Annotated in this window: 172 protein-coding genes, 2 tRNA genes and 1 other RNA gene (2 of these 175 only partly in view); 69 read left to right on the forward strand and 106 right to left on the reverse strand. The window is 44.3% G+C overall.

What is annotated here, in order from left to right:
• Both FAM09_RS20955 and FAM09_RS20960 read right to left on the reverse strand, forming a co-directional pair.
• Positions 1 to 364: the start of a glycoside hydrolase family 127 protein gene (locus FAM09_RS20955; RefSeq protein WP_166437218.1), read on the reverse strand. The gene continues 1,673 nt to the left of window position 1, outside the view; only the first 364 of its 2,037 coding nucleotides appear in the window; the start codon lies at positions 362 to 364; the stop codon falls past the left edge of the window.
• A gap of 185 nt (positions 365 to 549) precedes the next feature.
• On the reverse strand, positions 550 to 1,740 hold the full coding sequence (locus FAM09_RS20960; RefSeq protein ID WP_136579107.1) for a pyridoxal phosphate-dependent aminotransferase: 1,191 nt from the start codon (positions 1,738 to 1,740) through the stop codon (positions 550 to 552).
• A gap of 347 nt (positions 1,741 to 2,087) precedes the next feature.
• Between FAM09_RS20960 and secDF the strand changes: the two genes are divergently transcribed.
• From secDF to FAM09_RS20985, 6 genes are all read left to right on the forward strand, one after another.
• Positions 2,088 to 5,150: a protein translocase subunit SecDF gene (secDF, locus tag FAM09_RS20965; RefSeq protein WP_136579108.1), complete on the forward strand. Its 3,063-nt coding sequence runs from the start codon at positions 2,088 to 2,090 to the stop codon at positions 5,148 to 5,150.
• A gap of 223 nt (positions 5,151 to 5,373) precedes the next feature.
• Positions 5,374 to 8,799, forward strand: coding sequence for a glycosyltransferase (locus FAM09_RS20970; RefSeq protein WP_136579109.1), 3,426 nt, complete (start codon positions 5,374 to 5,376; stop codon positions 8,797 to 8,799).
• Positions 8,799 to 8,936 (forward strand): hypothetical protein, encoded by a 138-nt coding sequence (locus tag FAM09_RS31295; RefSeq protein WP_153825470.1) that lies wholly within the window; start codon positions 8,799 to 8,801, stop codon positions 8,934 to 8,936. Before FAM09_RS20970 ends, FAM09_RS31295 begins: the two co-directional genes overlap by 1 nt.
• A 25-nt stretch (positions 8,937 to 8,961) precedes the next feature.
• Entirely contained in the window at positions 8,962 to 9,519 is a 558-nt protein-coding gene (locus FAM09_RS20975; RefSeq protein WP_136579110.1) for a DUF1003 domain-containing protein, read from the forward strand.
• Between the two features lie 558 nt (positions 9,520 to 10,077).
• Positions 10,078 to 11,352, forward strand: a complete 1,275-nt coding sequence (locus tag FAM09_RS20980; RefSeq protein ID WP_166437219.1) for a sensor histidine kinase — start codon at positions 10,078 to 10,080, stop codon at positions 11,350 to 11,352.
• Between the two features lie 2 nt (positions 11,353 to 11,354).
• Entirely contained in the window at positions 11,355 to 12,053 is a 699-nt protein-coding gene (locus FAM09_RS20985; RefSeq protein WP_136579112.1) for a response regulator transcription factor, read from the forward strand.
• Between the two features lie 128 nt (positions 12,054 to 12,181).
• Here FAM09_RS20985 and FAM09_RS20990 read toward each other — a convergent pair whose 3' ends face one another.
• Positions 12,182 to 12,502, reverse strand: a complete 321-nt coding sequence (locus tag FAM09_RS20990) for an MmcQ/YjbR family DNA-binding protein (protein WP_136579113.1) — start codon at positions 12,500 to 12,502, stop codon at positions 12,182 to 12,184.
• A gap of 15 nt (positions 12,503 to 12,517) precedes the next feature.
• On the reverse strand, positions 12,518 to 12,862 hold the full coding sequence (locus FAM09_RS20995; protein ID WP_136579114.1) for a HesB/IscA family protein: 345 nt from the start codon (positions 12,860 to 12,862) through the stop codon (positions 12,518 to 12,520).
• Between the two features lie 333 nt (positions 12,863 to 13,195).
• On the opposite strand from FAM09_RS20995, the gene FAM09_RS21000 reads away from it, so the two are divergent.
• Positions 13,196 to 13,732, forward strand: coding sequence for a DUF7935 family protein (locus FAM09_RS21000; protein WP_136579115.1), 537 nt, complete (start codon positions 13,196 to 13,198; stop codon positions 13,730 to 13,732).
• A 117-nt stretch (positions 13,733 to 13,849) separates the two neighbouring features.
• Positions 13,850 to 15,412 carry an acyl-CoA mutase large subunit family protein gene (locus FAM09_RS21005; RefSeq protein WP_136579116.1) on the forward strand — a complete coding sequence of 521 codons (1,563 nt, stop codon included), beginning with the start codon at positions 13,850 to 13,852 and terminating at the stop codon, positions 15,410 to 15,412.
• Positions 15,413 to 15,478: 66 nt separating this feature from the next.
• Here the strand turns inward: FAM09_RS21005 and FAM09_RS21010 are convergent, their stop codons facing one another.
• Positions 15,479 to 16,654 carry a T9SS type A sorting domain-containing protein gene (locus FAM09_RS21010; RefSeq protein WP_136579117.1) on the reverse strand — a complete coding sequence of 392 codons (1,176 nt, stop codon included), beginning with the start codon at positions 16,652 to 16,654 and terminating at the stop codon, positions 15,479 to 15,481.
• 179 nt (positions 16,655 to 16,833) lie between these two features.
• On the opposite strand from FAM09_RS21010, the gene FAM09_RS21015 reads away from it, so the two are divergent.
• A complete protein-coding gene (locus FAM09_RS21015; RefSeq protein WP_136579118.1) occupies positions 16,834 to 18,153 on the forward strand; it encodes an amidohydrolase in 1,320 nt (439 codons plus the stop codon).
• Positions 18,154 to 18,323: 170 nt separating this feature from the next.
• On the forward strand, positions 18,324 to 18,878 hold the full coding sequence (locus FAM09_RS21020) for a hypothetical protein (protein WP_136579119.1): 555 nt from the start codon (positions 18,324 to 18,326) through the stop codon (positions 18,876 to 18,878).
• An 83-nt stretch (positions 18,879 to 18,961) separates the two neighbouring features.
• Here the strand turns inward: FAM09_RS21020 and FAM09_RS21025 are convergent, their stop codons facing one another.
• The 6 genes from FAM09_RS21025 to FAM09_RS21050 form a co-directional block, all read right to left on the reverse strand.
• Entirely contained in the window at positions 18,962 to 20,644 is a 1,683-nt protein-coding gene (locus FAM09_RS21025; protein ID WP_136579120.1) for a glutamine--tRNA ligase/YqeY domain fusion protein, read from the reverse strand.
• 73 nt (positions 20,645 to 20,717) lie between these two features.
• Positions 20,718 to 21,131, reverse strand: coding sequence for a hypothetical protein (locus FAM09_RS21030; RefSeq protein WP_136579121.1), 414 nt, complete (start codon positions 21,129 to 21,131; stop codon positions 20,718 to 20,720).
• A 218-nt stretch (positions 21,132 to 21,349) separates the two neighbouring features.
• Positions 21,350 to 22,063 carry a LytR/AlgR family response regulator transcription factor gene (locus FAM09_RS21035; protein ID WP_136579122.1) on the reverse strand — a complete coding sequence of 238 codons (714 nt, stop codon included), beginning with the start codon at positions 22,061 to 22,063 and terminating at the stop codon, positions 21,350 to 21,352.
• Positions 22,060 to 23,079: a sensor histidine kinase gene (locus FAM09_RS21040; RefSeq protein ID WP_136579123.1), complete on the reverse strand. Its 1,020-nt coding sequence runs from the start codon at positions 23,077 to 23,079 to the stop codon at positions 22,060 to 22,062. Before FAM09_RS21040 ends, FAM09_RS21035 begins: the two co-directional genes overlap by 4 nt.
• Before the next feature lie 316 nt (positions 23,080 to 23,395).
• The gene (locus FAM09_RS21045; RefSeq protein WP_136579124.1) at positions 23,396 to 24,073 is read right to left on the reverse strand and encodes a YggS family pyridoxal phosphate-dependent enzyme; all 678 of its coding nucleotides are present in this window, start codon (positions 24,071 to 24,073) and stop codon (positions 23,396 to 23,398) included.
• Positions 24,074 to 24,196: 123 nt separating this feature from the next.
• Positions 24,197 to 25,351 (reverse strand): acyl-CoA dehydrogenase family protein, encoded by a 1,155-nt coding sequence (locus FAM09_RS21050; RefSeq protein ID WP_136579125.1) that lies wholly within the window; start codon positions 25,349 to 25,351, stop codon positions 24,197 to 24,199.
• Between the two features lie 153 nt (positions 25,352 to 25,504).
• On the opposite strand from FAM09_RS21050, the gene FAM09_RS21055 reads away from it, so the two are divergent.
• Together FAM09_RS21055 and ctlX are read left to right on the forward strand one after the other, a co-directional pair.
• Complete coding sequence (locus FAM09_RS21055; RefSeq protein ID WP_136579126.1) at positions 25,505 to 26,956, forward strand: arginine deiminase family protein; 1,452 nt, start codon at positions 25,505 to 25,507, stop codon at positions 26,954 to 26,956.
• A 65-nt stretch (positions 26,957 to 27,021) separates the two neighbouring features.
• Positions 27,022 to 27,945 (forward strand): citrulline utilization hydrolase CtlX, encoded by a 924-nt coding sequence (gene ctlX / locus FAM09_RS21060; RefSeq protein ID WP_136579127.1) that lies wholly within the window; start codon positions 27,022 to 27,024, stop codon positions 27,943 to 27,945.
• Positions 27,946 to 28,074: 129 nt separating this feature from the next.
• Here ctlX and FAM09_RS21065 read toward each other — a convergent pair whose 3' ends face one another.
• Positions 28,075 to 28,962, reverse strand: coding sequence for an SDR family oxidoreductase (locus tag FAM09_RS21065; RefSeq protein ID WP_136579128.1), 888 nt, complete (start codon positions 28,960 to 28,962; stop codon positions 28,075 to 28,077).
• Between the two features lie 468 nt (positions 28,963 to 29,430).
• Here FAM09_RS21065 and pfkA point away from each other — a divergent pair, with 468 nt between their 5' ends.
• Together pfkA and pyk are read left to right on the forward strand one after the other, a co-directional pair.
• A complete protein-coding gene (gene pfkA, locus FAM09_RS21070; RefSeq protein WP_136579129.1) occupies positions 29,431 to 30,414 on the forward strand; it encodes a 6-phosphofructokinase in 984 nt (327 codons plus the stop codon).
• Between the two features lie 61 nt (positions 30,415 to 30,475).
• Positions 30,476 to 31,969 carry a pyruvate kinase gene (pyk, locus tag FAM09_RS21075; protein ID WP_208025623.1) on the forward strand — a complete coding sequence of 498 codons (1,494 nt, stop codon included), beginning with the start codon at positions 30,476 to 30,478 and terminating at the stop codon, positions 31,967 to 31,969.
• Positions 31,970 to 32,038: 69 nt separating this feature from the next.
• On the opposite strand, the gene FAM09_RS21080 is transcribed toward pyk, so the two are convergent.
• The gene (locus tag FAM09_RS21080; RefSeq protein WP_136579130.1) at positions 32,039 to 33,052 is read right to left on the reverse strand and encodes a hypothetical protein; all 1,014 of its coding nucleotides are present in this window, start codon (positions 33,050 to 33,052) and stop codon (positions 32,039 to 32,041) included.
• Between the two features lie 118 nt (positions 33,053 to 33,170).
• Positions 33,171 to 34,226: a hypothetical protein gene (locus FAM09_RS21085; RefSeq protein WP_136579131.1), complete on the reverse strand. Its 1,056-nt coding sequence runs from the start codon at positions 34,224 to 34,226 to the stop codon at positions 33,171 to 33,173.
• A gap of 319 nt (positions 34,227 to 34,545) precedes the next feature.
• On the opposite strand from FAM09_RS21085, the gene FAM09_RS21090 reads away from it, so the two are divergent.
• Positions 34,546 to 34,977 carry a DoxX family protein gene (locus FAM09_RS21090; protein ID WP_136579132.1) on the forward strand — a complete coding sequence of 144 codons (432 nt, stop codon included), beginning with the start codon at positions 34,546 to 34,548 and terminating at the stop codon, positions 34,975 to 34,977.
• A 107-nt stretch (positions 34,978 to 35,084) separates the two neighbouring features.
• Here FAM09_RS21090 and queD read toward each other — a convergent pair whose 3' ends face one another.
• On the reverse strand, positions 35,085 to 35,441 hold the full coding sequence (gene queD, locus FAM09_RS21095) for a 6-carboxytetrahydropterin synthase QueD (protein WP_136579133.1): 357 nt from the start codon (positions 35,439 to 35,441) through the stop codon (positions 35,085 to 35,087).
• A gap of 189 nt (positions 35,442 to 35,630) precedes the next feature.
• Positions 35,631 to 36,485, reverse strand: a complete 855-nt coding sequence (locus FAM09_RS21100) for a DUF4382 domain-containing protein (protein WP_136579134.1) — start codon at positions 36,483 to 36,485, stop codon at positions 35,631 to 35,633.
• A 390-nt stretch (positions 36,486 to 36,875) separates the two neighbouring features.
• On the opposite strand from FAM09_RS21100, the gene FAM09_RS21105 reads away from it, so the two are divergent.
• The 3 genes from FAM09_RS21105 (at position 36,876) to FAM09_RS21115 (ending at position 38,610) form a co-directional block, all read left to right on the forward strand.
• A complete protein-coding gene (locus FAM09_RS21105; RefSeq protein WP_136579135.1) occupies positions 36,876 to 37,199 on the forward strand; it encodes a carboxypeptidase-like regulatory domain-containing protein in 324 nt (107 codons plus the stop codon).
• A 30-nt stretch (positions 37,200 to 37,229) separates the two neighbouring features.
• The gene (locus FAM09_RS21110) at positions 37,230 to 38,453 is read left to right on the forward strand and encodes a sterol desaturase family protein (protein ID WP_136579136.1); all 1,224 of its coding nucleotides are present in this window, start codon (positions 37,230 to 37,232) and stop codon (positions 38,451 to 38,453) included.
• An 85-nt stretch (positions 38,454 to 38,538) separates the two neighbouring features.
• Positions 38,539 to 38,610, forward strand: a tRNA-OTHER gene (locus FAM09_RS21115).
• A 634-nt stretch (positions 38,611 to 39,244) separates the two neighbouring features.
• On the opposite strand, the gene FAM09_RS21120 is transcribed toward FAM09_RS21115, so the two are convergent.
• Both FAM09_RS21120 and clpB read right to left on the reverse strand, forming a co-directional pair.
• Complete coding sequence (locus FAM09_RS21120; RefSeq protein ID WP_136579137.1) at positions 39,245 to 39,802, reverse strand: DsbA family protein; 558 nt, start codon at positions 39,800 to 39,802, stop codon at positions 39,245 to 39,247.
• Between the two features lie 275 nt (positions 39,803 to 40,077).
• The gene (clpB, locus tag FAM09_RS21125; protein ID WP_136579138.1) at positions 40,078 to 42,690 is read right to left on the reverse strand and encodes an ATP-dependent chaperone ClpB; all 2,613 of its coding nucleotides are present in this window, start codon (positions 42,688 to 42,690) and stop codon (positions 40,078 to 40,080) included.
• A 186-nt stretch (positions 42,691 to 42,876) separates the two neighbouring features.
• Between clpB and FAM09_RS21130 the strand changes: the two genes are divergently transcribed.
• The 3 genes from FAM09_RS21130 to FAM09_RS21140 all read left to right on the forward strand — a co-directional run bounded on the left by FAM09_RS21130 (position 42,877) and on the right by FAM09_RS21140 (position 45,455).
• Positions 42,877 to 43,932, forward strand: a complete 1,056-nt coding sequence (locus FAM09_RS21130; RefSeq protein WP_136579139.1) for a serine hydrolase domain-containing protein — start codon at positions 42,877 to 42,879, stop codon at positions 43,930 to 43,932.
• A gap of 421 nt (positions 43,933 to 44,353) precedes the next feature.
• The gene (locus FAM09_RS21135) at positions 44,354 to 44,647 is read left to right on the forward strand and encodes a hypothetical protein (protein WP_136579140.1); all 294 of its coding nucleotides are present in this window, start codon (positions 44,354 to 44,356) and stop codon (positions 44,645 to 44,647) included.
• Between the two features lie 232 nt (positions 44,648 to 44,879).
• Positions 44,880 to 45,455, forward strand: coding sequence for a CAP domain-containing protein (locus FAM09_RS21140; protein ID WP_136579141.1), 576 nt, complete (start codon positions 44,880 to 44,882; stop codon positions 45,453 to 45,455).
• 116 nt (positions 45,456 to 45,571) lie between these two features.
• On the opposite strand, the gene FAM09_RS21145 is transcribed toward FAM09_RS21140, so the two are convergent.
• From FAM09_RS21145 to FAM09_RS21155, 3 genes are all read right to left on the reverse strand, one after another.
• The gene (locus FAM09_RS21145) at positions 45,572 to 47,197 is read right to left on the reverse strand and encodes a sodium:solute symporter (RefSeq protein ID WP_136579142.1); all 1,626 of its coding nucleotides are present in this window, start codon (positions 47,195 to 47,197) and stop codon (positions 45,572 to 45,574) included.
• A gap of 293 nt (positions 47,198 to 47,490) precedes the next feature.
• A complete protein-coding gene (xylA, locus tag FAM09_RS21150; RefSeq protein ID WP_136579143.1) occupies positions 47,491 to 48,819 on the reverse strand; it encodes a xylose isomerase in 1,329 nt (442 codons plus the stop codon).
• Between the two features lie 272 nt (positions 48,820 to 49,091).
• On the reverse strand, positions 49,092 to 50,570 hold the full coding sequence (locus FAM09_RS21155; RefSeq protein ID WP_136579144.1) for a xylulokinase: 1,479 nt from the start codon (positions 50,568 to 50,570) through the stop codon (positions 49,092 to 49,094).
• A 456-nt stretch (positions 50,571 to 51,026) separates the two neighbouring features.
• On the opposite strand from FAM09_RS21155, the gene FAM09_RS21160 reads away from it, so the two are divergent.
• Positions 51,027 to 51,932: an AraC family transcriptional regulator gene (locus FAM09_RS21160; protein WP_243751742.1), complete on the forward strand. Its 906-nt coding sequence runs from the start codon at positions 51,027 to 51,029 to the stop codon at positions 51,930 to 51,932.
• A 191-nt stretch (positions 51,933 to 52,123) separates the two neighbouring features.
• Complete coding sequence (queG, locus tag FAM09_RS21165; RefSeq protein WP_262711679.1) at positions 52,124 to 53,011, forward strand: tRNA epoxyqueuosine(34) reductase QueG; 888 nt, start codon at positions 52,124 to 52,126, stop codon at positions 53,009 to 53,011.
• 9 nt (positions 53,012 to 53,020) lie between these two features.
• Here the strand turns inward: queG and FAM09_RS21170 are convergent, their stop codons facing one another.
• The 4 genes from FAM09_RS21170 to FAM09_RS21185 form a co-directional block, all read right to left on the reverse strand.
• On the reverse strand, positions 53,021 to 53,608 hold the full coding sequence (locus FAM09_RS21170) for a hypothetical protein (RefSeq protein ID WP_136579146.1): 588 nt from the start codon (positions 53,606 to 53,608) through the stop codon (positions 53,021 to 53,023).
• 9 nt (positions 53,609 to 53,617) lie between these two features.
• Positions 53,618 to 54,868: an LVIVD repeat-containing protein gene (locus FAM09_RS21175; protein WP_136579147.1), complete on the reverse strand. Its 1,251-nt coding sequence runs from the start codon at positions 54,866 to 54,868 to the stop codon at positions 53,618 to 53,620.
• A 74-nt stretch (positions 54,869 to 54,942) separates the two neighbouring features.
• Positions 54,943 to 56,643: an outer membrane beta-barrel protein gene (locus FAM09_RS21180; protein WP_136579148.1), complete on the reverse strand. Its 1,701-nt coding sequence runs from the start codon at positions 56,641 to 56,643 to the stop codon at positions 54,943 to 54,945.
• Positions 56,630 to 57,190: an RNA polymerase sigma factor gene (locus FAM09_RS21185; protein WP_136579149.1), complete on the reverse strand. Its 561-nt coding sequence runs from the start codon at positions 57,188 to 57,190 to the stop codon at positions 56,630 to 56,632. Before FAM09_RS21185 ends, FAM09_RS21180 begins: the two co-directional genes overlap by 14 nt.
• 280 nt (positions 57,191 to 57,470) lie before the next feature.
• Between FAM09_RS21185 and bioA the strand changes: the two genes are divergently transcribed.
• Both bioA and FAM09_RS21195 read left to right on the forward strand, forming a co-directional pair.
• Entirely contained in the window at positions 57,471 to 58,739 is a 1,269-nt protein-coding gene (gene bioA, locus FAM09_RS21190; protein ID WP_136579150.1) for an adenosylmethionine--8-amino-7-oxononanoate transaminase, read from the forward strand.
• Between the two features lie 442 nt (positions 58,740 to 59,181).
• The gene (locus tag FAM09_RS21195) at positions 59,182 to 59,454 is read left to right on the forward strand and encodes a SemiSWEET family sugar transporter (RefSeq protein ID WP_136579151.1); all 273 of its coding nucleotides are present in this window, start codon (positions 59,182 to 59,184) and stop codon (positions 59,452 to 59,454) included.
• Between the two features lie 64 nt (positions 59,455 to 59,518).
• Here the strand turns inward: FAM09_RS21195 and FAM09_RS21200 are convergent, their stop codons facing one another.
• The 6 genes from FAM09_RS21200 to sppA all read right to left on the reverse strand — a co-directional run bounded on the left by FAM09_RS21200 (position 59,519) and on the right by sppA (position 68,936).
• The gene (locus FAM09_RS21200) at positions 59,519 to 60,826 is read right to left on the reverse strand and encodes a RagB/SusD family nutrient uptake outer membrane protein (RefSeq protein WP_136579152.1); all 1,308 of its coding nucleotides are present in this window, start codon (positions 60,824 to 60,826) and stop codon (positions 59,519 to 59,521) included.
• Between the two features lie 18 nt (positions 60,827 to 60,844).
• On the reverse strand, positions 60,845 to 63,979 hold the full coding sequence (locus FAM09_RS21205) for a SusC/RagA family TonB-linked outer membrane protein (RefSeq protein WP_136579153.1): 3,135 nt from the start codon (positions 63,977 to 63,979) through the stop codon (positions 60,845 to 60,847).
• Between the two features lie 529 nt (positions 63,980 to 64,508).
• Entirely contained in the window at positions 64,509 to 65,051 is a 543-nt protein-coding gene (locus tag FAM09_RS21210) for a DUF2911 domain-containing protein (RefSeq protein WP_136579154.1), read from the reverse strand.
• Between the two features lie 48 nt (positions 65,052 to 65,099).
• Positions 65,100 to 65,594, reverse strand: a complete 495-nt coding sequence (locus FAM09_RS21215; RefSeq protein ID WP_136579155.1) for an SRPBCC family protein — start codon at positions 65,592 to 65,594, stop codon at positions 65,100 to 65,102.
• A gap of 264 nt (positions 65,595 to 65,858) precedes the next feature.
• The gene (locus tag FAM09_RS21220; RefSeq protein WP_136579156.1) at positions 65,859 to 66,956 is read right to left on the reverse strand and encodes an ABC transporter permease; all 1,098 of its coding nucleotides are present in this window, start codon (positions 66,954 to 66,956) and stop codon (positions 65,859 to 65,861) included.
• A gap of 225 nt (positions 66,957 to 67,181) precedes the next feature.
• Positions 67,182 to 68,936, reverse strand: a complete 1,755-nt coding sequence (gene sppA, locus FAM09_RS21225; protein ID WP_136579157.1) for a signal peptide peptidase SppA — start codon at positions 68,934 to 68,936, stop codon at positions 67,182 to 67,184.
• A gap of 59 nt (positions 68,937 to 68,995) precedes the next feature.
• Between sppA and folK the strand changes: the two genes are divergently transcribed.
• Both folK and FAM09_RS21235 read left to right on the forward strand, forming a co-directional pair.
• Positions 68,996 to 69,475, forward strand: a complete 480-nt coding sequence (gene folK / locus FAM09_RS21230) for a 2-amino-4-hydroxy-6-hydroxymethyldihydropteridine diphosphokinase (protein ID WP_166437220.1) — start codon at positions 68,996 to 68,998, stop codon at positions 69,473 to 69,475.
• A gap of 152 nt (positions 69,476 to 69,627) precedes the next feature.
• Positions 69,628 to 70,260 (forward strand): deoxynucleoside kinase, encoded by a 633-nt coding sequence (locus FAM09_RS21235; protein ID WP_136579159.1) that lies wholly within the window; start codon positions 69,628 to 69,630, stop codon positions 70,258 to 70,260.
• Positions 70,261 to 70,353: 93 nt separating this feature from the next.
• On the opposite strand, the gene FAM09_RS21240 is transcribed toward FAM09_RS21235, so the two are convergent.
• A complete protein-coding gene (locus FAM09_RS21240) occupies positions 70,354 to 71,610 on the reverse strand; it encodes an MFS transporter (protein WP_136579160.1) in 1,257 nt (418 codons plus the stop codon).
• Between the two features lie 279 nt (positions 71,611 to 71,889).
• Here FAM09_RS21240 and cysM point away from each other — a divergent pair, with 279 nt between their 5' ends.
• The gene (cysM, locus tag FAM09_RS21245; RefSeq protein ID WP_136579161.1) at positions 71,890 to 72,762 is read left to right on the forward strand and encodes a cysteine synthase CysM; all 873 of its coding nucleotides are present in this window, start codon (positions 71,890 to 71,892) and stop codon (positions 72,760 to 72,762) included.
• 83 nt (positions 72,763 to 72,845) lie between these two features.
• Entirely contained in the window at positions 72,846 to 73,466 is a 621-nt protein-coding gene (locus tag FAM09_RS21250; RefSeq protein WP_136579162.1) for a hypothetical protein, read from the forward strand.
• A gap of 75 nt (positions 73,467 to 73,541) precedes the next feature.
• Here the strand turns inward: FAM09_RS21250 and FAM09_RS21255 are convergent, their stop codons facing one another.
• The 3 genes from FAM09_RS21255 to FAM09_RS21265 form a co-directional block, all read right to left on the reverse strand.
• A complete protein-coding gene (locus tag FAM09_RS21255; protein ID WP_136579163.1) occupies positions 73,542 to 73,817 on the reverse strand; it encodes a DUF4242 domain-containing protein in 276 nt (91 codons plus the stop codon).
• Positions 73,818 to 73,913: 96 nt separating this feature from the next.
• Positions 73,914 to 76,160, reverse strand: a complete 2,247-nt coding sequence (locus FAM09_RS21260) for a cation:proton antiporter domain-containing protein (protein ID WP_136579164.1) — start codon at positions 76,158 to 76,160, stop codon at positions 73,914 to 73,916.
• Between the two features lie 169 nt (positions 76,161 to 76,329).
• On the reverse strand, positions 76,330 to 76,845 hold the full coding sequence (locus FAM09_RS21265) for a YkgJ family cysteine cluster protein (protein ID WP_136579165.1): 516 nt from the start codon (positions 76,843 to 76,845) through the stop codon (positions 76,330 to 76,332).
• A gap of 240 nt (positions 76,846 to 77,085) precedes the next feature.
• Here FAM09_RS21265 and FAM09_RS21270 point away from each other — a divergent pair, with 240 nt between their 5' ends.
• From FAM09_RS21270 to gcvP, 3 genes are all read left to right on the forward strand, one after another.
• The gene (locus tag FAM09_RS21270; protein ID WP_136579166.1) at positions 77,086 to 78,000 is read left to right on the forward strand and encodes a sterol desaturase family protein; all 915 of its coding nucleotides are present in this window, start codon (positions 77,086 to 77,088) and stop codon (positions 77,998 to 78,000) included.
• Between the two features lie 78 nt (positions 78,001 to 78,078).
• Complete coding sequence (locus FAM09_RS21275; RefSeq protein WP_136579167.1) at positions 78,079 to 79,017, forward strand: sterol desaturase family protein; 939 nt, start codon at positions 78,079 to 78,081, stop codon at positions 79,015 to 79,017.
• 436 nt (positions 79,018 to 79,453) lie between these two features.
• Positions 79,454 to 82,381 (forward strand): aminomethyl-transferring glycine dehydrogenase, encoded by a 2,928-nt coding sequence (gcvP, locus tag FAM09_RS21280; protein WP_136579168.1) that lies wholly within the window; start codon positions 79,454 to 79,456, stop codon positions 82,379 to 82,381.
• A 125-nt stretch (positions 82,382 to 82,506) separates the two neighbouring features.
• On the opposite strand, the gene FAM09_RS21285 is transcribed toward gcvP, so the two are convergent.
• Entirely contained in the window at positions 82,507 to 83,145 is a 639-nt protein-coding gene (locus FAM09_RS21285) for a hypothetical protein (protein WP_136579169.1), read from the reverse strand.
• Positions 83,146 to 83,420: 275 nt separating this feature from the next.
• Here FAM09_RS21285 and FAM09_RS21290 point away from each other — a divergent pair, with 275 nt between their 5' ends.
• Positions 83,421 to 83,966, forward strand: coding sequence for a Cif family virulence factor (locus FAM09_RS21290; RefSeq protein WP_136579170.1), 546 nt, complete (start codon positions 83,421 to 83,423; stop codon positions 83,964 to 83,966).
• Positions 83,967 to 84,019: 53 nt separating this feature from the next.
• Here the strand turns inward: FAM09_RS21290 and FAM09_RS21295 are convergent, their stop codons facing one another.
• A complete protein-coding gene (locus tag FAM09_RS21295; RefSeq protein WP_136579171.1) occupies positions 84,020 to 84,457 on the reverse strand; it encodes a hypothetical protein in 438 nt (145 codons plus the stop codon).
• 212 nt (positions 84,458 to 84,669) lie between these two features.
• On the opposite strand from FAM09_RS21295, the gene FAM09_RS21300 reads away from it, so the two are divergent.
• Positions 84,670 to 85,053: a hypothetical protein gene (locus FAM09_RS21300; RefSeq protein ID WP_136579172.1), complete on the forward strand. Its 384-nt coding sequence runs from the start codon at positions 84,670 to 84,672 to the stop codon at positions 85,051 to 85,053.
• A 155-nt stretch (positions 85,054 to 85,208) separates the two neighbouring features.
• Here the strand turns inward: FAM09_RS21300 and FAM09_RS21305 are convergent, their stop codons facing one another.
• The 14 genes from FAM09_RS21305 to FAM09_RS21370 form a co-directional block, all read right to left on the reverse strand.
• Entirely contained in the window at positions 85,209 to 86,177 is a 969-nt protein-coding gene (locus FAM09_RS21305; protein ID WP_136579173.1) for a dihydrodipicolinate synthase family protein, read from the reverse strand.
• A gap of 167 nt (positions 86,178 to 86,344) precedes the next feature.
• On the reverse strand, positions 86,345 to 87,898 hold the full coding sequence (locus FAM09_RS21310) for a sodium:solute symporter (protein WP_136579174.1): 1,554 nt from the start codon (positions 87,896 to 87,898) through the stop codon (positions 86,345 to 86,347).
• 583 nt (positions 87,899 to 88,481) lie between these two features.
• Positions 88,482 to 88,889, reverse strand: a complete 408-nt coding sequence (locus FAM09_RS21315; protein ID WP_136579175.1) for an OB-fold protein — start codon at positions 88,887 to 88,889, stop codon at positions 88,482 to 88,484.
• A 435-nt stretch (positions 88,890 to 89,324) separates the two neighbouring features.
• Positions 89,325 to 89,779: RNase P RNA component class A (rnpB, locus tag FAM09_RS21320), an RNA gene on the reverse strand.
• Positions 89,780 to 89,918: 139 nt separating this feature from the next.
• Positions 89,919 to 90,947 (reverse strand): Smr/MutS family protein, encoded by a 1,029-nt coding sequence (locus FAM09_RS21325; RefSeq protein ID WP_136579176.1) that lies wholly within the window; start codon positions 90,945 to 90,947, stop codon positions 89,919 to 89,921.
• Positions 90,948 to 91,308: 361 nt separating this feature from the next.
• Positions 91,309 to 91,794 carry an HD domain-containing protein gene (locus tag FAM09_RS21330; RefSeq protein WP_136579177.1) on the reverse strand — a complete coding sequence of 162 codons (486 nt, stop codon included), beginning with the start codon at positions 91,792 to 91,794 and terminating at the stop codon, positions 91,309 to 91,311.
• Positions 91,795 to 91,942: 148 nt separating this feature from the next.
• Complete coding sequence (locus tag FAM09_RS21335) at positions 91,943 to 93,712, reverse strand: APC family permease (protein WP_136579178.1); 1,770 nt, start codon at positions 93,710 to 93,712, stop codon at positions 91,943 to 91,945.
• A 173-nt stretch (positions 93,713 to 93,885) separates the two neighbouring features.
• On the reverse strand, positions 93,886 to 94,851 hold the full coding sequence (locus FAM09_RS21340) for a polyprenyl synthetase family protein (protein ID WP_136579179.1): 966 nt from the start codon (positions 94,849 to 94,851) through the stop codon (positions 93,886 to 93,888).
• A gap of 121 nt (positions 94,852 to 94,972) precedes the next feature.
• On the reverse strand, positions 94,973 to 97,012 hold the full coding sequence (rnr, locus tag FAM09_RS21345; RefSeq protein ID WP_136579180.1) for a ribonuclease R: 2,040 nt from the start codon (positions 97,010 to 97,012) through the stop codon (positions 94,973 to 94,975).
• A 9-nt stretch (positions 97,013 to 97,021) separates the two neighbouring features.
• A complete protein-coding gene (gene lpxK / locus FAM09_RS21350) occupies positions 97,022 to 98,098 on the reverse strand; it encodes a tetraacyldisaccharide 4'-kinase (protein WP_136579181.1) in 1,077 nt (358 codons plus the stop codon).
• Complete coding sequence (locus tag FAM09_RS21355) at positions 98,088 to 98,657, reverse strand: 5-formyltetrahydrofolate cyclo-ligase (protein ID WP_136579182.1); 570 nt, start codon at positions 98,655 to 98,657, stop codon at positions 98,088 to 98,090. The genes lpxK and FAM09_RS21355 overlap by 11 nt, the downstream gene beginning before the upstream one ends.
• Complete coding sequence (bioD, locus tag FAM09_RS21360) at positions 98,654 to 99,283, reverse strand: dethiobiotin synthase (protein ID WP_136579183.1); 630 nt, start codon at positions 99,281 to 99,283, stop codon at positions 98,654 to 98,656. Before bioD ends, FAM09_RS21355 begins: the two co-directional genes overlap by 4 nt.
• 119 nt (positions 99,284 to 99,402) lie before the next feature.
• On the reverse strand, positions 99,403 to 99,945 hold the full coding sequence (locus tag FAM09_RS21365) for an RsmD family RNA methyltransferase (protein WP_136579184.1): 543 nt from the start codon (positions 99,943 to 99,945) through the stop codon (positions 99,403 to 99,405).
• Complete coding sequence (locus FAM09_RS21370; protein WP_136579185.1) at positions 99,936 to 100,787, reverse strand: DUF3822 family protein; 852 nt, start codon at positions 100,785 to 100,787, stop codon at positions 99,936 to 99,938. The genes FAM09_RS21365 and FAM09_RS21370 overlap by 10 nt, the downstream gene beginning before the upstream one ends.
• A 217-nt stretch (positions 100,788 to 101,004) precedes the next feature.
• On the opposite strand from FAM09_RS21370, the gene FAM09_RS21375 reads away from it, so the two are divergent.
• Positions 101,005 to 102,363: an MATE family efflux transporter gene (locus FAM09_RS21375; protein WP_136579186.1), complete on the forward strand. Its 1,359-nt coding sequence runs from the start codon at positions 101,005 to 101,007 to the stop codon at positions 102,361 to 102,363.
• A 119-nt stretch (positions 102,364 to 102,482) separates the two neighbouring features.
• On the opposite strand, the gene FAM09_RS21380 is transcribed toward FAM09_RS21375, so the two are convergent.
• The 5 genes from FAM09_RS21380 to FAM09_RS21400 all read right to left on the reverse strand — a co-directional run bounded on the left by FAM09_RS21380 (position 102,483) and on the right by FAM09_RS21400 (position 106,871).
• Complete coding sequence (locus tag FAM09_RS21380; protein WP_136579187.1) at positions 102,483 to 103,217, reverse strand: hypothetical protein; 735 nt, start codon at positions 103,215 to 103,217, stop codon at positions 102,483 to 102,485.
• Positions 103,218 to 103,239: 22 nt separating this feature from the next.
• Positions 103,240 to 103,659, reverse strand: a complete 420-nt coding sequence (locus tag FAM09_RS21385) for a dihydroneopterin aldolase (protein WP_166437222.1) — start codon at positions 103,657 to 103,659, stop codon at positions 103,240 to 103,242.
• A 110-nt stretch (positions 103,660 to 103,769) separates the two neighbouring features.
• Entirely contained in the window at positions 103,770 to 104,708 is a 939-nt protein-coding gene (gene trxB, locus FAM09_RS21390) for a thioredoxin-disulfide reductase (RefSeq protein ID WP_136579189.1), read from the reverse strand.
• A 224-nt stretch (positions 104,709 to 104,932) separates the two neighbouring features.
• Complete coding sequence (locus tag FAM09_RS21395) at positions 104,933 to 105,823, reverse strand: DUF4249 family protein (protein ID WP_136579190.1); 891 nt, start codon at positions 105,821 to 105,823, stop codon at positions 104,933 to 104,935.
• A 190-nt stretch (positions 105,824 to 106,013) separates the two neighbouring features.
• Complete coding sequence (locus FAM09_RS21400) at positions 106,014 to 106,871, reverse strand: sigma-70 family RNA polymerase sigma factor (protein WP_014217201.1); 858 nt, start codon at positions 106,869 to 106,871, stop codon at positions 106,014 to 106,016.
• A gap of 464 nt (positions 106,872 to 107,335) precedes the next feature.
• Between FAM09_RS21400 and FAM09_RS21405 the strand changes: the two genes are divergently transcribed.
• The 3 genes from FAM09_RS21405 to FAM09_RS21415 all read left to right on the forward strand — a co-directional run bounded on the left by FAM09_RS21405 (position 107,336) and on the right by FAM09_RS21415 (position 110,672).
• Complete coding sequence (locus tag FAM09_RS21405) at positions 107,336 to 107,674, forward strand: BlaI/MecI/CopY family transcriptional regulator (RefSeq protein WP_394347823.1); 339 nt, start codon at positions 107,336 to 107,338, stop codon at positions 107,672 to 107,674.
• The gene (locus FAM09_RS21410; RefSeq protein WP_136579192.1) at positions 107,671 to 109,704 is read left to right on the forward strand and encodes an N-acetylmuramoyl-L-alanine amidase; all 2,034 of its coding nucleotides are present in this window, start codon (positions 107,671 to 107,673) and stop codon (positions 109,702 to 109,704) included. The genes FAM09_RS21405 and FAM09_RS21410 overlap by 4 nt, the downstream gene beginning before the upstream one ends.
• A 218-nt stretch (positions 109,705 to 109,922) precedes the next feature.
• Positions 109,923 to 110,672 carry a DeoR/GlpR family DNA-binding transcription regulator gene (locus FAM09_RS21415; RefSeq protein ID WP_136579193.1) on the forward strand — a complete coding sequence of 250 codons (750 nt, stop codon included), beginning with the start codon at positions 109,923 to 109,925 and terminating at the stop codon, positions 110,670 to 110,672.
• A gap of 24 nt (positions 110,673 to 110,696) precedes the next feature.
• Here the strand turns inward: FAM09_RS21415 and FAM09_RS21420 are convergent, their stop codons facing one another.
• The gene (locus FAM09_RS21420) at positions 110,697 to 111,860 is read right to left on the reverse strand and encodes an AIR synthase related protein (RefSeq protein ID WP_136579194.1); all 1,164 of its coding nucleotides are present in this window, start codon (positions 111,858 to 111,860) and stop codon (positions 110,697 to 110,699) included.
• 186 nt (positions 111,861 to 112,046) lie between these two features.
• On the opposite strand from FAM09_RS21420, the gene FAM09_RS21425 reads away from it, so the two are divergent.
• Positions 112,047 to 113,015 carry a bifunctional riboflavin kinase/FAD synthetase gene (locus FAM09_RS21425; protein ID WP_136579195.1) on the forward strand — a complete coding sequence of 323 codons (969 nt, stop codon included), beginning with the start codon at positions 112,047 to 112,049 and terminating at the stop codon, positions 113,013 to 113,015.
• 73 nt (positions 113,016 to 113,088) lie between these two features.
• Here the strand turns inward: FAM09_RS21425 and holA are convergent, their stop codons facing one another.
• Complete coding sequence (gene holA / locus FAM09_RS21430; protein WP_136579196.1) at positions 113,089 to 114,087, reverse strand: DNA polymerase III subunit delta; 999 nt, start codon at positions 114,085 to 114,087, stop codon at positions 113,089 to 113,091.
• A gap of 252 nt (positions 114,088 to 114,339) precedes the next feature.
• Between holA and FAM09_RS21435 the strand changes: the two genes are divergently transcribed.
• Positions 114,340 to 115,317 carry a coiled-coil domain-containing protein gene (locus tag FAM09_RS21435; RefSeq protein WP_136579197.1) on the forward strand — a complete coding sequence of 326 codons (978 nt, stop codon included), beginning with the start codon at positions 114,340 to 114,342 and terminating at the stop codon, positions 115,315 to 115,317.
• A gap of 158 nt (positions 115,318 to 115,475) precedes the next feature.
• Here the strand turns inward: FAM09_RS21435 and FAM09_RS21440 are convergent, their stop codons facing one another.
• The 10 genes from FAM09_RS21440 to FAM09_RS21485 all read right to left on the reverse strand — a co-directional run bounded on the left by FAM09_RS21440 (position 115,476) and on the right by FAM09_RS21485 (position 129,835).
• Positions 115,476 to 118,985, reverse strand: a complete 3,510-nt coding sequence (locus FAM09_RS21440) for a hypothetical protein (protein ID WP_243751743.1) — start codon at positions 118,983 to 118,985, stop codon at positions 115,476 to 115,478.
• Between the two features lie 183 nt (positions 118,986 to 119,168).
• Positions 119,169 to 119,900 (reverse strand): class I SAM-dependent methyltransferase, encoded by a 732-nt coding sequence (locus tag FAM09_RS21445; RefSeq protein ID WP_136579199.1) that lies wholly within the window; start codon positions 119,898 to 119,900, stop codon positions 119,169 to 119,171.
• A 230-nt stretch (positions 119,901 to 120,130) separates the two neighbouring features.
• Positions 120,131 to 121,747, reverse strand: a complete 1,617-nt coding sequence (locus FAM09_RS21450) for an ABC-F family ATP-binding cassette domain-containing protein (RefSeq protein WP_136579200.1) — start codon at positions 121,745 to 121,747, stop codon at positions 120,131 to 120,133.
• A gap of 154 nt (positions 121,748 to 121,901) precedes the next feature.
• Positions 121,902 to 123,407, reverse strand: a complete 1,506-nt coding sequence (locus tag FAM09_RS21455; protein ID WP_136579201.1) for a hypothetical protein — start codon at positions 123,405 to 123,407, stop codon at positions 121,902 to 121,904.
• Between the two features lie 161 nt (positions 123,408 to 123,568).
• Positions 123,569 to 125,083, reverse strand: coding sequence for a hypothetical protein (locus FAM09_RS21460; protein WP_136579202.1), 1,515 nt, complete (start codon positions 125,081 to 125,083; stop codon positions 123,569 to 123,571).
• 36 nt (positions 125,084 to 125,119) lie between these two features.
• Positions 125,120 to 125,602 carry a VOC family protein gene (locus FAM09_RS21465; protein WP_136579203.1) on the reverse strand — a complete coding sequence of 161 codons (483 nt, stop codon included), beginning with the start codon at positions 125,600 to 125,602 and terminating at the stop codon, positions 125,120 to 125,122.
• Between the two features lie 190 nt (positions 125,603 to 125,792).
• Positions 125,793 to 126,557: a succinate dehydrogenase/fumarate reductase iron-sulfur subunit gene (locus tag FAM09_RS21470; protein WP_136579204.1), complete on the reverse strand. Its 765-nt coding sequence runs from the start codon at positions 126,555 to 126,557 to the stop codon at positions 125,793 to 125,795.
• A 45-nt stretch (positions 126,558 to 126,602) separates the two neighbouring features.
• Positions 126,603 to 126,860 (reverse strand): four helix bundle protein, encoded by a 258-nt coding sequence (locus FAM09_RS31300; RefSeq protein WP_317130700.1) that lies wholly within the window; start codon positions 126,858 to 126,860, stop codon positions 126,603 to 126,605.
• 173 nt (positions 126,861 to 127,033) lie between these two features.
• On the reverse strand, positions 127,034 to 129,040 hold the full coding sequence (locus FAM09_RS21480) for a fumarate reductase/succinate dehydrogenase flavoprotein subunit (protein WP_136579205.1): 2,007 nt from the start codon (positions 129,038 to 129,040) through the stop codon (positions 127,034 to 127,036).
• Positions 129,041 to 129,124: 84 nt separating this feature from the next.
• Positions 129,125 to 129,835: a succinate dehydrogenase cytochrome b subunit gene (locus FAM09_RS21485; protein ID WP_136579206.1), complete on the reverse strand. Its 711-nt coding sequence runs from the start codon at positions 129,833 to 129,835 to the stop codon at positions 129,125 to 129,127.
• Positions 129,836 to 130,298: 463 nt separating this feature from the next.
• Between FAM09_RS21485 and accD the strand changes: the two genes are divergently transcribed.
• From accD to FAM09_RS21500, 3 genes are all read left to right on the forward strand, one after another.
• Positions 130,299 to 131,210, forward strand: coding sequence for an acetyl-CoA carboxylase, carboxyltransferase subunit beta (gene accD, locus FAM09_RS21490; protein ID WP_136579207.1), 912 nt, complete (start codon positions 130,299 to 130,301; stop codon positions 131,208 to 131,210).
• Positions 131,211 to 131,321: 111 nt separating this feature from the next.
• The gene (gene smpB / locus FAM09_RS21495) at positions 131,322 to 131,759 is read left to right on the forward strand and encodes an SsrA-binding protein SmpB (protein ID WP_136579208.1); all 438 of its coding nucleotides are present in this window, start codon (positions 131,322 to 131,324) and stop codon (positions 131,757 to 131,759) included.
• Between the two features lie 487 nt (positions 131,760 to 132,246).
• Positions 132,247 to 133,230: a hypothetical protein gene (locus FAM09_RS21500; RefSeq protein WP_136579209.1), complete on the forward strand. Its 984-nt coding sequence runs from the start codon at positions 132,247 to 132,249 to the stop codon at positions 133,228 to 133,230.
• A 204-nt stretch (positions 133,231 to 133,434) separates the two neighbouring features.
• Here the strand turns inward: FAM09_RS21500 and FAM09_RS21505 are convergent, their stop codons facing one another.
• From FAM09_RS21505 to FAM09_RS21515, 3 genes are all read right to left on the reverse strand, one after another.
• Positions 133,435 to 135,960, reverse strand: coding sequence for a DNA gyrase/topoisomerase IV subunit A (locus FAM09_RS21505; protein ID WP_136579210.1), 2,526 nt, complete (start codon positions 135,958 to 135,960; stop codon positions 133,435 to 133,437).
• 78 nt (positions 135,961 to 136,038) lie between these two features.
• A complete protein-coding gene (locus FAM09_RS21510; protein ID WP_136579211.1) occupies positions 136,039 to 136,884 on the reverse strand; it encodes a DUF1835 domain-containing protein in 846 nt (281 codons plus the stop codon).
• A 122-nt stretch (positions 136,885 to 137,006) separates the two neighbouring features.
• Complete coding sequence (locus FAM09_RS21515; protein WP_136579212.1) at positions 137,007 to 138,908, reverse strand: DNA topoisomerase IV subunit B; 1,902 nt, start codon at positions 138,906 to 138,908, stop codon at positions 137,007 to 137,009.
• Between the two features lie 685 nt (positions 138,909 to 139,593).
• Here FAM09_RS21515 and FAM09_RS21520 point away from each other — a divergent pair.
• Positions 139,594 to 141,036 carry an ATP-binding cassette domain-containing protein gene (locus tag FAM09_RS21520; protein ID WP_136579213.1) on the forward strand — a complete coding sequence of 481 codons (1,443 nt, stop codon included), beginning with the start codon at positions 139,594 to 139,596 and terminating at the stop codon, positions 141,034 to 141,036.
• A 93-nt stretch (positions 141,037 to 141,129) separates the two neighbouring features.
• On the opposite strand, the gene FAM09_RS21525 is transcribed toward FAM09_RS21520, so the two are convergent.
• A complete protein-coding gene (locus tag FAM09_RS21525; protein WP_208025624.1) occupies positions 141,130 to 143,271 on the reverse strand; it encodes a M43 family zinc metalloprotease in 2,142 nt (713 codons plus the stop codon).
• A 407-nt stretch (positions 143,272 to 143,678) separates the two neighbouring features.
• Between FAM09_RS21525 and FAM09_RS21530 the strand changes: the two genes are divergently transcribed.
• Complete coding sequence (locus FAM09_RS21530) at positions 143,679 to 143,996, forward strand: peptidase associated/transthyretin-like domain-containing protein (protein ID WP_136579214.1); 318 nt, start codon at positions 143,679 to 143,681, stop codon at positions 143,994 to 143,996.
• 72 nt (positions 143,997 to 144,068) lie between these two features.
• On the opposite strand, the gene FAM09_RS21535 is transcribed toward FAM09_RS21530, so the two are convergent.
• The 5 genes from FAM09_RS21535 to FAM09_RS21560 form a co-directional block, all read right to left on the reverse strand.
• Positions 144,069 to 146,369, reverse strand: coding sequence for a family 20 glycosylhydrolase (locus tag FAM09_RS21535; protein WP_208025625.1), 2,301 nt, complete (start codon positions 146,367 to 146,369; stop codon positions 144,069 to 144,071).
• Positions 146,370 to 147,165: 796 nt separating this feature from the next.
• Positions 147,166 to 147,654 (reverse strand): hypothetical protein, encoded by a 489-nt coding sequence (locus FAM09_RS21540; protein ID WP_136579215.1) that lies wholly within the window; start codon positions 147,652 to 147,654, stop codon positions 147,166 to 147,168.
• A gap of 1,146 nt (positions 147,655 to 148,800) precedes the next feature.
• On the reverse strand, positions 148,801 to 149,553 hold the full coding sequence (locus tag FAM09_RS21550) for a class I SAM-dependent methyltransferase (protein ID WP_136579217.1): 753 nt from the start codon (positions 149,551 to 149,553) through the stop codon (positions 148,801 to 148,803).
• The gene (locus FAM09_RS21555) at positions 149,544 to 150,284 is read right to left on the reverse strand and encodes a DUF2071 domain-containing protein (protein ID WP_136579218.1); all 741 of its coding nucleotides are present in this window, start codon (positions 150,282 to 150,284) and stop codon (positions 149,544 to 149,546) included. The genes FAM09_RS21550 and FAM09_RS21555 overlap by 10 nt, the downstream gene beginning before the upstream one ends.
• Before the next feature lies 1 nt (position 150,285).
• The gene (locus tag FAM09_RS21560) at positions 150,286 to 150,666 is read right to left on the reverse strand and encodes a DoxX-like family protein (RefSeq protein ID WP_136579219.1); all 381 of its coding nucleotides are present in this window, start codon (positions 150,664 to 150,666) and stop codon (positions 150,286 to 150,288) included.
• 388 nt (positions 150,667 to 151,054) lie between these two features.
• Between FAM09_RS21560 and FAM09_RS21565 the strand changes: the two genes are divergently transcribed.
• Positions 151,055 to 153,187: a T9SS type A sorting domain-containing protein gene (locus FAM09_RS21565; RefSeq protein WP_166437223.1), complete on the forward strand. Its 2,133-nt coding sequence runs from the start codon at positions 151,055 to 151,057 to the stop codon at positions 153,185 to 153,187.
• A gap of 136 nt (positions 153,188 to 153,323) precedes the next feature.
• Here FAM09_RS21565 and FAM09_RS21570 read toward each other — a convergent pair whose 3' ends face one another.
• Positions 153,324 to 154,868, reverse strand: coding sequence for a RagB/SusD family nutrient uptake outer membrane protein (locus FAM09_RS21570; RefSeq protein WP_136579221.1), 1,545 nt, complete (start codon positions 154,866 to 154,868; stop codon positions 153,324 to 153,326).
• Between the two features lie 11 nt (positions 154,869 to 154,879).
• A complete protein-coding gene (locus FAM09_RS21575) occupies positions 154,880 to 158,107 on the reverse strand; it encodes a SusC/RagA family TonB-linked outer membrane protein (protein ID WP_136579222.1) in 3,228 nt (1,075 codons plus the stop codon).
• A 702-nt stretch (positions 158,108 to 158,809) separates the two neighbouring features.
• On the opposite strand from FAM09_RS21575, the gene FAM09_RS21580 reads away from it, so the two are divergent.
• A tRNA-Lys gene (locus FAM09_RS21580) sits at positions 158,810 to 158,882 on the forward strand.
• Positions 158,883 to 159,230: 348 nt separating this feature from the next.
• On the opposite strand, the gene FAM09_RS21585 is transcribed toward FAM09_RS21580, so the two are convergent.
• From FAM09_RS21585 to FAM09_RS21595, 3 genes are all read right to left on the reverse strand, one after another.
• Positions 159,231 to 159,488, reverse strand: a complete 258-nt coding sequence (locus tag FAM09_RS21585; protein ID WP_136579223.1) for a DUF7660 family protein — start codon at positions 159,486 to 159,488, stop codon at positions 159,231 to 159,233.
• A 182-nt stretch (positions 159,489 to 159,670) separates the two neighbouring features.
• Complete coding sequence (locus tag FAM09_RS21590) at positions 159,671 to 160,018, reverse strand: hypothetical protein (protein WP_136579224.1); 348 nt, start codon at positions 160,016 to 160,018, stop codon at positions 159,671 to 159,673.
• Positions 160,019 to 161,290: 1,272 nt separating this feature from the next.
• Complete coding sequence (locus FAM09_RS21595) at positions 161,291 to 161,629, reverse strand: hypothetical protein (RefSeq protein ID WP_136579225.1); 339 nt, start codon at positions 161,627 to 161,629, stop codon at positions 161,291 to 161,293.
• Between the two features lie 454 nt (positions 161,630 to 162,083).
• Between FAM09_RS21595 and FAM09_RS21600 the strand changes: the two genes are divergently transcribed.
• Complete coding sequence (locus tag FAM09_RS21600) at positions 162,084 to 163,217, forward strand: M57 family metalloprotease (RefSeq protein ID WP_136579226.1); 1,134 nt, start codon at positions 162,084 to 162,086, stop codon at positions 163,215 to 163,217.
• A 227-nt stretch (positions 163,218 to 163,444) separates the two neighbouring features.
• Here the strand turns inward: FAM09_RS21600 and FAM09_RS21605 are convergent, their stop codons facing one another.
• The 10 genes from FAM09_RS21605 to FAM09_RS21650 all read right to left on the reverse strand — a co-directional run bounded on the left by FAM09_RS21605 (position 163,445) and on the right by FAM09_RS21650 (position 178,145).
• Positions 163,445 to 164,773: a MutS-related protein gene (locus tag FAM09_RS21605; protein ID WP_136579227.1), complete on the reverse strand. Its 1,329-nt coding sequence runs from the start codon at positions 164,771 to 164,773 to the stop codon at positions 163,445 to 163,447.
• 16 nt (positions 164,774 to 164,789) lie between these two features.
• Positions 164,790 to 166,118: a MutS-related protein gene (locus tag FAM09_RS21610; protein WP_136579228.1), complete on the reverse strand. Its 1,329-nt coding sequence runs from the start codon at positions 166,116 to 166,118 to the stop codon at positions 164,790 to 164,792.
• Positions 166,119 to 166,136: 18 nt separating this feature from the next.
• Entirely contained in the window at positions 166,137 to 168,437 is a 2,301-nt protein-coding gene (locus FAM09_RS21615) for a Gldg family protein (protein WP_136579229.1), read from the reverse strand.
• Between the two features lie 8 nt (positions 168,438 to 168,445).
• The gene (locus FAM09_RS21620) at positions 168,446 to 169,378 is read right to left on the reverse strand and encodes an ABC transporter ATP-binding protein (protein ID WP_136579230.1); all 933 of its coding nucleotides are present in this window, start codon (positions 169,376 to 169,378) and stop codon (positions 168,446 to 168,448) included.
• 108 nt (positions 169,379 to 169,486) lie between these two features.
• A complete protein-coding gene (locus FAM09_RS21625; RefSeq protein ID WP_136579231.1) occupies positions 169,487 to 170,863 on the reverse strand; it encodes a RagB/SusD family nutrient uptake outer membrane protein in 1,377 nt (458 codons plus the stop codon).
• A gap of 19 nt (positions 170,864 to 170,882) precedes the next feature.
• On the reverse strand, positions 170,883 to 174,413 hold the full coding sequence (locus FAM09_RS21630) for a SusC/RagA family TonB-linked outer membrane protein (protein WP_166437225.1): 3,531 nt from the start codon (positions 174,411 to 174,413) through the stop codon (positions 170,883 to 170,885).
• A 269-nt stretch (positions 174,414 to 174,682) separates the two neighbouring features.
• Positions 174,683 to 175,225 (reverse strand): hypothetical protein, encoded by a 543-nt coding sequence (locus FAM09_RS21635; RefSeq protein WP_136579233.1) that lies wholly within the window; start codon positions 175,223 to 175,225, stop codon positions 174,683 to 174,685.
• A 12-nt stretch (positions 175,226 to 175,237) separates the two neighbouring features.
• Entirely contained in the window at positions 175,238 to 176,149 is a 912-nt protein-coding gene (locus tag FAM09_RS21640; RefSeq protein ID WP_136579234.1) for a hypothetical protein, read from the reverse strand.
• A gap of 139 nt (positions 176,150 to 176,288) precedes the next feature.
• The gene (locus tag FAM09_RS21645; protein ID WP_136579235.1) at positions 176,289 to 177,494 is read right to left on the reverse strand and encodes a FecR family protein; all 1,206 of its coding nucleotides are present in this window, start codon (positions 177,492 to 177,494) and stop codon (positions 176,289 to 176,291) included.
• Positions 177,495 to 177,560: 66 nt separating this feature from the next.
• Positions 177,561 to 178,145, reverse strand: coding sequence for an RNA polymerase sigma factor (locus FAM09_RS21650; protein ID WP_136579236.1), 585 nt, complete (start codon positions 178,143 to 178,145; stop codon positions 177,561 to 177,563).
• Positions 178,146 to 178,448: 303 nt separating this feature from the next.
• On the opposite strand from FAM09_RS21650, the gene FAM09_RS21655 reads away from it, so the two are divergent.
• Positions 178,449 to 179,399, forward strand: coding sequence for a hypothetical protein (locus FAM09_RS21655; protein ID WP_136579237.1), 951 nt, complete (start codon positions 178,449 to 178,451; stop codon positions 179,397 to 179,399).
• A gap of 69 nt (positions 179,400 to 179,468) precedes the next feature.
• Here the strand turns inward: FAM09_RS21655 and FAM09_RS21660 are convergent, their stop codons facing one another.
• The 5 genes from FAM09_RS21660 to FAM09_RS21680 form a co-directional block, all read right to left on the reverse strand.
• Positions 179,469 to 180,296: an MBL fold metallo-hydrolase gene (locus tag FAM09_RS21660; RefSeq protein ID WP_136579238.1), complete on the reverse strand. Its 828-nt coding sequence runs from the start codon at positions 180,294 to 180,296 to the stop codon at positions 179,469 to 179,471.
• 175 nt (positions 180,297 to 180,471) lie between these two features.
• Positions 180,472 to 182,475, reverse strand: coding sequence for an alpha-L-arabinofuranosidase C-terminal domain-containing protein (locus tag FAM09_RS21665; RefSeq protein ID WP_136579239.1), 2,004 nt, complete (start codon positions 182,473 to 182,475; stop codon positions 180,472 to 180,474).
• Between the two features lie 231 nt (positions 182,476 to 182,706).
• Entirely contained in the window at positions 182,707 to 185,646 is a 2,940-nt protein-coding gene (locus tag FAM09_RS21670) for a M16 family metallopeptidase (RefSeq protein ID WP_136579240.1), read from the reverse strand.
• Between the two features lie 307 nt (positions 185,647 to 185,953).
• Positions 185,954 to 187,477, reverse strand: a complete 1,524-nt coding sequence (locus FAM09_RS21675; RefSeq protein WP_136579241.1) for a hypothetical protein — start codon at positions 187,475 to 187,477, stop codon at positions 185,954 to 185,956.
• A 749-nt stretch (positions 187,478 to 188,226) separates the two neighbouring features.
• A complete protein-coding gene (locus FAM09_RS21680; RefSeq protein ID WP_136579242.1) occupies positions 188,227 to 188,754 on the reverse strand; it encodes a DUF488 domain-containing protein in 528 nt (175 codons plus the stop codon).
• A gap of 165 nt (positions 188,755 to 188,919) precedes the next feature.
• Here FAM09_RS21680 and FAM09_RS21685 point away from each other — a divergent pair, with 165 nt between their 5' ends.
• From FAM09_RS21685 to FAM09_RS21715, 7 genes are all read left to right on the forward strand, one after another.
• Positions 188,920 to 190,170 carry an exo-beta-N-acetylmuramidase NamZ family protein gene (locus FAM09_RS21685; RefSeq protein WP_136579243.1) on the forward strand — a complete coding sequence of 417 codons (1,251 nt, stop codon included), beginning with the start codon at positions 188,920 to 188,922 and terminating at the stop codon, positions 190,168 to 190,170.
• A gap of 208 nt (positions 190,171 to 190,378) precedes the next feature.
• Positions 190,379 to 190,831 carry a CoxG family protein gene (locus tag FAM09_RS21690; protein ID WP_136579244.1) on the forward strand — a complete coding sequence of 151 codons (453 nt, stop codon included), beginning with the start codon at positions 190,379 to 190,381 and terminating at the stop codon, positions 190,829 to 190,831.
• Positions 190,832 to 190,864: 33 nt separating this feature from the next.
• Positions 190,865 to 191,350: a (2Fe-2S)-binding protein gene (locus FAM09_RS21695; RefSeq protein ID WP_136579245.1), complete on the forward strand. Its 486-nt coding sequence runs from the start codon at positions 190,865 to 190,867 to the stop codon at positions 191,348 to 191,350.
• Between the two features lie 165 nt (positions 191,351 to 191,515).
• Positions 191,516 to 193,891: a xanthine dehydrogenase family protein molybdopterin-binding subunit gene (locus tag FAM09_RS21700; RefSeq protein WP_136579246.1), complete on the forward strand. Its 2,376-nt coding sequence runs from the start codon at positions 191,516 to 191,518 to the stop codon at positions 193,889 to 193,891.
• Positions 193,892 to 193,930: 39 nt separating this feature from the next.
• The gene (locus FAM09_RS21705) at positions 193,931 to 194,767 is read left to right on the forward strand and encodes an FAD binding domain-containing protein (protein ID WP_136579247.1); all 837 of its coding nucleotides are present in this window, start codon (positions 193,931 to 193,933) and stop codon (positions 194,765 to 194,767) included.
• Between the two features lie 135 nt (positions 194,768 to 194,902).
• Entirely contained in the window at positions 194,903 to 195,790 is an 888-nt protein-coding gene (locus tag FAM09_RS21710; RefSeq protein WP_243751744.1) for an AAA family ATPase, read from the forward strand.
• A gap of 115 nt (positions 195,791 to 195,905) precedes the next feature.
• Positions 195,906 to 197,024 (forward strand): vWA domain-containing protein, encoded by a 1,119-nt coding sequence (locus FAM09_RS21715; protein WP_136579248.1) that lies wholly within the window; start codon positions 195,906 to 195,908, stop codon positions 197,022 to 197,024.
• Between the two features lie 64 nt (positions 197,025 to 197,088).
• On the opposite strand, the gene FAM09_RS21720 is transcribed toward FAM09_RS21715, so the two are convergent.
• The 3 genes from FAM09_RS21720 to FAM09_RS21730 all read right to left on the reverse strand — a co-directional run bounded on the left by FAM09_RS21720 (position 197,089) and on the right by FAM09_RS21730 (position 200,158).
• Positions 197,089 to 198,315 carry a hypothetical protein gene (locus FAM09_RS21720; RefSeq protein WP_136579249.1) on the reverse strand — a complete coding sequence of 409 codons (1,227 nt, stop codon included), beginning with the start codon at positions 198,313 to 198,315 and terminating at the stop codon, positions 197,089 to 197,091.
• A gap of 93 nt (positions 198,316 to 198,408) precedes the next feature.
• Positions 198,409 to 198,855, reverse strand: a complete 447-nt coding sequence (locus FAM09_RS21725) for a QcrA and Rieske domain-containing protein (RefSeq protein WP_136579250.1) — start codon at positions 198,853 to 198,855, stop codon at positions 198,409 to 198,411.
• 103 nt (positions 198,856 to 198,958) lie between these two features.
• Complete coding sequence (locus FAM09_RS21730) at positions 198,959 to 200,158, reverse strand: di-heme oxidoredictase family protein (protein WP_136579251.1); 1,200 nt, start codon at positions 200,156 to 200,158, stop codon at positions 198,959 to 198,961.
• A 120-nt stretch (positions 200,159 to 200,278) separates the two neighbouring features.
• Between FAM09_RS21730 and FAM09_RS21735 the strand changes: the two genes are divergently transcribed.
• The 6 genes from FAM09_RS21735 to FAM09_RS21760 all read left to right on the forward strand — a co-directional run bounded on the left by FAM09_RS21735 (position 200,279) and on the right by FAM09_RS21760 (position 205,048).
• The gene (locus FAM09_RS21735) at positions 200,279 to 200,935 is read left to right on the forward strand and encodes a metal-dependent transcriptional regulator (RefSeq protein ID WP_136579252.1); all 657 of its coding nucleotides are present in this window, start codon (positions 200,279 to 200,281) and stop codon (positions 200,933 to 200,935) included.
• A gap of 48 nt (positions 200,936 to 200,983) precedes the next feature.
• On the forward strand, positions 200,984 to 201,856 hold the full coding sequence (locus FAM09_RS21740) for an AraC family transcriptional regulator (protein WP_136579253.1): 873 nt from the start codon (positions 200,984 to 200,986) through the stop codon (positions 201,854 to 201,856).
• Between the two features lie 129 nt (positions 201,857 to 201,985).
• A complete protein-coding gene (locus FAM09_RS21745; protein ID WP_136579254.1) occupies positions 201,986 to 202,528 on the forward strand; it encodes a YceI family protein in 543 nt (180 codons plus the stop codon).
• Positions 202,529 to 202,833: 305 nt separating this feature from the next.
• Entirely contained in the window at positions 202,834 to 203,370 is a 537-nt protein-coding gene (locus tag FAM09_RS21750; RefSeq protein ID WP_136579255.1) for a YceI family protein, read from the forward strand.
• 111 nt (positions 203,371 to 203,481) lie between these two features.
• Positions 203,482 to 204,423 (forward strand): ring-cleaving dioxygenase, encoded by a 942-nt coding sequence (locus FAM09_RS21755; RefSeq protein WP_136579256.1) that lies wholly within the window; start codon positions 203,482 to 203,484, stop codon positions 204,421 to 204,423.
• Position 204,424: 1 nt separating this feature from the next.
• Positions 204,425 to 205,048 carry an alpha/beta hydrolase gene (locus tag FAM09_RS21760; protein WP_136579257.1) on the forward strand — a complete coding sequence of 208 codons (624 nt, stop codon included), beginning with the start codon at positions 204,425 to 204,427 and terminating at the stop codon, positions 205,046 to 205,048.
• 61 nt (positions 205,049 to 205,109) lie between these two features.
• On the opposite strand, the gene FAM09_RS21765 is transcribed toward FAM09_RS21760, so the two are convergent.
• From FAM09_RS21765 to FAM09_RS21775, 3 genes are all read right to left on the reverse strand, one after another.
• Positions 205,110 to 206,246, reverse strand: coding sequence for an efflux RND transporter periplasmic adaptor subunit (locus FAM09_RS21765; protein ID WP_136579258.1), 1,137 nt, complete (start codon positions 206,244 to 206,246; stop codon positions 205,110 to 205,112).
• A gap of 144 nt (positions 206,247 to 206,390) precedes the next feature.
• A complete protein-coding gene (locus tag FAM09_RS21770; protein WP_136579259.1) occupies positions 206,391 to 209,615 on the reverse strand; it encodes an efflux RND transporter permease subunit in 3,225 nt (1,074 codons plus the stop codon).
• 42 nt (positions 209,616 to 209,657) lie between these two features.
• On the reverse strand, positions 209,658 to 211,067 hold the full coding sequence (locus tag FAM09_RS21775) for a TolC family protein (protein ID WP_136579260.1): 1,410 nt from the start codon (positions 211,065 to 211,067) through the stop codon (positions 209,658 to 209,660).
• Between the two features lie 318 nt (positions 211,068 to 211,385).
• Between FAM09_RS21775 and FAM09_RS21780 the strand changes: the two genes are divergently transcribed.
• Together FAM09_RS21780 and FAM09_RS21785 are read left to right on the forward strand one after the other, a co-directional pair.
• Positions 211,386 to 212,276, forward strand: a complete 891-nt coding sequence (locus tag FAM09_RS21780; RefSeq protein WP_136579261.1) for an AraC family transcriptional regulator — start codon at positions 211,386 to 211,388, stop codon at positions 212,274 to 212,276.
• A gap of 125 nt (positions 212,277 to 212,401) precedes the next feature.
• On the forward strand, positions 212,402 to 213,556 hold the full coding sequence (locus FAM09_RS21785) for an MFS transporter (protein WP_136579262.1): 1,155 nt from the start codon (positions 212,402 to 212,404) through the stop codon (positions 213,554 to 213,556).
• A 133-nt stretch (positions 213,557 to 213,689) separates the two neighbouring features.
• On the opposite strand, the gene FAM09_RS21790 is transcribed toward FAM09_RS21785, so the two are convergent.
• On the reverse strand, positions 213,690 to 217,769 hold the full coding sequence (locus FAM09_RS21790) for a glycosyl hydrolase family 18 protein (protein ID WP_166437226.1): 4,080 nt from the start codon (positions 217,767 to 217,769) through the stop codon (positions 213,690 to 213,692).
• A gap of 1,142 nt (positions 217,770 to 218,911) precedes the next feature.
• Between FAM09_RS21790 and FAM09_RS21795 the strand changes: the two genes are divergently transcribed.
• From FAM09_RS21795 to FAM09_RS21810, 4 genes are all read left to right on the forward strand, one after another.
• A complete protein-coding gene (locus FAM09_RS21795; protein WP_136579264.1) occupies positions 218,912 to 220,366 on the forward strand; it encodes a carbohydrate-binding protein in 1,455 nt (484 codons plus the stop codon).
• Between the two features lie 21 nt (positions 220,367 to 220,387).
• On the forward strand, positions 220,388 to 222,250 hold the full coding sequence (locus FAM09_RS31305; RefSeq protein WP_243751745.1) for a glycosyl hydrolase family 18 protein: 1,863 nt from the start codon (positions 220,388 to 220,390) through the stop codon (positions 222,248 to 222,250).
• Between the two features lie 139 nt (positions 222,251 to 222,389).
• On the forward strand, positions 222,390 to 224,981 hold the full coding sequence (locus FAM09_RS21805; protein ID WP_136579265.1) for an Ig-like domain-containing protein: 2,592 nt from the start codon (positions 222,390 to 222,392) through the stop codon (positions 224,979 to 224,981).
• Between the two features lie 418 nt (positions 224,982 to 225,399).
• Positions 225,400 to 225,984: an SHOCT domain-containing protein gene (locus FAM09_RS21810; RefSeq protein WP_136579266.1), complete on the forward strand. Its 585-nt coding sequence runs from the start codon at positions 225,400 to 225,402 to the stop codon at positions 225,982 to 225,984.
• Positions 225,985 to 226,130: 146 nt separating this feature from the next.
• Here FAM09_RS21810 and FAM09_RS21815 read toward each other — a convergent pair whose 3' ends face one another.
• A complete protein-coding gene (locus tag FAM09_RS21815) occupies positions 226,131 to 228,140 on the reverse strand; it encodes an FAD-dependent oxidoreductase (RefSeq protein ID WP_208025626.1) in 2,010 nt (669 codons plus the stop codon).
• A gap of 62 nt (positions 228,141 to 228,202) precedes the next feature.
• The gene (locus FAM09_RS21820; protein ID WP_136579267.1) at positions 228,203 to 228,754 is read right to left on the reverse strand and encodes a Crp/Fnr family transcriptional regulator; all 552 of its coding nucleotides are present in this window, start codon (positions 228,752 to 228,754) and stop codon (positions 228,203 to 228,205) included.
• 674 nt (positions 228,755 to 229,428) lie between these two features.
• Here FAM09_RS21820 and FAM09_RS21825 point away from each other — a divergent pair.
• Positions 229,429 to 230,686, forward strand: partial view of a SusC/RagA family TonB-linked outer membrane protein gene (locus tag FAM09_RS21825; RefSeq protein WP_243751747.1) — the start only. The gene runs 1,733 nt beyond the window's last position; the window shows 1,258 of its 2,991 coding nt (coding positions 1-1,258); its start codon is at positions 229,429 to 229,431; the stop codon falls past the right edge of the window.

Raw genomic sequence — 230,686 nt, forward strand, 5'->3', positions numbered from 1 at the left:
CTTTGCCCACTTTATCGATCAGGGAATCGATATAAGTTTCCAGTTTTTTATCGGGGAACAGGCTTAATGAAAAGGATGCGCCTTCAATCGTTTTATAAATATCGGTATCGTCAAAAGGAAACGTGGTGCAGAACTTACCGCTATGCGCAGCGGCCATTTCAAAATTCTTCACCCGGCCCGTACTTTCACAACGCGCAAAGGAAGCGGGAATGGTAACGTTGTGGTTGATCTTCATCCGCGGCAGCCAGAAATTATCGGTTAACTTTACGGCCGTAAAATTCACCGCCTGAACGGGATAATCTTTGGGCTGGGCCAGTACCGTACTGGCAGATACAAGAGCAACAGCAAGGAGGGATCTTTTCATAATAGTAGCACTCGTTTTGTGCAATAAATATATGACAAAAACTAATAGGAATGCTGTATTTGTCTTTTTGACACTAATATTAAGGAAGATTTAAATACCCGTTAAAATCAAAAAACCCCAACAGTGTTTCCACTATCGGGGTCTTATATTATTTTTCAGACTTCTGACTTCAGTCGTCCTACTTCTTACTTCAACTTCGCCAGTGCAGTGCTGATGCGCTTCCAGGCTTCTTCAATTTTCTCCATGCTGTTGGCAAAAGAGATACGAATAGCGGTAGGCTCGCCAAAGGCGCGGCCGGTAACTGTAGACACATGGGCTTTATTCAGCAGGTACATGCACAGGTCATCGGCATCTTTAATGGTTTCTTCGCCATCGCTCTTTCCAAAGAAAGCACTAACGGTTGGGAATACATAGAACGCACCATCTGGCTCAGGGAAAGTTAAACCAGGAATAGCATTCATCAGTTCGATCACGCGCTTTTTACGACGCTCGAATTCCTTCGTCATTTCCAGGGAAGGCTTCAGGTCGGTAGTTAAAGCAGTGATGGCAGCACGTTGCGTAATACTGTTGGTACCGCTGGTGAACTGGCCCTGTAATTTCTCACAAGCCTTAATCACATCGGGATGAGCGGCCAGGTAACCTAACCGGTAACCGGTCATGGCAAAACCTTTACTTAAACCGTTCAATACGATAACGCGGTCTTTCAGGTCTTCAAACTGCGCAATGCTCTCATGTTTGCCTACGAAATTGATGTACTCATAAATTTCGTCAGACAGAATATAACAGTTCGGGTATTTGCGGAATACATTGGCAAGGCCTTCCAGTTCCTGTTTGCTGTAAACGCTGCCGCTTGGGTTACAGGGAGAAGAGAAGATGAACAATCTTGTTTTATCGCTGATCGCAGCTTCCAGTTCCTGTGGAGTGAGCTTGTACTTGTTCTTGATAGAAGTGGGTACCAGTTTCACTACACCTTCGCCCAGTTTCACGATCTCGGAATAGGTTACCCAGTAAGGAGTAGGGATGATCACTTCCTCACCTTTGCTTACAGTAGCAAAAACGGCATTGGCCAGGCTGTGCTTGGCGCCGGTAGAGGCAATAATATTTTCAGGTTTATATGACAGGTTGTTATCACGCTTCAGTTTTGTACAAACCGCTTCACGCAATTCAGGATAACCAGCCACGGGAGTATAATGGCTCCAGTTATCATCAATGGCCTTCTTTGCAGCTTCTTTAATATGCGAAGGCGTATCAAAATCAGGTTCGCCCAGGCTCAGGTCGATCACATCAATTCCTTTGGCGCGCAATTCACGGCCCAACTTAGCCATCTTCAAGGTTTCCGGCTCGTTGAATAACTGTAAACGGGATGAAAGTTGCATACTATTTATTGGTTGATAGATTTTTTGTGCCGCAAAAGTAGTTAATTTGAGATTGAAGAATTTCTAAATTTCTGGTTACCGGTTACCGGATGCCAGTTACCAGCTAACAATTGCCGGCCGCCACACCCGGGTACCCGCTAAATGGCAGGGCCTTACCGGAAGGTTGAAAAGCGGCCTGAATTCCGGAAATCATGTCCGGAAGCCGGTAACTGGTTACCGGTAACAGAATTTAGCTGAAAATTCCCTCAAAACTGGATTCCAAAAGGCTTGGAAACACAACAAACTACCTTGTTTCTGACCGAAAACACTATCTTTGCCAACTCTAAAAAAATAAACGACACAATCCAATGAGAGCACTGGTTAGCATTTTTGCAGGTCTGTTGATCCTGATCTCTTTATACCAGCTTTCGTTCACCTGGTTTGTTAACCAGCACGAAAAAGAAATTGGTAAAAAAGCAGATGCCTATGTTAAACGGACCTTTCCTCTTACTCCTGACCTGAAGTACCCCACCAACACCGAAGCCCGGGCCTTTTACAAGGATACCGTTGACAATGCACGCGACGCTTATCTCGATAGCTTGCTGACTGCTTCCAGAGACAAAAAAATTACCTGGTGGGGACAAACCTACCAGAAAGCCAAAGAAAGCGAGCTGTTGCTGGGTCTTGATCTGCAAGGAGGTATCAACGTAACTATGGACGTAGCCCTCGACGGTCTTATTAAAGGCCTGGCTAACAATGCCAAAGATCCAGCGTTATTGAAAGCGATCGCTGAAGCGCAAAACAGAAAACTGACCAGTGATCAGAACTTTATCGATCTGTTTGCTGCTGCTTACAGCCAACAGAACCCGGGCGCTAAACTGGCCCCCCTGTTCGCTAATTCAAACAACAAACTGAGCGGAAACGCTACTGATAACAAGGTTCTGGCCTACATTCACGAACAAGCCAATGCGGCCATGAAGCAGACCTTCCAGGTACTGCGAAAGCGTATTGACAAGTTTGGAGTTGCGCAGCCGAACATCAGCCTCGATGAAAATAAAGGTATCATCACCGTGGAACTGGCCGGCGCCAGCGATCCGGAAAGGGTGCGTAAGTACCTGCAATCGACCGCTAACCTGCAATTCTGGGAAGTATATACGCTCGAAGAGCTGGGTAGCCCGGTAATGAACGCCTCTAAAGCGCTTGACGATTACCTGTCATTATCAAAACTTAGTGCTGATTCAACCGGCGCTATTGATTCTACCAAAAAAGACACTTCTGCCGCCAGCCGCAATATTCTGGCCAGCAAAATAAAATTCATTCCTCCCCAGCAAGATCAACAAACAGGAAAAGTAAGCTACTCTCCTTCGTTGGGTCTTTCTACGTTAGCCGATACAAGCACCGTTAACCGGTACCTGAACCTGCCGGCCGTACGCAACAACTTTCCGGCTAACATTAAATTCCTGTGGGGAAAACAAGAACGTGACGATGATGGCAAACTGAGCAATTTCCTCAGACTGTATGCCATTAAAACAGTGCCTGGTAAAGATGGCGCCAGCCTGGAAGGCGATGCGATCGTAGATGCCCGCCAGGAGTTTGACCAAATTACCAATGAAGTGGCTGTTTCCATGGAAATGAACCCCGGCGGCGCCAAAACATGGGCTCGCCTTACGGAAAAGAATGTGGGCAAACCCATCGCCATTGTACTGGACGATATCGTTTACAGCGCGCCCAACGTAATTCAAAAAATTGACGGCGGTAACTCCCGCATAACAATGGGTTCAGGCGGTAAAAACCAGGAACTGGTTGTAGAAGAAGCCAATGACCTGGCCAACATCTTAAAAGCCGGAAAACTGGAAGCACCAGCCATTATAGTACAGGAACAAGTGGTAGGACCTACCCTTGGTGCTGAGGCTGTAAATGGCGGTATGATGGCCTTTGGAATTTCGTTTATCGTAATATTTGCCCTGATGCTGGTTTATTACAATACCGCCGGTATTGTAGCCAACATTGCCCTTATATTGAACCTGTTGTTTACTATAGGTGTACTAAGCGCCCTGAATGCCACTTTAACAGCGCCCGGTATTGCCGGTTTGGTGTTAACCATCGGTATGGCAGTTGATACCAACGTAATCATCTTTGAACGTATCAAGGACGAATTGTCGAGAGGCAGCAATTATGCCCAGGCAGTTAAACTGGGTTACCAGCGCTCATTACCACCGGTACTCGATGCGCACATTACTACCCTGTTAACAGCCATTATTCTGTTCATATATGGTTTAGGTCCGGTATTAGGTTTCGCTACCACCCAGATCCTCGGTATCCTGTTATCGTTGTTCTGCGGTATCCTGGTATCACGCCTTATTACCGATTTCTATACTAATAAGAACAGGCACTTCACTTACTTTACCAGTTTATCAAAACGCATCTTCAAACACGCGGCATTCAAGTTCATCGAATACCGTAAGGTTGCTTATGTCATCTCAGCAGTTGTATTGCTGGTGGGTGTGGCATCTTTCTTCCACGGTTTCAGATACGGGGTTGAATTCAGCGGTGGTAGAAGTTATGTAGTGAACTTTGGCAAAACGGTGAATGAAACAGAGATCGCCAATGCACTGGAGAAAACATTCGGCCATCCGCCCGTTATTAAAACATATGGCGGCCCCGATAAGCTGAGCATTACCACTAACTACCGCATCAATGAAGCTGGCCTTACGGTTGATTCAGCCGTTCAAAGCACTTTATATACCGGTTTAAAACCTTACTTACCCGAAGCTACTACCCTGCAGGATTTCAATACCCGCCTGGTAGAAGGTAGTACAAAGGTTAACCCAACTATTTCTGATGACCTTAAAGCAGGTGCTCAATGGGCTACCTTCTGGTCACTGCTGATCATCGCTATCTATATCTTCATCCGTTTCCGCGACTGGCGTTATTCAGTAGGAACCATCATAGCCTTGCTGCACGACGTGCTGGTAACGCTGGCGGTATTCTCGTTCCTGAAAGATGTAGTGCCCTTCCCGCTCGAAATTGACCAGCATTTTATTGCGGCGATATTGACGGTGATCGGTTTCTCAATGAACGATACCGTGATCGTGTACGACCGTATTCGCGAATACAGTCACACCATGCACAATGCCGATAAAACCACCATTCTTAACAAAGCGATCAACGACACCCTGAGCCGTACCATCATGACGTCGCTCACGGTGTTCCTCACTATCCTCATCCTCTTCCTGGTGGGTGGCGAGGTAACCAAAGGATTCGCTTTTGCCATGTTGATAGGTGTTATTACCGGTACTTATTCTTCGATCTTTGTAGCAGCGCCGATCCTGGTAGACTTTGCCAAAGACAAACCGCTGGGTGAACCTGCACCTGCTCAAAAAGCTGGTACATCGGCCGCCCAAAAGCCTGCACTGGCGAAGAAAGCGTAATTCAATCTCATTCTTATATCTAAGCGCCCTCCGGTATACCGGGGGGCTTTTTATTTTTAGGCAACAGTTTCAATTAAACTCCAGTGATCCATTGCCTCCTTAACCAACCATTAACCTGTAACCTCCTAAATAACCACCCATTAACCGCCCGCCATTTATCCTCTTACCAACTTTGCATTCATACAGTATGAAACAGACGAAATACCTTATTAAACCGACATGTATGCAAATTTTCCAGACAAACTCTTCAACCCGGTGGAACCGCTTTAAATGGATCGGCGGTTTTGTTTTACTGGCCGTTATAGTATCCATAACCGTATTGATAGTTGCACTGCAACAGGTATACACACCTGCCGTTCCCCGGCTTAACAATCACACGGCCCAGTTAACGAAATGGCTACCCGACAATCGCCCCTCCCCTTCCTGCAAGCAACTGGCGCCGGGATTTCAGAAATATATTACGGCGAAAGAGAAAAAAGCAGCTCAGCTTTTAGCGGGGATGGGTACTCCCTCCCTGCCTGTCGCGGGGACTGTGGGAAGACCGCCCCAATCATTCAACCGTTTCCCCAGTGGCCTTCGCTCTGCTTTTTATGTTGCCTGGGACCCGCAATCGTTTTTCTCACTGCAACGAAATATTTCCAACCTCAACCTGGTGATCCCCGAGTGGATGTTCATTGACCCCAAAGCCGATACCATCTATACACAGGTAGACGAACGGGCCCTTGCCGTTATGAAAAAAAGTGGCGTGCCCATCATGCCCATCCTTTCGAACAATTATAAAACACAGTTTTTGGGCGAACCGGTACACCGCATCCTCACGGATTCAGTTAAGAGAGAACGGCTGATCAATGACGTTATAAATATTCTGCAAAAGAATCAATTCATTGGGGTGAATGTTGACCTGGAAGAACTGCAGGAAAAATCGGATGCACCATTAATTGCCTTTCAAAAAGAATTATATACCCGCCTGCACCAAAAAGGATTGCTGGTAACACAGGATGTGGCGCCCTTTAATGACGATTACAACTATGAAGAACTGGCCAAATACAACGATTACATTTTTTTAATGGCCTATGATCAATATGCAGAGAATACCGCTCCCGGCCCTATTGCACATCAGCAGTGGATTGAAGCGGCGGTTGACAAAGTGGCGCGCGAAATTCCGTCCAACCAGCTGGTATTGTCGCTGGCCGCCTATGGGTACGACTGGCCAAAGAACGGTTCGGCTACTACCATTACTTACCAGCAGGCGCTGACCACAGCCCGGGAGTCGGAAGGCAAGATTGATTTCGACAACGACTCGTATAACCTGCATTACAATTATTACGATGATAACGACAAACCACATGAGGTGTACTTCATGGATGCAGCCACCACTTTTAACAGCATGCGCTTTGCTACCGAATACGGTTTGGCAGGAACCGCACTTTGGCGCCTGGGCAGTGAGGACAGCCGCATCTGGAAATTCTATAACCACGACATGCAAAAAGCAGCCCTCGCATCGTTCGATTTTAAAAGTATTACTACTGTACCATCGAGTAACGATGTAGATTATATGGGTGAAGGCGAAGTGCTCGATATTCTGTCTACCCCTGTCAATGGCCATATAAGGACCGAGCTGGACAGCACCGATATGCTGATCAGTGAAGAACATTACGACAGCCTGCCCGGTATGTTCGTGGTAAAGAAATACGGACAGGCCGACCCCAAAAAACTCGTGCTCACTTTTGACGATGGCCCCGACCCTACCTGGACGCCCCGGGTGCTGGACATTCTGAAAAAAGAAAACGTGCCGGCTGCCTTTTTTGTAGTGGGCATTAATGCCGAAAAAAATATTCCCATCATAAAACGCATGTACCGCGAAGGGTATGAACTGGGCAATCACACCTTTACCCATCCCAACATAGCCGGGATCTCACCCAAACGGGCCACGTTGGAAATGGAAAGCACCCGCCTGCTGCTTGAATGCATCACCGGTCACTCCACGATCTTATTCCGGGCGCCCTATAATGCCGATTTTGAACCGGAGAAAATGGAAGAGCTGCTACCGGTGGCCATTGCGCGCACAAAGAATTACCTGGATGTGGGCGAATCAATTGACCCGCTCGACTGGGAACCCGGGATTACAGCCGACAGTATTGTAGCGCGCACCATCAGGCGCAAAGAGGAACTGACCGCTGCCGGATTAAGCGGAAACGTTATATTGTTGCACGATGCCGGTGGCGATACCCGTAACGCAACCATTGAAGCGTTGCCACGCATCATCAGTTACTATAAAAAACACGGTTACCAGTTTACCACTATAGCTGATTTACTGGGAAAGAAAAAAGCCGAGCTGATGCCCGCCGTACCCAAAGGCAAAGGATATTACCTGGTACAATTCAATTACCTGCTGGCAGAATCGGGCTACTGGGCCGGAAAGCTGTTATTCATTCTATTCGTTGCATTCATTGTATTGTCAATAGTAAGATTGTCGTTTCTGGCGTACCTGGCCATTAAACAACGCCGAAAAGAGAATATGATGGTATGGGCTCCCATCACGCAATACCCGCTGGTATCGGTGATTGTACCGGCCTATAACGAAGCGGTGAATGCCGTTAGCTCCCTGAACAATTTACTAAAGACCAACTGGCCCAATACCGAGGTCATTTTTGTAGATGACGGAAGTAAGGACGGCACTTACGAAAAAGTATACAATGCCTTTCATCATAATCCCAAAGTAAGGGTCTTTACCAAACCCAACGGCGGCAAAGCATCTGCCCTCAACTTCGGCATAAATGAATCCAAAGCGGAATATGTTGTTTGTATAGATGCAGATACGCAATTGCATCCGGATGCTATTCCGAAAATGATGCGGCATTTTGGGGAGGCCCCTACAGTTGGCGCTGTTGCCGGAAACGTGAAAGTGGGCAACCTTGTCAACCTGCTCACCCGCTGGCAGTCTATAGAATACATTACCAGCCAGAACTTCGATCGCAAAGCCTTTGCCTGGCTGAATGGCATTACCGTAGTGCCCGGCGCTATTGGCGCTTTTCGCAAAAAGGCTATTGAAGATGCCGGCGGTTTTACAACAGATACATTGGCGGAAGATTGCGATCTGTCGGTTCGAATATTACGGCAGGGATATACCATTGCCAATGAACATGAAGCCCTGGCATTTACCGAAGCGCCGGAATCGGTAAAGATGTTCATCAAACAGCGGTTTCGCTGGAGCTTCGGGGTAATGCAAACCTTCTGGAAACACCGTGGTGTGCTGTTCAGTAAGCAGCAGAAAGGATTGGGCTGGGCGGCATTCCCCAACATCCTTTTGTTCCAGTTCATTATACCCGCTTTTGCGCCGGTAGCCGATTTCTTTATGCTTATCGGTATCCTTACCGGAAATGCCGAACATATACTTCTCTACTATGGATTATTCATGCTGGTTGATGTGGCCGTATCGGTACTGGCGTTCCATTTTGAGAAAGAAAAGAAATCGCGGTTGCTATGGTTGTTGCCGCAACGGTTCATCTATCGCTGGTTGATGCTGGCGGTATTGTTTAAAGCCTTCCTGAAGGCTATTAAAGGCGAATTGCAGGGCTGGGGCGTATTGAAACGCACAGGAAGTATGCAAACCACGAATGCGCCACATAACGTTGTAATGAAACAATAGTGGAGTCAGTAAAAGTGAATGCTGTTACCGTTGCCGGTTACCAGATACCGGGCCAAAAATTTGGAGAACCCGATCATTTGCAGAGCGATCGAAATTCAAATCCTGGTAACCGGAAACCGGCAACTGGTACCTGGTAACCTATTAACTTATCAACTTTTCACTATGCGCGCTATTAAAGCAAAATACATCAACGAACTGCTGGATACGGAAAACGATCACCTGAAGAAAATGAATGAGATCGTTTTGCAATCGATAGAACAGGAAAAATTACTGCTGCAGAACCTCAGCCAGCCGCAGGATGAAGAATTAACAATGGGCCAGCGCCTGGCCGACCGGGTTGCCCGCTTCGGCGGAAGTTGGAAGTTCATCACCTGGTTTGCAGTACTGCTATGCATCTGGATCTTCATCAACCTGCTGCTGACAGGCAGGCACCGGTTCGATCCCTACCCGTTCATTTTACTTAACCTGCTCCTCTCGTGCCTGGCAGCCATACAGGCCCCGGTAATTATGATGAGCCAGAACCGGCAGGAAGAAAAAGACCGCAAACGCAATGAGAACGATTACCAGGTGAACCTGAAAGCGGAGATCGAGATCAGGACCCTGCACCAGAAAATGGACCTGCTGATGCAGGAACAATTTAAAAAGCTGATAGAATCACAGGCCGAGCAGATCAGGCTGCTGCAGGCGATTGTAAGGGAAGAAAAGAGGAAATCTAACTAGCTAATGTAATAATGGTTACCGGAAAACGCCTGGTACAAGTTGCAGGTTTCAAGGGTAGACTGTTACCTGTGAGGCCGAAACATGAAGCCATGAAACCTGGAACTTGAAACATATTCTTTCAATGAGGAAGTATCATTTTAACAATTGGCATCCAGCAAACCGGCAACCGATAACCGGCAACCGGTAACAAGCCCTGGAACCTGTAACCGGTAACAACAAAAAACGCCGCCCACCCGGAGCGACGTTTAAACCCTAAAGAAACCGACCTGTTTTAGTGCTTTTTATGATGTGTTGTATCTGTAGTTTTAAACCGACGGTAATAATACTTTTTTCATAAGTGAATTTAAAGGTTGTTTGGAATTGTATTGACGATGTGAAAGTATTTAAATGTGTTACCCGGGAGAAATTTTAAAGCCTGCTTAACCGGTGATTAACAATAACCGCTGCTTGCCGGTCTGTTGCCATCTTCGTAACTTTCCTTAACAAGTAGTTAACCAGATAATACAAAATGTAAGGATAATGGGTAGCAATTTTGCCTATAGGAGTTTATCAGATTTTATGCGATCATCAACACTTAGATGGCTGGTATTAGTAGCCAGTATTTTAATAATACTGATCCTTGCTGTGCAGTTGTTCTGGCTTAATAAAGTGTATTCATTCGAACAAAAAACATTTAATACAAATGTTGTCAAAAGCATCCGCGGCCTGTATGAAGACCTCGACCTGGTTGATACCCGTGCCATCCATTTACAGGACCTGATAGAACATCCCAATACCGATAATTTTCTGTTCAGGGTCGATAGCCTGTATTCTGAAGATACCATTGCCTTTTACCTGAAACACGAACTGAATGATTTTGACGTACTCACCGACGTTCACATTGGTTATTACAATGCCGGAAACCCCAATTTCAAGAATACTGCCTACATCACAGCAGCAGCTTCGCGGTACAGCCCTGATGCGGTGAACCTGTCTGTGGTGAAACGCAATTACAATTATATCCTGCTTTACTTTCCCCACCGCAAAAAATATATTTTACAACAAATGAATTTCTGGTTCATTAGCAGTGCGGCGTTATTTATAGTGCTCATAGGATTGGCGGTGATGCTGTTCTTTTTTTACCGGCAACGGTTCCTGGCAGAAATACAAAAAGATTTCGTGAACAATTTTACCCACGAATTTAAAACGCCGCTGGCCGTAATGAAGATCTCAGCAGAAGTGCTGCTGAATGATAAGATCACAACACAACCCGACCGCTTGCGGAAATATGCCACCATTGTTGAAAACCAAACCCAGCACCTGCAGAACCAGGTTGAACGGTTGCTACAGATTGCCCGGAGCGACAGACGCGATTTGCCCATTCAGAAAAAACAGGTGCCGGTAAAAGACCTCATTGAACAGGCCGTTGCCAAAATGCAACCACTGATAGATGAGAAAAATGCAGAGGTGAGCATTCCAATAGAAGAAGAACAAAATATTGAGGTATCTGCCGACCGTGCCCATCTTGAACTGGCCATTGTGAACCTGTTGGAGAACGCCCTCAAGTATTCGGCTAAGCCACATATTATTGTCACTACCGGAAACGAGGAGGGTAATATTTACATCTCCGTTAAAGACAACGGTATTGGTATTGAGAAAAAATACCAGAAGAGCCTGTTCAAGAAATTTTACCGCGTACCCACCGGCGATGTGCACAACGTAAAAGGATTTGGATTAGGGCTGAATTTTGTAAAAAGGATTATCGATGCCCATCATGGCACCATTAAAATAAACAGCCTGCCCGGTATAGGAACCGAGTTCAGGCTTATTCTTCCAGCAACTGTAAATAGCTGACCATGCTTACAAAAAAAGTAAAAGTATTATTAGCCGAAGACGATCTGTCTTTAGGATATGTAATCAAAGACAACCTGCAGGATGCAGGCTACGAAGTGGTATTATGTCCCGATGGACAAACCGCTATTGAAAAATTCGACAAGACGCAATATGATATTTGTCTGCTCGACGTGATGATGCCCAATAAAGACGGGTTCACCGTGGCAAGAAAGATCCGACAGCAGAGCGATATGATCCCGATACTATTCCTCACGGCCAAATCAATGGAGGAAGATAAAGTAAAAGGCTTCCTTACCGGCGCAGATGACTACATTACCAAACCCTTCAGTATGCAGGAACTGTTGCTGCGGATGGACGTATTTGTTCGCAGGACCCGGAAGCTGCATGCCGAAAACATCCAGGAGTTCACTATTGGCCATCTGAAGTTCTCCTATACCGATCTGAAATTGCATGCGCCTGCAGAAACCTATACGCTCACCCAAAAAGAAGCAGACCTGCTTAAGTTCCTGTGCGAACATGCCAATCATATTTTAAAGCGGGATGAAGTATTGCTGAACGTGTGGGGAAAGGACGATTATTTCCTGGGCAGAAGTATGGATGTGTTCATGACCAAGCTACGCAAATATTTCAAGGCCGATCCCAATATTATGCTAGAAACCATTCATGGGGTTGGGTTTAGGTTCAATGCAGCGGTCAGCTAAATGGTTTGTAGTTTGTGGGTTATTGTTAGTGGTTAACCCGCGATTCGGAGTGTCAAAATGATTTGCAGGCTGCCGCCCGCATTTCATTAGCACGGCTTGTCCCGATGCGTGGGGATTAGCATATTAGCTCATTTCGCCTTCGATGCAACTTCTTTATACGCCGTGGTCAAAATATCAACAAACATATCTTTCCGCACTTTCTTCAGGTCAACGAGCGTCCAGCCCTGTTTACCCCATTTATTATCTACCGGGTAAATGATGGTCTTGTCGAACGCACAAAAAACCGATTGATCAATTTCCGACAGCTTAACACAAACAATATGACTATCGGTGGCGTGCGTAGCAAAGATCTTTTTCTTCACCCTGAAAGAAGTCTTTTCAAAGTGAGGCTGTTCTTCCGCCCCGGGAAAGGAAAGCGCCAGTTGTTTGAAAGTTTTAATATCAACCATGAAACGATCGGTTTCCTATACCGCGAACGAAGTGCCGCAGCCACAGGTTTTACTGGCATTGGGATTAGTAAATGTAAAGCCACGGGCGTTTAAACCATTGGCCCAGTCAATTTGCATCCCTATCAGGTAAATGCCATGTGATTTATTCATGATAAAGGTCTGCCCTTCGAATTCAAAAACTTCATCATCGGGTTGTTTGTCGTCAAATCCCAGCACATAAGAAAGGCCGGAACAACCACCTCCTTTCACGCCAACCCGTAAGAACTTGGCGGAATCAAACTCCGGGGCGCTCATCAGGCGACGGATCTCAGAAAGGGCACCGGCGGTAAAGCTCACAGGAACGGTCGTTGTCATTTCCATACTTGAATCATTTATATTGCAAAATTACGATAAAACGGGTTACCGGATGCCAGTTACCGGTTACCTATTGCCAGTTGGTGTAAACAGGCATCTGCAATCCGTTCGTTCCTATCGCAGAATGCTGAAATGGCTGCTGGGCTCTCGAATTTCAAGGCCCTGAAACCTGCCTGCCTGCCGGCAGGTTTGTAACCTGAAACAGTCTCCTGGAACCTGTAACCTGTAAAAGCTCATTACCTATCCGTTTAAGCAACTTATTATTAAGAACTTAAAACTTTAACTCCCCTTTAGGGGCTGGGGGTAAAACTGTATTTTTGCTCACCTAAAACCAAATGAATGCGATTAACTACCACCCAATTGGTAATTTCACTGCTGATTGCCTTAACTCTCGGCGGCTTCCTGGCCTATGCACTTTGGAAGCAGCGTAAAGAAGCAAAGCAATTGCTTGACGAACATGAAAAGAAAGTAAAAGCTGCTGGCCCCGCCGCTACCCAACCCCTGCAGCTACAGGCCTATGAACGTTTAATGTTATTGGTAGACAGGATTGCTTTGCCCAACCTCATTAGCCGCACCAACCAGACCGGACTGAGCGCCAAGGAAATGCAAGCTCTGTTAACCATGCAGGTACGTCAGGAATTTGAATACAATGTTACCCAGCAGATCTATGTATCGCAGGAATCATGGGAAGCAGTACGTAACCTGAAAGATCAAAATATACTCATCATTAATCAGATCGCTTCTTTTTTACCAGCCGAAGCCACTGGCCAGGACCTCAGCCGCAGCATTTTGGAAATGCTGATGCAATCGCCCAAGGCGTCGCTGCACAATGTTGTTGCCGATGTACTGAGCTATGAAGCGAAGAAACTGATGTAAGAGGTAGGAGGTAAGAAGTAAGAAGGTTACCAATTTTGTACATTACTTCTGATCTCAAACCTCAGGACTTGTATTTCGTACATCGTACTTCATACTTCCTACTTCTAAAAAACAGTCATGCCAGATAAAAAAATATATACCGATAGCGCCATTGAAATAAAAGGGGTGTACACCGCAGCCGATGTGCCGCCCATTGATCAGCCAGAAATGCCCGGACAGTTCCCGTTTACGCGCGGTGTGCAGGAAGATATGTACCGCGGTAAACTATGGACCATGCGGCAGTATGCCGGGTTTAGTACAGCGGAAGAAAGCAATAAACGGTATCACTATCTATTATCGCAGGGCGTAATGGGTTTGAGCGTGGCGTTTGACCTGCCCACCCAGATCGGGTACGACAGCGATCACCCCCTCGCCGAAGGCGAAGTAGGGAAAGTGGGGGTTGCCATCGACAGCATTGAAGACATGCAAACCCTTTTTAAGGGCATCCGGCTCGAAGATGTTTCTACCTCCATGACCATCAATGCCACCGGTTACATTTTGCTCTCGCTATATGTAGCGCTGGCCAAACAACAGGGAGCAGACCTGAAAAAGATCTCCGGTACCATTCAAAATGATATTTTAAAAGAATACGCTGCCCGGGGTACGTATATCTATCCGCCTAAGCCTTCCATGCGCATCATTACTGATATTTTCGAATGGTGCAGCAAGGAATTACCGAAATGGAACACCATTTCCATTTCGGGTTATCATATTCGCGAGGCAGGCAGTACAGCCGTTCAGGAAATAGCTTTCACTTTAAGCAATGGGAAAGCTTATGTAAAGGCCGCGCTCGAAAAAGGACTCGACATCAATGTATTTGGCCGGCGGTTGTCGTTCTTCTTTAATTCGCACAATAACCTGTTTGAAGAGATCGCCAAATTCAGGGCTGCCCGTCGCATGTGGGCCAATATGATGAAAGAACTGGGCGCCACCGATCCCAAAGCGATGATGCTTCGGTTTCATACTCAAACCGGCGGTAGCACCTTAACGGCACAACAACCACAAAATAACATTGCCCGGGTTACGGTGCAAACACTGGCAGCGGTGTTGGGCGGAACACAATCGTTACATACCAACGGCTTCGATGAAGCGTTGAGCCTGCCTACCGAAGAAGCGGCCCGCATTGCTTTGCGTACACAGCAAATTGTAGCTTTTGAAAGCGGTGCTGCCGATACCGTTGACCCCTTGGCCGGTTCTTATTATGTAGAAGCGCTGACCACCGAAATAGAACAGAAAGCCTACGAGTTGATCGCCACTATCGATGCTATGGGCGGCAGCGTATCGGCTATTGAAGAAGGATTTATTCAGGATGCCATTGCCCGCAGTTCGTACGAGTATCAACGAAAGATTGAGAATGGCGAGAAAATAATTGTAGGCGTTAACAAATTCCAATCAACAGATAAAGATACCACCCCGGTATTTAAGATAGATGATTCCATTCGCCAGGTACAAAGCCAGCAACTGGCTGCCCTGCGCAATAACCGCGACCCGGCCAAATGCGACCAGGTTTTACAGGGATTGTCTGATAAAGCCGCCTCCGGTGAAAACATTATGCCCACCGTTATTGAAGCGGTTGAACAAAAATGCACGCTCGGCGAAATTGCCGATACGTTGAGGGAAGTGTTTGGGGAATACAGATAGTCAACGTGCTAATGCCTGGCCGTGGCTTGCAACTTGAAGCGTGTAGCTTGCAGCGGTTTTCTCGTTTCACCAAACAAATTGCTTACTGCTCAACAAACTGTTACCAGTCAACCGCACAACATACGTACCATGTGACACTGCATTTAATGGTAACGCAACCGTATGCACGCCGGTTTCCAGATCAAGGGTTCGTTTTTGCAGTACCGCGCCATTCATTGATAGAACAGAAACACTATAACTACCCTTTTCAGGGACCTGCAATGACGTTAACAACGATTGCCCCTCGATGCTGGCATAATGGATCAACCCTTGCTTTATGGCTTTGTTATTAACCTTTACCAGCCATGAAAAATAAGTCCAGCCGGTTGGTTCGTTTACTTTAATACGATAAAAAACCACCTGTGCATCACCAGGCGACTGGTTATCTTCATAACTGTATGAACCGGCTGCTTTGCTTGCTCTTTCAGTAAACCGGTTGATCGTTGTAAAATCGGTTCCGTTCACCGAACGCTCTACATTAAACACACTGCCTTCATGCACATTATTTACCTGCCATTTCACTGCGATATTTTTATCATTACCCCGCAATGCCTGTATGCCTGTTAATGTAAGTGGCAAAACCTGACTGGCCCCCTGAATGCTGATATTATCCAGCACCAACCGGTTAAGGCCACCACCGCCTGATATATTGACATTGTATCCATATAAACGAAAAGTGACAGTGGTATAAACATTTAAAAAACCGCTCCCCAATGTAACTGTATAATTGCTGGCACTGCTCGTTAAACTGTTGATGGAAAGATCTGCAGCATAACCATCAATGCTTGAGCGGAGGCTCCAGGAAGTTGGTCCCGAACCAGATGCACCTGTGGTACTGCGCCGGATGCGCACTATAACACTGGAAAGATCTAACTGATAACCGGCATTCGGACTAATGCTGAACTCTAAATATGAACTGGTATTAATGGCGCCGGAGGGCCAGCCGTTCTCGCCATAATATTCAACGCTGCCATGAAAAACCTTTGTGGGAATGGCTCCACTGAAATCGGCATTAGAAACGGTGTTATATGTACCGCCGGTTCCTGTTAAAGTATTATTGAAAGTCCAGTTACCTATTGTTTGTGAAAAACAGGAGAGGGCTAAGAATGTAAGCAGTATTAAACCGCATACCTGTTTATTGATGGCTATACACCATAACGGTCTTTTGCCAATTATGGTAGTTTTTAATATAGGGACGGGCATCTCTGGACGGTTTTCGGGATTAAAACACTTAATAAACGATAAATATATTTGCTTATTACATATCTGGACATCAACCCATTATAAACAAGATAAGTGCTATATAAAGTAGATTAAAAATCATATGTTTAGTCTCAATCGCAACTCATAATTTTTTTCTACATTCAGGAAAATAATCCAGCATGCAGTTCAAGCAGTCAACCGGATGGATCCTGTTACCTATTCTATTAATTTGCATAACAACCACCAACGCGCAACAAAACAAGCAAACAGTTATTGAACAGAAGGCTACAGCCATTCTACCCAAAGTCATTGAGTGGCGCCGTTATTTGCACCTGCATCCTGAATTATCGAATCGCGAATACAAAACAGCAGCCTACATCGCTGATCATCTTAAAAAGTTAGGACTTGAAGTGCAAACCGGTATTGCTAAAACCGGCATCGTAGCCATATTGCGAGGCGGCCAGCCGGGCCCGGTAGTAGCCTTGCGCGCCGATATGGACGCCTTGCCAGTAAAGGAGCGCGTAGACATTCCCTTTAAATCTACCGTGAGAGCGGAATACATGGGCGATACTGTTCCCGTGATGCATGCCTGCGGTCATGACAGTCATGTGGCCATGTTGATGGGCGCGGCCGAAGTATTATCATCCATTAAAAAAGACGTACCCGGTACCGTTAAATTCTTTTTCCAACCTGCCGAAGAAGGCCCGCCCGGTAATGAAGAAGGCGGCGCGCCATTAATGGTAAAAGAAGGCGCCATGGATAATCCTAAAGTAGACGCTGTATTTGGAATGCACATTGAATCGGATATTGAAGTAGGCACTTTCGAATACAAACCCGGTGCGTTTATGGCATCATCTGACTGGTTTACCATTACCATAAAAGGAAAACAAAGTCACGGTTCACAACCCTGGAAAGGCGTTGACCCAATTGTAGTAGGTACGGAGATTGTAAATGCGCTGCAAACCATTGTAAGCCGGCAATCGGAGTTAACGAAAGCGCCGGTAGTTATTACAGTTGGTAAGTTTCACAGTGGGGTACGGCCGAATATTATTCCTGAAGAAGCGGTGTTACAGGGAACCATCCGTACGCTGGATAGCAAGATGCAAAAAGAAACACATGACCGCATTCGCAAAATGGCCACCACCATTGCATTGGCCATGGATGCTACCGCAGAAGTTACCATTGATACCAAAACCCTGGTTACCTATAATGATCCGGCATTGGTAAAAATGATGGTGCCTACGCTGGAGAGGACCGTGGGAAAAGACAATGTAAGAGAACGCGAATGGGTAACCGGTGCTGAAGACTTTTCATATTATGGGGAGAAAGCGCCTGCCTTTTTTATTTACATCGGCGGCATGCCCAAAGGGGCCGATAAATCAAAAGCGCCGCCACACCATACGCCTGATTTTTATATCGATGACAGCCGGCTCGATGTGGGGGTAAAGGCATTCTGCAACCTGGTGTTTGATTATGCGAAGGGGAACGCTAAACGCTAAACGCGGAACGCTTTATGAAATATGGTAGATTTGAACTAAATATGCTTTCAGCTTTCTGCGTTAAGCTTTCTGCACGCTGCTTTTCTACTAACTTAAGGGATAGTATCCTACTGTAATGGAATGTATCTTGTAGTGTCAGACTGCCTTTGAATAAAACCAAAATAACCAGTATGAGACCCCAGCAGGCCACCCTGGCGCAGATTGTATTAGTTCTTATTTTGATCCTTACAATTGCTTTAACACCAGCTATCCGGGAGTTTATTTTCAATAACAAAGAGTGGCTGATAGTGGTAGTGTGTATAACAGGCATCGTATTCATACAAGCGCTTAAGACCATTTACAGCGCAGAAAAGCGGTTAAAATCGAAAATAAAACAGCAAACAGAATCACTTAATGCGTCCGTACTCTCCGGCAGCTTTAATAGCCGGTTATTGAAAGACTTTGTGATCCCGGAGTTATTCGAACAAAACCCCGATGCATGTATAGCCCGGTTGCATGCATGCGGCATTTCGATACACGACATGAAGAGCTTGCAAATTGATCAGAACATTATAGCCCGGTTAGAATTATTCTATTACCTGGGAAAGGCCAAAGAACAACAGGATCTGCTCAATGCCGCTAAAAAAGCAAATGGGGATACTGTTAATACCCCCATTTTAAAAGAGATCACCGGTGAAACAACAGACAACTCATCATCCTATACGCTGCGCCCTGTTTCCGCGTGATTGTATATGCTGTTTTCAAAAACTTTCATTCTTATTTCTTTACTTCAACATTCTGTATTCATCATTCAAATATTCGATATTTTCTATCCTTTCTTCTGTTCCTTAGCCCATGCATCTTTCAGGGTCACGGTTCTGTTGAATACCAGTTTTTCTTCAGAGGTATCTTTATCCAGGCAGAAATATCCTTTCCGTAAGAACTGACAGCGATCGCTGAAACGGATATTCTTCAAAGAGGGTTCAGCATAAGCACTGCTGATCACCTGTAATGAATCAGGATTGAGATAATCCTTAAAATCGCCTTCTTCACTGGCCGGATTTTCTACCCTGAACAAACGGTCATACAGGCGTACTTCAACGTTAATGGCCTGTGCTACGCTCACCCAATGCAAGGTGCCTTTTACATGAATGCCTGAAGTATCGGCGCCGCTTTTACTTTCCGGCAGGTAAGTACAACGCAATTCGGTTATTTTACCGTTGCTGTCCTTCACCACTTCGTCGCACCTGATTATGTAAGCGCTTTTCAATCGCACCATTTGTCCGGGCGCCAGGCGGAAGAATTTCTTTGGCGGATTTTCCATGAAATCTTCCCGTTCGATGTACAATTCGCGGCTGAAGGGAATTTCCCGGTGCGATGAATTCGGATCTTCCGGATTGTCTTCGCTGGTAAGCATCTCAACCGACCCATCGGCAGCGTAGTTGGTCAGCACCACTTTTACCGGATCAAAGACCACCATGCGACGCAGGGCGATCTTGTTCAGGTGCTCGCGCACACAAAACTCCAGCAGCGACACATCGATCATGTTCTCGCGTTTTGCGATCCCTATGCGATCGCAAAACTCACGAATGCTCTCCGGTGTATAGCCAGCGCGCCGTAAGCCGCTGATCGTTGGCATCCGGGGATCATCCCACCCACTCACATGTTTGTCATTTACCAGTTGCAGCAGCTTTCTTTTGCTGGTAACAGTATAATTCATATTGCGGCGGGCAAACTCGTATTGATGCGAGGGATAGATCTCCAGTTTTTCTATCAGCCAGTCGTACAACTCACGATGTGGCACAAACTCCAGCGTACATATGGAGTGCGTAATATGTTCAATAGAATCACTTTGACCATGCGCCATATCGTACATGGGATAAATGCACCATTTATCACCGGTACGGTGATGATGGGCATGTTTAATACGATACAGCACGGGGTCGCGCATCAGCATATTAGGATGCGTCATATCTATTTTAGCACGCAAGGTGCGGGAGCCGTCGGCAAACTCACCGTTCTTCATGCGGGCAAACAAGTCGAGATTTTCTTCAATGGAGCGGGAACGAAAGGGACTGTCCTTGCCAGGTTCGGTAGGAGTGCCTTTCATGGCGGCAATTTGTTCGGAAGTAGAGTCGTCTACATACGCCAGCCCTTTTTGTATAAGCTTGATAGCGTATTCATACATCGTATCAAAATAATCCGATGCATACAATTCATTCTTCCACTCAAAACCCAGCCAGCGAATATCGTCTTTAATGCTCTCCACATATTCCGTATCTTCTGTTACCGGGTTGGTATCATCAAAACGGAGATTGGTATAGCCGGGATACTTTTTGGTAAGCCCGAAATTTAAACAGATACTCGAAGCATGGCCAATATGCAAATAGCCATTGGGTTCTGGAGGAAACCGGGTTACAATAGACTTATATTTACCCGATTTCAGATCTTCTTCAATGATCTCTTCTATAAAGTTCAGACTTTTTTCTTCCGGTGTGGTGATCTCTGCCATAACTCAATAAATTGAATTTGGCAAATCTACGTAATTCCGGGGTCTGAATATCAAGGCAAATGGTAGTTAGCGACTACAATCTTTGTACAAGGATCTGTTGTATCATTTTTGATTCGGTAGACAGCTCAAATTTGTGGTTTGCTTTGTCTTTGTTGTCGCGGATGACAATCACCAGTTTACCATTATCAACCGGAGCTCTGAAAACTTTATTGAAGTTTTTGCCGGTAAAGCTGGCACGGTACAGGTTGTCGCCATTAACATCATATACCAGCACATCGAAACGGCCTCCATCGGCATTTTCAAATTTTACATTGAAATAAACCTGGCCTTCTTCCATTTTCAGGCATGATACAGAGGCGTTCTCATCATCATCAAAAGCTGTATCAGAAACTTTGGCCGTTGCAGAAGTAAGGGTTACAAGAACCACCAGCAACATAATTGCGATTTTCTTTCCTAAAGAAAAGGCGTTGAGCATGATTGTTTTCATATTCATTTGTTTTTAAGTACAAAAAATAATAATATGAAAGCAAATCGTTTAAAAATAAGGGCAAGCCGTTGATTAACAAGAGAAGACAAGCAGCGTTGAGTGAGAGGAGTTAAAAAAGAGCAATTCTTTTATTATACAAATTTATACAAAAAACGGGAAAAAGTAACCCTAAAGTATAACTTAGGGAATAAATAATATTTTGGTAATATAAAGCCGCGTCAGCGTCTCAGCAGGCGATTCTGGATCAACTGCTGTAAAACAGCCTCTCTTTCAGTCCGGCTTATGGGAATATGATGTGTGCCGATGGTGATGTCATTGCCTTCAATACTTTCAACCTTATTGGCGGCTACGATATACGATTTATGCGTGCGGATGAACCGCCCGGCCGGTAAATGGGTTTCTATACTGTGAAAAGTGAGATAAGTGATGTATTTCTTACCAGTTGTATATACCGCCACATAATTCTGCAAGGCCTCTACAAACAAAATATCATCGTACCCTATTTTTACCAGCTTGTTATCGCTCTTTATAAAAAAGTAATCCGGTTCGTCGGGTACCGCAGGTTGTGTAATGGCTTCCTGCACGCTTCGCGCTTTAGATACCGCCTTCCAGAAACGTTCAAACGAAAACGGTTTTAACAGATAGTCGATCGCATTCCATTCAAAACCTTCTACTGCGTATTGCGGATAAGCCGTCGTAAAGATCACCATCGGGGGGTGTGATAAGGTCTTTAAAAACTCCATGCCTGTCATTTTCGGCATTTGTATATCCAGGAACAACAGGTCGATTTTTTCCTGCCTTAACAGGTCAGCCGCTTTTAAGGGATTATCAAACTCACCGGCCAGTTGCAGAAAGGCAGCATCCTGTATATATTCCTTTAACCCCTTGCGGGCTATAGGCTCATCATCTATTATAACGCACCGGAGTGTCATGACAAATGCAGGTTGAGTTCAATTTTAAAGGTATGCGGATTGTTCGATATTTGTAATGTATGCTTACCCGGATACAATAATTCCAACCGGCGCTTTACATTGGATAAACCGATTCCGCCCTTAGGCTCGGTACTTCGCTGCTGATCGTCCTTCGAGTTCTCAACAATAAAAGTAAGGGTTCCGTTTTGCCGCTGCAGATTGACCTTTATAAAATTTTTTTCATGGCTATAATGTGAAATATGCTTGAACGCATTCTCCACAAACGGGATCAGCAATAGCGGGGTTATACGGAACCCTTTTACCTGCTCCCCTACCTCAATACCAACTTCGTACTGCTGGTCTTTTCGCAGTTCCTGCAATCGTATATAATCCTGCAGGTAATGCACCTCTTTTTCAATTTCAATGGTAGGGTTGTTACAATCATAGAGTTGATATCGCAACAGATCAGACATTTGCAATAAAGTAGTACGTGCGTCGCTGTTCTGTTTATCAATTAAAAAATAAATCGTATTTAATGAATTGAATAAAAAATGCGGATTGATCTGCGACTTTAAAAAATTCAACTCCGTTTCGGCTTTTTCTTTAGCCATTTCACCCAACCGCCGTTGAACGCCGGCATAATCTATCAGCAGCTTAATAGCCGCCCCGGTACTAACCAGTAAAAAATGCGGGATCACATTATCGTATACCCGCACTTTAAACCGGTCCCAGATATCGAAAGAGATATTCAACAGACCAGCTTCTACATACATTTTTGTAATGCTGAACGTAAAAACAAGCGCGATAAAAGTTATGGCGAATAAGAAATACCTTTTTTTATACAGCAAACGAGGGATCAACAGGTAATTGGTAATATAAACCATGAGGGCCAGGTCGGCCACTTTTATAAAAGTAATATACCATCCTTTGCCGGCGGGATAGTCCTGGTACCGGAAAAAATGCCACCCTAAAAAGAGCAATCCCCATCCCAGCAAATGATGCAGGTAATAACGTTGTATAAAACGGGTGGTTTTCATACATCAAATTAAATATACAAAATCGGCACCGGATAAACTGTTTACACTTATAGCGTCTTTTACTTGATGAAATGCTTTAAATGAACCTAAAATCATATGAATTGCGATGGGCGAATCATTAATTGCTCCTCTTCAGGGAGCCGGGGGTAAAAGAAAAAAGAGCTGTAGAAACAGCCCTTTACCATTAATCAATAACCTATGAAAAACACTATTTAATTATGTAAGTCAAAGATATACAGCAGAATGCCTGCCTCATAATCAATTCGATGTTTGAATATAAAACCCCGATGAATCATGCCTAAAAACCGATAAGCTATTATTGGCGGGCGCCAAATAAGAGGCTGCCGATGCGTACCAGTGTGCTTCCTTCCTCTATAGCAACCTGGTAATCACTGCTCATACCCATGGATAAAATATTGAATTGGTTAAGCCAGGGCAGGCTTGCACAATGATCGAACAGCAGTTTGAGGTATTTAAATTCTTTACGAACCAGGTCAAGATCATCGGTGAGAGAAGCCATACCCATTAAACCTGCTACTTCTACATTTTTGAGCTCATTTAAGAGCTTATATTTATGAATAGCATCCATTATTTCCATTAACTCCAGCTCATTAAACCCGAATTTTGTTTCTTCCTGGGCAACATGCACCTGCAACAGGCAATGGATCACACGGTCAGCTTTACGCGCCTGTTTATCTATTTCCAGTAATAATTTGTAGCTGTCTACCCCATGGATCAAATGCACAAACGGGGCAATGTATTTTACCTTATTCGATTGCAGGTGGCCGATAAAATGCCAGCGGATATCGTTGGGTAATACCAATTGTTTTCCGGCCAGTTCCTGTACATAGTTCTCGCCAAAATCGCGCTGGCCCTGGTCATACAGTTGCTGTATATCCTCTACCGGTTTGGTTTTTGATACCGCAACCAGTGTAACCTGTTTAGATTGTAATTGCCCGTTAATGTTCAGGAATGCTTCTGTATTAACCGCCATCAATAGTTCTGTTTAATCAATGATACAAACAATACCTTACAGTTCGCCGCAAAGGTAAGTTGTATGGCGGAATTGATATTATTGTATTCCATTATCACATTAGCTAATTATCACATTAGCTAATTATTTCAATATGGATCTGCTGATCACAATCCTTTGTACTTCGCTGGTTCCTTCATAGATCTGGGTGATCTTGGCATCGCGCATCAGGCGTTCTACGTGATATTCCTTTACGTAACCATAACCACCATGTACCTGTACCGCCTCCACGGTGATCCACATGGCTGCTTCGCTGGAAAACACTTTGGCCATAGATGAACTTAATGTATAGTCGAGGTGTTGATCTTTTTCCCATGCCGCTTTTAAACACAATAAACGCGCGCATTCCACTTTGGTGGCCATATCGGCCAGTTTAAACTGAATAGCCTGGTGGTGCATGATCTCTTTACCAAAAGCCTTTCTTTCTTTTGAATATTTCAATGCAAGCTCATAAGCGCCGCTGGCAATGCCCAATGCCTGGGAAGCAATTCCAATGCGGCCGCCGGCCAGGGTCTTCATGGCAAAAGTGAACCCGAACCCATCGCCGCCAATACGGTTCTCTTTTGGCACTTTAACATCAGAAAATGAAATACTGTGTGTATCACTACCGCGTATGCCGAGTTTATTTTCCTTGGCGCCAACGGCTACACCGGGCCAGTTCTTTTCTACAATAAATACATTGATGCCTTTGCTTCCTTTGGAAACGTCTGACTGCGCCATTACCAGGTATATAGATGCAGAAGAACCATTCGTGATCCAGTTCTTGGTTCCATTTAATAAATAATAATCGCCTTTATCTTCTGCAGTGGTGTGTTGCGATGTAGCGTCGCTGCCGGCTTCCGGTTCGCTCAATAAGAAAGCGCCAATGTGCAGTTCACCGTTTTTGCGGCCCTGGGCCAATGGCACGAGGTATTTTTGTTTTTGGTCTTCTGAACCGAATTTCTCCAGTCCCCAGCAAACCAGGCTGTTATTTACGCTCATGCTTACGCTTACGCTGGCATCCACCTTACTGATCTCTTCCATGGCCAGTACGTAGCTGATGGTATCCATACCGGCGCCGCCGTAATCAGGACTCACCATCATACCCATAAAGCCCAGTTCAGCCAGCTTCAGGATCTGTTCACGCGGAAATTTTTGATGTTCATCGCGTTCTATTACCCCCGGCAGGCATTCGTTTTGAGCAAAATCGCGGGCGGCCTTTTGAATCATTAAGTGTTCTTCAGTAAGTTGGAATTGCATATCGCGAATTTAATAATTGGCCGCAAAAATAATAGAAATCATTACAAGAAACTAACATTCGTTCGTGTTAATTTTAGGGGATTGCCTATATTTGAGTTCTCCCTGCTTACCACTTTGACTCTCTAATAATTAGAATAAAAAAAATTAATATAAATGTCTCGTAAAGAAAAAAAAGTAGTTCAGGTTACTTCAGAAATTGGCCGCTTACGACGATTGCTGGTGCATAGCCCGGATAGTGGCCTGGGAAAGGTAGTACCTTCAAAAGCGCAGGACTGGTTATTTGAAGATATTGTTCACCTGGAAACCATGCGCAAAAAAGAGTATGATTATTATACCAAGGTCCTTTTGTACTTTTTAGACCCTCAAAAGATCAGAGGGGTATTGCACAAGATAGACGCGCCTGAGAACAATCGCGATTTTTACAAACCCGAGAAACCGGAATTCTTCAGATCAGATAAAGTGGTGGAACTGGAATGGTTGCTGGCCGACATACTGGAAGACCAGGAAATTAAACTGAAGCTCATAGCGTCGGTATGCGCCGTAGAAGGCTGCTCCTATGCTACCCAGAACGAATTGCTTGAACTATCGCCCCGCCTGTTGTCGAAAACGATTATCAGCGGCACTATAGAAGATGAACGCCTGCTCTTTCCGCCTATCCCCAATTTTATTTTTACCCGCGATATTGGCATTGTTATCAATGATTATGTATTGCTGAACAAACCGGCTAAAACAGCCCGCCTGCGCGAAGCTTTGCTGGCTAAATACATTTTCTTTAATCATCCTTTGTTTGAAAGCTATCGCGATAACATCCTCGAAATTCCTGATACCGCACACCATTTCCTGTTGCCCCGCGATGGCGATGAGAAGAAAGTAACGCTTGAAGGCGGTGATGTAATGGTGGTACATAAAGACCACTTACTTATTGGCATAAGCGAACGCACCACCATGGAAGCAGCCCGGCAGGTAGTGAATATGCTGTTTGCAAAGAGTATTGTTAAAAAGATAACGATCATTAAAATTCCACGCCGCCGCGATTACATGCATATTGATACCATCTTTACGCAGGTAAAACGCAACGTATGGGTAATGCTGGGCGCCTTCAGTAAAAAAGTAATGAAGCACGAAGGTGCCGACCCGGTAGAGCGCATCCTGGAAGGCCCTAAAAAAGAAGACAAGATCAAGATCATTCAGTTTAAAAAGAAAGATCCGGAGAGTCCTGTTTACTACGACAACCTGGAAGAACTGTTAACCGATATCAGCGAGAACGACCTTGAATGCGATCAAAAAGTAAAGTTCATTTACTCAGGCAATAACCAGTTCCCGTTCGATACCCGTGAACAATGGACTGATAGCTGCAATCTGTTGGCGCTGAAAGAAGGCGTAGTGCTTGGTTATGATCGCAATGATAAAACAGTGGAAGCATTTCGCGAAGCTGGTTTTACTATTGTGCATGTAAAAGAATTACTCGATCAATTTGAAAAGGAAGAAACAACACCCGAAGAACTGGAAGATACGCTCATTCTGATACCATCGGCGGAATTATCGCGCGCCCGCGGCGGTTTTCATTGCATGAGCATGCCCTTATTGCGGGAAGACATTGATTAAAAGAATTCAGACGTCGGGGCTTCTAATTTCTGACTTCCGACATCAGACTTCAGACTTCATTTTCTATGCAAACAACATCACACATATTAATGATAAGGCCGGTTAATTTCGGGTTCAATGCCCAAACGGCCGTAAATAATGCCTTTCAGGTTGCAGGCTCCGGTATAGCTGCACAGGAAAAGGCCGAGTTGGAATTTGATAATTTTGTAACGGTGCTTCGCTCGAATGGTGTTGACGTAACCGTGATCGATGACACGCCCGAGCCGCATACACCCGACTCTGTCTTTCCCAATAACTGGATCTCGTTTCACGATCACAATACCATTTGCTTATACCCCATGTTTGCAGAAAATCGGCGGCAGGAACGCAAACCAGGGGTCATTCAACAAATACAACAAACGTTTACCATAACAAACACCTTCGATTTCACGAGTTATGAAAACGATCAATTATTCCTGGAAGGCACCGGTAGTATGGTGCTCGACCGCGATCATAAAATAGCGTACGCCTGCTTGTCGCCCCGCACCCATCAAAAAGTGCTGGATGATTTTTGCAGGACGATGAATTACCGTCCTGTGTTGTTCACAGCAGTAGATAGTGCTGGTAAAGCCATTTATCATACCAATGTAATGATGTGCGTGGCAGACCGGTATGTGGTCATTTGCCTGGAATCATTGCCCAATCATGCAGAATATAAAATGGTGCAGGAAAATATCGGTAAATCGGGCAAGGAGTTGATCAACATCAGCTTTGAACAAATGAATCACTTTGCAGGCAATATGTTGCAGGTGGAGAATAATGCCGGCGAGAAATTGCTGGTCATGTCGAGCCAGGCTTTTAAATCATTAAAGCCTGAGCAGGTAAAGAAACTGGAAAGCTATAACCGTATACTGCATGCGCCGCTTACAACCATTGAAACAAATGGAGGCGGAAGCGCAAGGTGTATGATGGCGGAGATTTTTCTTAAAAAGAAAATTGCAAATCATTGAGGCATTGAGATATAAAGTAGTTACCGGATGCCGGGCTGAAAACAAGTACAGCTTAACTGTTGGCAGGCATGCTGAAACTTAGGACCTGGCAACCGGAAACTGGTAACTGACACATTCACCATTAACGATTTAACCCATTAACTCAAGTCCCTCATCAAACGTCATCGGTTCATACCCCAACTCTTTTCTTGCCTTCTCAATAATGAACCCTGTCTTTAATGGCCGGCGGCCTGGTTGTTTAAAGGTAGAAGCATCAACTTTTACAATCTTCGTGGCATCGAGCTGAAAGGTATGCGCCGTTTTAATGGCGATGTCGTACGGTGTTAACCAATCTTTACCGGAGATATGATAAATACCGGTCGCCTTCTTTTCAATAATTAATTCAATGCCTTTGGCCAGGTCTTCCACATACGTAGGGGTACGCAGTTGATCGCTCACTACCTGAATGGTCTTTCCCTGTTCCAGGCTTTCCTTTACCCAGCTTACAATATTACTGCGGGTGCCTTTTAATAAATTACCATACACCAGGCAGGTGCGCACGATGGAAAATGGTATGGTACTGGTTTGCACCATGCTTTCCGCCTGCAGTTTAGAGAACCCATACAAACTGATCGGCTTTGTATCATCTTCTTCTGCGTAATTTCCTTTCTCCCCATCAAAAACAAAATCGGTAGAGATATAAATGAAGTGACTGCTAAAAGATTCAGCGTCAGTTAAGATCTGTGAAGTGCCCTGTACATTGATGCGTTCGCATTGTTGCGGCCGCAACTCACAATCATCTACCTGTGTCATGGCAGCGGCATGCACTACTACATCAGGCTTTTCACGTTCCATAACTGAAAATGTTTCCAATGCATTCGACACATCCATTTCATAATAGGTGTAATTACCGGATGGTTGAAACGGTAATCGGGATTCGCCGCGGCTGGTGGCTATTACCTGATAATTTTTGTGGAGTAATAATTTGGTTAAATGCTGACCTAATAATCCATTCGCTCCCGTAATAAGTACTTTCATCTGTTAGTTTTTATTGATTTTTTGCCAGATGGAACTTACCCTGCCAAAACTTTCAGTTTCCCATATTTCTGAATGAAAATCCTGGCATGGACGTTTCATATATTTTTAAATTATTTCGTTTACTTTCATTCAATGCATACGGCGTGTTATGCTAACAAGAAGCTTCACTTCATGCGCATTTCTTTCTCTCACATTTATTATCTTGGAGCCTCAATAATTCGTTACCCTTCAATAGGATGAAGGGAACCCTTTTCCTAAATAAAACCACAATAATGATTAAAAAAAATAGTGTTTCGCAAAAAAAACATCATTTTACAAAACAATTTCAGTGTTTTCTTGACACAGCGTGTACTTAATACGTGTATCAAAACAAAACCTTATTTTTGGGCCGCCTTTCCAAAATTGGTAGATAGCCTTTATCGATTTCCTTGCAGATTCGAAGATTATTAAATAAAACAGATTTTATTCATGGCAAAAAAGGTGACTAAAATCGGTGTCCTTACTTCGGGAGGTGATTCTCCAGGTATGAACGCCGCCATACGGGCCGTTGTGAGAACCGGTAATTATTATGGATTAGAAGTGTTTGGCATTATGCGTGGCTATAGCGGTATCATTGAAAATGATATAATACCCATGCATTCGCGTAGTGTGGCTAATATCATTCAACGCGGTGGAACGATCTTAAAGACAGCCCGCTGCAAGGAATTCTTTCAACCCGAAGGACGTCAGAAAGCGTATCAAAACCTCAAAAAACTGGGCATTGATGGCCTGGTGATCATTGGCGGCGACGGCTCTTTCAGAGGCGCCGATATTTTCAGCCGCGAATTCGACATCCCCTGTATTGGCTTACCCGGTACTATTGATAAAGATATTGCCGGAACCGACTTTACCATTGGTTTCGACACTGCTGTAAATACTGCTGTAGAAGCAATTGATAAAATTCGAGATACCGCAGATGCACACGATCGTTTGTTCATTATTGAAGTAATGGGCCGAGATGCCGGCTATATTGCCCTGCACAGTGGTATTGCCACCGGTGCTGAACATATATTAATACCTGAACGTAAAACTGATATTGAAGAACTGGTTGAATCGCTTCAGGAAAAAGAACGCCGCAAAAAACTGGTGAACATGGTGGTAGTGGCCGAAGGTGATGAATTTGGCGGCGCCAATGAAGTAGCCAAAGTAGTGAAAGAACGCCTTCCGTTTACCGATACAAGGGTGTGCATTCTGGGCCATATTCAACGCGGCGGTTCCCCAACCTGTCTCGACCGCCTTATTGCCAGCCGCATGGGATACGCTGCGGTAGAATCCCTGCTCGAAGGCCGGCATAATGTAATGGTGGGTATCCTTAACAACCGGATGCATTATACCCTGCTTGAAAGAGCGGTGAAATCAAAACAAAAGATCAGCGATGAATGGATCAAGATCGTGAAGATCCTGGCCAGCTAATCAAACATACCATCAACCTGCATCGAATAAACCTGAATTTTAGAAACAAGAAATTAATACAATGGCAAGAGATTTAACCAAGTACCTGCACAATGAAATGGATAAGGAAGCAGGCATTCAACATAGTACACATAGAACCAAAATTGTAGCTACCGTAGGACCTGCCTGTGATACGTACGAAAAATTACTTGAACTGGTAAAAGCAGGGGTTAATATTTTCCGCCTCAATTTCTCTCACGGCACCCACGAAAACAAAGCCCAGATCATTGAACACATCCGTGCCATCAATTCAAAAGAACCTTACAACATTTCTATATTGGCCGATTTACAGGGCCCCAAATTACGGGTTGGTGAAATTGAGAACGGCGCTTTATTGATTGAACCCGGCGACATCCTCACTTTTACTTCTAAAGAAAAAGTAGTTGGTAATAAAGAAAAGATCTACGTTTCCTACCCCAACCTGCACGAAGATGTGGAAGTTGGAAACAAGATCATGATCGACGATGGTAAGCTGGAAGTGGTAGTGGTTGATATTACTAAAAACGGTGATGTTAAAGTAAGGGTAACCTATGGTGGTATTCTGCTGCCGAAAAAAGGGGTTAACCTGCCCGATACCAAAATATCACTGCCCGCTTTAACCGAAAAAGACCTCGTTGACCTTGATTTTATCATTGGCCAAAAGGTTGACTGGGTAGCGCTTTCCTTCGTTCGTAAAGCGGAAGACATCATAGACCTGAAGAGAAGATTACTGGAAGCCAAAAGCAAATCAAAAGTTATTGCAAAAATAGAAATGCCTTCGGCCCTTGTTGACCTGCGCAATATCATCCTTGAATCAGATGGCGTAATGGTGGCCCGTGGCGACCTGGGTGTTGAGCTGCCGGTTGAAAAAGTACCGATGGCGCAACGCGACATCATTCGTAAATGTATTCACCGCGCCAAACCGGTGATCGTAGCTACACAAATGATGGAAAGTATGATCGATCGCGTAAAACCCAACCGCAGTGAGATCACCGACGTGGCCAACGCCGTACTGGAAGGCGCTGACGCCGTGATGTTGAGTGGTGAAACCGCTACCGGCAAACACCCGGCCCTGGTGGTGGAAACCATGCGCAAGATCATTTTGGAAGTAGAGCGCACTGAATACCGCTACAACCGCGAAGAGGACCTGAAACCTTTACCGCACTCACCTTCTTTCCTGAGTGACGCCATTTGTTATAATGGTTGTAAACTGGCGAAAGATACCAAGGCCGACGCATTGATCGGCATGACGCAGAGCGGTTATACGGCTTTTGTGCTCAGCAGCTATCGCCCTTATTCGCCCTTATATATCTTCACGAAAGAAAAAACGCTGGTAAACCAGTTGAGCTTAAGCTGGGGTGTTCGCGCGTTCTTTTATGATGAAGAAGAAAGCCTGGACGATATCATGTTCGACCAGATCAAGATCCTTAAAGAAAGAGGATTTCTTAAGACCGGCGATGTGGTGGTAAACACAGGCAGTACGCCCGTTCACCTGCACATTCCAACCAACGTGCTGAAGATCACGAAAGTGGATTAAATATAAACTAGTAGCGAGTAGGAGTTGCCGGAAGGCCCCTACTCGCCACTTACTACTAGCTCCCGCCTATCAATTAAACTTCACTACTTCAAAATCTGATCCCTTCACCTTCCCCAGTTGTTGCAGGTCATCATTGTTCCAGCGCTCGTCGGGCGCCCCGGTGATATATAAATTGCTGCCGATATCGGCCAGTATCAATCCATACTTCTTCATTGCCTTTAAAATAACCTGGTTGGTGGCGGAATAGCTGCTGATATCAAAACTGCTTTTTAGGCGAATGCGGGCGCCAAAAGGTAATGAATACTGTCCGCCCGTACTGTTCACCAAATGCCGGGCAGGAGCTATATAGGCAGGTTTTACATTTGGTTTGGTTAATGTAAACCGGATGGGATGATCGATTTCGCCTTTTACAATTTCATCATATCGCACCAAACCGGGAAAGATAGGCAGTCCCGCAGCATCAGCCGAGGTCCAGCCTTCGGTACGCAGGGCATTTGTCTTTAGATCGAAAATAGCACCCGACGAAGCCTCCCAACGATTGTTGTTCACGGTAGCATTATACAACTCGTACAATATCCTGTTCTCCTTATCAACTGCGATCACATGCTTATCTCCTACCCCATTGCCTTCAATAGGTGCATTCAGGGGAATGGCATAAGGACCGGGATCACTTTCATTGCCGTAATTCTTATCAGTGGAATTAGCACGAAAGGTAACCGGGTATTTGGTTTGGCTTCCACATACCACAACATAAGGAATACCAATAGGCCCGCCTTCCCATAAACCGCTACCAAAATCGGCTTTTACCGAATAACTGCCCAATGCAGCAATGATCTGTGAATTATACGGGTCTACCGGGGATTGGGAAATGTCTTTATTCCAGGCATTATCTGCAGGAAAAATGGCGATGTTCTCTGCATCTGCTTTTTTGGCTGTACAATTCGTGGTACCGGTTGAATCGCCACCACCCGGGCCGCCGGTATTATTGTCGTTATCATTGTTTTCCTTTTTGCAAGATGAGGCTAACAGCACCAGGAAAACAAAAGCGGTTGCTGCTTTCACCGGAAGGATAAAAGTCTTCATGTTAAGTAGGATTTAATTGTGTTTTGACAATAATTAAGCCAATGTAGTTCAGGCCAGGGTTGAAAAAAGAAGGGCCGACCTTTACGGTCAGCCCACACTGATATTTCTTTAATAATTCTTACTGATACTGAATATAGATCGGTTGCGGTTTCAGCTTCAACACTTCTGCGGGTTGTAATACATGGCTGTTGGCCTCGCGCAGATCATTCTTGTAAAAGATCTTGAAACCGGTGAATTGTACAGGCTCTTTATAAACGAATTGCTTATAGGTATTGAATTTCCGTGCCTGGTGTCCCCAGCCATCCATGTCCATAACGATCTGAACTTCAGGCTGCAATTTGATTTGCTTGTAATTGGTGACCATACCCTGGGTAAAGCGGTGCACCACCAGTATTTTGGGTGGCAGGTTATAGGTTTTCACCAGTTTGGCCAGGTAGCTGGTTGTGTAATTGATATCCGCAGCATCCATGGTACCGATCACGGAACCGGGCTTTTTACCTGTTTTCATCGAGAACTCTGGGTCTATGCCAAAATGTACATTTGGCAACTTCAACCATTTTTCAAGCTTTGGCACCTCTTCCTGCAATGTGCTTAAAGCAACCTGAATATCAAGGAACACCAACGCGTTCATTTTACTGGCCATATTAATGGCTCTTTCAATATGTGAAGCAGGCATCCGCAAACGGTATTTACCATCTTCACCAGGGCTGTCCTGAGCAGTAAGCGCTATATAATGAATGGCCGGAACAACTTCTACAGCTGTATCAGCCGCATGCCATTTCTTTACTTCTGCTTTTAATTTTTCAATTACCACATCCTCCGGGTATTCACCCAGTACGCCCATTTTCTTTGAATAGAAGTTCCCGTAATATGAAACAACGCGTTTAAAAGGGAGAATAGCGCCTGGCAAAGGATAAGCGCCTTTTACCGGCCATTTGCCACTTGAGTCGCCATTGGCGTTCCTATGCAATTTGGCAAGAAATAAAGCGGTATCGAGCGGTGGTAGTGAAGCTTTTATAACATCCGTATCCGTTTTTACCACACCGGCCTTGGCACTATCCCCACCTGAGCCAATTTGTCCATTGGCGGCGCCGGGTTTGCACATACTAAAGGATAAACTGGAAACGGAGAGTACGAATAAAGCGCCTGTCCAAATGAAGGCAGATTTCTTCATGGTAATTGATTTTTTAACAGAAGGCCACCAGGCCATATTTTGGTGATTCATAAGTTGCTCTACGGAAAGGGGGGGTAAAGATCGGGTAATTTGCTAACAACGTATTATATGTGAATATATTTTAGAAGTTGATTGATTTAGCAGGTTTTTGACACTACGAATTTTAACGCGGCAAACGCACCCTTATGAGATAATGGGCGTAATTTTATAATACGTTAACAAGTTAGCGGGTATACCGGTTAATACTGCCTGTCCCCGACTACTATCGGGATTAGCGGGTTTACCCATTAGCATATTATAAATCTTAAAATGTCCTGCCATGGGTACGCTTCAACAAATTCACCAGTGGAGCCTTACACATCATCCCCGTTGGCTGGTGGTGCTGCGGGTAGCTTTAGGTATCTGCCTCTTCTTTAAAGGCATTTTCTTTTTAGTAAATACGGCAACGTTGGAAGAACTGGTCAGGGGCAGCCTGGTGGCTAACCGCACCGACTGGCTGGTGATCTTCATAACCTGGTCGCACCTGTTGGGCGGCTTTCTTATAATCATTGGCTTATTCACCCGATGGGCAGCCATGTTGAATATACCCATATTGATGGGCGCCATTATTTTCATTAATACCCAGCGGGATGCTTTTGGCGATTTTGAGCTGCCGTTTGCATTGATCGTTTTACTGTTGCTGATCTTTTTCCTGGTTGAAGGAGGCGGCCCTATTTCGCTCGACAATTTTTTCAGTAAGCACGAGGCGTGAATTAAGCCATTTTGGGATTTCGGAATTTTGGGATTTGAGATTGTTCGAAAGGCTCACATAAAAAGAAATCGTAAAATCACTAAATCTCAAAATCAGCAATTGCCGTTTTATTCCCCCTCATAAATTACTCCGGAGGTAGGAGTTTCATGCAGCTCAATACGATGCATGGCGGGCAATGCCGGCTTCAGTTGGTCCCAGATCCATACCGCTATGAGTTCGCAGGTGGGGTTTTCCAAACCGGGCAGGTCGTTCATCAGTTTATGATCCAATTGAGCCACAACCGGTTTGATGATCTTTTTCAGTTCTGCAAAATCAATGATCCAACCCAGTTGCGGGTCGGGTTTACCTTTCAGCCACACCCGCAACCGGTAGGTATGGCCATGAATGTTTTTACATTTATGACCGTCCGGTACATTGGGCAAAAAATGAGCTGAATCAAATGTAAATTCTTTATAAAGCAACATAAGAGCGCAAGTTAATAATCAATAGGCAATAGACAATAAGCAATTGGCAAGGCCCCTAAGTGCCGAAATACCTCACATCTTTTTGCATATTGCCCATTGCTTATTGCCCATTGCTTATTGCCCATTGACTAAAAAACCCCAGCCTCGACTAAGCCAGGGCCAGGGTATGTTGAGCTCTTCGTATCTATGTTATTTATGCAGGGTAATAGTGCCCAGGTTGGTTTCCTTGCCCACAGTTACCGATATATTGTTAATAGTTGTATCCTGGTAACCATTGCCGGCATTTACAAAAACAGAATAAGTTCCTGAATCAAGACCACGCACTTTCCATTGTCCATCACGCCAGGGGAACGCATACGCAGTATCTGTGGCATTGTAAACAGAAATGATCGGATAGGCATCGGTTGGTTTGATCGTTCCTTTTACAGCACCTGATTCTTTTATGATAAACGCACGGATGAATGGCGCCAGGTAGAACTCGCCATTACGTAGTCGAACAACAGAACGTCCGCAATCAAAATCAAGCCACAATCGATAACGACCGCTTGAGTAGTTATCCCACTCATGACCATACAGCTTGATAGTAATGGTTGTTTGGTTATTCAATAAGTTCAGCGGATAAGAAATACTATCTTTTACTATAGAATTATTGGTACCGAGCGTGATAACTATTTTACGGATAGAACCATCGGTTACCATGCCGCTTCCCAATAACGTATCAATACCGTTACGCAATGTCAGCAGATCATATACGCCCGGAGTAATGCGCAGCGAATCCCATACTGTGCACTTCTTGGTGCTATCCCAGTTATCGCGACGTCTGCGGGTTTTATCGCAGGTATCGACCAACACCTTCACCGATTTGATGTCGACTAATACTTTGTCAAAAAGATCGGTTGGACCATCAGTTAGATAAAGGTTTAACTCCTGCTTACCCGAAGGCACAGTTGAATTGTCGGATTTCTCTTTGGAACAGGCAAAAAAAATGATTGTTCCTGCGGCAACAACCATTACATACTTAAACAGGTTTCCCATTGATTTCATAATTGCGTGTTTTATGTTTAATCAAAAACATTTCACGAAAGGCTTAACAATTTCCATGCCTTTGTAGTAAAAGTTGACAACTAAAAATGTTTGCATTTACCCAACGCTATTGTATTAAAAACGTACAATGCCTTTCATTAACAAAATCACGTTCATTTTACAATCAAATAACTTTAAGAGCGATTAAACCTTCTGTAAAACCAGCAGTCTAACCCCAATGCGACTTTGTGTGTTATTAAAATTTTTTAGTCCACTATTTTTGTAGACTTAAATATTTTAAGTATCATTGTGTTGAATTTTACCACCATGCCAATGCATTATTCAAAAGCACGATGTTGACGATGTATAACGGAACAGGTTATACATTTTTCAACCCTCAAATATTGTCGCATGAATCGCACACACCGCAATAGCTGGCTAATTGCGTTGCCGGCCCTTATATTCAATACATCAGAAATTTTTCCTGAACGGCCCCATACTATAGCTGGCGCAGTTAAGAACAGCGCTACGGGCAAATACATTGAAAATGCGTATGTCTATATTACCTCCGGGGAAGAAGAAGCGCTCACTAACAGCAAAGGCGCCTTTACCATTTCTACCTGGCAGGACCTACCGGTTACGTTAGTAATAGAACACCCGGTATATAAGAAACAGAAGATCCGGATTACAGATGCATCGCAATATCAGCTCATTAAACTTGACCCTAAACAATAAAGCAATTATCTGCACCAATCATTACCGGTTATGAAATTAAATCTGCTGGCGTTGGCAGTCCCCTTTTTTGTTGTATTCATGGCATTGGAGTTTTTCATTGCCCGGCAAAAAAAGAAGCCCGTTTTTAATCTGCACCATTCCATTGCAAACATTAGTGTTGGCATTGCAGAAAGGTTGTTAGATGTATGGGTAACCGGCTTGTTCTTTTTCATATATGATTTTCTGCAGAAGAAATACGGCTTGTTCACCATTCAACCAGGCATTTTACTATGGATCGTGCTGTTGTTGTGCACCGATTTTCTCTGGTACTGGTATCACCGGCTGGCGCATGAGATCAACCTGTTCTGGGCGGTGCATGTAGTGCATCATCAAAGCGAAGATTTCAATTATACGGTATCGGCCCGCATAACCGTATTTCAGGCATTTGTGCGTACCGGTTTCTGGGCAGTGCTTCCGATACTTGGTTTTCCGGCCTCCATGATCACCAGCATTTTACTGGTGCATGGGTTGTACCCCTTCTTTATACATACCCAACTGATCGGAAAACTGGGCATACTGGAATACATTCTGGTAACCCCCTCCCACCACCGCGTTCACCATGCCAGCAATGAAAAGTACCTGGATAAAAATTATGGTGATGTATTTATTATCTGGGATAAGCTGTTCGGCACCTTTCAAAAAGAAGATGATGATGTAGAAATACAATACGGATTAACCCATCCGCTTAAAAGCTATAGCTTTTTATGGCAGCATTTCCACTTCATTACCGAACTGTTGCTGGCTGCCCGAAAAACCAAAGGCCCTGTCAATAAAGTGAAACTAATATTCGGCAAACCCGATCTTCTTGACCCTTGCTTCCGCGAGCAGGCCGAAGAAAAGTTGCTGGTACAAAAGAATGATATCCCGGTAGGCAAACCCCTGAACCGGTATGTAGTGTGGCAGATCGTGCTGAGTATTGTGCTGTTGTTTGTATTTATACTTTTTGAAAAATTCCTACCCCTGCATCAACAGCTATTGATCACCATTGCCCTATTGCTCACGCTGATCAATTGCGGAGCAATTATGGAACAAAAGCAATGGGTTGTGCACCTGGAGTTCCTGCGATTGCTAACCGTCTCCATCGGGGTTATGATCGCTTACTCAACCTGGTGGTATAGCATATTACTGATACCGGCAGCTGCCATTTTGTTCACCTGGTATTTTGAAAACATCAGGAGCTGGTATCTGCGGTGGATTTACCCCCCAGCCCCTTAAAGGTGGAGCAAGTTCAAAGCTCTTAGTTCTTCGTTGCCGCAACGGCTTGCAGCTTGAAGCGTGCAGCCTGCAGTGTTTTTATATGAGTTACGTGGCCGAGGTGGAAAGGCGGAGGCTCGCAAGCCCTCCTACGGTGGTTCGAATCCACCCGTAACTGCTGTTTTTCATATGGCAAGCAATCATTCATTCATTCAGGGCGGTGTTTCTACACTGCCTTCTCTTTTTTTGGGCATAAAAAAAGCTCCCAACTCTGGGAGCATGTATGAACAGGCAATCGTTATAATTTTAATCGTTAATCAAAGTTTCTTTTTTTAAACGAAAAGAACAAACGTTAGCGCGGATTTCACCCGCACGAAAGCCTTAAATACATCATATTATATAAAATAACATTCATCATTTTTACTGCCTATAATTTATTTTAAAACTCATAAACGGCTTTTCTAACAATTAATTTTAAGAAACAACATAATTTAATGGCTATTATATGTGAATTGGTGAATAATTATTACCTCTGTTCAAAACCAGTTCTTTCCAAAAAAAATTTTAATTTTTTTTGGAAACAGGCATTCTTAATAGCGTTTTTGGGTAGAAAGCAGGCCCTGAAAACAAAAAAGGGGTGTAAAGACACCCCCGTAATTTGTACTTCGACTGTGCCCAGTGCCTGCCCTGATCCTTCAACCACTATGCACAGGATCACACGCACAATACCTACAATTCATCATTTCCTCTGGCTCTTTACCAGCTCACATTTGACTACTGCACACGAACCACACATTCATAACACCAATAGCTTAGGCCCTTTTGCGCTTTACACTATGGCACTCCAACTCTATGGCCTTTGCTATTTCAGGCTGACTGAGCCTTCCCTGGTACACACGATCATTAATTAATAAGGTAGGCACGCTACGCACGCCTCTATCCAATCCTTCCAACAGGTCAGTTCTTACCGTCCAGCCGTACTTACTTTCAACCAGGTCGGGTAGAAAATTCTTGCTGGTTACGCCAGCTTCCCGGGCATATTCGCGCAAACTAATAGTGCCCAAACGGCGACGATGCATATACAGCAGGTTATGCATCTCCCAGAACTTGCCTTCCTGGGCAGCAGCTACTGCCGCTTCTGCCGCTTTATGCGCATGCTGATGGATCTGGGTCATTGGAAAATGCCGGTAATTCAACCTGATCTTTTTGCCATGCGATTCCAGCAGCTTTACCATCACCCTATGCACTTTAGCACACTCTTCGCTTTCGTAATCGCCAAAAAATACCAGGCTTACCGGCGCACCCGGGTCACCAGCCCATAACCCCTTGGTTGGAATGATCTCTTTGTTCTTATCATTTTTAATTGGCATACTATCTCCTCTTTCTATTGTTTTAGCTGTAATCTATTAATTTAAAAAGGCCACTCTACTAGTAGCAGAGTGGCCCTGGTTCAAAAACCTAGCTTCTTCAAATTACCTGTTCAAGCAAAACCGGCCAGGCCTTCCCCAAAATTCTGTTCCCCATAATAGTCCTGACAGGCCCTTGTTCACAGGTTTTCTCTCACTCACATTTTAATAACAAGATGTTGTCTATATGGTTTTTTACTGAATGAAATTTTCCTTCTTTTAACGATTCGTTAAACTTCCTACTGCACCCGCTCAGGGGTTTCATTTCTGAACACCACTACCCCATCAAACACATCAACCATTACTGGTTTGCTTTTATCGATGTCGGCGGCGAGTATTTTTTTACTCAACGGATTAACGATCTCTTTTTGAATTAACCGCTTCAACGGCCGGGCGCCAAATTGCATATCAAACCCCTGTTCGCCCAGGTATTCGAGCGCATAATTGCTGAATCGAAGATCGATGCCATTTTCCGCCACCTGTTTTTTCAGGTTGTTCAATTGGATCTGTACAATGCCAAGGATCTCTTTTTTCAGCAATGGCTGGAACATGATTATTTCATCTACCCGGTTCAAAAATTCCGGTCTGATGGTTTGCCGCAACAGGTTCATCACTTCTGCTTGGGCCCGTTCGGTAGCTGCTTCTACGTCTTGTTCCTTTACCCCGTCAAAGGCTTCCTGAATTAAATGGCTACCAATATTGCTTGTCATAATGATGATGGTGTTCTTGAAGTTCACTAACCGGCCTTTGGCATCGGTCAAACGGCCATCATCGAGCACTTGCAGCAACACGTTCCAAACATCAGGATGCGCTTTTTCAATTTCATCGAGCAACACTACGCTATAGGGTTTACGACGTACTGCTTCCGTCAATTGTCCGCCTTCTTCATAGCCTACATAACCCGGAGGCGCACCCACCAACCGGCTCACGGTGTGCTTTTCCTGGTACTCGCTCATGTCTATCCGGGTCATCATGCTTTCATCATCGAACAGGTAATCGGCCAAAGCTTTGGCCAATTCTGTTTTACCAACACCGGTAGTTCCCAGGAAAATAAATGAACCAATCGGTTTTTTGGGATCGTGCAATCCCGCCCTGCTTCTGCGAATAGCATCTGCTACGGCTGTTATTGCTTCATCCTGCCCTACCACCCGCTCATGCAGCTTTGCTTCCAGATGCAACAGTTTCTCTTTATCACCCTGTAACATGCGGCTCACCGGAATGCCGGTAGCTTTTGCTATTGTTTCGGCAATATCTTCTGCATCCACTTCTTCTTTCATCAACCGTTTGTTCTCGCTAATGGCATCCAATTGCTTAGAGTACTCGTTAATTAACTGTTCCTGTTCTTTTACTTTGCCATAGCGTATCTCTGCAACGGTGCCATAATCGCCATTACGTTCGGCCTGCTCGGCCTGAATTTTCAACTGCTCTACTTTTGCCTTGGCATCCTGCACTTTATCAACCAGCTCTTTTTCTTCCTGCCATTTGGCTTTCAAGGTATCCCGTTCAACACTTAGGTTGGCAATTTCGGTATTCAACGCCTTCAGTTTCTCTTCATCATTCTCCCGTTTTATTGCCTCGCGTTCAATCTCCAACTGACGTATTTGTCGTATCAGGTGGTCCAGCTCTTCGGGCATTGAATTCATTTCGAGCCGCAATTTCGCTGCTGCTTCATCAATCAGGTCAATGGCCTTATCGGGTAAGAACCGGTCGGAAATATACCGGGCCGATAATTCCACCGCCGAAATAATGGCTTCGTCTTTAATGCGCACATGGTGGTGCGTTTCGTAACGGTCTTTCAACCCACGAAGAATAGATATTGCATCCTCAACCGATGGTTCATCTATCATTACTTTCTGGAACCTGCGTTCAAGTGCTTTATCTTTTTCGAAGAATTTCTGGTACTCATTTAAAGTTGTAGCGCCAACGGCCCGCAGTTCACCACGCGCCAGTGCAGGTTTCAGAATATTCGCCGCATCCATGGCGCCTTCACCCCCCCCGGCTCCTACCAGGGTGTGAATTTCATCAATGAATAAAATGATCTCGCCATTGCTATCGGTAACTTCTTTTACTACACCTTTCAACCTCTCTTCAAACTCACCTTTATATTTGGCGCCGGCAATCAGTTGTCCCATATCCAGCGCATAAATAATTTTTGTCTTCAGGTTCTCGGGTACATCGCCATTCACGATCCGGTGCGCAATACCTTCGGCTATGGCAGTTTTACCAACGCCCGGTTCACCTACCAGGATCGGGTTGTTTTTTGTACGGCGCGAAAGGATATGCAGGGTCCTGCGTATTTCTTCATCGCGACCAATAACCGGGTCTAACTTTCCGCGGCGCGCAAGGTCGTTCAGGTTGCGGGCATATTTATTCAACGCATTGAAAGTTGTTTCCTGGGTTTGCGATTGTACTGTTCCACCTTTGCGTAATTCTTTAATGGCCGCCACCAAACCTTTCTCGCTTAGTCCGGCTTCTTTCAGCAAACGGGCGGTAGAATCGCTGCCCTGCACAATAGCCAGCAGTAAATGTTCAGGGGTAATGAATTCATCCCCGAACTGTTTCAACGTTGCACCGGCGCGCAGGATCACATTGTTCGTCTCCCGGCTAACCATCTGCGCCGCATCGCCACTGGTCCTGGGCAGTTTTTCAATTTGTTCGTGTAATTTATTTTCAAGGAGGTTCACGGTCACATTATTCTTTTTTAAAAGATATTCAACCGGTGAATCTTCCTGATCGAGCAAAGCTTTCAGCACATGCTCCGTTTCAATATTCGGACTTTGTGAATTAAACGCTAATTGTTGCGCCTGTTGAAAAGCTTCCGCCGCCTTTATGGTAAAATTGCCTAAGTTCATAATAGTTAATATGATAATTTGCTAATATGCTAATTGAAATACAGTTCACGGATTTTCAGGACCTCGTTCACCAAACCTTTTTAATCTGTTGAACGTAAAAAAGATCGGTCCGGTTTAACCGAGCCTGCATTTTCAATAGCAGTATATTACTTACAAATCCCAATCCAGGTCAAAATTCATGCATTTATGTCATTAAAAAACCGTTCCATCTGTCTCAGTTGCAGTCTTTTATTCGTATTCCTGTTATTCTTTCAGTCTTCCTTTTCACAATCCGACTTTACTCAGGTAGACGCCCTTTTGCAACGAAACCAGAAATTGCTGGGGAATGATGTCGTAGCACTGGTATATAAAGATGGAAAGATCATTCACGCCAAAGAGCTGGGTGAATTCAATGCCAAAACACAAGCGCCCATTGCCAGTAGCAGCAAGTGGTTAACGGCGGCACTGGTCATGATGTTTGTAGATGAAGGCAAAATAAAACTCGACGACCCGGTTAGTAAATACCTGCCCATCTTTGATAAATACATGAAGAGTTATGTTACCATCCGCATGTGTCTTGCCCATACCACAGGTATTGAGTCAGAAAAAGGAAGCCTGTCGAAAATTATGCAACGCGGTAAATACATGAGTTTGGAAGAAGAAGTGAATGCGTTAGCCGCGAAAGAGATCTCCAATAACGCTGGCACTGAATTTCATTACGGTGCAATTGGATTGAACATTGCCGGCCGGGTGCTGGAAGTGGTTTCCAAAAAAACATTCGATCGTATTATCCAGGATAAGTTATTACGTCCCTTGAAAATGAAGGGCACTTCGTTTGTAAATGACAATGGGTATGCGCCCAACCCTTCCGGCGGCGCCCGCAGTACAGCGAATGACTATATCAACTTTTTATCAATGATCCTGAACAAGGGAATGTTTGAAGGCAAGCGGATCCTGAGCGAAAAAGCCATTGAAGAAATGCAAACGCCGCAGTTCGTCACGCTGCCGGTGAAATTCACACCAAAAGTTGCAGAAGGCTTTCACTATGGTTTAGGTGAATGGATCCAGGAAGAAGATGCCCAGGGAAAAAGCAAAGTGGTAAGCAGCCCGGGTTTGTTTGGTACCTGGCCGTATATTGACAAATGCCGCAACTACGCTGCTATCATTTTTGTAAAGTCGTTATTGGGTGAACAGAAAAAGGAGCTTATGATGCAGGTTAAAGGAGCGATTGATGATGCGGTGGGTGGAAGCGGCTGCCAGTGAAAGCAGCTCATAAGTTATTGAGTTAGTAAGTTCTGAGTTCAACTTAATAACTCAATAACTTACAAACTCCGAACAAAAAAAGGGCATCCCGGTAATACCCAGAACGCCCAGTGTTCATCGTCAGTCCTTATTCGTTATGTCAACCCAAAATGTTTATTGTTTCAGTATTCGGTGCCTGTTCAATTATTAAATTCTGTTACAAACCGGAAAATAGAAACAATAAAACCACCAGTGCGGCTGATTGACATTACAAATATTCCAAATACGCAAAACCACTTAAAACGGGTAGTTATTTATTAGTGCTCAGGTAGTCATTTATTAGTGTACAAAAGTAGCTCGCCAACCACCAGGCGGGAGTTATTCAGCTTTAGCCAACCGGCCCGGTTCTTGCTTATATTTTTTTGAGCAAACGTCTTTACTTATGAAAACAATAATCTTGCTGACCATCCTTTCCAGCCCATTCTTTCCTGCCTGCACTACATTAAGCCCCGATCATATTAAAGACCATCAATGGCTTTACGGCGAAGGTTACCGCCTTGGCGACCAATTGAAATTTGATAACAAGACCTATAGTACCCGTGGCGATACCATCTTAAAAAGTAATTTACCGGTTGCTGTCATCGTAATGACCTCCGGCGATTTGCTCGGCAGCAACAACGACATTACCATTCAATCCCTGGCCACCGGAGAGGAAGGGTTGTACCACGAGAAATAAGTTATTGAGTTCATTAGAAGTTCATTAGTTAATCACGAACTTAATAACTTAATAACTTAATAACTTAATAACTAAAGAACTATAAACCAGTAACTATTTCCAACTCAATATCCTTTTTCAATTAACTACCTGTATTGTTAAATCCAAGTTCTCCTTCAAACGGCTATTGCAAAACCGGCCGGATATTCTTATATTTAAATAGAACCGTATTCAGCAACCAGACCGTACTCTTATGAAAGTGATATCTTATATGGTACCAGTTGTGATGCTATTATTGTCTTTTTTTTATAATAACAACCCCTTTGTTGTTAAAGAGGAAGCACAACAGGCATTTCAATTACTCAACACCATCCGAAGCAATCCCGAAAAATATTATAAAGAACTTCATCTCAACGCGAAACTGACTATCACCAAAAAGGCGTTACGTTGGAACGATACCCTGGCCAAAGTAGCCGAAGCCAAAGCGCTCGACATGGCCAAACGCAATTATTTTAACCATGTTAATCCCGATGGATATGGCATCAATTATTTTATTCAGCAAAGCGGCTATAAATTAAATGCCGACTGGTTAAAAGATAAGAAGGAGAATTTCTTTGAATCGCTGGCAACAGGTCACGATTCAGGAACAGAAGCAATAAAATCATTGATCATCGATGCCGGAGACGCCAGCAAGGGCCACCGCGATCATTTGCTGGGCATTGGCGATTGGGATGCTTCCCTGTACGATATCGGCATCGGCTTTGTAAAATGCGATGGCGGCAAATATCAATCCTACACTTGTATAATTATTGCCAAACACGACTGGTAAAAAACTCATCTACGCTGAAGTTTCAGCGGCCCCGATGAGTCGGGGGACGGTGAGCGAAGAAAAATGCCATCCCGCCGAACCAGGATGGCACATGCAATGTTATATTTTCCTGCTGTTTATTTGGCAACTCCCAATGGTGAGAAATACAGGAACGCAACGATGATGAACACCAGCACAAACAACGACAATATCACGTCCACTTTTGTCCAGCTCGCACGCGAAGCCGCTTTGTCCTCAGCCACCGTGGTAGCAAACGTTAAACCCTTTAATTGCGCTTCGTTGGGCTTTTCAGAAAGTAAGCTTACCACAACCATCAGCACGATGGAGAAAATAAACAGGCTTATACAGAAGTAAAGGAAGTTCAGGGTGGCGAAATCGTATAAGAAACCGCTCAAATGCTGCCGGTTCAACTCCAGGATAATGCGCACCATGCCAATTATAAACCCTACCACCATGGCGGAATAAGCGCCTTTGGCGTTGATACGTTTAGAGAACACACCCAACAGGAACACGGCGGCAATAGGTGGCGCCAGGTACGATTGTACGCTTTGCAAATATTGATACAATACTCCTGAGATCCCTTTCATGATGGGTATCCAGATCATACCCAGCACAACGGCAATACCAGTAGCAATACGGCCCACTTTTACCAGTTGGTGATTGCTTGCATTGGGGCGGTACTTCTGGTAAATATCCATTGTAAACAAAGTAGAGCAGGCGTTGTACACAGCCGCCAGCGAACTCATTAAGGCAGCCAATAAACCGCCTGCCAGCAACCCGCGCAAACCAACCGGCATTAATTCTTTTACCAGCGTAGGAAACGCCTGGTCGCCATTAGGTAATACAATTTTACCCTGCTTCGCCAATGTATAAGCGATGATACCAGGGATCATAAAAATGAAGAAAGGGAACAGTTTCAGGAAAGCGGCAAATATGGTTCCCCGGCGGGCCTGGCGTTCATCCCGGCCGGCCAAACATCTTTGCACGATGTGCTGGTCGGTACACCAATACCATAGCCCCACAATGGGCGAAGCGAACAGGATACCAGCCCAGGGAAATTCAGGGTCACTCAACGGCGGGAACATGTTCAATTTCTCTTTGGGCAGGGATGATACGAGCGCATCCCAGCCTCCTACTCTATCCAATCCAACGATCATGAGTGTCAACGAACCTACGATCAGGATGATGGCCTGCAGGGTCTCTGTATACATAACCGCGTGCAAGCCGCCTAATACCGTGTATATGCCCGTTATAATTACCAAAACAATGGCGCCCGTCCAGAAGTCAACGCCTAAAAACGAAGTTACCACCAGCGCACCGGCATAAATGGTTACCGATACTTTTGCAATAATGTAACTGAGTAGCTGAATGATCGACAGCAACATCCTCGACTGGCTATTGTACCGCCGTTCCAGGAACTCGGGCATGGTGTACACCATACTTCGCATATAGAACGGAACAAATACCCAGCCCAGGATCAGGATGATCCAGGAATGCAATTCATAATGCCCCATTACCAGTCCGGAGTTAGCGGCCGTACCGGCCAGACCAACCACGTGCTCAGACCCCACATTAGAGGCCAGGATGGAAGCACCGATCACAAACCAGCCAAGATTGCGGTTGGCCAAAAAATAATCAGACGGCGAGTCTTTTGCTTTTCGAATAGACCAGATCGATATCGCAGCAATTACGGCCATGTACAGGCCAACGAATATCCAGTCAACTAAACCAAGAAATTGCATATGGCAAGCGTTTTAGTTTACAAGTTTGTTACAATCGTTTTGTTATGTTTAAGAATTTTCAAAGGATCATGAAAATAAAAAAGGAAGTAAGCAATAGATTGCAAGAAGAGTCCGATTACGGGAGCTCAAAATAGTTCTGGGACTATCTCATACTTCCTACCTCGTACTTTGTTCTTCTTACTTTCTACCTCTTACTTCCTATATCCTGCTTCTTACCTTTTACTTCTTATTTCCTGCTTCTAATAACTTACATTCTGCTACCCTACTAGCCACTAGCTACTTACTACTAGCTATCAGATATACTGATTGATCATATTCTCCAGCCACTCCTGCTTACCGCTGATCTGTTTGGGTTCGCCGTTTGAGTGAGCATACTCACGCAGGTCTTCGAGCTTCAACGCACCTGTTTCAAACTCTTTTCCTTTGCCACTGTCGAAAGAAGCGTAGCGGTCGGCACGGAACTTTTTAAACGGAGATTTCTGCATTACTTTATCAGCGATCACCAGCGCACGGGCAAAATTGTCCATACCACCGATATGCGCCATAAAGATATCTTCCAGGTCGGTAGAGTTCCGACGGGTTTTAGCGTCGAAGTTGATACCGCCACCAGCAAAACCACCAGCTTCCAGGATGATAAGCATGCTTTCAACCAGTTCATTCAGGTTGATCGGGAACTGATCGGTATCCCAGCCATTCTGATCATCACCGCGGTTGGCATCGATGCTACCCAGCATACCGGCATCGGCAGCCACCTGTAATTCGTGCTGGAAGGTATGACCAGCAAGGGTTGCGTGGTTAACTTCTATATTCAATTTAAAGTCTTTATCGAGGCCGTAATGACGTAAGAAACCGATCACGGTTGCGCTGTCATAATCGTATTGGTGCTTGGTAGGCTCACATGGTTTGGGCTCAATAAAGAACACCCCTTTGAAACCTTGTTTACGGGCATAGTCACGCGCCATTGTCAGGAAGCGGGCCAGGTGATCGAGCTCGCGTTTCATGTTGGTGTTCAGCAGGCTCATATAACCTTCGCGGCCACCCCAGAATACATAGTTTTCACCACCCAGGGCAATGGTAGCATCCAATGCATTTTTAACCTGTGTACCGGCATAGGCAACGGCTGCAAAATCGGGATTGGTAGAAGCGCCGTTCATATAACGTGGATTAGAAAACACGTTGGCGGTTCCCCACAACAGCTTTACACCGCTGGCCGCTTGTTTTTGTTTTGCGTAATCAACGATGCTTTGCAAACGGCTTTCGTATTCTTTTAAGTTAGCGCCTTCATCAACCAGGTCAATATCATGGAAGCAATAGTAAGGCACACCCAGTTTGGTGATGAACTCAAAGGCAGCATCCATTTTGTCTTTCGCGCGTTGTACCGCGTCGCCGGCTGCATCCCAGGCAAAATGCTTTGTACCCGGACCGAACGGATCGGCGCCGGTGTTGCAGAACGTGTGCCAGTAGCATACCGCAAACCGTAAATGCTCTTTCATGGTTTTGCCAGCTACTACCTTGTTCTCATCATACCATTTAAAGGCCAGTGGATTGTCGCTCTCCAGGCCTTCGTACTTGATGGCACCAATACCTTTAAAGAATTCTTTGTCACCAGTAATGATTTTCATATTCTTATGTTTATTATTTACTTGAGAAGATTGTTTTGTTTATGATAAGGGTATAATGGATAATAGCAGAGAAGGCAACGAGGCAACGAGGCAACAAGGCATAAAGGCATCGAGGAAAGCCAGTTATTGAGTGTGTAAGTCAATAAGTTGGTCCAATTCCTGTATTCCACTTCTACATTCTACATTGGGCATTCGATATTCGATATTTCTGCCCTTTCTCATTCCTCATTTATCATTCTTCATTTTTCATTTCCTAATCCCTACCTGACTAATTAATCAAGTGTTTTATCAAGCAGCTCCTTCCACTCCTCATACACCGCCTTGTACTCTTTCTTCTTCGTGGGTTCTATAACGGTCAATGGTTTTACCTGCGTGAAGGCTTCTTTGGGTGTTTTGTATACGCCTGCGCCAATACCTGCACCAATGGCGGCGCCTACACTGCCATCGCAGTTGTATAATTCAACCGGTACATGTGTGGTATTTACAAACGCTTCCACAAACAGCTCACTTAAGAATAAATTGGCTTTACCTGCCCTGATCACCTGAGGGTTCATGCCATTCTCGCGCATAATATCAAGCCCGTACCGGAATGCGCAGGCAATGCCCTCCTGGGCAGCGCGGAACAAATGCGCCTGCGAATGCAGGTTCAGATCGATATGATGAAAATGCACGCCAATGATCTCGTTCTTCAGCATGCGCTCGGCGCCATTACCAAACGGCAATACCCGCAGGCCATCGGCGCCAACAGGCACCCTGGCAGCTTCACTGTTCATTTGAGAATAGCTGATAGCCGGCGTGAAGATATTTTTTACCCAACGGTTCAAAATACCGGTACCGTTAATACATAACAACACGCCCAACCGCTTTTCATCGGTAGTATAGTTAACGTGCGCAAAAGTGTTCACACGCGATTCGGGATCACAGGTCAGTTCATCGCTTACACCATAAATAACCCCCGACGTGCCCGCCGTAGCAGCCACTTCACCGGGTTCCAGCACATTTAACGATAATGCATTATTGGGTTGATCGCCGGCTTTATACGTAACCGGTATACCGGCTTTCAATGATAAAGAAGCGGCAACGTTTTCTTTCAACCGGCCATGATCCGAAAAAACATCCTGTACAGCAGGGATCAGTTCATCATTAAAACCATAATATTCCATTACGTCCTTGCTGATCCTGTCTTTCTTAAAATCCCAGAAAATGCCTTCTGATAAAGCGGAGACGCTGGTAGTAATTTCACCCGTCATTTTCATGGCAATGAAATCGCCGGGCAGCATAATTTTTACAGCTTTCTTATAGTTGGCCGGCTCTTCTTCTTTTACCCAGGCCAGTTTGGAAGCGGTAAAGTTACCAGGTGAATTCAACAGGTGCGAAAGACATGTTTTTTTTCCGATGGCTTTAAATGCTTTGTCACCAATTTCAACCGCCCGGCTATCGCACCATATAATAGAGTTGCGCAATACCTGCTGGTTCTCATCAACCATAACCAGGCCATGCATCTGGTAAGAAATACCAATAGCGCCAATATCATCAGGATTATAGGCCTTGCCGGCATGTGCTTTTTGTATAGCCTGTTGCACATGTTCCCACCACATATCGGGCGATTGTTCGGCCCAACCCGGTTGCGGTGAAATAATGGGAGATTCAGATTCGGGATATTGAGCAGATGCTTTGCATTCGTGCGTTTGGGCATCTACTACAGAAACTTTAATAGAAGATGTGCCTACATCAATTCCTAGGAGTAGCATATGGCAGCTTAATTATTTATAGTTCCAGATTTCAGGAATACAGTTACCGGTTTCCGGTTACCAGTTGCCGGGAAATGCAGTTTCAGGTTACAAGTTTCAAGTTCCAGGTTCCAGGTTTCAGAACTTGCCCCGCTCTGCTGGTTTTAAGTTCTGATTTTCGAGTTGCTGTTACCGCGACTGCATGAAGTGTAAGGTTGTATTTGCTTTCCGGCTTTGGGCTTTCGGCTTGAAGCTTATAGCTTACAGCTTATAAAAGGCAGCAAGCTCGGAAGAGATCTGATTCTACACCCTACACCTGCTGCCCTGTTAACCAAAAACCTTTATCGAAGAATCGAAATTATTGACAATTGGTTATATCACCTACCACTTTATTTGCGAAAACCTAAACTATTTTAATATAATTGATATCCGATATGTTTATTTTTGCTTAATATAGTGTTCCTTTTACCCCCAGGTATGAAACCACTGGTTGAAAAACTACCGCTTTCGCAAAATACTTCCTTTGTGGCGCGCACCTATCGCACGCCTCATTTTGAAGTGCCCTGGCATCAACATATTGAGTATGAGCTCATCCTGTTTATAGAAGGCGAAGGTTCGGCCTTTATCGGGAACTATATAGGCGAATTTAAAACCGATGATGTGTTCTTCCTGGGGAGTAACCTGCCGCATACATTTCAAAAAGCGCATAAAGACCTGGTAACCGCGGCAGTGGTGGTGCAGTTTACCGACGATTTCTGGGGGCCCGATTTCATGCAACTGCCCGAAAGCAAAAGCATTTTAAAGCTGTTTGCCGTGGCCATGCAGGGTTTGAAAATACAGGGCGCTACGCGGCAACAATTGAGATCTTTATTAACAGAACTGGAACATTTACAGGGTTTTGCCCGCATCATCAGGCTATGCGAGTGTTTACAGGTGATAGCGGCGACGCATGAATATGAAGCAGTGTCAACACAGGAAGTAAAGACCTTTCAGGCAAAAAATAAAGACCGCATTGACCGGATCTTTCAGTTCACTATTGATAATTTCCAGGAACCCATTGCCCTGAAAGATGTGGCCGCTACCGCCGGCATGAGCATTCCGGCTTTTTGCAGTTATTTTAAAAAATGTACGAAGAAAACATATATCGATTTTTTGAACGAAGTACGCATTGGCCATGCCTGCAAGCTGTTGATCGATACCCAAAAATCGGTATTGGAGATCAGTTACGAAAGCGGGTTCAATACATTGGCGAACTTCAACAAGCAGTTTTTAAAACTAAAGCAGTTGACCCCTTCCGGTTTCCGCAAGAAGGCTGAACGCTTAACGCAGAACGCGGAAAGCCAGATGCTGAACGCAGAAGGAAGAACGCTGAATGAAGGCTGAAGGCGAATACAAGCGGAACGCTAAACGCGGAACGCTGAAAGCAGAAAGCTAAGCTATAAGCCACAAGCTGCAAGCCTACAGTCGAAAGCGGAAAGCCTATTGCGAGTTTAAACGATAAACAACAAACCATAAACTATAAACCATAAACTATAAACTATAAACTTCAACATACCCAACAAATAAAGTCATTCATCCGCGAACTGGGATTCGACTTTTGCGGCATTGCCCGGGCGCAGCAACTGGATGAAGATGCGCGGCGATTGGAGCAATGGCTGAACAAAGGACTGCATGGCAATATGCAGTACATGGAAAATTATTTCGACCTGCGCATTGACCCCACCAAACTGGTACCTGGCGCCAAATCGGTGATCACGGTATTGCTGAATTACTTTCCACAACAAACACAGCAAACCGGCACGCCCAATATTTCAAAATACGCGTTTGGTAAAGATTACCATGAAGTGATAAAACAAAAGCTGCATGCTCTGTTAGCCCTCATCAATGAACACATTGGTGAAGTGCACGGACGCGGATTCGTTGATTCAGCACCGGTACTGGAACGCAGCTGGGCGCATCGCAGCGGACTTGGCTGGATCGGCAAAAACGGCAACCTGATCACCAAACAACAGGGGTCATTCTTTTTCATAGCTACACTGATCGTTGATATGGAGTTGGAATACGACGACCCTATTGCCAAAGATTACTGCGGCAGTTGCCGCCGGTGTATCGACGCCTGTCCTACCGGCGCTATTACCGATGGCAAAGTGATCAACGGAAGCCAGTGTATTTCCTACTATACCATCGAATTAAAAGATCTGTTGCTGCCTGATGACAAAAAAGGACAATTTGCCGACTGGATGTTTGGCTGCGATGTATGCCAGGACGTTTGTCCCTGGAACCGGTTTGCAAAACCAACCCGGGAAGCCGGATTTGCGCCCATACCTGAAATACTCAACTTCACCACCAAAGAATGGGAATCACTAACTGAAGAAGCATTCAAACAAATATTCCGGCATTCCCCATTAAAGCGGGCCAAATTCCAGGGCATACAGCGAAACGTACAATTTCTGAAAAGGTAACGGCATGCATTAGAACTGCACACCCAGTTTCATTGAAAACCGGTGCAAATAATTCTTGTACGTATAATAATGTTCCCAGCAGGGTGTTCCACAGCCGAGAACGTTCTCATATTTACGGGTTACATTTTTATAACTATACCCAGCGCTTGCCAGCACACGGAACTTTGAGCGAAAACCAACTTTATACCCAACACCAGCACCTCCATAAAATCCATTGGAATAAACGTTTTGATACCAGCGTGATTCCGGTACTATTTTCTTATTCACCAAATGAAAGCCGCCATCTATATAAAAAAAGGGGGTAAACGGTTTATCAAGAAGGTCTTTTCGCACATCTAAAAAAACAGGATAGCCATGACGGAAATAATAATCCAACCCTACCCCTATCCCGGCAAACCAGGTTTTATACCTGACACCATTAATGGTTTGCGCCTCGAAATAAGCGCCTTTGCCGCCGTTCAACACCCCAATTTGGTTAATGGAACTGAAAGAACAGGAACAGCCTTTTTTGACCGGTTGTTCCTGCTTTGCTTCTTGTGCACTGGATATAAGAACAACTCCGGTAAGAACAACAAAAAGAAGAAGTTTTATGTACATAACCGGATTTTAATCTAAGCCTATTTTACTGATCAATCGAATGTTCCTGATATTGGAGTAATCGAACTGGTACAAGCCATCTTTCGCCACTACCAACGCTTTGGAATTCCAGGAAATTACATCGAAAGTTTCCATACCGGTTATTTGCTTTATCAATTTCAGGTTGTTGGCATCAGCAGCATCATACACTTTAAAACCGTCTTTACCGTCGCAGATAAACAGGATATTACCTTCTTTTGACAAACCATGCGGATTGGTTTGGCTATAGGTTTTTATTAAAGAAGGCTTAGTAACGTCTGTGATATTTACCACCTGCAACTCGTTTACATTACCGCCACAGGTGGTACCAGAACGCAGGGTAACCCAGGCGGTATTATCATCTGCGATCACCGGGTCGCAACTGCGTACATGGGTGAACTGACCTTGCTTAACCGGGTTGCCAGGCGTTGACACATCATAGATATACATACCTGCAGATGAACCAATGAATAATTTATTCTTGAACGGATAGATCGTTTCAATGAACTGGTTATCGATGAACGTCTTTTTAACGAATTGGGGATCCTGCGGTGTGGAAATATCAAAGGCATGCAATTCGCGGCTCGATACCGTGTACAAATAATTATTCATCAGGGTAAACCGGGCCATCGATCCGCCTATGCCACTTTTATTGGGCGCAGCGCTTGCACTGGCCAAAGAATTAAAATCAGCATACATTGGACCACGATAAGGTGCGTAAGTGTAAGTGGTATCGTGCCTTGTCCAGCCAACGATCACCTGAATAGAATCAGTATTGGTTGAACGGGTAACAGAGTACTTATAAAGATTGCGATAAGGGAAGGCCTCACTTGTAAACTTCTTTGCAACAACCGCCAGGGGATTGCTGATATCAAAAGTTACCAGGTCGCTGTACGAATCGGCATACAACGTATTGCCTGTTACAGCCAGATCTACATTACCGGGAATGGGAATAAAGGCAATGTTCTTCGGCGCTGAAGGCTGACTGTTATCAATGATATGTATGCCGGCATTCGATTCATTGAGAAAAATGTAATTCCCGTAAATGTAGATCTTGCCAGGACTTTTCAGTGGCTGTCCGGGACCGCTTTTCATTTCGGCCCTTACTTCAGTAAGTGTTTTGTAATCGGGTGTATACCAGGTATACGTTTGCGTGACCTTTTCCTTATCGCAGTTAGATAAAAAAATGGATAGCATTACAGTCACCATTAACTGTAAAGCCGACATTGGATGCCGTCTCATAAGTTTAGCGTTTTGTAATCTGACAAACGCAAGGAAATAAGCGTTGCCTGTGCCTGTAATTTTTCAGAATTCTTTTATAATCTTCCCAGCAACATTTTTATACTAATACCTGTTGACCACAAGTATTGCCCGGTAGATACATTTTTATCAACCAATCCATTGAGTGAATAACGAAGATTAGGGCCAACCCACACAGGATGCTTACTACGTTGTAATAAACCCACACTAATACCAGTTAAAAAATTAAACTGGGTTTTATTGAAGAGACTATTATCCTTGTAATAAATTCCTCTGGCGCCTTCAAAATGCAAGGCATCTACCGACAGTAAATGAGAGATAGAAACACCACCTTCCAGAACAACAGGTGGCAATTTTCTGCCTTTATTAATTTGCCAGTTGGCCAGTACAGGAATTTCCAGGTATTGAAAACGATACCTGTACTTTTGATCGTAGTAGGTTCTCTGGCTAATGGCAGCAGCACCATTCAGGGTGGCGTCGGCATTCGTTGAACTATAGCCAGGGGTTTTATAATATTCCGGAACAACTTTGCCATTTACAGTATCTGTACTTATCACAATGGGCTGCTTTACGTTTTGCCCTACCTGGGTATTAACACTCATATAAGTATATTCTACCCCAAGTGATAATTTAAAGCGAGGCGATAAAGCACGCTGCACAAAAACACCTACCGAATAAGAAAGATCAGGTTGAATGGGAGATGCTTTCTTAGAGGAAGTACTTGCGGAAAAATTAAAAGAATTGGCACCTGAAGTAACGCCAGTGGGGCTTGCACTGGGAGAAAGATCTTCTGCCAGGTATTTCTCGCCAAATAATCCCCTTAATTGCAACAGTTTGCTTTCAGCAATGCGTGAGTAACCCACATCAGCTACAACGCCCCAATGCCATAAGGAAGGCCGTTTGCGGGGAATAGATACTGCTGCGTTAGCGGCGCTCAATGAATCGGGCCTCAATAAATGGCCATACCTGCTCATGAATGGCATTGTTACCGCTTTATTGGTAGCAATGCTGTTATCAACATCGTTCACCATGGTGGGCATGGTAACGTTCATGGCCTCTTCCTGTTCCCGCTTTACTTCTTCAACCCGTACCAGTTCTTGTTGAACCGGAGCGTCTTTAATTGCGTTGGCTTCTTTTGCTGCTTTCTTTTTTCTATACCGGGGCTTTACGCTGGAAGGGGTAATATTATTCATCCCTTCAATTGGTATATTACCATTGGCATAATCAACAAGCGTTTGTTGAGTCTGCTTTTTATTCTTACTCCCGATTGTTTTCTTTTCAATGTTTTTTTCAGTTACAACAATAGCCGGTTGTTTTTTACTCGACAATGTGGATACAGAAGTAGTTTCATGTGCTGCTGCTGGTGTAATAACATCCGGCTGATTGTTGTCACTTTTTTGTATGGGCGCTGTGGTATTTTTCTGCGTTTGTGAATTGTTATTTGAAACCGGTTTTATAGTTGATGTTTGCTTAGTAGAAATGTTCGATGTTTCAGCGTTTGGTTCGTTCGATATAGAGGCAGGCACTGCCTTGGCAATGTTTGAAGTATTTTCTGTATTCCATGTAAAACGATACAGGATGTAACCGCTTGTAGTTAAGCAAATAAAAAGCATAGGCAACCACAGCCACAGGAATCGGCGGCGGCGTTTATCCTGACTGATCTTTTTTTGCACCTCCATCCATACGGTATCAGAAGGGCGCAGCTTCAGCTCCTCCAGCTTCTGGTGTACCTGTTTCTCAAATTCATGGTCGGACATACGTTTCCTTTTTTGTTTCTACGGTCGTTTTTTTTAACCACGTGATCAATAATGCACGGGCACGGGCATATTGTGACCGGGAAGTTCCCTCATTGATACCAAGCATTTTTCCGATTTCTACATGTGAAAATCCTTCAACGGCATGCAGGTTAAATACAGTCTGATAACCCGCCGGTAACTGGCGGATGAGTTCAGCCAGATCCTTTGCCTGCATAGTCACTTCGGGGTTATCATCTGATACCGGGTGCAGGCTCGTGTCAGGAAAGGATAGATCGGTTTGGTACCGACTGTTCTTCTTGAGATAATTCAGCGCTGTATTCACCATAATCCGGCGGACCCAACCGCCCAGTTCGCCTTCAAACTTAAACTGATGCAGGTTACGAAAAATTTTAATAAATCCCTCCTGCAACACATCTTCCGCATCGGCTACAGACTTGGTATAACGATAGCAAACCCCCAACATACTCTCAGCAAAATGCTCGTAGAGCTGTCGCTGGGCTTCCGGCAGCCCCTTCAAACAATCTTTTACCAGCCTGTTATAATCCATTTCTTGATAGTGGTTGACAATTACAGGGGTCATTCCGTTGCACTATTGTCAAAAACATTTGGGAAACAGCAAATATGACAATTATTTACACTATGTATACGGTAGTTGAGCGGCAGTTTATTGTTTATTGTTCTTCAATTTTAAGGCTCATGATCTTCTTTTATGCCTTTAACTGCAGACTGATTCTGACGCTGAAGTGTTATCGCGCCGTATAAATAAGGCTTTAACCAAAACCAGAAACTATAAACCATAAACAGTTATCAATACCTTTGCCCCCCTTATGGCAGCATCACTCACCGAAAGAGATAAAAAAGTAGTGTGGCACCCCTACACGCCGCAAAAGTATATGCCCGAACCCATTCCGGTAGCAAAAGGCGACGGTGTTTACATTATAGATACCAACGGGAAAGCCTACATCGATGCCATCAGCAGCTGGTGGGTTACCATTCATGGGCATGCCAACACATATATAGCAGAAAAAATATATGAACAGGCCAAAACGCTGGAACAGGTAATTTTTGCCGGGTTCACCCATGAACCGGCGGTTCGCCTGGCCGAACGCCTGCTGGAAATTCTGCCCGGCAAATTTGCTAAGATCTTCTATTCTGATAATGGTTCCACCGCCGTTGAAGTAGGCGTTAAAATGGCCCTGCAATACTGGTGGAATAAGGGCTCTGCAAAACGCAATAAGATACTGGCTTTAAACCATTCATATCATGGCGACACGTTCGGCACCATGAGCCTCAGCGAGCGCAGTGTGTTCACCCTCGCCTTCCAGGAAAAGCTGTTTGAAGTGATATTCATCGATCCCCCTGGTCAGGGCCAGCAGTACAACGGTCCATGGGATGAGATCGCCTGTTTTATTTATGAACCCCTTTTACAGGGCGCTGGCGGCATGAATATATACGAAGCCGCTGCCCTGAACGACTTCCTGAAACAATGCCATGCGCATGAGGTGATCTGTATTGCCGATGAAGTAATGACGGGTTTTGGCAGAACCGGAAAACTTTTTGCCGGCATGTATGTACAAGAAAAACCGGATATCATTTGCCTGTCGAAAGGGTTAACCGGCGGCACCATGGCGTTGGGCGTTACGGCTTGTACGGAAAAGATCCACAGCGCTTTTGTTGACGAGGACCGGCGGAAAACATTCTTCCATGGCCATTCGTTCACAGCCAATCCCCTTGCCTGCGCGGCTGCATTAGCCAGCCTGGACCTGTTATTACAAGCTGGTTGCCAATTGCGAATTGAAAGAATTGAAAAACACCACAAACAATTCCTTGAACAATTACGGGCCGATGCCCGGTTCGTTAGTCACATAAAAAACCTCCGGTCTATTGGCACCATCATGGCTTTTGAAATTGAATCGGGCCGCGATGGCTATTTGAATACGATCGGGATGGATGTGACCCAAAAGGTCTTGCAGCAGGGGGTGTATTTGCGGCCATTGGGCAATACCGTGTACATTATGCCGCCCTATTGCATCACGCACGAGCAGTTGCAAAAAGTGTATGACGTCCTCGTGCAGGTGCTGGAGACGGTTGTTTGATTTGGATCGATTAATGATACCGTTACAATTCATATTGTTTATGCGCAAATGTAATTCGATGTGACTGCTTTGCGTACCTGAATACATAATTATAAACGGGATGGCCCGGCTATAAGCCATTGACCCAAATCAATTACATGCTATCTTTCTCTACGTGTATACCTAAATGTTGTAAATTAGTCATGCCCAAACGATCCCAGCAGGAATAAATCCAGCTATGAAGAAAAAGTATCTGGGAACATTAAGAACAGACCTACAGTCGCCAAATAAATGCTTACATCTTCTAAAATAATTTTAACCATGGCGAAAAGTGGCTATAGCATAGGAGGAAGCGAGATCATCTCCTGCAAAAAGTAAGCATCTCTCACAAAAAATGGACTATCGCCGGAAAAAATAGCTAATGCTGAGAGAGTATAAATGAATCTAATAAATTTGCAGTACTATGACAACCATTTCCACCATAGGCATCATTGCCGCTGCGCTTACCACCGGAGCATATATTCCACAGGCTTATAAAACCATCAAAACCAGGAGTACCAAAGACCTTTCTATTGTTACGTTTACCATGCTATTTATAGGCACTATTTTGTGGTTCATTTATGGGCTGTATATAAATGATACCCCATTGATGTTGGCAAACGGGATCACTGCTACTTTATCGGGGATCATATTCTCACTAAAGATCAAATCATTCGGGAGAAGAAGGCGAAGATAAAAACCTTTTCAATCAGGATAAATAAATTCCGTGCCACGGTTTGGAACCGTGACACGGACCTATTTTAAAATGAAGGATCAGTTGGGGTATTGGTATTGTTATCCCGTTCAATAAAAGGATACGGGAAGAAACTGCGTTTACGCTCAGTGGTAGGCCGGTTCAAACGGCGCATATCCATCAACCTTAAACCCGACATATACAACTCAATACTACGATGGCGATAGATCTGCTCCAGTAACTGCGCCTGCGTATATGGACCAGCATCAGGTGGCAGATCGGCACCTATACCAAACGGATCGCTGGCCGGTTTCTTGGTAATGATCTTGTTTAATTCAACCAATGCATTCACCAGGTCGGGCGTAGATTGACGCGCATACGCTTCTGCTTTGATCAATGTCATTTCACCAGGCAAATAAACGGGGAATGCCGTATTCAAAGCCGCGCCAAACCCATTTATTCGATATCGTGGTGCAGTAGTGGGATTGATGGCAATATAGAAGGGCACGCGTTTATCGGCGAGGTTAGGCGCTAACGAAGGCGGTAATCCCATCGTTGAATCGATCGGCTGGTACACGTTATTGGTTGACGTTGCTGTTTCAAAGATGGGGTTCAGCGTAACCGGGTCAAAATTGAAGGTTGATCTTTTGGTAAGATCAACGGCATTCGCTTCTGCCAATGCCTGCGTATAATTACCTACGTTCAATGAATACCGTGCTTTTAATGCATGCAGGGTATTTACAATGTCGATCCCTGCCGGTGCATTGGCTATAAAAGAAGCACTGATGGGGTTTGCGCTCACCGCAGCCAGCGCCTTATCCAATACCGCAATGGCTTTGTTAAACCCTTGCGCACTGGTCACAAAACCAACATTGGCGCCGATCGTATCGGGCACATGCTCCCAGAACATAGCAAGGTTCCCTAACGCCAGCGCTTTAAAAATACTCGCATAGGCAATCAATCCACTCGCATAGGCCTGATCAGTTAAATCGGGTGCATTATTAATTACATTGTTGGCATCGTATATCACCTTATTATTGCCAGTCCAGAAACTGGCCAGGATCGTATTCGTTCCATCAACCGAACCGCTGCCGAGATATAATTGATATTCTGCCGTGTTTCCCTGGTTCCTGATATCGAGCTGCCGCGTAACAAACCCGTCTGCAGTTACCATGTTATACAGTGCACTGGCCCTGCCGGCAGTATATACCCGCTGAAGGCCGGTAACTACACCCGTTAAGCCCTTGGCGGTTTTCAGCGCCGGGTCTTGCGGAACTTTATTGGGATCGGTATAATCTTTTTTACAGGCAGTAGCTTGTATCAATACTGCTATCAATAAAAAATACGGAGATCGTTTTATATTGTGCAAAGTCATAAAATCAAATTTGAGGTGTTAAAATTTAGCTGCAACATTTAAGCTGAATGTGCGCGGCACAGGTACTGCGCCAAAATCAATTCCACGCAAAACCGTACTTTGACCTGCCGCATTCACCTCGGGGTCATACCCTTTGTAATCATCCCATGAAATCAGGTTACGGCCACTGGCGCTCACCGTGAGGTCATTGAAAAATTTCAACTTGCCAAAATTGTAGCTCAGGTTAATCTCACGCAGCTTTACAAACGAACCATCATCAACACGCCATTGCTCAATCTGGTACACGCTGTTGATATAACCACGCGGTAAAATACCCCTGTGTTCTTCTTCTGCTACTTTACCATTTCCAACACCCTGCCTTGTTCTAAAATCAGCATTCCATACATCAACGCCCTGTACGGCATCGAACTGTACCCGCAACCCGAATTTCTTATAACTTACTTCATTCACTAAGGAAGCTGTATAATCAGGGTTCGGGTCACCGATCACTTTTCTTAATGTGGTGCCTGTTGGCAAATCACCGCCATCGCGCTGGGTAGTATATCTTGTTGGACTGATCTGCGTTCCTTTTTCTGTTTGCGGAAAACCTGCCGGGTTCTTAACCTGGTTGCCACTGGCATCCATTGCAAAGAAAGTTCCGTAGAACACGCCTATCGGCTCTCCTTCCAGAATAGCAACCGGAGCGCCGGCATTGGTGCTTATTAAAGTTAATGCCTGTCCTATTTTTACCGCTTTATTCCGGTTATGGTTGTAAATACCGGTAACATCCCAACGTACATCTTTATTTCTTACGGGCGTACCGGTTAATACAAATTCAAAGCCTCTATTCTCCAGGGAGCCCAGGTTGTTCAAATAACTGGAGAAACCATTGGTAGGCGCAATAACCCGGCTAATAAGCAGGTCGCTTACTTTCTTTATATAATAATTGAACTGAAGCCCTAAACGGTTGTTGAAAAATGCCAGATCGGTACCCAGTTCCAATTCATTCTGGCGTTCGGGTTTAATATCCTCATTCACCAACTGGGTGCTTGAATAGATGGCGGCCCTTCCAATAAATGCATTTGTGCTATAAGAATTGAACCGGGAATAAGGCCCGATACCGGTAAGGTTACCCGATTCACCATAGGCAATCCGCAGCTTGGCCAGGTTCCACCATTTTGCCAGCGGTTGTTTATTCCAGAACTCCGATTCTGATAACACATAACTACCGCTTGCCTTTACATATACCTGGTTGCGTTGATCTTTTCCAAACACCGATGAACCATCCATCCGAACGGCGCCGGTTACAAATAACTGGTTCCTGAATTTAAAATTCTGTTGCAGGTACGTACCGGAAACCGACAATTCACTTCTGTCATCCACACCGGGTAATACGGTGCTGGCGCCATTCACACTTTCAACAAACGGAGCCAGCCCCCTGCCCTGCGATAACACATAACCGTTCCTTTCATATTGCTGCGAAAAACCAGCCTGGGTAGTAGAGCTTATGTCGGGCGTGATATCGAACTGGTAAGTACCATTCACTTCATTATTGATCTGAAAAAAATTATTGGTGGCGGCGCTGGCATATCCATTGAGTGTTGGATTCAGGTTGTCGCCCCCACCCCAGAAAGCGGCATTCACATTATAGGTAAATGGCGGCATAATGGTTGTACCCCGCTGACTGTAATTATCAATACCCAGGGTATAATCGAAAGTCAGCCCCTTCAGTGGTTTTAATTTAAAGGAGGCATTGGCAATAAGCCGGTTGGTTTCCTGCTTTTGTTTAAAATCTTCTATTACTGAAACCGGGTTTACGCGACCACGCTCACCTACTGCTAGCAGGTTGCCCAATGCATCACGCCTCCAGATATCGTGAAAGTTGCCAATGATAGTAACCGAGTTCATGGGTGAGAAAAACGAGTTGCCATCGGGCTTTTCATTGGCCGTGCTGTTAATATAATTCAGGCCTACGCTGAAGCTGGCCCATTTGTTAAACTCATGGTCCAGGTTCGAACGAAAGCTGAAACGCTTGAAATCGGTATTCTTGATAATACCCTGGTTATAGAAATAAGAAGCGGATGTATAATATTTGGTTTTATCTTTTCCACCGCTTACCGATATGTTATTATCGGTTCCCAAAGCGGTTCTAAAAATATAATCCTGGTAATCGTACCGGGTAACGGGTGTTGTATTCGTTGGCAGCGCAGCAGGTGTTCCAACCATTGAAATAAGATCCTGGGTAAGTGCGCCTGCTCCATCTGTTGGTCCGCCGAATTTCGTTGGCGCCTGGTTTACATCCAGTTCTTTACGCAGGTGGCTCACCATAATGCTGGTAGAAAAATTCACGATGGGCGCCCCGGTGCTTCCCCTTTTGGTAAAGATCTGAATAACACCTGCATTGGCCCGCGATCCGTAAATGGCCGCGGCAGCCGCACCGTTCAGCACTTCAATTCGCTCAATATCGGCGGGGTTGATATCAACCATCCGGTTTTGTCCCACGGTACCAACAAAGTTGCTGCCATCATAGCCGCTCTGCGTGTTGGTAACCCTGTTAGTTGCATTGTTTATAATAACGCCATCAACAATATACAATGGGTCAGATGCACTGTTAATAGAACTAATACCACGCAGGCGTACCGAAATACCACCGGCGGGGTCACCGGAGTTTTGAATGATCTGCGCACCGGCTGTTTTTCCCTGCAAGGCAGCCAGTACATTGCCCGTTGCGCCTTTATTCAACGCATCGGCTTTAATAGTGCTGATATAACTTCCCAATTGTTTACGAGTGGTTCCCAGCGTGGTGCCGGTCACCACTACTTCATCTAAACCCAATGCATCTTCAGCAAGGGCCACACTCACCGTATAATTTTCAGCACTGCCAATTTGAATATTTTGTTCTACCTTTTTAAAACCCACACCTGAAAACTCCAATGCATAAGAGCCTGGTTTCAACGGGGCAGTAATGGTGTAATTACCCAACGGATCAGTGGCTGATCCATAATTGGTATTCTTAACAGTAACAGAAATTCCGGTCAATGGCTGGTTGTTCGTTCCGGTTATCTTTCCACTAATACGAACCTGGGCCAGCGTCAGGCTCACTATCAGCTGGCAGAACAGTAATAAGCCAACTGCTTTTACTGGCCGACTATTCGATGATAAAAGTTGGGTCATAATCCTTTTTTTCGAATTAATAATTAAATACCATGAATCGGTTTAACGGACAGGTTTGTGAACATTCCTTTTTCGGGTAGTTGTTGCAGTAGGGCCGGGAAATATAAATCAATGACCTGCATGGCCAATTGATGCAATAGCATGCTGTGAGGAGGCTGGATTAATTAGTATGTATGTATTTCGGGTAGAAATAACAGGATGGTTAGAATAACTTATGTGGTAATGAAAGCCTCGCAATCGTATAGCCTGACTGAAGTTGTAAAGCATGATGCAGCAGTTAGTTAGCAGCAAATTCAGCATAAAAACGCAAATAACCAAAACAAAAAGCGCACTAATGCGGGTTTATGCAGCTTTAAAATTAAACTAATTACTAATACCTGGCTTTCCGGCTAAACCATGCAGAACTAGGAAAGAATAAATCGATTGCGTAGAACGAAAGATGGGGAAAAAATATAAAAGAAAAGAGCCGTCCTTTGCATATGCTCAGGACAGCTCCATTTCTTACTTTACTCTTATATACGTGTACCTCTTATTGCACAGTGAAATCTACTGCTGTATTACCCCATAACAAGGTTACTTTGCCACTCTTCTCAACGGTAAACGTCATACGCTCGGTGAATTGAGGCGCTTTACCGGATTTTACTTTAATACGTAAGGCATCATCAGCTTCTGCATACTTGTAAGCGCCCCACTGACCGGGCACTTTATTGAAAATGATCACCCATTCATCTTTTCCGGGAATGGTGAACAAACCATACTTTCCTGCAGGCAGTGGTTTACCTGTGTACTCAGCATTACCCCCGGGGCCCGCTCCTATCTTAACATCCTTGCTTACTTCAAATACGGTGGCTTCATTAGCACCGGTTCTCCAAACTTTACCATAAGGTGCAATTTCCTTGCCGATCTCCCGGCCTTTCACCGCTGGCTGGCTATAATCGATAGTGATCACGGCGCCGCTGGCAATTGTTTCCGTTACTTTGGCGGGCGGACTGGGTCTTTTTGATTTATCATCCTGGGCCTTTACGCCAATAGTGACCAACGCTATGGCAGACAAAAGCAATAACTTTTTCATCTGATTTTTTTTTATTGTTCTGGTATTTAATTAATGAAAAGTAAGCCATTATGGGTTCTTCTCCAGCAACTTTTTCAGGTTGGCCAGCGATTTCTCCATAGGCGGCCCTAATTGCTTATCAAAAACTATGCTACCAAATTTTTCCCAGGGGTACCAGCGTAATTTTATATCAAAATACCATTGTATCACCAATTGGCCATCATCGCCCATCCAGGTAAACCCACTATTAAGCATCCGCGCGTTTTGCTGTTGCCAGGTGGTGAACAATGTATCGCCCACCTTCGCTTGTTTAGATACTTTTAACTGCCCGCTCAATATTACGCTATCAGTAAATTGGCTTTTGGTAAACCCGGGGTTGTTCGCCAGCTCATTCCATTGCTGCCATTGCCGCAGATCGGTTACCGCCGCTACTAAACTATCCCTGGGCGCTGCAATATTAACTGCACGCGAAATACGGATCTGGGAGGGTATTATTAAGGAAAAAAGATAAATAACGATAAACAGAACGACCGCACTGATAAGGGCCAGTTTCACGAAACGCATAATGCATTAATTTGAAAATTAGCAAATTTGAAAATTTGAAAATGGAATACAAAAGGTGAAAAGCCCAAAGCTTAAAGCCTAAAGTGAAAACAATTGCGTGGCTTTGCTTTGGCCTTTCGGCTTTACACTTTCAGCTGTATTGGTATTTGCTTTCAGCTTTCGGCTTACAGCTTTTAGCTGTATTTGTATTTCCTTTTAGCTTTCGGCTTACAGCTTTTAACTGTATTTGCGTGCAGCGTGCAGCTTGCAGCGTGTGGCCTTACTCTATTCCCATTTAAATATTCTTATTAAAATACTATATGCCAACAAACACCACACAATGAGAATAGTGATCTCCTTTCCCACGCCCAGCAAATGCATGCCTTCGAACGACACTTTACGCATGGCATCGTTCAACGCTGTTAATGGCAGGTAATTGATAATAGATTGTACGCCCTGTGGCAACAACCCTTTCGGGAAAAACGTGCCCGATAAAAAATACTGGGGGAACATGAACAGGTTGGCATAAATGGGGATCACGTTCTGGTTCTTCGCCACACTACTGATGATAAAACCAAAACCCATAAATACCGTTATCCCCAGGAAGCTCAACACCATTAATTCAAGGAAGGTAACAAACCCATGGGCCAGGGTGAAATGATAAAAGAAAGTGCCAAACAGGATCAAGACAATGGATGTAGACAACTGGAACATCACCCGCGCCAGGCTTTCGCCCAGTACAATAAAAGTTTTACGCACCGGTGTGGCAAACATCCGTTTTAACACCAGGGTTTCGCGCAAGGTGAAGAAAACGAATGCAACCCCAAAAACAGCGGAACCAATTAAGGAAAAGCCCAACATGCCCGGCAAATAAAAATCGATCATGCGATAGCGGCGGCCGGCGATCTCTTCCACCGAAATAGTAGCTGTTTTATTCTGCACCGTACTAGCGGTTGACCTGTTGATGATGCTTTCCAATATTTCCTTTACAGCTGGTAGCTCGCGCTGACCGGCAGAAGTGGTTTTTAAATGAATTTCATATTCAGCACCGGATATATTGGCAGGAAGCTTCCTCACATCGATCATAGCTGTAATGCGCCCTTTTTTTAAACGGTCGAGCAGCTCTTCTTCAGTGCCCTGGTTTACATCGAACAGGGCGTTGCTCTTAATGAAGAAATAGATACTATTCAGGGTATCGCTTTTGGCGTCGAAGGCAATGTCATAGGCTTTACCACCGCCGCCAGCCAACGCGCCAAACACCATAATGAGCACGATCGGGAAAAAAAGGCTAAAGAAAATGGCCTGGGGACTTTTAAAGATGGCCCTTAGGGTAGCTTTGCAGATAGCCCACATGGCCGTCCATTGGTTATATTGACCAGACATAGATTGTTTCCAGAATTAGGCCGCAAAACTATTGATAAAATACCGTTTATGGTTTATTGTTTGTGGTTTGTGGTTGCTTAATTTCGAGCTGTGTTTATAATTTTTTTAGATTCACGGCCCCTGGAGTAGATTAGTTTACGAGTCAATACAGACTTCCCAGATTTGAAAACCACAAACTATAAACCACAAACCATAAACTGCCCCTGTAACCACTAAGCAACCAGTTTACTCAATTGTCATTTCAAAAGGCATCCTCGCCTGGGTTACCCCCACCATTTGTTTCACCCTTTTGATGGTCTGGTAGGTTTTCATGCCATCTTCGCCCAGTTCCTTCTTCATGGCCGATTGGGTGGCGTCCTTTTCATAACCGCCAAAGATCATATCAAGCACATTGTGCGGCTCAGGATATTCCCGCAACCGGTAATCGCTTATTTTGGCCATACGGGCGGCGCAGGCAATGGCATCATCCAAACCACCCAGGCGGTCAACCAGTCCCAGCTCAAGCGCGCGGGTACCGCTCCAAACGCGGCCCTGCCCAATGCTATCGATATAATTAATGTCTTTCCTGCGGCCCTGGGCTACTCTTTCTTTAAAAGTATAGTAGATGGAGTCGACGCTATTCTGCAGATACATTCTTTGAGCAGATGTTAACGGTTTGGTAGCCGATAACATATCGGCCTGGGGCCCGGTTTTAACCCCATCGAAGGTGATGCCCAGTTTATCGTTAAAGAACTTTTGCATGTTTGGCAGCATGGTAAAAACACCAATGGAGCCGGTAATGGTATTTGTTTGTGCAAATATGCTGTCGGCATTGCACGACAAATAATAAGCACCGGAAGCGGCCACGTCGCCAAAGCTTACCACCACCGGTTTTACTTTGCGAGCCAGGGTCAGTTCGCGCCAGATATTCTCACTGGCCAGGGCGCTGCCGCCACCAGAACTTATTCGAACTACAATAGCTTTTATGTTGTCGTCGAGGCGGGCTTTACGAACGAGATCGCGATAGGTAACACTGCCGATCTGATCGCGATCGCCTTTGCCGTCAATGATATCACCCTGCGCAAAAATAACCGCGATCTTTTCTTTACCATCGCGTTTAAAGTCTATTGCTTTGGCATATTTCTGTACCGTAATAAAATTGATCTTATCCAATTTAACCCCACCGAGCTTTTTCGAAATTTCTTCCCTCACTTCATCATCGTATTTCAACCCATCGATCAATCCGTATTTCACGGCATCAGCAGCATATTGGATCCGGTATTCGTTGGCATATTGGTGCAGGGTGGCCGTATCCAGCTTGCGTCTTTCGGCAGTTTGCAGTAACAACCGGCCATACATATCGTTCAGCATAACCGTTAACTGCAAGCGGTTGGCATCGGTCATAGCAGTTTCGCGAAAAGGTTCTGTAGCGCTTTTAAATTTACCGGCATAAAAGATCTGGGGCTCTATTTCCAGCTTTTGCAACAACCCTTTTAAAAAGGCGAGCTGTATGACATATCCCCGCCAGTCGACCCCACCTTTGGGATTACAATATATTCTGTCGGCAACATTGCCTACCGAATAACCGCCCTGGGTAATTACATCACCATATGCGTATATAAACTTGCCGGAAGCTTTAAAATCGATCAGGGCATGGCGGATCTCCTGGCTGGCGCCCATGCCGTTGGCATTGCTACCACACTTGATATAAATGCCTTTAACAGCCGAATCCGTTTTAGCATGCCGGATCATCCGCAATACATCATACAAAGACGGCAAATCGCCATCCTCTTTACCGGAAAAACGGGCTAGTGGATTTTCTACACCTATTTCAGGATAATTGCGGCTCAGATCTACTACCAACACCGCCCTGGCGCCGGTCTTAACCTTTTCGGCCGAGGTTACACTGCTCACAATTCCAATAAAAACGAAAAAGAAAATGACACTTAACACTACCAATGCCAGAAGTGAAGCCAGGAATATTTTAAAAAAGCTCTTCATTAACAAATTTATTTTAAACGAAATTCAAAGATATTTGACCCTTCGAGGGAATGCAATATATGAATAAAGTCTTTTTACTGATAGGCGGCAATATCGGGGACAGGTTGCAAAACCTGAACCAGGCCATCACCCTGTTAGCGGCTACCTGTGGGCCGGTATTGCAACAATCGGCCGTGTACGAAACTGCGGCCTGGGGCAAGACCGATCAGGCGGCGTTTTTGAACCAGGCGCTTTTATTGACAACGTCTTTAGGCGCCCAGGAACTTATTGCCACTATTTTGTCGGTTGAAGAGCAGATGGGCCGGCACAGGATGGAAAAATTCGGGCCGCGGGTCATTGATATCGATATCCTGTTTTACAACGATATAGTTATGGCGGAACCGAACCTTACCATCCCCCACCCGCAGTTGCAAAACCGCCGTTTTGCCCTGGTGCCCATGCAGGAGATAGCGCCGCAACTGGTTCACCCGGTGTTTAATAAAACTATTGAACAGTTGTTGGATGAATGCCCGGATAAGTTGGAGGTAAGAAGAATGTGATAATGAAAAACAGCTTTAAGCCGTAAGCTATAAGCCATAAGCAAATACAAAAGCCATTAGTTTTCTGCTTACAGCTTACAGCTTGTAGCTTTCTGCTGTATTTGTATTTGCTTGCAGCGGCTCTTAACCATTGACCATTTACCATTCACGATATGAAGTATCATTTCATAACCATTGAAGGAAACATCGGCGCGGGAAAAACAACGCTGGCCCATTTGCTGGCAAAGCATTTTAATGCCCGTTTAATACTGGAAGAATTTGCCGATAACCCTTTTTTGCCGAAGTTCTATGAAAACCCGCAACAGTATGCTTTTCCGTTGGAGTTGTTCTTTATGGCAGAACGCTATAAACAATTAAAAGAGCTGATCCATACCAATGATCTTTTTCAACGTATTACCATAACCGATTACCTGTTCACCAAGTGTTTGTTATTTGCCAAGATAAACCTGCCCGAAGAAGAGTACCGGCTGTACCAAAAATTATTCGAGATCATTCACCAGCAACTGGTACAACCCGATCTGCTGATTTACCTGCATGCACCGGTAAACAAGTTGCAACAGAATATAAAAAAGCGGAACCGCTCCTACGAACAAAGTATCCCCGATGATTACCTGATGAACATTCAGCAAACCTATACACACTACATAAAGCAACATAATGTAAAGACGCTGTTCATCGATGCCAGCAATGCCGATTTCCTGAGTAATCCAAAGCATTTACAGGTGGTCATCGATGCGCTTGACCAGGACTATGACCAGGGACAGCATTATTTTACTCTGCCTTAATATCGAATATCGAATGCTCAATTTTGAATATTGAAGGAAATACAGTTCCGAAATGCAGCACTGTATTCCACTTCGACATTGGACATTCAATATTCAATATTCGAACTTCCGTAAGCTAGGCGCTTTAAACCACATAATCGCTACAACGATCAGGGTCATGGCGCCGCCGAATACAACGGAAGGCACCAACCCCATTAATTTAGCCGCAACACCGCTCTCAAAATGACCGATCTCATTCGATGAGTTGATGAACATGGAGTTTACCGATGAAACCCGGCCGCGCATTTCATCAGGCGTTTTTAATTGCAGGATAGTGCCTCTGATCACCACACTGATACCATCCAAGGCACCGCTCAGCAATAAAGCAACAAATGAGATGAGGTAAATTTTAGAGAACCCGAATGCGATCATGCACAGGCCAAAACCGGCTACAACACAATAGAGTATCAACCCCTGCTTCTTACGCAATGGGAAAAAAGTAAGCGTCATAATAGCACTGATAGAACCAATATCAGCCGCTGCATTCAGCCAGCCAAAGCCAATGGCCCCCACGTGCAAAATATCACCCGCAAAGAAGGGGATCATGGCCACCGCGCCGCCAAACAATACGGCAAACATATCGAGCGTAATAGCCCCTAGTAATTCTTTTGTAGTAAAAACATATCGCAACCCTTCCTTTACACTTTCCCAGGTAGCCTGCCCCTTGTTGGTATGCACAATTGGTTTGCGTTCTATCTGGTACAGCGAAAAAGCGGCAATAGCTATGTAGATCATGATCAGGATAAAAGTGCCGGTATAGCCGTAATAGGCAATTAAAAAACCGGCAGAAGCGTGGCCTAATACAGAGGCCGACAACCAGGTGCTTGAACTCCAGGTAACAGCATTCGGTAATACAGTTTTGGGAACCAGTTGCGCCAATATAGAACTGGTTGCGGGCCCGGAAAATGCGCGGATAACACCCGTGCAAAAAATGACAAAGTAAATGCCGAACTGAACGAATTGCTTACCAAGTGTAAGCTCGGTATGTTGCAGCGTAATATACATTAACGTAGAAGCACACAAAAAATATAAAAAAAGGGTTTTGAACAGCAGCGTTCGTTTGTCGCTTTTGTCAACCACATGACCTGAATATAAAGCCAGTAAAATAGCGGGTATGGCTTCCGATAACCCGGTAAAAGCTACGGCCAGCGGATCTTTGGTGATCTCGTACATTTTCCATCCTACCACGGTGGCAATCATGCGCATGGCCATAATGAAAAAGAACCGTTGAATAATATACAGGCGAAATTCTTTTATCCGAACAGAAACAAAGGGGCTGGAAGGATTATTGGTACCGGGACCAGTTGACATTCTTAAAAATTTGATGATCAACAAACATATAAATGATCGCAAAAGTAAAGGTTATTGTTTATATGCCGCAGGCCGGGTGTAGAATGAAAAATTAAAATAATTTAATGAACCAAATCATTCCCGCACTTGTATAGGCAGTATTCCACATGTATAATTTGCTGGAAAGAAAAATAAAAGAGCGGCATAATCTATAGAAGCAGTAGAATAAATCTTTTCATTTTTTTGACAGGAAAGGAATTATAAAAGTGGTAATTTCAACATTCTGTTTAAATAATCAAAATGGCAAGCATTATAGACCTGGTAGGCAATACCCCGATGGTAGAGATCAAACAGCTCAATCCCAATCCGAATGTTACTATATATGCAAAGCTGGAAGGTAATAACCCGGGAGGTAGCGTAAAGGACCGGCCGGCACTTAACATGATCAAATCTGCGCTGGAACGGGGAGAAATAAAACCAGGATCAAAATTGATTGAAGCTACAAGTGGTAATACCGGTATTGCACTGGCGATGGTAGCACGGTTGTTTAATCTCGATATTGAACTGGTAATGCCTTCCACATCAACACGTGAAAGAACGCTTACGATGGAAGCATTCGGCGCCAAAGTAACGCTGCTGGAAAGCATTGAAAAGTGCCGTGATTATGCTGAAGAAAAAGCGGCTACCGGTGAATTTTTGATCTTGAACCAGTTTTCCAATCCCGATAATTACAAAGCCCACTATAAAACAACCGGCCCGGAAATATGGCATGATACCAACCAGACGATCACCCATTTTGTAAGCTCCATGGGCACCACCGGCACAATAATGGGCTGTTCTATGTTCTTCAAAGAAAAGAACCCTGCTATTCAAATTGTAGGCTGTCAGCCAACGGAAGAATCTTCAATACCCGGTATTCGCCGCTGGCCAAAAGAATACTTACCCAAGATCTTCGACCCCAGCCGGGTCGACCGCGTTATTGATGTTTCGCAACAGGAAGCTACCATTACAGCCCGGCAACTGGCTAAAGTGGAGGGCGTATTTGCCGGTATGAGCAGTGGCGGCGCCGCTTCTGCCGCTTTCAGGCTTGCAAAAGAACTTAATTCAGGGGTTATTGTGTTTATCGTGTGCGACCGGGGCGACAGGTACCTGAGCAGTGAGCTTTTTGGCTAAATGGCGCCAGGACTGGCTTTTCAGGCGCCCTCCGTGATAATTAGCAAGCTTTTTGTATATTTATCACAAGCCTGATTTAACCTATGCAAAAATTTAAGCCGTTACTCATTGAACTGATCTGGTTGGGTCTTATTTTGAACGCAACCGTATTGATAACCATATTCATTTTTGGTTGGACCTTCCTTAGCAACCATTTCGATATTCGCCTGCACGAAACGTACTTTACCATTTCTTCCTGGAAAATTGTATTACCGCTGTTTGTCTTTTTTGCTTTTTTTATTTTCCTGGTAAAAGAGATCCGGCATCAATTCAGTCGAAAAGCATCGAATATCATTATGCTCATCGCAGGATCGATCCTTATTCTGCTGATAGCCACCATCAATAAACAGGTCATCATTTCTGAAATGGTCTATTTTGGCGACGTTACGGTATATCCTCCTTTGTCTGCCATGAACGAAACACAAATGAAAAAGGCGATCAGTCCGGCCGTGCACGTAGTATCCAATTCACTCACCGTTATACAGTTTATTGTAACCCTGGGCTTGTTGTATGTTGCTTTTAAAATGGGGAGCAATAAGGCGCTTGCCATTACCAATGGTAGTAATGATAATAACAATACAACAAACAATGCTACAAACAATATAAGCAGGCCGCCCAAAGCGCAGGCGCCGCAGGTGAAGTCAGTTGAAAAAACAAATAAGTAGTTATTGAGTTCCTGAGTTATTCAGTTATTGAGTTTGTATTTAACTTAGAACTAAATAACTAATGAACTAATAAACTTATACTTCTGCCGTCGTAGGATCTATAATAGCACGTACCTGGCTTATTTTATTGGCGGGAAACCCTGATTCCTCTGCATGCTTTTTAACCGATGCTTCATCGGGCGCATTGTATACGCAATAAATTTTATTATCGGTAACATAACTGTGAACCCATTGTATCTGCGGGCCCATATTCATCAATACACCGCAGGATGTTTGTGCAGCTTCGTGTAACTGTTCCTGTGAAAGATTGCCGACGCCCGGCATTTCCCTTTCAATGACGAATTTTGGCATAGCAATTAATTTTACTTAAAGTTACTTGTATTAATTGCACGCTGCGTGAATTAAATTGTTCACCTAACAGAATTGTGATCCTGAACAAGTGTAGGCTCAAAAATATCCTTGTGCCTTGATTCCCAATTCTTTCAGTTCGTCTATCTTTTTCCGGTCGCCTACAATCCATACAATATCATCCCATTCAAAAACAGTGGTGGAATCAGGGTTCAGGATGCGTTGTCCATTGCGCTCAATGCCAACCACCACCCCATTGGTCCTTTCGCGAATGCCGGAGGCCCGGATGGTTTTACCACGCAGGGCATTATGGTTATCTACAATTAATTTGTTCAGCGTGATCTCTTCTTCCCCATTCTTCAGGGGCAGAGTGGCCGATTCTACCACCCTTCTGAATTCTTCCAGTTGCACATCGGTACCAATTACCGCAATTTTATCGAATGGAAATAATACATCCGTACGGGCCGGCGCCGTAATAGTGATGGACCCCCGCTCAATATAGGCGATGTTGATGCCGAAATTCTCCCGCCACGCCAGTTCCTGCAACGATTTACCAACAAGAGTTGATTCGGCCGGCATCGTAAAAAACGCCATATGCGCATCCCAGGGCGACAGATCATTATTAACCGATGGTTGGGTTTGCTCGCGTTGGTTCAGGTTCGATAAAAACCGCCTTTCAATACGAGCATAAAACGAATTCAGGCGTCTGGCAAAGACCAGCAACACAATCACGATCACCGGTAATATTGCTACCAAAGCGATCATGGTACTGAACAACTGGTTCACCATAAAACCAACCAGCGTAACAAACAATACGTTTCGCACTACTTCCAGCATTACCAGCGGGCCATGGTTATATTTTTTGTCGAGCCATAAATTGCGATAAGCCAGCGAGTGCAACCTGCGAATGGCCAATCCCCATAAAAAAGGGGCCGTTGCAAACAGGGTAATAGCAAAGGTTAATATGGCGGGCAACTGTTCACCACTAATATTTTCTTTTAAAACCGGTAATAAATAAGTAGCAAATAAAATTACTACCGCAATCACGATCACTGAATTGGTAGCCATCACCATCAAATAAGACCGTAATACAATTCGCCAGTCGCTTTCAGCCTGTATCGTTTGCGCGCCGGTACTATATTGGTTAATGGCCATTCTCCATTTCATGGGTAGTTTGGGGGCGAACCAATTGAAAAAAGGATCTGCCAACCTGATCATATACGGTGTGGTAAACGTAGTGATCACCGACACGCCTACAGCTATGGGGTATAAATAATCGCTGGTTACACGTAACGATAATCCCAGCGTAGCAATAATAAAAGAGAACTCTCCTATTTGCGCCAGGCTCATGCCCGACTGTATAGATTGCTTTAATGGCTGTCCTGATAGTAATGCGCCCAATGTCACATTCACTGTTTTTCCCAGGATCACCACACCGGAAACTATCAGCACCGGCCCTATATATTTGATAAGCAGTTCCGGTTCTATTAACAACCCCACCGATACAAAAAATATAGCACCGAACAAATTCTTTACCGGTTGTACCAGGTGTTCAATTTTTTCGGCTTGCGGCGTTTCCGCCAATATCGACCCCATTATAAAAGCGCCCAACGGTGCAGAAAAACCGGCATACGTAGCCAGCACTACCATCAACAAACAAAGCCCTAATGAAATAACGAGCATGGTTTCATCATTCATCAACTTTCGTCCCCATTTAAAAAAACCAGGTATTAAAAAAATGCCGGAGATAAACCAGAGACATAAAAAGAAAACGAGCTTCAAAACCGAATACAACATTTCAACACCGGCAAATTCGCGGCTTACTGCCAAAGTAGAAAGCAATACCATTAACAAAACGGCCACCAGGTCTTCAATGACAAGCACGCCTAATACCACCCCGGCAAATTTTCTGGTCTTTACACCCAGTTCATCAAAAGCACGGATAATGATCGTAGTGGATGAGATAGCAATGATACCTCCCAGGAAAATGCAATCCATCGTTGGCCATCCCATCAGTTTACCGGTCAAATAGCCTAACGCCACCATACATACGGTTTCAAAAATACCAGTGACGCCGGCCGTGCCGCCTATTTTCAGCAGCTTTTTAAAACTGAATTCAAGCCCGAGACTGAATAATAAAAATATCACCCCGATATCTGCCCATACTTTCACGCCTTCCAGGTCAGAGATGGTAGGCAGTAAGGAAAAGTTAGGACCAACCAATAAACCGGCCAGGATATACCCCAGCACAACCGGTTGTTTTAGTTTTTTAAACAATAAAGTGGTTACACCGGCAATGGCCAGTATCAATGCAAGATCTTGTATGAGCGTTGGCAAATGCGACATGCGTAGGCTGGGCGAGTTTGGTTAACGCAATGGCTAGTAGCTAGTGGTAAATGGCTAGTAGGGCTTTTATGCGTCACTCGCTAGCTTATTCCCGCCTTCTCCCACTCGCTACTTACTACTTGCTACTCGCTATTTTCCTATGTTCAATTATCTTCTTCCTTAATCCTAATCATTTATCAATTGCAAGCAACCTTTCCAATACAAAATATACCGCCGGGCAAAATGTGGAATTTTTCAGGGTAAGATGTGGTCGTTTCATGATCACATCTTCATCGGTATACGGAAACCGTTCGCAATCAGACGGGCGAACTTCATAAATACTGCAATAATTATCTGCTCCCAAAAACGCACACGGCGTTTGTTTAACTACGTAATCTCCTTCTTCATCCAAACGCAAATAAGTCTCTATAAATGCACTTTCCTTCATTTTAAGATGTTTACTGATGCGTTTTATATCGGGCGTTTTAAAACGGGGAGAGTAATTTTTACAACAGGCGGCGCATTGCAGGCAATCGATCTTTGAAAACGCTTCCTCATGTAAATCGGGTAATTTTTTCAACACTTTGGTCTTATCGGCGCGTTTCAACAAATGCTGGTACTGCTTCTGGTGCTCAGCACTTTTCTTTGCCCAGTTGCCATCCTCAATTCCTGCAACAGATTCATTATTATTGTTATGTGCTGCCATTAATATTATTCAAATTCGATTATTTTATTGATCTGGGGCTCCCACCCGGCCGCCCCTGTGGGGGAGGAGAATGACGTATTGATCCTTGAGCCTTTCGCATTAGGCTTTTGGCTTTCTGCGTGCAGTCTGAATTGGCTTTTCACTTACAGCTTGCAGCTTGAAGCCTTTCTTTTCCCCCTGCAAGTTAACCCATCCGTAAGTAACATACATGGTTTGGTTTTTGATTTTTAATTAATTCCTATGCGTGCATTGTACGATCAGATAGTATTGCTTTTGTCAACGCCGCTGTATATCATGGTTATCGGGGCCGAGCTCCTGATCAGTCATCTCGACGGGGTGAAAGCTTATTCATGGAAAGATACGTTTCACAATTTCTTCCTGAGTATGATAACAGGTTTAAGCGACCTGGTCATGCGGGGCGTAAGTTTGATCGTACTTACCTTTTTCTTCAGATATAGTTTCATCTCCTGGTCGCACTCAATTGCTTATTGGGTAATATTGTTCCTGCTTACAGATATGATGCACTACTGGCTTCACCGGCTGGGACATTATTGCCGTTTATTCTGGGCGGTGCACGTAAACCATCATACTTCTACCCATTTTAATTTCAGCGTAGGTTTTCGTACCGGCATGCTGGAGCCTTTTTACAGTTTTCTATTTTTCATTCCTATTGCGTTGGCGGGGTTCCGGCCCGTTGATATTTTCTTTGTATATTCTGTTTGCCAGGTGTGGGCCATTTTAACGCACACCGAAAAAGTAAAGAAGCTGGGCTGGCTGGAATATATTTTTATCACCCCTTCTCATCATCGCGTACATCACGCAAGCAACCCCAAATACCTTGATAAAAACATGGGAACCGTGCTTATTATCTGGGATAAACTCTTCGGAACTTTCCAGCAGGAATTACCACCGCAACATTATGAACCTATTCGTTATGGTATTACACGCCCGTTGGAAAAGGATACCCTACCAGTCATCATTTTCCATGAATGGGCAGCCATTTTAAAAGATCTGCGGCGGAAGGAGCTCAGCTTCAAACAAAAATTAATGTACCTCTTCGGCCCGCCAGGATGGAGTCATGATGGGCGTAGTATGACGAGCGAAGAAATGAGAAAACAGGAAGAAGATCCAGCCATTAAACCATCAAGTCCCTGAACCAACTAAGATCACGACATAATCTGATCACCAGGCTATGATATATCAGGGACAAATTTTACTTTTGCCCCGCTCTACATGAATTCGCTACGTGAACAAATATTAATACTTACCGGTACGCCTGTTTACGCGATCATCATCGGGTTGGAATTGGTATTAAGTAATTACCATCATCGAAAATCGTATTCCTGGAAAGATACCGCTGCCAATGTATACCTGATGTTGCTCAATGCAGCCCTCGACCTGCTATTTCGTGGGGCATACCTGGTAATACTTGATTACTGTTACCGCCATCATATCTTCTCATTCAGCCATGTGGTGGTATATTGGGTAATGTTGCTGTTGCTGGAAGATTGTATGTATTACTGGTTGCACCGGTTCGATCATGAGGTGCGCTTTTTCTGGGCTGTACACGTAACCCATCATTCATCGGAATATTTTAATTTTACGGTTGGCTTCCGGTCCTCGGTTTTTCAACCTTTTTACCGCTTCCTGTATTTTATTCCGCTGGCATTAATGGGCTTCAAACCATTGGATATTCTGTTCATTTACGCTGCCACGCAGATCTGGGGCGTTTTTGTTCATACCAAACTGATCAATAAAATGGGTTGGCTGGAATTTTTCCTGGTAACCCCCTCGCATCACCGGGTGCATCATGCGTCCAATGCCAAATACCTCGATAAGAACATGGGCATGTTCCTGATCATCTGGGACAAGATGTTTGGTACTTTTCAACCTGAACTTACAGAAGAAGAATACCAGCCCATCCGGTTCGGGTTAACAAAACCTATTGAAAAGGAAACGCCGCTTACTATCGTTTTTCATGAGTGGAACCAGATGTGGAAGGACGTATCGCGCAAAGACATTGGCATTAAAGAAAAATGGCATTATCTCTTCGGTCCCCCGGGTTGGAGCCATGACGGCAGCCGCCTGACCAGCGAAGAAATGCGGGCGGAAGAAGAAGGCCAGTTGGGTACGGAGTTAGGAGAGCTGCAAGCTGCAAGCCGCAAGCTGTAAGCCGTAAGCTGTAAGCCGCAAGCTACACGCTGCAAGCTGTAAGCCGCAAGCTACACGCTGCAAGCCGAAAGCAGAAAGCAGAAGGCACAAAGCCCTGGCAACGGGGAACCGGTAACTGGCAACTGCATTATTGCCAATTTTTTATAGCTTATTGCCTTTCAACTTCCTGGTTCTTGTTTTCTGGTTCTTGGGATTTTCTCTCCCAGGCTATTAAACAACTGATTTTCAGTACCATCTATGCCCCATTAATAACGAATAGACACTTAACCATTATCTCATTAGCACATTAGCAAATTATCATATTCCGTCTTATCCCCATACAATTCACCGCCTGCAGCAAACAGGCGTTAGTCTGCCGGTTTAATATTAACTTTGCGGCCTTATTCATAAATAAGTATAGTTCAGGAAACAATAAACTACAAACATAAACGGGATTATGAATCTTTTTGAACAACAGAATACAGAATTCATCCGTCGCCACATTGGACCCACTGAATCCGAAACCCGCCAGATGCTGAAAGCCATCGGCGAAACAAGCCTGGATTCGTTGATCGATAAAACAGTGCCGGCCGGTATCCGCATGAACGGGTCATTGAACATCCCCCCTTCTATCAGTGAGCACGAGTACCTGCAACTGATCAAAGACATTTCTCTAAAAAATAAAGTATACAAAACCTATATTGGCCAGGGGTATTACGACACCATTACGCCCAGCGTTATTTTGCGCAACGTGTTTGAAAATCCGGGCTGGTATACCCAATACACGCCTTACCAGGCCGAGATCTCACAAGGCCGGTTGGAAAGCCTGCTCAACTTTCAAACCATGGTAAGCGACCTCACTGCATTACCGATCACCAACGCTTCCCTGCTCGATGAAGCAACTGCCGCCGCCGAAGCCATGACCATGTTCTTTAACACGCTGAATAAAGACCATGAGCATATTACCCGGCCAAAATTCTTTGTCGACAATGATACCTTCCCCCAAACAAAAGATGTGCTGGTAACCCGGGGCATACCGGTTGGTATTGAAGTAGTGTTTGGCGATTACCGCACCATCGAGATCGATCAGCAGTTTTTCGGTGCATTGGTACAGTATCCAAACGACAAAGGCGCCATTGAAGACTATCGCGACTTTATCAATAAAATGCACCAGGCAGGCGCGCATGTAGCCATGGCTACCGACCTGCTGGCCCTTACCCTGTTGACCCCGCCGGGCGAACTGGGTGCTGATGTGGCCTTTGGTTCCGCCCAGCGCTTTGGCGTTCCTTTAGGCTTTGGTGGCCCGCACGCCGCCTTCTTTTCAGCTAAAGACGAATTTAAACGCAATATTCCGGGTCGCATCATCGGGGTGAGCATAGATGCCCAGGGCAACCGGGCGCTGCGCATGGCCCTGCAAACCCGCGAACAGCATATCAAACGCGAAAAAGCTACCAGCAATATTTGTACGGCACAGGCCCTGCTGGCTAATATGGCCGCCATGTATGCCGTTTATCACGGTCCCGATGGTTTGAAGAACATCGCCAAACGGGTAACTGTTTTAACGAATGCACTGGCCGAAGAATTGGAGTCGGAAGGTTTTGAACTGTTGCACAAGAATTTCTTCGATACTATTGTATTCAAAGCGCCGAACACTGACACCATTCGCCAAAAAGCAGAAGCCGCACAGATCAATTTCCGCTATTACGGCAATAACCTGGTAGGTATTTCATTAGATGAAACGGCTACCCTCAGCGATGTGTTGGATATTTTACTGCTGCTCGATCAACCGAATGACAATAATGTAGCAGGTTTTGGCGTAAGCGAAGATGCCGTATTGTACAATATTCCAAATGCATTAACGCGCACCAGCCATTTCTTAACGCACCCGGTATTTAATACGCACCGCAGCGAAACAGAAATGATGCGATATATTAAAATGCTGGAGAATAAAGACCTGTCGCTGAATACTTCTATGATCTCACTGGGCAGTTGCACCATGAAGCTGAATGCCGCCAGTGAAATGATCCCGTTAAGCTGGCAGCACTGGAGCAAAATACATCCCTTTGCACCGGAAGATCAAACGCAGGGCTATAAACAAATTACCGATGAACTGGGCCAGTATTTATGCGACATTACCGCCTTTGACGCCTGCAGCCTGCAACCAAACAGCGGCGCACAGGGCGAATACGCCGGCTTGCTGGTCATTCGCGAATACCATGCCAGCCGTGGCGAAGCGCATCGTAATGTAATGCTCATTCCTATTTCAGCACATGGCACCAACCCGGCCAGTGCGGTAATGGCAGGAATGAAAGTGGTAGTGGTTAAAGCACTGGAAAACGGTTATATAGATGTGGAAGACCTGAAAGCAAAGGCTGAACAATACAGCAAGAACCTGTCGGGCATTATGATCACCTACCCAAGCACCTATGGTGTTTATGAAGAAACGGTAAAAGAGATTACGCATATCATTCACCAGCACGGTGGGCAGGTTTACATGGACGGCGCCAACATGAACGCACAGGTAGGCTTAACCGCTCCTGGTTTAATTGGCGCAGATGTTTGTCACCTGAACCTGCATAAGACATTTGCCATTCCGCACGGTGGCGGCGGTCCCGGCATGGGCCCTATCTGCGTAAAAGAGCATTTGGCCAAATTCTTACCAGGCAAATTGAGTATTGACCATATCAGGATCGAAAGCAGCCGGGGCCGCGACAAAACAACCAGCGTTACCACGCTCAATTCTGTAAGCGCCGCTCCATACGGCAGTGCTTCTATCCTGCTTATCAGTTACGCCTATATCAGAATGCTGGGCGCCGAAGGCGTTCGCAAAGCCAGTGAATATGCCATTCTGAATGCGAATTACATGCGCGCCCGCCTGGAAGGACAATACGAGATCCTGTACACCAACCATAATGGCGAATGCGCCCATGAATTTATAGTTGACCTGCGTCCATTTAAGAAGAGTGCTGAAATTGAAGCAGAAGATGTTGCCAAACGCTTAATGGATTATGGTTTCCACGCGCCTACCATGAGCTTCCCGGTACCGGGCACTATCATGATAGAACCAACAGAAAGCGAAGACAAAGCTGAGCTCGATCGCTTCTGCGATGCCTTGTTAAGCATCCGCGAAGAGATCCGTGCTATTGAAGAAGGAAAGGCCGATAAAAAAGACAATGCGTTGAAACATGCGCCGCATACGCAACATGTTGTTATCAGTTCGCAATGGGCCCACGCCTATACCCGCGAACAGGCTGCCTTCCCGCTGGAATACATACGTGAAAATAAATTCTGGCCCAGTGTGGCAAGAGTGAATAACACCTACGGTGATAGAAATTTGATCTGCACCTGCGAACCAGTGAGTTCGTATGTGGAAGCAGAAGCATAAAATATAATAAGCTGTAAGCTGTAAGCTGCAAGCTCTAAGTGCAAGCAAATACGCTTTTAAGAATAAAAAAGGATCGCGTTGCGATCCTTTTTTGCTTGTAGCTTGCAGCTTAGAACTTACAGCTTCTAATCGTTCTGCGCCTGGTCTAACGCACTGCGCAGGTCTTTAATATCGACGATAGCCCATTTGCCATCTTCCTGCTTCTCTATCCAATACCTTAAGCGACCAACAGTTGGTAACCCAATAGTAATGCTTCCTTCATCATTGGCAATTTTTTGATGATCTACTGTCGATTTTTCAATACGTTTCAGGTCTTCTTCGCAATCTTTCGATAACATCACAAAATCGAAGTCAAGCCCGGTAACAGGCGCCTCTGTTTGTGGTGTCTTTTTCAATTTTTCGCTCACCATGTTAAAATACGCGCGCCACCGGTCTATATATTTATCAGAAACAAATCCACTTTTCTTTAATTCATTTAAATAGCGTTCGGTGCCCGCTGTATTTACAACATAATACTTTGCTGAATCAGGATTCGTTGAATGAGTAACGATCTCAATTTTTTTAAGTTCTTGGATGTGTGCGCGATACCATCTTAAAAAGTTGAGAATAGAAGCAGCAGGTTGTTTGTTGAATGCATCATCTGAAGGGGGTACAGCTTCAACAGCAAAAGTGTTTCCAATGTTCGACATTTTGTTTTTATCAGCCGATGAGCAGGCGGCCAATACAAGCAATAGGCAAATGACAAGTTGTGTTTGGAGTCTCATATGGAATGGGGGTTTTAGGATATAGAATATGTGAATATAATATTCAAAAAAATAAAATGCAACCAACTGTTAGCTTTTATTTTAGTATGCAACACCCGCATTTTTTATGATTAAAATCATAAAACGCTCTATTAAAGCAGTTTATAGCACTATATTTTTGATCAACTGTTAGATTATCATTACATTAGTAGTTACCTCATCTTATTGATCCAGCCCATCCACTCTACCAAAACGCATCCTTTCCCGCATTTTATAACCCATAAAACAATTGCTTTATGAGAAAAATCCTTTTGGGAACTATTTGCATTATGCTATTGGCAGCATGTAAAAACGAATCAGAAAAAGACTCTAAAACGGCCATAGCCGCTGAATCAACCCAAACACGCCCACCTGTAGAGTTTGCCGATCAGAAATATATTGACATGGGTAAGAAGGCACTGGAACAATTTGAAAGTGGCGATATCGATACCTGGGCCAGCCGGTTTGCAGATAATGCCATCTTCCGGTGGTCTTCGGGCGACAGCCTGGCTGGTAAAGAAGCTATTGCCAAATACTGGAAAGAACGTAGAATGAATGTGATCGATTCCCTCCGTTTCTCCAACGAGATCTGGTTGCCGGTTTCCGTTAACCAGCCGCAGGGACCAGAAGCCAAAGGCGTTTGGCTGTTGAACTGGTACCAGGTGAACGTAACTTTTAAAAACAAACAGAAGCTACAGTTCTGGACCCATATAGATATACACTATAACAATGAGAACCTGGTAGATGAAATGATACAATATATTGACAGGGCGCCTATCAATGCAGCAATAGGAAAGAAGTAAGAAGTATGAGGAATGAGGTAAGAAGAACCTGAACTTCAAGCATTGAATTCTTCCTACATCTTACTTCCAACTTCTTTCTTCATGAACCATTGGCCGAAGCCTCTGAAAGAAACAAAATCTCCATGGGCATCGGCCAATTTTGTTACGATCTCCCATTCCCCTTCGAACCGGTCATTAACAAACTGACCTGAATAACAAATTTCCTGGGAGGGCAATTTTGGCAGAAAACGTTGTCCGTCTTTTTCGTGTTGCCAGTAATGCGGATACCGTTTTACAAAACTGATCGTATTGTCGAGCAGAGAACCTTCAATAGTAGCAGGCTGTTGAAAATGATCAGTTGCTTCAGCATCTGTGCATTCCCCTTTTATTAACCCATTAACAATTGTTATATCCAATTCAAAAGTGACCCTTTTGCCTTTTACTGGTTCATCATACTCATCTCCATAGGTATACTCTCCTACCCATTTACCACAATATTGGTTATCGTTCATATAAACTCAAATTATTATTAATTTGATAGACTATAAAAGTAGCCATTAAGCAGCACTAAGTAAAGAATTTAACGCTAATATACAACCCTTCTTAATAGTCACATTTATAGTACGTTAAGTTGCATTTCGTTATTGAAACGTTATCAGTATTTTTTCATTTTATACCTAGCGTACTTTTTGTAGTCATATGATTGAACTTAAAAATGAGTAAAATGAAAACGATAACATTAATAATAATCTGCGCATTGGGCCTAACCTTCCATGCATCAGCCCAAAAGGTGGTACGCGCTGTGCCACGTTATTACCCAAGAACACATGTTTCCGTTGGCGTTGGATTTGGCGCCTGGGGGCCTTATTATCCTTATTACTACAATCCGTGGTATGCTTACCCTCCGGGTTATGCATTCAGGACAAGGCCTACCAAACTTGATATGCAAATAGAAGATATCCGGCTCGATTATAAAGACAAGATTTGGTCGGCTCGTCATGACGAAAGCATTTCACGTAAAGAAAGAAGACAAAAAGTACATGACCTGAAACATGAACGTGATAACGAGATCCTGCAAGCGAAGAGGAATTATTATAAGAGGCGGTAATACAGCTTTGTGACATGGTTGGTTAATTGAACCTTTGTGGTCATAGGTTTACGAAGAAAAAATTTAGAGATTCGGAATTTAGAGATTTTGGGATTTGTTTAGAAGGCAAAAACTAAATGAAATCTCAAAATCTCTAAATCTCAAAATCAGAAATCCTAAATAGCAGGATCCGGCAATATCTTCGGCTCCATGATCGCGCGGGTATCTACCGGCGTTATATTTAACCTGCTGCACCATTGCGTAAAACTATCATAAATCCCTTTGAGCACATCTTTTTGCGCCGGCGTAAGCTCCTGCACATAGGCCCTACTGATAGTACGTACCGGTAAACCGCGCAATTGCAGGAAATATTTAGCGCTCATAGGATAAGCCTGGTGAATAAGCGGATCAACCCGGGTAAGTTCCGACTGCAACCATTTTACATCTTCCTGCTTACCGGGATCATTCGCATTGTTACACATCCACACCAATGCTTCAGGATAAAAATTACCGCTTATAGAAGACATACCCCTTGCGCCCATTTGCAAGCTGTACATGGCATTAGGTGTATGTGCATCAAAAAAGTCGAAGCCCGGTACGTTGGCAATCTGCAGTTTCTCCTTCACTTTGTCCGGTTCAATGCTGGTGTCCTTATGGTATTTCAACCGGCCTGTTGAAAGCAGTGTTTTAAACACATCGGCTGATAAAATTCGTTTATACGGCGCCGGGCACTCATAGGTACCCATGGGAATATTTGGCGTTAATGAAAACATTTTGTCGAACCGCTTCAGCAATACATCATCCCCATCATCCACATTCGCAAAGTGCCCGGTAATTAATACCACGGCATCGATCCCCGTATCATATATTTTTTTACTGAACTCGGCTTTATCTTCAATGGTAAGCCCAAATGAACCGGTGGCAACAACCGGCACCCGGCCATTTACATACCTCACTATATGAGCAGTCAATTCAAGCCGCTCATCTTCACTGATGCTATACATTTCACTGCTAAGGCAGTTGGCAAAAAAACCACGTACTCCGGCTGCCAGGTAAAAATCGATCAACCGTTCTACCATATCAAAATCAATCTTTGCCTTCAGGTTAAACGGCGTGATCATTACCGGAACAAATCTTTTTTCCATCCCGTTTATTTTGATTGTTGTTTCTAAAATACAGGCTTTACGCCCTCTAAAATTAAAAAGTAAATATTGTATTACAGAAAGTTGTCGAATTAAAATCCGTTATTTAATATTCCTTGTCAGACTATTGAAAATGAAGATATAATGTTTCCACTGAAGGATCATCCTGATCACACCTGACGGTTATCGGCCTGCCTGCCAAAGCCCTGGCGCAGGCGGGCTAAAAACTTGCCTGTTAAAAATATGGTTAAGGTGCCTATGACGATGGTCATATTTGCGTGCAAATTGGTGCGTAGCCAGGCGTAATCGTCTGGCAACTGACGCGAAAAGGTTAGCCAGATGATCACCAGCACCCCGACGATCACGGCTATAACGGCTTCGATATTTTTGGCCTTGCGGGCCAGTAATCCTAATAAAAACAATCCTAAAATACCACCTGAAAATATGCCTGCCAGTTTCCACCAGGCATCCAGCAAACTTTTAACGCCAATCATCCCAATGCCAAAACTAATAGCCAGTACGCCCATTACCGCCGTGGCCACATACAATACGCGCATTTGGGCTTTGGGTGAGGCTTCTTTATTAAAGTAACGCAGGTAAATATCTTTCAGAAAAACGGTGGCCGAACTGTTCATGCCACTGCTCATGGTGCTCATGGCAGCCGATAAAATAGCAGCAATGATCAAACCCAGCAGCCCGCGTGGCACTTCATTCCGCATAAAATAGGGCAATACACGGTCGCCATAATCGGCAGGCGTTAGGTCGGTGAAAGCAATATTTTTTTCAGCCGCTACCTGTTGCTGCAATGGCAGAATCAGGTCAGGATGCTGATGATAATAGGCGAATAAAGCAGTACCGATAAAAAAGAACAACATGCTTACCGGCACATAAAACAATACGCACATCCAGATGCTTCTGCTGGCATCGCGGCTATTGCGCGCCGTATGGTATCGTTGAATATAATTCTGATCGATACCGAAATTATTAAGGTTGATAAAAAAACCGTACAAAAAGATCACCCAGAAGGTTGACATTGAAAACCCCGACAGATTAAAACTTCCCAAACTGAATTTATCGTTGACTTTCCCGGTTTCAATTATATAATTAAAGCCGCCATTCAGGCGGGAAACGATCAGGTAAAGGATCAGCAAGGCGCCTAACGTTTTAATGATGGCCTGCACCACTTCCGTCCAGATAACCGCTTTCATTCCACCCATCATGGTGTAAATAATAATGCAAATGCCCGTGGTGATCATGATAGCCGGCATGGAATAACCGGTGAGGGCTTTCAACGTTAAAGCGATTGAATAAAAAATGGTTCCCATGCGCGCCAGTTGTATCAGCACAAAACAGATCATGGCATAGGTACGCGCCCAGGGCCCGAACCGTTCTTCCAGATGGGTATAGGCGCTGATGGCCTCACTGTTACGATAAAATGGAACAAAGAACCGGGAAGCAATAAAAGCAGCAAAAGGCATCGATAAACTAAATACAAAAGAATTCCAGTTAGCGCCAAACGATTTACCAGGATCGCCCAGGAAAGTGATTGCACTTAAAAAAGTTGCATAAAACGACATGCCCAATGCCCAACCTGGAATGGCGCCAGAGGCTACGGTATATTGATCGGACCCTTTATTCTTTCCACTCAACAACACCCCCACGGCTATCATGGCGGCAAAATATATGGCTATAATTGTTAAATCGACAGTTGGTAAATGATTCATGTTTCAAGCAATCTATCCCTTGAAGTAAATGTATGGATAAATGGCCAATAGGCAATAAGCAGTTGGCAGTTACCAGGTACCAGGTACCGGGCTCAAACTTATTGCTGCCTGATTAAAGGGAAGCGTTCTGCATTAGGGACCCGGTAACCAGTAACCGGAAACTGGTAAGAATTAAGCGCCAACGTTGGCGTACAAGTGAATATTTGGCATGCTGATTTTTATGCCCGCTTTAATAAAAGATTGACAGATATTAATGATGTAGATGAACGTTATAAATGGAAGTCGCACCATATTCAGGTAGGAATAGCGGTACGGATAATGTGAAAATGAGTTCGCCTTTGTATTGCATTTCCATTTGCACATTTTCGAATTTGCACATTTGCTAATTAAAACTAGTTGCCAGGCAAAGGTGGGTCGGTCGTGCTAAAGGTGACGCCCACCCTTTGCACTGGCGTAGAGTACGGATTGTAAATGGGAAATTAGTCCCGGTTAAACCGGGAGGAAATGTGCAAATGAGTTCACCTTTGTATTGCATTTCCATTTGCATATTTTCGAATTTGCACATTTGCTAATTAGTATTTTACTAATTAACCAGGCATCCGTTGGTAAGAACAACATCGCTCAAATAGCCTGAGCAAACACCTTTAATGGTGATCTTATCTCCCAGCTTTAACGGCCTGGTGGTTGACTCTGTCGTATTTAATGAACAGGATATGCCCACCATCGGGTCACCGGTGTTCAGGATCACTACCCTGCCTTCATGGGGAATGGTTTTAACTACAAGTACATGTCCGCTAACCTGCAGTACTTTATTTAAATAGGCCTGGTTAGCCTGAAGCTGATCGGAAGTGAATTTTGCATATAGCTCGGTTGCAGTGACCGGGATACCGGCTTCTGAAACCACGTTTCGTGGCGGCTTGTTGTGGGAATAAATTAAAAATCCGGCGAGCGTGGCTACAAAGGCGCATCCCAGGGTGAATAACATCCTCATAAGGCGAATTTTACGGTTACAAATAGGCCCTACGGTTCATAGTTACGGGGGGATTACATTACTTAGGAAAATTACGTTTGTCGATGGCCGGGAAAGCCATTGTGAAGTGGATAAGGTATATATCTTACTGAACATATAAACGCTGTTCCGCACACGGCACGTTTATGTAGTATTTAATTAAAAGCATATTAAAAAATCCAAAAATGGTGCCTGTTTTGGGTGAAGTGGATCCATGTGTAGATATAGCTGTGCATATCAAGTAGTAATACATTATGGTTGGGGATAAGTCGGCAGGTTGACGAGTTGACAAGTTAATTGGTAACAAGGTGATAAGAAGGGGAGAAGTATGATGTAAGACATTTCAGACTGACGTTCGCTGCGCCTTACGACTGCCCTGGCTTGCAGAGGTTTCCCCATTGACCATTCACCAAAAAAAATAACTACAAACCTGTAAGCCGGATTCTGTATCCCGATCTACGATCGGGAGGCTATCATTTATCTGGTCCAGCCATTGCTGACTGGATCGTTCTGCCTACCCACCCAACGTTCCTCCCCGCAATACTGCGGGAAGAATCGGACGAGCCGCCCTTCAACGCTGGTATACATGGCATTTCAGCATGCAAGGTTTACCCGCCTTACCGGTCGCCCGGCAAAGCCGTGGGCTCTTACCCCACGTTTTCATCTTTACCCTCCGAAGCCCTGGCGAAGGAGGCCTTGCCATACTCGGACGAATCCCGACCATAGGTCGGGACGAAGGCAGTAATTTTCTGTGGCACTGTCTGTTCCTCCCGACAAGTCGGGAAGACCCGGCTATTCACCGGTACATTGCCCTATGCTGTCCGGACTTTCCTCCACCCCTGAATCGGGAAGGCGATAGCCCGGTTTGTAGTTACATACAAAGGTAAGTTTTATGGCTTGATTGGCCTGATGGCTATGAAATCCGCCGTTTAAAACCCAGATTGCTTATTGTAAGCAAGCTCAATGGGCGGCAACCCAACCATCGAACAATTGAACCATCGACCCATCTAATTAGTATTGAAAATAGATCTCCGTTGCCCCGTACCCGTACGCCGGATGATAGCGATTGGTAAAACGCTTAACCCCTTTTCGCACCTTGAGCAGCTCATGTATTTCATCTCGCAGCTTGCCCGTTCCCACGCCATGAATAACGATAAACCAGGGAAGACGATGCGCCTGGGCGAGATCGAAATATTTTTCGAAGGTTTTTAATTGGATCGCCAATATTTCCAGGTTGCTTAACGACTCCCAATCGGGCGTAAGCTTTTCAATATGCAGGTCGATCTCCGATTTTGCCGGTTCCAGGTTCTGCCGCACTTTGCTGGCGTCGTAAATTTTAAAACCGGCCTTAGCCAGGTTACCCAGATCAAGCACCGGCTTATCTTCATACGGCCTGGCCGGATACGTATCAAACAATTTATAAGAAATCGTAGCCTCTCCTTTCTTGCGCATCTCTTGAATACGTGTGAACACCTGTTTGGGTTTTAACTTAAGGGAGGCTTCATAATATTCGGCTTTATGCTTATCGGGCGTAAGCAACGAAAATTCAAAACCAAAGACCGGACTATCATTCAGGTTTTCGAACGGCACATCATGCAGGTATATATCCTCAAAGGCATGTATTTGCAGGTTCACCAGCTCAAAGTCTGTTTCACCCAAATAATTCAACTTGTAAGTGAACTTGTAGCCTATATCGGTCCTGTTTACCAGGTGCACTTTTAACTCAGTTACGATGTCATCGCCAAATTCATCGCTAACCGAAAGGGGAATGAACGTGATCCAAACCCCGTCTATCACCCGCTGCGTTATCTTCTTCTTTTCGCGGGGCACATCATCGATGAACTTTTTTTCCTTTTTTGGCGGGAATAATTTCTTCTCCGTAAAGCGCTTGAAGTACGGAAAATCCAACTGATCAACATAGGCGGGAAACTTCACGCCACGCACTTCCACCATCACCATTTTGTCGTTAATGATGTCTATTACTTCTCCTTCCTCATTCGTTTGATTCACCACAACCTTATCGCCAACCTCAAATTTCATGGGTAATTGTTTGATTGCTAAATCGAAGCATATTAGTGCTTCTTTTCTTTATAAGCTGCAAAGGTACGGGGGATAATGGAAGTAGGAATTGTGAAAAGCTATAAATGTTGAATATTAAATACCCCCCAGCAGCTTTGGAAACAAGGGGCTGCCCCTGCTTCGGGCCAGGGTCGTATTTGCGTCGTATTAGATTAACCTATGTCCCGTATATATTTCCTACATGTCTCGTATATGTCTCGTATATATCCCGATCCTTTAATATGAACGAAATATCTACGGCACACCATTGAGATAATTACCTGACTAATATGGTAAACAGGTGATCCAGATACGACCCAAAAGCGACCCAAAAGACGAGACATTACAGGTGTTTTCCAGAGGCCTCCCTCGTCATATTCGCCCTTGCCTTCGCCTCGTACAGATCGCGGAAGAGTTGGGTTTGAAATATAAATTCAGCCTGTAAACAGTGTTGAAGAAATTGCTTCCGGCCGGGGTAGTATAATTTATCGGGGTAGATGCGGTATTCGCGGCGTACCTGGCGGGTATATTCGGCATACGCCTCCCAATCGGCGCCGAGGATCGACATATCAAAATCGAGGAACAACTGCAGGTCTGCCGGGTTTTGTACGGTACCGGTAACCGTATGTGTTTGGGTAGCTTCTATGAATATTTTCACCTGCGCCGTTTTTTCGGGCGGAATACCTAATGCCTGCAGGCGCTTTACCGCGAGCTGGGCGCTGCGGGGCTCATTGTCTTTCCGCAGCACATTGTAAATAATGTCATGATAAAAAATGGCAAACGCAACAACATCCTGGTCTTGTAATTGACCGGCATAGGTTTCGCACATCTGCAGTAATGCTTGTATATGGTGCAGGTTGTGATAATGGCGCCGTGAGGAAGTATACTTCTTTTCAATTTCCTAGTAGAACCGGTTGATCAATGCTGCGTCGTTGCTATATTTTCCGGTTAGCGTATCCCATTCCTGTCGCAAATTATCAGGCATTGGCCAGTTTGCTTTTTCTATAGCCATAGAAGATATAAATAACCAGGCCCAATGCCAACCAGCCTAAGAACCAGGCCCAGTTGCTTTTTGTCATGCCGGTTAGCAGGTATAAACAGGAGATTACCCCCATGAGTGGGATAAGGGAATATTTTTTAACGAAAGCCAGTAAAGCCAGTACAATAGCCGACAACCAGAAAACAATGAGTGATATTTTAGGTGTGGCGAGGTCCATAAAGCTTACCTTGTTTTCAACAAAATCAGCATTAGCAGAAAAATCATAATTGAACATTTCTGCAAAATAACCCGGCGCCCAGCGGATCAATACGATCAATGAAACAAGTACCAACAAAGGGAAAATAAACTGTGCATTGATATACGGCATATTGAAACGGCCGGCCACTTTTTCTTTCCGGGGTAATAATAGCACCCCACCACATACCAGTACAAACGCAAACAAGGTGGCAATACTGGTGAAGTCGAGTACAAACGATTTGTCGGTAAATAAAATGGGAATACCAACAACCAATCCGGTTACTATTGTAGAAAAAGAAGGGGTTTTAAATTTCTTATGAATGGTTTGGAATACAGATGGTAATAATCCGTCGCGGCTCATGCTCATCCAAATGCGGGGTTGTCCCATTTGAAAAACCAGCAACACACTCGTCATGGCTATTACCGCGCAAACAGATACCAGCAATTGCATCCAGCCTACATTCTTTACTTCAAAGATCTTGGCGAGCGGATCGCCTACATTTTCAAACTGTTTGTAATTAATTACACCGGTCAATACCAGTGCCAGTAATATGTAGATCACTGTGCAGATCACTAATGACCAGGTCATTCCTTTAGGCAGATCGCGCTGGGGATTTTTGCTTTCTTCGGCCAGCACGCTCACTGCATCAAAACCAATATAAGCAAAGAATACGCTTGAGACCGCAGCCATTACCCCACCAAAACCATTTGGCATAAATGATTTTGTTCCTGCATCATTTACCGGCAACCAGTTAGCGGGATCGATATAATAAGCGCCTACAATGATCACCAGCGCCACAACCGCCAGTTTCAGGATCACCATGGCATTGCTGAAATTCTTCGATTCTTTTATTCCAATATACACCAGCGTAGTGATCAACAGATTGATGATAAGCGCCGGCAGATCAAAAATAACTTTCAGCGACCCCAACATGGGTGGATTATTCCAGGCATTCAACAATTCTGCATTGGCCTGGTTCTTTACAAACTCAATTTGTTCAATAGAAGTTTGCGAGGCATACTTAAGAAATGTTTTTTTAGCTTCTGCGTAACTACAGGTGAGGTAATCGGGAACATGTATATTCACCTTATGTAAAAAAGAGGTAAAATAATCGCTCCAGGAAAAAGCCACATAAATATTCCCGATGGAGTATTCCATGATGAGCGCCCAGCCAATGATCCACGCAAACAATTCGCCGAATGAGGCATAAGCATAGGTGTAAGCGCTTCCGGCTACCGGAATACGGCTGGCAAATTCTGAATAACAAAAAGCGGTAAATGCACAGGCAATACCGCAAATTATAAATAATATCACTACACCCGGGCCGCCTTTAAAACAGGCCTCCCCCAGGCTACTGAAACTTCCTGCTCCCAAAATAGCGGCAATACCGAAAAAGGTAAGATCGCGTACATTCAACACCCGTTTTAACCCGGTTCCCCCATGCCCATCGTCGCTTCCTTCTTTTAATATAGACTCAATCTTTTTTGTGCGGAACAAAGAATTTGGCATGTTAGCAGTAAGTTTTAAGCGGGGAAATTACTGAAAATAATGTTGAATATTGAATGTTGAATATTGAATGTCGAAGTAAAAACCTGTTCCTTTTTAATTAAATATTAATCATATTTATATATTCAATTGTATTCCTTCAAAATTCGACATTGGAAATTCAATATTCAATATTTCTAGTGTTCCCTTTGAACCAGGAAATGTGCTAACTCCCGCAGCGGTTCCTTTCTAACCGACACCACCGCCATTTCTTCCAGGTGTTCAAATGCTTCGGTTATATATTTTTCTTTGAGGCCGGCAGCCCATTTTTTAACCCCGCACTCATCAAAGATCGATAATACCCTGGCTACTTTGTCCTCAGGATTCTCCTGCATCAGCCGCTTTAATTCTTTTAACTGGCCGGGGTTGGCCGACTCCATCGCCTTGATCATTAAAAAGGTTTTCTTATTGGCCATGATATCGCCACCAGGCTGTTTCCCGAACTTTACCGGATCGCCATAAGCATCCAGGTAATCGTCCTGGATCTGAAACGCAATGCCCAGATTACGGCCAAATGCGTAGATATGGTTTTGGTTGTTTATTCCGGCCCCGCCTAAAATAGCGCCTAACCGCAGGCTGGATGCCAGCAATACCGAGGTCTTCAATTCTATCATCCTAATGTAATCATCTAGCTGAACCACTTCCTGCTTTTCAAAATCCATGTCCAGTTGCTGGCCTTCACATACTTCTTTGGCGGTGCGGTTGAAGAGCGTAATAACCTTATGCAGGTAATCGGTGCTTATTTTGTTGAGGTAATCATACGCAACTATAAGCATAACATCGCCCGACAGCAAAGCGGTTGACTCACCATACTTCGCATGTACGGTAGGCTGGTTGCGGCGCAAAGGCGCCTTATCCATAATATCATCGTGTATGAGCGTGAAGTTGTGAAACAGTTCAATGGCAGCGGCTACCGGCCAGGTATCCTTGTTTATATCATCGAACAATTCATTCCCCATCAAACACATTACCGGCCGCACCCGTTTGCCACCCAGGCTTAAGAAATATTCATCAGCATCGTATAATGTAGCGGGTTCTGTTGGAAAGTGTCGAACATTGAAATATTGTGCAAACTGTACTGATAGTTCTTCGAAAGTATGCATATGTTTTTAGATAGTGGAATACGGTAGATATTTTGAGATTTCGGGATTTTGAGATTTTGAGATTTATCGAAAAGTTCAAACCGAAGCAAATCTCAAAATCTCTAAATCGCAAAATCAGAAATTACTTCTTCTTCCTCGGTGTTCTACCTTTTGGTTTTGGTATTGGTAATGACTTTTTCCAGTCGCCCGGCTCCTCTTTTATGCTTGAAGTAATTACCCACTCATAATCTAACTGGCGCTTGGTTAAATTGGCGGCTACCACTTTAATCCGCACTTTATCGCCCATCATAAATTTGCGGCCGCTGCGCAGGCCTACCAGGCTGTAATCGCTTTCTATATGGCGAAAATCGTCGTAGGTGAGTAAACTGTTAATGCTCACCAATCCTTCGCATTTATGTTCAATGGTCTCTACCCAAAATCCAAAGGCGGCTACCCCACTGATCACGCCTTCAAACTCTTCACCAAGGAATTCCTTCATGTATTCAACCTGCTTGTATTTATTGGCCGCGCGTTCTGCTTCCATGGCACTCCGTTCTTTTTCACTGCAGTGCCTGCATTTCTGCTCCAGTTTTTTCTCCGGTTCTACATTACCTGTCAGCACATCCTGCAAAATGCGGTGCACCAGCACATCGGGATACCGGCGTATCGGTGAAGTAAAATGGCAATAGTGTTTAAAGCCTAACCCATAGTGCCCGATATTCTCGGTTGTGTAAATGGCTTTGGCCATGGTGCGTATACCCAGTTGTTCCAGCACATGCTGTTCGGGTTTGCCCTGCACATCCTGCAACATCTGGTTAAAGGAGGCCGCTATGCCTTCTGGGGTTTTAGTATCGAATGTATGGCCGTATTTTTTGGCAAATTCAGCAAACGGCATCAACTTCATTTCATCAGGGGTATCATGCACCCGGTATGGGAAGGGCAGGTCTTTTTTATTGACTTTCACCTTGCCTACATTCTCTGCCACAATGCGATTGGCCAGCAGCATAAACTCTTCAATCAACTGATGCGCCTCTTTACTTTCTTTCACGATAATTCCAATAGGCTTGCCGGTTTCATCGAGCTTAAAGCGTACTTCCTGTGAGGAAAAATTAATAGCGCCTTTACTGAAACGCTGGGCGCGAAACTGCTGGGCGAGTTTATTTAATAACAGGATCTCGTCCATGTATAAACCTTCGCCTTTCTCAATTATCTCCTGCACTTCTTCATAAGTGAACCGGTGGTTTGAATGGATCACCGTTTTACCGAGCCAGTATTGCTTTATTTCTCCATTGGCGGTAATTTGAAAAATAGCGGAGAACGTAAGTTTGTCTTCGCGCGGCCGCAGGGAGCACAGTTCATTCGAAATGCGTTCTGGCAACATAGGCGCTACCCGGTCGGGCAGGTATACTGAGGTGGCGCGGTCATATGCTTCTTTGTCAAGGGCCGTATCGGGTTCTACATAATGGCTCACATCGGCAATGTGCACGCCTATTTCATATAATCCGTTTTTGAGTAACCGAATGCTTAAGGCATCGTCAAAGTCCCTGGCATCCAACGGGTCGATGGTAAACGTAAGCACATCCCGCACATCTTTTCTTTTATTGATCTCATCTTGTGCAATGGTATCGGGAATTCTTTCGGCTTCTTCTATTACATTTTCTGGAAAGAACAGGGGAAATCCGTTTTCCATCAGAATTTCCTTCATGGCCATATCGCCTTCATTCCCGGCGTCCATTACCTGTACTACAGCGCCAACCGGTTTTTTCTGCTTTTCCCATTCTGTAATGCGTACTATAACACGATCATTATGCTGTGCGCCATTCAATGCCTGCTCCGGGATAAAAATATCCGGCATAGGCTTCTCGGTATCCGCGGTAAAAAAGGCGGCAGTTTTACCTATTTCTATTTTACCTAAAAACTCCGTTTGCTTTCGTTGTAATACGTCAATGACCTGTCCTTGCTGACGGCCACTCTTTTTAGCGGGGCCGCCAAACACACGCACCCGAACTGTATCGCCATGCAACGCAGTATTAAAATCGTTGGGCCGTACGAGTATATCATTGGGAAGATTCTCAACTATTACATACCCGATGCCCGATCGGGTAATATCTAAAACACCTTTCAAAGTGTGCTGCTCAGCATTGCCTTTTTTATTTTTCTTCTTGGCTTGTTTCCTACTCATTCATTCAATTTAATTCGTGACACTGAAATCAGTAATGAATTTACTGATAATATCAGTAAACTGATGCTGCTCATTAAAAAGGAATTGGATTTCAATGGGAATTACATATACGGGGTAATCTTGCAAGGTCTGTCCAAATTTTATAAGGCGAACGGCATCTTTTTCAGTTGTAAGTATAATTTTATTCTCTGTGGGGATGTTTTTAAACCGCGCTACGATATCCTTCCAGTCATCAATGGAAAAGATGTGATGATCGCTGTACAGTATTTCGTAGTAGGTTTTAGAAGCATCCTGTAAATATTTTTTCAAAGGCATTGGATTGGCAATACCACTCACCAATAATACTTCAGTTGAAGTATTCAGCGACATTTCTTTATTGTTAATAATGTGGTAAGGCAATCCATAGCGTATCGTTGTAAAGAACACCTGTTGATGCGGCAGCGGTTTCAATTCCTGTTTAATAGCCAGTTTTTCTTCTACCGACAATGTTGGCGAACATTTGGTAACCACCATCACATCGGCCCGTTTATAGGACCTGCGTTCATCACGCAAATCGCCCGATGGCAATAACCAGTCGCGGGTGAACAGGTTATCATAACTGGTGAGGATGATATTCAATCCGGCTTTTATGGCGCGATGTTGAAAAGCATCATCCAGGATGATCACTTTTGTGTTTGGTTTATCGTGCAATAATTGCGGAATGGCCACAATCCTTTCCTCCCCCACTGCAATGCTAACCCCGGGAAATTTGTTATGGAACTGCATGGGTTCATCACCAATATCCAGGGCCGTGGTATTTTCATTTGCCAATGCGTACCCCTTGGTTCGGCGTTTATAACCGCGGCTCAACACAGCCACCTCCATATCGTTGTGCAAATACTTTACCAACCATTCAACCATGGGCGATTTTCCGGTGCCGCCTACCGATAAATTGCCGATACAAATAATGGGAAGGTTAAAACCGGTTGACCGAAAGATGCCTTTGTCGTACAATCGATTACGTATCCAGATCGCTGCGGCATATAACAGGGAAAAAGGGAACAACAAAATGCGGAAGGGGCGCAACAAGGGAGCATTAAAATTCATATATACGATGCGGTGTAATGCAAAAATTTAAAGGTACATCAAATTCGTCGATGTCCTCAATGTATTCTACCGCTTCAAAAAATGAGAAACCGATCTTGATCGCATCTGGCCGGCACTGTGCTAAGAACCGGTCGTAATACCCCTTGCCGTAGCCCACGCGGTACCCGCGTTCATCAAATGCTACCAGGGGAACAAATATGATATCGAGGTTTTGTGGCGGAACAATAGCGCCGCCGATAGGCTCCAGTATGTTAAACTTGTTTTTGATAAATAGTCCGTCTTTTTCAACCTGCACCGCTTCCATACCCAGCAGGTCTACATGAATTTTAGGCCAGGCTATGCACATCATCACATTCTGCTCCTTCAGAATGTCTTCGCATACAGAAACATCAAATTCATGCCGGCTTGCCAGCGGGTTATACGACATGAGATAATTTACCGGAGGAAGAATTAATTTCCTGAAGCTGATTGCTAATAATGCGGTTTGTTGTTGCAGCTCTTCTTCCAGGATGTTCATCCTGCGTTGTAAAAATTCTTTTCTAACGGTATTTTTTATCATAATAATTCCTCCAGTTGCTTTTTAATAGCAGCTGCATGAGTGTTGATAAATGTCCCGTTTATATTTTCAGAATAGGGAATGGACGCTATTCTTGGATAGTTGCTCCAGTGTACGATCTCTTCTTCGTAATTGAGGTACTGGTCATTGAAGACCCACCCGATTACCGGTAATTGCATTTCGCGGCAAGCCCGCGCCGTCAATAATGAATGATTTATACTCCCCAGGTAATTGCGACTGACCAAGATTACTTTTGCGCCTAATTCTTTAATAAGGTCAGCCACAAATGTTGAATTATTGAGTGGTACCAATAATCCCCCCGCGCCTTCTATTAGTAAGGTACGATTATTTGTCGGAATTTGGCTGCAAATATTTTCAATATCAATCGTAATTCCTTCCTCGCGGGCAGCAATATGTGGCGATGCGGGTTTTGCCAGCCGGTATACTTCAGGATGTACAACCGAATCGGTTCCTTCAAGCCATTTTGCCACGCATTCACTATCGGTGCCATCTGCAAAGCCTGCCTGTACCGGTTTCCAGTAATCGGCATTCAATGCTTTGGCGAGAATGGCGGAAATGAAAGTTTTTCCTACTCCGGTGCCAATTCCTGTTACGAATATTCTCTCCATTGTTTTAACCTCACGCTATTTAGCTTCAAGCCGCAAGCTACAAGCTTCAAGCGAATACAGCAAAAGCTATAAGCAAACCAATTGAGCATTGCTTGTAGCTAGAGACTAGTAGCTTGCAGCTATTCTTTATTCACAAAGATGCTAAAAATCGTAGTTCCGTAATTACGGCTGGTAGCAAACAACGGATACCCTTCATAATTGTTTCTGGGGGTATGCTCCAGCACAAACCAGCCGCCGGGTTGCAGCAGTTGCTTTTCTACTATTAATTTTGGCAGTTCGTCAATGGTGCCCAGTGCGTACGGCGGGCCGGCAAAGATAAAATTGAATTTACTGGTACACTGGCCAATAAATTTAAATACGTCCATTTTTACTACCGTGAAGTTCTCCAGTTGCAGGGATGCAGACGTTTTCTTAATGAACTCGTACATCGCAGTGTCTTTCTCTACAATGGTACAGGCTGCAGCTCCCCGTGAGGCCAGCTCGTAGCTGATGCTGCCGGTACCGCCAAACAGATCAAGGGTATGTAAGGCAGTTATATCAAGGTTGTTCTCAATAATATTAAAAAGTCCTTCTTTGGCAATGTCGGTGGTTGGCCGGGTGTGCGGCATTTTACCTGGCGGGTTGATCTTTCTTCCCCCTAACTCCCCTCCTATTATACGCATAAAGCCATTTTCAAAAGCGGTGAAAAGTAATGGTCAGGGAATGCAGAAAACCCGGCATCCAGTTTAACGGAATCCGGTAACCGGTCCCACTGAACCTGTAAAAAATATTTCAGCAGTTCCTGGTACAGGCGCGATTGTTCATCGAGCAAACCAGAAACGATCAGGGTTACCTTTTCCTGGCTTATGTTAAAGCGGTTACAGATGGCCAGCAGGTAGTACGAAACATCGTCAGGCGTTTGATACGAATAGGCTTGTATCAGTTGAATGTTGGTGCCTTTAAAAACGGCCACCAGGAACTGATCGGCCCGCATAACCATCTTTATTACCTGTTCATCGGCGGCGGGTTGTATCTGGCCTTCACTCAGCAACAGCGTATAATAGTGCCAGTAGTTTCCTGAGGCAAATTTCCGCTGCAGCAGGGCATGTATCTCCCGGGGAACCCGGTAAATGTTATACATTTTCCAGCCATTCACCTTTTCGCTTAACATCAGTCCCTTGCGGGCATTTCCGTAGATGATCTCCGTAACGGGCTGGTTCAATTCAATATGAAAAACCTTTTCCGGCAAAAAGCTGCTATCGGTATAGTTATAAATTACATATGCTTCCCTGAATTGAATCTGTAACAACTCGTCGTTGGTTATTATTTCCAGCAGGTTTTCGAGCATGGTTTTGCCGGGTGTATAATCGAGGTTATACTGCCGAAGCCCTAAAAAACGACGTTGTTCTTTATGGTAGATGACATAGCTGAACATTTTTTCACCCACTTCGATCAGCAGTTGACTGTTTCGAAGTTCATCAGAATCCCTCATTTCAGGAACAATATCAAAGTTGGCCTTAAGCATAGTTATCAAAAGCTGCAATGTTACGGAAAAAGTTTCAGGTTACAGGATTCAGGAAAATTCAGTTCCCGGTTACCAGTTTCCGGTTACCGGGTTAAAAAAACGTTCCAGGTTACAGGTTACAAATTGCAGGATCGAAAACTTTGCAATCATAGCAGTCAGCAATTAATACCCTGAAACTTGAAACCTGAAACCTGTAACCTACCTTTGCTCCCCTTTTATGTGCGCCTTATCTAAAAATACAGCATTCCAGGTAGAACTCACTAACCGGCAGATCATTAAAATGGCAGCTCCTATCAGCTTAGCCATTTTGATACCACAAATTAATTTTGTTACTAATAATATTTTTTTAGGGCATTATAGTAAACAAGCCCTGGCAGTTGCGGGTGTTACCGGTGTATATTACCTTATTTTTTCTGCCATTGGCTATGGTTTAAACAACGGCCTGCAGGCATTGATCGCCCGCCGTGCCGGTGAAAACAGGCCCGAAGAAATAGGCAAGCTGTTCAGCCAGGCTGTATTTATAGGCCTCAGTATTTCATTATTCGGCATTCTGCTCACTTATACTATTACCCCTCGCTTATTCGGGTATTTTATTACCGATCCCGAACGGTTACAACAGGCTATTGATTTTTGCCGTATCCGCATTTGGGGATTGCCCTTTTTGTTTGTTTACCAAATGCGCAATGCGTTGCTCGTGGGCACCAATCAAAGCAGGTACCTGATAGGCGGCGCCATTGCGGAGGCAGGCACTAATATTTTGCTCGATTACCTGCTGATCTTTGGTTATGGCGGTTTTCCTGAAATGGGTTTGAATGGTGCAGCGGTTTCTTCCATCATTGCTGAGATCGTGGGTTTGCTGGTGGTTTACCTGGTGATCTGGAAAAAGGGCATCAGCCGGAATTTATATTTATTCCAGCATTTCCGGTGGGATGGCTATAATGCGCGCCTCATATTTTCCATGTCGGCCCCGCTGGTTTTTCAGCATGGCATCAGCATTGTTAGCTGGGAATATTTTTTCCTGCTGATCGATGCGCATGGTGAAGTGGCGCTTGCGGTTTCCAATACCATGCGCAACATTCTGGGACTGGCAGGCATTGTAACGTGGGCTTTCGGTTCTACCACCAATGCCATGGTAAGCAATATCATTGGGCAGGGTAAGCAAGACCAGGTTTGGCTGCTGATCGGGAAAATGATCCGGTTGAGTTTTGGTTCGGCCATTGTGATCGCTATTCTGCTCAACCTGTTCCCTGAATGGTTGTTTTCGGTGTATGGCCAGTCGGGCGAGTTTGTATCGCAAGCGGTTCCGGTGGTGCGGGTACTATCTGCAGCCATTGTCATGATGTCTTTTTCCGTTGTATTCCTGAATGCGGTAACGGGCTCGGGCAACAGCCGCGTTTCGCTCCTGATTGAAATATTCGCGATTGTTCTGTACTGCGTGTACATTCACCTCGTATTAGATAAATTCTTTTTATCAATTACCTATGGATGGATGAGTGAGTGGTTGTACTGGATGTGTTTGTTCTTACCGTCTTTCCTGTATATGAGAAGTAACAGATGGAAAGGGAAAGTAATTTGAAAATTAGCCAATTTGAAAATGAAATACAAAGACAAATTAAACAATTTGAAAATAATTACTTAATGGTTGATTGTGCTGGAATTCTAATTTTCAAATTACCACATTTTCAAATTTTCAAATTATTTGTACTCTTCCAACAATTTCTTCCCCTTCGCCTTAATGCTCGCATCTTCTCCGATCTTATTCGGCATTTTGAGCATAATTTCGAGGAAGTCCCTGGCTTTTTTATCGTTGCCTTTCCGGTGCCAGGCTTTGGCCAGTTCGAGGTAGTTCAATAAAAAGGATGGATTGAGCTGCCGGCTCTTTTCAAAATATTTGATGGCGTCTTCCAGACTGGCTTTAGGCAGGGCCTCGTAAGCCACTTTTACCAGCCATTTCTCTACCGAATTCAAATCGCTTACTTCATAATGCCATTTGGCCAGTACATGATAACCTTTAAAATTATTGGGATCGAGCTGAATGCTTTTTTCAGAGTAGGTCTTTACATCTTTGATCGCTTTTATCTTTTCATCACCCGATGAAATGAGCGCCATACGGCCCATCGCCAGGGCCATTACCACATTGGCATCGGAACTGTTGGCATTTACCTGCAGCGCTTTTTGAGCATATACCCGGGCGTTACGGTAATACTCTTTTTGCTTTTCCTTTGTACCCTGGTGCTTGCCTACGACGCTGTATAATTCACTAGTTTTAATGAGGGCTGTCAAATTGTTAGGTTGGTAGCGAAGTACATCGAGGTATTTCTGAAGGGCCTCGGGTTCTTTAAATGCATTTTCGAGCTGTTGCGCATCCTTCAACAGCGTATTGATATCCTGTGCATTGTTTTCGAATGGCAGGATTAACAAAAAAAGCATCAGCCCTATTGTACTTCCTATTTTACCCATCAAACTTCTTATGCAATGTAACGCCTATTTTTCCCTGAAAATTTTCTACAGGCGCCTCTAATTTATAAATCGACAGAATTATTTCTTTAGTGAACGGGTACTGGTGCCTGATGGTACGGATGATGTCATCTGCCACCTTTTCTAAAAGACCCGTTGGTATTTGCATTCGTTGCTTTACAATATTGAGTATTTCAACGTAATTGATCGTATTTTTTAAATCGTCAAATGTAGCATCGCCTTCTTCGTACGCTACCCGTACATTTATTTCATAATTACTGCCGGTTAATCTTTCTCCCTCATATATACCATGAAACGCATGCAGCTTAACCTGATTCAATTCAATAACAACCATATATAAGTTTTGTTTTGCTAAAACAGTGCCATAAAGATAAACGCTGAACGATGGCTTCATGGCTAAATGGTTTGATGGTTGCAGAACCCAATATCCTGAGTTCCCTTCAACCATCAAGCCATCGAACAATAGAACCATTATTCAGCGTTCCAAACAAAGGCATTCTGCCTCTAAACCAGCCCTTTGGCCGATAAATAGCGTTCTGCATCCAATGCTGCCATACAACCGCTGCCCGCTGCGGTAACCGCCTGACGGTATATTTTATCCTGCACATCACCGGAGGCAAATACCCCTTCAATATTGGTTTTTGAAGTACCGGGAACTGTTTTCAGGTAGCCTGCTTCATCCATATCGAGCCATCCTTTAAAGATGTCGGAATTGGGTTGGTGGCCGATAGCTACAAAAAAGCCGCTGATGGGTATCGTTTGCAGCTCACCGGTTTTGGTGTTTTTTACCCGAACCGCTTCTACCTTGCTCTCGCCCAGTATTTCATCGGTATTTGTATTCCAGTATACTTTAATATTTGGCGTACGTTGTACTCTTTCCTGCATTACTTTGGAAGCACGCATTTCTCCCCGGCGAATGAACATATGCACCGTTGTACACAATTTAGACAAATACAGGGCTTCTTCGGCGGCTGTATCGCCTGCGCCTACAATAGCCACTTCTTTGCCTCTGAAAAAGAAACCATCGCAAACGGCACAGGCGCTTACCCCAAAGCCGTTCAGGCGTTGCTCGCTTTCCAGTCCAAGCCATTTAGCCGATGCACCGGTTGCTATAATTATTGAATCTGCTTCAACCAGTTTCTCTTCATCTATCCAAACCTTAAAAGGCGGAGCTGAAAAATCGACTTTTGTAGCCAGTCCAAAACGAATATCGGCGCCCATACGAGCAGCCTGTTTTTCAAAATGCACCATCATTTCGGGTCCCTGAATACCATCGGGGTAGCCGGGATAGTTTTCTACTTCTGTAGTGATGGTTAACTGGCCGCCAGGCTGAATACCCTGGTATAATACGGGTTTCATGTTAGCTCTCGCTGCATAAATAGCTGCGGTATATCCTGCGGGTCCGCTCCCAATAATCAGGCAATGTATTTTTTCGATTTCCATAATGCTGTATTCTAAAGAAAAGTTGACAAATTTACCTGAAAATGAGTTACGAAAAATATAAAGGCGCAGGTACCTGAATTAGGTGTGAATAACAGAGCTTAATGGCTTGATGGTTTGATGGCTTGATAGTTAGGCCTGCCGCTATTTAAATAGTTCCGGCCAAAGGGCTAACCACGGAACAATGAAACCATCAAACAATTCAATAGAAGGGAACCGGAGCCAGCTTATTTAGGAATAACTATGGTTTTGTATTGAACGGCATACCCGCCAAAATAGCCAAGACCGCCGCCCTGGATGTTGCTGATCACTTTATTGGGCGAGGCAAACGGGTTGCCAATATTGGAGTAACTGTATTCCATGGTTCGCCAGAAGTGGAACGTGGCTTTATCAATATTACAATACTTTACCGCAATAGAATCACCGCGATTGAAGAATGGATATTCTTCGAGGTTAAAACTATTGTTGCGGTCTACCCCCCTTTCAATTTGCATATTGTAAGTAATACCATCCGTTAACTGATCATCCATTACCGAATTAAAGCCGGGAAAGAAATGCCAGCCCTGTACCTGGGTAAAATAACGGGTATAATTACCTAATCCGGGCGGATCAACAAACCGGCCCATCAGCACCACTTTATCGGGATTGGGATTGTTAGGCGCATCTGTCCACCATAAAGAATCAATTTTTTTGGCAATAACGGGAATGGTAGTTGTGGCGGTATATTCTTTTTCGTTGGCTTTTATGGTCAATGTGTAAGTTTTGCCTAATTCGCCTACCACGGCGGCGCTTAAATTTGACGAGTCGGTTGAATAATAATAAAGGGTATACCCGGCGGCAAGCGGCATTTTTTTCTCCTGTAACCTACTGGTTTTTGTACCGTTTGAAATAGTGACTTCGGCATTGCTGATAAAGGAGCCGGCTAATAGTTCAGGACTGATCTTGTTGAAATAATTAAGTGTTTGAGACAAGATAACTACCGGCGCCCGGTCATTTTCAATAGTGGCTTCAACAACCAGTACAGGCTCCGATTCGTTGGGCTTGAACGTAATTGTTTTTTCGCAGGAAGTAAAAATCAACCCCAGTAAGATGGCTACTAACCTGGTACGCGGTATCATTTTCAAGTATAAATAGCATTCAAATAACGAACCAGATATAAAGGTAAGGCTCAAGAAAACAAGAATCAAGGCACAAGAAATACGAAACAGCCTTTTTGCTTCCTGAATCTGGGAACCAATGTCCCGAACAAACAAAAAACCCCGGAAGGTAGTAAGCCAGCCGGGGTTCTCGTTTCTTTATAGTACTGTACTAACCTAAATAAGCTTTTAAAGCATTGCTGTAGCGTGCTTTTTGCAAACGCTTGATGGCTCTTTCCTTGATCTGGCGAATACGCTCTTTGGTAAGATCGTATTTCTGACCAATTTGCTCAATGGTTACGCCATTTTCGCCGTCGAGGCCGAAATAAGCATTTACGATCTCAGCTTCGCGTGGACTGAGTGATTTCAATACCCTGCGGATCTCATTCCGTAATGAATCTTTCATTACATCATCGTCTGTGTCATCGCCGCCTTCCAGCAGATCGCCCATGGCCACGTCTTCTGCTTCGTGAACCGGAGCATCGAGCGAGGTGTGACGGGTATTGCTCTGGAAAATGTTATTGATCTCAGTTTCACTCATTTCCAGCAACTCGGCCAGTTCTTCGGTACTCGGCTCCCGCTCATGTTCCTGTTCAAAAGCCATGTACGCTTTATTAGCCTTGTTATAGGTGCCAATTTTGTTTTGAGGCAGGCGGACTAATCTGCCCTGCTCTGCCAACGCTTGTAAAATGGACTGGCGGATCCACCATACGGCGTAAGAAATGAATTTAAAACCCTTGGTTTCATCGAAACGCTGGGCCGCTTTTATCAAACCGAGGTTACCCTCGTTGATCAGATCGCTAAGTGAAAGACCCTGGTGCTGGTACTGCTTAGCTACAGATACCACGAAACGCAAGTTGGCCTGCACTAACTTATCCAATGCCTTCTGATCACCCATCTTGATCCGCTGGGCCAGTACTGTCTCCTCTTCGGGAGTGATCATCGGAATTTTTGAAATTTCCTGAAGATACTTTTCTACTGCCTGCGAATCTCGATTCGTAATCTGGGTCGCAATTTTGAGCTGTCTCATATCTACTTTATAAAATAAAAATGACTTAAATCGTCGATTTTAAATCGCCTTTCTATGTTGTTAAGGGTACAATACTAACATTTGCAAGACTAACTATGTTCGGGGGAGGTTGCAAATCAGGTGCTAATAACCTGTTAATCCATCCGGTACTGTCTGCAAAAGTAACACTCAATCTTGAAACCTCATAGCTTTTGTGGATAAAATCGAAGCTATAAATGATATAAATTGATTAAAATATAGCAACGAATACATATTTATTACACATCCTTCATCCCGCATCGCCAATCTATATTGATTATTACTCATAATTAGTGCCGATTTTAGGCCTGTCGTAACCCTCCCCGGAAAAAAAATTGTAAAAAATCAATTCAAATATTTTGCAACTAAAGAATTAGTTATACATTTGACCAACAACTAAAAGATTAGTTATAATGAAGTCACTTACAAAAGCCGAAGAACAGGTAATGCAAATACTGTGGCAACTAAAACATGGTTTCCTGAAAGATGTTGTAGACAAAATGCCCGAGCCCAAACCCCATTCCAACACCGTGGCCACCATCCTTAAAATATTGATAGATAAAGGATTTGTAAGTTTTGAAGTGCAGGGCCGCAATAACCTGTATAAGCCAACGGTGAGCAAAACCGAATATGGCAAAAAAAGCATCAACCAACTGGTGAAAGGCTATTTTGAAGGGTCGCCGGCCAAGCTGTTATCGCATTTCGTGAATGATAACAAGTTAAGCCAGGAAGACCTGGAGGCCCTGCTTGAACAAATCAAAAACGCCAAAAACAATAATCAATGACCGTTCTACTGTACCTGGGAAAAGTAATGCTCTGCTCCGGCATGCTGTTGGGATATTATTGTCTCTTTTTACGTAACCGGCGGTTTCACCATTACAACCGGTTTTACCTGCAGGCTACCTTATTACTATCTGTGATCTTGCCTTTTATTAAAATTCCGGTATTGTACAAACCTCAAAGCCCAGTAAGCCATGCGGTTTATCAAACGCTGGAGGTGCTTACGGTTAATAAGGGTGAAGAAGATGCACTTGGCGCAGGTGCAACCACGTTGACCCGGCTGTTTACTGTAGAAAATACACTTTATGGGTTATATGGAATTGGAGTCATCGTGTTGCTTTGGTTATTAGTAAGGTCGCTATTGTACATTAAGAGAATTTCAAAAAAATACCCTTACGAACCTATTGGCGATCTGAAGTTTTTCAGGACCCGGGAACCCGGCGCCCCTTTCTCCTTCTTCCGGAGTATTTTCTGGAGTGCCGACCTGCCTTTCAACAGCCGGGATGGACAACAGATCTTTCGTCATGAGCTGTTCCATGTACAGCAAAAGCATTCTTCAGATATTATTTTAACTGAGATCGTCACTGCTTTTTTCTGGTACAACCCGTTCTTTCATTTGCTTAAAAAAGAATTGAAGGCCATTCATGAATTCCTGGCTGATCAATATGCCATCTCCGATAGCGATCGCTATGCTTATGCCGAATTACTCGTACTGCAAACACTCAAAGCACAATACCTACCTATTACCAATTATTTTTTTCAAAACCATATCAAAAGACGTATAGCCATGATCACCAACAACCAGTCGAACAAAATGAGTTACCGCAGCCGTTTAATGGCGCTGCCCGTATTAGCCCTGGTATTTTGCAGCATTGCCTTATATGCGCAACGATCAACCAAATCAGCAACGGCCTTTAATGCCGGCCCTGACCAAAAAACGCTTACAGTAGTCATTGATCCAGGCCATGGCGGTGCCGACAATGGCGCGGTAAGCACTGATGGCAAAGTTTTAGAAAAGAACCTTGCCCTGCAGATAAGCCAGAAGATTCAAAAACTGGCCTCTTCGTACAATGTAAACGTTGTAATGACCCGCACCGATGATAATTTACCTGGAAGCAAAACAGATATAAAAGAAGGATTAAAAGCGCGTACCGAGATCGCTGAAAAAGCCCAAGCTGATATGTTCATTGCCATTCATGTATCTTCAACCGGCGGCGAAAACGTTTCGCCTGATAACGGCTTTGAGGTTTTTATTTCCAATAAAGAAAATGAGCGTACCAATAAATCAAGGCAACTGGGTTCTGCCATTGTGCAGCAGTTAAGCACCTTGTATACGATCAACCCGGCATTGAAACAACGCACAACAAACATCTGGGTGCTGGAACAAACACCTTGTCCCGCCCTGCTGATAGAATGTGGCTTTATTGACAATACCAAAGACCTGGCCTATATCAGCAACAGCAGCAACCAGGAAGCTGTTGCTAAAAAGATCCTGGAAGGCATTGTGAACTATAAAAATAAACCGGCTGCTGGCATCATCAAAGCCCCGGTTGAAAACAGAAAGCAATCAACGAATGCAATGCCTGCAAGCATGGCCAACCGGGAAATGGTTACGATGGCTCCCCAGCCTTCCCGTATGGAAGCCACCGGCGATTCCGTTCTCATCAAAATAGCATTACACTACCGTCGCAATGCCCGGTATCCCAAAAAGGCATTGGCCAACAATATGGAAGGCGTAGTATACTTTTCGTTAGGCGTTGATAAAAATGGGGAAATCAGTGATTTCAGGTTATATGATGAGATGCCGCCGGAAGCGCATAGAATAACGAACCTTACAACCGTAAGCCTGGCTGCTGAAACAATTCCGGCCATTGACAAGCCACTTACAAAAGAAGAGATGAAAAAAGTATTGGAGGAAGAAGTAAAAAAAGCGTTTGAAAAGAAACCCAATTTAACCAATCGCGAGATTATGCCTTCACAAATGTATTTCCAGGTGAATTTCCGCCTGCAAAAAAGGCAAGCGCCCACTGTTTAATTAAGGATTTAGATTTACAATAGGTATGGGGCCATTTATCACATGAGAAATGGCCCCTTTTTTATTCCCGCTTCAAAGCCCTTACTGCATTAGCTGAAAGTTTCAGCTAAATTTTTACAAATTTTATACAGGATTTTCTATAGCTTTCCCCCCACAAAATAAAACGGGATTGTAATGGCCTTAGCCCGGCCACCGGCACATTTTATACCCTCCAAAACATGTTAAAAAAAGAACGACAGGCCTATATTTTACACCAGGTGAACCTTCACAATAAAGTGATGTCATCTAATCTCAGCAGGGATATGAATGTATCGGAAGATACCATCCGGCGCGACCTGCAGGAGCTGGCCGATGAGGGAAAGATCATAAAAGTGCATGGCGGCGCATTATCCCATTCCTTTAGCCAGGTGCACTATACCACCTCGCATGTATATTCGCACGACCATAAAAAAACGATAGGTCGCAAAGCCGCATCGCTAATTCATGACGGCATGTTTGTGCTTACCACCGGCGGCACTACCATTATTGAATTGGCCAGGGCGCTGCCACCCCGGTTAAAAGCTACATTTGTTTCGGGCAGCATACCGGCCATCCTGGAATATATGCAACATCCTTCGGTTGAAGTGATTGCCATTGGCGATAAAGTGTCTAAAAATTCAAAGATAACCACCGGTGGAGAAGCGATCGCTCAAATTAAAAGAATACGGGCCGATGTGTGCTTTTTAGGGGTTAACGCCATTAGCTTAAAAGATGGCATAACCGATAGCGACTGGGATGTAGTACAGTTGAAAAAAGCCATGATCGAATCGTCACAAAAAGTGGTTTGCCTGAGCATTGCCGAAAAGATCAACAGCCTGCAGCCAATACACATTTGTGATATCAATAAAATTCACATCCTCATAACTGAACTGTCACCGGATGATCCTATTCTTAAACCTTACAAAGATTTGGGGATAGAAGTTATTTAGATGGTTAGATTGGCAGCCAAACAATCAATAAACAATCTCTTCACTACCTACTTTCAATATCAGTTCCTTTTTATCGCTGGCTTCTACCCTGCCCACTATTTGCGCATCGATGCCAAGTTTTTTAGCCGCATCTATGAAGAAGCCGGCAGAAGCCGCGTCGGTAAATACTTCCAGGCGATGGCCCATGTTAAATACCTGGTACATTTCGCGGTTATCGGAACCAGACGCTTTTTGAATAAGCTGGAAGATGATGGGCGGTTCAAATAAATTATCTTTTATTACCCGGAAGTTTCCAGGCAAATATTTCATGCATTTCGTTTGTCCGCCACCGCTGCAATGAATGAGGCCGTGAATGGCTTCAAAATAATTTTCGAACAATACTTGCAATAAGGGCGCATAGGTACGGGTGGGCGATAACAGCAATTTACCTACCTGGTATTTTTCGGCGCCAACCGTATCGGTCATGCGGTGGGGCCCAATGTACACCACTTCGTCGGCCAGGCTGTTCTCGTATGATTCCCTGAATGATTCGGCGTAGAATTTATTTAATACATCGTGGCGGGCGCTGGTAAGGCCATTGCTGCCAATACCGCTGTTGTATTCAGTTTCATAAACGGTTTGTCCAAAACTGCTGAATCCAATAATTACATCACCAGCCTGTATTTTTTCGTTGGTCACCAACCGGTTTTTAGGCCAGCGGGCAGTCATGGTGCCATTAACGGCAATGGTACGCACCACATCACCCACATCGGCGGTTTCGCCGCCCAGGTAATGGATATTTACATTGAACTTTTTTAACGCATCAAACAATTCCTGGGTCCCGTTGATCACGGTTTCCAGCACTTCCCCGGGCACCAGCTTTTTATTGCGATCGATGGTTGATGAAAACAACAGGTTATCCGTTATACCCACACACAACAGGTCGTCGAGGTTCATTACCACGGCATCCTGTGCAATGCCCTTCCAAACCGACAGATCTCCGGTTTCTTTCCAGTACAAATAGGCCAGGATGCTTTTGGTTCCGGCGCCATCGGCATGCATTACATTCACCCAATCGTTATCACCGGTGAGGTAATCGGGGTATATTTTGCAGAAGGCATAGGGATACAATCCTTTATCCAGCTTTTCAGTAGCCTTGTGAACTTCTTCTTTCTGGGCCGAAACACCCCGTTGGGAATATAAACTCATTTTATAATTTGAAGCGGCAAAGGTAAGAAAACAAGGCACAAGACGCAAGCTCCAAGGCACAAGTAAAGGTTCAGGGCATAAGGGTTCAATTTATGACCGTTTATTTAACCGGGCGCTTCGAATTCAGGCTCTTGTACCTTGACTCTTGTGCCTTGAGTCTTTTCTTGGTACATTCGCACCGCATTTATGAAAGTTTATTTTTCAACAGATACCATTCCGGCCTTTCAAAAGGCAGTTGTGACAATTGGCACGTTCGACGGGGTGCACACCGGCCACAAAAGCATCTTGGAGCAAATGAAACGGGAGGCAGCCCGCATTGGCGGTGAAACAGTAATTATCACCTTTCATCCGCACCCGCGAAAAGTGATCGTTAGCGGCCAGCCCGCCATTCACCTGATCAATACGATTGAAGAAAAAATTGAACTGCTCGATAAAAATGGCATCGATCACCTGGTTGTAGTGCCGTTTACCGATGTTTTTGCACAACAAAGTCCGGAAGCATATATTGAACAATTCCTGGTTGAGAAATTTCATCCACATACCGTGATCATTGGGTACGACCATCGCTTCGGTAAGAACCGCAAAGGGGATTATAAATTGTTGGAAATATACAGCGATCGCCTTGGTTTTAACCTGATGGAAATACCTGCCCATGTGATCAGTGACAATACCGTAAGCTCAACCCGCATTCGAGAAGCTGTACTGGAAGGCAATACTGATCGCGCAAATACCCTGCTGGGGTATGATTTCTTTTTTGAGGGCACGGTTGTAGACGGTAATAAATTGGGCCGCACGCTCGGCTACCCTACTGCCAACCTTCGAATTGAAAATGAAGAGAAACTGATACCCGGAAATGGAATTTATGCTGTAGAAGTTGAGGTTATAAATAGAAAGCAGCAAGCCCACTCACCACTCACCACTCACCATTCACGCCTCAAAGGCATGATGAGCATAGGTATCCGCCCAACCATTGGCGGCACCGACCGCGTTATTGAAGTAAATATTTTCGATTTCAATGAGGATATTTATGGCGCTACCCTTCGGGTATACGTCAAAAAATACCTGCGCCCGGAAGTTAAGTTCAATGGATTGGAAGCGTTGGTTGAACAACTGGCGAAAGATAAAGAGGAGACGTTGAGAGTTCTTAGTTCTTAGTTATTCAGTTATTGAGTTATTCAGTTCATTGGTTAACTTACTAACTCATGAACTTACGAACTTAATAACTTGCCTAATTCACCATCTTCACTACCATCTCTTTCAACAACGAAGCGTCAGACGATCCGATATCATTTACCCCTACACTACGCAGGTTGTAATGATGCAACAACAGCAATGCTTTTTCAACACCGTTATAACCATAATTGCGGGCTACCAGTAAATAATCTTTCACAAACCAGGCATTCACTCCTATATTGGCCGCAATGGTTTTGTTGTCTTTGCTGCTTTGCCCAAAGATCATGTACGTTTTACTGAACAGGTTATATAGTGTTGGCAATACCAGTTGAATGGGCGCCGCTTTGGGATTGGCCTCAAAATACTGAATGATGCGCATGGCTTTGGGAAGGTCTTTGGCAGCCATGGCCGACTGTAATTCGAAAGGATTGTATTCCTTGCTCACCCCTACATACTTTTCAATATCATCTTCGGTGATATTGGTCCTGCTGCCGAGGTTCACCAGCATTTTATCTACTTCATTATCTATACGGCTAAGATCATTTCCGATATGATCGACTAACAATAACACCGCCTTCTGCGAAATGGTATATCCTTTTCCTTTTACCATTTCATTAGTCCACTCAGGCAGTTGGCTATCGTACATTTTCTTGGTAGTAAACAGCTCGGCCTTCGTTTTTAGCAGCTTTGCCAGTTGTGTACGGCCATCAACTTTCTTTTCTTTGTACGATACTACAAATATGGTGGAAGATAACGGTTGCGAAATATACGATTCCAGCTTGTCAATATCCCGCATATGTTGCGCTTCCTTTAGTAAAACTACCTGCCGCTCGGCAAACATGGGATATCTTTTACAGGCATTGATCACTTGCGTCCAGTCTGCATCCCTCCCATAAAATACGGTCAAATTAAAACCTGCTTCAGACTCCGTTAAAATGTTATGCTCGGCATAATGCACAATTTTATCGATAAAATAATCTTCTTCGCCCTCCAGCCAGTAAACAGGTTTAAACAGCTTTTTTTTCCAATCGGATATAATTTTTTCTGCAGACATGAATTGATCGTGGTTTAAACTTTGCAATATTACTATAAAAAAAGCCGTGACATATAATGTTTTATACACATCTGTAACACAATACGGTACTACATTTCAGCGTTTTTTCCCGACTTGTGGAAAGGATAAATGCCAAATTCTGGCATGGTTTTGGTCAAACCCATATGCGAAACCCAATTACGAAAAACTAACCCGATAAGTACTAATACTGAACCCGATTTTATAACCTTTCAAAATAAACATACACTTATTATGAGTACAACCAATTATCCATCCGCTAGTCCACAAAGTACACCTCCAAGACGCGATTCAAAGAATCTGATCATCGGTTTATTAGCCGTTGGTATTCTTGGAACATGGGGTTACTTCCTGTGGGACAAAAACAAATCTGATCAAAAGATCACTCAACTGCAAACACAATATGTGGCAGTAGATTCATCTAAAAATGAATTGCAAAAGAGTTTCGATGCTGCTTTAACCCGTTTGGATTCTTTAACTGGTTATAACAACGAACTGGAAGGAAAAGTAAACGATAAAACCAGCGAGATCTCTAAATTAAAAGGTCAGATCGGAAGCATCCTGAAAAAACAACGTCTGTCTGAATCTGAAAAGAAGAAAGCACAGTCTTTGATTGGCGAACTGAACGACAAGATCGCTAACCTGGAAGCTGAAGTTGCTCGTTTAACTCAGGAAAATCAAACGCTGACAACTGAAAAAACTCAGTTAACAGCCGATAAAGAAAAACTCACTACCGACCTGCAAACAACTACTACACAAAAAGAAGAGTTGGCTGCAAAAGTAGATGTAGCTTCTACATTGAACGCATCTAACATCACTGTTACTCCTGTTAACGAAAAGAAAGGTGGCAAAGAATCAGAAACAACCTCTGCAAAGAAAGTTGACAAACTGGTAATTGCAATGGATGTTAGCAACCGTATCGCTCAAACAGGTTCTACAGATGTATACGTTTGCATCACTGGTCCTGATGGCCAACCTGTTGCTGTTGAAGCTTTAGGTTCTGGCAAATTTACAACCCGTGAAGAAGGTGAAAAATTGTTCACTGCAAAAGTTCCTGTTGATTTCGAACAAGGCAAAAACAAACACGTTGAGTTTGCCTGGAAACAAAACAGCGCTTTCAAACAAGGTAACTACAAGATCGAAGTATACCACAATGGTTTCAAGATCGGCGAAGCTACCCGTTCACTGAAGAAAGGTGGCATCTTCGGATAATCTTTCTCTATACTATATTTAAGCATCCCGGTGATTTCACCGGGATGTTTTTTTATATAGGCCTCCGCGTGCAAACGAGAAGCCGTATTCACTTTCGGCATTTAGCTTTCGACCTGCATCTGTATTTTGCATTCAGCGTTTTGCGTTCAGCGCTCAGCCTACAACAACGCTCTTATGGCTGCTCTTCCAATATGAACAATGCGCGATGTACCGGGTTTACGCCCTTCATACTGCATACTGAACTCAAGATTGTTCGAAAGCCTTTTGGTAAGATCGAGCGTCCATAAATAGTTTTTACCGGGCTGTAACCCTTCTAAAATGATATACCCCGAGGATGAGTTAACATTTGGTATGCTATCCAGCGAAGTGAAAGTAATATCTGTATAAGTGAACTTCGCCATAATAGAAGTACTCTGTAAAATATTATACTTTACATCGGTGTTTAAAGAATTCGACTTTGATCTTTCCTGGCTGCCCTGCACATTGTTCTTATCGCTGAATTTATAACCCACCCCCATTCTGAAATTAGTTCCTCTTGTAAACGTTAACCGTGGTTCTGCCGAGTATTGATTGATCTTATAATTGCGGTTATCGAACTTTGGATTGGAGGTAATGAGCTGATTAATGCCCGTACGGCCGGTTACTTCAATCGCAAACATCCGGGTAATGTTCCAGCGGGTACGCCCCGTCCACTCATCCAGCTTACGGCTTTCATAGCCGTAGGTAAGCAAGGATTTATTCTCATTGCGGGCATTGGTTATATCGAAGCCCCATTTCGGACTAAAGCGGTTAAAAGAGAACGTATTTACAAAATTGGAAGTAAGGGTGATCAATGAGGTATCGTTTAACGGCGCCTTGAAGGGGTTGAACTGAACGATCTTATCCGCCACTTCTTTTTTACTGATCTGCAACGACGATTGCAGGTTTATTTTAGAAATAAACTTACGCAGCTTGTTGGCTTTTGATAAGTTAATGGCGGCGCGTGGATTTATGTTGATGCTATAATTGAAGGTATTGTAATTGGCTTTTACATACACGTTGGTGGGTGTAAAAATGCGAATGAATTTTGCCTGGTCCTGGAACAGGGCCACTTCAAATTCATTTAACTGCTGAATACCGTCGCTATTGTAATCGATCCAGGTGAACTCGCCCTGCCCGGCCGGTACTTCCAGATAAGAATAGTCTCTTTTTTGCTCCTGCCCTGCTCCTACTTCATACAACAGGTTTCCGTTCAGCAGTCCGTTTAAAACATTTACCTGGTATTCGGTCCTGCCCAATAAACTCTCTTCCGGCAACTGGTTGTTCAATGAGCTTTCAAGAATTTTCAGTTTGCGATAGGTGCTGGTAAAGCGGAACTGATGACGGGGATCTTTTAATAATTCACCGTTCAATGTTACGTTCTGGCTTCTATCGGCTTTTACCAGGTTGGTGCCGAGGGGATACGAATTGGTACGCGTAAACCAGCTTATACCCCAGTGATTGGGTTTAGCCTGATCAGATTTAAGGAAAGCCGATGCATTGGTAAATGAAAAGCTTTGGATAGCCATGGTGTCGGTAAGCTTATTGCGTATAGCATTATGTTCTACCCCATAGGCCCCGCCAATAGAATAATTCTTCAGCTTTTTGAACTGGCGCGAAATGTTGACCGTAGGCCGCCAGAAATAACCTTTATCATCGGTAGCGTCAATATTCGAGAGGGTAAACTGGTTGTTCATTTCCCAGCCCTTAATGGTTTGTACATGTGTTATGCTGTGGCGCAAACCGGTGAAAGTAGTACCCCGATTATATTCAGTAAACTGGTAACGCAGTGAATTACTTTTTATGTCTGATACCTGCACGGCGGCTGTTACAATATTTTCGTGTTCGGGCGTAGTCAGTAAAAGCGGCAACCCCCAATCGCGGGTAAACTCTATATTACGCAAACGCTCCAGTGGTTTAAACCGCGCATCTACATATTCATACCCGAGATTAGTGGTTAATTTCAAGCCCTTTTTTGAGCCTTTAAAGGGCAAGGTATTTTTAAAATCTACTTTGGTAGCATATCCTTTATCATTGACTTTATCAAAATCAGAAAAGGTATTCACATCATAATTGCTCATGGCCGCCTCGGCATTCAGCACGGTATTCTTTGAGATATTGTATTCCACGCCCACATTGGCTATCTGTTGCTTTTTAGGGGTTATGAGGAATACGGCAGGTTCATAATTGCCTTGCTTCAGGCCATTAACGGGTTCTACCCAGCGATATACTTTGCCATTGGCGCCATTGAGGTCAGGGATGTAGTTGCCGTTATTAACGCCCACGTCAATAAACGACAAGGTATACCGGGCGCTATCGGCATTGGTTGAGTATACAAAAATGGAATCGTGGGTGCCGCCGTTAAAAACGGTATCTACTTTTTTATACAGTATGGCGCCGGTTGAAAATGTATCTATTACCGAATAGGGATAATAAGCCCGTGAAATGCTATCGCCCAGGTTCCTTAAAAATGCTTTTTGATCAGTATCCAGGCTTTGGTTAATGGGCGAGCTTTTTGCATCGGCATTACTGAAATAACCCAGCCTTACTTTTACCTTCTCATTAAAGTTGGTTTCATTGGTGAGATAAATATTCGAGTTCAGGTAATTGCGGTCGGCATATTCAAACTCCACCACTATCCGTTTATCTTTTGTCACCATTTGCCGGGGCGTGAAGGTAATTTCCGCCGTATTGTAATTGATCACATAATCCCTGTCTTCTCCGCGCTGCATCAATATGCCGTCGATATAAACCCGTTCGGTATTGGCCAGCACAACAAAATAAAATTCGTTGTTGGCGCCCTGTAACCGGTAAGGTCCCTGGTTGCCTTCCTGTGGCTCCAGGATGTTACGGGTAAATTTTCCCTTGGCAATAGACCCGCTGAGCATGGACCTGTTTGAAATTTTATCGGTAATGGCCGAGGTGGTTTCAAAGGCAACACCCTGCAGGCGTTTATAAAAGCTGAGAAAATAGCTTTGCTGCTGCTGGCGGATATCAATATCTCCAAGGCTTAACTGCCAGGTCTTTTTTCTGAACTGTAAAAAGATGCGGTCAAACTCGTTTAATTGCTGGGTAGTACCATCGGGTTGAACGGGAATATTGTTATCGGTGATGGCGGCCACAATTTCAATACTGTCTGCCAGGTAACCGCTTAACTGCAGGTTGAGGTTGCTGGTAAATACGGCATCCTGGCTGTTACCAAAGGAAATACCGCGGCCAAAACTTCCGTTGTAATTAATGTTGCCAAAATTGAAGAAGTTATCGCCCTGGCCTACTCCTACATAATCAGGAACAAAGGGCTGCCCCATGAAATTGTTCATCACACTGTCGAACTGCATGCGATTCACCACGGCATTCAGCCGGGTGCGAAATACGCGGTAACGAACTAAAACACTATCCAGCGGCGGTAATTGCTTCCAGGTGAGGCGGGCATTCACAAAATCTATATCGTACAAAGTATCGGGTATACCGGCAATGGCAACGGTTCCGGGAACTATGCTGAGGCTATCGAGTAGAATAGAGGGTTGCTTTGCTGCCACCACCTTTTTTCGCAGGTTGGAACCAGACGCAGCCAGACGCGGGGTTTGGGCAGCGGCCAGCAGCCAGCCTACAGAAAAACAAATGCACAGTATCAGGTTCTTCCCGATCAACAACCTAGTTTGATTTTAAGGCATCTTTTCAAAAGAGGGTATGCAGGTATCTGTTGAAAAGATATTGGTTTTGGTAACCCCGCTGATTTTCACTTTGTTAAGTTGACATCAGCCAATATGTTTAATAGCGCTTAAAGTTAGGATTTATTGCACGAAACGGGATTTTATCGAACTGTAATAGCTTTAAACCGATGATTTTACGGAAGAATGGCTTAAAATATAATTTGACCGGGATTTTTGAAGGGTGAGCCCTTTTACCTTTTCGCACTGCAGGGCATTCCGCATGGCCATGTCGCGAATAGCTTGTTCCGGCACCTGCAGCAGCTTATTTTGTTTTGAGATGGTGCGGTAGTTTGAGAACATCAGGTAAGACATAAAACCAACAAAGGCGCCTACCCGGCCCTTTTTAATGCAATGTAAAAAAAGTGTAATTGCATCTTTGATAGAAGAAGTGTTTTCATCCAACACGTCGGCAATGATCAATCGGCCGCTTTCTTTCATATAGGTACTAAGCAGGCCGATAAGCTGTTCCAGGTCGTTCGCGCTGTTAAAGTATTGCGCAACACTTAAAAGAAGGATGTAATCAAATTTTTGTTCTTTCAGTTGTTCGTCCAGGATCTTTTTATTGGCAGTTATATCCGTGGTAATAAGCAGGAACAAAGAAGCAGGATGATTTTTCCGGCATTCCTCTATGAAGAACTCATTGATATCCGCTCCGGTTATTTGTATTTTTTGGTTGGCCAGGCAATCGGCCACAAAACCAGGACCGCACCCATAATCGAGAATTTCGTCGGTTGGCTTTAAATGATATACTTTCTCCAGCTGCGTTACACAATAAGCAGTTGCCATTCGCATAACTGCATAAAACGATTGGCGTTGATCTTTCCAAAAATTATCCCAGCCTGTTGAACTCATAATTGAATGATAAAAACGAGATGGCTCAAAGAGTTCAGCTCCCTCTTTAATTGATGGCCAAATGGTTTGATGGCTAGATGGCTGCGTCTGCCGATTTTCGGGGTGGCCCAAAAATACTCGCAAAGCAATTCGTTCAACGATCAGCCATCAAGCAACCTGCCTGCCGGCAGGCAGGTTCAACCATCAAGCAATCCACAACTGGAGCTAATGGTTTTGGAAAATCCGCCTTGTTAAGCTAATTGTAATTTATTAGCCTGCTTTCTTTCGATGTATTCATCAAAGCTCATCAGCTTATCGATAGCGCCATTGGGTGTAAGCTCAATGATACGGTTGGCAACAGTTTGCATAAAGGTGTGGTCATGCGAAGAAAGCAATACAATACCGGTAAAGTTCGTCATGCTTTCGTTGAACGACTGAATAGATTCCAGGTCGAGGTGGTTGGTAGGCTCGTCGAGGATCACCATGTTGGGGTCCTGCAACATCATACGGCTTACCATACAACGTACTTTCTCACCTCCACTCAACACCGATGTCTTCTTCATGATCTCATCGCCGCTGAACAACATCTTACCCAAAAAGCCGCGCAGGAAAGGCTCATCCACATCTGTTACGTGTGGTGGCACATATTGACGCAGCCAGTCCATCAGGTTCAGGCTGTTGGTAAAATATTTTGAGTTGTCGTTGGGCAAATAAGCTTTTGTTACCGTGCCGCCCCATTCGAATTTACCGCTATCAGCCGCAATTTCTCCATTGATGATCTCATAGAACGCGGTGATGGCCATTTGATCATCGGCTACAATGGCAACTTTATCGCCTTTGTTCAGGGTAAAGCTGATGTTGGCGAACAGCGGTTTACCTTCTATTGATTTCGATAATTTTTCTACGTTCAGGATCTGGTTACCAACTTCACGTTGCTGTTTAAAGATGATACCGGGATATTTACGGTTGGAAGGCGTAATGTCTTCAATAACCAGTTTCTCCAGGGCTTTCTTACGGGAAGTAGCCTGCTTCGATTTGGAGGCGTTGGCGCTAAACCGGGCGATGAACTCCATAAGGTCTTTGCGCTTATCTTCCATCTTCTTATTCTTATCGCTCAACTGGCGGGCAGCCAACTGGCTACTTTCGTACCAGAAGGTATAGTTACCGGTGTAGATCTTGATCTTCTGGCGGTCAACATCCGCAACGTGTGTACACACAGCATCCAAAAAGTGACGGTCGTGAGATACTACAATTACGATGTTCTCATAATCGGCCAGAAAGTTCTCTAACCACGATATAGTTACAACGTCGAGGTTGTTGGTAGGCTCATCGAGGATCAGGATATCTGGATTACCAAATAAAGCCTGTGCAAGAAGCACCCGTACTTTCATGGTACCGCTGATATCTTTCATTAATAAAGGGTGCACATCATCTTTAACACCCAGTTCGCTGAGCAGGGTGGCGGCATCGCTTTCGGCTGTATAGCCGCCCATTTCGCCAAACTCCCCTTCCAGCTCACCGGCGCGAATCCCGTCTTCTTCGGTAAAATCGGCTTTGGCATAAATGGCATCCCGCTCATGCATTACTTCCCACAACTTTTTATGCCCCATTAACACGGTGTTCAAAACAGTGCATTCGTCAAATTCAAAATGGTTCTGCTTCAACACAGCCATACGTTCGCCAGGTGTTATATCAACACTTCCCTTACTAGGCTCAATTTCACCCGATAAAATTTTCAGGAAAGTAGACTTTCCGGCGCCATTGGCGCCTATTACTCCGTAGCAATTGCCTTTACTGAAGGAAAGGTTAACTTCATCGAATAACACCCGTTTTCCGAACGATAGGGTCACATTATTCACTGTAATCATACGTGCGCAAAAATTTTGAAGCGGCAAAGGTACGAATCAATAGGCATAAGACAATGGACAACGGGCAATCAATAGGCAATGGGCAATAGGCAAGGTGTAATTATGCGAAAAGCCCGGCTATCGGCAGCCTTTGCTTATTGTTGATTGCCCATTGTCAATTGGTTTTTACGGAATTCATAATTACTGGAACATCAACCAGTAAGGTAGTATTGGTTATTGCTTCGCCCGACTTAAGGAAGGCTTCTTTATCAGGCCACTGTTTTACAACCACCTCTATCGCCTTTCTGCGGTCGCCGGTAGCTTCATAAACCAGTTGTTTGGTGAGCGGTACTGGCACCCAATTCCAGCAACTCGAGGCTACACCGAACTCATCCATAGACCGGTTTACATGATATTTTTCAGCCATAAAATCCTCTGAGGGACGAATGAAGTGAACGGTTTGTATACCATTGTGGAAATTTTGCCTGAAATAATTTTTAAGTGCCGCTGTTTCATCCACCACCGGACGCAGAAACACCTGCTGAAAGTTATACCGGGCGCAAAAAACAAAGAACAAGATCACAGCCACGCCCGCCATCTGCAACAACCGTTTGTTCTTTATAAAGAATAAGACCATTTCACAACAAACGATGAATACACACAGGTTAAGGGCCATAAGTGTTCTGTTTGAAGCATAGCTTTCCTGAACAATCAAAGAAAGTATATAAGCTACCGCAAAAATAAACCCAATGGCGGCAAGGTATTTTACAGCGTTTAGCCACTTGGCCCGTCCAAAGCGAATGTAGGTGGCAACGGCCAGGGCGCCCAGCATTATCGGGTAGTATATTTTTGAAATGAAGCTGTCTTCATGCGTTAATAAAGTGAACCGGAAACTTCTTTCCAATGGCCGCGCCAGGAAAAACTTTATTTTCTCCCAGGGATGTATGTATATGTCATAGCGGGAACTGGGCTGAATGTTATTTATCAGACTAAAACTAACCTTATACAAAACGTAGTAAACAGCATACACCAGAAAGTAAACCACCAACCCCGAGATCAATACGTAGTCTTTTTTGCCAGTAAATGGATTGATAAAATGGAGCAGCAACGGGAGCAGAAAACAGGCGAAGGCGCTCTGGTAAAAAAACAACGACACAATGCCTAACAACAAAGCGGGAATGGCAAATTTTACCGTAACCCGTAACTTATTCCCGCCGGAGAGTATTCCCTGCACTATAAGAGCGCCCGATACCAATGCGGCGGTATGGGCAATAAAAAACTGCATACAGGTTGCCCATTGTACCGATACAATAAATGGTAAACTGGTAACCAGGTACAGGCAGAAAAAAAATGGCAGGTACTCATACCCCGGCACATTGGCAACCGACCGCTTGATAATACCATACCAAATAGGTAAACAAGCCATCCAGCCAAACAGGGAAACCAACCGTATGTATTTAATATCATGTATGGTATCAGTCATTTTGAATAACCAGCTATGCAGCATTTCTGCCAGCAAACGGCCATCATCGGCGAACAACTGTAGATCTGGCGTTGAGTTGTAACCCCAGATCTCCAACGCCTCATCCATAAAAATGTATTCGCTGTAAAAAAGAGGCAGAAAGATCAATAATAGTAGTATGCTTAAAATCCCAAGTAAATAAAAATCTTTCCGTACCATACAAGCAAGCCTTCTTTTTGCTTAATTACCAGTTAATTACATGATTTAACCGGTACGCATCTGGTTTATAATATTAGTTGCGTATATATAACCAGAAAATGGCTGTAACCCCTATGGAGGCAGTGGATTTCTTTTACTTACCAGGGAAAAATAATGCTATTCTAATGTGCTGAAATTTTAGGATCAATCAGTTCCGGAACGTTCAATACCAGAACCTTGTTTGTAATAGCTTCGCCCGATTGGGTGAAGCTTTCCTTATCGGGCCAGAATTTTACAGTAAGTTTTTGACCGGTTTGGCGATCTCCGGTTATTTCAGCTACCATTTGCTGCATAAGGGGTTCGGGCACCCATTCAAAAAAGGTTGAAGGAACCCCAAATTCATCCATAGATATCTGCAAATGATGTTTCCTGCTGAACGCATCTTCCGTTGGCTTTATAAAATAAACGGTGGTGATGTTTTTATTATAATGTTGTTGAACGTGGTTTTTAACAGCCATATATTCTTCGTGAATTGGCTTCAGGAATTGCCTGTTGAAGTTATACCAGCCCGAAATAAGCAATACAGTAGCAACGCTAAAAGCCACTATTCTGCGAAGCTGAATGCTTTTAACGATATACAAAACCATTTCGGCACAAACGATCCATACACACATGTTAATGGCAAGTAACGTCCTGTTTGAAGAATAACTCTCTTTTACCACCAATGATGGCAAATAGGAGATCATAAAAACCAGCAGCACCGCCACAATGTATTTTATGGCCGACAGCCATTTCGCTTTTCCAAAGCGGATGAAAGCCAGCAACATCCAGCCTACCAGCAATACCTTGTAGGCAGCCCGCCCCAGTTTGTTATCTCCGTCAATAATGATATTGAACCAAAAAGCTCTTTTAAGCGGGTGCGAGAAGAAGAATAGTAATTTATCGAATGGCTCGGCTGTAAACCCCGTACGGGGATCGCTTGCAACATGATTGACCGTTACCCAAACCTTAAACAACACGAAATATACCGCATACATTAAAAAGTAAAAAGCCAACCCTTTTACGAATACCACTTCTTTCCTGGTGGTGTAGGCGCTGATATAATGAAATAAGAATGGCACCAGGAAACAGCCGAACCCACTTTGGTAAGTTGACAATGAAACCAGGCCGGCAACCGCGGCGCCCAATCCGGCGGGTACCGGCAACGACCACTTTTTTTCGTTATCCCTGATAGCGAGGTATAAAATAGCACCCGATAATAAGCCGGCGGTATTGGCGATCGGTAATTCAATACAAGAGGCCCATTGCACTGTTATTGAAAACTGTAAACTGGTCACCAGGTATAAACAGGTAAAAAAGGGCAGGTATTCATAACCGGGTCCCCGGGCTGCAATGCGTTTTACAATTGTGTACCACACAGGTAAACAAACCAACCACATCGCCAGGCCGAAGATCCTGATATACGTTATTCCGTGAATAGTATTAATGGCTTTAAATGATTTTGCGATCAGCAGCTCCGTGATCCATCTTCCCTGGGCGGCAAACATACTAAAGTCGCTCCCCGGCCAGTAAAGCCAGAGTTGAACTGCTTCATCTGTGTATATGTAATCAGTATAAAAAAGGGGAAAAAAGATCAGGAGCACTACCAGGAATAAAAACGCCAGTAAGTAAAAATCTTTGCGTTGCAGACCGGTCATATTTTATAAGATAATGGTTTAAAAAGTATGGGTGTATTAAATAAGGCTCAATAATTCATTCACATTAAGCGGCTCGGTCATCATTTGCAGGTTTCCTTCTGTATCGAGCGGCCATTGTTCGCGAGGGCGGTCGTAATACAGTTCAACGCCATTGCCATCAGGATCGTCCAGGTAAATGGCTTCACTCACCCCGTGATCGGCCGTACCGGTTAACGGGTATCCGGCATCCAGTAACCGTTGTAAAACGATGGCCAGGTCCCTTCTTGTTGGATATAAGATGGCAGTATGAAATAACCCGCAGGCCCGTTGTGGCGCCGGTGGCGCGTTTTTACTGTACCAGGTATTCAGTCCAATATGATGGTGATAGCCGCCGGCTGAAATGAACACGGCCTGTGCACCGTACCGCTGCGTAATTTCAAAGCCTAATATTCCCTGGTAAAACGCTAACGCTTTATCGAGGTCAGACACTTTCAAATGCACATGACCGATGCTTACTCCGGATGGGACTTTGTATTCCATGCTATTGGTGAGGGGTTAAAAATTCAATATAAATTACTGAATTAATTTGACAATGGGTGATCACCGTAACTAGCGAAAAAAATAAGGTTGATAAGTTAAGGTCAATATGCTTTGTTGGCATATTAACGTATCAACTTGTCAACCCTATTACTCCCGACTTCATCGGGACTAACCTTTCAACTAAAACAAACTATTTTTCTTCAGTCATACCGGCAACAATATATTCTTTATTGAGGCGGGAGATATTAGTAACTGAAATCTCTTTCGGACAAACGGCTTCGCACGCTTCCGTAAAGGTGCAGGAACCAAATCCTTCCTTATCCATTGTTTCAACCATTTTCAATACGCGTGATTTGCGTTCGGGTTCGCCCTGTGGCAACAATGCCAGGTGCGATACTTTGGCTGAAAGGAACAACATAGCCGAGCTGTTCTTACAGGCAGCTACGCAGGCGCCGCAACCAATGCAGGCAGCAGCCGCGAAAGCCGCATCGGCTTTGTCTTTTTCAATGGGAATGGCGTTGGCATCAACGGGGTTCCCGGTGTTTACTGAAATATATCCACCAGCTTGTATAATACGATCGAATGCGGTACGGTCAACTACCAGGTCTTTCAATACCGGGAAGCTGTTGGCGCGCCAGGGTTCTACTACGATGGTATCGCCATTTTTGTAGGCGCGCATGTGCAACTGGCAGGTGGTATTGGCATGCCAGGGCCCGTGCGGACGGCCATTGATGTACATGGAGCACGCACCGCAAATACCTTCGCGGCAATCGTGGTCAAACGCAATAGGGTCTTTTCCTTCTTTGATCAATCGCTCATTCAGCACATCAAACATTTCCAAAAAAGACATTTCAGAGGAAATATCGCTTACCTGGTACGTCTCAAATCTGCCATTATCGCCACTGCTCTTTTGTCTCCAGACTTTGAGGGTAAGATTCATTGTATAGTGCTCCATTATTAACGTGTTATTTGAAAATTTGAGAATTTGAAAATTTGAAAATCAGACAACCTGATTTTTTGAAGTTGAAATGATCCGGGATAATATTTTAATGATCTCTTCCAGATCAATTTTCAACTTTGATTCAAAATAATAGCTTTCACTTTTTTCACACAAAATCAACCAGTACAATGTTTCGCTTGCTTCTTTAGCCGCAATCTTCATTTTATGAATAAAATCCGCTTTGCTCTCTCCATTTTGAGCTTCAAATACATTTGCGCCTATTGAAGTAGCAGAACGTAATAATTGTTTTGCTATTATATACTTTCTGTCTTGTTCAAGAACTCACAGTACTTTATTATTGAAAGAGAAAACTGCAAAGTTTTTTCTACAATAACATTTTCCTTATCGTTTCTCATAATTTGGAAAATTTGTTGTGGTAATTGATTAGCATTTTCAAATTAACACATTTTCAAATTTTCAAATTATTAAAATTATTTATAACTTCTTTGTGTTGGCTTAGCCACTTCAAAGTTTAGTTCTTCCTTGTGTAATTGCCAATCGCTTTCGCCTTTGAATTCCCAGGCCGATACGTAGCTGAATCTGGAATCATCGCGTTTTGCTTCACCGTCTTCGGTTTGCGATTCTTCGCGGAAGTGACCACCACAGCTTTCATTGCGGTTCAAGGCATCTTTACACATCAACTCGCCCAGTTCAATAAAATCGGCAACCCGGTTGGCTTTGTCGAGCTCAGGGTTCATTTCATTAATACCGCCGGGGATGCGCACATCGCTCCAGAATTCTTTTTTCAGTTGTTGAATTTCTGTGATAGCCTGTTGTAACCCTTTTTCATTACGGGCCATTCCACATTTATCCCACATGATCTTACCCAGGCGTTTATGGAAACTTTCAACAGATTGCGTTCCTTTAATGCTCATCAGCTTTTCAATACGATCGCGTACAGCTTTTTCAGTGGCCACAAATTCCGGATGATCTAAAGAAATAGGCTTGGTGGCTATTTCATCGGCCAGGTAATTACCAATGGTGTAAGGAATTACAAAGTAACCATCGGCCAAACCCTGCATCAGCGCTGACGCACCCAAACGGTTAGCGCCGTGATCGCTGAAGTTGGCTTCGCCCAGTGCATATAAACCAGGCACAGTGGTCATCAGTTCATAATCAACCCACAAACCACCCATGGTATAGTGCACCGCGGGATAAATACGCATGGGCACTTCGTATGGGTTTTCACCGGTAATCTTTTCATACATATCGAACAGGTTACCGTATTTCTCTTTTACTACTTCAACACCATGTTTGCGGATCACCTCGGCAGAGGGATTGTTGATGCCCAGTTTGCCGCATTCTATTTTACCATAGCGTACAATGGCGGCAGCGTAATCGAGGTAAACTGCCTGTTTTGATGAACCTACACCGTAACCTGCATCGCAACGCTCTTTGGCAGCCCGGCTGGCCACGTCGCGTGGAACCAGGTTACCGAAGGCGGGATATCTTCTTTCGAGATAATAATCTCTTTCTTCTTCAGGTATTTCGCTTGGTTTGCGGTTATCGCCTTGCTTTTTCGGCACCCATATACGGCCGTCGTTACGCAGCGACTCCGACATCAATGTCAATTTAGATTGATGATCGCCGCTTACCGGGATACAGGTGGGGTGAATTTGTGTATAGCAGGGATTGCCAAAATAAGCGCCTTTGCGGTGTGCTTTCCAGGCAGCGGTAACATTGCTACCCATGGCATTCGTACTTAAATAGAATACGTTGCCATAACCGCCTGAACATAACAATACGGCATGTCCGAAATGGCGTTCCAGTTCGCCGGTGATGAGGTTGCGCACAACGATACCACGGCATTTGGCTTCACCGATCTCATTTCCATTTTTGTCTTTGTCCCTGATCAACACTACATCCAGCATCTCGTGGCGGGTGTACATTTCCACATTACCCAGGGCAACCTGGCGCTCCAATGCCTGGTACGCGCCTATCAATAACTGCTGACCGGTTTGACCCGCAGCATAGAAAGTGCGTTGTACCTGTGTACCACCGAATGAGCGGTTGCTGAGCAAGCCGCCATATTCACGGGCGAAGGGAACACCTTGCGCCACGCATTGGTCAATAATATTTGCGCTCACTTCAGCCAGGCGGTGTACGTTGGCCTCACGGGCACGGTAGTCGCCACCTTTAACAGTATCGTAGAACAAACGGAAAACGGAGTCGCCGTCGTTTTGATAATTCTTTGCAGCATTGATACCACCCTGTGCGGCAATAGAGTGCGCGCGACGGGGTGAATCCTGAAAACAAAATGCTTTTACTTTATATCCCAACTCGCCTAATGAAGCTGCAGCAGAAGCGCCGGCCAGTCCGGTTCCCACGATGATCACTTCCAGCTTGCGTTTATTAGCGGGGTTTACCAGTTTGCAATGTCCCTTATAATCGGTCCACTTCAGATCTAACTGCCCTGCGGGAATTCTTGAATTAAGCATATCGAAAGTTTCTTATTTTATAAATTTCGTGAATGTATCCCGATCCCGATAGTTTTTGGGGGACGGGAGGTAAAGAAGTGGTTGTTATTTAGTAACCCAACCAAAATAAATACTAAGGGGCATTAATGCAAAGATCAAAGGAACAATGATCGAAAAACCTACGCCCACGCTATTTATCAGTGCCAGCCACTTTTTATTGTGCACACCCACCGTTCTGAAAGAACTCTGGAAACCATGCAGCAGGTGCCAGGCCAGTGAAAAACAACCGAGCAGATATATTAAAACTACCACAGGATTCTGAAACACATCAACCATTTTGCTGAATACATTATGCATCTCACGGCCATTGTAAGATACTTCGTTTAATGTTGTTTCATAAGTGATGCGGGAAGGAACCCAGAAATGTGAAATGTGAACGATGAGGAAGAGTAAGATCAATGTGCCCAGTAAGCCCATTGATTTTTTATACCAGGCGCTTCCCTGGCTACCCATGCTTACTGCGTAGCCTTTTTTCCGGCGCGACCGGTTTTGCGCTTCCAGCATAAATCCCTGTACGATGTGAGCGAGAATTCCAATGAAGAGGCCGATTTCCATTAAACGGATCACATAAGACGCTCCCATAAAATGAGCGGCTTTGTTAAACATTTCACCGTTGTCGCTGTCATCAACCATGTCAGCAAAAATGCAGGCATTGATCCCTACGTGAACGATCAGAAAGGTGATCAGGAACAAGCCGGTAAATGCCATTACTAACTTTTTACCTACCGAAGACGTGAAGAACTCAGACCATTTCATGCAAAAATGAATTAAGTGCAATTAAAGACCACACTGTATACCTGCCAGCAAACAGTGATCTTGCCCAACAAAATTTCATTGCCCTTTATACTATAATGAAATTTTGCCATGGCAATTCATCTGAAAAATTTTTTAAGGGCCCAGGTATTATTATACTTTTTTGATGGAGTATAATCGCACACCTGTAGCATAAGATAGGTTAAACGAACAAAGAGCTTTTGAAATTTAATGGCTGAGGCCAGCCCTTAAATTTGGCGCAAATTTAAAGCAGCAAGGTTAAAAATCAACACCCTGTTAAAATTTTCCTGCAAAAGCGGGATGGAAATTAGCCCAATAACCCCGAATAATGATTTCTGCATCCTATAAAATACTTCACAACTTTGTACGTTCTGGTGGTGTAATCAATTGAGTTTCGGACTCATTTTGTTAAAATCCCTATCTTTAGCCCCTTTAAATCTACTTAATGAAACAGGAAGAGGATTTTGAAGCCAACTTAGCTGGTGAAGATGGTCAGGGTGAAGAAGCCAAAAGAAGCTGGTTCAAACGCATTAAGAAAGGCATCCTTACCAGTACCGCAGAAAAAAAAGAAACGCCGGAAGGTTTATGGAGCAAATGCCCCGAGTGTGGTTATATATGTACCATGACCGAGCTGCGGGAAAGTTTATTCGTTTGTCCCAAATGTAATCACCACCACCGCATTGGCAGCGCCGAATATTTTGAAATTCTTTTTGACGATAATAAATACGACGTATTGTTTGAGAACATCCGTTCCAAGGATTTCTTACACTTTACCGATCTGAAGTCGTATGGGAAACGCCTCGATGAGATCTGGTCTAAAACCGATATCACCGATTCTATTCGTATAGGAAAAGGATCCATAAAAGGTTTGGACCTGATGATTGGGTGTATGGATTTTGAATTTATCGGTGGTTCCCTGGGCAGTGTAATGGGTGAACGGATAGCCCGCGCTATTGATGTTTGTCTGGAAGAAAAAATACCCCTGATGATCATTTGTAAATCAGGCGGCGCCCGGATGATGGAAAGCGCCTTCTCTTTGATGCAGTTGGCCAAGGTTTCGGGTAAATTATCACAGTTAACAGATGCAAAAATTCCTTATATCTCTTTGCAAACCGATCCATCGTTTGGTGGTATTTCGGCATCGTTCGGCATGCTGGGCGATCTGAATATTGCCGAACCAGGCGCCCTGATCGGTTTTGCCGGCCCACGTGTAATTAAGGAAACTATCAAAAAAGACCTGCCCGAAGGATTTCAGCGAAGCGAATTCCTGCTGGAACACGGCTTCCTCGACTTCATTGTTCCGCGGAAAGAGCTAAAAGAGAAACTGGCTACGGTATTATCTTTGTTTAAGAACTAATAATAGGAAACAATTTCTGATTTCGGGATTTTGAGATTTTGGGATTTCATCAGTTTTGAACTTTCCGAAAAATCTCAAAATCTCTAAATCGCTAAATTCCGCAATCTCTTCATGGCAGACATTAGGAACCGCTCGGCTTTTCACGATTATTCCATCGAAGATAAATACGATGCGGGTATGGTATTGGTAGGAACTGAAGTGAAATCACTGCGTGACGGGCGCGCCAGCTTTAACGACAGCTATTGTTACTTTAATAAGGGCGAATTATGGATCAAAAGCCTGCATATTGCTGAATATTCGCATGGTACGGTCAATAACCACGACCCCGTACGGGAAAGAAAATTACTGCTGCAGAAAAGGGAGTTGCGAAAAATGGAGGCCAAAATAAAAGAGAAAGGCTATTCTATTGTTCCGCTGCGCATTTTCTTTAATGAAAAAGGTTATATAAAACTGGAGATCGGGTTGGGAAAAGGTAAGAAGCAGTATGATAAGCGGGAAACCATCAAAGCGCGGGACACGGAAAGGGAGATGAAAAGGTACCTGAAGTAAGTTGAAAAGTTGACAGGCTTGACGAGTTAACAAAGTTACAGGTTACCAGATACCAGTTACCGGGCCGAAAACAAGAACAACCTGACTGTTGGTAAGATTGCTGAAACTTAGGTCATGGCAACCGGAAACCGGAACAGATCATTCCTATTGACCGTTTTCACTTTTACCCCAACAGCCAACTCGTAAAAACACGTCCGTTTTCCCTGATTTTTACCAATTACCAACGCACTTATCCATTATAAAAATTTATTTTCCACAGAGTTTGCCAATTACTCTGAGAATTGAAAACTGCGATATACTTTTGTGGATAAGCATCGTATCCTACCCTTACAATATCCGTTTGAAAAACACCCACCCAAAAACAAGCCATAGGCCGTTCAGAAAATTGTTAAGCGTTAAACCAACATGTATAAGCTTAGCAGGCTCAGTTCGTATTAGAAATTTTGCAATTTATTGCATGGCTTGATTTTTCTACTTAAATTAACATATGCTACGCATTATTTTAGTTCTCTCTTTCTTGTTAACCGGAAGGTTTGCATTTTCCCAATCTATATCGGGTTCCTGGTATGGTAAGGCAGATGTGGTGGTGCAAGGCATTGCCAATAACTATCTTACCGAAATGGTCCTAAAACAAAGAGGCAGCGAAATAGAAGGCGTTTTTGGCTATTACTTTAAAGATACCTACCAAAGCTTTTTTGTTCGGGGTACCTATAACAAGGAAACCAGGTCTGTTAGCATTAAAAATTTGCCCATGTTGTTCTATCGGTCCAGAGAAACACAGAACGGGGCAGAATGCATGATGGATTTTGAAGGCACTTTGCGGGTAAGCCAGGTTAAAAGCTCCATGAACGGATCATTCTTAACCATTGAAAAATACAAATATACCTGCCCCGAAATGCGGGTAAATTTCACAATGGACGTATCTACCAAAAACCTCGACAGTATGCTGAGCAACAGCATCGTAGGTAAACGGTTCTGGATGCCGCAACGGGAAGATGTTGTTGTAAAAGCCAATACGCCTGTTGCAAACGGAAGTCCCACTTCTTCGGTAATTGCCCCTTCAAAGATAACCGACAGCGCCATTGCCTACAACGAGCGTAACCTGGTAGCGCAATTCTCCCGCAGAAAGATCATCTACACCAAAGACCTGGAAATTGGCAGTGATTCTATTCGCGTGAGCCTGTACGACAATGGGGAAATTGATGGCGATACCGTTACCGTTTTCCTGAATGGTAAACCGGTAATTACCCACCAGGAGCTCACCGCCCGCGCAACGAATATTTACCTTACACTCGATAACAGTAAAGATGTAAACGAGGTGAGCCTGTTTGCGGAGAACCTGGGTAAGATACCGCCTAACACCGCATTGATGGTTGTTACAGATGGTATTTCAAGATTTGAAGTATTTCTATCCAGTACCTACACGCAAAATGCGACGGTGAGAATCAAGAAACGAATATCGCGACATTAGCGAATCGCATATTATCTAACTTATCGCCAATAAAAAGCTCCGGTTATTGCCGGAGCTTTTTTTATATATGTACTATTTTATATGGCTTGATTGTTTAATTGTTTGATTGTTGTGCCTCAGGAAATTCTGAATGCCTGATAAAAAGAAGTAATTCCGAACAATCGGAGATCGCAACCATCTAACAATCTAACCATCTAAAACAATCTAAAACAATTCCGGTTGCTCCGGGTCTTCTTTCTGCTCTTTCATCACCCACTCAAATTCGGTACTCTTGCTAAAGTCGGTCAGTTTATTACCAACCGCTTTCCAACCCATCACTTCCACAAAATCATAGATCTTGATCTTCTGGGTACGGGCCTGGGCGCCACGGCCTGCTTTTATTTGAATGATAGGCTCCGGATGCGTGGTCACGGCTTCCAGGAAGTTACCATCACCCTCTTTTATCAGCATGAACTTGTTGCGCAGGGTGGTTGTTTCGATCTTGAACCGTTTTACGTTGAACTGCTGTTTATCATTATCCAGGTAAATGGCAGTAACGATCTTCTCTGGGTCAAATTTTTCGATCTCGATCACATTATCTACATCAAACTTCTGCGTCAGTTCCTGGTCGGTGATCTCGTAATTACCATCGTGGTAAACAACCAGTATTTTGTCTTCAGGCTGGAAACTGCCCAGGTACTCCCCTTTCGATTCGGTATTCAGGCGACCGAACTGATCATCGAACCACAGCTTTTTACCACCGAGGGTCGATTTGCCGGCCTCTTTGAACTTAACTGATTTGATCCTGAACTTGGTTACCTGGTTACCCATACTGCTACGGGCCTTGATCTCCAGCTCTTCAAAATAAAAATCAAACTCTTTTTTACGCGCCGTACTGTTAGGGTCCAATATAACTCTTACTACTTCCGCTTCCCCATTCGGGTTGGCACTGAAGTAATGCACTTTGGTTTTCTCAGAACCTTTGTTGGTAAGGTCGTATTCTTTATCGCGCGTAATACCGGTTACGTTAAAGCGTTTTGCGTAGGTTATACCGGTTTTGTTATCTACATACATCATGTTGTATGTAGTTCGCTCGTCGTTCTTTTGGAACACGGCTACGTGGATGATATCCTTGCCGATGAACGCTTTTTCAGATACTTTCACCACTTTCATTTTACCTGAACGGGTGAAAGCAATGATATCATCGAGCGAAGAACAATCCACAACGAATTCATCTTTCTTCAAACCGCTGCCAATGAAACCATCGGCGCGGTTCACATACAGCTTGGTGTTAGCAATGGCCACCTGTTTGGCCTGAATGGCCTCAAACAGTTTGATCTCGGTTTTGCGCTCCCGGCCCTTGCCGTATTTCTGCAATAATCCTTCGTAATAAGCAACGGCAAAATCAACCAGGTTATTGAGGTCGTATTTTACCTGCTTAATATCTTTATCAAGCGCTTTTATCTGATCGTTCAGTTCTTCTATATCGAGCTTGTAAATGCGGCGTACCGGCTTCTCGGTAAGCTTCACAATGTCTTCGCGGGTAATATCGCGCCGAAGTTGTTTGCGATATGGCTTGAAAGCTTCGGTAATGCCATCCAGCACTTTTTCCCAGGTAGCATATTTCTTTTCAAGCTCTTTATAGATCTTTTCTTCGAAGAAGATCTTTTCCAGCGAGGTGTAATGCCATTTTTCCTGCAGTTCAGCCAGCTTTATTTCCAGTTCGCGTTTAAGCAGTTCCTTGGTGCTTTCGGCTGAAATGCGCAGCAGTTCATGTACGCTAATGAACGTCGGCTTTTGTTCTACGATCACGCATGCGTTGGGCGAAATGCTTACTTCGCAATCAGTGAACGCATACAGGGCATCGATGGTGATGTCGGGAGAAATGCCCGGCGCCAGATCGATCAGCACTTCCACTTCAGCAGCTGTGTTATCGGTTACCTTCTTGATCTTGATCTTACCCTGGTCATTGGCTTTAACAATGGAATCCATCAATTGGGCCGTTGTTACACCATATGGCACGTCGCGTATAGCCAGTGTTTTTTTATCAACCTCTTCAATATGCGCCCGCACCCGCACTTTTCCGCCGCGCTTACCTTCATTGTAATTGGTAACGTCGATCATACCGGCGGTTTGGAAATCGGGATAGAGTTCGAATTTCTTTCCCCGCAGGTATTTTATTGCGGCTTCTATGATCTCGCAAAAATTGTGTGGTAATATTTTAGTGGCCAACCCAACCGCAATTCCCTCGGCGCCATGCGCCAGCAATAACGGGAACTTCATGGGCAGCGTTACCGGTTCGTTCTTACGACCGTCGTAGCTCAGTGCCCATTCGGTGGTTTTGGCATTAAAGGCTACTTCCAGCGCAAAGCGGCTCAGCCTTGCTTCAATGTAACGAGGAGCAGCAGCATCGTCGCCTGTACGCACATCACCCCAGTTACCCTGCGTTTCAATCAGCAGGTCTTTTTGTCCCATGTTCACCAACGCATCCCCGATACTGGCGTCGCCATGGGGATGGTATTGCATACTCTGCCCGATGATGTTGGCCACTTTGTTAAAACGGCCATCATCCATTTCTTTCATAGCATAGAGGATCCGGCGTTGTACGGGTTTCAATCCGTCTTCAACAGCAGGCACGGCTCTTTCAAGGATTACATACGAAGCATAATCCAGGAACCAGGTTTTATACTGGCCGGTTACCCCGGAGTCGTTGTGTTGTTGTAAAAAACTATTTTCTTTGCTTTTTGCCATCTTATAGTTTCTCGTTTCTTGTTTTTAGTTTTTGGTTGCTGCCGCGTTCAAGGCCTTTCTTATTCTTATTTCTCATTTCTACTGCGGTGTTTCTTCTGTTACAGCTGCCGCCTGTGCCGATTTGCCTTTTACTTCAAAATCTTTCATCCCTTTTAATTCACCCTGCACATCGTAACTGCCAGCGGTCAACAAATTTTTCAGTCGCCACAAAATATAGGCATCGCCGGTAGTTTGTTTGTTCTTATGCAGGAAATTATGAATGATCTTGCTGGCTTTTTGCCAATCACTGGTAATGTATTTCTTCAGGTCCTCATCATAAAAATCATAATCCTTTTGTCCCAGTTTCTTTCCCCCTTCCAGCAGGCGAACGCCTTTTTCTTCGTTTTGCAGGCGTGTCCACTCATCAGGGTCTACTTCAAATTCACTCAGGGTAATGGGACGGGCCAGTTTCTTTGCCTTCAGGAATTCTTTAGGCGGGATCTGGCTTAACCATTCGGGATAAAAGATCAATCCTTTTTCATTGATGAAGGGCAGGTTGTTCAAATACAGAATATGCAATCTTCCCTGAAAATCTTTCAACTGGCTCATTAGCCAGTAATAACCGCTTACGTCGTGCTTGTTCTGGGCCGCCCAGATGTACACGATCTCATCGGGATTATGGGCCAGCCGTACTATTAAGTCAACGACGGTTTTCATATCATCCACATCACCTGTATCTACTTTTCCGTCATAATCGCCACCGGCCAGCACTTCGCGCCACCATTGCCTGCGGGCTTCTATGCCTTCGGTGGTGTATATATCTTTTATGGGACCAACCGCATAATCGTCTTTTATCTGGATCACGTCGCCCTGTAATGTTTCATCCAGCTCAATGGCTTTTTTCAGGACTTCTACATCGGGGGCGTTAAAAACAATATGGATCATTTAATTTGAAAATTTGAAAATGTGATTGAAAATGCCTTTTACGAAGCCAATAATTTGAAAATTCGAAAATGCCTTTAAGCTGATTGTATTTCATTTTCAAATCTTCAAATTTTCAAATTGACTCATTTCTTTGTATCCTCTTCAACCAGATCCAGCTCTACCCGCAGGTTATCGATAATAAACTCCTGGCGCTCCTGGGTGTTTTTACCCATATAGTATTCCAGCAATTGCTGTACGTGCTCACCTTGTTCAATAATAACCGGTTGCTTGCGCATTTCCGGACCAATAAACCGCGCAAACTCTTCCGGAGAAATTTCACCCAATCCTTTAAAGCGGGTGATCTCTGGTTTGCCGCCCAGTTTTTTAATGGCCGCCTGTTTTTCCGCTTCGTCGTAGCAATAGAATGTCTGTTTTTTATCACGTACACGGAACAACGGCGTTTCCAGAATGTAAACGTGACCATTCTTCACCAGGTCGGGGAAGAACTGTAAGAAGAAGGTCATCATCAACAGGCGAATGTGCATACCATCCACATCGGCATCGGTTGCAATAACAATGTTATTATAGCGCAGTCCTTCGTACCCTTCTTCAATATTCAATGCGTGCTGCAACAGGTTGAACTCTTCATTTTCGTACACCACTTTTTTAGTGAGTGCAAAACAGTTCAATGGCTTACCGCGCAAACTGAATACCGCCTGCGTTTCTACATTGCGCGATTTAGTGATAGATCCACTGGCCGAATCGCCCTCGGTAATGAAAATGGTGCTTTCTTTCGCTTTCTCTACGATCGATTCTTTATCGCGTCCTGTGGGCTCGTCGTTCAGGTGGTAACGACAATCGCGCAATTTGCGGTTGTGCAGGTTGGCTTTCTTCGCGCGCTCATTGGCCAGTTTTTTAATACCTGCCAGTTCCTTCCGCTCGCGTTCGCTTTGCTCAATCCGCTTCTTCATTGCATCTGCAATGGTTGGGTTACGGTGCAGGTAATTATCCAGTTCTTTCGACATGAAATCACCTACGAAGTTGCGCATGGAGGGACCGCCTTCATACACTACCTGTGAACCCAGCTTTGTTTTTGTTTGCGATTCAAACACGGGTTCCTGTACGCGCACCGAAACAGCGGCGCAGATGCTTGCCCGAATGTCGGCCGCATCGTAATCTTTTTTATAAAAATCACGTATGGTCTTTACCACTGCCTCGCGAAATGCCGCCAGGTGGGTACCACCCTGTGTGGTGTACTGACCGTTTACGAATGAGTAATATTCTTCACCATACTGGTTCTCGTGCGTGAGGGCCACTTCAATGTCTTCGCCCTTGAGGTGAATGATCGGGTAGCGCAGCTCGTCCTCATTGGTTTTACGCTGCAGCAGGTCGAGCAAACCGTTCTTACTAACGTACTTCTTCCCGTTGAAATTAATAACCAGCCCCGCATTGAGGTAACAGTAATTCCAGATCTGGCTGTCGAGGTATTCAGTAATGTAATGGAAGTTCTTGAATACCGTATCGTCGGGAATGAAAGTAACCAGCGTACCGTTGCTTTCTGAGGTTTTATTCTCTTTATGGTCTTTTGTAAGCACGCCGCGTTCGAATTCGGCTGATTTTTCCTTGCCTTCCCTAAAAGCAGTCACTTTAAAATAGGTACTCAGGGCATTCACTGCTTTGGTACCTACCCCGTTCAAACCCACGCTTTTTTGGAATGCCTTGCTGTCGTATTTGGCGCCGGTATTGATCTTGCTCACTACTTCCACCACTTTACCCAACGGGATACCGCGACCGTAATCGCGGATGGTAACCGATTTTTCGTTTATGGTAATATCTACCTGCTTACCATAACCCATGGTATACTCGTCTATACAGTTATCGATCACCTCTTTGATCAACACGTAAATACCGTCATCGGGACTGGAGCCATCGCCCAGCTTACCGATATACATACCTGGACGCAGGCGAATGTGTTCCCGCCAATCGAGCGATTTAATCGAGTCTTCGGTATAATCAAACAAGTCGTTGTTTTTTTCCTTTGCCATGTTTTATACGGATTCTTCTTATTTCTAGGTTCTTAGTTATTGGTGAATGGTGATAATCAATTGGCAATGAGCAAGCAATTGGCAATTTTCAAAAAGCCGATCTACTGCGCTTCACCCCATTCATTTTTCATTTTTTGTTAATTGGCCGGCTTTTGCACTACTATCATCACCGGTTGTGTCACTCACTTCAGGGTTCGGAAAGCTACCCGGCATACCTATATCAATCTGTATAACAACCATTTGCAATACAATCTTTCTTACATACACAATTAGTGTCACAAAATATTGAACGAAAATATGCCGCCGGGCCGCTTTGATGCAAATCGTACACCAAAAACGCCTGAACGGGCAAATATAGCCAAATGACGGCAACCGTTTTTTTACAGAGTTATTAACTAATGTGGAAAATTAAAAAAATTGAGCAGTTAACAGGGTTAAAAGTTGACAAGTTCATGGCTTAAAAAAGGCTCAACTACTTTATTCCCCTATAAGCTATCCCTCTTCTTTTCATAAAGAAAAAAAAAATCATGCTGATAACCAGGGATCAGCAGCCAATTTGCTTTGCATTTCCCGGGAAACGGGCCAGGGTTCTCTCACCATCCCATCATTTTCAAGGCTTTAAACAGTTATTATTTCAAATTAACCAGCTAAGTTGCAGACTGATTTTCCGCATATATTTCATTTTATGAGTACACCACTGGCCCAACTGACCGATGTTTCGGTGATTATTAATGGCATTGATATATTAAAAGATATTAATCTAACCATTCAACCCGGCGAACAATGGGCCGTGGTGGGCAAATCGGGCAGCGGCAAAACTACCCTGGCCCATGCCCTGACCGGAAAAGTATTTCACAGCGGTACGGTAGCGTTCCATCTGCCCAATCATCTGCATGCCAACCGCCTCCTGCTGATTGAACAGCAGCACCATTTCAAAAACCGCTCAAATACCAGCGATTTCTATTATCAGCAGCGCTATAATTCGGCCGATGCGGAAGACACGATCACGGTGCAGGAGGCATTGCAGCCGCTTATAGATAAGTCGCCCGCCAGTACCTGGATAGAACAATTGCACCTTACGCATGTGCTTGACGAACCGTTGATACAGCTATCGAACGGTGAAAACAAACGCCTGCAACTGGCCAAAGCCCTGTTCCTTGACCCGGCCGTGCTTATTATGGATAACCCGTTTACGGGATTGGACGTAGAGGGCCGGCAAACCCTGCATCGCATCATAGACACCATTGTTGCCAGCGGTATTTCCATCATCCTGATTACGCCGCCACAGGAATTGCCGGCCTGCATTACCCATGTGGCCGTGCTGGAAAATGGCCGCCTGGTTAAAGCCGGTAAAAAAGAGGAAGCGCAATTGTTTGCATCGGTGCTTAACCCGGCCCTGCCTGCAGAAACCATTAAAAAACTAAAAGCGGCTGGCGACAATAATCATTTTACCGCTGCGGTAAAAATGGTGAACGTGTGCATTAAGTATGGAGAAAAAACAATTCTGCACAACATTAACTGGGAAGTAAAAAAAGGCGAATGCTGGAGTGTATCGGGTCCAAATGGCGCGGGTAAAAGCACCCTGCTGAGCCTCGTAACGGCCGACAACCCGCAGGCTTATGCCAATGAGCTGTATTTATTCGACCAGCGGCGCGGCAGCGGCGAAAGCATCTGGGATATTAAACGCCGGATTGGTTTTGTATCGCCCGAGCTACATCTTTATTTTGACCGGGGCACTTCCTGCTTTGATGTTATTGCTTCGGGATTGTTCGACACCATTGGGTTGTTCAGAATAATTTCTACCGAACAACAGGAACAGGTACAGGCCTGGATACAATTGCTGCAATTAGAAAATGTTCAACGCCGGCCGCTTTTTCAATTGTCTCTGGGGCAGCAGCGCATGGTATTGCTGGCGAGGGCGCTGGTAAAGAACCCGCCTTTATTAATACTTGATGAACCTTGCCAGGGGTTAGATGATGAGCAGATCAGCTATTTTAAAACGCTCATCAACCAGCTTTGCGAAACTTTTAATACTACCCTGCTTTATGTAAGCCATTATAGTAAAGATTTGCCGGCGTGTATTACTAAAGCTGCTTATTTGGAAAATGGAAAAATGATTATTAAGTGAAAAGCTGCAAGCTGCAAGCAATACAGAATGCTTAAAGAAAATAAAACTCTTTAAAGTGCGGTAGCAACCACAAACTATAAACCACAAACTACCCTATCTTTTAATCACTTTTTGTGTAATAACCTTATCTCCCAAAATTACCTGTACAACATATACGCCGCTGCTGAACAGGCTTAGGTCAAAAGTATAGGAACTGCTGCCGGCGCCATTCACTTGTTTTGAAGCCACCAATTTTCCATTGCTGCTGAAAATATTGATTCCTTTTACAAGTGGAGGGTTCGGATAGAATTGTACTGCTATTTTGCCCGTTGTTGGGTTGGGCGTTATCATGAATCCTTTTGTCTTAAGGTTGGCGTTTACCGTTAAGCTGTATACATTAATATCGTCGAGATAAATATTGTTCTCGTTTTCGTTGGTATTGGCAAAGGCCAGTAAAACAGGTCCGCCATTAATATACGGCGTAAGGTTAACCGAATCTTTGCGCCATTCGCCCGATGTAGGGTCAAAAAATTCAGTGGTTGCCGTGCTGCGTGTGATCAGCGAACTACCCCATTTCTTATACAGGCTGGTATAAGTGGCGCCACAATCTTTACTGATCAGCACCTCCAGGGTATCGAATGCAGTACCGGTACCGGTGGGATTGCTTGCTACCGCGGCCGCTACCTGGAAGGTCATGAATGCTGAATCGGCGCTGGTAATATTCATTACCGGCAGGCGAATGTAATCTTTCTGTCCAGTGGTCTGGTAATCGAAGTTACGCATAACAACAGCCGCACTTCCGGTTTTAGCAGCCCCGAGGGTCCTTTCCCAGGTTATATTGAGATCGGGATTAACAACATCCCAGCCAACCGGCGGGAAAGTGGCATTTTCAAAACTTTGCGCTATAGGCGGTGCAATTGGCAAATAATATTGGAATATTAATGTAATGGCATCATTGGCAGTATTCTCATCTGTGCTGCCATTGGGCGATGACACCAGGATGTTCAACACATGCGTGCCTTCGGCAGGAACGGTAAGGGCGTTCAACGTAACCGCGGTTTCCGCTAAAGAAGCCAGCGATCCCGTCCATTGAGTAGTAGAAGTAACAGCACCGTTGTCAATACTTGCTGTAATAGTGACTGCCGTCAATGTTTGAGCGCCTCTATTCCGTAACGTAATAACCGGTGTGAAGGAAGGGTTGCAAATACGCTGTAATGGCGTATTAATGCTTTTTGCCGCTGCATCGAGGTTGAAAGCAAGCACAGGATCAGCGCCATTAGACGTCATCAACGAAGCGCGGTACAGGCTCAAAGAAGTTTCCATGCGCTCCTGCTGATCAAGCGTGTACATCACCATACAGGCATCATCGGTATAATCCATGAAATTCTGGTACATGATGCCGGGTGCGGTGGCGGTACAGGCATCGGTTCTTACCGCACCACTGGGACAACCGGAGGTAAACGTACCCTGGTTGGGCGTATCATCTATAAAGTCGGTGCCCGAACAACCATTTTCATCGCCCCAGATGTGATACAGGTAAAAGAAATGGCCGGTTTCGTGCACCAGGGTGCGGCCTTTATTATAAGGCGCGGATCCGCCGGGTAAACTGGTGTATTTGATCACTACTCCATCTTCTGCATCCGGGCCGCTTCCGGGAAAGGTGGCATAGCCCAGGTAACCATTCGACAGGTCGGTGATCCATACATTAAAGAACCGTTTATTGTCCCAGGCGTCAGCGCCGCCTAAAGAAGCGTATTTAACGCTGTTATCGTTTATATTGAATGAAGCATGGGTAGTGGTGGTGCGCTCAATGCCGGTGGCAGGCTCGTTGTTGGGCGTTCGCTGCGCCATTCTAAACTGGATATTCGTTTTGGCAAACAATGGTTTAAAGGCTGCAGGAATAAGGGTTGAATCCGCGTTCAGGCCGGCAAAGTCTTTATTCATCTGTTCTACCTGGTTCTGGATCTGCGCGTCGGTGACCACCGATGGATTGGTCAATACAATATGAAAAACAATTGGAATATAAATAGTGGTTGCCTCCGTACGAAGCTGTTGTAATTGGGCTTTTCTTTGATTAATAGCCTGCCGCATATTTTGCGTTTGCGCTTCAAAACGCGCCTGCAGGGCAGGATTTTTTTTAAAGGTATTCTTTAACACCTCCATAGACCCGCATCTATCTTGCGCCCTGACTACGACTACACTTCCTAACATACACACAAAACAGGCTACCAGGGTTTGAAAATTTTTTCTCATCATAAAGTTGGTTTCGTACCGCTTACGCGATATTACCTACGTAATATCCTTAAAAAATGTTGGTTTTCCTTTTGAAAAATAGATATACACCCCAGTTTTATCGGTAAATGCCTAAATACCCCCTACTATTAACTATTAAACGGCAGATCAGGTAAAAGATTATCATCATTTGCAGTAGCTGTTGAATAAATTCTACACGGTTGTAAATTTTTTTTTATGCCACCGCCAGTACAAAAAATGTTAAAATATTTTCTTATACCTGGGTGTTTGTTCTGGCATAGTCCTTGTCAATCCATACTCGATTACTGTGATAAAATTTTTCATCACGAACCTTATTATAGGCCTGAAGATTTGAAGCGTATAGAAAAGTGTAAGCAACCATTTTTGTTAAACCTATAATTTGTTGAGTTATGAAGAATGCCAAGATGAGCATGGCAGCATTAGCTTTCGCTGCCGCCGGATTATTTGCTTTTAATGCTGTTAGAACGGGTTCCATTAAAGGAACAGTGAATCCGGCTGATGCTGCAGTTAGAGCGTGGGCCTTATCGTCTACAGACACATTAAAAGCCGAAATTAATAAAGGAACATTTGAAATTACCGATGCCAAGGCTGGCACTTATCGCGTAATTATTGAAGCCAAACCACCTTATAAGAACGCTGCCAAAGACGGTGTTACTATAACTGATGGTCAGGCAACTGATATCGGCGAAATTAAACTGGAGCAATAGTTTCAGGGATTTAGTTGTAGATATTAGCATTTAGAGGCGTGGCACGGTTTGGAACCGTGCCACGCCTTTTTGCTACTGCTGCCTAAAAAAGCTATCGGGAATACGAACCGGCTCACCGCTTCCCTTGCTGTATTTGAGTTGTAATGTAAAACCGCCACCGCCTTCAATAAAATGCAATTGAAAAGGATGCAGTCCTTTTTTCAGCGCCACCTGCCCCGATTTCTCCAATGGCGCATGTTGGCCATCGTTATTAACCACTTCCTTATTACCGATCATTAATCGTCCACCATCATCGCACAAGAGGTAAAAACTGTAAATACCGGTTTCGGGAAAATCAATATAACCGCTGTATTGCAAGCCAAAAGAAGGCGCCGAAACAAAAGCAGGCACCGTGATATTGGGGGCAATGAACTGGCTATCGGGCTGAAGGGTTTTCATTCCACCTGTGTTCAGAAAATATTTTTTAAAGTATTTGCATTGCAAACCTGCTTTGGTATTGGCAACCGTTACCGGTTCCTGGTAAGTTTCTTTTTTATAATTGAGCGTATAGATCTCTCCCCGCAAACCTTTGGCGGTAAAAGCAGCCAGTTTAATAGTGACCGGTTGTTTGATCACCAGCGGTTTACTCAATGCCGGCGAAGTGGCAACCGGAATGCTTCCATTCGTAGTATAGCGCAGGACCAGGTTGGGCAACGGCTTTTTAATATCCAGGATGGCCTGGCTTACAAATACATTGTGCTCAGCAAAACCCGACAGATCGGGTAAGCGGTAATGAACACGCAGCGCTTCCAACCGGTTATAATGCGCCGGCAGGCGTTGTTGGAATGAAGAAAAATCAAGGTGAGCGCTCCACACCCTCTCTGCCAACGCAAGAAGACGCGGAAAGTATAGATAATCGGCGCGGTTTTCAGAAGGCACCTGTTCCGACCATAAATTGGCCTGTGCACCGATGATGAATTTCGCCTCTTCAGCGGTCAGCTTTTCCGGCACCACTTTAAAATGGTAGATGTTGGAAAGCGAATGCGCATCGGGCAGGTTATCGAAATACAACGGGTTACCCGGACTCATGATGACCCTGTTCCCATTACGCGCAGCCGTTACCGGCGCTTCGGGTACCCAGGAACGCCAGTACATGACATTGGCCGTGGGGCTGATACCGCCTTCGAGGATCTCATCCCAACCGATCAGCTTTCTGCCCTTTGATTGGAAGAACTTTTCCATCCGTTTCACAAAATAGCTTTGTAATTCTGCGGTGTTCTTCAGGCCTTCTTTCGCCATCAGTTCCTTGCAAAGCGGGCTTTGCGCCCAGCTTTTGCGATCAACTTCATCGGCCCCCAGGTGAATGTATTCAGAAGGAAAGATATCCATGATCTCGGTAAACACGTTCTGTGCAAATTCAAAGGAGCTTTCCTTACAGGGACATATAGGGGTAGAAAACAATTCACCCCAATGACTGCCACCTTCGCAGGAGAGATCGGGGAAAGCATGAATGGCCGCCATCATATGACCAGGCATATCTACTTCGGGTATAATATCAATATACCGCGCAGCCGCGTACTGAACCAGGTCTTTCAATTGCTGCTGCGTATAAAAGCCGCCATACAGGGTTTTTCCATTGCGCTTAACAATACGTTTAGGATCGATGGCCATATCGGGATCGTCCTTCTGTTTACGCATACAGGCGGAATCATTTTTATCGAAGGTGCGCCAGGCCCCTTTTTCAGTAAGCGCCGGGTATTTTTTGATCTCTACCCGCCAGCCCTGATCATCGGTGAGGTGAAGATGCAGTTTGTTGAGCTTGTACAGGGCCATGCCATCGATGAGCTTTTTGAGGTAAGCAATGCTGAAAAAATGACGGGCTACATCGAGGTGTACGCCCCGCCAACCATAAGCGGGTTCATCAGTTATAGTTAAACCAGGCAAGCGCAAACTTTGTATTTCGGTTGACTTATTTTCGATTGCGATTGGTAACAGTTGCCGAAGTGTTTGTACGGCGCGGAACATACCGGCCGGTTTGCCGGCTTTCAGTAGCACTTTCTGCCCAGTGATAGCAATTTGATATCCCTCGGTCGATGTGATAGCAGCATCTTTCTGCAGCTCGATCACTTTAGTTGATGGACGCGGTAACGATTTACCAGATGGAATAAGGCGAGATAATTCCGCCAACGCGTTTTCAAAACCGTCTTTGATGTCAAAAACGATTCCTGTACCAGGTGTAATTACAAATTCACCTTTCCCCATTGTTACAGAAGCTGGGTACGGGATCAGGGAGGGTTGGGTTGAAGCTTGCGCCCATGCATTTATCATTACCAGCGTTATTGCGCTTGTCAATATCAACCGGGAAAGAGGTTTCATTCTATTGATTGCTTTCATCCGCATATGTTTAAACGTTCACTAAAAGTGTAGAAAAGGAGACGTTTTGTAACCACGAGGGGTTAATGCGGCGAAGGTAATAATGAAATGAATTGCTGAAGTAAATGGCGGGGAGCGCCTGGTTGTTTTAGGAGGTGCACCACTTTACAGTTGGCGAACGTGCCCTGTGGATATTCAGAGCATGCAGAATCACTATCCACCAGGATTCCTTAAACGGTTTAAAAAAAGGATAATATATATTGAATAGAAGATTGGACAAAAGGTCCCGGCCACGCCCAAAATCAGTTCGCCACACATGCAGAGCATTGCAATTGTATAATAAGCCATGACCTCTCCAAAAAGAAACCTTTGCCATACACGATTGATTTTGCAGGCAGACAAATAAAATTCCGTTTAGCATTTCATGGCATCGTGCACATGACATGCTATTTCTAATTCACACAATAAAATGACACACAGAGTACGAAGCAGTACCTGTTTGAAAAGAAGCAGACTTGCTTAACAATGTTAATGAGGAGATTGGAGAAATTCGTGCACCCTTTCTTAAAATGGTCCCTTTGTGACACTAATACGGACGAAGAATGGGTTGCCAGATAGAATATAAAGGGGATTAAAGTGGGGGCGAATTATCTGAATGCTATTTGCTGGATGTGGTATTGATGGGATACAAATCAGACCCTAAGGTATAAACATTATCTTTAAAATATTGTGGTATTAATAAATTAATGCAGGTATTTTTTGTTTTTTGATAGATGTCAAATGGATAGAAAGAGCGCCATGGCGAGGCGGTCTTCTTTTAATTCAATTTATCGCTCTTCTTGAGCTCAATGGCTCTATTAATGTAATCCATCAATTCTTCTTTTGCTTTTTGGTATCTTCTGCTCTTGAAGCCAGGATCAGGTTTGGGAAACAGATAAAATTCTGCTATCTGTTCTGCATCCATTTTTCCGGTAAAGTGAAGATGAATAATTTGCTTAATAAAATCGCTCATCTTTGTATCATAAGCTTGCGCTCTCTTCATAGCCTCCCTATCATTATTTATTAATTTTTTTCTTTCCAATCTTGATAGATTTGTTGTCAAATAGGTAGTATCTACAGGAACTTTAGTTAGCATTTCAGGGTCTACCCTTCCTGAGCCAATACAATAAGCACAGCGACCCGTCCTCCATTTCAATTCCTGATTTAGTCTTTTAATATCTTCTTTATCTACACTCCCTTTACCTAAGCATCTTGGACAAGTTATTTGTGATTTTGATTTTCTAAATAGCCGGATTAGGAAATTCATAGTGTGATAATTTTTACGCGGTTAAATATAAATATATCGATTGGCTATTATTGTAAGTACGACTAAAATCATTACCAGTAAGTACTTGTCGAAGAAATAAAGTATAAGTCCAACAACACTTGCAATTACTGAAACAAGCGCCTTAAATACCAATTGCTGGTTTATATCCCATATAGCGCTTCTAGGTATTACAGGACTTACCAACTGATAGCTGGTTTGAAAGCAAGTGGCCAATTGTATAGCTATGTAAATCAATAAAATAATCAGCAATACTTTTGCGACTTTTTTTAAATTTTCCTTATTCTTAACTGCTAGTGTTAAATGTTGTGTTTCCATTTATTTATTATCAAAGGGCTCCCAAAAGCCCTTCTATTTTAAAGTCCTCCTCCTGAAAAGCTTTTATACATATTTCCAAATCATTAAATTCTCTTGTCAATTCTTCAAACGTTGAAGCAATGCTCACTGCTTTTAAGTTCAGACCTCCAATTTTCAAAAAGGAATTTATCAATAAGCTTATACATATTGGGCTTTCTTACCTTTTGATTGACAGCCGTTATCTTATGCAAAAGTTTATTCAGTTCCTTTTGTCTTTGCTTACCCAGCTTTTCCCCATGACTTACAGTCCAGGCTTTTACGCAAGCTCCTTTCTCCATTACATTTTTAACTTCCTGAATTACATCATCAGAGATATGTCCAATTTCCCAAATTGCCTATGCATAGGCTGACCTTTTATCATAAAAAATAAGTTAACATAAATATCGTAGTAAGATAAGTCCAAAATATTGAAAACAAAATGTGCACTGTAGTTTCAAATGATTTTCCCCGCCAAACTTTTGTAGAATATCCGAAGAATTGGACCAATAAACGTGCAGCCCAAAATATGCCAATGCCTAAAGAAACCCGCTTTCCCAAAGGTGTATTTAAAAGCTCGTTTGAAGACGAGAGACATAAAAGCCCCATCAGTAATACTCCAAACGCAATAAAAAACGAATGAACATACATGATCTGCCGGTTCATAATACTCAATGTACTTAACTCCTGCTTCCAATTAAAATACCTTGGAAAAGAAACATGAAGCAAGCCTAGTGCTATCAATAAACTTCCGATGATCTTGAGATGAATTTCCATTTTACTATTATATATTGGTTAAGGGCTACAATTAAAAACAGACATAAATGGTGTGAATTTCGTTTCCCGGAAAGAAGAAAAACCCGCCCGCTCAAATGCATTTTTCCAGGTAGCCCGGGAGAAAAAATGAGTGAAGCCTACTGAGAAAGCCAGGAAATTAGGGAAGTCTCTCAGGTGTTCCACCATAATCACTTTACCACCAGTTTTGCATATTCGATGACATTCCTTTAAAAACAATATTTTTTCCTCCTGGGACCTTATTTCATGCACCGCCGACAAAAGAAAAACAATATCAATTGTTTTATCTTTTACGGGAATTGAATTCGATGCTATTTGTTTCGTATTGGGATATATCAAACTTACTTTGCGCGCCCTTTTTATTGCCGGTTCCGTATGCTGTTTAGCATTATAAAAGTCAAATACCTGTAGGTCCGATGCGGGAAACCTGTTTTTTATAATAAAACTGGTTTCATCGAACCCGGCGTTTATATTAACGATCTGTTCAACCCGTTCATTATCTCTGATCTGCTTTTGTAACCACTGGAATGTATAATAACCAGAAAAATCATATACCCAGGTCGATACTATCAATGGTATTATTAAACCATACAGAAAAGCGATTACTATGAGCCAAAAAATGAGAGAGGGCCATTCAAATAGTAAATAACCTTCTATTAATACCGTTAAGATTCCCAAGCCGATCACATAAAAGTGACGGTTGAAACTCAAAATATTCAAAACGCCCTGAAATTTTCTTCTGGCTACTTCCATTGCTCAATTTTACCTTTTCTCCAGTAATAAGGAATATTGTGGATGACAAAGGCATTTGCCAGTGTAACATCTTTTAGTTTCAAACTTTGTATGAAAGAAAAATGGCAATCAATTACTTTCACCGGCATCGGCTTCCAGTCTTCTCTAACTCCTTCAATTATCAACACTTCCCTGGTGGTTGCATTATATGTAAACGTAAAAGGCAAGGGACCGGCAAATCGTCGCGCTTCTTTCCAATCCATAAATGGTGAACCGGCAGGCAATGCAACATGTTCGCTTTCTGAAGTTTCAATATGGATCTTAAATCCAGATCTATTAGAATAAATCTCCTTTATGTCATGCTCATTTTTTTGATGAATGTCTGTTGTTGTATAATTATAATGAGTAAACATGTTTCCAAAAAACTCCATTTTCTTTTTGTCGGTTTCTGATTTGAGAATATACAATCCTTTCAATCGTTTGCCTGCCTTATTTGTGTATCGCACAAAAACGCGGTAACCGATCAAAAAAAAATTATTGCCAAACATTTCCGGAAAGCCCCTTGGCCGCAATGCTTTTGTTTGCACCATGGCCACTGCAATGAAAGCCCATTTATCGTGGAGGGTATCCAACTCAAGGCATTCCGGGATGAGCGGTTGAATTTGTTCCTTAGGAATAGCGTACGTGAATACAAGGGAGCTTTCGAAAAATGCTTCAACAGCAAACGGATGATTTTTTAAGAATGAGAACATATTATGGCTGTTGAAAGGGTTTATGCCTGAGATAAAAATCGTTGTACCATATTAACAGAATAAACAGAAACGCAAACAATAAATTAAATCTTCCCCATAAAAGCAAGTCGGGCACCAAAATAAACTCCAGAACATTCATTGTTGCAATAATTACTATTTGAGCGATAGCATTAATTCGTGGATAAATGCCACTTACAATCCAAACGGCCATGGCGATCTCCGAAAATCCGATGGCCTTCGTCAACAGTGGTGCAAAATCCCTACCCAAAATCCTGGCAACTATTTCCTGGTGACGGGGCACCATATTCAGCACTTTGCAAAAAAGGCCGTTGGCGAACCAAACAGTTGCTATAAAGTAGTTTAATAGTTTATAAATGGTCATATAGGGTCAATAAAAAAAGCCTTAAGTCTTTCGACCTAACGCCTTTGCCTGGTAATTTTCCAAAGATAAAAAAATGAGCGAATATTAATATATGTCTAAACCCCAGCATGTAGCTGATAATTATAACACATCACTGGCTGATTTGCACTATTAAAAGGATAAGCCGAAAATAAATGTGTTTACCCAAAAACTTTGTTTTTAATTTGAGCGCTCTCAAGAACCTGCTCAACTGTCATCGCAAGAACCTGCCTTTCCTACAAAATTTGTAACTCCCAAACTTGCATTGGGATAATGTACCTGTATGGTCCCGACCGGATTATACCTGAACCTTTATGCTATGAACAACACCGCATGTTTACCATTGCGGTCATTAAATCCATATACATATATGAACCCTTTACTTAAGCTTTCATTACTGTTTCTATTTGCAGTTAACCAACTACAGGCGGCACCTCATGGTCCGGAGAAAACAGCAGCCGGCATCCCTGATCACCCATTCAAAATTACTATACCTGTTACCGCTTCGGCAGATAACCAGGGCGTACTTACCTGTGCTATTACATCCCTTACCCTATATGCGAACACAACTGCTACAGGAGCCACATTTCGTTGGACAAGCACCAACGGCTTCGAATCGGATTTACAAAACCCCACAATAACCGTAACCGGCACTTATACGGTAAAAGTTACCAATTCAACCGGATCAGGTAAGGCAAGCATAACAGTAACGGAATATAAAACCTGTCCAAATGTTACTGCGTTCGGCAGCTCTCTATCCTGTTTACCTCAGGCTACACTATACGCCAGTTCAACCGTTCCCAATGCACAGTACAGTTGGGTTGGCCCTTATTATTTTACCAGTACGTTACAACGGCCAACAGTAGTTGATCCGGGCACTTATACCATTAAAGTAACCGATCCTTCTAACGGATGTTCTACCAGCAAAACAGTGGAGGTAGCTTCCGCAACATCTTCCACCATTTGGGCGGCCAATTTTACAGTACCTAACGGCACCATCCGCATTGATACAGGCCGGTATAAATGGACAGCAACGCATACCGGAGCATCCACGACTAAATTCAGCCCCATAAACTATGAATTCAGAGCGGGCAATATGGGAGCCGGTAATACAGGCACCTGGACATCCCAGGAAATAAGTATTGCGGGCAAAGCAAACGTAGGCGTTGCAGTGCATGTACGCAGTTATGCAAAATCAGGCGGTGTGTTCGAATCAGATACTACGGCTATTGGCGATTATCTTCGGCTGTATTATAAACTGGATGGCGGTCCTGAAGTACTATTCGCCGAAAAAATAGGCGCTATCAATAATAACTATGAAAATTACACCACGGTATCAACGCGGTCTTTGTCAGGATCAACAATCCAGATCATCATCAGGGCCAGGGCAACAGAAGCCGATGAATATTATTTCTTTGATAATGTAACCGTCACCGGCGCCAGTGGCATTAATGTACAGGCAGGCATTAGCGGTAACAACATGATCACCTGTACCAATAGTTCAGTAACATTAAACGGAACTTCATCAGCCCCCGGCTCAACCTACAACTGGTACGGACCCAATGGCTATTCCTCATCTGAACAAAACCCGACTGTTAATGTAACCGGGGCCTATACCCTTCTTGTAACCGAACCTACAAAAGGTTGTACAGATACGGCCAACGTTACGGTGTCAATGAATACGGCCGCTCCTGTAGAAATTTCCATTAATAATTCAGGGACCATCACCTGTTTAACAAGCAGCGTTAGCATCACCGGTAGTTCGACTACCACAGGTGTTAATTATTCCTGGACAGGCCCCTATGGCTTTAACGCTTCTACACCTTCTACAACAGTTACCCGTGGCGGTACCTACACCTTAACTGCTACCAATCCGGTTAATGGGTGTTTTACCAGTAAATCGACCACTGTAGTTGAAAACACCGCAGCGCCGGCGGTAACTATTAGCAATAACAGTCCAATCAGTTGTGGCACCCCAATCGTAACGCTGTCGGCTATTACTACAACGCCTAATGCGTCTTTCCTATGGTTAGGGCCTGAGGATCTTGTAGATGTGGCCGGCACTACCTCAACCAGTTTTCCGGGCATTTATATCATCACCGTAACCGATCCGGCCAACGGCTGTATCACTACAGACTTTACTGAAGTAACGGAAGATTATGCTGATTGTGCAGCAAGGAAAGTGACTACAACCGCCAATGTAAACACTGCTGAACAAACCCAAATGGTTACAGGCGTGAACAGCTTCACGTATAAGGCTTATCCCAACCCTGTCATAGGGAACGGGGTCATTGAATTTGCATCGCCGCAAAATACCAATGCAACGGTTAGCATTTATAATGTGCTGGGCACCTGCGAAAAGGTATTGTTCACAGGAACTATTACAGCAGGCCGGTTAAACCGGGTTGCAGTTCCTGCTACACAATTCCCTGCAGGCACTTATTATTACATCATCAATGTAAATGGAAAAGTGTACAGCGGTAAGTTGATCATAGTAAAATAATATGCAGGTGGATCCATTAAAAAAGCCTTCAGGAAAAATGACCTGAAGGCTTTTTAATTTAACGATGTTCAGCCTGGTATCAAAAATAGGGGCCGACCTTCCTGGCCCCTATTAGCTATATTAATTTTATTCAGACTTATGGCTGAGCAAGTGTATTATAATCAGTTTCCCTTTGCGGAATTTTCCACGTCCATTTGTTATTAGCAGCCGGTGCAATATTTACTGCCAGTTGCGCAATGAAATTACTACCACCTGCGTAGTCTTTACGACTGATAGGATCACCCCATCTTTTCATATCAAACCAATCGAATCCTTCGCCCCAAAATTCAATAGCTCTGTACAGCTTAATTTCATTCAGCAGGTCTGCGCCTGTTTTTGTACAGGTATAGTTTGGATCGCGGCCTGAACCAGCGGTAAGCGTAACCAGCAAATTCTGTATATCTGCATCTGGTTTATTTTGAAAATATTTAGCCTCAGCCTCAATCAGGTACATTTCAGAAGACCTGAAGTGGTTTAAATTACCTACACCCGGCACATCGGTAGCAGAAATTTTAAACTGCATATAGGCATATACACTGGCATTGCTTTGCAATGTGGGCCTGGCCGCAAATGCCGCCTTATACAAAGCAGAGTTAGTAGCAGCCAGACCGGTTGATGTTGTATACGAATTAGCTCCGGGATTCAGGAACAGGTTACGGCGAATATCAGTTGCGGGTATTTTATTATAGAGTTCCCGGCTAATCATTTTTGGTACTGTTCTTACATTACTGCCTGTTGAATTATATGCGATATAACCAAAGTAAGAATAGAAGAACAGGTTCTCAGTAGAACCGCCGTAGCTGCTCCATATCCATTCCTTGTTAGGGGTGTTGAAACCTGCGTTATACTCGGTAACGCTCATTAAAGGATAGCCGTTCCTCGCTTTAACAGCGTTGGTTTCAGCAGTAGCATAATCCTGTCTGTTCAATGCGGCCCTTGCATAAATAGCATAAGCTGTATTGATATTCGTTTCATAGTTTATGGATGAAGATCTTGTAAGACCGGAACTTTGGTATAAAGCGATCGCCTGGTCCAGGTCGGCATAAATCTGGTTGTAGGTTTCCATCATGGTAGATCTGGCGATATCGCCGGTTGATTCATCTAACCGTAAGATAATACCCAGGGTTGTACCGTTTTGGGTATCGCTCCAACGGTTTCCATACAGTTGAGCCAACATCATAAAGGAATATGCCCGGTAAGTCAATGCCTGCGCTTTATACAGGGCCTTTTCACTATCGGGCCCGGTGGCGGCGTCTATACGGTTAATAATAGCATTGGCATTACCTATTATTTTGTAATAATAATACCAGGGATAATACAGGTAAATGCTGGTAACGTTTTCGTTATACAGATGATTGGTAATAACAGCCCAGCTACCAAGGTTCAGGGAGAAATGGTTGCCGGGATAGTTACCATACCACATTTTAATGGTACCCTCGCCATTCATACCCTGTGTACCGAGGTATTGCTGCGTCATCATTTTAGCCAATCCGTTAACGGCCAGCTTGGCATATTGCGTTGTTGAAAACACTGTTTCGGTAGCCATGGCATCGGTTGGCGATGTAGTCAGATAGTCTTTTTTACAGGCGCTTAACGAGGCTAAAGCAGCAACGACTAATATATTTTTGAATGCTTTCTTCATAATTTCAAATTTTATAAACCTACATTTAAAGAGAAAGAAACAACCCGGGGAGTTACAAAAATGTTATCGTTAATACCATTGAAATTCTGTTGCGGGTTCATACCTCTTCTTTTGGTTGTTGTAAACAGGTTCTCTGCACTAACACCAACCGTTACATTTTTCAATTGCATTTTACTCACCAGGTCAACAGGCAGTTTGTAATTGATCGTGATATTTTTCAATACCAGGTAGGAGGCATCTGTGAGCCACCGGTTCGATTGACCATTGTTCAACGTGCTTCTCGTAAAGTCTACTACCGGTGTGCCCTTAGGATCGATCCTGTTCTCAGAAGTTGCTGTCATATCCTTTGGAATACCATCCCATGCATTTAAGATATCCTTGTGCAAAGCAGCCGGCGAACCACTCATCGACATCAGCGAGATATACGAGTTATCATATATTTTACCACCCAGGGCGTAAGTAAACAAGCTGCTTAAGGTTATGTTCTTATACCGGAAAGTGGGAGAAAAACTTCCAAAGACATCAGGTATAGCGCTGCCGCTCCAGTTCCGCTCTGCGTAGGAAACATTGGTTGTGTAGTTTGCGCCATTGATGGTAACCAGGCTTGCTGCCGGAACAGGGTTCGAAGCATTGTAAGTTACCGTATCAACCTTGTACAGGGAGTTACCGGTCATTTGATCAACACCAACAAATTGCGGTAACCAGTAGTCGTAAATACCATGCCCTTCCATCAGCTTCTTTGTACCACTCACGATACCCCTTTCCCTGTTAGGCTCAGGCAATTCTTCTACTACGTTCTTTAACCAGGTAGCATTGGCGCCAAAATTAAATGTAAAGTCTTTGGTTCTTACCACATCTACATCAAAAGTGAATTCCCAGCCACGGTTAGAGATAGATCCTACATTCTGAACCAGCACCGCTTCAGCATTCGAAGTGGAAGTGGGGCCGGCCGATAAAGGCAGGTTATAATTAAAGATCAGGTTCTTTGATTTCTTGTCGAAATATTCAATGGTAAAGTTTGCCCGGTTGTAAATGCGGCCTTCCACAGCAGCGCCTATAGACGCAGATTTTTCCCAAACCAGGTTCGGATTCTCGAACTGAATTCTATACACCGCACCCAGGTTAGCATTCTGGTTCAGATCGTACAACGCCTTTGCTATATAATAGGAAGGCGACCCTGTACCACCGTCATTACCTACTTCACCATAAGAAGCACGCACTTTTAAAAAGTTGATCTTATTGGAAAGCTGATCGAAGAAACGCTCTTTTGAGATCGTCCAACTACCACCTATAGAGTAGAAATTACCCCATGGATCAAGGAATTTTGAAGAAGCATCTCTTCTGAAAGACGCATCAATGAAGTATTTATCCTTATAGCTATACTTTGCCCTGGTAAAGTAGCCTTCAGTACGGTATTGATCTCTTAGATCGGTAAGACTGGAGATAGTAGTAAAGTTCACTAACTGAACGCCATTGGGCACCACTTCACCTGTTTTGAAAGCATACAGATAATTGAACTCATAGTTAAAGTTCTCATGCCCAGCCAACACTTCCACATTATGGTCATTGAAAGCCTGGTTCCAGCCCAATGATTGACGGGTAGTATAGTTCAGATATCTGTAATTATAGCGGAAGGCGCGACCGGTAGGAGCGCCGTCACCAATCACTGCATTACCATAAACCTGCTCATCATCTGAACGGGCGTTGATATCACCGGTGAAATTAAATGAGAAATGCTTCAGGAAATTAATTGTGGCATACGCCTGTCCCATTACGGTGTTTCTATAGTAACGGTCTTTATTCAACTCATTTTCCCAAATAGCATGACGGCCGGCAGTACCTGTAGGCCTGCTGGCATTACCATTATCATATTGTTTATTACCCAATCCATCCAGTATGTACTCACCCGTACCTGCGGTATGCAGGTGAACAGGGTAAATAGGCGCCATATTTCTGGAAAAATTAATAGGGTTAACAATACTGCCGGCACTACCGGAACCGGCAGGTGTATTATTAGAGATCTGATGCGTTCCGGCTATATTGAAACCATACTTAAGCCACTTGGTGGCATTCAATTCCGCATTGATACGCCCGGATATACGTTTGAAGTCGGAATAATTAATATATCCTTTCTCATTCAGATAACCAACAGAGAAATAAAGCGAATTCTTTTCGGAACCTGTTCTACCGCTCAGGTTATAATCCTGGCGGCGCCCCAAACGCTCATAGGGGTTGAACCAGTCCAGGTCTTCTGCATACAGAGGCAGAATTTGTGCATCAGACACCAGTTTGCCGTCTGAATCGAACAAGGCGTTATCGGGTTTATTGTAAATGTTCAGTCTTAAAACATCACTGATCAGGTTACTGGTAGCTCTGGCGCCGGCCGCTGAATCAGTTGGATAAGTACCAGGTGCAGATGTTCTCAAGGAATTCCGGTACCCTTTCCACATCGTTTCCATGAACTGATTTGGGTTCAATCTTTCATACTCATTGATACCCCTGTCATAAAGCCCCTGGTTCATAGTAAAGTTTAAACTCGTTGGGGCATTCTTCAACCCCTTTTTGGTGGTCATAATAATAACACCATTGGAAGCCCTGTTACCATATAATGCAGAAGATGCCGCATCTTTAAGCACTGAAATGCTTTCAATATCGGCGGGGTTAATATCCGCTACACTACCTCCGAAAGGAACACCGTCGATAATATACAGTGGATCATTGCTGTAATTCGCAGATGAAAAACCACGAATACGGATGGAAGGTGAAGAGCCGGGCTGGCCAACCGTATTATTAATCTGGATACCGGCAGCAGAACCTTCCAATGCAGCTACCGCATTCGTCAGCGGTCTTTTTTCAATGGATGCAGCAGAAATAGAAGTTACCGCACCGGTAATGGATTCTTTTTTAGCTGTTCCATAAGCTACAACAACCACTTCATCCATGCTCTTCTGAGCGCGGTTAAGGGAAATAGTAAATTCAGCTTCCTTGCCCACTGGGATTTGTTTTTCGCCATATCCAAGGGCTGAAATGATCAGGGTTTTTGCATTGGGAGGTAAGGTGATCGAAAAGCTACCTGTGATATCAGAGGTAGTTCCAAAAGATGTGCCTTTAATCAGGATAGAAGCTCCGGAGATGGGTGCTCCCATGTCGTCAAGTATTTTGCCTTTAACAGCTTGCTGAGCGAGCGCTGAGGTAATCGCATGCAAAAACAGGAATGCTAACAATAGCAGTTTTCTCATTGTGACTAGTTTGGTTTTAAATCGAGTTTTGATTATAGAAGATTACAAAATCTCTTGTTCTGGTTTTATAGAAATCGATACTTTAAACCTGGTTTACGCAGGAAAATAGTATGGATTATATGTTTAGTTTACTGGCGAACTTGTAAATGATCGTCGTTCCGACATTGCGTATGCAATGCAGCATTTAAAGGATATTGCCTGGGCGATTAGTAAATGACTATTAGCAAGAAACCGAACTGCTTATTCAACTTAACAGCTTATGCTTATTTAGTCCAAGCGAGGATAATCAGGAAGCAATTCGGCAGGATCAGGTGTTAGAAAAAGCAAATATATGTGAATAACAGAATATTTTTATAACTTCTCTTTAACATATCAATATTAGTTATACAATCTGCAAGGGTGGTATCGTAAAAACCTTATTGTCGAATAATTTATATATTAAAAATGGTTTATAAAAAATGGGTAAGTGGAAATAGAATAGAAACCTAGCCTATAGACTTGCCTGCAGAAACTGCATTTCTTTTCTGAACGGTTTGTTTAAGGGACATAAATAGTTATAATAAATAATAATTATTCGTACTGCAAATCAGCCTCTTAAAACAGGTTTTTCTTTTATTTTTAGGCTGTCTCTATTGGCCGGAATAAATTAACCCCTTATTTTTGCACTCTTTTCCAGTCAAGGTTATGCCTGGCCGGAGAATTGTCTCCGTAGCTCAGTTGGTAGAGCAATTGACTCTTAATCAATGGGTCCAGAGTTCGAGTCTCTGCGGGGACACAGGATAGGAAAACGCCTTCAAATCGTTGTATTTGAAGGCGTTTTTAGTTCGAGGAGTCTCTATGGGGTTATTCAATTAATTGTCCGGTATCGGCATTTAATTGAAATGTAACGTTGTCCCAATTGGTGGCATAAATAATATTATCAATAATTCTAAATGTATCCTTACCTGTTGGATTAGTAAAGATATCCGTTCCTGAAAAGCTCCGCAGAACTTGGATTATAATCAGAATCGTTAAAAATAGAAACCTGAAGGTCTTTGTATGCTATACTAAATGGCGCCATAAACTTAAACTTTCTACGCAATTAGGAGCGAAAAAGAAACGAAGTTTGTATTTCGGATTATCTTTACTCATACATAGTTGCTCCCTTTAAAATGTCTGCAAAAGTTTGCCACTTTGCTATGTCAGCATCTATTCCAGGATCATTGTTATCATAATATCCCTGAATATCCTCTGCATAAGAACACATTGCTTCTAAAAAGTCGCTTAGGTTTTTATTTGCCCAGCTTTCGGAATCAGTCAATAAGTCCTGTCGTAAAAGTGCAAGGAACCTGATGAAGGATGGCCTGTCTGTTACTTTATAACTTGAAAGTTGATCGTTCATAAAATATTCGGTTTACTCACCCTGATGTATTTCGATATATTTCTTTCCATTCCAATAAATGATCATACCGGCCACCGCCGCTCCATCTTCATAATCCTCCACCAGTATACCCGGCCTTGATAGGTTCACTTTTTTACCGGCAATTATATCACCCGTTTTGGAATCGAATTGTGTTTCATTAGCTATTTTCTTGCTATAAATGCTCCATTTATCAGCCCATTGAAGGTCATCACCTCCATTGCCAAACTTCGTACATGCACCAAATACGAAGCATTCATTTGTTTTGTATGTATCAGTAAAATACCTTTCTTTTTTGTTTGCTTTTCTGTTATTAAAAGGACGATGTCCTGGTTATTATCTCCGTTGAAGTCGGCCTGCCAATACGATGGTTTTAAAAAAGAAGCAATTTCATACTTTTTATCAAAACCCTTTTGCCGGAATGCATCTGAAGCCCAGGATGCTAAAGAGTTGGTCTGGCTTTGTCCAACACAGGCCATCGATAGAAAAATTATCAGTAGGAACGGTTTCATTGCGATTATGTTGAGTGTAAAGGTATAATTTTAGCCAAATTTCATTCTTCAAAAGTAGTGTAATATGGGTGTAGAATACAGGCATTTTCTTATTCCAGCGAATCCTACATTTATTCCTTCAAAAGATATTTTCAGTCATTAATATTTGTTGTTGGACTGGATTATAGAATACACCCTGGTGGTAACGATCTTTATGTGTCCGTAAAAAAGCCTCTGCATGAAAGGAAGAGTTCTATAAAGGCATATTGGGAGCACGATGAAATTATTTTCACTCATGCAGAGGCTTATCATAGCACAGTAGCTACAACACCGCCAGTAGTTTCCATTTCGAAAACGCCTTCAAATCGTTGTATTTGAAGGCGTTTTTAGTTCGAGGATATAGTAAAATGACTTCATTTAACCGAAGCAAAATAGGATCTAGTTGATTAACTGGGGGAAATCAAGACGATTCCCCGCAGGTTACAAACCCAGGTAGCTAAACTGCACTTCGATACCAGGATATCACACGGGGAAACAAAAAAGCCGGCATGCGATGGTTATCGTCTGGAATACGAAGTATACAGGTTGGTTGACGAAGCTTTATGTTTGAAATGCAGCCTCCATAGTTTGAATGCAAAGCTACCTGATCTGTTCAGCGATAAGCATAGTTTGAAAGACGATACCCGTTGTTTTAATGACAGGCTGTTTAAAATGAAAAGAAGCCTTGTTATTCTCAATTGCGAAAACAACATATCAGGTGGCTAAACAAAAAAGCTGGAATGCGATGGTCATTGTTTGAAATACGAGATATATAAGCTGGTTTACGAGGCTTTATGTTCGGAATGCAGCCTGGATAGTTTGAATGCAAGCCACCTTGTTAGCGCAACGATAAGCGTAGTTTGAAAGACGATACCAATTGTTTTAATTGCAGGCTGGCTAAGCCGAAAAGAAGTTAATCCTAAACTGATTATAGCCTTGATATTCTCAATTGCGAAAATAACATCTCAAATGGCTAAACAAAAAAGCAATCAAACGATGGTCATTGCAATCCGAACAATAGCCCCTGCAATCCGAACAATGCCTCTTGCAATTCAACAAAGAGGTTATGACAATGAATGACAAGAATTCGTCAACCAACAAAAAGGAAACCCCGGTTAATTATCAGGAAATATCACGTAGCAACATGGCCGGCTGCCTGTGAAAATAATAACGATCCTAAACAGACAGCAAACAGCTGAAAGAACAGGCTTGCCCCAGGTATTTGACTTGCTCCGAAATCTATGCCTAAACAAATCAATCCCCCAAAAATTTCACTTGATCCGCAAAATAACAGCAGGATATACCTGTTTCGCACTTAAATATAACATTTGCTGTTTTCATCCTTAACTCCCACAAGTCCTGGTAATGTTGCTGCCTTTGGGCATCCTTTTTCATAAACTGGTAAAATTCAAGGTCTTTTTGCAGGTCGATTCCCCGGTGGCCTTTTCCTGCGCGATTTAATTGTTGCTTTAACTCTTGTTGGTCAATCGGTGATAATTCAATACCCGTATATGCCTTTTGTTCAACGCCGGCTTGTGAGTAAAAAAATACCTGTTCACCTTTATAAGCAATACATATCATTTGATATTGCACCAGCTCGTTCAGTTGTTCGGTGTATTTTCCATTGTTGTCAGTCAAGCGCATAAAGGTGTTGAGTTTATGTGGAAGCAAGTAAACATACAACTGGTCGAACTGCTCCTGTTTATTTACTGGAATCGTATCCTAACTGCTGCCTTTTTGTATGCGTCCGGCAGCGCTTGTGCTAACACTGAATCAATTTCGTACAGTTTTTTATCGAGGTTGCCTACGTACAATTCGAGCACTTCATCGCCAGCGATCTGGTGAATCCAATTAAACAGCGTAAAATTAACCGTACCCTACAGGTCGTTGTTATCAATTATGCGTATATTAGTAGGGATATTTGTTTCAATAAAAATAAACCTTATGCCTATCCTACTACACTCCAGGGCTCCACCTGTCATGCCATTCATGCAATTATAATACTACTGCCATAAATTATTACCAGGTATTCTTTAAAATATTTTATATGATATCAACCAATCAATTGCGCTATGTAATATATTTTTTACTTATTACTGCCGTGTGGGGATGCGCTAAGGACAAAACAGCCATTACAGAACAAATGACCCATGCCATCAATGAAGACCATCCTGTTTTTCAACAAATGATCAAAGCAGGTTTTGATAAAAAAAATATAGTGGAATATGCGGACCGGTTTGTAGCAGAAGAGGATATCATATTTTATAAGAAGGAACCTATAGCGGCGGGCGAACACATGACGGAGCAGGCACGAACTCCCTACCTGGTGTCTGCATCATATAACAATGTTACAGTATTCCTGAATACCGCCTCTTTTGGTTCCATTGGTACCAATTTGAGTAACGCGCTTAATGCGGCCATTGCTTCATACAATGCAATTGGTACAGGCATAGCGTTCACCAGAGTGGCTTCTGCATCTGGCGCCCTTATACAAATTGTAAGAAATAATGGCATTGGAGCCAATGTATGCGGACAAGCCGGTTTTCCGTTTTCCAACGGACAGCCTTTTAATATTATTAATATTAATGAATCCTTTTTAGTATCTAGTGGTTATAGCAGCCAGTCACAGCTTACCTTGTTGTTGGCTCACGAAATGGGTCATTGCATAGGACTAAGGCACACCAACTGGCAGGTATTGGGCGAAGGGTTTGCGCCTACTATTGGCGCCACTCCGCTTACAGATGCCTCCAGTGCTATGAATGGGGCTACCTGCGGCGCTTTCTGGGCGGGTTTATCTGCCAATGATATTACAGCTTTAAGAATATTATATAGTAGTACTAATCTTGGCGCAGTATTGAATTCCAATGCAGTGATGTATACCAACCAGTACCTTAAGTCTACGGATGGTCGCTTTATGCTTATTTTGCAAACGGATGGCAACCTGGTACTTTATTTTTATAATACGTTTTTATGGCATACCAACACCGTTAATCCGGCTGTTAATAGGTTAAATATGCAAGGTGACGGTAACCTGGTATTATACGACAGTTATTCTACGCCATATTTTAATACCGGAACCTCGGCTTATCCGGGCGCTTATGTTGTATTGCAAAATGATGGCAACCTGGTAATTTACCAAGGCGGCGTTTTTCGCTGGCAGTCAGGCACCTGCTGTCATTAGGCGTCTTCCGCGCTATCTATAAAGTAACACAAAGGCCGTCATCAAATAAGAGACGGCCTTTCTTAAATCTTCCAAATGATAGCCCCAGCAAGCGCTGCACCATCTTCGTAGTCTTCTACCAATATCCCCGGCCTTGATAAATTCACTTTTTTACCGCCGATGATATCACCTGTTTTGGACTCGAATTGCGTTTCATTGGCAATTTTATTTTTATAAATGCTCCATTCTCAACCTACCAGCCTTATCAGTTCGATGATCTTTTCATTTTCAATGATCATCATCCCTTGCCGGTCGGTTGAAATGCCTTCCTGCAACTGGTAGGTATAGGCGGGAACCTCTCCCTGCATCACGGTTGGCATATACAGGAAGCGTACAGATGGCCTGCGTTCTCTGAGAGCTGTACCTACTTCAGTAATATGGGTGGAAATGATAAAACAGCAATTTCGTTTGGCAGCCAGGGCTTCAGCAATGGACAAGGTGGCATCATAGGCATCCTTTACATTGGTGCCTTTAAAAAGTTCATCGAAAATAACCACCAGGTTGCCGGTAGCCCTGATGGTTTCCGCTACCGTTTTCACCCGTAATACTTCTGCATAAAAATGGCTGTATCCATGTTTGAGATCGTCAGAAATATTGATGGTGGTAAAAATGCCATTCTTTACAGAAAACTTCATGTCGGCCGCTGCCACCGGAAATCCCATATGCGCCAGGTACAGCGCTATACCGAATGATTTCATATAGGTTGACTTGCCGGCCATATTGGCGCCGGTGAGAAAAACCATATTGTGTTGCCCGTTAAAATAGGCAGGGTTGGCAACCGCCTGGTCAAGCAACGGGTGATACAACCCGGTGATGCGGATGTTGTTTTCCGTGGCCGGCAGTGCCTGCGGAAAGCAAAAACCCCGGGCAACAGCTACACCGGCAACGGCGATGTATACGTCAAATTCATATAAGAGCTGCAACAGTTCTTTCAAATCCTTATACTTCCTGGTCCTGAGGCAATGCGCCTGTTTTACCTGTTTCCACAACGATTGGCTGCGGGTAGCATCAACACTTTCCTGCAGCCATTGCATTTCCTTTCCTGAAAGAACGGCGTGCACTTTTTTCAGCTGTTCCTTAAATGGGTTATCAGCATCCTGTTGCAGCTTGTTCATAAAACCGTGAATGGCCTGCAGGGTTTGAATGGTTTGCTTCAGCGCATTTTCCTGCTGCCGGTCTTCTTCTCCCCCCACCAGCCTGCTATGCAATTTCTTTACTACCGTTGACCAGGCTGTTTCCAATAAACTGCCACCGCCGGAGCGCAGATAGTCTTCCATGGTATGGAAGACTTCCGCGGAAAATGGCAATGCTGTTGTTTTTATTGTGAAATAGCTGATCAACCGTACCCGTTCATTGATGCGGGCAGCATCAGTTAACGGTGTTTTAAAAAATTGCGTTAATAGTTGCTGTCCCCCATCGGTAATCGTGTGGTTGAAGAGGTTGAAAACAGAATAGCTTTTATATTTCCCCAGAATACCCAGGTCGTCGAGTGTTTGTTTGTCTGCTATAAAGCTCATGAGCCTGTTGTTTAGTTTACCCGTTATTAATGATATCGAGGATCCCTTCGTTGTTGATGATGACCATTCCATGCCTGTCGGCAGTAATGCCGGGCGCCAGCCTGTACGTATATACCGGTACGTTGTTACGCATGGTGGTAGGCATGTAGTTGAACAAGATCCCTTTGCACCGTTCTTTCAACACCTCCCCTGCTTCTACAATATGCGTTGATACCACGAACATGCAATTCCTGCGGGTGGCAAAGGCTTCGGTAATGGCGATCGTTGCTTCGTAGGCGTCCTTCACATTGGTACCCCTAAACAGCTCGTCAAAAATGATGAAGAGGTTTTTCGAGAGCACCATTTCCTGGGCCACTTTTTTCAATCGCAATACTTCTGCGTAAAAATGACTGTTGCCCATGCTAAGATCATCGGCCAGGTTAATGGTAGTAAAAATGCCATTCCGTACGGAAAAAGTCATTTTCCTGGCCGGCACGGGGAAGCCCATATGCGCCAGGTACAGGGCAATACCCAGGGATTTCATAAAGGTTGATTTGCCCGCCATATTGGCGCCGGTCAGAAATACGACATTGTTCCCGGGTGTCATGTGCAGCGTATTGGGCACAGCGTTAGCTACCTGCGGGTGGTATACTTCTTCCAGGTAAAGGGAAGCCTGGTCATTGCCGGTTGCTTCAGGAAATACAAAATCATGCTTGCGGGCAATGCCGGCTACAGCTATATACACATCGAGGTGATACAGGTGAAATAACAACCGGCGCAGGACGCTGGCTTTGTTAAACCGCAACAGGTCATCGAACCGGGCGGTTTGTGCATACGACAGCTTGCTCTTTACTTTCAATTGCAGCAATGGCTCCAGACCGGCATCGGCCAGCAGCTCATTCATCTCCTGCACCACCGGTGCAAAAGCAGTAGCGGTAACGGCGGGTGAAATGCTATTGATAAAAGATCGAAGCTGTTGCAATACTTCTGCTATGGCGGCAATGCCGTTACTGATCAGTTTGTACTGGTGGTCTGTAGCGATCAGTTGCTGCAGCTTACCGGCCATGGTCTCTTTTTCGGGCGACAGCCGGGTGCGTTCATCATCATTTTCCAGGTACAGCTCAATACTATCGAACAGGGCGCTGCTCAAAGGAAACGGCATGTTGCCCGCAGCAAAGAACCGGATGGTTTCGCTGCGGGCATTGATGGCGGCAGCACCGGCCAAAGGGTACAGGAACATTTGTTCCAGTATGCCGGCGCCGCCCCTGGTATGGGTATTATTGAATAAGGTGTAAATGGAATCACTGCCCGGCTTGCCGAAAATATTCAGGTCGTCGAGCGTTTGTTTGTCGGTTTCAAAAAGCATGTATACTCATTTTACAGTTTATCTGCGTTTACGCCTGATCAAAAGAATGGAACCAAATGCCAGCAAAATGCAGGGGAGTATCCATATAAAAATGATCTTTGCAATTTTCACCTGGTTTTTTGTCAACAAAACTTTTGTGTCTTTGGCCGGCGGGCGGCTGCTGTCGATGGGGAACTGGCCATAGCTCATCCAGCAAAATAAACCGGTGTTGAATACAAAATTGGCAGCGCGCATATTGAACCGTTGTAATTCTGCATTGCTTATAAAATCGGCATCGCTGGTGATCACGATCCGCTGCTCTTTGCCATTCAGGGTACGGGTAAGGCCAAGCGCAGTGGCAAAGGACCTGCGCTCATCGCCTTTGGTTGAATCAAATAACACCTCGGCCGAATCGCTTACCAGTTTATCTTTCTTGAGCCAGCCCGACCGGCCATTGGTCATTAGCAGGGGTTTTATGGTAAACGAGCCGGTGTCGGTATAGGTAAGCGCTGTAACACCAGGCATGGAAATGTAAGCGCTGTCGTGGTGGCTGTGTTGCAGCGGCGGGTAAAACCCGGCCGCAGTTGTGGTAAGATAGGGCGTCACCAGCTCCGGCGCCAGCTCTTTTGTTGGCTGCACCAATACGCCATCCATCATTTTAACACCCAACCTGTTGAGCAGGGGCGACAGCAATGCCTGCTTTCCCGGCTCACCGGCAATAAGCATATTACCGCCGTTATCGATGTATTGCTGCAGCTTGGCAAGCTCGGCATGCGTATAAGCCGTTTTGGGATCTGCCAGCACCAGTGCAGAAATACCGGCAGGAATATCATGGGTGGCCAGTGAAAGCGTATCAACATCAAACCCCTGGTTAATGAGCGAATTGCGGAAGTTCTTTAGATTGGTAAGTACTTTGTATTCACGATCGCCGGCCTTATTGATGTCCCTTTCAAAATGACCGGTCAAAAAAATGATCTTCGGCATACTGGCCTGCTGCAGGCGTTTCAGCGCAGCAGACACTTCCGTTTCGCTGGGCCACTGGTGCATATCGTCGAATACCCGTAAAAAGGTGGTGCGGCCTTTATATTTTAACTGCATCACATAGCGGTTCATTTCGGGGCGCAGGTCAACAAGCTTTCGAACTTCAGCAGGCGTTTTAAAATCGGCGAGCGACAGGTCCCTGCTTTCTGCATTCCGTTTGGCAACGGCTTCCAGCGTTCTTCCTCCAAACCATTTTTCGGGATTACGCACATCCAGCGCCGAGTCATAGTATAGCACTGTTTTCAGTTCTATGTTATTCTTGAACCGCATATACGGTTCCCATTTGCCCAGGTTCGTGTTGTACGATTCCGGCGCCCCCATATACCAGTAATTCCCTAACAGGTTATTATAAGCAGTAACCTCCAGCGGCTCCCTGCCCAGTTCCTTTATGATCTGCTGCGCTTTTTTTGTAAGCGTTCGGGCCTTGCCGGCCGTGGCATCGTAATACCCTACCAGCACCGGAATGGAACTGATATACCCTATGGTAAGGGTAATAACAAGCACCAGCACATACCGGCCCATACGCACCAATGCGGGCCGCGATTCAATATCGCCCTGCATTTTATACACGCTAAGACCCAGGAAAAGATAAACGATCAATATAAAATAAAGCACATCCTTGGTGGTGATCAATCCGTTCAGCATATTGCTGGTACGCCCGGTAACAGAAAGGAAATAGGTAAGGTTCCTTACAAACGGAACGCCCTGCCACAGTTTACCAATATAAAACAGGATGGCGAACATCACGAAGGTGCATATGGCCGCAACGATCTGGTAATTGGTGAGGCTCGACATAAATAAACCAATGGCGGAATAGACGCATAACAGCAGGAAAAAACCCAGCAGGGCGCTCAGCAGTTTTCCGGCATCGGGCGATTGAATCTGGAACATACCTAACAATACAAAAACACCAATGAGCGCCAGCAGCAGCAGGCTGTAGATCATCATGGAGAGGAATTTTCCCAGTACGATCTGCCTGATCTTTACCGGCGAGGCATGCAACAGCTTTATGGTACCGCTGCTTGTTTCGCGGCTTATGAGGCCCATGGTCAACAACGGCATGTACAGGTACAGGTACTGCATTACACCGCCCACCAGTCCGCTTTTGCCAAAATAAATGAAATCGGTGAGGCTTATATTCAACTTGTTACCGGCATCCTGTTCCCGGGCGATCATTTCAAGCATATCCATATAAGTTATGCCGCACTGGATCAGGAAAATGATCATCAGGAACCAGGCAATGGGCGAATAGAATAAGGTGCGCAGCTCGGTTTGCGCTATTTTGAAGATCGTTTTCATGGAATACTTTATTGTTTTGATGATTTCGAGGATAATTGTTTAAACACTTCGTCCAGCGCGGTTTTATCGATGCTGATCTCGCGTAGCCGCCATTTATGCTGAACGCTGGCCTCTACTACCCTTTCCGTGATCTGCTGATCGCCGGTAAAATAAATGCGCGCCTGCCGGGCAGTAAGGAATTCTACTTTATTTACCCCTTTTATTTGCTCAAGCTCTGTGGCACTCGGCGGGTTTTCCAGGTGCACCAGCAAGCTGTGTGGTTCTACATAATTATTGAACGCATCCATGGTATCGGAGAATACGATCTTTCCATTCTCGATCATCATAATGTCTTTGCACAACAACTGAATTTCGCTCAGGATATGGGAAGAAAAGATGACTGCCCGGTCCCTCGCTATTTCTTTTATAAGCGCCCTTACTTCAATGATCTGGTTGGGATCAAGGCCATTGGTGGGCTCATCTAACACTATCAGCCGGGGCCGGTGAATAATAGCCTGCGCTATGCCTACGCGCTGCCGGTAACCGCCGGAAAGATTACGGATAAGCCGGTTGCTGAAATGGGCTATACCACACCGTTCTTTCACTTCTTCAACGGCTCCTTTGATCGCTGTTTTCGGGATCAGGCGCAGGTTGGCGCAATAGTACAGGTACTCATTTACGGTGAGGTCCATATACAACGGGGGTTGCTGGGGAAGAAAGCCGATCTCTCTTTTGGCCAGTTCCCGCTCCTTACGCATATCAAAGCCATTGATGTACACGTTCCCTTCGGTTTGATTCAATGCGCCGCAAAGGATGTTCATGGTAGTGGATTTTCCTGCACCATTAGATCCAAGTAGTCCTACGATGCCTGCCGAGCTTATCTCCATGTTGATATCACGGATAGCCCAGTTGGTACTGTAGCGGTGCGACAGTGCCTCAATCCTGACAATACTTTTTTCCATTATATGCTTGTTATAGTTTTTGTTACCGTTTGTGCGGGCAAAAAGCTGCTGCCGCCGTTTGCCTGGCATGCAGGCAAACGGTATTACAGACAGCTGTTTACTTATGGGTTATGGATTTTGTTGCATCTCCGGGTTCTGGGCGATCAGCAAATTGGCCAGCGGGAAAACATAGGCATTGCTGTTAGGCTCCAGAGTATAAGTTACATTATTGAATTTCCGCGTTATAGTTGCAGTGAATTGAACATCCTTGTTCAACCGCCGTTGATCGAACCACCGCAGGCCGGTACCAAAGAACTCGCGCCTTCTTTCATCGATCACAAGTTTCAATGCTTCATCGGCACTGGCAGCGGTGAGCGCTACATAGTCAACAGGTTTAAAACGGCGTTTGCGCAAGGTATTGAGCATATCCACAGCTTCGTCTTTTTTACCGGCGCGGGCCAGGCATTCTGCTTTTATCAACCAGGTTTCATTCACGGTTAACCCTACTGCCGGTTTATCTTCCGTGCCAGAGGTCCTTTCCCTTGACCAGTACCCCTGGCCGGTAAATGCGGGGTAAAAATTATTGCCGGGCTTTACAAAAAGTACATAGCGAAGATCTTTGGTGCCCAACAGGCCGAGCAGCGACTGGCTTAACTGCGGGGCGCTAGGCGTTAACCGGGGCACTTTGCGCAATAACACCTGTTTGTCGTTGAACTGTGATGGAAAGGTATAAGGTGTTGTAGCTATGGATAAATTAAAATCGTACAGGTCGCCTGAGAGCGCCAGGGTACTGTCGGCAAAAGCAGCGGCTGCCGTAAAATCGCGCATATTCAAATACACTTTCGAGAGCAATGCGAAAGCCGCGGCTTTATTGGGTTTGAAATTGATGTCCTGCTTTACAGGCAGCAAAGGCAATGCTGCATTAATATCACTCAGCATTTGGTCATATACCTGCTCTACAGAAGGCCGGGTAAGGTCAACGAACAATACGGGTTTAAGCATTAAAGGCACGCCGGGATCGCTGGCGGCCGTAGCTGCATCATATTGGTTGCTGTACAAATTAACAAGCAGAAAATAATTGAATGCCCGGTGCAGCAGGGCCTCAGCCAGTATACCGCTCTTCATTGTTGCATTACCGCCTTTACTATCCATTACACCATTGATGACGGTATTGTACACATACATGGTGCTGTAATAATTGGCCCAATCATAATCGATTTGCTGATCAATATAAAATGGCTTGCTCCAGGTATACATGGCCCTTTGACTGGTGCTGGTCATATTCCCCTGTATGGCAGCATCGATCAGATCCAGGTCGTCACAACTGAGGATCGGGGCCAACCCGGAGCTATATTGCTGATCGTTGCGGTTATTCATCAACGCCCGGTAATCGTCGGTATATTCCAATACCCGCTGTCCCTGTATGGGCACTTCTTCCACATATTTGCGGCAGCCGGCCAGTACAAACAAAAGAAAGAATACGAAGCTGATTTTATAGGAATTCATGTTCTTGCTGTTGATGGGTTTAAAAATTCAGTGACAATCTGAAAGTATACGATCTGAGCGGCGGCAACTGGTAATTATTACCTGTGACATATAAATAATCAGGGTCCAGCTTTTCCTTGTTGGCTGCCCATATCATGCCCAGGTTGCGCGCAATGGCAGAAAGGTTCAGGTTCTTTATTCCCGTTTTCTGCAACCATGTTCCAGGGATAGTATACGCAAGCATGACCTGCTGCAATTTGATATTGCTGCGGCTCCTGATCAAATAAGTTGATTCGGTATAGCGGGCCATGCTGGTATAATAAACAGTACCGGCACCAAATTCAAGCCCGGGTATATTGGTAATTTTTTCATCGCCCGGTTTGCGCCAACGATCGGCCAGATCGCCGGTTCTGCCTAAATAATAATTATTGGTATACCCTACATCACTGATCGATGGTTTGCGGAATACGCCGCCCAATGCATACAGCAATTGTACGTTCAGTTCAATGCCTTTGTATTGTACGCCATTGCCGAAGCTGCCGAACCAGGGCGATTTGCTGCGCCCCGAGTATACCCTGATGTTCTCGAAAGGATATTCAAACACAGAATATACTTTACCTTTTGTTTTAGGATCGTTGATCAAAGATTGACCGGTACTGTCGAGCCCGGCCCATGAATAAGAAAATACATAATCGGTGGGGTAACCATTATACAGGTATTCAGGGGCAAAAGAAGTAGTTGGCTTCTCGAAACGGGCATCTTTTATGATGTTCGTATTGTACGATATGTTGAGCGTGCTGATCCACTTCAGGTCCTTCTTCAACACAGGCACCACACTAATGCCAATGTCAATGCCATGCCCATCGAGGTTGGCGGTATTGAAACTGGAATTGCTGAACCCATAGGTGCTGTTGATGGGCAACTGCCAAATAATATCGGTAGTATGTTTTTTATAATACTCCAGTGAACCATAAACGCGGTTTTTGAAAAGAGAGTAATCGATCCCGTAATTGATCATGCGTGTTTTTTCCCAGGCCAGGTTGTCAATGGCCGGTTTATCAATAATACCATACGGATGATTGGTGAACCAGTCGGCTCCCAGTATGCTGATAACGGCTACCGGCGCGTACCCCTGGGGTGCATTACCACTAAAGCCATAGGTGAAGCGGGCGGCCAACTGGTTTATCCAGGGAATATGTTGCATAAACCGTTCGTTATTGATATTCCACTTCAGGCCTGCCGACCATAAGGGGATGGCCCTTTTACGCCGTTCAACGCCCAGCAGGTTATAGTCGTCGAAACGGGCGCTGGCCGAGGCAATGTACCTGTTGGCGAATGTATAGGAACCATTGGCGTAATGCGACAGCGAGCGGGTGGTTTTTTCTGTAACTGCTTTCGATGTGGCGCCTATAGATTGGGTTGCGCCATACATGTCTCTATAGCCTACAAACGGGTTAACACCTCTAAAGAGATTGATTGATTTGTCGTACCCGTAACGGAGCTCCCCGCTCGATTTATTATAGGTTTCCCTGATCTCCGTACCAACGAGCAGGTTCAGCTGGTGCTTTTCGTAAAAGCTTTTGTTTACGTTGACCTGTCCACGCAGGTTATAGCTTCTGCCCAGCGAGTTATCCAAATTAAGTCTGCCACCGGGAGGTATTCCATACACACGCGTACCATTGGAAGCCAGGCTAGTGGCTTTGTTCACCATGATGCGGGCCTCATAGCTTTCCGGTTCCCAGTATTGTTCCCAGTCGCCGAACAGGCGGCCGATATTGCCCGACACATTCACACCCAGCCAGGGTGTAACTTTACCATTCACCGCTACGTTCATGGCCAGGTTATTATTGTTTGTAAACGTGTTGGAATAGTTGAGCTCATCGATGGGCGAATAGGTAAAAGGCAGGTATCCTTTGCTTTCGAGGTTCCGGGCAACAGAAGGCACTAAAAATACATCATACTTTATTGCCTTGCCGTCTGCATCTACCAGTGGGTCATACGGCCGCATTCCTTCTACCCCAACGCTCATGGCCCGTACGGCTGCTTCGTTTATTTTATCGTGCGTATTGCCAAAGCTCAGGTCGGCACTCACTGTGATACGGCCATCGAACAAACCGGAGGTTGCACCGGCCCGCAATGAGTACCCCCTGTTCGTATTGCTTTTGTAAATTCTTTCATCTTTGTAAAAAAAGCCGCTCAGGAAATAGGAACTGTTGAGCCCGCCGCCAGAAACCGACAGGTTGTACTGGCGGGTAGTTGGCCGTTGCAGCATATATTGCGCCATTTGGTCGCTGTTGTCGATCGTGCCTAAAGCATCCAACTGCTCATTCATTTGCGCTTCGGTTATTTCACCCCGCTTGAAACGCCATACAATGGTTTGCGCTGTGCTACTGTTGGGAGGAAGAATACCTGTAGTTGTTCCCGTAGGGTCAATGGCTCTTCCCTTATTTATCAATTCTTTCTCCATGGCTATATAATCAGGCATCGACATGATCTTCCCGTACTTTACCCCCGGTTTGCTGCTGGTACCCAGCGTGGTAGAGAAATTGAGGGAAGGTTTACTGTTACGATTGCCTTTTTTGGTAACCACGACAATTACGCCATTAGCGGCCTGTATACCCCAGATGGAAGCAGCGGCCGCATCTTTCAGCACGGTGATCTGGTCAATATCATCGGGATTCAGGTAATCAAGGGCGCCGCTTGAGATGGGTATCTGCGAAGGAAAGCCATCGATAACCAGTAAAGGATCGGTGCTTACAGCGGTATAGTTACTTTTAATGGTTGAAAGGCCCCGCACTACAACAGAACCGTTGCGGCTTTTATTGGGGGCTGTTTTGGTTGAAATGTCAACACCTGTTAACATTCCCTGCATGCGTTCCAGGATGCTTACTACAGGCACCTGCGACAATTGTTTGCTGGTGATAATACCAAATGAACCGGTGGCTCTTTCTTTGGGGAGCGACTGGTAACCGGTATTTACCGTTACCTCTACCATATCGAGCTTTTGTACGGCGGGCAGCAATAGAACGGTTATGTCGCTTTTGCCGCCTATCTTAATGTCTTTTTGCTGATGGGCCACGCTGGTCACCGTAAGCGTGCCGTTGGCCGGCACTTCCTTCAGGGTAAAATTTCCCTGCTGGTCGGTAACAGCGATCAACCTGGTATTACGCACCGTAACGGTAGCGCCCTGTACAGGTTGTTGCGCTGAATCTTTAATGGTGCCCTTTAGTACAGGTATAATGGTAGTATCGGCTGCTGACTGAACAACAGCCGGACTGTTTTTTCTGGAAAGGAAAATGGTTTTACTGTCAATAGAGTAGGTCAATGGTTGATCGCGGAAGATAGTGACGAGGAAGGTTTCCAGGGGCATGTTGCGGGCATCAACCGTTACGGGAGCAGCCAGCTCAAACAAACGCTCATCACCGAATACCACGTATCCTGTTTGTTTGTAGAGCACTTTGAACACTTTTTTCAGTGGAATATCGCGCCCCTGCAGGGTAATGGTTTGGGAAACTGTTTTGGCTGAAACATGCAGCATGCAGGCAAAAATGAAAAAAGATGTCATTCTCATAATTCGCAGGATTGGTCGGGGGAATAGCAGAAGAAATCCCCTTCGTTCTGAAAGAGCGATTTTTTGCATAAGTTTGTTACAGTTTTGGTTGATATAATTTTTACTACAGGTATTTTAGATTAGCCAGACTACCACCGGAAGCACTTCGACCTGCTTCCGGTTTCTTCATCTGCTAACCCAGGTTGTTTTTACTCGATAGATCTAGTTTTAAGGTTAGAAAATCATGGCTATACTAATAATATCTTTCTTTCAGTAAACGAATAGGAAACCTATTGCTCATCCCGGGGATCGATATTGACCCCTGATCTTTTTAAAACGTTCACACTATCTTTTGTAAATAAAATAACACTGTTCAGGTTGCCGGGATCGGTATAACCCAATTGCAGAATGCCGCTTCTGTCCTTTGTAAAATAATAGCTCATATAATAGCCGGGCAAACTGTCTGTTATATAATTTCCTACAAAGGAAAAATCATCATAGCTAGGTTCGGGCTTCCAGGAAATGGCGCGGATATCAACTTTCCGGAACATGGTCCCAAACTTTTCACCCGGAGTTTTCATCCTGATACTATCAAAGCCGCCATAAACATAAAACGAATCCGCAGCAGGCTTACTAATGTAATAGGTTTTATCCCAATAATGCCGCCCTGTTTTTTTACCCATTTTATCCTTAGGTATTTTCCCAAAGGAAACATACCGGAACCCATCCTGCGTTACCTTTTCTTTTTCCTTTTTCTTTACCTTCTCATGTCCCGAACATCCCGAAACAGCAAAACACAAAGCAACAAGCGATAGTACATTTATGTATTTCATCAAATTGTTTGGTTATCGATTTCGCAAAATACCATACTGAAGAGCTTTCAGGGAACTGGCAAAATTAAATACAGGCAGCCAGTTATCTCCGCCGGGAGAAAGCAATTGAACGGTAAACGTTCCCTGTAAAATATATTGGTTATAAATGTTTTGAGCTGATTCTATGGTAAATCCAGCTTCCAGCTCTACCCCAGCTTTAAATACTTCCAGGTCGGTTTCGGTTGATATTTTTACCTTTCCTTCCATTGAAAACACCTGGGTCCTCATCTCTGTACCCTGGGCATGAACGGATGCTGAACTTGTACCAAAAGACTGTACATAAGCAGGGTATGGCGAGGCGCTATAAGTACCCCAGTGAGCCCCTACAGGTTGCATACTGGGTGGGGCTGAAGGCATTGCAGCCACTTTTACAATAACAGGATTAGATGAATTATTCATAGCAACAGTATAAGGAACATTAAAAAGTATCTGATTGCCTCTAATAGCAAACGTTGCATACACTATGCCTACCCCCTTGTATACTTTAATTCCTGTAGGGTATTGCGAAAGGATGTTTGACATTATACTATAATCAATATCCCATTCATGTAGTTCCGTCAGGCCTAAAGTTTGGAAATCTCCTACCGATATTTCTTCACTGCCATCATCGGTGACGGCTGTAGCTGCAGATGACCTGGCAGAACGCTGATTCGTACATTTAGCTTTCACATAGTTAACCTTGTTCCTGAAATCAGTAGCATCTTTCACCCCTTTTGTTCCTAAGATATCAGCCAACATCTCCTGCTCTTCGCCTGTCAGCTTTACCTGTATCTTTTCATTGGTATCAGGGTGGGTAAACGCGGCATCCATGTTTTGCTTTTTACAGGCAGTTGTCAGCACTAAAAAAGCCACAATCAGTAGAAAATGAACTTTAAATTTTTTCATAAGATCGTTACGATTTAATTTTCTTCTAAATATTTGATTAGTCTGATTTTCACGTTACTCCTTCTACCTGATGCTGGTTTTTTATTCTACTAACTCTACTTGTTTTAATCCATAGGCATTCTTTTTTAGGTTTAAAAAATTATGGCATTACGATCAGTTGTTTTCCATTTTCAATGGTCATATGTACGCCGGTGCTCTGGAAGCCTTTTATTAAACCCGCCAGGCTTATACTTCTGCTGATGCTTCCAAAAAATTTAATGTCGGGTACATTGCCGCGGTACACCACCTCTACATCGTACCAGCGCGCTATCTGCTTCATAGCCGTTTTCAAATACACTCCTTCAAAATTGAACAGGCCGTTCTTCCAGGCAATCACTTTTTCAAGCTCAGGTTCTACAATAGCAGCGCCTTTATCACTTAGCTGCAACTGTTGTCCCGGCACCAGCACCTGCTCCAATTGCTTTCCATATGAAGCAGCCTGCCGCGTGGTGATGCGCACGGCGCCTTCGAGCAATGTTGTATTGAGCGTTTCTTCATTGTCATAGGCATTCACATTGAAATGTGTTCCCAACACTTCTATTTCAGCCCTGTTATCAACAGTAACCCTGAACGGCATTTTCTTATTCTTTACCACTTCAAAATAGGTTTCACCGCTGACCTCTACCTGCCGTTGCGTACCGGTAAATGCTACCGGGTATCGAATGGAACTGGCGGCATTGAGCCAAACTCTTGTTCCGTCGTGCAGGGTAAGCATGAACTGCCGGCCATTAGGGACTGAGATCGTATTATACACCATTTCACTGCCGGCATTGGCTGGCGGCGCATAAACCAGTTCGCCATCTTTCAAGGTGGCTTTTGTTCCGTTCTGCAAGGCCACTACCCCATTTTGTAAACTATCCAGCACAACACGTTCGCCATTTGCCAGGGTAAGTATGGCGCCATTCTTCCCCGGCGCTACATCTACGTGCGCCTGGTTCTCAGCCACAACAGGTTGTTGATACGGCGCTTTGACAAACCACCAGTAAGCCGTAAAGGCCAGTACCATCACCGCTGCCGCAGCCATCCATTTCCACAAAGCCATTACACGGCGCTTTGCCTGCGGCTCAGGGTTCGCATGTTTTTGCATAAAGCGCTCCAATGCTGATGCAGCATCGTACCGCGCCATAGCCTGCATAGCAGCCTGGCATACAGTCACATCATTCATTTCATTCCAAAGCCGCTGGTGATCTGCATTGGCAGCTATCCAGGCGTCGAGTATATCTTTTTCTTCATTGGCAATATTCCCCTGCAGCTGTTTAAGGATAAGGGCTGCAATATATTGGGGATCAGTTGAGGATGCGTTCATAAAGCCATGTGCTTTTCTTTATTACGCAGCGATGAAGCGATCGTACCAAAAGAAAATAATTTTTTTTTAAAGGCGGGCAATCAACAGCAGCAAGGCAAATGTTTCGGGAGGCAATCGCAGCTTTAATAAAGAGATACCCCGCGATTTCTGGTTTTTAACGGTTTGAACCGATAAGCCAAGCGCCTGGGCTATTTCATCATTCGACCGGCCTTCAATATACCCCATATGCACGATCTTACTGCATTGTTCGGGCAGCCGGCTGATCTCTTCTAGAATATTGCGATACACCTCCGTACGAATAATGTCGAGGTCCGCAGCCTGCTCCCACTGCTCCTGGTTCTGCAGAAATAAAGCCTGCCGCTCCAGGCTATGGATCGTACGCCGGTTGAGATCGAAACAGGCATTACGGGTTGCTTTATAAAGGAAATCCCTGAGGTGCTTCAGGTCGTGGAACGATTGTTTTTTAAGCCATATTTTCAAAAATACTTCTTCTACCAGGTCTTCTACATGCTGTGGGGCCCCGGTGAGTTTTTCGGCGAAAGCGCACAAGGCGGGGTAATATTCTTTAAAGATATAGGAAAAAGCTTCCCTTCCACCGTTTTCAAGTTGGAGCAGCAGTTCTTTTTCGTTGTATGGTTGGCCTGAATACAATTATGCTGGCAGGGTCAAAAATATATACGGGCATAAAAATAAAAAAAAATTAATGGTACGCACATTTAACAGGCTGGCATTTGTAAAGTTGGCTGGCCCTGTTGAATCAATGTGTGATTTGAAATTACTGCTTGTTAAGCGTGCTATGCAAATGTGAAATGACAAGTCTGCTAATAATTTATAAAGAAGCAAATAGATATTGAATATCCCAAAATTATCCTCGAACCTTTTTCGATACTAATTGGGCCCAAGTGCATCAAAATGCACACAAATTCATTAGTATACTTAATTTTATACGTTATTATGAAAACCGAGATAATTCAAACTTACAAACCGGGGGATGGATATTTATTTGATAAGATATTAAATCTCGACAAGGAAACGACAATTATATTCAGATCTAAATATAATGCACCATCCTTTTTTGACGTATTAAATAACGGGATTTTAGTGAATTCATTTGACTTATCAAAAATTGGAGGTTTTGACACATCCACCTATCAAAAGGGTTATTTCAAAACAAAGAATGGTTTTGGCATTATTAATATGACAGAAGACTTGTTAATATGGGAAACAAACGATTTAGATAACCCTAAAACAGTAAAAGTTTCTAATCCTTTTCCCCCGGATGAGCATTTAAGAAAGTTATATGTCATTAAAACAACTTTTGATGAACACACGAATGAACTTATTTGTGGTATAAGTGATTATTTTTATTATAACTATCCACCACGATATATATCTAGTTTAATAATTGAAAAAACTTTTGCCGGGGCAAAATGGACTACCTTATTCGAACTTCCAAAACAAAATTTTCCACGAACTGCATCTATTCAGTCAAATGAGACCATGGATTGGCTAAATATTAGGGAAATCTTTGTCAAAAACGCTGACATCTTCGTTCATTCAACAGGCGGCTTAAGTACAAGACTGAAAAGTGGTAATATGTTTGAATTTAGTATCGTTGCCAAATTTGACAATAAAAAAGAATGGGTAAAAAACTTTATCATTGAGGAAGGAATAGGAAATATAAATTCAACGAATGAATTATTCATCCTTCAACCAAAAACAAAAAAATCAAAACTTTATTTCTACAACACAACCGATTTCACTATGAACTTTGAAATCGCCTTAACTTCCAAGCAAAATTTAGGAGAAGAAAAAAGCAATGAAATTTCTGCAGATATCATAGGAGACAGGTTCTATATTTTTAATCAGCGATTTCTAAATATATGCAGGCTAATAAATAAATGATTAAAACCTCTATTCCGGGCGTAGCGTCTAATTCTTTGTGTAAGAAATAGTACTATGTTTCGCTATTTACTATTTCACCCTGATCACTCCTTCCGTAATAACCGGGAATTTTGAGAAAGTGGCGGCGTCGTAACCAGGCATGATAAGCTTCTCATCCGTTACCAGCATATGCATTCTTTGCATAGCCTTTATATAACCATTTGCATCAAATGTGCTGAACGAGGGCGCCGGTGTTACAAAGTTTGAGTTATAATAGATCCAAACATTGTCTGAAGCCAGGGCCATATTGCCAAGCCCTGTTTTTACCAATGCATATTGCGGAAGCGATGGTTTTCTTGAACCGGGAAATATTCTGATATTTTGTATTATTTCTTTATTATACCCTTCAACTAACGTTACACGACCTGTTGCGTGTAATTCGACCATCTTGCGCACTTCTTTTCTATTGAATTCACTGTTTACACCGCCTTTTTGCCAGGCAGTTGTTGTGAAATAATTGTAATCTTCTTTCTGTACCCATACCTGTGCATTGGGAAACACATCGATACTATTCACATGCTCGAAATACGGGTAAGTTAGAATAATATCAGTAACCTCTTCCGGACGAAGCGTTAACTTTTGCAAAGTAGAGTCAGGCCGCAGATCATCTATCATATCAAAATCCCTGGCAGATTCAACGCTGTACAAATAACCTGCATCCATTAAGATGTTTTTTCCATTGCCTTTGATCAGCCAGATCATAAAATCAATGCTCACACTATCTTTTGTCGTTGATGTAACAAGCGAGTCATGCACTAAAGATGAATATTTTAATGCATAAATTTCGTATGAGGCAGTTTGGGAAATGGCAAGGCAGGAAGTAAATAGACCAATTAGAATAAGATAAATTTTTTTCATAGTACTGATTAATTGCTATTTAAGGTTGGGGCCTTGCCCTGGTATTATTAGGAGAACAAATGTACAAATTACATGTAACAACCAAAAAAAGAGCCCCGACTTTGTCGGGGCCAATATTGCTTGAATCGTGCCAATTTAACGTTCGTGATCTATTTATTTATTGTGTCATGAATACTTATTTTTTTCCCTTGCCGGCAAATTTGGATTGTATTCGAATAACACTTAATGAATTGGCAGGCGCCTGATAAGTAAATGACTTGCTGACGGAAATGTTTGAGCTTTTCGGGGTTTTATTTTGCGCACCTTCACAACTGTTCTCAGCCATTGGATCACCGGTTAACACCGTAACACCCGCATTTGTATTTACAGCACCCAGTCCTGCTAAATTTATTTTTGCAGGAACAACTACCGCATCTGTATTTACTATTTTGAGAATGATATCACCTGTTTTACTATCCTTTACACAAGATGCTGCAAACGTCTTTGCCGTATCTGCTACAGGCGCGGAGATAACATCAGCATAATACGTGTCACCTTCATTGTTCGCAAACAGCTTTTGCACATAATAATTTATCGTAGGACAAATTTGTGTACCGGTAAAATAGATCAGGTTGGGGTTCCATTGGGTATGTCCTTTACGCCCGAGCAAAGGTGCATAGGAAGAAAACATAACCACATCGCCATTGCGCTCCAATGAGGTCATGTACAATGCCTCGGCTAAGGCAGACCGCAGTGTGTTCTTTCGCTTTACATCATGCGCGGCATACTCGCCTACATATACTTTTGAAGCTGCGCGGTTATATTTATCATAACGTTTCAGGTTGTTGATAAACCATTCCGGTTTTTCATAATAGTGTTCATCAACCATTTCAACCTTTACCTCATTGGCAAAATTCCAGCCCAGGTCATAATCTTCGCCAGAGTGGAAGGGGCCTGTTGTGCCAATAATAGTGATCTCGGGATGTTTTGCGTATACAACGTCGTAGATCATTTTAAAGCGATCTTTGAATACCGGGGTAATTTTGTCTTCATTACCTATACCAATATACTCCAAGTGAAATGGTTCGGGGTGACCAGCCGCGGCGCGTTTAGCTCCCCACGTTGTTGTAGCATCGCCGTTGGCATATTCTATCAGGTCCAGAATATCCTGGATATACGTTTTCATTTCTTCCAATGACAACCCTTTTTGTCCGGTACCGCCAATACGCCAGGTGCCGCCTGAATTTTGACAGCTTACTCCAGCCGCTACTACCGGCAATGGTTTGGCGCCTATATCTTCACAAAACTGGAAGTATTCAAAATAACCTAAGCCAACTGTTTGGTGATAACTCCAGATATTCCTTTGTCCCTTTCGTTGTTCAACCGGCCCTACCGTGTTCTTCCATTGATATATATTGCCCAAACCATCGCCATGCACCAGGCAACCGCCGGGAAAACGCATGAATTTTGGTTGCAGATCGGCAATGGTTTGCGCCAGATCGGCACGCAATCCATTGGGCCTGTTCCTGAATGTCTTTTGCGGAAACAGGGAGATCATATCAATCGCTATTTTACATTTTGCCTTCGCTACGATCACCAGCATGGCGCTGTCGTCAGTTTGCGTAGCAGTTAAAGTAGCGGTATATTTTTTCCAGTCGCTGGATTGCGTATTGAAAGTGGCTTCGTTGGATAATTTATCTTTCTTGCCTTTCAGGTAAACAGTTAACGGAATGGCATTACCTGATAGCTGTTTTACAAATACCGAAAAATCATACGTTTCACCGGCTTTTACAACAATGCCATCGAAACCGGTATTGGTTAAACCTACACCTTCCCTACCCTCATCTTCAACATTCAGCACTACATAATGCGGATTATTTTCATGCACCGGTGTACTGGTTTCTACGGAAATGGTGCCATAACCAAAACCTTCGGTAGTATATTGCCAGGCAGTTAATGGGTGCCAGTCGCGCCGGTCGCTGGCGCTGTATTCAAATGAACGGTTCTGAATTAATTCGGCATACAAACCGCCATCTGCAGCATAGTTAATGTCTTCAAAGAAAATACCAAAGAGGTTGGGACTGATGGCTTTGCTACCGGCGGGCGCTTTTTGTTTCACCAATTTTTGGTTCATTTGGGCCTGAAGGGCCATTCCCAAGCACCCAAAAACAGCCACAAAAAAGCAGACAAATTTTTTCATACTAAGCAAGTGTTGGTTTTAATCGTAAAATTGACACTAAAAGTAAGAAATTTCTGACTTATTGATTTCGGGTTCTTGAGATTTGCAAATTTTGAATTTTGTGACCGAGTATGAGACCTAAAATTGAAGAAATCACAAAATATCTACATCCCAAAATCAGCAATAAAAAAACCCGGCACATCAAAGCACTCTATGCTTCAATTTGCCGGGTTATAAATTCATTTATACAAATCAATACCCAAACAACTCTTCCAGGCCAACCTGCTTAACTTCGCCGATCGTTTTCAGCTCATCGAGCTTTATTTTTTTGTCGGAAGCCACTACACAATAGGTATAAGGCTTACCGCTGATCTGACTCTTGTGCATGTCCTGAATATCCTGCAACCTGAGCGCAGCCAATGCGGCATATTCATCTTTGCGGAAATCGCCTTTCCAACCTTTTTGCCGGGCCGACAAATAAGAAGCAATTATACCTTCTTTGGTTATACGCTGTGTTTCCAGGTCTTTTTTAAATCCTGTTCTTGCCAGCTCGAACCGTTGTTCTGAAACAGGCAGTTCAGTCAATAATTCATTCATGCCTTTGATAGCCTCGTTCATTTTATCGGCCTGGCAACCTACATACGCCATCATATAGAATGGGTATTCTTTCTTTGAAGGCGTATTATAATAAGCATAAGTTGAATAAGCCAGCGCTTTTGACTCCCGAATGGTTTGGAAAACAACCGACCCCATACCACCGCCAAAATAATTGTTAAACACACTCACTACAGCTTCTTTGCTCGCATCATAAGGCAAATCATTTCTTACCCAGCAGATCTCGCTTTGCACCATATCGTAATTGGTAAATAACAATTGAGTGGCAGATTGAACCACAGGCGCGAAATTCGCCTTTTCAGGATATTCTGTAAAGGAAGCCGGCAAGGGATGCAGCTTCGCAACGGTTGTTTTAAAAGCATCAGCGCCCAGCGGACCATAATACATGATGCGGTGTTTATACTGCATCAGGCTGTGCAGAATATTCACCAGGTCTTCGGCTTTCAACTGGTTTATTTCAGCATCGGTAAGCACTGAATTAAACGGATTTTTTGCACCATACCGCGCATAGGACACCAACCCCGACATGATGCTCTGCTTGTCGGCTTTGGCGTTGGCCCGGGCTTTCATCAACCGCGACTTCAGGGCAGTTAACGCCGCTTCATCAGGCTTGCAATTGGCCAGTATTTCTTCAAACAAACCAGCCGCTTTTTCAAAATTCTCCTGCAAGCCATTGATGGTAACCGTCGTTACTTCAGCGGTAGCGCTGATGTTGAAATTACAAGCAATATTGTAAAACGATTTGCTGATCTCTTCTGCAGTATATTTATCCGTACTTAAAAATTGCAGGTACTGTGCAGCCAGCGGCAACAATTTATTATTCCATGTACCCATATCAAACTGATAGTACAAGCTAAACAGTTCGTTCGATTTGTTCTGCACATACAATACATCAGCAATACCAGTTTTGGCAAGGGTGATATCTTTATCGTAATCCAGCCACAGCGGTTGAATATCTGCCACAGGCATCGCCTCCATCTTTTTTAAATAGTCAGACGATTTGCCGGCATTCGTTTCAATAGGGGTGATCGGTGGTTTTTCTACCTTTACAATATTCTTATCCTCCCCTTTTCTTTTATAGACCAGTACATAATTATTGTCACCGAGGTATTTATTAACGGTTGCTACCAGTTCAGCTTTGGTGATCTTCGCCATATCATCAAGGTACGATACATCTTTATTCCAAAGCGTGCAACGGTTCTTAATAAATTCATTCATTAACAGTTGTGCGCTACTGGTGTTATTATCGAGCATTTGCAACATCGATAATTTCTCATTGGCTACAATAGCCCTGATCAAAGTTTCATCAAAATCGCCTTTTTTCAATAATGCCAGTTGGCCAATCAACAGGTCTTTTACTTCTTCCAGCTTTTGTCCCTGCTTGGGAGAACCGAGCATCATGAAAATGCCATAATCTTTATACTGCTGTAAACCGGCTTGTGTGCCCTGTGCTTTTTGTTGTTTGTTCAGGTTCAGATCGAACAAACCGGCTTTACCATTCGACAATATGGAAGAAGCGAGGTCAAGCACCATGGCATCGTGCGTTTTGGCAGCAGGCGTACGGAAACAGATACGCATGTTTTCAGCAGAAGGCCCAAAAATTTCTTTTATAACCGGCGCGGAGATCGGTTTCTCAGGCGCGCATTGATATTCCTGAACCGGTTTGCTTTGCATGTAGGCAAATGCCTGTTCCACTTTTTTGATCATTACGTCCGGATCAAAATCACCGGCCAGTATTATACCCATGTTATTGGGCACATAATATTTATTGTAATAATTCCTGATAGCAACCAGGGAAGGATTCTTCAAGTGTTCAATGGTGCCAATGGTTGTTTGCTGCCCGTAATTATGTGTAGGGAACAAACCAGCCATCATATTTTCCTGCACTTTGGCGCCATCATTATCCAGCCACCGGTTCTTTTCTTCGTAAACTGCTTCCAGCTCGGTATGAAACAAGCGGAGGATCGGTTTTCGAAAACGTTCTGCCTGGATCGCCAGAAATTTATCAACCGCGTTGGAAGGAATATCTTCCTCATACACCGTTTCTTCAACCCAGGTATGCGCATTGGTTTTTTGCGAACCAATATTGCTCATCAACTTATCATATTCATTGGCAATGGCAAAGCGGGATGCAATACCGGAAATGCTATCAATGGTTTTGTAGATGGCTTTACGTTTTTCTACATCTTTGGTAGCGCCGTATTGCTCATATAAAGCATCGATCTTATCTAAATAAGGTTTTTCTTTTGCCCAATCGAGCGAACCATACTTGTCGGTGCCTTTAAACAGCAGGTGTTCCAGGTAATGGGCCAGGCCGGTATGATCTTTAGGATCGTTGTTGCTGCCGGTACGAACCGCCATGCGATAAGTTATTCGAGGTTCCTTGTGGTTAACGGTTAAAATAACAGACAAGCCGTTTTTCAACGTATAGAACCTTGCCTGTAAAGGATCATTGGTTACATATTTATACGTGTAACCACCAGCAGTTGCCTGTTTCCACTGGTACTTGTTCTGTGCATTGCTTTCGTAGGCTACCGAAAGGAGCAGTAAGAGAGAAATAACCTTGTTAAATTGCATAATAATACTTTGGTTTACTTCATTTGGTTAAGCTGACATTGAGCGCAATCATGTAGCAAGAAGCAGGCCCCAAGGGTCAGCAGGTTGAACAATAATTTGAGACTAACTATAAAGACGCCTCCCGACCGCAATGTATTAGCTGGGGACAACATTTTTTTCCGGGAAACTGTATAACTGGTTTATATCACAGACGAACGGTTGAGGTAGGCGTGACATGGTCCTGAGCGGAGCCGAAGGAGAAACCGTGCCACGCTTAATTAAAAAAAGCGACCCCGGAGGGCCGCTTCTTCTTTACTTGTTCTAATGCTTATACCAGCAAGGTTAAATTGCGATGGTAAGTTGAATGGCCGATATAACCATAGCCATTGGTTGTGCGGGCCCAGGCCTGCACAATAAAGCTGTAGGCGCATTGTATGGGCGGCCTCCAGGCTGCGGGTACCGTAGGCACAGCAAAATTTTGCACCCCGGCCCAGATATTTCCCGGCGGAACGGCGGTTTCATACGCCTGGCTGTAAATGGCCACCGCCTGGTTCTCACCATATGTTGCGCTAAAGCTCCAGGCACGCAGGTTGCCTTCGGGATCATTGGCGGTTACATTAAAGCTCAATCCATCTGCACCCGGACCAATCTTTTCAATTGCACAAGCAGTTACTTCTACAGCGCCATGCTTAATGCTATTGATATTTACATTAGGCACATTGTTATCGATAAACAACGACAATACCTGCGGAGCAGAAGCTACGGGTGTTACGCCATCCGATTTGAAGAATTCAACTTTAAATTTATGCAAACCGGTATCCATGCCTAAAGTGGAGAATTGTATCAACAGTTCATCGATCGAATACTCTTCTGCCGGATTGAAAAGCGTATACTGTTTATTGATATCGGCTGAAAAAGCTTGCGGTACATAGTTGGCGCCGTTCCAACGGTAATTGGTCCACGCCGACACCAGTGGCAGGAAGGTTGCACTACCAGGCACTGCATGTAAGATGCGGTATTTATTCGCGCCCAAACCAATAAGTGATGTAATATTTACTTTGTTAGCGATAAAATTCAACACCCCGCCGAAAGCTGCATTGTGCGCTTCTACAAAATAACCAGCCGTTGTGGTAGCTCTGCCCGTTACTGGCGACAATACAGTAGCAGATGTAGGAATGAGCCCAACCGTACCAATGATAGCGCCCAGCAATGCCGGACTGGGCGCCGGTTTGCGAGCGAAGTATAACTTGGTGAGATTAGAGAAATTCTGATAGAAGTTCACAGGAAAATCTATTGTTAGGGCGGGGTTGGAAGATTTCACCCTGAAGCCAAAATATGTGTAGGGTAATCCGAATAATGAAAAAAGGCTGGCGTTTATTTCGGTCAACGCAATTTTGAATTTCCAGATGCGGTGCGGAATGGCCGATTTTGGCGACGGGCCAAACTCAACGCGGCTCTTTGACTCGGGTGGTTCTGAAATGCCAGTCCACACACCGGGCCCCAGGTATTTTTGAATACCCATTTTATTGGGAAAACCGGGATACAGGCCATAGTTTACATCTTTGTTAGCGGAAATGCTCTTGTTCTCATCTACATCAAAACTAAGCCAGTAATAGTCATTGGTACCAAAGTCGTTGCCGGTATCGGCCACTACATCGAGGGCCAGGTACAGGAATTTCGCATCATTTTTAGCGAATACCCAGCCATTGGGGAACTGAAATTCACCGGCGCCATTCCAGGCGCTGTCCATAATAGACGTAGTGGGATCAATAGGCGATTCAGACCACTTACTAAATAATGCTGTAGCAGCGGTAAAAATAGGCGGTAAGGAGATACTCTCTTCTGTTAGCATAATGGTGAGATTTAATGTTGGTTATTGACAATAATGGTTCAACAAGCATGGTAGCAAGTCATGCAACTGTTTTACATACATGGTTGGTTTTATTCCCGGGAAGAAGGGTTAACCGAATTAGGCTACTAATAGGAATGCCATAACCAGAGAGAGATTACATACGTGGGTAAAACAAAGGTTCTTAATTATGATGAACCACGAACCCGTACTAACACCTGAAAACAAAACGTAATACTACGGGAAAATACTGGAAGAATAGAAGCTGCACAAGTTTTATGATCCTGGTCATGTTTTGGAATGGTTGTTGGCTTACCAGGACGATTCCTATTATCACACTATTATCTTTGAAAAAAGTGTTAGCTATTACATAAGGCTCATCTTTACACATTACATCCTAAGAACATTGAGATTCTAAACCTCTGCAGTTAACATTTGGTTCTTTTCTTAAAAAATATGTTGAACTACTCAATAAAAAAAGAAAAGAATTTGCCGATGATATCAGTATAGACGAAACCATGTTGAGCCAGTTAATCAATAATCACCGGATGCCACCTGATTATATTGCAATCAGGCTTGAGCTTCATTCAGATAATATCATTCCGGCTACGCATTGGATCAGGTTAGTTGACAAACAAAGATTACATGAAATAACCACCGATAAAGAATTGAGAAAAAAGGAGATGAAATATGTTCATGGAAAACTAACGACAAAATTATCTGCATAAGTTTTGTATAACTAAAATCAAGCTTTACGAGTCATTCCCAAATAACCCCTTTTGAGCCTGACCCTTATTAATTTCCCTAACAACACTTGCATGGTCTTTAATTTTCCCATGCTCATCTATGTGATGCAAGATAATATTGTCATTGTCTAATACCATACCAATTAGCCTCGTTCTATGACACTCACATGGGTTTCTTTCACTGCACATAATGGCCAGGTTTACGTCTTTATTGTAAGCGGTTTTTAGCCGTTCAATTCCTCTTTTGAAAAAGTCTTTTGTCTTTACAATTTCATAGTCAATTTTGCCTTCCTTATCGTAACAAGATGCGTCTGCAGGCCGGCCGCCTAATTCATCACCCATAAAAACATATCGTATTCCCTGCTGCTCTAAAAAAAGTTTTAGCGCATTTTGATTAAACTGAGGATGAAACCTGGAATATGGTTTTGAACGAACATCTGCCAAATATTCAATATCGTATTCCTTCAGTAGGGCAAGAAAATCATCCGACTTCCGGCTGCCATGTCCAATAGTATATAATGGCTTCTTTTCCACCTTCTAAAAATACGACATTTTCCCCCTTATAAAGCAAAAAGCGTGACCGTACAACCAGCTACTCTCTCCATCGAAATATGCGTTTTTCTGCAAGCAGTACAGCAGCAAAAGCATTGATAAATATGCTATATTCGCCATCATCTTTAACAGATCAACTATTCAGTTATGAAGATCTACTGCGTATTGGTGTTGCTTTTTGCTTTAATGCTGAAGCCGGAGGTCGGAGATTTGAAGTTTGTCGGAGATTTGAATGACGAACAGCCCGCTCACCATTCACCATTCGCCACTCACCCAATAATTACCGGTGCCGATCAAACGGAGAAATATATTCATCTCTTAAAGAATAAAAGAGTAGGAATTCTTGCCAACCCCACTACTATCATTGGAAAAAAACATTTGGTCGATAGCCTGATGGCCCGGGGCATCCGTTTTGTTAAAGCATTTGGTCCCGAACATGGGTTCAGGGGAACCGCCAGCGCCGGCACTTCAGTAACCGATGAAACAGATGCAGCTACCGGCATTCCTATTATCTCATTATACGGCAATAAAAGAAAACCTACTGAAACCGACCTCGCCGATGTTGATATCATGATCTTCGATGTGCAGGATGTGGGTTGCCGTTTTTATACATACATCAATATCTTGCGCGATGTGATGGAATCCTGCGCAGAAAACAATAAAGAATTGCTGATCCTCGACCGGCCCAATCCCAATGGCTACCTGGTTGATGGCCCTATTCTCGACATGAAGCATAAATCGGGCATCGGGCAATTCCCTATTCCCATAGCGCACGGCATGACGATCGGCGAATTTGCCAAAATGATCAATGGCGAAGGGTGGCTGCCCGGCAAAAAAACCTGCAAGATCACCATCATCCCGGTTAAAAATTACCGCCATGATATGAATTACGTACTGCCGGTAAAACCTTCTCCCAATTTAAACACCCAGCAAAGCATATTACTATATCCCTCCATTTGTTTATTTGAAGGAGCAGCCGTTAACCTCGGCCGCGGTACGCAGATGCCATTCACCGTGCTGGGCGCCCCGGTATTAAAAGATAAATATAACTTCTCCTTTACCCCCGTGAGCATTCCGGGCATGAGCGAATCGCCGCTTTATATGAACGAGGTTTGCTATGGGTTAGACCTTCGGAAATACGATGTGTCGAAGCTCCGCAAAAGCAAAAGGATCAATATTGAATGGATGATCGAATTGTATAACGCATTCCCCGATAAAAGCCGCTTTTTTGATCGTTCTATCAGCAAACAGATCGGGAATATCGACTTCCTTGCCGGTACCTCAGAATTCAAAAAACAGATCATTGCCGGGAAAACTGTAAAACAGATCCAGGACTCCTGGGAGCCCGGTTTGTCGCAATACAAAAAGATGCGTAAGAAATATTTGCTGTATCCGTAAATCCCAAAACACCCGAAGTAAGAAGTAAGAAGCTTATGATTCTTTAGATCTCCGATTCTCCTCATTACGTCAAATATTAGGGTTATTCATACTTCCTACCTCCTACTTCATCTTTATTTTTCTCCACTCCATTTTTTCTGTAACTTAATACTGGAAAAATAACGATTGCTTTTAATCCCGTTCCCTGCGGTTTTAAATTATATGCCATATGCAGCTTGCGGGGAAATATCTGTTACATGCAGCGCCACCCAAAGTTTGGGCGACCCTGATGAATATGGATACCCTCGCTAAAGTAGTCCCGGGCATTTCCCGCCTTGAAAAAACAGGCGATCATACCTTTAAATCCATTCTTGATATTAAACTTGGTCCGGTGAGCGGCTCCTTTACCGGCAACCTGCAATTAGACGATCTGCAGGAACCTTCTGCTTTTACCCTGAAAGCACAACAGAACAGTAGAATAGGCAATGCCAATGCCGCCATCAAAATTAACCTGTCACCGGTGGGAACCGATGATACGGAGATCGTATTTGATGGTGATGTAAAATTGAGCGGCATGCTGGCTTCGTTGGGGCAACGGGTTATGGGTGGGGTTTCGAACACGCTCACCAAACAATTTTTTTCAAACCTGGAAAAAGAACTGGAAAAAACACCTGCTTCATAAATAATATTGTTCATACATATTAAACCACACTCCATGAGTACCAAAATAAATGTTACGGTCAATGGTGTACAATACAGTCACTTTGTAGAACCCCGATTATTGCTGGTGAGCTACCTCCGCGACGTGCTGCATCTAACAGGCACCCATGTAGGCTGCGACACCAGCAATTGCGGGGCCTGTACCATTCACGTTAATGGCAAAGCCACCAAATGCTGTACGCTGCTGGCCGTTCAGGCCGATGGTTGCAACATCACAACCATCGAAGGACTGAGTAACAACGGTGAACTGCATCCGCTACAGGAAGGTTTTAACGAATGTCATGGCCTGCAATGCGGTTTTTGTACGCCGGGCATGATCATGACAGCCGCCGACCTGCTGCAACACAATCCGCAGCCGTCAGAAGCTGATATTCGCCATGCGTTGGATGGCAACTTCTGCCGATGTACGGGGTATCATAATATTGTTAAGTCGGTTCAGTATGCCGCGCAGAAGATGAAGGAGAAGGAAGTGGTTCATTAAAGGGGTGCCGGGATCTCAAATTCCAGGTTTCAAGTTACAGGAGCCGACTATTCATGATTGACGATTCACGATTTCACGTTTACCGTTTCACGTACCAGCATCCATGATCACTGATCATTCAAACTTTGTCCTGATTAAAATTATTTATCATAATAACATCGCTATATGAGCACAAACGGATTAATCGGCCGGGCCATTAAACGGGTCGAGGATAAACGGTTCCTTACCGGCCACGGTAATTATACCGATGATATTGTACTGCCAAAACAAACCTATGCTTCGTTTGTGAGAAGCCAGTACGCCCACGCCAGACTCCTGAACGTTGATACCAGCGCCGCAAAGGAAATGCCTGGCGTAGTGGCCATTTATACCGGCACCGATCTGGTTGACGTAAATGGCGTTCCCTGTGGTTGGCAGGTGAACTTCAAGAACGGTGACACCATGAAAGAACCCAAACATCCCCTGCTGGTAGCGGATAAAGTAAGACATGTAGGCGATGCCATTGCCATTGTGATAGCCGAAACAATAGAACAGGCGACTGATGCCGCCGAGGCTGTAATGGTAGAATATGAAGAACTGCCTTGTGTTGTAGACGCAGCCAAAGCAGTACAATCCGGCGCGCCATTGGTACATGATGATGTGCCTAACAATAAAAGCTTCGACTGGGTGCTGGGCAACCCCATTGAAGAAGTGAACGAGGCCATGAGAAAAGCGGCGCATGTGAGTACGCTTGAATTTGTGAACCAGCGTTTGGTACCCAATGCCATTGAACCGCGCAGTTATAATAGTTCATACGATCCTGCTACAGAGAAATATACTTTATACACCAGCTCGCAAAACCCGCACCTGATCCGCTTGTTGATGTGCGCATTTGTACTGGGCATTCCCGAACACAAAGTGCGGGTGGTAAGCCCGGATGTTGGAGGCGGTTTTGGCAGCAAAATATTTCACTATACCGAAGAAGCATTGCTGACCTGGTGCAGCAAAAAGATCGGTCGTCCGGTAAAATGGACTTCCGAAAGAAGTGAGAGCTTTTTATTGGATGCGCATGGCCGTGATCACATCACCAAGGCCGATATGGGGTTTGATGCCAATGGAAAGATCGTTGCCCTGCGGGTAAAAACCTATGCCAACCTCGGCGCTTATCTGAGCACTTTCAGCAGTTGCGTACCTACTTATTTACATGGCACATTGATGCAAGGTTTATACACTACACCTAAAATAAATGTGGATGTAACAGGAGTATTCACCAACACCACGCCAGTGGATGCCTATCGCGGCGCCGGCAGGCCGGAAGCAACCTATTTACTGGAACGCCTGATTGACCTGGCCGCACTGGAAATGAATATTGACCCCGCCGACCTGCGTTTCAGGAATTTCATTCCACCATTCGATGGCGTTAATCAACCAGGATATCAAACACAGGTTGCATTGCAATACGACAGCGGCAATTACGAAGGCGTTTTAAAGAAGGGGCTTGAAATGGTGAACTATGCCGAGGTGCGGCGCGAACAACAGGAAGCAGCACACAATGGAAAATTAGTCGGCATTGGATTTTCAACCTATATCGAAGCGTGTGGTATTGCACCATCGGCCATTGTGGGTTCACTGGGTTGCCGGGCCGGGTTGTTTGAATCAGCTCACGTACGGGTGCAACCGACCGGTAAAGTAAGCGTATACACCGGTTCGCATTCACACGGACAGGGTCATGAAACCACTTTTGCCCAGGTAGTGGCCGATAAATTAGGCATTAACCTCAACGATGTAGAAATAATACATGGCGATAGCGAAGCTGTGGCGTTTGGAATGGGCACCTATGGATCGCGAAGTTTGTCTGTAGGCGGCAGCGCCATTATAAAAAGCATTGAAAAAATAATAGAAAAGGGAAAGAAAATAGCCGCCCATAAACTCGAAGCCAGTGCAGATGACATAGAATTTTCATCGGGCAAGTTCACCGTGAAAGGAACCGACAAATCGATCGGGTTTGGAGAAGTAGCCCTCACAGCGTATGTACCGCATGTATACCCGAAAGACCTGGAACCCGGATTGGATTTCAGCAGCTTTTATGATCCAGCCAATTTCACCTATCCTTTCGGATGTCATATTGCCGTGGTAGAAGTGGATAAAGAAACCGGCAAGGTGTCGTTGAAGCGTTTTATTGCAGTGGATGATGTGGGCAATGTGATCAACCCCATGATCGTGGAAGGTCAAATTCATGGCGGCCTGGTCCAAGGCATAGGCCAGGCATTGTTTGAAGGCGCCGAATATGACGAAAACGGACAGCTCACCAATGCTTCGTATATGGATTACTGCATGCCGCGGGCCGATGACTTTCCGATGTTTGAAATGGGCAGCCAGGTAACGCCTTGTCCGCACAACCCATTGGGAGTAAAAGGTGCGGGGGAAGCCGGTACCATTGGGGCTGCACCTGCAATCGTGAATGCCGTGATAGATGCATTGTGGAGCGGCGGTCACAAGGTAAAAGACATTCGCATGCCACTGACATCTGAAAGAGTTTGGCATGCGATGGTTGATGCGTGAGAGAATTAGCATATTAACACATTATCAAATTAGCACATTATGATACCCGCTGCATTCGAATACGAAAAAGTAAAAACAGTTGATGAGGCCCTGGCTGCCTTGTCAGACAGCGATACCAAAATACTGGCCGGTGGCCATAGCCTGATACCTGCCATGAAGCTGCGATTGAACCGTCCGGCGAAGCTGGTAGATATTGGCGGCATTACCGCCCTGAAAGATATAAAAGAACAGGATGGTGAAATAGTGATCGGCGCTGCCGCCACGCATGCCGATATTATGTACCACAATCTCATCAAAAAGCACCTGCCCCTTTTTGCAGAAGGCGCTGCCACGATAGGCGATCTGCAGGTGCGTAATCATGGTACCATCGGTGGCAGCCTGGCCCATGCCGACCCTGCTGCAGACTGGCCGGCCATGGTGTTGGCAGCCGATGCCGTTATTGAATTAAAGAGCAGTAATGGCAGGCGGAGGATACCAGCAACCGAGTTCTTTACCGGTTTGTTCTCAACTGCGTTGCAACCCAACGAGATCATAACTGAAATTCGCATTCCGGTTCCGCCTGATGGTACCAAAAGCACGTATCAAAAATTTGTACAACCTGCTTCGCGTTTTGCACTGGCTGCTTGCGCCGTAATGCGTTTTACCGATGGCCGCACCAATATCGCCTTCACAGGTGTTGCGGAAAATGCTTTCCGCGATGGCGGAGCAGAACAAGCCATTGCCGGAAAAGCATTAGATGATGCCTCTATCAAAGCAGCAGTAAATGCTGCATTGCAGGGCGTATCTGTTCTTGGGGACCATTACGCCTCAGTACCATACCGGATGCATTTGGCGAAAGTATACTTAAAGAAAGCATTGCATAAAGTTGGAGCATAATGATTTCTCTTTTACGGTTTGTGGTTTGTAGTTTGTTGTTTGTGGTTCTTTTATTCGAGATGGCCGCCTATAATTTGAAGCTTAAAGCGCGGCAGCAACAACAAACTACAAACCACAAACAACAAACTATTTCAATTGAACTTTCAGCTACACGATATACAGAACATGCTCCAACAACAGGGGTATATAACAGATAAAGCTGTTGCCATGGCGGTGTTCCTGTCGTTACAATTGAATAAACCATTGCTGATTGAAGGCCCGGCGGGAGTGGGTAAAACAGAGATTGCCAAGGTAATGGCCAATGCCTTGCAAACAAATCTCATTCGCCTGCAATGTTATGAAGGCCTTGATGCTACCCATGCCCTGTACGAATGGAATTACCAGCGGCAACTGCTCCATTTAAAAATGACGGAACATGATACCCACACCGTTGATGAAAAAGAAAAGACCATCTTCAGCGAGCCCTTCCTTATGAAGCGCCCCCTGCTTCAGGCTATCACCCATACACAAAAACCTGTTTTATTAATTGATGAAGTAGATCGCAGCGATGAAGAGTTTGAAAGTTTTTTACTGGAAGTACTGAGCGACTGGCAGATCACCATTCCCGAAATAGGCACCATCAAAGCCACACATATTCCCCAGGTGATACTAACCGGCAATCGCACCCGCGAATTAAGCGAAGCCTTGCGCCGGCGTTGTTTGTACCTGTATATCGATTACCCCGATTTTGAAAAAGAATGGCTGATCGTAAAAAACAAAGTACCGGAGATCGACGCAAAGCTTGGCGAACAGATCACGCGCTTTATGCAGGAGTTGCGCAAAATGAAACTGGAAAAAACACCCGGCCTCGCCGAAACGCTCGACTGGGCCATGGCACTATCGGCTCTGCACATCGATCACCTGGATAAAACGACCATTGAGCAAACCCTCGGCGTTGTGTTGAAAGAATGGCAGGATACCCGGCAGGTGCAGCTGTCGTTAGGGGAGTTACTTGAGAAGGTTGGGATACTTTCTAAGGTTTAAAATGTAATTAATTTGGTTATATATTTGTGAAGTAAGAAGTAAGTTTTTTCCAAATTTCAAGACTCGTACTTTTATTCGTCCTGCTTCTTACCTCCTGCTTCCTGTTTCTTGTATTATGAGTACGCGATTAACTTCTCTTTCTCAGAATATAGTTCAATTCTGCCGCTACCTGCGGCAGCACGGGTTTACAGTGGGTATAGAGGAAGAAACCATGATCCTGCAATCGCTGCAGCATTTTGATTATACCAGCCATGAATCCTTCTTCCTGTTGCTAAAAATGATCATCTGCCGCAGCAAGGCCAACCTCGATGATTTTGATAATTTATTCCGCCAATACTGGAAGCAGCTCGATAAAGCCATTGATGCAAAAAAGAAGGAAACCGCAAAAAAGAAAAAACCGCCAACGCCGCAGGCGCAATTTGCGTCACTCAATGCCTGGTTGAAAGGCAATCATAAAAAAGAAACAGAAGATACCGCCAGTTACAGTATAAAGGAATCCCTGTCGCAAAAAGACTTTTCTGCCGTACCAGACAATGAGGTTGCGGAGTTAATGAAGTGCATCAGAAGTTTATCGCGCCGGCTGGCCGCCAAAGCTAACCGCCGCTATGAGTTAACAAATAAAGTTGACTTACCCGATCTGCGGCAAACCTTACGTAAGAACCTGCGCCGCGGTGGTGAACTGATCGACATCATGCACCGCCGCCCCAAACGCAACCGGGTTAAGTTGCTTATGCTTTGCGATGTAAGCAAATCCATGGAATTGTATTCCGTTTTCCTGTTGCAATTCATGTATGCCTTTCAACAGGTGTACGGTCGCATGGAAACATTTACGTTCAGTACATCGTTACAAAGAATAACATCCTTGCTTAAGCAAAAACATTTCGGGGAAGCCCTGGAATTGCTGAGTGCAGAAAATGAAGGCTGGAACAGCGGCACCCGCATCGGTGAATCGCTCCAGACTTTTGTTAATGATTATGGCAATAAACTGCTCGACTCTAAAACCATTGTCATTATTTTAAGCGACGGTTGGGATACCGGTAATGTAGATATGCTGAAACAAAGCATGCACTGCATTCACTACAAATCCAGAAAAGTGATCTGGTTAAATCCGTTGGCCGGTTATGCAAACTACCGGCCTGAAGTAGCCGGCATGAAAGCCGCGATGCCGTATATTGATGTGTTTGCGCCGGTGTATAATATGGAAAGTTTAAGAAGACTGACAAAGTGGATATAATGATGGAACTACTCGCTACTCAACAGGGGTTAAATGCGACAATCTCAAGGGGAATTTCCGTCAATCAGAAATACGTTGAGAACCCAAACTGAAAACCTGCCATGGTAGCCGGTGGATTCCCTAAGATATCCTGCTGCTTGTTACGGCGATAGTTCAGGCGGATTACGGTTTGCGCAGTTGGCCGCCAACTGATGGCCGGTACTATGGCAAACACATCATCAGATATATTGCCGCCGGTTGATTTAAAAACACCTTTATTCCAGTCAACATATTCCAGGCGCACAGCGAGGTTCAACACGGCATTTTCAAAACCCATCATCGGTTTTTTAATTACAGGTTGTACCACATCCACAAACCCGCCTTGTTGCTTTTTGCCAAATTGCTCGGTATAAGTATCCGGTACATCTACATTCACCCAGGCCCATTCACCATTGATCCAGGTATTTGTTTTGGGTAAGGTGGTATTAAAATCTATCGCAAACACATTCACGCGTCTTTTTTTATCAAGCACCAATCCATCTTCCTGGTATTTGTTATAGATACCGCCCATGTAGGAAAGTCCTACCTCCCCTATCTTCCGGTTCTTCACCGCTACTTTACCGGTGAACAGCGGACTGCCATTGAAACTTTCTTCAAATCTGTCAGGGTTTTCTTTGGAAGCGGGCAAAAAGGTTTTGCCATCTTCATTGTCGATGATCTTGTCATCGAACCCGTTGGTAAAATAAGCTTCATATGCATACACCCAATCCTTCACATACTTCTTTCCAAAAACGCCAAAACCGACATTGCTCCATGTAGCCGGCAGCATTTGCGTAGCCGATATTGGCCGGTCGATAAACTCCCACTTAGGCCCATCATGGTTTTGATTGAATGCGCCAATAGGGTTCATCACCACGCCACCGCGAAAATTCAGTAAGGGCGCCAGCTCAAAATCAATAGACGCGAATTCTATATTGATCTCTTTGGTGCCATCTTCAAATTCTATCTCACTTAAAAATTTAATGCGCTTGGAAATGGATGAGGAAACAAACAGCGTCAACCGCCGCATCTGGAACTGATGGCCTTCGCTGATACCATCTTCTTTCAGGTATTGATAGTTGGCCTCTACATAACCGCCCAATGCAACGGGTAGTTTGCCCAATTGTAAGAACGGCCGGCTGTATATGGCGTCCATATTCATTTGTAGTGATCCGGTATCTTTTGGCGTACGCCGCAACAGCGATGGATCAATTTGCGCATACAAGGCAGGTGCAAAACAAAGGACTATAAAGACAGCGTAATACTTTTTCATCTGAAAATATTATTTTTTTATTGGCCAGATGGAACTTACCATGACAAAATTTTCATTGCCATGGACCATAATGAAAATTTTGTCATGCACGTTTCATACTTTTCTCAAATCAATAAATAATTCATTATTGTTTACCGAAACAGGAAAGGTGCGCAGGTCTTTATCGGCCGGACCATTGGTTACTTTTCCCCTGTTACTGAACTCACTGCCATGCGCCGAACATTGCAACTGATCGCCGGAAGCCTGTAACTCGGCGCCCTGGTGAGAACAACGCATCCATACAGCCGTATATTCGGTTTCGCCAAAGCGATAGACATAAATAGGATATTGCAGGCTATCATTGCGTACAATGATAAATGGCCGGTAATCTGTTTTGCCTTTCTTTTTTATTTTAAACTCTTCGGCGCTTACGGTCAATCCATCTTTGCCAAGGGTACCACTTGTGTAGCGGGTTGAGGCACAGGACGACAACAAGCCCGATACAGCCGTGGCGCCCAAACAGGCGGCACAACTATTTAGAATGAATTCTCTGCGGTTCATTAAAACGTATTTAGTAATCAATATCGATTTGTTAAAAAGCGTTTCGACTGCGCTCAACGCTTTATGCCAGCCCCTTCGACTCCGCTCAGGATGCTCAGGTTGTTTATAATGATTCAAGGAATTTGATCAGCAGCGCCTTGTCGGTCGCTGATAATTTTTGAAAATTAGAATTGCTGGCCTGCCCTTCGCCCCCATGTAATGTAATGGCCTGTTCAATGGAAGTTGCGCGCCCGTCGTGCAATAAAAAGTATTGTCCGCCCTGTGAATTTTTCGAAAGTCCCAGCCCCCACAAAGGTGGCGTGCGCCATTCTTCGGGTAAGGCCGAACCTTCGGTATAGCCATCGTTCAAACCGCTGCCCATATCATGCAGCAACAGATCGGTATAGGGATTAAAGGTTTTATTAGCAAGCGCGGTTATGGAGTAAGGACCCGTTTTTAACTCAGGGGTATGACACCTGGCGCAACCAATAGTAGTGAAGAGTTGTTTTCCGCTGATCACCTCCGGGTCGTTCTGACTGCGCTGCACCGGCGCTTTTAGCGTTCTTAAATAAAATACCAGGTCAAGCACTTTCTGATTCGAAACTTCCGGATCAATTTCTTCGTGAGTATACGAATCGTATGGCTCATAGGTAGACACAATTCCCATATCCTGGTTGTAAGCGTTGGCCGTTTGTTGCATCAGGTCGTACACCGCTGCTTTTTTACCAAACCGGCCAATGTATTTATTGTTTTGCTCCACGGTGCCGGAACGATAAGAAATATATTCAGGCAACGTTATCCAATTTACACGCCCGGAAATTCCATCGCCATCGGCATCGTGTTCATCTGCCATTGACAGAATAGTATTATCAGACACCGCATCTAAAAAACCAAGACCCGTGTTAGCAGGCGGCGTGAATTTAGAAGAAGTAGCGCCAACCGGTAGTTGTTCCGGCATAAATGAAGGAACAGCCCGGTTCTGCAATTGAGGGCCACCCAAATGCAGGAAATGATTGCCGGTACTATCGACTTGGCCAAACCGCGTAAGCGTAGTGAATGGATGCCCCTTGCCATCGCCGGCATGACAACTACCACAAGATGTGGAAACAAATAAGGGGCCGAGGCCGGTTGCAGCGGTAAACACATCGTCATTAAACGCGATATCACCCCGAATGAACATTTGGTGTTGTTCGCCGGTCAACCCTTCAATGGGACCATCGAGGATCTCGTCATCGGCCGGCGCCTTTGGCAGAATCTTCTCACAAGCCAGCGCTATCAGTATAATAGTAATAAGCGAGCTTATCACCATCCATTTTTTTGCCATAAACAGGTATTATAGTTGTCCAAAAGTATAAAATTAGAACTACAAAACAATAAAAATTAGGCAAGCCTAATATTACTGGTTTTGTCCATCTTTCCCTAATTTGCCGGAAATTGACGGAACGTGCATTCATCTGCAGAAGAAAACTACCTGAAAGCCATCTATAAATTGCAGGAAGCCAATGGCGAAATGGTTGCCACCTCTGCCCTGGCGCAGGTTTTAGGCATTCACATGGCATCTGTTACCGACATGCTCAAAAAGATGAGTAACAAGAAACTGGTGGCCTATCAAAAATCAAAAGGTTTTAAGTTAACGGAGAAAGGCAGGCTGGCGGCCATTAGCATTATTCGCAAGCACCGGTTATGGGAAGTGTTCCTGGTTGATAAACTAAGGTTCCGGTGGGACGAAGTGCATGAGATCGCAGAGCAACTGGAACATATTCACAGCCAGGAGCTGATCGATAAGCTGGATGCCTACCTTGACTTTCCGAAGGCCGATCCGCATGGCGATCCCATCCCCGATGCCAAAGGAATATTCGCCATCAACAAATCGGTACTGCTGGCGTCATTGGCGCCTGGCAGCCAGGGCAAATTCACCGGCGTTACCGATCACTCTTCTGCTTTTTTGAATTACCTCGATAAGATCGGTCTTTCCCTGGGCGATTCCGTTAAAGTAAAAGAGGTGGAAGAATTCGATAAGAATTACACGCTGTTGCTGAAAGGCAAAAAATCTGTGGTCGTAAGTTTTAAGGTGGCCAATAGTTTATTGATCAGCGAATAACCCAATACCACAAAAAATATTTATTATTGGTGTCTGTTAAGAAATACCATGTCCGTTATTAATCCATTATTGGAGCTACGACAATCGGTGGTAAATGTACCCTTCGAGATACATACCATGGAATGGATAGCCCAAAACCGGTTCCAGCAAAATTCCATGCCGCACCGGCATAATTATTTCGTGATCATCTGGGTAAAAAAAGGAACCGGGAAGCACCTGATAGACCTGGAGCAATATGAGTTGGAAGATAATACTGTTTACTGCATCACGCCCGGGCAGGTACACCAATTGACCACTACGGGTGCTGTTGATGGTTATGTGATCTCCTTCATGGCAGAATTTCTGGGTGTTGCCGAAGAAAACTATGACCTGTTGTTCAATACCGGGCTGTTCTATGCCTTTTCCAATTCACCAGTGATAAAAGTGAGCGAGGAAATGAGTGTTGAAATGGAAGAAGCTGTTGCCAAAATGTTGAAGGAATACAATAACTTTTTTATCCTGCGCGCAGAGATCCTACGCGGTTTTCTAAAAATCTTTCTCATTTACCTTACCCGCCAGTTCGAGCGGCCTAAAGAAAGCGAAGCCCAATCAAAAAGCATTGACCTGGTAAAGCAGTTTTATGCGTTGGTAGAAAAGAATTACACTACCAAAAAAATGGTCACCGATTATGCTGACGAACTGGCCGTAACGCCTAACTACCTGAATGAAGTGGTAAAGAAAATAACCGGTTCCCCTGCCAGTCACCATATACAGCAACGCATCATACTGGAAGCAAAACGCCAGGCAGTATATTCCAGAGTTACCATGAAAGAGATCGCCTATCATTTAGGATTTGATGACACAGCCCATTTCAGTAAGTTCTTTAAGAATGCCTCGGGGGAAAGTTTCACTGAGTTCAGGGCGAGAAGTTTGAAAGAATAATTGCTGATTTCGAACTAAAACCTGTCCACAAACAAACTTTAACAACTTTATCCATGAATTATACAACATTATCCTGCGATCATCAATTGCCTCCGGGCTTGTTTTTATGTTATTTTGACATTTGAAATTATGAGTACAACCGTAAAGAAAGCGACCTGGGCCATCGACCCCATTCACTCAACCATCCGGTTCGATGCCAAATACCTGATGATCACATCTGTATCAGGCTGGTTCATGGAGTTTGAAGGAACCGTGGTAAGTGAACAGGATTGCTTTGCCAACAGTGAAATACAGCTCACTATATACGCGCATTCATTAAATACCGGAAATGACGAGCGCGATAATCATTTACGCTCGGCAGATTTTTTTGATGCGAAACAGTTTCCCGTTATACAATTCCGCTCAAACGCTGTTACCATGCAGGAAAAGAACATCCATGTAAGTGGTGTATTATCTGTAAAAAATATTGAGCACCCGTTTACCTTCACTGCCATCTTTCTGGGTTTCTGTTCCGACCCCCTGGGCAATGCGAAAGCCGCGTTTGAGATGGATACCGTATTGAACCGGAAAGATTTTAATATCACCTGGAACCAATTTTTCGATAAGAATGGATTGTTATTGAGCGACGAGGTGAAGGTTCACTGCGACCTGCAATTGTTAAAGCTTAGTTAAGGGCTAGTAGGGCTTATATTCATCATTCGCTATTGCCTACGAGCCACCTGTTATTTCCCATACCTCTTCCCTCCTACTTCTTTCCCTACTTGCTACTCACTTCCAGCTCCTTAACTACTAACTGCTTACCACTAACTTCTTACTACTAGCTCTTTCCCTACTCGCCACTAGCCACTTACTACCCGCTTTTTCTACAAGCCATAATATATACAACAGATTCCAGCATATCACTATTCTCCATACCCTTATTTCGGCCGAAATTTGTACAGTTACCAATTAATAACAAACAAAAAAATATCAAACAAATGTCACAAGTTAAATGGACACTCGACCCAATGCATAGCGAAATTACCTTTAAGGTAAAACACCTTATGATCAGCACCGTTACCGGACAATTCAGAAACTTTAATGTGGTAGCCGAAACAGCAGGTAACGATTTCAGCAAGCCCGGTAAAATTGATGTAACTATTGATGTAGCATCTATCGACACCAATAATGAGCAAAGAGACGGTCACCTGAAATCAGATGACTTTTTCAGCGCCGCCAATCATAACCAGATCACCTTTAAAGGCATTAAATTCGAAGCCAATGGCGAAGAAGGTAAATTACATGGTGAACTGACGATCAAAGGCACTACCAAACCCGTAGTACTGAATGTTGAAAACGGTGGTGTGGTAGTTGATCCTTATGGACAAACAAAAGCCGGTTTTACTGTAAGCGGAAAATTAAGCAGAAAGGAATTTGGATTAACATGGAGTGCTGTTACTGAAGCTGGTAACGTAGTAGTAGGAGATGACATTAAATTCACCGCTGAAATACAGTTGGTAAAACAAGCTGCTTAAGCCTTCGGATCCTGAACCGGTGAAACACCAGCTTTATGAAAAAGGTTGGTGTTTCCCCCGGTCATACACAATAGTAAACCTTATCGTAGCTTCATATTAGAATTTACAATTATGGAAGATAGAATATTGGGCCTACATCACATTACGGCGATAGCCGGTGACGCCCAGCGCAATTACGACTTTTATACCAAAGTGCTCGGGTTAAGATTAGTAAAGAAAACCGTGAACTTCGATGACCCCGGCACCTATCACTTTTATTATGGTAATGAAAACGGTACGCCTGGCACCATTCTTACCTTCTTTCCCTGGAAGAATGTAAACCCGGGACGTATTGGCACCGGCATGGCTACCGATATCGGGTATACCGTGCCGGCAGGCAGCCTCGACTTCTGGAGCGATCATTTCGAAAAACACGAGGTACGGTTTGGACAGGTAGATGAACAATTCGGCGAACAAATACTTCGCTTTGAGGACCCGGATGGGTTACATATTCAACTGGTGGTGCCTGCCAAAGCAGATAACCGCGCTCCCTGGGAAACCAGCGAGATCAAAAAAGATGTGGCTATAAAAGGTTTTCACAGCATTGTGTTAACGCTGCGGAATATAAAACCAACAGCCAGCATTCTTACCGACATATTCGGTTATAAATTATTAAAACAGGAAGGAAACAGGTACCGTTTTATTACGGATGCTATAGAAAATGCCGCTATTGTTGACCTGGTGGAAGAACCTGACGTACCTCACGGACTGGTAGCAGGCGGCACCAATCACCACGTAGCGTTTCGCGTGAAAAATGATGAATTGCTTATGCATTTCAGGGAAAAGATTGCCGGCAAAGGATATAATATAACACCCAAGATAGACCGGAATTATTTTTTCTCTTTGTATTTCCGCGAACCGGGCGGTGTGTTGTTTGAACTGGCTACAGATAATCCGGGTTTTGCGATCGATGAACCGGTGAATGAACTGGGCACGCATTTAAAACTGCCCGTGCAGTATGAACCCGAAAGGGCTTCCATTGAAAAAGTGTTACCCAAATTGATACAATCATAACATGCATACAAAACAAGTTATTCAGGCCGGAAAGCAAACAGGCGAAGCGTCAAAAGCGCTGATTATGATACATGGGCGAGGCGGCAGTGCGGATGATATTCTGGGGCTTGCGACTTATTTGCCGGTAAAAGACTTCGCGCTGTTTGCGCCCCAGGCCACCAACAATACCTGGTATCCGTATTCTTTCCTGGCGCCACCCAAAGAGAATGAGCCCTGGTTATCGGGTGCGCTGGCGGTAATAAAAGAGGTGGTAGCAGATGTGCAGGCAAGCGGCATTACAACAGACAATATTTATTTCCTCGGCTTTTCGCAGGGCGCCTGTTTAACCCTGGAGTTTGTTGCCCGCAACGCCACCAAATATGGCGGTGTGGCAGCTTTCACCGGGGGGTTGATTGGTGATACTATCTACGAACAAAATTATGCCGGTGATTTTGGCGGAACTCCCATCTTCATTGGCACCAGCGATCCTGACCCACATGTACCGGTTGAAAGAGTACACGCTAGCGCGGAGATCTTAACCCGCAAGCATGCCCAGGTAACGAAGAAAGTGTACAAGAACATGGGGCATACCATCAACCAGGATGAGATCAGTACGGTGAATGAATTAATATTTAAAGAATCTTGAGATAACCGTGTCACGGTCCTGAGCAAAGTCGAAAGAGAACCGTGGCACGGCTATTTACAAATTACGGTTTCACTGAAACCGTAGAGCCATTCCTCACCTCTTCATTTCCCTGCTTAATGATCAGGTCGCCGGTAGCCAACTCACCAAACACTTCCACTTTACCATCGCTCTCCCGGCCTTTTTTTACATCAACCCATTCTGCTTTATTATTAACAACTTTAATAACAAACACCCTTTCCTGTGAACTTACAATGGCAGTTTTGGGAAGAATGAACGTACTGTCTTTGGTTGACAACGGAATGATAACATTCGCCACCATGCCTGGCAATAACCTTTTGTTCTCATTGATTACATCCATTTCAATGCGTTGCGAGCGCAGGCGACTGTCCAACGCACCGGCGAGCCTTTTTACCTGCGCTGAAAACTTTTCATTGGGAAATGCATTCACATTAAAATTCACTTTATCCTGTTGGTCCAAATATCCGGTATAGGCTTCCGGAACATAGATCACCAAACGCAATTTCTTTTGCTCCTGTAAAGTGAACAATGGAAACTCCGATCCTTTACCTGACGGACCCACATACGCACCAGGATTAGCATTACGGGAAGTGATCACTCCATTGAAAGGCGCTCTTATTTCCAGGTAATTCCTTCTGTCGGTAACTTCCCTGTATTGCGCTTTTGCCGCATCCCATTGTGCAAAGTCTGAATTCTTTTTCGCCAATGCCTGGTCAAGGTCATTCTGCGAAACGGTTCCCGGTGTTTTACTGGTTTCCAGCAACCGGTCATAACCAGACTTACTGGCGATGTATAACGCTTCCTGGGATTTCAACCTTGATTGTGCAGCCGCTTCCAACGAATTTAATTCGGGCGCTTCCATGGTCACCAGCAACTGCCCGGTCTTTACTTCAGAACCAACATCTACATATAACTTCCGCACAAAACTGTTTTCCTTCGCATACAGGTCAACCTGTTGAAAAGCCACCAGTTCACCAGGTATTTGTAATGAAGAAGAAAGCATCCCTTTTTCCAGGGGAACTACTTCTGTAGAAACCGCCACTGTTGCGGCAGCAATTTTTTTCGTAGTGGGTTCTTCACCGCTGGTTGATTTACAGCTTTGTAATAAACCAGGCAAGCTCACGCCAGCCAGTAAAACAAAACCAGTCTTTGCTTTATATATTAAATTTCTTAGTTGCATATGCGCTGTTTTCTGTGATGGTCTTTCAAAATTAGTACTTACTAAAACCGTTTATATTATTTATTGTTCTGCGGTGTTGATGTTTATGATTGTCAAAATTTGGCAGCGTGGTCAAAATTCGGAAACTCACTCACCATTAATCATTCACCCCTGATAAAACTTACTTTCCTTATCTTCCGGGTCTAATGAAACCGACTGCGTAGACGCTTTCCCCTGCACCCACGTAAATACCATGGGCAGAATGAATAAGGCCGCAAAAGTGGAAGCGATCAAACCGCCAATTACGGCACGGCCCAGGGGCGACGCCTGATCGCCGCCTTCGCCCAAACCGGATGCCATTGGGATCATGCCTGCCACCATCGCAATGGTCGTCATCAGGATCGGACGTAATCGCAAGGCTGCCGCTTCTATTGCCGACTCCCAGGCATTGCCGTTATGCATGCGCAAATGTTCCGCATTGGTAATGAGCAGCACCGAATTGGCAATGGAAACCCCCACCGACATAATGATACCCATATATGATTGCAGGTTAAGGGTAGAACCGGTAATCATCAACATTATCAGCGACCCTAAAATTACCGCCGGAATGGTTGCCAGGATCACCGCCGATACTTTGAACGATTGAAAATTCGCCGCCAGCATTAAGAAGATCACGACAATTGCGACTATCAATCCGCCCTGCAGACTATCCAGTGTATCGGTCAATACTTCGCTTAACCCTTTCGGTTCAACATTCAATCCCCGCGGCAACTCACCCAGTGATTGAACCGCTTTTTGAATGTCCTTGGTAGCCGTACCCAGGTCCATCTTATTCAGATTGGCAGTTACGCTCAACATGGGCATTGCGCCCACGTTATCATTCTCACCATATGTGGTATCGGGTTGTATGGTAGCCACATCGCTTAAAACCGGTCGGGATGCATTGCTCAGGATCGGGATTTCACCAATATTGTTTACACTCGTCATCTTGTTTTCAGGCACCAGCACCTGCACGCTATAAGCCAGGTTCGATTTTTCATCTACCCAGATATTCTTTTCCGTATACCGTGAGGAGGAAGTGGAAGCGATCAGTGAACGGGAAATATCATTGATATCCACACCCAGTTGCGCCGCCCGCGTTCTGTCGATATTGATATTTATGGCAGGATACCTGATCGACTGACCCAATTGCACATCGCGCATGTAAGGGATCTGTTTCAGTTTGTGGATCACCTTGTTCGCATATTCTTCATTCAGCTTTTTGTTCCTTCCCGAGATCCGGATCTCCACCGGCGTAGGCGAACCCTGGCTTAATATTTTATCCGTTAATTGAATGGGCTCAAAAGACAATCGTACATCGGGCATAAGGGTATGTAGCTTCGCCCTGATCTTTTCTTTCAACTCATCCATATCTGTCTTATACTCTTCACTCAACTGTACCTGTAAAACCGCTTCCTGTGGTCCGCTCATGAACAGGTAAATTGGACTGGTACTAAACAAACCCGGGTGCTGCCCAATAAATGCGGAGGTAACAGAAATATTTTCTTTACCAACCAGTTCATCCAACGCGCCGAGTGTTTTGAGGATGATGGCTTCCGTACGTTCGATGCGCGTACCATCAGGCGCCCGCAACCGCAACATGAATTGCCCGGAGTTGGTATGCGGCAATACATCCCGACCAATACTCGCCAACAACAACACTGCCGCACCACTTACCACAACTATATAAGCGATCACAACCGGTTTGCGGTATGGCAATATTCTTTGTAAGAACCGCAGGAACCGTGCACGCAACTTTTCAAAACGGGTAGCATTCTTACTTTCCTTTTCCAACAATACTTTCTTTTGGTCCCAGGTATCACCTTCGGGCAGTGCAACCGGTTGAACACTATGAATGGAGTTGTGGTTGCCCGGATGAACTTTCATGATCCAGTTAGCCAGCACCGGCACAAAGGTTTGCGCCAGCAGGTACGACGTGATCATGGAGAAAGCGATAGCCAGTGCTAATGGCAGGAACAGCGAACCCGGGATGCCCTTCATCGTAAAAGCAGGCGCAAATACCGCCAGGATACAAAACAGGATGAGCAACTTGGGAAAGGCAATTTCCTTACACGCATCCCATATGGCCACGGCCTTTGGCTTGCCCATTGCAAAGTGCTGGTGAATATTTTCAATCGTCACCGTAGATTCATCAACCAGGATCCCAATGGCGAGCGACAGACCACTCAACGTCATGATATTGATCGTTTGATTGAACAACGACAAAAACAATACACCTGATATAATAGAAGCGGGAATGGTAAGGATCACAATGAGTGCGCCTCGCGAATCACCCAAAAACAACAACACCATTAAACCGGTAAGAATCGCGCCAATAGCGCCTTCTGAGATCAAACTCTTCACCGCATTGATCACATACACCGACTGGTCAAATTCATACGATAGTTTTACATCTTCCGGCAATTGCGCCTGGAACTTAGGCAATGCTTTTTTAAGGTTCTGCACCACTTCCCAGGTACTGGCATCAGCCGATTTGGTGATCGGCATGTAAACAGATCGTTTTCCATTCACCAGCGCATAACTGGACGTAATATCGGCGCCATCTTCAATGGTAGCCACATCTCGCAGGTACACATTTTGCACACCGCCTTTAAACAAAGGAATATTCTCAAAATCCTTGATGGTCTTAATGGTCGTATTGGTAGGCGTAATATAATTGTAATCGTTGATCCGCACATTACCCGATGGCGTGGTTTGGTTGTTGATGCGGATGGCCTGCACCAATTGATCGGGTGTAAGATTATGCGCCCGCATTAATTCGGGGTCTGCTTTTATTACAATCGTACGTACGTTTCCACCAAAAGGGGCCGGCGATACCAGCCCGGGAATGGAAGTAAAAGAAGAACGCACATATACGTTGGCCAGATCGAGCAATTCGTTATTGGAACGGATAGGACTCGTCAAGACCAACTGCCCAACCGGCAAGGTAGATGCATCGAACCGTAGAATGAACGGTGGTTGCGAGCCTTGTGGGAATATTGCCTGCGCCCGGTTACAAAAAGCGCTCACCTCCGCAGCAGCCTGGGCCATATTCGTTCCGGGGTAAAATGACAGCTTCATTAACGTTAGTCCCTGGATATTTTTTGTTTCGATGCTTTTTACGCCGGAGACATACAATAACAGGTTCACATAATTTTTACCAAAGAACGCTTCCATCTGCGTAGGGGTATAACCACCAAACGGATGGGAAATATAAATAACCGGCAGATCGAGCGAAGGAAAGATATCTATTTTAATATTGCGTACTGCATTAATACCAAAAAAGCATAACCCCGCAACCAACACCAGTATTGTAATAGGTTTCCGTAATGCTAATCTTATCAAATTCATAAATCGATCGTGTTAGATGAATCCCCTGTCATATTTATAATACTATTTCACTTGTTTGATAAACAAGTCAAAATCTCCTGAAGCAGCCGCTTTCAGCAACAACGCCTGCCATACATTGATATACGCCACGCTCCTATCTGTCTCAGCCCTGTTCAACGCATACAACGCCTGCTGCAGGTCAACAACGTTGGTCAACCCATTCTTATACAATACACTTTTTTGCAGCCAGGCATCTGCTGCGGCCTTGTATTGTTGCGGTACTTCCCGGGCACTTTGCAAACTGTTGTCAATACGCTGGTCGGCGAGTATCAATTGATCCTGCAACTGCGTGGTTACCTGGTCGTATTCATTTTTATATGCAGCCGTTAAAAATTGTTGCGCCCGTACCTGGTGTTTGACCTTGGCAATGCTGGTGATATTCCAGGCAATGGCCAAGCCGGTCACATAGTTGCTGCGGGCAGGTTTTATGCATTCGAAATAATCATGCGAATACTTGGCATTGGTAGTGGGTGAATACGAATAATCAAACCCGGAACCACGGGTTTGAAAAACGCCAAACAAATTCAATCCCGGCAGCACACTTCGTTTCAGATACGCCGTTGCTACATCACTTTGGTTAATGCGCGTTTGATAAAACTTTACCTGCGGATTCTGCGTAATGGAACTATTCGTTTTCACTTCAGCAGGTACAGTACTGAAGAAAGTGGAGTCTAAACTAAATGCCACCGGCGCTACATTCAGGAACTGGGCCAACTGGTTGCGCACTTGCAGTTCTCCATTCCGGGCATCGATCAACGCCAGCCGCGCCCGTGATACTTCCGCATTGGCAATGGAAGAATCCACCCCGGCATTTAAACCGGTACGGGTACGCGCCGCAACAACCTGTTGCAGGGTAATGGCCCTGTGCAGATTGGCTTGCGCATTTTGTACCAGCTTTTGTGTGGTCAATAAGTTCAGGTAAGCGCTGGCAATTTTTACGCTATGGATAAATTGTTCCTGCACCAGGTCAGCGGAATCCTTTTGCACTTGTGCATTGGCCAGGGAGATCTTTGACCTCAACCGGCCAAATGTAAAAAACTCCCAGTTGGTATTTACAAAATACAAACCACCGAACGAAGCGTTCCAGTTTTGCGAACTACTCACCGGACCACTTGAAGCAACACCCGGTATACCAATAGCCGCCAATGGGCCATATTGACCATTGATAGTACCGTAATCCTGTTGTACAGAAGCAATAACATTCGGCAGATATTCATTGCGCGTGTTTTGCACCATCGCAGTAGAAGCATCGAGGTAATTGCGTTTTGCCTGAATGCTTTGATAATTTTTTAACCCGGTATTAATGGCATCTGATAATAACAACGGTTGTGATGATTGAGCCGTTGCCGGTATTTCAACTCCCAACAACAGCATCACAAGGATGGCAATAACCGGTAGTGCAGAGAATCGCATAGTACTATTTTGGGTTAAAGTGTTAATTAGAACTCCTAACCCATTTCTTCTTTCGCGTAAGACCATGATTGGTTGTTAATTGAGCGTTAACGATGATACAGTACTTCCCCCGAGAAGATGAATTGCTTCTCTTTTTTTAATCCGTTTTTAATGGCAGCATCGTTGCAGAGACATTATGTTTACCCGATATTCATTTAGCAGAATGTCAATATACAGGGCGTTACCGGGATGCACAGTTTATTATAGGATTGTAAAGTTGCGAAGACGTTATCGATTTTCTGTTGTACAATTTTGGGTTTATTCTGTACTTTTACAGGTATGAACACGGAGAATCTCCACCAGCCTTTTGAAATAGTTTACAAAGAAACAGACGAGTGTCTTAAACCAACTCACAAGCACAACTTCTTTGAACTGGTTTATATCATTGATGGTACCGGTACCCATTGCATTAATAAAAACAAATTCGAATACCGGAACGGGAATTTATTTTTACTTACTCCACAAGACTCACATAAAGTAACGGTCAGAACCACTACCAAATTCTTCCTGATCCGCTTTAATGATATTTATTTCAAATCACAAAATGAGCAAGCCCACAGCCATCAGAATGAATGGATAAAAAAGCTGGAGTTCATCTTTCATAATACCACGCATTCACCAGGTTGTATACTAAAAGGCATGAACGACCGGGTGTTGGTGAAAGCATTGATAGATGGATTGATCAAAGAACACATCAATAAGGACCCCTATCACCAGGAGATCATTCACCAGATGGTGAACACCGTGATCTCTATTGTTGCCCGTAACCTTTACATCAGGGTGCCGAACAAAATGAAATCTGATGCCAACAACGATGAAACCACGTTGAAGATCATTCATTATGTACAGGCTCATATTTACAAACCTGAATTATTAAAAGCCGAGCAAATTGCCGGCGCTTTTCAAATATCAGTCAATTACCTCAGCGAGTATTTTAAAAAACATACCGGAGAAACCTTACAAAATTATATTACCAACTACAAACTAAAGTTGGTAGAAACGCGATTGCTGCACAGCGATATGCGCATTAACGAGATTGCCTTTGAATTACATTTTACCGACGAAAGCCATTTAAACCGCATCTTTAAAAAATACAAAGGCATAAGCCCTACCGGCTACCGTAAACAGGTACTATTTGACAGGAAAATGGTAGTGGCGGCAACAGCCTGAATAGTTACCGGTTACCAGTTATCAGGGAAAACCCAGTAACTGGTCTGTCCCGGCTAAGCCGGGAATAACAACAACTTAAAATGACTATCATTCTTGTTGAACAACAAATCTCGTTATAAAGTATTATGGTTAGTGCATCTGTCAGCCCCTCCCCCAGGAAAGCCCGCATAGCTACTGCTATTTTCTTTTTTGTATCGGGCTTTGGCTTTTCATCCTGGGCTTCGCGCATACCCACTATTCAGCAAAATTTACATTTGAGTGAAGGAAAGTTAGGCGCGGTGCTCTTCGCCCTGCCGGCAGGATTAATGTGCACCCTGCCTGTAACCGGCTATTTATTACGCCGGTTCAGCAGCAGGTATATCATGTTTACAGGTGCAGTGCTGTTCAACATTATGCTTTGCCTGGTAGGCTTCACACAAAACATCTGGGAACTGGCGCTGGTCCTGTTCTTCTTTGGTTCATCTCGCAACCTGTTTAATATCTCGGCCAATGCGCAATCTATAGGCGTGCAGAAATTGTACGATCGTTCTATCATTGCTACTTTTCACGGCATCTGGAGTGTGGCCGGTTTTGCAGCGGCTGCCGTGGGTTCGTTGGTGGTCACATTCAGCATTCCGCCCTCCTGGCATTTTCTCGCAGTCAGCATTTTCTTAACCAGCCTTTGTTTTATTTTCTTTAAGGATAGCGTACACCAGCAACCGCAACCACATGAGCGGCTTGAGAAAACAAAATTCAGGTTCCCCGATAAAGCATTGCTGAAACTGGGCTTTATTTGTTTTGCTTCTATGGCCTGCGAAGGAACAATGTACGACTGGAGCGCCATCTATCTGAAAAAAGCCGTGCATGCATCCAAGGAAGTGGCGACAGTTGGTTATGCGGTATATATGGTGGCGATGACGCTCGGCCGTTTTACCGGTGATAAGCTCGCCAACAATATTGGCGTTAAAGCCATGTTGAAATACAGCGGACTGTTCATCCTGACGGGTTTATTGCTCGCTGCCATCTTCCCTTATACTATCACCACCTGTATTGGTTTTTTGATGACGGGCTTTGGGGTATCGTGCGTTGTACCGATGGTATTCAGCATGGCGGGTAAAGTAAAACACATGAGTGGCGGCCCGGCTATTGCGGGCGTTTCTACCATTGGTTATTTTGGCTTTTTGATAGTACCGCCTACGGTGGGTTTTATTGCCGAAACATTTAACCTGCGCTGGTCAATTGCATTGATCGCTTTATTCGGCGCTCTGATCACCTGGCTGGTAAGTGAAATGAAAGAATAAGAAATAAAAAAACAAGGAACATGGAATATGGTGGTTCCTGTTCCTTGTTTATTTTTTCCAATAACCTGTGTTCCATCGAAACCTGGAATCTAACTCCTATTCTCTCACTTCATCATTAACCTACTTACAGAGTCTACAGTTTCACCAACCGGGTTGTGCTCACATTGCCGGATTTCTTATTGGTAATGCGAACGATCCAGATCCCTTTTGATAAACCAGCGGTTTGAATGGTGATGGCATTTACACCGGTAACAGAAGCAGTAAACGAACGGCTCGATACTGCATAGCCACGCACACTTTCCACTTCAACGATCAGTTGGTCGCCAGCTTCTGCATACTTCAACACCTGTGCCTGGTTACCATTGATCGGGTTGGGCACTACGGAAGCGCCACCGATCGTAGTTGCCATATTGGTTGCAGCAGATGCCAATGAAGAAGCACTGCAGGCTCCTAATGGTTTCCACCAATGATCAGCAGTACCGGGTGTTACATTGTATAAAGCATTTGACTGGCTCTCATACAAATTGCCGTTGTAGGTAACCTTATCGCCTAAGTTGTAGATCTTTGGATACGGCTGGTATGCGGCAACGCCGGCGCAATTACCCGTACCTGAACCGCCAGTAACTGTAATGAGCACACCAGCAGTGGTAGTAGTAGCACCGCTATTATCAGTTGCTTTTGCAGTAATGGTATACTGCCCTGCGGCAACGTTGCTCCAGGTATAACTGTATGGCGCTGCTGTTACTTCGCTTAACAGCGTACTGCCATTGTAAAAACCCACTTTGCTTACAGAACCATCGGCATCGCTGGCCGTAGCAGAGATAGTAACCGAAGCGGGTGCAGAGAACGTAGCACCTGCAGAAGGAGCCGTCAGGGTTACAACAGGTGCTGTATTATTACCGCCGCCATTGCAATCGCTGATATACTTCCAAACTTTACCATCACCTACGTTCAGATCAGGTTGCTCGTTTTGTGTCCACCATTTTGCTTCATACACTTTATTATTATATACCACCTGGTTTCCTGACAAATAAACTGCCGTAGCACTCCACGCAGCAATTCCATTACAGCCGGTGCCACCACCTGTGCCTACCACAATAGTTACTGCTGATGAAGTGGCAACAGCGCCGCCGTTGTCGGTTGCTTTGGCAGTAAGTGTATAGGTTCCGTTTGCTACATTGCTCCAGGTATAGCTATAAGGCGATGCAGTAGCTTCACCCAGTTTTGTACCGCCATTAAAGAACTCGACTTTGGTTACGCTTCCACCCACATCACTGGCGTTTGCCGTAATAGTTACGGTAGCCGGACTGGTGAACGTAGCATTGTTGGCCGGTGAGGTGATGCTTACAGAGGGCGGATTGTTTCCACCTGTGTTACCAAAGAAGTACTCGTAATAATTGTTGGCGAACTCATCGCCATTCGCTTTGTCCCAGTTAACACTCCAGGTCATGATACCTCTCAGTCCGGGATAACCGCCACTTGATTTTCTCATCACATAACCGCCACCAAATGATGTTCCCTTGGTGAGGTAATCCAACGCTTTCTTCACATTTGCGGGCGTTGTGTAACCGGAGCCCGCGGCTGAAGTTTGTGCTGGTAAACCAAAGGCTACCTGGTCTTCACGCAATGCAGGGAAGGTTTGGTTTGTACCTGCTACAGGGAAACCATGCAACAACATTTCTGTCATAGCCACAATAAAGTCTGAAGTGCTTGAAGAATAGTTCTTATTGTCCATACCTGTCATTGGACCGGTATTATACAACTGCGGATGAATGAACGTAAGTTCATTACGTAAGCCATAGATCAATGGCAGGTAAGCGCCTACCAGTGGTGAATAGGTTGATGCATAGGCAGCCTGAACATAATAGGTTTCAGGAGCCATGGTCAGCCAGCAGTCTTTTCCCTGTCCTTTGCGGTAATTGATGATCTCCTTTATACCGGCGATCAGGTTTACCACTTTTGCGGTAGTTGGCGCCATAAAGTTATTATCGCCATTGTCGAGCACCAGGTTTGAACCACCTTCGAGGTCGATATCGAATCCATCGAAATTATACTGGTCGATCAGCGACTTCATTGAATTTACGAAGGAAGTTTTTGCTGCAGCTGTGCCCAACACCAGGTGTCCGTTCTCACCGCCCAACGACAACAATACTTTTCTTCCCTGTGATTGCAGGGTTTGAATATCAGCTTTGAAATCGGCTACAGATGTACCTTCTGGTGTAAAGCTGATGGTTGCATTATCCGATGCACTCACCCCGAAGGCTATTTGTATTACATTGAATTTAGGGTTCACATCGCGCAAACGGATGTAAGGTGGCGTACCAGAGGTAGTACCCCAGTTATGCCAGTAACCCACAATTACTTTACCGCTGTTGTTTCCACCGGTATTACCATTTATTGTCAATGAAACGCCAGAGGAAGTGGTAGTAGCACCGGCGTTATCAGTTGCTACAGCAGTTACTGTATAGCTGCCTGCCGATACATTGTTCCAGGCAACCGAATAAGGTGCCGATGTAACAGAACCAATAGATGTAGCTCCGTTGAAGAATTCCACTTTAGAAATGGCACCATCTGCATCAGATGCATTAGCAGTTAGTGTAATGCTCGCAGGTGCAGTGAATGTGGCGTTATTAGCAGGTGAAGTGATCGACACGGTTGGTGCGTTGTTTCCGGTGCTGCCACTGGCAAACACCTGGTTGATCTTGTTCACCAGTTTTGATTTGGTGTTGGGACAAAAGATCAGTTTTCCTTTAGCCACCGTGCTGCTGGTCATATCCGTCATATCGCCAAATACCTGCCATACGATGATACCAGCCAGCCCATTGTCTTTTATGAATTGGGCTTTTGCCTCAATTGATCTTTCGTTATCATAGCTCAGAAAATAATTTCCTTTTGTTTTATAAGGAACTTTTGCCGCATCATCCCAGTGGTCAGTCCAGCCCGAACCGCTTCCTGTAGTTTGCAGTATGTAGCTATAAGAAGGAGTGCCATCCCACAGGTCTTTTGCCCAGTTGGTATAGTCGGCACAGGTTTGTATCGGCCCGTCTGGTTGAACAGTCTCGGCACGTTTTACAGTAGCGCCGTTCACGGTAGCAGCGCTGCTGGTAACTACACCTCTTCCATAGAACGGAGCGCCCAGGGTCACCTTGCTCATGTTAACACCAAGGCTACGCATACCCTGCACCGTACCATTGAGGGAGAAGCCAGGGTATTCCATACCAGGATAATCGTACAATGGTGCATTATGACCTGCTTTGTTGCTCCAACCGCCATTATAATCATAGGTCATCATGTTATAATAGTTGAACACAGCGTTCAATCGTGTCCAGTTAAAGCCTTGCAGCTTGGCAGGTACTGCAGAAAAAGCAGCTGTGATCAGTTTGCTGCTGCCGATAGCGGCACGTACTTCTTCGGCCAAAAGCGCAAAGTTGTTGTAATCTGCCGTGCTGTACCGCTCGATGTTCATACCGGGATCATTGGGATATTCCCAGTCGAAATCAATACCATCAAAACCCATTGCCATCAGTTCCTTGCAACCGGCTATAAATCTGGCGCGCTTGGCAGCATCAGCCGCCATTTCCGGATAATGCTTGCACATGCTCCAGCCGCCAATAGAAGCCATTACTTTCAAACCTTTTGAGTGAGCAAGCTCCAGAAGGCCGGGAGCGCCGCCCTGTTTATGCACCGACAAAGGAAAGGTGCCGGTCCTGTTGGTGTTTATATTTTTCCAGCCGCCGCCTTCGTTACGATAGCCCAGGCTGTAGGCATAACTGCCGTCGGAGATATAATACAAAGTTTCCAATTCGCCATACAACAGGTACAGGTCCCAACTGCTGTAAATATCTTCATTCACCAAGGCAGCCGGTTCCTGCACCGCCCCTACCTGGTAAATGTTCTTATTACGAAAATCACCACTGTGTAAACTACCATCCTTGGCAACGCCAAAGAATGAAAAGTTCAGAATGGTGTACTGGGAGTAATCGACATTCAAATGATTGAAGCCGCCCTTGGGCACCACGTTCGCTACTTCTTTCCAGGCATCCCATTGGGTAATGTACCCAATTATCTGCTTGGTGTGCTGCGCCGTAGTGGCCGGCACAGTTGGACTCACCTGCGCTTGCGTGGAGGAAAACAAACAAAACAAAATTACCAAATGAACATATTGCAAAAATCGCCAGCGGCGCTTTCTGCAAAGGGTAGACAACACTCTCATACTGTAAAGCATTTTTTTAGATTAACAATACATACATATCAAACGATAAACGCACAATGCTGAACGCTCAACGTCTAACGCCGAACGCAGAATGCCGAACGCTTGACGAGCAAGCGAACACATAGTACTAAAAACACTAATGATGATGATTAAACGCTCAACGCAGAAGAAGTGAATTACGTTTTACGTTTCACATTAACGCATAGCAATTCGCTTCGCGTTAAGCATCTGGAATAACAAAGGATAAAATAATACCAACCTGCAGCTCCTGCATTGCTGAATCTTTTTAGCATAGCAGAAAGGTACATTTTACTGAAGGCATAAAGCAAAACGTATTCAGGCGTTTTGCGTTAAGCATTCCGCGTTTTGGTAAAAAACAATTGAAGAAGGTAATTAGTAATTGCAGTAAAATAGTTGTAGAAGCAGTTGCAAAGTAAAAGCGCTTTAAAATAATTTCTTTACGAAAACAGTTTTATTTTTTTCCACATTATAGATTACCGTTATAGGAAATAGAAAATAAAAATAAAACACATGTACATTAACAAGGCATTGTGGTGAATAGGTATTCTTAAGATGCTGCATTGCTTCCGTGTTATATAGAGGTATTGATAACCGTGTGGTGCCCATATCCATCGATGCTGAAATTATCGAGTAATTTTACTCTTTTTCATCATCATAATCATTTATAGCTTTGAAATTCCAAAACGATTTAGCGATATGAATTAATTGGAGTGATTTTTGCCTTCACCTTCTTCGTAGAAATCACTTGTTTGTAAGCAGTAAGTAAGTTGTAGTTGCATCCCTTAGCACTTAAGTGGGTAGTACCACTTCCCTGGCACTGTATAGGAATATCAATATTTTTTTCCCCCTTTCAATCTCTATTGCCAACCCTACACTTTGTGAATGGTTGTGTGATGGGCTATGACCGTTGCAAGTTTCAGGTTGCAGGAAATCAGTTACCGGTTGCCCATTACAGGTTTCAAGTTGCAGGAACGTCAATGGTGAATGGTGAATGGCTTGCTACGATGTGAGATCACTAATCAATCTTGCCAGCCGGAAATTATTGCCGATTCACGTTTCACGTTTCACGATTGACGATTCACGAAGAACGATCCATATTTTAAACCACAAAACACTTTTCTATGAAAAAGTTTCTACCCACCTGTTTATTGTTGGGTGCATTGACCACGCTACAAAAAAATGCCCAGGCACAGAACTGGCAGCTAGTGTGGCAGGATGAATTTGACAACGGCATCAGCGCCGATTGGGTTTTTGAAACCGGCAACGGTACCAACGGCTGGGGCAATAATGAATTACAATATTACCGCCGGGAAAATGCTACTGTCGAAAACGGACAACTGGTGATCACTGCCAAACGCGAATCTATCGGCGGCTATAATTATACTTCTACCCGTATGAAAACCCAGGGTAAGAAATCCTGGAAATATGGCAAGATCGAAGCACGCATCAAGATGCCTGCCTTCAGTGGCATATGGCCTGCGTTCTGGATGCTGGGTGATAATATTTCTACTGTAGGCTGGCCGGCCTGTGGTGAAATTGATGTAATGGAGCATATCAATGCCGAGAACATAACTTATGGCACTCCACACTGGTTAGATAATAATAATCAGCATGCCTCCTATAGTGGTAACACCGCTTGTACGGTAACTGATTACCACGTGTACACGGTTGAATGGGATGCCAATTATATCCGTTGGTTCTTAGATGGCGCCAAATTCCACGAAATGTATATTGGCGGTGGTATCAATGGCACCAGCGAATTTCAGAACAATCACTTCATCCTGTTGAATATGGCTGTTGGCGGTAACTGGCCCGGCTTCAACATCGACCTCAACGGTTTCCCGGCAAAAATGTATGTTGACTGGGTACGCGTTTACCAGGATAATGGCACTCCACCCCCACCACCTCCCGGCACATTGATACAGGCAGAAAGCTATAGCAATATGCAGGGCGTGCAAACAGAAGCTACCACAGATGCAGGCGGCGGAACGAATGTTGGCTGGATAGATGCTACCGACTGGCTAGCCTATAACCCGATCGTTTTCCCAACTACCGGTACTTATAAAATTGAATACCGCGTAGCCAGCCTGAATGGCGGTGGCCGTTTGTCGTTAGACCTGAACGCCGGCGCCATTGTATTGGGAGAACTGGCTATTCCTTCTACCGGTGGCTGGCAAAACTGGACCACTATTTCACATAACGTGCATGTTAACGCCGGTACATATACGCCGGGTATATATGCAATAGCAGGTGGCTGGAATCTGAACTGGTTCCGTATTACACCATTAACTGCGAAAGCCGCCAGGGCCGACATGTTGAACAACCTGATCGACAATTCTGTACAAACGGGTAAAGCATTCAACATTTATCCCAACCCGGTTCAGCAACAATTGAACATCTTAAGTGGTGAATCATTGACTGGTGGTTTGATCCGCATTTTTGATATGAGCGGTAAACAGGTTATGACGGCGCGCCCTGCCACCAATCGCCTCGATGTATCAGCATTGGCACCAGGTGTGTACACGCTGGTATTCACTAAAAACAAAACAAGGATCACCAGAGAGTTCGTAAAATAATGGATCACTAAAAACTTTATCATGAAGAAAATTTTATCGGCAAGTATATTCCTTCTTTTACTTACATCGGCACAACGCGTAGCTGCCCAATTTAAAGTGGTAGGCTACATGCCCTCCTGGGCAGGCGATGTGAACGCCATACAATACAGCAAGCTTACTCATATTAACTACGCCTTTGCCTTACCTACCTCTACCGGAGGTTTACAGGCCATTGAAAATCCTGGCAAACTGCAAAGCCTGGTTTCCCTCGCGCATGCCAGGGGCGTAAAAGTGCTGATAGCCGTAGGCGGCTGGAACAATGGCGATGACAGTGGTTTTGAAACGCTGGCAGCCAACAGTACTTATCGCACCAACTTTGTAAACAACCTCATCAACTTCGTGAATCAATATAGCCTGGATGGCGTTGATATCGATTGGGAATATCCCGATGCAGGCGCATCTGCCAACAACTACGCTGCATTGATGACACAACTGGCTACTGAAATGCACAACCGCGGTAAATTATTAACCGCCGCTGTTGTTGGAATTAACGGAGGCAGCATTCTCAACAGCGTGTTCAATGTAGTTGATTTTTTAAACCTGATGGCGTATGATTATAACAACTTCGACCACTCTACTTATAGCTACGCTCAACAGTCGTTCAGCTATTGGAAAGGACGCGGTTTACCGGCTTCAAAAGCGGTAATGGGCGTGCCTTTTTACGGAAGACCAAGCTGGGAAACATTTGCTCAACTGGTTGCCCGTGGCGCTGATCCTTACGCAGATGTATTCAGCGGTGTAGGTTACAATGGCATCACCACTATAAAAAATAAAACCAACCTGGCATTTGATGAAGGCAATGGTGTAATGATCTGGGAATTGTCGGGCGATGCTACCGGCGCCAATTCATTATTATCTGCCATTCATGAAGTGGTGTTGAACAGAGGCGGCGGCACAACAGGGGTGGCTACCTTCTACAAAGATTGCAGCTATGGCGGCACAGCTGTTTCCTTACCTGCGGGCAGCTATACCCGGGCGCAAATGATAGCCAAAGGCATTAACGATGACGAGATCTCTTCTTTAAAAGTTCAAAACGGCTACAAAGTAACGTTATACTGGGATGACAATTTCACCGGGACTACCCTGGTTAAAACTGGCGACGATGACTGCCTGGTAGATGATGGCTGGAATGACAAGGTAACTTCCCTGGCTATTGCAGCAAACACCGGTTCAGGCATTTTTATCGAGGCTGAAAACTATAACAACATGGCCGGCATACAAGTGGAAGCTACCACAGATGCAGGCGGCGGATCAAATGTTGGCTATATCGATGCTACCGATTGGATGGCTTATTACAACATCACCTTCCCAACTTCAGGTACTTATAAAGTAGAATACCGTGTGGCCAGTTTAAATGGCGGCGGTCGCGTATCGTGCGATCTGAATGCTGGTGCTATTCCATTGGGCGCCGTTGATATTCCTAATACCGGCGGCTGGCAAAACTGGACTACCGTTTCGCATAATGTTACCATTACTGCAGGCACATACAACTTTGGTGTGTATGCACAAACTGGTGGCTGGAATTTGAATTGGGTTCGCATTACACCGTTAAGCGCAAGAGCGCAGGCAGCACGCGCTGATCTGTTAAGCAACCTGATCGATAATTCAGTACAAACCGGGAAGGCGCTCACCATTTACCCCAACCCGGTGCAGCAACAACTGAACATTGTAAGCGGTGAATCTTTATCGGGTGGTATCATCCGCATCTTTGATATCACAGGTAAACAGGTAGTTACGGCTCGTGCGGCTGTTAACCAGCTCAATGTATCATCGTTAGCACCTGGTGTATATACCCTGGTGTATACAAAGAATGGTAAAAAGATCACGCGTCAGTTCATTAAGTAGTTACAACAGTTCATTAAGTTAATAATAACCCTGTCAGGTCCTAAACTGCACGTGTACATATAACAATTATATGTATACATCCGCAAGTATTGGCCCTGACAGGTTTTTAATTTACTTTCACCCTCATTAATCAAGCACCATGCACAAATTAAATCTGTACCTGCTGGTAGGCCTGTGCGCAATAGGTTCCGTAACCTATGGTCAGGACAAACGCTATCCAATCGGCAGTAGCACCAATGTCTTAAACGATTTTCGCCAACAACTAACTGCAACACAAAAACCCAATGGCATCCCTCGCCTGCAGTTAAAAATTTCTTCCTCCCTTACCTTACCAGCTTCCATCACCCATCGCCGCATGCTGGGCACGGGCGCAGAACAACTGGCAGGTAGCATTGAAAATGTCCCTAATTCTTCCTTTTACCTGATGATCGAAGGCAAATCAGTGTATGGACACATTTTGTTGTACAATAGTAGAAAAGCCTACAAATATTCCGCTGATAACAGTGGAGCCGTATTTGTAGAAGAAACAGATATCAACAATGTAGTTTGCATCGACTATCAAAAAGCACCTGCAAGTACAACCGAATCCACAACTTCCGATGCGGTAGCTGCTGTTGCCGACCTGCAAAGCTATCCCGGTGGTAACGGATGTGTATTGCTCGATTTCGATGGACAATATGTTTCCGGTACTCCCTGGAACAACGGTAACCCGATCACTGCAGCCCCGGCTAACTTATCAGATGCTGACAAGGAAAACGTATGGAAAATGATCAGCGAAGATTACCGGCCGTTCCATTTGAATGTAACAACCAGTGAGGCCGTTTTTAACACGTACCCAAAAACGAAAAGAATGCGTTGCATTTTTACACCTACTAATACGGCTGCCCCGGGAGCCGGCGGGGTAGCTTATTTAGGTTCATTCAGGTGGAATGATGAAACGCCTTGCTGGGTGTTTAACGGTGGCGCCAAAGCAGCCGGTGAAGCAGGTTCGCATGAAGTGGGCCATACATTCGGGCTTTCACATGACGGTAGAACATCGCCCAATGAGGAATATTATAGTGGTCAGGGTAATTGGGCGCCGATCATGGGCGTAGGTTATAATAAATCGCTGGTACAATTCAGCAAAGGAGAATATGCCAACCCCAGCACCACGCAGGATGACCTGGCTACGATCGCCAGCACAACATATGGCGTAGGCTACCGCGCCGACGATTATGGCAACACGATCGCCGCAGCGGCTTCCCTCAACGTTGATGCAACGGGCAACGTAAACAATGCAGGGGTGGTTGAACGCACCGGCGATGTGGACATGTTTTCCTTCAACACCAGCGGCGGTACAGCCAACTTCAACTTTAACCCTAACGCCAGTTATCCCAACCTGGATATTGTAGCAACAGTATACAATACCAGCGGAACAGTTATTGCCACTTCCAATCCCGCCACCTTAAATGCCAGCATCAGCACCACGCTTGCTGCAGGTACTTATTATGTTTCGGTTACGGGTACGGGTTCAGGAAGTCCTACCGTAAGCGGTTATTCCAACTACGGATCACTGGGCAATTATACCATTACCGGTTCGGTATCCGGCGGTTCTACCCCAACGGGTATCGCCATCTTCTATAAAGACTGTAATTACACCGGTACCTATGCCATCGGGTTGAACGCAGGCAATTACACAACTGCGCAACTGACAGCGAATGGCATCTCTAATAAAGACATCTCGTCTATTAAAATAACTCCAGGTTATGAAGTAGTGTTGTACAAAAACGACAATTTCGCTGGAACCTTCGCAGGCTATACAGCAGATGTTCCCTGCCTGGTGAGCAGCGGCTGGAATGATTCCGCGTCTTCTGTACGTGTGCGGTCCGTAACCAATACCTTGCCGGTAATAAGCATTACAACACCTGCCAATGGCGCCACTTTCATAGCACCGGCCAGCATTACCATCAATGCAACTGCATCAGATGCCGATGGCGCTATTAATAAAGTAGAATTCTTTAATGGCAGTACCAAACTGGGTGAAGATGCATCGAGCCCGTATTCATTTACCTGGGCAGGCGCAACGGCCGGCACCTATACAGTAAGAGCTGTTGCTACCGATGACCGTGGTGGACAAGCTACCGCCCAGATCACCGTAGTTATGAACAACCCGCCCGGTGCTATCGTGTATAAAGATTGCAACTATGGCGGTTATGCCATCAACATGCCGGTTGGTACATACACTGTGGACCAGTTGCTATCCCGGGGCGCTATTAACGACGATATTTCATCTTTAAAAGTAACCAGCGGGTATGAAGTGATCCTGTACCGCGATAATAATTTCGCAGGCCCTGCTTATTTGTTTAGAAGCAATTACCAGTGCCTGGTGAGCGTGGGCTTATCAGGTGGTACCACCGTAAACTTAAACGACTGGACCAGCTCTGTAACCGTTCGCCCAACTGCTGCACAGGCCTCGCCTTTTGTTGATGGCGGCGTAGTACCATTTACCGATTACACCGCTACCATGAAGATAATGCCCAACCCGGTTACCAATGAAATGGTTATTCAATATGGCAACATGGGCGACTATTTTGATGTAAAAATAGTTGACGTACATGGCACCGTTGTGTATTCTGCGCCGCGCATTTTAAGCGGACAGCACATTAACATTTCCGGCCTGAAAACTGGAATGTATTTCATTAAAATAAGTACCAACAAAGAAACAATAACGAAGAGAATATTAAAACGCTAACATAGGAAAGGCACAGAGGCAAAGGGCATAAAGGCATTTAGGAACACTCATTAGTGCAATTCTATATGCCTCTATGCCCTTTTCCCTTTCTTATATCCTCGTTGCCTTGTTGCCTTTATGCCTTGTTGCCTTTATGCCTTGCAAAGGCAAAAAAAACGACAGTGACCTCAATATCTACTCTTAGAGGCACATTTTAACAGACCAATATTTTTTTGTATATTAGGATACAATTCCCTCATCTCCTGAAAACGTTACCAGCTTCCTGAAACGAACATCTTTAAGAAAGGGCCATACCATAGCCTTAATTCCTTCATACATACTTCCATCCCCAATGAAAGGCTGCAGATCCGGTAGCCTGGCAATACTATTGATATCCCGGGAGCATTCAACCATTTCTTCACTATAAAAACTATGTGTTATGAACTTTCTGTTAATGCATAAGCAACGCCGGTTCATTTTGATACTGGCAGCCATAGGCATTATTGCCGTTTTTCTTCCCTGGGTTACAGTGGGCGGCATTTTTGGAGACAGCCTGAACGCCAATGGATTTAATGGAACTGGCATCGTTGTATTCCTGTCCCTGGTAGCTGTAGCGGTTATTGCATTAATGGGCGACCAGAAAAAAGCCGAAGAAAGAAATATGTGGATGATAACCCTGATGGCAGGCTTTATAGCCCTTCTTTTTGCGATCATAAAATATAGCCAGATCTCGGGTAGCGCATTTGGCATTGTATCGGCAGGCTATGGTTTGTGGATTGCCCTCGCAGCCTCCCTGGCAGTGATCGTATTCGCCTGGTTATTTAAAAATCCCGGCGACACTCTGCAAAGCGGGTTCGATAGTTTAAAAAAGAATATGCCGCACACCTCGCATACTGATCAAATAACAACAACCACCAACACTAACGTTAACAGAATGGAAGAATTGGAAAAACTGATTGAATTAAGAAACCAGGGAAAGATCACGGAAGCAGAATACCAGGAAATGAAATCGAAGCTGATGTAAATACCCGTTCTTTTTTACAAAGCCCGCCTGATCATAAATATCGGGCGGGCTTTTTTTGTATCCTGGAATTTGACTTTTGTAATTTTTCTTATTGCCTTTTTGCCTTCTCTTTGGGATTTGTCTTTTGTGTTTTGTGATTTTCTCACTTATTTTCCATCGGGAACTAATAATATAGCATCCGCTACAATGGCCCCATCGGCATTGGCCGCCTGAATGGTTACATGCGCATTGGAACCGGCCGGTAATTTATACTTACCAACCAACACCCACTCACCGGAAGTTTGTCCCTGTACTTTAATATCGTCTTTCTTCAGCGATACTTTAGCTTCTTTGGCGCCATCAAACACCGTGATCAACGTTTGTGAGGCCAACTTATCATAGCCGGGCAGCACATACGTATAAATGTTGTACTGACCTTCTTTTACAATAACCGGCTTGTACTGTACTGAGCGTTCTTCGGCAGATGGCGCATCGGCCGTAAGCACAGATGGACCATAGCCCATACGCTCTTTGGTTGCCCAGTTACCTTTTATTTGCACTTGCTCTGTATTGGCATTATCAACCACAATTTCAGCTACACTGCCATCGGCCAGCGGATTGGTCTTAAGCGCCTGTTGCAGTTGTTGCACATTAACTTCCTGTACATCGGCTTTTGTTTGAATGGCCATGGAAGCAGCCGTTGCGGCAGCTTGTGCCAGCACCATAAAAACTGGTTCCATGCGTATTGAACCATATGCAATATGACTGGCCGATAAACATACCGGCACCAGCAGGTTCTTACATTCTTTTGCCCGGGGAACAATTGAACGGTACGAGATGGGATAAGGACCGAAACCGCCTTCCTGTACATCGCCTTCATTCTTTACCATCCTGTTCACCACAACACGTTGGGCGTTGTGCGAATCCATCGTATAAGCGGCCATACCAATGCCATCGGTCACCACTTCTTTTCCAATGCAGTTGGCCTGTGTCATTACATAGGCACTGATCATTCTGCGGGCTTCGCGCACATACAATTGCGGTGTCCAGTTATTATTATCGGTGTATTCGTCTTTAGGATATCCCCAGGTCAGCATTTCCTTGCGCAGGTGCTCCGGCACGCGGGGATCGTGCCCAAGGAAATACAGCAAACCCTTTGTATAAAGCTCATGTTGCTGCCTGAATTTCTTCCGCTTCTCCTGATCGCCTTCAGGGTAACCAATGTTCATCCCGATCATATCGGTTGAAAAGGGACCGTTGTTGTTGATATCTGTTTTATGATTGGGCATGTGGTCGATCTTCAGAATAGCGCCCAGGTTAGCAGCCGGCTTTTTCTGCAGCAAACGCAATAACAATTCATACATGGTTGAATCATACCCTTCGGGCCGGGTAATGTCTATACGATTGGCCGGAGCGTCGGTAAGACAGATCCGGTAATTATACGCCTGCAATTTTGTATCTGCCGAACCATTCGGGTACAATATATTATCCGATACGCCCCACAACAAACCACTTTTCGCGTCGCCCGGAACTTTATATGGGTCTATACCATCGGGAAATTGGTGCTTGTCGCGCAACTGTACGCCATTAATAGGTTCATTATACCAACTGTTAGATTCACGGCCCACTGTAAACGAAACGCCGGATTTGGCCATCAGGTCGCCTTCATACGAACAGTCGATGAACATTTTCGCCTCTACCCTTTTGGTAGTGAGCTGTCCTTCTTCATTAATGTAATTCAGTTCTAATTCCTTTATATACCCGAATTCACTTCTTACACTAAGCAGGGTATGTCCCAATGCCAGGTCAACCTTAGCCGATTTGATGTATTGCATAAACACCTCCCTGGCCACATGCGGTTCGAAGGTCCAGGATTCAAATTTGCCATACTTCTTCCCTACTTTCCGGTAAAAATCAAGCCCCAGCCCGGATACCGCATATTTATTACCGATATCTGTAAAGCCCAGTCCACCGGAAGTCAATCCGCCAACATGTTTACCCGGATCTACCAGCAAAACAGATTGATGCATTTTTTTAGCTGTGTAGGCAGCTATAACGCCGGCCGAGGTGGCGCCATAAATGCAAACATCAACTTGTACAGGTCTGGGATTTTGACTATGAGCAGTAAATACAGAAAAAAAGAGTACGATTAAAGGGAGCTTTCGAAGGTTTATCATAAGCAACCATTCAATGAATATTTAGGTTTTAAAAGCAACACCTAAACGCCGATTTGTATTTATTATTTCTTACTTAGCGAAGAATCGGTGATTCCCAACAGGGAGGCCAGCAGATCTTTGGCCGGGGTATTTTGTATGAACTCGTGGTGATTTAATAAATGCTCATATCTTTTTTGAGCAGATAAGGTTTGTACCGATAGTACGATTTGCGCCAGCCTGATAAACGCCTGCTCCCAGGTTTTGCGAACCAGTTCGCTCCAGGCAGGATATTTCGCCAGCAGCTCATTCATATTTTTTCTGGATATATATAATATCGTACAGTTCTCAATGGCTTGTATATTAAATTTTGCCTGACACTGATAGGTATAACTTTCGAGGTCGGTAAAAAAATTCCCTTCAAACACAAACCAGTTGGTGACGACCATATTGTCGACCATCGTATAAATACGCAGTGAACCGGTTTCAACAAAGTAATAATTGTCGCAATATTGCCCGGCTTTTATCAGGTGGGATTCCTTACCCAGGGTCATTGACTGAAATGAATGGACCATATGCTCCAACTCATTGTCCGTTACGGAAATGGTGCGTTCAATATGGTCTTTCAGCGTTTTCATTTAATCATTTATAACGGGCGGGATGGCGCAACAGGGCGGGATGCACAATTCAACAGGACCATAACCGGTACTCAAAGGTATGATTTATAATAGGCAGTACATATAGGGGGAAATACTATTTCGGAATTAATAATTTGTTTTCCCTGATTCGTAAGTTCTATATGATTTTTACTACTATGTTTGTGGCTACGCAAACATTACAAGTCCAGCGGAGCCCCAGGTAGATCCCGGGGATTCCGCCTGGCACAAGCGGGAAAACCGGTAGAAGCTGCAAGCAATACAGCTAAAAAGCCAAGGGCTGAAGGCCGGAAGCAAAAACCGCTACAAGCCGCAAGCTACACGCTGCAAGTAATCCCCCCAACATCACGCTGTCAACTTGCTCCTTTATTACCTCTCTCAACTCCACCAACCTTATCAACCAGTTAACCTGTCAACTCCTCAACTTACTTCTCCCCACTTGCTATTACAACGTTAGCAACTACTACAGCACTAAAACCGCAATAACTTAATACTCAGTTTACATTTTAGTAACATCGAAAGTTTCCCTTTGCACCTTCTTCAAAAATCATAAGAACCATCCTTTCCTATCGCTAACGGAGCTATGCCTGCATTATAAAATTTAAATTTATAGAGGTTCACCAGATTCCCAATCTCGTAACACCAAACATTTATTTATGAGAAAAAAAATCATGCGTTTTTTTTGTTTCCCGCCTGCCCAAAAAACAACCTTATTCCTGCTAACAGCCTGCTTGCTGTTGTTAACAGTGCCGGCTTTAGCCTTCCAACAACCAGAAAGAATAATTAAAGGAAAAGTAACAGATGATAATAATGAGCCGCTCGCCAATGTAAGCATTTCACTAAAGGGTAGCCGCAAATCGGTGATGACAGACCAGGAAGGAAAATTTGAAATCAGCGTTACATCAGCTAAAGCAGTACTGTTGATCTCTTCTATAGGTTACATCACGAAAGAAGTACAGGTTGACAATCAAAATTCAATCGATGTAAAACTCACGCACCAATCGAAACAATTAAGCGATGTAGTGGTTACTGGTTATGGCAGATCGAGTAAAAAGAATATCACCGGTTCTATAACCAGCATCAACAGCGACAACTTTAACCAGGTGGTAACTGGTTCGCCTGCACAATTGCTGCAAGGTAAAGTACCCGGCTTGAATATTGCCCGAAGCGGCGACCCCAATGTGAAGCCTACGGTTATCCTGCGCGGGCCTTCTACCCTGCGCGATGGCGCCAATGAGCCTTTCTATGTAATTGATGGTGTGCCCGGCGCTTCGTTAGACCTGGTAGCCCCGAATGATATCGTTTCGATCGACGTATTGAAAGACGCCTCTTCTACCGCCATTTACGGTTCACGTGCAGCCAACGGGGTAATCATCGTTACTACCCGCAGGGCCAAACAGGGTCAAACCACATTATCTTATAATCCGTACGTTGCTATAGAAACCGTTTCTAACAAAATTGATATGCTGAGCGGTGATGAGTTAAGGGCTTATCTCGCAAAAAACGGACAAACCTTATTGTCGCAATACAACGACAGCGGCGTTAATACCAACTGGCAGGATGAAGTAATGCGTACCGGTATTTCGCACAATCATAACCTGGGCTTTAATGGTTCGCAGGGAAATACCCTTTTTGGCGCCAGCCTCAACTACTTCGATAATCAGGGAATTGTTAAAACTTCTTCGCTGAAACGCGTAACCGCCAGAGGTATGCTCGAAAGCAAGTTCTTCAATGAACGCTTAAAGCTTGGCATCACTTTATTAAACAGCACAACCAAACACGTTGATATTGACCAGGGCGCCCTGTTTAATAATATGCTTACCTATATGCCTACTGTAAGTGTACGCCGCCCCGATGGCTCATTCACCGAAGACTTCAGCCGTGGGGGTTATTTAAACCCTGTTGGTATAGTTG

It is taken from the genome of Niastella caeni, from assembly GCF_004834005.1.
Taxonomy (GTDB): domain Bacteria; phylum Bacteroidota; class Bacteroidia; order Chitinophagales; family Chitinophagaceae; genus Niastella; species Niastella caeni.

Bases quoted from the DNA above. Each gene is read 5' to 3' on its own strand.
- FAM09_RS20960 (WP_136579107.1), bottom strand. From the start codon at position 1,740: ATGCAACTTTCATCCCGTTTACAGTTATTCAACGAGCCGGAAACCTTG.
- secDF (WP_136579108.1), top strand. From the start codon at position 2,088: ATGAGAGCACTGGTTAGCATTTTTGCAGGTCTGTTGATCCTGATCTCT.
- FAM09_RS20970 (WP_136579109.1), top strand. From the start codon at position 5,374: ATGCAAATTTTCCAGACAAACTCTTCAACCCGGTGGAACCGCTTTAAA.
- FAM09_RS20975 (WP_136579110.1), top strand. From the start codon at position 8,962: ATGCGCGCTATTAAAGCAAAATACATCAACGAACTGCTGGATACGGAA.
- FAM09_RS20980 (WP_166437219.1), top strand. From the start codon at position 10,078: ATGCGATCATCAACACTTAGATGGCTGGTATTAGTAGCCAGTATTTTA.
- FAM09_RS20985 (WP_136579112.1), top strand. From the start codon at position 11,355: ATGCTTACAAAAAAAGTAAAAGTATTATTAGCCGAAGACGATCTGTCT.
- FAM09_RS20990 (WP_136579113.1), bottom strand. From the start codon at position 12,502: ATGGTTGATATTAAAACTTTCAAACAACTGGCGCTTTCCTTTCCCGGG.
- FAM09_RS20995 (WP_136579114.1), bottom strand. From the start codon at position 12,862: ATGGAAATGACAACGACCGTTCCTGTGAGCTTTACCGCCGGTGCCCTT.
- FAM09_RS21000 (WP_136579115.1), top strand. From the start codon at position 13,196: ATGCGATTAACTACCACCCAATTGGTAATTTCACTGCTGATTGCCTTA.
- FAM09_RS21005 (WP_136579116.1), top strand. From the start codon at position 13,850: ATGCCAGATAAAAAAATATATACCGATAGCGCCATTGAAATAAAAGGG.
- FAM09_RS21010 (WP_136579117.1), bottom strand. From the start codon at position 16,654: ATGCCCGTCCCTATATTAAAAACTACCATAATTGGCAAAAGACCGTTA.
- FAM09_RS21015 (WP_136579118.1), top strand. From the start codon at position 16,834: ATGCAGTTCAAGCAGTCAACCGGATGGATCCTGTTACCTATTCTATTA.
- FAM09_RS21020 (WP_136579119.1), top strand. From the start codon at position 18,324: ATGAGACCCCAGCAGGCCACCCTGGCGCAGATTGTATTAGTTCTTATT.
- FAM09_RS21025 (WP_136579120.1), bottom strand. From the start codon at position 20,644: ATGGCAGAGATCACCACACCGGAAGAAAAAAGTCTGAACTTTATAGAA.
- FAM09_RS21030 (WP_136579121.1), bottom strand. From the start codon at position 21,131: ATGAAAACAATCATGCTCAACGCCTTTTCTTTAGGAAAGAAAATCGCA.
- FAM09_RS21035 (WP_136579122.1), bottom strand. From the start codon at position 22,063: ATGACACTCCGGTGCGTTATAATAGATGATGAGCCTATAGCCCGCAAG.
- FAM09_RS21040 (WP_136579123.1), bottom strand. From the start codon at position 23,079: ATGAAAACCACCCGTTTTATACAACGTTATTACCTGCATCATTTGCTG.
- FAM09_RS21045 (WP_136579124.1), bottom strand. From the start codon at position 24,073: ATGGCGGTTAATACAGAAGCATTCCTGAACATTAACGGGCAATTACAA.
- FAM09_RS21050 (WP_136579125.1), bottom strand. From the start codon at position 25,351: ATGCAATTCCAACTTACTGAAGAACACTTAATGATTCAAAAGGCCGCC.
- FAM09_RS21055 (WP_136579126.1), top strand. From the start codon at position 25,505: ATGTCTCGTAAAGAAAAAAAAGTAGTTCAGGTTACTTCAGAAATTGGC.
- ctlX (WP_136579127.1), top strand. From the start codon at position 27,022: ATGCAAACAACATCACACATATTAATGATAAGGCCGGTTAATTTCGGG.
- FAM09_RS21065 (WP_136579128.1), bottom strand. From the start codon at position 28,962: ATGAAAGTACTTATTACGGGAGCGAATGGATTATTAGGTCAGCATTTA.
- pfkA (WP_136579129.1), top strand. From the start codon at position 29,431: ATGGCAAAAAAGGTGACTAAAATCGGTGTCCTTACTTCGGGAGGTGAT.
- pyk (WP_208025623.1), top strand. From the start codon at position 30,476: ATGGCAAGAGATTTAACCAAGTACCTGCACAATGAAATGGATAAGGAA.
- FAM09_RS21080 (WP_136579130.1), bottom strand. From the start codon at position 33,052: ATGAAGACTTTTATCCTTCCGGTGAAAGCAGCAACCGCTTTTGTTTTC.
- FAM09_RS21085 (WP_136579131.1), bottom strand. From the start codon at position 34,226: ATGAAGAAATCTGCCTTCATTTGGACAGGCGCTTTATTCGTACTCTCC.
- FAM09_RS21090 (WP_136579132.1), top strand. From the start codon at position 34,546: ATGGGTACGCTTCAACAAATTCACCAGTGGAGCCTTACACATCATCCC.
- queD (WP_136579133.1), bottom strand. From the start codon at position 35,441: ATGTTGCTTTATAAAGAATTTACATTTGATTCAGCTCATTTTTTGCCC.
- FAM09_RS21100 (WP_136579134.1), bottom strand. From the start codon at position 36,485: ATGAAATCAATGGGAAACCTGTTTAAGTATGTAATGGTTGTTGCCGCA.
- FAM09_RS21105 (WP_136579135.1), top strand. From the start codon at position 36,876: ATGAATCGCACACACCGCAATAGCTGGCTAATTGCGTTGCCGGCCCTT.
- FAM09_RS21110 (WP_136579136.1), top strand. From the start codon at position 37,230: ATGAAATTAAATCTGCTGGCGTTGGCAGTCCCCTTTTTTGTTGTATTC.
- FAM09_RS21120 (WP_136579137.1), bottom strand. From the start codon at position 39,802: ATGCCAATTAAAAATGATAAGAACAAAGAGATCATTCCAACCAAGGGG.
- clpB (WP_136579138.1), bottom strand. From the start codon at position 42,690: ATGAACTTAGGCAATTTTACCATAAAGGCGGCGGAAGCTTTTCAACAG.
- FAM09_RS21130 (WP_136579139.1), top strand. From the start codon at position 42,877: ATGTCATTAAAAAACCGTTCCATCTGTCTCAGTTGCAGTCTTTTATTC.
- FAM09_RS21135 (WP_136579140.1), top strand. From the start codon at position 44,354: ATGAAAACAATAATCTTGCTGACCATCCTTTCCAGCCCATTCTTTCCT.
- FAM09_RS21140 (WP_136579141.1), top strand. From the start codon at position 44,880: ATGAAAGTGATATCTTATATGGTACCAGTTGTGATGCTATTATTGTCT.
- FAM09_RS21145 (WP_136579142.1), bottom strand. From the start codon at position 47,197: ATGCAATTTCTTGGTTTAGTTGACTGGATATTCGTTGGCCTGTACATG.
- xylA (WP_136579143.1), bottom strand. From the start codon at position 48,819: ATGAAAATCATTACTGGTGACAAAGAATTCTTTAAAGGTATTGGTGCC.
- FAM09_RS21155 (WP_136579144.1), bottom strand. From the start codon at position 50,570: ATGCTACTCCTAGGAATTGATGTAGGCACATCTTCTATTAAAGTTTCT.
- FAM09_RS21160 (WP_243751742.1), top strand. From the start codon at position 51,027: ATGAAACCACTGGTTGAAAAACTACCGCTTTCGCAAAATACTTCCTTT.
- FAM09_RS21170 (WP_136579146.1), bottom strand. From the start codon at position 53,608: ATGTACATAAAACTTCTTCTTTTTGTTGTTCTTACCGGAGTTGTTCTT.
- FAM09_RS21175 (WP_136579147.1), bottom strand. From the start codon at position 54,868: ATGAGACGGCATCCAATGTCGGCTTTACAGTTAATGGTGACTGTAATG.
- FAM09_RS21180 (WP_136579148.1), bottom strand. From the start codon at position 56,643: ATGTCCGACCATGAATTTGAGAAACAGGTACACCAGAAGCTGGAGGAG.
- FAM09_RS21185 (WP_136579149.1), bottom strand. From the start codon at position 57,190: ATGGATTATAACAGGCTGGTAAAAGATTGTTTGAAGGGGCTGCCGGAA.
- bioA (WP_136579150.1), top strand. From the start codon at position 57,471: ATGGCAGCATCACTCACCGAAAGAGATAAAAAAGTAGTGTGGCACCCC.
- FAM09_RS21195 (WP_136579151.1), top strand. From the start codon at position 59,182: ATGACAACCATTTCCACCATAGGCATCATTGCCGCTGCGCTTACCACC.
- FAM09_RS21200 (WP_136579152.1), bottom strand. From the start codon at position 60,826: ATGACTTTGCACAATATAAAACGATCTCCGTATTTTTTATTGATAGCA.
- FAM09_RS21205 (WP_136579153.1), bottom strand. From the start codon at position 63,979: ATGACCCAACTTTTATCATCGAATAGTCGGCCAGTAAAAGCAGTTGGC.
- FAM09_RS21210 (WP_136579154.1), bottom strand. From the start codon at position 65,051: ATGAAAAAGTTATTGCTTTTGTCTGCCATAGCGTTGGTCACTATTGGC.
- FAM09_RS21215 (WP_136579155.1), bottom strand. From the start codon at position 65,594: ATGCGTTTCGTGAAACTGGCCCTTATCAGTGCGGTCGTTCTGTTTATC.
- FAM09_RS21220 (WP_136579156.1), bottom strand. From the start codon at position 66,956: ATGTCTGGTCAATATAACCAATGGACGGCCATGTGGGCTATCTGCAAA.
- sppA (WP_136579157.1), bottom strand. From the start codon at position 68,936: ATGAAGAGCTTTTTTAAAATATTCCTGGCTTCACTTCTGGCATTGGTA.
- folK (WP_166437220.1), top strand. From the start codon at position 68,996: ATGAATAAAGTCTTTTTACTGATAGGCGGCAATATCGGGGACAGGTTG.
- FAM09_RS21235 (WP_136579159.1), top strand. From the start codon at position 69,628: ATGAAGTATCATTTCATAACCATTGAAGGAAACATCGGCGCGGGAAAA.
- FAM09_RS21240 (WP_136579160.1), bottom strand. From the start codon at position 71,610: ATGTCAACTGGTCCCGGTACCAATAATCCTTCCAGCCCCTTTGTTTCT.
- cysM (WP_136579161.1), top strand. From the start codon at position 71,890: ATGGCAAGCATTATAGACCTGGTAGGCAATACCCCGATGGTAGAGATC.
- FAM09_RS21250 (WP_136579162.1), top strand. From the start codon at position 72,846: ATGCAAAAATTTAAGCCGTTACTCATTGAACTGATCTGGTTGGGTCTT.
- FAM09_RS21255 (WP_136579163.1), bottom strand. From the start codon at position 73,817: ATGCCAAAATTCGTCATTGAAAGGGAAATGCCGGGCGTCGGCAATCTT.
- FAM09_RS21260 (WP_136579164.1), bottom strand. From the start codon at position 76,160: ATGTCGCATTTGCCAACGCTCATACAAGATCTTGCATTGATACTGGCC.
- FAM09_RS21265 (WP_136579165.1), bottom strand. From the start codon at position 76,845: ATGGCAGCACATAACAATAATAATGAATCTGTTGCAGGAATTGAGGAT.
- FAM09_RS21270 (WP_136579166.1), top strand. From the start codon at position 77,086: ATGCGTGCATTGTACGATCAGATAGTATTGCTTTTGTCAACGCCGCTG.
- FAM09_RS21275 (WP_136579167.1), top strand. From the start codon at position 78,079: ATGAATTCGCTACGTGAACAAATATTAATACTTACCGGTACGCCTGTT.
- gcvP (WP_136579168.1), top strand. From the start codon at position 79,454: ATGAATCTTTTTGAACAACAGAATACAGAATTCATCCGTCGCCACATT.
- FAM09_RS21285 (WP_136579169.1), bottom strand. From the start codon at position 83,145: ATGAGACTCCAAACACAACTTGTCATTTGCCTATTGCTTGTATTGGCC.
- FAM09_RS21290 (WP_136579170.1), top strand. From the start codon at position 83,421: ATGAGAAAAATCCTTTTGGGAACTATTTGCATTATGCTATTGGCAGCA.
- FAM09_RS21295 (WP_136579171.1), bottom strand. From the start codon at position 84,457: ATGAACGATAACCAATATTGTGGTAAATGGGTAGGAGAGTATACCTAT.
- FAM09_RS21300 (WP_136579172.1), top strand. From the start codon at position 84,670: ATGAAAACGATAACATTAATAATAATCTGCGCATTGGGCCTAACCTTC.
- FAM09_RS21305 (WP_136579173.1), bottom strand. From the start codon at position 86,177: ATGGAAAAAAGATTTGTTCCGGTAATGATCACGCCGTTTAACCTGAAG.
- FAM09_RS21310 (WP_136579174.1), bottom strand. From the start codon at position 87,898: ATGAATCATTTACCAACTGTCGATTTAACAATTATAGCCATATATTTT.
- FAM09_RS21315 (WP_136579175.1), bottom strand. From the start codon at position 88,889: ATGAGGATGTTATTCACCCTGGGATGCGCCTTTGTAGCCACGCTCGCC.
- FAM09_RS21325 (WP_136579176.1), bottom strand. From the start codon at position 90,947: ATGAAATTTGAGGTTGGCGATAAGGTTGTGGTGAATCAAACGAATGAG.
- FAM09_RS21330 (WP_136579177.1), bottom strand. From the start codon at position 91,794: ATGTGCGAAACCTATGCCGGTCAATTACAAGACCAGGATGTTGTTGCG.
- FAM09_RS21335 (WP_136579178.1), bottom strand. From the start codon at position 93,712: ATGCCAAATTCTTTGTTCCGCACAAAAAAGATTGAGTCTATATTAAAA.
- FAM09_RS21340 (WP_136579179.1), bottom strand. From the start codon at position 94,851: ATGCATACTTTCGAAGAACTATCAGTACAGTTTGCACAATATTTCAAT.
- rnr (WP_136579180.1), bottom strand. From the start codon at position 97,012: ATGAGTAGGAAACAAGCCAAGAAGAAAAATAAAAAAGGCAATGCTGAG.
- lpxK (WP_136579181.1), bottom strand. From the start codon at position 98,098: ATGAATTTTAATGCTCCCTTGTTGCGCCCCTTCCGCATTTTGTTGTTC.
- FAM09_RS21355 (WP_136579182.1), bottom strand. From the start codon at position 98,657: ATGATAAAAAATACCGTTAGAAAAGAATTTTTACAACGCAGGATGAAC.
- bioD (WP_136579183.1), bottom strand. From the start codon at position 99,283: ATGGAGAGAATATTCGTAACAGGAATTGGCACCGGAGTAGGAAAAACT.
- FAM09_RS21365 (WP_136579184.1), bottom strand. From the start codon at position 99,945: ATGCGTATAATAGGAGGGGAGTTAGGGGGAAGAAAGATCAACCCGCCA.
- FAM09_RS21370 (WP_136579185.1), bottom strand. From the start codon at position 100,787: ATGCTTAAGGCCAACTTTGATATTGTTCCTGAAATGAGGGATTCTGAT.
- FAM09_RS21375 (WP_136579186.1), top strand. From the start codon at position 101,005: ATGTGCGCCTTATCTAAAAATACAGCATTCCAGGTAGAACTCACTAAC.
- FAM09_RS21380 (WP_136579187.1), bottom strand. From the start codon at position 103,217: ATGCTTTTTTTGTTAATCCTGCCATTCGAAAACAATGCACAGGATATC.
- FAM09_RS21385 (WP_166437222.1), bottom strand. From the start codon at position 103,659: ATGAAGCCATCGTTCAGCGTTTATCTTTATGGCACTGTTTTAGCAAAA.
- trxB (WP_136579189.1), bottom strand. From the start codon at position 104,708: ATGGAAATCGAAAAAATACATTGCCTGATTATTGGGAGCGGACCCGCA.
- FAM09_RS21395 (WP_136579190.1), bottom strand. From the start codon at position 105,823: ATGATACCGCGTACCAGGTTAGTAGCCATCTTACTGGGGTTGATTTTT.
- FAM09_RS21400 (WP_014217201.1), bottom strand. From the start codon at position 106,871: ATGAGACAGCTCAAAATTGCGACCCAGATTACGAATCGAGATTCGCAG.
- FAM09_RS21405 (WP_394347823.1), top strand. From the start codon at position 107,336: ATGCAAATACTGTGGCAACTAAAACATGGTTTCCTGAAAGATGTTGTA.
- FAM09_RS21410 (WP_136579192.1), top strand. From the start codon at position 107,671: ATGACCGTTCTACTGTACCTGGGAAAAGTAATGCTCTGCTCCGGCATG.
- FAM09_RS21415 (WP_136579193.1), top strand. From the start codon at position 109,923: ATGTTAAAAAAAGAACGACAGGCCTATATTTTACACCAGGTGAACCTT.
- FAM09_RS21420 (WP_136579194.1), bottom strand. From the start codon at position 111,860: ATGAGTTTATATTCCCAACGGGGTGTTTCGGCCCAGAAAGAAGAAGTT.
- FAM09_RS21425 (WP_136579195.1), top strand. From the start codon at position 112,047: ATGAAAGTTTATTTTTCAACAGATACCATTCCGGCCTTTCAAAAGGCA.
- holA (WP_136579196.1), bottom strand. From the start codon at position 114,087: ATGTCTGCAGAAAAAATTATATCCGATTGGAAAAAAAAGCTGTTTAAA.
- FAM09_RS21435 (WP_136579197.1), top strand. From the start codon at position 114,340: ATGAGTACAACCAATTATCCATCCGCTAGTCCACAAAGTACACCTCCA.
- FAM09_RS21445 (WP_136579199.1), bottom strand. From the start codon at position 119,900: ATGAGTTCAACAGGCTGGGATAATTTTTGGAAAGATCAACGCCAATCG.
- FAM09_RS21450 (WP_136579200.1), bottom strand. From the start codon at position 121,747: ATGATTACAGTGAATAATGTGACCCTATCGTTCGGAAAACGGGTGTTA.
- FAM09_RS21455 (WP_136579201.1), bottom strand. From the start codon at position 123,407: ATGGTACGGAAAGATTTTTATTTACTTGGGATTTTAAGCATACTACTA.
- FAM09_RS21460 (WP_136579202.1), bottom strand. From the start codon at position 125,083: ATGACCGGTCTGCAACGCAAAGATTTTTACTTACTGGCGTTTTTATTC.
- FAM09_RS21465 (WP_136579203.1), bottom strand. From the start codon at position 125,602: ATGGAATACAAAGTCCCATCCGGAGTAAGCATCGGTCATGTGCATTTG.
- FAM09_RS21470 (WP_136579204.1), bottom strand. From the start codon at position 126,557: ATGGAGCACTATACAATGAATCTTACCCTCAAAGTCTGGAGACAAAAG.
- FAM09_RS21480 (WP_136579205.1), bottom strand. From the start codon at position 129,040: ATGCTTAATTCAAGAATTCCCGCAGGGCAGTTAGATCTGAAGTGGACC.
- FAM09_RS21485 (WP_136579206.1), bottom strand. From the start codon at position 129,835: ATGAAATGGTCTGAGTTCTTCACGTCTTCGGTAGGTAAAAAGTTAGTA.
- accD (WP_136579207.1), top strand. From the start codon at position 130,299: ATGAAACAGGAAGAGGATTTTGAAGCCAACTTAGCTGGTGAAGATGGT.
- smpB (WP_136579208.1), top strand. From the start codon at position 131,322: ATGGCAGACATTAGGAACCGCTCGGCTTTTCACGATTATTCCATCGAA.
- FAM09_RS21500 (WP_136579209.1), top strand. From the start codon at position 132,247: ATGCTACGCATTATTTTAGTTCTCTCTTTCTTGTTAACCGGAAGGTTT.
- FAM09_RS21505 (WP_136579210.1), bottom strand. From the start codon at position 135,960: ATGGCAAAAAGCAAAGAAAATAGTTTTTTACAACAACACAACGACTCC.
- FAM09_RS21510 (WP_136579211.1), bottom strand. From the start codon at position 136,884: ATGATCCATATTGTTTTTAACGCCCCCGATGTAGAAGTCCTGAAAAAA.
- FAM09_RS21515 (WP_136579212.1), bottom strand. From the start codon at position 138,908: ATGGCAAAGGAAAAAAACAACGACTTGTTTGATTATACCGAAGACTCG.
- FAM09_RS21520 (WP_136579213.1), top strand. From the start codon at position 139,594: ATGAGTACACCACTGGCCCAACTGACCGATGTTTCGGTGATTATTAAT.
- FAM09_RS21525 (WP_208025624.1), bottom strand. From the start codon at position 143,271: ATGATGAGAAAAAATTTTCAAACCCTGGTAGCCTGTTTTGTGTGTATG.
- FAM09_RS21530 (WP_136579214.1), top strand. From the start codon at position 143,679: ATGAAGAATGCCAAGATGAGCATGGCAGCATTAGCTTTCGCTGCCGCC.
- FAM09_RS21535 (WP_208025625.1), bottom strand. From the start codon at position 146,369: ATGAAAGCAATCAATAGAATGAAACCTCTTTCCCGGTTGATATTGACA.
- FAM09_RS21540 (WP_136579215.1), bottom strand. From the start codon at position 147,654: ATGAATTTCCTAATCCGGCTATTTAGAAAATCAAAATCACAAATAACT.
- FAM09_RS21550 (WP_136579217.1), bottom strand. From the start codon at position 149,553: ATGGAAGTAGCCAGAAGAAAATTTCAGGGCGTTTTGAATATTTTGAGT.
- FAM09_RS21555 (WP_136579218.1), bottom strand. From the start codon at position 150,284: ATGTTCTCATTCTTAAAAAATCATCCGTTTGCTGTTGAAGCATTTTTC.
- FAM09_RS21560 (WP_136579219.1), bottom strand. From the start codon at position 150,666: ATGACCATTTATAAACTATTAAACTACTTTATAGCAACTGTTTGGTTC.
- FAM09_RS21565 (WP_166437223.1), top strand. From the start codon at position 151,055: ATGAACCCTTTACTTAAGCTTTCATTACTGTTTCTATTTGCAGTTAAC.
- FAM09_RS21570 (WP_136579221.1), bottom strand. From the start codon at position 154,868: ATGAAGAAAGCATTCAAAAATATATTAGTCGTTGCTGCTTTAGCCTCG.
- FAM09_RS21575 (WP_136579222.1), bottom strand. From the start codon at position 158,107: ATGAGAAAACTGCTATTGTTAGCATTCCTGTTTTTGCATGCGATTACC.
- FAM09_RS21585 (WP_136579223.1), bottom strand. From the start codon at position 159,488: ATGAACGATCAACTTTCAAGTTATAAAGTAACAGACAGGCCATCCTTC.
- FAM09_RS21590 (WP_136579224.1), bottom strand. From the start codon at position 160,018: ATGAAACCGTTCCTACTGATAATTTTTCTATCGATGGCCTGTGTTGGA.
- FAM09_RS21600 (WP_136579226.1), top strand. From the start codon at position 162,084: ATGATATCAACCAATCAATTGCGCTATGTAATATATTTTTTACTTATT.
- FAM09_RS21605 (WP_136579227.1), bottom strand. From the start codon at position 164,773: ATGAGCTTTATAGCAGACAAACAAACACTCGACGACCTGGGTATTCTG.
- FAM09_RS21610 (WP_136579228.1), bottom strand. From the start codon at position 166,118: ATGCTTTTTGAAACCGACAAACAAACGCTCGACGACCTGAATATTTTC.
- FAM09_RS21615 (WP_136579229.1), bottom strand. From the start codon at position 168,437: ATGAAAACGATCTTCAAAATAGCGCAAACCGAGCTGCGCACCTTATTC.
- FAM09_RS21620 (WP_136579230.1), bottom strand. From the start codon at position 169,378: ATGGAAAAAAGTATTGTCAGGATTGAGGCACTGTCGCACCGCTACAGT.
- FAM09_RS21625 (WP_136579231.1), bottom strand. From the start codon at position 170,863: ATGAATTCCTATAAAATCAGCTTCGTATTCTTTCTTTTGTTTGTACTG.
- FAM09_RS21630 (WP_166437225.1), bottom strand. From the start codon at position 174,413: ATGAGAATGACATCTTTTTTCATTTTTGCCTGCATGCTGCATGTTTCA.
- FAM09_RS21635 (WP_136579233.1), bottom strand. From the start codon at position 175,225: ATGAAATACATAAATGTACTATCGCTTGTTGCTTTGTGTTTTGCTGTT.
- FAM09_RS21640 (WP_136579234.1), bottom strand. From the start codon at position 176,149: ATGAAAAAATTTAAAGTTCATTTTCTACTGATTGTGGCTTTTTTAGTG.
- FAM09_RS21645 (WP_136579235.1), bottom strand. From the start codon at position 177,494: ATGAACGCATCCTCAACTGATCCCCAATATATTGCAGCCCTTATCCTT.
- FAM09_RS21655 (WP_136579237.1), top strand. From the start codon at position 178,449: ATGAAAACCGAGATAATTCAAACTTACAAACCGGGGGATGGATATTTA.
- FAM09_RS21660 (WP_136579238.1), bottom strand. From the start codon at position 180,296: ATGAAAAAAATTTATCTTATTCTAATTGGTCTATTTACTTCCTGCCTT.
- FAM09_RS21665 (WP_136579239.1), bottom strand. From the start codon at position 182,475: ATGAAAAAATTTGTCTGCTTTTTTGTGGCTGTTTTTGGGTGCTTGGGA.
- FAM09_RS21670 (WP_136579240.1), bottom strand. From the start codon at position 185,646: ATGCAATTTAACAAGGTTATTTCTCTCTTACTGCTCCTTTCGGTAGCC.
- FAM09_RS21675 (WP_136579241.1), bottom strand. From the start codon at position 187,477: ATGCTAACAGAAGAGAGTATCTCCTTACCGCCTATTTTTACCGCTGCT.
- FAM09_RS21685 (WP_136579243.1), top strand. From the start codon at position 188,920: ATGAAGATCTACTGCGTATTGGTGTTGCTTTTTGCTTTAATGCTGAAG.
- FAM09_RS21690 (WP_136579244.1), top strand. From the start codon at position 190,379: ATGCAGCTTGCGGGGAAATATCTGTTACATGCAGCGCCACCCAAAGTT.
- FAM09_RS21695 (WP_136579245.1), top strand. From the start codon at position 190,865: ATGAGTACCAAAATAAATGTTACGGTCAATGGTGTACAATACAGTCAC.
- FAM09_RS21700 (WP_136579246.1), top strand. From the start codon at position 191,516: ATGAGCACAAACGGATTAATCGGCCGGGCCATTAAACGGGTCGAGGAT.
- FAM09_RS21705 (WP_136579247.1), top strand. From the start codon at position 193,931: ATGATACCCGCTGCATTCGAATACGAAAAAGTAAAAACAGTTGATGAG.
- FAM09_RS21715 (WP_136579248.1), top strand. From the start codon at position 195,906: ATGAGTACGCGATTAACTTCTCTTTCTCAGAATATAGTTCAATTCTGC.
- FAM09_RS21720 (WP_136579249.1), bottom strand. From the start codon at position 198,315: ATGAAAAAGTATTACGCTGTCTTTATAGTCCTTTGTTTTGCACCTGCC.
- FAM09_RS21725 (WP_136579250.1), bottom strand. From the start codon at position 198,855: ATGAACCGCAGAGAATTCATTCTAAATAGTTGTGCCGCCTGTTTGGGC.
- FAM09_RS21730 (WP_136579251.1), bottom strand. From the start codon at position 200,158: ATGGCAAAAAAATGGATGGTGATAAGCTCGCTTATTACTATTATACTG.
- FAM09_RS21740 (WP_136579253.1), top strand. From the start codon at position 200,984: ATGTCCGTTATTAATCCATTATTGGAGCTACGACAATCGGTGGTAAAT.
- FAM09_RS21745 (WP_136579254.1), top strand. From the start codon at position 201,986: ATGAGTACAACCGTAAAGAAAGCGACCTGGGCCATCGACCCCATTCAC.
- FAM09_RS21750 (WP_136579255.1), top strand. From the start codon at position 202,834: ATGTCACAAGTTAAATGGACACTCGACCCAATGCATAGCGAAATTACC.
- FAM09_RS21755 (WP_136579256.1), top strand. From the start codon at position 203,482: ATGGAAGATAGAATATTGGGCCTACATCACATTACGGCGATAGCCGGT.
- FAM09_RS21760 (WP_136579257.1), top strand. From the start codon at position 204,425: ATGCATACAAAACAAGTTATTCAGGCCGGAAAGCAAACAGGCGAAGCG.
- FAM09_RS21765 (WP_136579258.1), bottom strand. From the start codon at position 206,246: ATGCAACTAAGAAATTTAATATATAAAGCAAAGACTGGTTTTGTTTTA.
- FAM09_RS21770 (WP_136579259.1), bottom strand. From the start codon at position 209,615: ATGAATTTGATAAGATTAGCATTACGGAAACCTATTACAATACTGGTG.
- FAM09_RS21775 (WP_136579260.1), bottom strand. From the start codon at position 211,067: ATGCGATTCTCTGCACTACCGGTTATTGCCATCCTTGTGATGCTGTTG.
- FAM09_RS21780 (WP_136579261.1), top strand. From the start codon at position 211,386: ATGAACACGGAGAATCTCCACCAGCCTTTTGAAATAGTTTACAAAGAA.
- FAM09_RS21785 (WP_136579262.1), top strand. From the start codon at position 212,402: ATGGTTAGTGCATCTGTCAGCCCCTCCCCCAGGAAAGCCCGCATAGCT.
- FAM09_RS21790 (WP_166437226.1), bottom strand. From the start codon at position 217,769: ATGAGAGTGTTGTCTACCCTTTGCAGAAAGCGCCGCTGGCGATTTTTG.
- FAM09_RS21795 (WP_136579264.1), top strand. From the start codon at position 218,912: ATGAAAAAGTTTCTACCCACCTGTTTATTGTTGGGTGCATTGACCACG.
- FAM09_RS31305 (WP_243751745.1), top strand. From the start codon at position 220,388: ATGAAGAAAATTTTATCGGCAAGTATATTCCTTCTTTTACTTACATCG.
- FAM09_RS21805 (WP_136579265.1), top strand. From the start codon at position 222,390: ATGCACAAATTAAATCTGTACCTGCTGGTAGGCCTGTGCGCAATAGGT.
- FAM09_RS21810 (WP_136579266.1), top strand. From the start codon at position 225,400: ATGAACTTTCTGTTAATGCATAAGCAACGCCGGTTCATTTTGATACTG.
- FAM09_RS21815 (WP_208025626.1), bottom strand. From the start codon at position 228,140: ATGATAAACCTTCGAAAGCTCCCTTTAATCGTACTCTTTTTTTCTGTA.
- FAM09_RS21820 (WP_136579267.1), bottom strand. From the start codon at position 228,754: ATGAAAACGCTGAAAGACCATATTGAACGCACCATTTCCGTAACGGAC.